This window comes from Rickettsiella endosymbiont of Litargus connexus, from assembly GCF_964277335.1.
GTDB classification, from domain to species: domain Bacteria; phylum Pseudomonadota; class Gammaproteobacteria; order Diplorickettsiales; family Diplorickettsiaceae; genus Aquirickettsiella; species Aquirickettsiella isopodorum.
The window spans coordinates 921,321-1,152,006 of sequence record NZ_OZ195516.1 but is presented as its reverse complement, the minus strand read 5'-3'; the positions used below and the strand labels follow the sequence as shown (position 1 = coordinate 1,152,006).

The following is a 230,686-nucleotide window of genomic DNA, read 5'->3' as shown; positions in this document are numbered from 1 at the left end:
TAATCCTATCGTTGAAGTGCAAGCGCGCGCTGAACATGTCGGTGAAACGACATTACAAACTACGTTATTAAAAAATGGGGTTAGAGTGGCTACCATAGAGCATCTCATGTCAGCGATGGCAGGTTTAGGTATTGATAATGCCTATGTTGATATTACGGCATCAGAAATTCCTATTATGGATGGAAGTGCAGGACCCTTTATTTTTTTGATTCAGTCGGCGGGTATTGAGGAGCAAACTGCTTCAAAACGCTTTATTCGAATCAAGCAATCTATTAAAGTGACTGAAGGAGATAAATGGGCTTCTTTTGAGCCATTTGATGGTTTCAAAGTTTCATTTGAAATTGATTTTAATCATCCACTTTTCCAAAATCGAAGCCAAAAGGCAAGTATAGATTTTTCTACGACATCATATATTAAAGAAGTAAGTCGTGCACGTACGTTTGGTTTTATGGCAGACTACGAAAAATTGCGTGAAGTTCGACTTGCTTTAGGTGGAAGTCTTGATAATGCAGTCGTTGTAGACGAATATAGAGTGCTGAATGAAGATGGCTTACGTTACGAAGATGAATTTGTACGTCATAAGATTCTTGATGCAGTTGGCGATCTCTACTTATTAGGTCATAGCCTCATCGGAGCATTTAGTGGCTATAAATCTGGTCATGCGCTGAATAATTTATTATTACGTCGTTTACTAAGTAATGCCAATGCTTGGGAATATGTTGAATTTGAAGATGAAATAAAAGCACCGCTGGCCTATCGACGTGCTTTGCTTAATGCACATTAGGATAGGATTCTTTTTCTTTATTAAGATAAATTTTAATTATTCTAGCAGTTCATCCAAGGCAGCATTAGCCAGACTGTCTACACGGTCGTTTTCGGGGTGGCCACTATGTCCTTTTACCCATTCCCAGCTGATTTGATGACGTTCAGCTTGTATAGCTAATTTCTTCCATAAATCGGAATTTTTAACCGGTTTTTTATTCGCTGTAAGCCAAGCACGTCGTTTCCATTGAGGTAACCATTCGGTAATTCCTTTTTGGACGTATTGTGAATCGGTACTGAGTGTTATGTGACAAGGTTTTTTTATTGCCATTAAAGCTTGAATAGCTGCCATTAACTCCATGCGATTATTGGTAGTCAAGATTTCAGTACCCGAAATGGTTTTTTCTTTTCCTTTGAAGCGTAAGAGAGCTGCCCAGGCCCCAGGCCCAGGATTTCCTCGACAAGCACCATCAGTAAAAATCTCTATTTTTGGTATTTTAAGCATGATGGGGTCCTCGAGCATTTGGAGCTAAAACCTTATGATTGAGTACCGGTGGAAATTGCCAAACTAAGCCTAAGCCATTGAGGCGCTTTACCCGCTTTTCAGCAATAATCAAATAAATTCCTCCCATAAAAGGGATAAGCCAAGGCGACACTCGTTCTAGCCAAACTAATTTCTTAAATAGCCACATACCGGGGGGGCTAGATAAAGGGGGGCGGAATAGAAAGCTTTCAGTATGCTGAATTTCACCCCCTAAAAAGTGTATCCATTGACAAAGCGTTTGGATCGTGTGAAAACGACCGTCCCCCCAAGTAGGCTTCTTACTCAATGAGAATAGTCGATATAGACCCCATAAACTGATAGGATTGATCCCTAATATAATCAAATGACCACTGGGGGCTAGTACTCGCCAAGCTTCTGTCAGTATGGTTTGAGCCGTACTTTTGTTCACTTCTAAGGTATGGGGCATCAGGACTAGATTAATACTATCGTTGGCAAAGGGTAAATGAGTATAGTGACTTTCTAAGTGAGAGCTGTTTATTTTGTCAGTAATATGCTTACTTTTATAATTTGAAGAAATGATAATTTTATGAATAATAGGGCTAGTTGATAAGCTTGAAAATGAATATGGGCTCAACTGCAACAAATGTCGGCCAGCATAATGAGGGATTAGGTTAGCTAAACGATGATTTTCAATGTCTAGGTAATGCTGTTTCAAAAGAGTTATCCAGCTAACAAACTGTTAGAAGTAATTTAATCGATGAATCTTAACACCTTTTTTATTATCGCATAGGTAGGGCCTGGCTAAAAAGAGCTAAAAATGTCTGGTTTTAACCTTCACTTATACGAAAAACAATGCAAAAATGTAGGTTTTTGAGTAAGTAATTTCCGCACTATATGTAGGTTAAAAACCTACAAAAAGAGCGTTTAATTTAGCTCTTGTAAGCCCTTTGTCTTGACCTCTCTAAGGGGGCCCCGTAAGATCTTTAGTATGACTTATAAAATGCTTAAAATTTACTCGTTATTACTTACCGTACTACTCATTCTGGCAGTGGGTATCACCGCCTGTGTGCAGTTTCCTACTTCTGAAGAAGGTGTGAAGGGCCTCAGCGGTTCGGGTAACGATACAGATAGAAAAACCTACCAAACCGTTATTATGAAATCGACCGGTAGTAGTTTAGCGCCTCAAAACGCTAAAGCGATGTATAGTGCTGTAGAAAAAGGTACGCTTTGGGGGCCTATTCGAGCTCATTTTCAATTGTCAGCTCGTGAGGAAAACCAACCTCAGGTCCAAAAGCAGATCCGTTGGTTTGCTAGAAACCCGCTTTATTTAAAAGATGCGGTAAATCGAGCTGCGCCCTATATTTACTATGTATATGCGCAAGTGAGAAAGCGTGATTTACCTACAGAATTGGTTTTATTGCCTATTATTGAGAGTGGATATAATCCGTCAGCGACTAACTCGTCTTCAGGGGCGGCTGGTTTATGGCAGTTAATGGCCAATACTGCTAAGGGGTATGGTGTGCATCAAAATAGAGGTTTTGATGGTCGTCGAGATATTAGTAGCTCGACCAATGCGGCCTTAAATTACCTTACCTATTTAAGAAGCTTCTTCGGTGGCGATTGGTTGTTAGCCATAGCGGCTTATGATACGGGTGAAGGTAACGTGCAGAATGCGATCCGTCACAATACGCAGCAAGATAAGAATACTCATTTCTGGGCATTGCCATTAGCATCTGAGACACGTTCCTATATTCCGCGTTTATTGGCTTTAGCTGCGATTGTTAAAAACCCAGCTAAGTATGGTGTGAGTTTACCTCCCGTCAGTGCTAAGCCTTATTTAGAGCTAGTTGATGCCAAAAACATGAGTTTAACTCACGTAGCTAAATTAGCAGGTATGAACGTTTCGGAATTAAAGGAATTGAATCCGGGCGTGAAAAGTACTTCAGCGGCGATTAAACGTGGTCAGCTCGCTTTACCTATTGATAGGGTCGCTTTGTATAAACAACAATTAGCGACTGCTTCAAGCCCGAACTTTAAGGTTCAGGTTGGCAATAATAAGCTTGCTTTAAAACAAGCTAGATCAAAAGGCAAGCAGAGATCTGTTCAATTAGTAAACAATGGGCAGGCTAAGCCAAGATCAGCTACTTTAGTTAAGGATAAATCAAGCTCGCAGATCTATTGGGTAAAAAGCGGCGATACATTAACAGGTATTGCTAAACACTACCATATATCGGTTAAGAAGATACAGGCTTGGAATAAGCTGGATAGCGACTTCCTCAAGCCAGGTGAAAAATTAAAAATTATGCTTTCATAAAAGCATAAACTTTAAACGAAGAAGTATTCATACTTCTTCGTTTTTTTTATATACGTTTCGTACTTGAATTTTTGTCTGTGTTACCATTCAACTCGCAATCCTCATGAAAATTATTACGCAATGTCTTTAAATAATGAATAAATAAATTTTTAGTTTCTGGGTGTTTTAAGGCATGAGCAATCGTTGCTTTTAAATAGCCGAATTTACTTCCACAATCATAGCGTGTTCCTTCAAACTCCCAAGCATATATCACCTCGTCTTTTAGCTGATGAGCAATGGCATCTGTTAGTTGAATTTCCCCATTTTTTCCAATAGGTGTTTTGGAAAGATAAAAGAAGATAGTTGAAGTAAGAATATAGCGACCGACTACAGCCAAATTAGAAGGCGCTTCTTTGTGACTAGGTTTTTCTACAATGGCGTTAATCTGACTCAGTTTACCTTCTTTAGTTTTATAACCAATTATACCGTATTGTTTACTTTCTTCAGGAGTAATAGCTTGAACAGCAATGATGGTATTTTGTTTTTCTTGATAGAGATCTAACATCTGCTTTAAACAGGGGAGTGTTGAATCGATTAAATCATCGGCAAGTAAAACAGCAAATGCTTCATCATTGATAAGCGTTTGTGCACATAAAACAGCATGTCCTAAGCCTAAAGTGTCTGGTTGACGTAGATAAACACAGCTAACCCCTTTTGGTAAGATATTTTTTACAATAGCTAACAGATCCTTTTTGCCTGCTTCAGCCAGTTTGGCTTCTAATTCATAATTCGAATCAAAATGATCTTCAATCGCTCGTTTACTACTACTTGTTATAAAAATGAGCTCGGTAATTCCCGCCGCAATGGCTTCTTCGACCGCATATTGAATTAAAGGTTTATCCACAATAGGTAACATTTCCTTAGGACTCGCTTTTGTTGCAGGTAAAAAACGTGTACCTAAACCAGCAACCGGGAAAATTGCTTTAGTAATTTTTTTAATCTTTTTCATACTAGAGAGGTTCCCCGCGACCAATGGCATAGTATTTAATTCCCAATTGCTTTAAACAATCTGGATCATAAAGATTTCTTCCGTCAAAGATAGCGGGATGTTTTAAACGTTGTTTGATGAGCTGGAAATCTGGATTAAAGAAGATATTCCATTCAGTGACTATTACTAAAACATCTGCACCAACTAAGCTATCTTCCGGATTATCACAGCAACTAAAATTAACTTGATCTTTGTATAAACGAACCGCTTCGGGCATTGCGACTGGGTCATAAGCCTGAATTCTCATGCCTGCAGCTAAAGCGGCCGCAATAAATACTTTGCTCGGTGCTTCACGCATATCGTCGGTGTTTGGCTTAAAAGATAAACCCCATAAAGCGACAACTTTCCCGCGTAAATTATTTTGAAAGAATTGTGAAACCTTACTAAATAAAAGTTTTTTTTGTGCATCATTCACCTGATGTACTGCATTTAATAACTGTGGTTGGTAATGAACCGTTTTAGCCGTAGCTTCTAAAGCAATCACATCCTTAGGGAAACAAGAGCCGCCATAACCGCATCCAGGATTAATAAAATGATAACCGATACGCGGATCGGAGCCGATACCAATACGAACTTGCTCTATGTCTGCATTTAAACGTTCTGCCAAATGGCTCATTTCATTTATAAAGCTAATTTTGGTGGCTAAAAATGCATTAGCGGCATATTTGGTCAGTTCGGCTGAGCGAATATCCATTGCGATTAAACGATCGTTATTACGATTAAAGGGTCTATAGAGATGTCGTAAGTGAGATTCTGCGTCATTATTATCGGTACCAATAATAATTCGATCTGAACGCATAAAATCATTCACTGCTACGCCTTCGCGTAAAAACTCAGGATTCGAAGCGATATTAAATGGAATGTTAATGTTGCGTTGATGTAACTGGTTTTGAATAATAGCCTTTACTTTATCAGCAGTGCCAACGGGCACAGTCGATTTATTAATAATTAATTTGGGTTCAAGCAGTGTTTTACCGATATATTCTGCAACCTTTAATACATACGTTAAATCAGCTGAACCATCCTCATCTTGAGGAGTGCCTACCGTAATAAATTGATAAAAACCATGTTCAACTCCTTGTTGTGGATCCATACTAAAATTAAGCCGTCCAGCACTTAAATTTTTTTGTAATAAAGCAGGCAAATCGGGCTCATGAATAGGACATTCACCTTGTTGTAAGCGTTTTACTTTTTCTTGATCAATGTCAATACAAAGTACTTTATTTCCATGCTCGGCTAAACAAGTGGCTGTAACCAAACCTACATAACCTGCACCAAAAAGATTAATTCGCATAATTTTTAAAAAAACAAAAAAATACTAAGTGTCTATGAATTTCTAAAAGAGTTGGTATCACGTCTTTAATATCGAGCGATATAGTATCGTAGAATAGTGATTGCTTCAATTTTGGCTGGACATACGCTAGACTTTAATGTTTTAGAGAGTCTTTCTGATGCGACCCTATTTGGATTTTTTACAGCATATTCTTAATCAGGGACAAGCTAAAGCGGATAGGACGGGTACAGGTACACTGAGTATCTTCGCCTATCAAATGCGTTTTGATTTAAGTGTCGGTTTCCCTTTAGTGACTACAAAAAAATTACATTTAAAAAGTATTATTTATGAATTGTTGTGGTTTTTACGTGGTGATACCAATATTCGTTACTTAAATGAGCATCAAGTCACTATTTGGGACGAATGGGCTGATTCGGCCGGTAACTTAGGACCTATTTACGGTAAGCAATGGCGATCTTGGCTGACAACCGATCAGAAAATTATTGATCAAATCAGTCAGCTTATTGAACAAATAAAAGCTAATCCGGATTCACGCCGCCTAATTGTTAGTGCTTGGAATGTAGGTGAACTAGCAAAGATGGCTTTGCCTCCTTGTCATTTATTGTTTCAATTTTATGTGGCGAATTCACGTCTTTCTTGTCAGCTGTATCAACGCAGTGCTGATGCTTTTTTAGGAGTACCATTTAATATAGCTTCTTATGCGTTATTAACTCATATGATTGCACAACAGTGTAATTTACAGGTGGGAGAGTTTATTTGGACCGGTGGTGATTGTCATATCTATAGTAATCACCTTGAGCAAGTAAATTGCCAATTGTCCAGGCAACCTTATAAGGTTCCTCAATTAAATATTCTACGTAAACCGAAAACATTATTTGATTATGTGTTTGATGATTTTTCCTTAGTTGATTATAAGTGTCATTCGCTGATTAAAGCAGCGGTAGCGGTTTAGTAAGCACAATATCCCATAAAAAAATAATGTTTCGATATTAAGCTAAATAGTTTTTAAGTATTTAACTTAGAACATTTCCGTCCTTTCGTTAAAAATACTTGTATTTCTTAAGAAAACCTTAAGAAATACAAGTTAGCCTTATAAATCAATATTTAAGTTTATATTAATAATTTAAAGGTTTTGTATTTTATGGGCATAAAGGAAAAAATTTTCATATCAAAAAATGAAAGTAAGAATTCTAATTATGTAGATACCAATAAGTGGAAAATAGCAAACAAAGTTATTTTATTCGAAACTCAAAATGGCGGGGAATCAACTATCGATGAGATTCCTGGTGGTGGTATGGTACAACAAAGAATCGCAGCCCAGGAAAAGCAAATACAAAAACATAAAGCTGAATTAAATAGTTCATCAACAACTTGCTTCAATGATACCGTTTCTAGTCCTTCTGAAACTTCTATTTCATCACAATATTCTTCTTATGAACAAAATAATAATGTTCAACAAGCAAAACAAAAAAAAGCTTCTCAGATACCGACTAGAAGTAATAGTTCGCTATTTAGCAATAACTCAAGAAGCGAACCCTCTAAAATATTTAAATTGGATACAAACGGAAGATTAGCTATTTTATCAAAAAATCATCCTTTTTTAATAAAAATTACGCCAGAAAGAGCAAAGATTCCTCAAAGTCACCGAAACGCAATCCGTATTGATAATTTAACCGATAAAGAACTGAAAATTTTAAGTAATAATTACGTTGATAAAGTAATCACAGCCGATAAATCTAATTTTAAGCTTTAATAAGAATAAAGAGCTTTTAGATATATTCGACTTTATCAATTTCTAAATTAACCAAACCAGCAGGAGTTTGCACATCTACACTGTCGCCTTCTTCTTTTCCAATGAGTGCACGGGCAATGGGGGAGGCGACTGATATTTTTGAGTGTTTGATATCTGCTTCGTCTTCGCCAACGATTTGGTAAGTAACCTCTTCATCCGTCTTAGTATTAAGTAGATGTATGGTAGAACCAAAAATAATTTTGCCATGATTATTTATTTTGGTGACATCAATGATTTGCGCATTGGCTAATTTATTTTCGATTTCGGTGATACGACCTTCGACGAAGCCTTGCATTTCTTTCGCGGCATGATACTCGGCATTTTCCTTAAGATCACCGTGTGCACGCGCTTCTGCAATAGCCGCAATCACTTGTGGTCGTTTTGAGGTTTTTAATTGATGAAGTTCTTCCTTTAAATGTTCAGCACCGCTGATAGTCATAGGAACTTTTTTCATGATTTCTCTCTAGCTTTGCTTATTGTATCTTTCTTCAGCATTCATACTGAATCATTGATATATTCTTCGCACTTAAATTTTTTGACTGTGTTGTCACTCAATTCGCGAAATCCCCATGTAGCTTGAATACATTCCGGTTGCTTCATTCTCACGGTGCCTTGCTAAAAATCCGATTGTTGTAAGTATAAGACCGATGATACCTTTTTTAATCTAATTTTTCGAGTTTCAGTTTTGCTTACTGAAAAATTTCCTTATATTTTCAAACCACGCTTTTGCTTTAGGATAGTGATTTCCATTTTGTAACTCCTTTTCTAGCGTCATGATTAATTCTTTTTGTGTTTTGCTCAGGTTAACGGGTGTTTCTACAATAACACGACAAAGTAAATCACCGGTTACACCAGGGCGCCCAGGGACTCCTTTACCACGCAAACGTAATACCTTTCCACTTTGTGTTTCGGCTGGTATGTGTAAGTTTACCACGCCTGTTAAAGTGGGAATTTGTATATCACCACCTAATAGTGCAAGCGTTAAGTTAATAGGAACATCGCAATATAAATGATTACCTTCACGTTTAAATAAAGGATGTGGTTTCAGATGAATTTGAACATAGAGATCGCCGGGCGGTGCGCCACGACTACCTGCTTCGCCTTCACCGGCTAAACGAATTCGGTTGCCTTCGTCTATACCGGCTGGAATCTTTACTGACAAAGTCTTAGTTTCTTGAATTTGGCCTTGACCATGACAGTCTGGGCAAGGATCAGTAATAATGCGTCCTTCACCATGGCATTCAGGACAGGCTTGTTGAATAGTAAAAAAACCTTGCTGTATGCGAACTTGACCTTGGCCTTCGCAGGTTTTGCAGATAGTGGGTTTAGTGCCTTTACGCGCACCTGAGCCATGGCAGCTTTTACAGGTAACAAGACGCGGAATGCGGATTTGTATAGTGGCACCATGAATTGCAGATTCTAAATCCAATTCTAGGGTATAGCGTAAATCGGCACCGCGTTGTGTGCGTTGGCTTTGTTGGGGGCCACCACGATTACCGAAAATATTACCAAAGACATCACCAATATCACCAAAAACATCATTAAAGTTAAATCCATGTGCACTTTGTGAGCCACCCATTCCCGCAGCATCTACGCCAGCATGACCAAATTGATCATAAGCAGCCCGTTTTTTAGAATCTGATAAAACTTCGTACGCTTCACTGATTTCTTTGAATTTTTCTTCAGCATCTTTTGCTGATTTATTCTCAGTAGCATGATGTTTATCAGGGTGATATTTCATTGCCAATTTGCGATAGGCTTTTTTTAGTTCACTATCTGACGCGTTGCGTGAGACACCCAGTGTTTCATAATAATCAGCTTTTTTTGCCATAAGTAAGGACCAAAGATAAATCCCTAGCTAGTATCGCTAGGGATTTTGATATTTTTAATGGAAATATATATAGGGTTCGATCTCCTTACTGATTTTAGCCAGCAAGGAGAAGAGGTGGTTACTCTTTATCCTTATCATTATCTTTTTTATCCTTGTCTTTGTCTTTGACTTCTTCGAATACCGCATCAACAACATCATCTTTATTGTCTTTAGCGCCGTCCTGAGCAGTGTCAGTTTGACTTCCAGCATCACCTGCTTCAGCATTAGGTTGTGCATAAAGACGATCAGACATTTTTCCGGATAGCTCTGTAAACTCTTTAAGTTTAGCTTCTATGCTTTCCTTATCAGTGCCTTTTAGCGCTTCTTTCAATTCCTCTATTGCCTTCTCTAATTGAGCTTTTTCATCAGCACTAATTTTATCGCCAACGTCGGTTAGTGCTTTGCTAGTGGTATGAATTAAACTGTCTGCTTCATTACGCGTTTTGGTGAGCTCGCGGAACTTGCGATCATCGTCCGCATGGACTTCAGCATCTTTGACCATTTGTTGAATTTCCTCTTCAGATAAACCACTACCTGACTTGATAACAATTTTTTGTTCTTTCCCTGTGGTTTTATTTTTAGCAGATACGTTAATAATACCGTTTGCATCGATATCAAAGGTGACTTCGATTTGTGGTGTACCACGCGGGCCTGGTGGAATATCTGTCAGATCAAAACGCCCCAATGTTCTATTGTCCTTGGCTTGCTCACGTTCGCCTTGCAATACATGAATCGTAACTGCCGGTTGATTATTTTCTGCAGTGGAAAATACTTGGCTTTTCTTAGTAGGAATAGTGGTATTTCTTTCAATCAGTGGAGTCATTACACCACCTAAGGTTTCTATTCCTAAAGAAAGTGGAGTGACGTCTAACAATAGGACGTCTTTAACATCACCACCTAATACACCACCTTGAATAGCAGCACCAATAGCGACTGCTTCATCTGGGTTGACGTCATGACGAGCGTCTTTCTTAAAATAAGCTTTAACCACTTCTTGTACTTTAGGCATACGCGTTTGCCCACCAACCAAGATGACTTGTGATATTTCGCTGAGAGAAATTTTGGCATCTGAAATAGCTTTTTTACAAGGCTCAATAGTGCGTTCAATTAAATCTTCTACCAGTGACTCTAGTTTGGCACGCGTTAATTTAATATGTAGATGTTTAGGACCACTGCTGTCGGCGGTAATGTAAGGAAGATTGATCTCTGTTTCTTCAGTTGAAGAGAGCTCAATTTTTGCTTTTTCAGCGGCTTCTTTCAGACGCTGTAAAGCAAGTGGATCCTTATGTAAATCAATCCCTTGATCTTTTTTAAATTCATCCGCTAAATAATTGATAACGCGTAGATCGAAGTCTTCACCACCAAGAAAGGTATCGCCGTTAGTAGCCAACACTTCGAATTGATGTTCACCTTCAATTTCAGCAATCTCAATAATAGAGATATCGAAAGTACCTCCTCCTAAGTCATAAACGGCTATCTTGGAGTCACCACGATTTTTGGCTAAACCGTAGGCAAGTGCAGCGGCTGTGGGTTCATTGATAATGCGTTTAACTTCAAGTCCTGCAATGCGGCCTGCATCTTTAGTCGCTTGACGTTGTGAGTCATTGAAATAGGCGGGTACCGTAATAACGGCTTCTTTTACTTCATATCCTAAATAAGCTTCCGCATCTCTTTTTAATTTCATTAAGATTTGCGCAGAAACTTCCTGGGGCGATAGTTTTTTACCATTTACCTCTACCCAAGCATCCCCATTCTTGGCTCGAATGATTTTATAGGGGACCATCTTGATATCTTTTTGTACGGCCTCATCATCGAATTTCCGACCTATCAAACGTTTTACTGCATAAATGGTTTCTGCAGGCTTGGTGACTGATTGACGTTTTGCCACTTCGCCTACTTTAACCTCATTATGGTCAAAACTAACGGTAGAGGGAGTCGTTCGCCGCCCTTCTTTGTTCTCGATTACTTTTGCTTTGCCGCCTTCCATAATGGCCATACAAGAGTTTGTAGTACCCAAATCGATGCCGATTATGGTGTTTCTTGGTGGTTGTGCACTTGCCATAAATTTCTCCGCGTTAAGTAGCTAATTCTTTACTGGTATCAATTGAGTTGAAAATGATTTGTTGATTGAAAATTAACAACTCCTATTAAAGTTGGGTTAGGAGGTTTAATTTTCAAGATACAGGATCATGAAGTTTTTTCTTTAGCTTTTGAAACCACGACCAAAGCAGGGCGCATAAGCCTTTCATTAAGCAAATAGCCTTTTTGTAGTACCCTTATAATCGTATTCGGCTCCAGTTCATCATTTTCTTCAGCGAGCATTGCTTCATGAAAATGCGAATCGAAGGCTTGGCCAGCAGGATCTATGGATTTTACGCCGTTTTTTTCTAATAAGTTTTGTAGCTGTTTAAGTGTCAGTTGGATGCCAGATAAAGCAGCATCCTGTTCTTCAGCCTTGGCATGATCGAGAGCGGTTTCTAGACTATCTTTTATAGGTAGCAATTCTTTGATAAATTTTTCTAATGAAAATTTATAGGCGTTTTCAATGTCGCGTTTAGTACGACGTTGGATATTGTCCATTTCAGCCAATTGATAAATTTTTTGCTCTTCTAATTTGGTTAATTGACTTTTATATTCACTGAGTCGATTTTCCGCCTTAAGTAACTGTTCTTCTAAGGCATCATAAGAAGGATGGGTTAATTGTTTCTCCTGTGCTGATTTTTTCTTTTCTTCAGAGGGAGATTTTCCCTCCTTAGCAGATTTAGAGGAATCTTGCTTTGCTGTAATATTGAGTTTTTCCCAAGTGGATTTTTTAGATGGATCTTTTTCGGTCATTTCTGACAGGCTCCTATTTTTTAAAGGAAAAAAATATCTGCTCTATATTAAGATAGAGATACCTACGTAAATTATGGAGACTCGAGTGCTTGGATTCAAGAGTTTGAGCTTTAGGCAAGATAAAAATTTAACTAAAAATCTAATCAAGACTAATATAGAGGTATTCCTGTTGACTCCCCTGATAGTTTCGACCAGGATATTTCCAATTTTTAATATATGAAATAAAGCTATGAGCAAAATTTTTACAACCATCGGTTTGATCGGCAGACAAGGAATGAAGGATGTTAGTGATACACTCATCGCTGTATTGGATTATTTGCAATCTCATCAGTATGAAGTATTGGTCGAAGAAGAAACGGCACATTGTTTTAAAAATCGCCAATTCACGTCTAGTGCACGTGACCAATTGGCACAAAAAGTTGATCTGCTGATTGTGGTAGGCGGTGATGGGAGTTTTATCAACGCAGCCCATAGTGCGGTAAAGCATAATACACCTGTGTTAGGCGTTAATCGTGGCCGTCTCGGTTTTCTTACTGATATTCATCCTCAGGATTTAGAAAAGAAAATAGGTGAAGTATTAAATGGAAATTATCAAGAGGAGAAGCGCTTTCTATTAAATGCCGCGATAACCATGCAATTAGATAAGCAACAAGCAGGTATTGCTTTAAATGAAGTGGTGTTGATGCCGGGTAATGTGGCGCGTATGATCGAATTTTCTATTACGATCGACGATCAATTTGTTTGTGCTCAACAAGCAGATGGCTTAATAGTGGCGACACCGACGGGATCAACTGCTTATGCCTTATCAGGTGGAGGTCCAATTTTATACCCACAACTCGAGGCTATCGTATTAGTTCCCATGTTTCCACACACCTTAAGTGCAAGACCCATTGTTGTTTCGGCAAAAAGCCGTATTGTGATTCATATTGATACACACAGCACGGCGGCACCTTGGTTAAGTTGCGATGGCCAGGAGCGCATTTCAGTTCCTATAGGTGCTAACATTAGCATTCAAAAAAATGATAAAGCGCTCAGGTTAATCCATCCCTTAGATTATAATTATTTTGAAACCTTACGTAGCAAGTTACATTGGCATAAACATAATCATACGAAATAAAGAAAAATAGAATGGTTTATTTTTTTAAATAAATAATTTTTGTTTTAAATTTAATTATTTAAAATTATTTTTTATTGATTGATTGTTTTTATGATTTTTTGTATTCTTTCAGTAAAAAATAATAATGAAAATAAGAGTTTTTTATGTCCGACCTGAATCCTCCCAGATTTGATAGCACTGTAAATGAGCTTAGTGTTTTTCCCAATCTAAAAGCAACTAAGGACTGGTTGGAAAATAACGAACTAGATACCAGTGATACGACTATTTTAGTTCCTTTTAAAGATAAAAATAATAAAATACATTTTTTAAAACCGATCAATCCTAATTTTTTTTCAGATCCAAAAAATGAAAAAATGATCAATGAAACTAACAAAGATATTCGAATTATAGGAGCAGCGAATAGTTGCCATATACACGGATTTTTTGAAACTATTCAAGCCCTCATTACTACAAAGCGTGTTCCTCATTTGAATGAGTTAGAAGGAGAGACTATCAATCTTGCCGATCATGGCTTTATTATTATTTATAAAAAAGGAGAAAAAAAAGCCGGACGTGATTTCTTTAATTTTTTTGAGAACGAAAGGAAAAGGTTAATTGAAGAGATTAAAAAAGCACAAACAAATGAGGCAGCACATATTAATCAAGCTGAATTTTTAGAAGCTCTTTCTAAATTGGCTCTAGATTTGAAAATAAAAGGAGGGATGTGTTATTTTTTTGGAACAGATAAAAATGGTAAACAACGGGTTTATCGAGAAATTTTTAGACAAAATGCGAATAATACAAAACTTGCTAGATATTTAGAACAAGAAGCAAAATGGCATGAATCTAAAAGACTTAAAGTAAAGGAACATAAATCACAGAACCATCATATAGTGCGATTTTTAATCGATTGGTGTAAGTGGACAATTTTTGCAGTGATCACTGCAATAGGGACAGGGTTGATACTTGGGTTTTTTATTCCTCCGCCGATAGGAACTATTGCTGCAGCAGTTATAGCGGTTGTTACGTTTGTTGGAATGAGTAGTATCGGCTTTGCTAAAGCAGATAAAAACAATCCTACTACGATAGAACGGAGCGATCCAGAATTTGAAGAAGAATCTGAAATTACTTTTTCTTCTCAAATAAAGCAGAGGTTGGCTAGTTTAAAAGATTTTTTTGCTAGAAAAGCAAGCAGAATTATAGTTTCGCCTGCTGAGAATATTGGCAGTGAAATATTCACAACTACCGTTGATGTCACGACTGAGTCTAAATCATACCAATCTTGTACAACACTAGTTAAATCAAGTTTTCAATTAAGCTTACTATTTAAAGAAGAAAATAATGTTTCCATCATTGAAAATAATCACTGCGTAACACTTACACATCATTGAGAAACGAATGATATTTATTTGCAACCACAGTAAAAAAAGTAGTTTGCTCGGTTAGTATGCATTAAAGAAAATAACAAGGAAGTTTATGTTACTAAGTCAATTAAACAATCAAGAGACGCAAAAAATATTAATCGATTTACTTTTTAAAAAAGGCTATTGTTTATGTATTCCAGATACAAAACTTATTAAGTCATGCTTCGAACAGGTATCTCCAACCTGGTTACAAAAATTTTTCTTAAGTAAAAATGCGTTTGGGCTTTCAGTAATCCCGATGTTCATGCTTATTTTTGTAAAAAATAAGCATTTAACAGTGGATCAAAGTAAGCATTTACTTGAATTATTGCAGGTATTAATGTCGCAAGCAGAAATCGATACTATCGATCAAATATTCTTTGATACTAAAGTGAAGCGAGTAGCTTGGGCTTATTATATCTTAGATGAGTTATTAAAATTTACGTTAGATGATTTTGTTATATCGGATAAATATAGCAGCAGAATTATGACGATGGCGGAATGCATAGCGTTTTTTTTTGATAAGGCGAGCGTAGTGGCTATAACCAAATTAACTTTAAATACCGAAAATACCGGTTTTAATGTTATCCACAAACTCATGTATGTTATAGCTTATGAGAATTTACATCCCAACCAGGTGACTTATTTAAGCAATATTAGTAAAAAAATAATTGATAAAACGACAAATTTTGAGTTGCAAACATTAATTTTTCAGACGCAACCTAATGGCTATAGTTTCATTTGGTGTGTTTTAGGGACATGGTTGCAGCTGGTTTTTGAATGCGAAAATTTAAATCAATTTAAAGTTGGCCATTATACACAATTGATTAATTTTTTATTTGAAAAAATCGATTGTGAAAATTTACCCTCAATTTTGTTAGAAAATAAAACGAAAGGATATATAATTATTTTACGTTACCTATTTTTTAAACGATTTGAGCTGGGTACATTTCACTATGATTTAACAGAATCGTTCACTTTTTTTAAGCAATGGTGTAAAAAGATATTTTCTATACTTAACATCCAGCAAATTGAATTTATTTTAGATAATTTACCGCTATTATTAATTAATGATTTAAGTCTTTCTAATGATGATCGGCGATATTTAATACGAAATTTTTTTGCGTATTTGTTTGAGTTTTGCAAATTACAACCCCAGGAGATTGCTCTATTAAAAGATTTCCAAGAACGAATAGAAGAACGTTTTCCCTCTCGTAGTAAAATAATAAAATTCTTTCGGCAAGTAAGAGCACCTTGTCATTTTTTTAACTGCACTCATTTCCGGAATCTAATAAATAAAGAGGATGAAATTTCTCTTGATGAAAGCAGTCATCTGCTAAGTCCTTATTGTGCTAGACTAAATCCTAATTATTTGACAGTAAGTCTATAAGGGGGAATTTAATAATGCGCAAACAATATGTCATCGGCAATTGGAAGATGCATGGTAGCAAGACTTTCGTGACTGAATTGTTAAGCAACATTAAGGATTTTGTACAAAAAAATCAATCAAACGTAAACATAATTGTGTGTCCCCCTTATGTTTTCCTTGATCAAACGCAAATAATGCTAAAAAAAAGCCAGCTGCAATGGGGCGGACAAAATATGGCTGCCGAGCAAGAAGGTCCCTACACGGGTGAGATATCCACGTTGATGCTATACGAATTTGGTTGTCGATATGTTTTATTAGGTCATTCAGAACGACGTCAATTATATGGAGAAACGAATGCCCAAATCGCAAAAAAATTTAATTTAGCTATAAAATCTGGATTGACTCCTATTCTTTGTGTGGGTGAGACATTAGCGGAACGTCAAGCCAATCAAACCCACGCCATATTGCAAACCCAACTAGAAAAAATAGTGGATTATGGTAGCGATGTTTTAAAACGAGCTATTATCGCTTATGAGCCTGTTTGGGCTATTGGCACAGGATTGTCAGCCCAACCTGAGCAAGCCCAAGAAGTACACCAATTTTTACGTGAGTACATTAAATTTTTGGGCTCGGATCTTGCACAAGAATTACCTATCCTGTATGGTGGCAGCGTTAAAGTCAGCAATGCGGAAGCTTTGTTCCAGATGCCCGATATTGATGGTGGCCTGATTGGTGGAGCATCATTAGATGCGGTAGAGTTTTTGCATATTTATAGAATACTTGTTTCAATAGCAGATCGTAAAGTTTAATTATCATTATATAACTCATAAGGTTTATGTTACAGCAGTTTTTAGTTTTAATGCACGTTATTATTTCGATAGCATTGATTGCTTTGGTTTTAATACAACAAGGTAAAGGTGCCGAGTTAGGTGCAACATTTGGAAGCGCTGCTTCACAGACAGTCTTTGGCAGTCAAGGATCAGGGTCTTTTTTACTTAAATTAACCGGTTTACTGGCATTATTATTTTTTGTTACCAGTCTTAGTTTAGGTTATGTAGCGGGGCATACTAGGAAACAGGATCCCATCCAAAAATTAGCTAGTATGGCTCAACAATTGCCATCCACAATTAATAAAACTAATAATATAGCATTGACAGAAAAGAAAAATTTACCTTTAAACAAAAATTCAGGAAAATCAACTTTCGAGCATAAACAATCTTATCCCTTACCCTCTGAATTTTCTTAATATTCTTCGTTGCCGAAGTGGTGAAATTGGTAGACACGCCGTCTTGAGGGGGCGGTGGCGAAAGCTGTGCCGGTTCGAGTCCGGCCTTCGGCACCAACTACTTATATTCAACCCTTCAAGTACGAATAGATACCTTGAAGGGTTACCAAAGAATTTTTTATTTAATATCTTCTGGTAATACAGATGAATGATGAGATGAAATCAGCCATTTGTGCCCATTCCAATGATAAGTAAATGTATAACGCGAGTGAACCTTTTTTCCATCTTTTAAGGTAAAAGTATATAAACCGGTATCTATAGCTTTATTACAACCTATCTTTATGGTGCGAGAATCGATTTTTCCAACCGGATGTTTACTTAAAAAACCTTTAAAATAAGCAATCCGCTCTGTATTATTCACTCGGGGCTTATTCGATATGGTGGCCAATAATATTGCGTTTTCCATATAATTAGCATTAACTTTAATCGGGTTTCTTGTTTTGAGGGATGCGTTCCAGCGATCAAATAAAGCGGCTATTTCTTGTTCGTTAGTTTTAACACAAGCAATATGGTTAGTTGAGCTCATAGCCATAATGGTAGAGGTTGTTAATAAGCTGCTTAATAATAAAACAGTTGTAAAAATAGACTTCTTACGCATAGTAAAATCCTTAAAAAATTAAACTTAATAATAGTAGGTTAGTTATTTGATGTCTGTAATTAAATTAACTATCTCTAAGTAATTCATTAATTGCAACTTTGGCTCGGGTTCGTTCGTCAATTTGTTTGATAATAACTGCACAATTGAGATGACAATGTCCCGTTTTAGAGGGAAGGCTTCCAGCGAGCACTACCGAGCCTGCGGGGACATGACCGTAAATGATTTCATCTGTTTTGCGATTATAAATAGGCGTATTACTTCCAATAAAAACACCCATCCCAATGACACTACTTTCTTCAATCACGACACCTTCTACCACTTCAGAACGTGCGCCAATAAAACAATTATCTTCAATAATAGTTGGTTTGGCTTGTAGTGGCTCTAATACACCGCCGATTCCGGCACCGCCAGATAAATGAACATTTTTCCCAATTTGTGCGCAGGAGCCAACCGTTGCCCAGGTGTCGATCATGCTCCCTTCATCGATATAAGCGCCTATATTAACAAATGACGGCATAAGGATCGTATTTTTAGCAATATAAGCACCTTGTCGGACACACGCATTGGATACGATGCGCAAACCCTCTTGTTGAAATTGTTGTTTATCGTAATGTGCAAATTTTAATGGAATTTTATCAAAATAATGTGTATAGCCTGCATCCAGTAATTCATTCTTAGCGATTCGAAAAGATAATAAAATAGCTTCTTTTATCCAGGTATGAACTAACCATTGATGATGTTTTTTTTCAGCGACTCGCAGTTTACCTTTATCAAGTAATTCAATAACTTCTAGAACTGCTGATTTACTTGCGTTATCAATCGTTTCAGCATTAATTGCATTTATAGTTTGATAAGCTTTTTCGATAATGGTTTTTAATGGCGTCATGGGTAAGAAACTCACTTGGATTTAGATAAAATAATTACTCGTTGGCAATGATCGTTTCACTTGTTTCATTTTCTTTTTCATTAATTTTATCAGGACTTGGTTTGGAATGATAAGCCAAAGTATAGACTACCGGCAAAATAAATAAGGTGAAAAGAGTACCAAGAGTCATTCCTCCCAAAATAACCCAACCTAATTGATTGCGCGCATGACTACCGGGACCATGCGCAAGCGCCAATGGGACTGCTGCAAGTAACATGGTCGCTGTCGTCATAAAAATAGGACGTAAACGTAATGAAGCAGCTTCAATGACTGCTTCTTTTACGGAAATAGTTCGATTTTTTTGTAATTGTCTGGCGAATTCCACTATTAAAATACCATGCTTAGTAATGAGCCCAATTAAAGTAATTAAACCAATCTGCGTATAAATATTTAAACTACCATGGGTTAAATAAAGTGCTAATAAAGCGCCTGTGAGCGACAAGGGCACTGCAATAAGTATAATCAAAGGAGCACGGAAACTTTCGAATTGAGCCGCAAGGACCAGAAAAATAAATAACAAAGCAAACAAAAAGGTTTGTTCCATGTTATTTCCTGCTTGTATAAATTGACGAGTTTCTCCGGCAAAATCAATTTGTACGTTACGAGGAAGAATTTTCTGTGTCAAAGTTTTTAAATAGTTAACAGCAGCACCAATGGTATAACCTGGGGCAATATTAGCGCTAAAGGTCACAGCACGTAATTGTTGAAAATGATTGAGACTTAAGGCGGTAGAAAAATTTTCTATATGAACGAAATTAGCTAAGGGAATCAATTTGTTATTTTGTCCACGTACGCTGATGAGTTTTAACTGTTGATCAGTACGCATAAAATTTCGATATAATTGCGGAATTACTTGATAACTACGACCATTCCAGTTAACTAAACTCGCTTGTGGAGTGCCGATCAATATATTTAAACTATTAGCGATATCGCCCATCGAAATATCTGACGAATTGGCTTTGTCTCTATCAATATTAAGTTGAATTTGATTCGCATCCATTTTGAGATCCGATTGTAAACCTAAAATACGAGGGTTATTTTTGGTAATGGCTAACTGAAGTTTTTTACTGAGTTGATACAGGGTCTTATAGCTGGCGGTACTTTTAAGAACAAACATCAGAGGCGCATGACCCGTAGCACCAGGTAGAGCATGAGGATTAAATGCAAATGTTTGTAGACCAGTAACCCTAGAAAAACGCTTAAATAAAGTTTGAATAATGTCGATACTTGTTTTACTTCGTTCCTGCCAAGGTTTTAAAATTAAAAAAGAGAGTGCGTTATTGGTGATAGGCATTCCTATTAACGTAATATAAGTAGCTATCTCAGGAGTGGATTGATAGATGGCTTGAATTTTAGCCATATATTTTTCCATATAGGCTAGGTTAGCAGAGGTGGGTCCCGTTGCTGTACTTATAATAAGACCTTGATCTTCTTGTGGAGCTAATTCGCTAGGTAAGGTTTTAAATAATCCGAAACAAACAAGATAAACGACTACACCCATACCTAAAATGATATTTCGATGATTTATCGCTAAAAGTAAATATTTTTTATAAGCGGTTATTGTGATCTTAAAAAAAAGATCGATTTTTAAGCTAAAACGAGAGGCTTGCTGCTCAGGTTTTAAAAGCTTAGCACACATCATCGGTGATAAGGTTAAAGCAATGAAACCTGAAATAATGACCGCTGCAGCTAAAGTAAAAGCAAATTCACGAAATAATAAACCCGTCATATCGTTGATAAAACCAATCGGTGCATAAACGGCTGCTAAGGTTAACGTCATGGCAACGATGGCAAATCCAATTTCTTTGGTGCCAATGATGGCGGCGTTTTCCGGTGTTTTTCCTAAGTTAATATGACGATGAATATTTTCTAGCACTACAATCGCATCATCCACGACTAATCCAATTCCTAACACCCAAGCTAAAAAGGTTAATACGTTTAAGGTGTACCCTAAGGCCCACATCGCGGTACACACACCCATTAACGATAAAGGGATTGTGACCAATGGAATTAAACCTGCGCGAAAATTAGCAAGAAATAAAAAGAGGATGCAAAATACAAATAAACAGGCTTCAAAAATAGTCTTTTTAACATCATGTAAGGATGCAGCAATAAATTTTGAAGTATTCCACACTAAATGAATTTTTATATCGGCTGGAGCTGATTTTTCTAATGTAGGTAACAGTGCGATTACCACTTTGGAAACATCTAAAGGGTTAGCAGTGCTAAGAGGCACGATACCCATAATGACTGATTGTTTATTCCCATTCACATTGGCGCTGCTTTCATCGGATTCGACACCAAGAACAGCTTGACCCACATCGGACAAACGCACTAAATAGTTATTTTTTTTTTGGATAACTAAATTATTTAACTCAGCTACAGTACGTATATCCGTATTGGTATTGATATTAATGATTTGATTAGGAGTAATCAGTGATCCGGAAGCCGATTGAATATTATTTTGCTGTAACGCAGTGATAATATCACTCGCTGTTATCTGGTGAGCGGTCATTTTTATTGGATCGAGCCAGATTCGCAACGCATAATTATTATCCCCGAATATTTGTGCTTGACTGACACCAGGAATACTTTGTAGTTGCGGTTGAATAACACGTGTTAGATAATCAGTTATTGCAGGAAGACTCAACGTATCACTAGAAAATGAAATAAAAAGTGTTGGATTCGCATCCGGATCTTTGGTATTGATAACGGGATCTAAAACTGCTTTTGGCAGTTGTTTTCGTACGGAAGCAATCGAATTACTGACATTAGTCATCGCTTTAGTGAGGTCATAACCGAGTTTAAATTGTAGGGTGATTTGGCTAATACTTTCTTTGCTTGAAGAATGCATAATATCTATCCCTTCAATACCGCCTAAAGCATTTTCTAGAGGGGTAGTAACAAAACTTTCCATTAATTGGGCAGGCGCACCTGGATAAGTGGTTTGTATGTTAATGACAGAAGGAGATATAGAAGGATATAAGCGTATAGGCAAGGATAAAAATGCTTTAAAACCGACTAGCAAAATAAATAAACTTAAAACAATACTTAATATCGGTTTTCGGATAAAAAGTTCTGTGAATTGCATGGATTTATTTCTCAACTAAGACGACAGAGTTTGCTTGTACTTTAAAGCCACCCACACTAATGATCTGATCACCAGCATGAATATCACTACTTAATAAACCCATTTTTCCATCTTTGTGAAAACAGATATTGACACATGTTTTAACTGCTTTATGATTAATGACGCGATATATAAAGCTACCTTTTTCATCCGTATTAACGGCGGTTTCTGGGACGATAAATAATGTTTGTGGTTTGCCGATTTCTATTTGGATATCGACGAAAGCACCTGGAAGTAGTTTTTGTTCGGCATTTTTAAGACTTGCACGGACCGCTATACTGCGTGTGTCGTTATCGATGTGTGAATCTAACGCATAAATACTACCCACAAATGTTTTATCTGGATAAGCACTGGCGTGAATCAATACCTTACTGCCAATAGCGATTTTGTTAGCTTCTGTTCCCGGTAAATTGAAATCTACCCATAAGGGATTAATGGCTTCCAAATCGACAATAGGTTTTGTAGGATCAATCATGTCACCCAAATTGATTTGACGCAGACCTAATCGACCACTGAACGGTGCACGTATTAATGTTTGATTAAGAAGGGCTTGAGTTTGCGCTTGTTTAGCGAGATTGATTTGGTAACTTGCCGAAACTTTATCAAAATCTGCTTGTGCAAATACCTTTTTTTTAAAAAGTGTTAAACCACGTTCATAATCCGCTTTACTTAATTTGGTTGCTGCCTTGGCGCCATCTAACTGGGCTTTTAAAATATCCGGATTAAGCTGTAGTAAGGGAGTACCCACTTTAACATTTTCACCGGAACGGAAATAAATGGCAGTAATCCGACCAGTTGTTTCTGCTTTAATGACGGTGCCTTGACTGGCGGATAGGCTTCCGACAGCTTGAGTCTTTTTCTGCCACGCTTCTAAGCGTGCAGGTATCGCCTCAACTAATAACGGGGGTGTCTGGCCAACCGCTTTTTTATTATAAGAAACGACACTCACCGTACTGGCGACAATTAAAATACACAGAAGAATAGCGTAAATGAAGCGCATATTATTATCTTTATTTTGTGACGCTTTTATTTCAGTCAATACTGAGGACTAAGGACTATATAGGCCAAATAGTTTGAAATCAACTAAACTACTTTGTAAGTGCTTAATAGAGAGTAGAGAGCTACTATTAAAGACTAGATAATGCCTTGTTCTTCGCTGCGCTTGGTTAATACTTCATACCCCGTGTGGGTAACGAGTAGTGTGTGCTCCCATTGCGCCGACAAACTATGATCTTTAGTAACCACTGTCCATTGGTCAGGCATGAGTTTAATAAACTGCTTACCCGCATTGATCATCGGTTCGATAGTGAAAGTCATGCCAGGGATTAATTGAATGCCGGTACCGGCTTGACCATAGTGTAGCACTTGCAGATCTTCATGAAAGAGTCGTCCAATGCCATGACCACAATATTCACGTACCACAGAAAATCCTTCTGATTCGGCAAAGTGTTGTATGCAGGCACCAATGTCACCCAGATAAGTGCCAGGTTTGACCAAGCGTATGGACTTATATAAACTTTCTTGCGTTATTCTTGATAAACGCTGCGCTAATATCGAAGGTTTACCGACAAAAAACATTTTACTTGTATCACCATGGTAACCGTCTTTAATAACAGTGACATCAATATTAATCATATCACCGTTTTTTAGTACTCGATCGCTAGGAATGCCATGACAAACTTGATGATTGATAGAGGTACAAATTGATTTTGGAAAACCACGATAATTTAAGGGAGCAGGAATCGCCAGCTGATTATTGACTATATAATCGTGGCAGATTTTATCGAGTTGATTGGTTGTAACGCCCACTTTCACATACGCAGCAATCATTTCTAAAACTTCTGCCGCTAATCGACCCGCAATACGCATTTTATCGATTTCTAGTGGAGTTTTTATAATAATAGGTGACATATTATTTGGTTAAGATTTGCATATACTCTTCGCCCTTGAATTTTTGTCTGGTTGCCACTCAATTCGCAATCCTCATGTATGTCTAATACACTCCGGTTGCTTCATTCTCGCGGCGCCTTGCCAAAAATACCATTGCTGTGAGTATAAATTAATTGATTTTACCATGGCAATGTTTATATTTTTTTCCAGAGTCGCAAGGGCAAGGATCATTGCGTCCGGTTTTATTAGTATTTCGCGTACTAAGTGTGGAAGCAGTTTCATTAGTTAACGAAGTCTCATCGGCTGCTAGTAAATCTTGATGTTGAAAATCGAGTAATTGTGGCATTTGTTGGCGTCGTTGTTCCTCTAAGCGTTCGGCATCTTCAGGTGTTCTTATTTGCAGACAGCTCAGTAAACTAATGATTTGATATTTTAACTGTTCTAAAAGTTCAGCAAATAACAAAAAGGATTCGCGCTTGTATTCCTGTTTTGGATTTTTTTGGGCATAGCCACGCAGATGTATTCCTTGGCGTAAATGATCCATAGCTGCGAGATGATCTTTCCACAAAGTATCGAGTGTTTGTAGCATTAAGGTTTTTTCAACTTGACGTAGTGTCGGAGAACCAAATAAATTTTCTTTTTCAGCGTAAGCGTTTTGAGCGGCGAGTAATATTTTTTCGCGGAGATTTTCTTCTAAACAATTCGGATCTTCTAACCAAGTGTCTATGGGTAAATCTAGACAAAAATCTTGTTTCAACTGATTTTTTAAGTTGGATATATTCCATTGCTCTTCTAAACTTTGCGGAGGAATAGAGTGTTCAATAGCGCTATAGATAACATCAGTCCATAAATTATTAATGACAGGTGAAATATCTTCTGTAGCCAATAACTCGTTACGTTGTTCATAAATTACTTTACGTTGTTCGTTAGCCACGTTATCAAATTCTAATAATTGTTTACGTACATCAAAATTACGACCTTCAACTTTACGTTGTGCATTTTCTATAGCACGTGTTATCCAGCGATGTTCAATGGCTTCGCCCGGTTGCATGCCAATCTTTTGCATAATCATGGCAACTCGATCCGATGCAAAAATCCGCATTAAATTATCTTGTAAGGATAAATAAAAACGTGAAGAGCCTGGATCACCTTGTCTTCCCGAACGACCTCGTAATTGATTATCGATACGACGGGATTCATGTCGTTCGCTACCAATGATATGTAAACCACCTGCGGCAATTACTTCATCATGTTTTTTTTGCCAGTTGAGTTTATGCTGTGTAATTTCTTTGGCAGAGCTACCACTCGGTAAGGCAGCGAGTTCAGCTTTTAAATTACCACCTAAGACGATATCTGTTCCTCGGCCAGCCATATTGGTGGCAATGGTTACTGTGCCAGGACGACCGGCTTCAGCAATAATTTGTGCTTCTTTTTCGTGAAACTTGGCATTCAGTACTTGATGCGGAATGTTTTCTTTTTGCAGAAGTTGCGATAAATATTCTGATGTTTCTATCGATGCAGTCCCGACTAATACCGGTTGTTTACGTGCCTGACAGGCTTTAATATCATCGATAATGGCATTAAATTTTTCGTCTTTAGTCAGGAAAATTTGATCGGCTAAATCTTGGCGAGAAACCGGTAAGTGCGTGGGAATCACGACAACTTCTAAATTATAAATTTGTTGGAATTCATAGGCTTCAGTATCGGCTGTACCGGTCATTCCCGCTAATTTATGATACAGGCGAAAGTAGTTCTGAAATGTAATTGAAGCTAACGTTTGATTTTCGTTTTGAATGTTTGCTTTTTCTTTGGCTTCAACCGCTTGGTGTAAACCATCAGACCAGCGTCGACCCGACATTAAACGGCCAGTATGTTCATCGACAATGATCACTTGATTATTTTGAACGATATAATCGATGTCACGTTGGAATAAATAATGTGCACGTAGTGCCGCATAAACATGATGCATCAGGCCAATATTAGTGAGATGATATAAATTTTCACCGGGGTTTAATAAACCTTGTTTTACTAATAACTCTTCTAATTTTTGATGTCCTTCTTCTGTTAAATAGGCTTGTTTCGCTTTTTCATCGAGATAAAAATCGCCAGGGCCGTCTTCTTCTTTTCTTAAAACGAGTTTAGGTATAATTTGATTGATTTTGATATAAAGTTCAGAACTTTCTTCACTGGCTCCTGAAATAATTAATGGAGTGCGTGCTTCATCGATTAAGATAGAATCCACTTCATCGACAATGGCAAAGTTTAAAATGCGTTGTGATTTCTCTGCCAAAGAAAAAGCCATATTATCGCGTAGGTAATCAAAACCAAATTCGTTATTGGTACCATAGGTAATATCAGCCGCGTAAGCAGCTTGACGCTCAGGAAGAGGAAGATCGGATACGATAACCCCCGTACTTAACCCTAGAAAATTATAGACTGGTCTCATCCATTCCGCGTCGCGTTTGGCTAAATAGTCGTTGACAGTAACGATGTGCACGCCTAAACCACTTAACGCATTCAGATAAGCAGGTAGAGTTGCGACTAAGGTTTTACCTTCGCCGGTACGCATTTCAGCAATTTTTCCGCTATGTAAAACCATACCACCAATTAATTGTACGTCGAAATGACGCAAACCTAACACCCGAGTACTCGTTTCACGCACGACAGCAAATGCTTCTATTAGCAATTCATCTAAAGAACAACCATCTTTTAAACGCGCTTTAAATTCGAAAGTTTTAGCTTGCAGTTGCGTATCGGATAAGCTTTGCATGCTGGGTTCTAGCGCATTTATCGCAATCACAGTTTTTTCAAATTGTTTGAGTAGTCGTTGATTACGGCTAGGAATAAATTTACTTAAAAGCGTAGAAATCATAAATATAAAAAAGTCTCAGTGTGACTCAACAAAAGCCCAGAAAGTGTGCTCACTCTACTAAAAAGTAAGTGATAGTGCTAGTCGTTGTTCAATAGCGGACAAGATAGTGGCGGCATCTAAATCTACTTGTGCAAGTAATGTATTAGGGTCACCGTGCTCAATAAATCGATCAGGTAGCCCTAAGATTAATACATCACAAGGAATACCTTGTTGATGTAAAAACTCACTCACTGCTGACCCGGCACCCCCTACCTTAACATTTTCTTCTAAGCTGACCAATAAACCATGTGTTTTTGCTAGATTACGCAACAATTTTTCGTCTAAAGGTTTGACAAAGCGCATATTGACGACAGTGGCACCCAATGATTCTCCGACAGTGAGAGCGGGGCGCAACATAGAACCAAAGGCCAGCAAGGCTATCGATAGTCCTTTGTGGCAGATTTCAGCTTTACCAATAGGAATACACGACATGTCTTGTTTAACTAAAGTCCCTATCCCTGCACCGCGCGGATAGCGTACCGCACAAGGTGTTGTTAGCTGAAACCCAGTATAGAGCATTTGCCTTAATTCATTTTCATTACTCGGTGTCATGATCGTTAGATTGGGAATACAACGTAGATAGGATAGATCAAAGCAGCCATGGTGAGTAGCGCCGTCTCCACCGACAATTCCGGCTCTATCTAAAGCAAACAATACCGGTAGATTTTGTAGTGCAACATCATGTATCAGTTGATCATAAGCACGTTGCAAAAAGGTAGAATAAATGGCAACAACAGGTTTTTGACCTGCGCAGGCTAGGCCTGCTGCAAAAGTGACCGCATGTTGTTCGGCGATGCCGACGTCAAAGTAGCGATCCGGATAACGTTCTGAAAATTCAATCAGATCAGAGCCTTCACGCATTGCGGGCGTAATCGCGATCAAGCGATCATCGATGGCGGCCATATCACAAATCCAACGTCCGAAAATATTGGCGTAGGTTAAAGGTTTGGGTTTATATGCGTTAGTGGGTAATGGCGTTAAAAACGTAGGATTGACGGCGTGATAAGCAATAGGGTTTTGTTCTGCAGCAGCATAACCTTTGCCTTTGGTCGTAATGATATGAACCAGTTGAGGACCAGATAATTGACGTAAATTACTTAAAGTATTGAGTAATAAAGGTAAGTCATGCCCATCAATCGGCCCAATATAATTAAAACCTAATTCTTCAAACAAAGTACCCGGGACTAACATTCCTTTGACGTGCTCTTCGGTGCGTTTAGCGAGTTTACGTACACTCGGAATAGACTCCAAAATTCTTTTGCTACCTTCTCTAACGCTAGAATAAAGTTTACTTGATAATATTCGTGCAAAATAATTAGATAAGGCGCCTACATTGTTGGAGATCGACATGTCATTATCATTCAGTACCACTAAAAGATCTGCATGGATATCGCCTGCGTGATTTAAGGCTTCAAAAGCCATACCCGCAGTCATCGCCCCATCTCCTATGACGGCAATTGTTTTTTGAGCGGTTCTATTTTTTTTTGTTGCGACACTAAATCCTAATGCGGCGCTAATCGAGGTACTGGAATGACCGACACCAAAACTATCAAATGAACTCTCTTCACGCGAAGGAAAAGGAGCTAAACCATGAGTTTTCCGAATTGTACATAACTGTTCGCGGCGACCGGTGAGTATTTTATGTGGATAAGCTTGATGACCGACATCCCAAACGATATGATCGTAGGGCGTATTAAATACATAATGCAAAGCGATCGTTAATTCCACGGTTCCTAAGTTAGCAGCAAAGTGACCTCCGCATTGATCAAGCGTTTGAATGAGAAATGATCTGAGCTCCGTTGCTAATTGTGGTAATTGTGTAGGTGTCAATTTACGCAACTGTGCGGGAGAGTTAATCTGTTCTAATAGACTCTTCGTACTTGAGTTTTTAGCTGTGTTGTCGTTCAACTCGTAATCCTCAAGGTTGTTGGATACACTCCGGTTGTTTCACAACGCGGTCCATTCCCAAAATCCCAATTGCTGTGAGATATTAAAGAGCCTATGCTATTTTTAAGGTCCATGTAGGTTATGTTTATAAGATATAAAATTATCCTGATGTTTGATTGGCGTTATTGATGTTTTGTACTTGCTGTATGAGTTGTGATCGCCCTTGATTATTGAGCTCTAATACTAAGACTGACATAGTAGCGAGTAAACGCTCTAAAGTCATCCGTGTTTGATAGCTTTCCGCTAAATTTTCTGCTAATAGTTCGACTTGTTGGCGCTGCAAGGTAGCCGGATTTTCTTGGATCAAATCATTTTTATACCAATTTTTATCAAGAATTCGGCGCGTTGCCATAAAGTTTTCTAATTTTAGCAAACTAACGGGAGCTTGAGTTTGATTACTTAATGCGACTAATGCAGGCCTAACTGCAGGATCAGCTCTGCTAGGATCTATCGGTTGCCTTTCTGTATAGAGTTGATAAAGATTACTCATCGCGACACCTTGTATGGCTAAATAGCTGCGCAAGCTCGCGATATAGTCTCGTATGGGTTTTTCATTTAGTTTAATTCTTAGGTTATTTGCTTTATCTCCATTTAGATTAGCAACCAGTTGGTTAAGGTTGATAGTATTGATAGGCGTTAGAGAAGAATTTAAGGCGTTAATAACATTTTGAGCTTCTATGGCTTCGGTACCATTATAACTAATAGGTTGTAGCAGGCTATTGATATCTATCGATTGTAAAGGATTTTTTTCTACACTAGGATTGGTTTTTGTATTCGGGTTCCAAGTAAAAGCGACGATATTATTACTTTTATCGCTTAAGTTAGCAAATTGCGTTAGTACTTGCTGTGTCAATAAACTAACTAAAGGTGAACTGGGATATAACAAATAAGCAGCTTGGGCATTGTTAATCGCAATGGTTAAGTCATCACCTATCGGTGCAGTGTTCATCGTGTTGGCTTTGATGGCGATTTGTCCATAACCTGCGACAAGCTTATCAACACTACTATTATTACTGGAAGTATCGGCATGGCTAGAAAGACTAAAAAAGCTTAAGCTAGCTAAGCTAATACTTAAAATACTATTTTTTAACATTTTTATTTTTGATGAGTGAGACATAACAACATCCTCATGGAGTTTGAAAGTAAAGCGTCTTAGAAATTAGCATGGGGTCGCACTTGGTTTATATTAGAGTTGGGTTGTGAATGGGCAAAAATATTCGGAGGAGCAGGAGTAGTTGCATTAGCAGAAACCTTGGGCGTTGTAGGCCCAGGAATAGGTGCATTCGCATAAGGGTTTATTTTAGCGTTTTTTTCCCAAATATTAGGAGGTTGTTTTGCCCAGGGATTAGGTTGCAACCAAGGATTTTTATCCGATGAATGCGTTGAGTTTGCAGGGGTATTATCAGGGATAAAAGCTTTATCGTTATTTGAACGGGGTGTCGGTTTTGCTGTAGGAGATACCGTTTGATTTTGTTGAGTCACATTTTCTGGATCGGCATTGGCTTTTAAGGCATTCAGAACGGCTTGTGAGGCATTAGTTTCAGACTGTTTGATTTCATCTCGATAGGTTTGCAAAGGATCGCTTTTTGTTGATTTAGAATAGGCATGTGCTAGACCGATGAAGGAGTAGCTGAGAAAAATTATAGCGCATCTAGATAGCCAAGCTTTTAACATAATTATTCACCTTCTAGTGCTTTTAAAACGAAATCCAAACGTTCTTGTGAAAAAACTCTAGCCAATAGCCGTAAGCGTTCAAAACTAATATTTCTACGTAAAAATAAACCCGCTTCATCTTGTGGGCCATTACTGATTTCTTCGGCGTGCATGAGCAGTTTAGCAGCAGAACCCGGATGTGACGTGTCTAAAGCTTGGAGGAGGTGCAAGGTGCGAGACATACCTAAATGATTACCTAAGCGGATAAACAAAGCTTGTTGGGAGAGTTTATCGAGATCGACTTTATCGATATCATTAAGTTCTTTACCCAGCTCTAGAATGCCTGCTTCAAGCGCGTCATCACCATCTTTAGTCCAAGACTCTACGCTTTCCATGAAACAAAGAACTCGATAGATCAAGGGATCTTGATAGTGTTTCCAATAGAGGTGTGAACCTTTGTGAGTGAGATCGGGCATAAATAGTATCTTTTTTATTGGTCTACTTTAATAAGTATAAAGCCGAAAAGGAATCTTGATTATCCAACTTAATGCAAGCTAAATCAAATTCTAAAAAAAAATCAACTGGATTTACTAAGCTAATTTTTTATCGTAGGTTCCTGTATGGCCTCCATGTGTCGTGTCATTAAAATTTGCAAGTTGGTTTCGGTCAAGATAATATAGACGATTAAACCGCGGAGTAGCACGTGAGTTTTTTTGGTAGTATAAAAAAAATAATTAAGCCTGCTGTCGATGTCCCAAAGTGGATAGGCTATCGACAATTGGTTAAAAGCAACCGCTTGTTTTTCGGATTTATTAAAAAATTCTTCATTCCCGATCAAGCTAAGACCGAGGAATCCTTTGAAGAAGCACTATTACGTCTTAAGCTGACTCCAGCTGATTTAATTCAACGTAGCAAAGAATTTACACGTTTGATGAAGGTATGGATTTTTCTTTTCTTTCTTAGCATTAGCTATGGCATTTATCTTTTTTATAATCATGCTTTGCGAGGGTTTTTTCCTTGTCTAGGCATTAGTATTATTATTTTAACGCAAATTTTTCGCTATCATTTTTGGCTTTTTCAAATTAAACAGCGTCGTTTAGGTTGTGGTTTTCGTGATTGGTTGGGCAGTCAATTTATTATTGGAAAGAAAAAATAATGAAAAGGTTTCTATTAAGTGGCTTTCTTTACTTGTTTCCATCCTTGTTATTAGCGGATACCTTAAGCTTAACACCACCCAGTACCGATTTATCCATGTCGTATTTAGCGACTATTTTCGGCGTAGTGGATGGCGTATTACATGGAACAGGAAGTCAGATTTTAGGAACAATGTTTGGCGCATTTAATTCCATTATACTAGTCATGGCTTCCATGATATTAAGCTATGTCTTATTTGTATCTATCTTAAATACCTCACATGAAGGCGAATTTCTAGGTAAGAAATGGTCTTCGATTTGGGTGCCAGTTAGAACGGTTATGGGAGTTGGTTTATTATTACCTAAGGCAACTGGTTACTCCTTTATACAAATCATGGTGATGTGGGTGGTAGTACAAGGAATAGGTGCGGCGGATGAAGTTTGGAATGTCGCCTTAAATTATATGAATCGTAATGGAACTATTGTCGAGCCTATCCAATCCTTAGCACCTAATCCAGATTCTGGTAAAGCAAATAATACTTTTCTTATCAATAATGCAGGAAGTATTTTGAAATTAGAAACCTGCATGCTAGCGGTACAAAATGCTTTAAAACGTCAAAATACATCGTTTGTTGAAGTACCTTCTCATTCAGCAGGAGTTACTCCTTCAACGTTGTCTGTTCCCGATTTTATGAGTTCTCTGTCTGTGACAGGTAAAGGTCCTGATGGATTAAACACCGGTTTACCGATAAATTACTCAAAAGACACAGGTGGTTTTATAACATTTCCTGGAAAAGAAGGTTTGATCAATACACCTTACAATAAATATATCGGTATGTGTGGAAATGTTTCTTGGAACTTTATTGGAAAAAGTGATAATGACCAAGTTTATAACCCAGCACAATTGACAGCGAATGATAGTGCCAGTATTGCAGCGAGACAAATGACGTTAGATTTAGGCGGATTAGCTAAATCAATTGCGAATGAATTAGTACCCCCCTCTGCAGGAAAACTGGTAATTCCAGTTCATTTGAAGCCAGAAGATAGTATTTTTAACCCGGATGCCTTGGTGGATACGGGGGATGATTATCTTGGTATTGTAAAACCCGCTTTGCGATCCTTAGATGACGAGGCTAATAAAAAATATAAGGAATTCATCAAGAAGGCTAAAGATACAGGTTGGATACTGGCAGGAAGTTACTACTATAACATGGCGCGTTTAAATCAAAGTATCAAAAATAATACAGGAATGCTGGCTATTAAGGATAAATTGATACCTCTGTTTAATCCGGCCTACGATAAAGGTAGTTTTAATGATATCGTTGACGATAATGTTAAAATTAATTTAAAAAATAATTTGCCGATTAATAATGGGGTTATCGACCAATATGTTACTGCCGAGATTGCCAGGGCAGGAATGAATAACAACCCAGGGCTTAATCCAGATCCTTCTTTCCCAGCTAATTCAGGAGAACAATTTGGAGGGACTATCGTATCTGGAATAATGCATATTATATTCCCGCGCGTATATGACTTCGAAAAAACGTTTGCAGATAATATAAATAAAAAAAATATGGATCCTATTTTTGCTTTAGTCTCAGTAGGAAATGGCCTAGTCACTATGGTTGAGCAAATATGGATATCTATTTTGGCCACTGTTGCAGTATTAGGGGGAGTAGGTGGTGTGGTTTCGTTTTTCTTCCCTGGGCCTGCAATTGTAGCGGGTTTGGTTGCTATGCTCATCGTATCGTTAATAATGCCATTAATTACTATTTGGATGGGAGTTAATTTGGTTCTGGGTTCGGTATTATCTTATTACGTACCGCTTATTCCATTTTTCCTATTTACGTTTGGTGCTATTACATGGTTTGCAGTCGTATTAGAGGCAATTTTAGCTGCACCATTAGTAGCATTAGGTATTACTCACCCTGAAGGGCATGACTTTTTAGGAAAGGCAGAGCAATCGGTTATGTTGCTGGCTAGCGTTTTCTTACGGCCCATGCTAATGATATTTGGTTTAATTTTCGGGATTATTTTATCCTATGTTGCGCTGTCAGTATTTAATCGTGGTTTTGCTATTGCAGTACAATTTTTAACGGAATATAACGGCGATATATTCAGTATTGTTTATCAGTTAGCGATGATGGCTATTTATACCGCCGCAATATTAGCTATTGTTAATCGTAGCTTTGCGATGATTTATGAGGTGCCAAATAAGGTACTGCGCTGGATCGGTGGCCCACAAGAAAGTGGTCATGAGGAATCCATGTTGCAGAGTATTCGCGGTCAACATGATCGTGATATAGGTCAAGTGGGTCAATTAGCACCTAACAATCAAACGATTAGTGAGACGGCTGCAGCGGGTTCACAGATGTCAAATGCTATGTTGCCAGGCAACCAAACCTCTGCTAGCAGCTCTGGTGGCACAGAGGGTGGCGATGGATCACCTCCTACTGGTGGAGGAGGATCAGGTGGTGGCGTACCTCCTGCTGGCGGTGGTGGTGGATCAGCCGCAGGTGGTAGTGGTGCTAGTAGCGCTGCGAGAACTGCAGCTGAGGTAGCCGTCTGATAGTTTTTATATTAAAAAAAGGTTTAATGATTCATGAAAGATGCTGAATTCAATTTTAATTTAGATGAGCTATTTACCCAGCTTGCTGAAATTACACAGAATTCAGAGATTAATCCACAAGCCTATGTGTATTTGTTGCTTTTATGGGGTTATTTTGAAGTTTCTGTGGAGGACGGAAGCCAAGGAGATAGTTCAGGAAGCGGAAGCGCAATATTATCCAGGCCAAATATTATCCAAATTGAACAAGGTTATCAAATTTTTGATTATGGCACACATCTGAAAACAGCTGCTGGAAAATATTATGGCAGTTACACAACGGGAAGATTACTGATAACTGTGAGGGCGATAATTAAGTTGTTGAGTGAACGCGGAGCTAAAAAGCTACAATTTGATGGATTGGACGCAGCCAAGCGCTTTGCTTGGCTCGAATGTGAAAGGTACAAAATAAAAGTAACTAATTTTACACCCGATAATAAAACCCAAATATTAAATAATCGCTTACCGCGTCTAGACAGTTTACGCAGCAGCATTCCTTACACATCAAGTAAATAAAATCCTGTTTTTTTATTTCACGCGAATAGCCAATCGATACATGTATTTTTTCATTTAGGCATAGTTTTTGAAAAGAAACTAGGGTCCTCTTGATCTTAAGTAGGGTATTACTTCCTCTTCCTCGGTCTCTGAATTATAACCAGAATCGCTTGAAGTAGGAGTTATTGATCCCGGTTTTTTATTCGTTAATAGTTGTCGATGGTGTTCAGACAAGTCTTCATTTCTTTTATCCATAATTGACTGTAATCTTTTTATACTGTCAACATCTAAAGGACCTACTTCTTGAGTAATTTTCCCCTTTTCATCAGAAGTTGCTGGAGAAGTTGCCTTAAATCTTATTTTGCTAAGATCGATTTGATGACCTTCTTGGATGAGTTCCTCTAAGGCTTTAACAATTCTATTTTTATTGTTATAGATACCCCTAAGCAAAAATAAAATGAGTAAATAAAGCAGTGCTAAAGCCGGTGTTCTATGTTGAATACCAATATCAGATATTTTCTTGAACATTGCATAATCTTCAGCATCAATGAGCCGAAGAACTATGTCGTTTTTTCCATTGGCTATATCAATCCGAATTTGTTTTTTGATATTTTCTATGTCAACCTTGCGGCCTATTTTTGATTCTGGTTTTGTTGGAACTTTTAATTCTTCAAGCGCTGGTAACGGCTCAACTGTAAAATTTATATTTTTTTGTTGTTTATTTCTGATTGATATATTATCTGAATGAAACTGAAGTTTGGCGAAAGTAGAGGGTAGTAAGGTTTTCCATTTCTCTAAATAATCGTTCAGCTGGTTATAATTTTTATTGAGATGTTCATTGAAAGCCGCTTTAATCTTATCCTTATCATCGGTAGTAAAAACGAGTCCATTTGTGTTTAATATACCTGTTAAATCTTTTAGCAAATTTTCTTTAGTTCGATTTAACTTAGCTTGTGCATTACTAAGTGCCGGATCTAATCTAAATGTTGTTAGAAATTCTTTTCTAGTTTCAGTAAATATTTTTTCATGAGTCTCTCTAGCCGCGTTAAATTTTTCTTGTACTGGGCTAATATCAGTTTGCTTTAATATCGCAAAGGTTTCTTTTCCTGCAGCAGAAAGTTGTTTCTGAAATTCCGGTCCAAAGGCTTCTAAAAACTCGTCTCCAGTAAATTGGGATAAGTCATTTGGTGATTTATTGTTAATAACCAAAGCAGATAAGATATTATTATATATAGTGTCTATGTTTTTCAACATGGTTTTATCCTCTTGACCGTATTATTTGGTGGCTAATTGATTCAGCTTTTAGTTTTTCGGATATATCTACCAGTTCATTGGCATGCAGAGTAAATTTTTCTTTAAATACTTCTTCTAGCTTAGCGTATTCTTCTTTCCCAGGTTCATTTTTAATATGACAAAGTATTCGTGTTCCGTTTAGAAGGTTACTATTATCGAGGAGTTTGTTATAGGTCTGAGAGAAAACATAAAGTATTTTCTGCATTTTGGGTGAACAATTGCCAAAGGTGAGTGTATAAGGAGTACTCACTTCACTTACTTTAAAGCTATTAACGAGATGCATCATTTGTGCAAAGCTGACTTCCTCTAGATAGCTATCTTTGTTTCTAAAAAATTTCTTAATTGTTTTATAGGCTAAGCATTGTTCATTACTGCGTGTGACAGCCCACTTACATTCGCTTCCATTGGTTAATGCTTGTGCAAATGTAACTGTTTGACCTATCGTAAGCGCGTTTTGTTTATAAAAAGCATTTTTGTCGATTCGGACCTCATAAGACGAAGGTTCCATTACTATTAGATCGGGTTTTGATGAGTTAGCAATGATACGACACTTATAAGGGAGATACACTCCTTTTGGCGTAACCATAGTTCTTTTTTCTTCGGGGTCGTTCTTTTTAAGCATCTGCATATTTTCAAGTTTAACTATTCTAGTATTTATTTCCTTCCTAAAATGATTATTCGATCGCAGCTTTTCTGTTAAAGCATAAAGCTGGTGAATTTCGTTTTTCCATTTTTTTCTTTCTTCAAGTGTTTTTTCGAGATCATGAAATTTATATAATATCTCCAATGCATTGGTAACGAGTAATGAGATAGCTTCTTTATTAGGTCCAAATTGATTTGCATGATGAGTCAGAATATCGTTAGTAATTTCTTTAGCGATATTATTGCTAATTAACATCCATTTGCTCACATCATTTTCTAATCGATGGTTTATCTGATCTAATAAGGCTGTAATTTGTTCATCGTTAAGGTTAGATCTTTCATTGTCGTCTTTAATTGGAAAAGTAAGAGGTAAAGAGTTATTTAGATTAGCTTTGAAAACCGCATAGTCATCAACTAAATGGGGATATTTTTTTAGTTGCGTTTCAATTTTCGAAATTATCTTATAAATCGTCGCTGGGATTTCTGCATTTATTTCGTATAATCTTTTTAATTCTTTAGTTAATTCAATAAGCGATTTTTGTGTAATGGCTTCATCTACTATGTGTGGTAGTGGAAATATGTTATTAAATTCATTATTCAAATTTTTTTGTTGCTTTTGATCGAGTTCTAAATTAATAGATTTGTTTGTTACTATTCGCAATGCTTTCTCTAACCAAGCTTTTGGAGATAAACTAATTATGTCATTATCAGATGGCATAGCTTGATTAGTCTCGACTAAAGCTTTTTTGCGAAGTATTAAGCGTAACTCCTTGAAGGTATCATCATCTATTTTACTTTCATAATCAGAAGGTAAATGAGGATACTTAACCCGTAAACCTGAGACAAATTCTTGTGCTGAATCGACATATTGTAGTTCTGATGGAAACATTAGTTTTTCATCTTCTGTCAGAAGATGGTCAATGGGTAGTTTCTGTGGATCATTAGCCGGTCGAATATGATTTGTGTTAATTTTTTCTAAAATAGGATCTAAATGAACATTAGGAAAATAATGATTAAAAGTTTGATCAATTTCTTGTGAAAGTTGTTCGTACAATTTTTGTCTGCTTGCTTCTAAAAGATTCAAATTATCAGCGGCACAAGTACTTTTTGTCTGTTCTATAATACCTTTTATACTGTTTGTTTCCAGTAGCTGGGTTACTAATTCCTTAGTAGCTTTTTTTATGGTTTCCGTATGTTCCGTAGGTAGTAGTAACCCATTTCTAAAAATTTTATCTTCTAATGTTTTTTTAGCAGCTTCTTTAAGATTAGCTTTTTCCGTCGTTTGCAAATTTTCAATGCAAAGAGTTATTAGAAGATCTCTGCCTATTTCGGCTATATGATCCTTGAAATTTTTTTGATTTACCCACAAAGTTAGAAAAATATATGAAGCTAAATTTTTTACCTCATCTAAATAAGTTGAAGCCATTAAACCATTAGTATGTATTTTAGTATGTATTTTTTCTATAGTTTTAGTGAGTAGCTGTGTTTTATTAGATAATGCAAAAATTAAGTTTTTAATTTCATCTGCTGAGATTTTCTGAAGTTTATCTTTAAAGTCAGATAATTCACTTCTATCGATAGTGTCATTGAATAAATTTTTGGCAGCCGTAGAAGCTATTTGTAAAAATTCTGTAATGAAAGCTTGACTAATTTCCGGGTGATTGTCTTCATTCAATGTACCGACTATCTCTTCCGCATGTTGTATCAGACTTTCAGCCTTATCACGATTTTTTCTTAGGATGTCGTTCAATAAATTTGCACAAGCTCCATTTATAAAAGAATCAGGAAAGATTAATGGAGCTAATACGCTATTTGCTTTTTCTTGAGTTAATAAATCAGCATGCCCAGTTTGAGTATGTAATTCAGTAAGTACGGCTCTTATTTCAGCTTTAGTATCGTCATTCTTAAGTAACCTATTAATGGTATGATTAGCTAAAGTTTTACGATTTAATTCTTCACTCTCTAACTTTAATAAATTATTAAATAAATCGGAATTACTATTTAATAGGTCGTGATCCTGAAAAACCTGCGCATATTCATCATTAAGGTATTTTAGTAGTTCTACTTTAAGCTTTTCTTGAAACTCCTCATTTGAGATTATGTTTTCTATGGGGGTTTCTTGTGTTAAAGGTATGAGCGTAGCACCATTTATAGAATTTATTATCGGTGCTATAGACGCTTCTTCAATGTGTTCAACACTTTTAAAGTTTATCAAATCTTCGCTTGAAGAATGATTTTTGACAAGTATCGTACCTTGTTTATTCCTGAACTGCTTCAAATCAGGTGAACTATGTGATCGATTTAGACTCGAATTGGACGAATGAGTGGATGTTCTGAATGAATTCGGCTCAATAAATGAATTCAGCTCAATAAAAGCTTCATCTTCGCTTTCATCTGAAAAGTTGTTAAAGAATTTATTTATATTTTCATTAGAAATTTTAGAGGTCGGAGAATTCGAAGAATCAGAAGGGTGTCTTGATGAACTCTCTGAGCTAGCGCTATTTTTTTTACTCAAATTAGTATGATGGGCTCGATTAAGATAGTCTTCATGTATAATTTGGTGTTCTAAATCGATTAGATCGGTTTCGTTTTCTGGCATACTCCACTCTCCATGTTTTATGTTTTTTACTAGAATTTCTTTTAATTGTTTTTCTTCATTTTCAAATTCAATTTTATTTGATTTATTATTTTTTACAGATAACGCCCCTTCACTAAGATTAGCATAATTTGTTTGTAAATAACTGTCATCCTTTTGACTAGATTGGAGTTTAATTTTTTTTGAGTTATTTGTTTCACTATGGCCCTCTTTTCGTGCTACTTGGTTTTTTTCTAAAAGTTGATTATCAGTAAAGGTACTGTTTATAAAGAAATCATCATAGAAGAAGGATTCATCGTCTTCGTTTTCATGATGATCTTGCTTGAATGTTTCAATAACATGCTTCTCAAGCTTTTTTATTTGATACTTAAGCTTTTTTATTACATCTTCTGATTTTTGAAGTTCTTTTTGTAAGACGGTTATTGCTTTTTCTTTAATAGCGGTAAGCTGTTGTTCTTTTGCTGTAAATTGGTTTAAGGTATTTAAGTTTGAAATAATTTGCTGCGCTAACAAGTTAAGTTTTTCAATGATTAAATCGTTATTAGAAATACCATCTTTTTTATCGTCATCAAACACTATTTTTAGATAGTGCTGCATAGGTGATGATAATTGTTTTTTCACTTCCTCTGACATGGTTGATTCAGTGAAATTTTCTTTTTCTTCTCTTATCTTTTGCGTTGGATTTGATTTTTCTAAATAATTTTGTATTACTTGGACGAATTCATTGACTGCCAGATGAAGTTCTTTTGATTGTTGATCTAACTCTTCTCTTTCTGGGGGATCGGATAGTGGCATTTTTTATTCCTTGTATTGAATTATTATTCTTATTGTTAACAAAGATTTTTTACTTATTTAATTCTACGTGATGAACATTAAGAAACTCTTAAGGTTTTCTTAATGAAAGGTTACGACAGCTTAATATTAAAAAGCGAAGACAATTAATTTAGTTCTATAAGCCAAAGAAATGGGAGAAAAGCTAGAAGTTTGAATTATTTAAAAAAATTATTTCATCGGTAAATTATAAAATTGAGCGATAATTTTCCAGGCTTGTTCGGCACTTTCAACATAGTGAAATAATTTTAGATCTTTGGCATCGATCATTCCTTCGCTAAGCAAAAATTTAAAATCGATTAATTTTGACCAATATTTTTTGCCAAATAATAGTAAAGGAATAGGTTTGATTTTTTTGGTTTGTAACAGTGTTAAAGCTTCGAACAGTTCATCTAAGGTGCCGTAGCCTCCGGGAAAGCAGACTAAGGCTCTGGCACGGATCAAAAAATGCATTTTTCGGATGGCAAAATAATGGAATTGAAAACAGAGTTCTGGTGAAATATAAGGATTATGGGTTTGCTCGTGGGGTAACACGATATTTAAACCGATACTTTTTGCTTTGACATCCTGTGCACCACGGTTGGCTGCTTCCATGATACCGGGACCACCGCCGGTGACAATGACAAAATGGCGACGTCGATTTTTTTGGCAGCGTTCAGAGACTATTTGGCTAAAACGTTGTGCTTCTTGGTAATATTTACCCTTTTCGAGTTGATTTTTAAGCAATTTCTCTGTTCTTCTGGTCGCTATACGAGTGGGGTATTGCTTTAATTTTTGTTGTACTTGCTTTAATTGTTGCTTGGTTACTTCAGGATCGACCACTCGCGCGCTACCAAATACGACAATGGTGGACTCTATTTTTAATTTTTGTTGGGAAAGCTCCGGTTTCAATAACTCCAATTGTAAACGTACTGAGCGGAGTGACTTATGCAGCAAAAAATCATGATCTAAAAAAGCCAGCTCATAGGCAGGCCAGGCTACTTTTTGCCGACTACGCTTTTTAACTTCAACTTTTGCTGATGAAAAGGGTTTGGAATCTGCAGCATCCATTTACATTAACCTATTAGGTATAAATGTTAAGTATATCAGCGCTAATCCAGTGTGCCTAATGCAAATAATGATAACAATGTTATGTGAAACGATATGCATAAAGAGAGTATTGGGGTGAGAGCATCGTGAGCAGTAGATATATCCGATAGAGCGCTGGATGAATTAGCTAAAAAAATGACTTAACTTAGCTATTAATCTGTTGATAGAGTTCGATTAGCTCTTGTGTTGAAGAGTCAAAACGTTCAGTGAGTTGTTGGTTGCTAGGGTTATTTAAACTTTGATAAATCTTTTTATTTAATTGTTTGCCGAATTCAACACCCCATTGATCAAAGGGATTAATCTGCCAGATGACACTTTGCACGAATACTTTATGTTCGTAAAGCGCGATCAGTAATCCTAAACTAAAAGGATTAAGTTCATTCAACGCCAACATATTATTAGCATGATTTCCAGGCAGATTTTTGTAACTAATATTGCTGTAGTAACCTTCCATAAAAGCTTTACTTTGACTTAAAGCACTGGCGATGACGTGTTGATGATGCTGAATATTAAGTTTGGGATCACGTAGAGTGCAAATAAAATCAGCTGAAAAATGCGCAGTCCCTTGATGAAACAATTGATTAAAAGCATGTTGAGCATTTAAACCAATGTCTCCAAAAATAATCGGACAGGTGGCATAATTTACCGGCTCACCATTGATACGTGTGGATTTACCATTACTTTCCATCTCTAATTGTTGTAAATAAGCAGGAAAATATTTTAATCCACTATCGTAAGGTAATATTGCATGAGCTGAAGATTGAAAAAAATTGACTTGCCAGATACTTAATAAACCTAATAAAACCGGTATATTGGATAGCCAGGGTTGACGGAAAAAATGTTGATCCATCGCATGACCTCCATTGAGCAGTTCGCGGAAATTTGGCATGCCGATGGCTAAGGCAATCGATAACCCAACAGCCGACCATAATGAATAGCGGCCACCAACCCAATCCCAAAGTGGAAATACATGATCAGGATCGATACCAAAAGTGATAGCTTTTTCGATTTGACAAGTGACGGCTAAAAAATGTTGTTTAATCGATGCGAAAGTAAACTTTTCTTGAAATAACTTTACTAGCGTGGTTGCATTTAAAAGAGTTTCACAGGTGCTAAAAGATTTGCTGGTAATAATAAATAAACTAGTTTCGAAGTTTATTTTTTTTAATAAATTTGATAATGTGCGTTCATCGATTTGAGAAATAAAATGAAAACGTAGCGAGTTTTGTTGCAAGGGTTTCAGTGCCTGGAAGGCCATTAAGGGTCCTAAATCTGAGCCGCCTATTCCTAAATTGACGATATCGGTTATTTTTTTTCCGCTAAAGCCATGCCATTGGTGCTGATGAATTTGGTCTACGACGCGTTGCATTTTGTTTAAGGTGGCGTGAATTTGGACTAAAATATCTTCACCATTCACAATTAATCCTTTTTTTCTTGGGTCCCGTAATGCAGTATGTAAGGCTGGAAGTTGTTGTGTCGTATTGACGCAGGCTCCGGAAAATAAATTATTAATATGTTGTTTCAGATGGGCATTATTTGCCAATTGAACTAACAGAGTCAGTGTTTTTTCAACTATAGGATTTTTTGAATAATCAAAATATAAGTTTTTTTCTGTTAGGCTAAATTTTTTAACGCGTAATGGATCATTTAAAAATAATTCTGCGAGCGGTGTTTTTTTTATTTGTAAAAAATGTTGTTTTAAGTTTTTCCAGCTATCCGACTGAGTCAATCCGGATTCGATTCCATTCATATTGTTCTTCCTCGTCTGGGACGTTTGGCTCCTCGGGGTGCTTGAGTTGCGGCTTGTATTAATTGTTTTCTGGTGTCATCATCCGCTTCTAAAAAACGTGTCCACCAATGGGCTATTTCGACATCAATTTCCTTCATTTTGGCACGCAACAATAAAAAATCATAAGCGGCACGAAAGCGTGGATGGTTCATTAAACGGTGCAGCATAAAAGGGCGGCGTTGTAATAATCGATGTTGTAAATCCCAAATTTCTCGAATGGTGGTACTATAACGACGTGGGATGGTAATCAGTTTTTGCTGTTTACTCAGTGCGTAGCTTACTGCATGCTGATAGGCAATAAATGTTGGTGTATGTTGTGCAATAAGTTGTTGAGCTTTGGTTTGTACGGTGGGCCATAAAAACACAGCAAATAAAAATGCCGGTGAAACGGTTTTCCCTTGTTGGATACGTTTATCGGTATTTTTACAGGCCAGTTCTAGAAGTCTGTCGGTGGTGTCGTCAAACTCATCTTGCTCGGGTCGAGGAAATAATTCATTGATTAAGTGATATTGTTGAAGTAATTGATAGTTTTTTAAAGCTTGGCCATGATGAAAAAGTTTAAGGACTTCTTCAAATAAACGGGCTGGGGGTACATGCCGAAGTAGAGGAGCCAGTTCTTGTATCGGTTCTGCTGTGGCTGCATCTAATTGGAAATCTAATTTCCCAGCAAAGCGAATAGCCCGTAATAGCCGAACGGGATCTTCTTGATAACGCAGCCGGGGTTCGCCAATAATGCGTACTATTTTATTTTGTATATCGGCGAGTCCACCACAGTAATCGACTAAAGAAAAATCAGCGATGTTGTAGTAGAGGGCATTCATAGTAAAATCTCGCCGCCAAACATCTTCTTCGATAGTTCCGTAGACATTATCGCGTAATAACATGCCATGCGTTGCAATCTTACGATGTTTAAAGGATTTTTTTTTGCTTTGGGCTCGAAAGGTGCTGACTTCAAGGATTTCTCGGCCAAAGCGTATATGCGCGAGACGAAAACGTCTGCCAATCAATAAGCAATTGCGAAAAAGTTTTTTGATATTTTCAGGACTGGCATTGGTGACAATGTCAAAGTCCTTAGGTTTTTGATTCAGTAAAATATCACGTAAACATCCACCCACTAAATAGGCACTGTATTTATGTTGATTGAGTCGGTATAGAACCTTTAGCGCATTATGACTAATATCCTTGCGGGAAATAGTATGTTCAGCCCTAGGAATAATTTTGGCCGGTGGATGAGCTATTTTTTTTGGGAATAACCGATGAAAAAACTGCTTAATAATGATGATCTTCCTCTTAATGTGTTGTTAAAGGGTTATTTTAGGTCACTGGATTTGGGTAGGAGATTTTTTGTTCAAAGGATTATACTAAGAACGGACTTCCCCTAGGCATGCATCTTATCAAGATTATCTCATAGTCGCTTAAATTGCTTATGCTAGCATAACGCAGGCTTTTTGTACCTCAAGCAAACCGATACGCTATCTCGAGGAGAGCATGGCCATGTTTACCAGACAAGAAACTTATCTGATCTCACTAGCAAAGGGTTAAGGAAATTTTTTAGAAGCCAACAAGGGTCATTTAAGTCGACGCTTTATAAACTAACACGATCAATAAATCTTCTTTATGTAGAATAATATTTTTACTGGGATTAATTTTTCTTACCCCTTTGCGTTCCATACCTAACACTATTCCGTCGATATGATTTTTTTGCATGGCTTCAGCAATGCTAAGGCCGATGAAAGGATGAGTTTTATCGAGTAAAAAAGTTTTTAACTCAAGGTAATTGTATAGTTCTAGTTCTTCTTGATAGGTAGTAATTTGTAATAACTGACTAAACGTATCGATTTGTTCGTCACTACCTAAAATAAACAGCTTATCATAAAGCCTGATTTTTTCATGGTGTGCTGGAGTAAGGATAATTTTAGGGCCACGATAAAGCGCAATGACATGTATGCCAAATTGCTGAGCAAGATTCAATTCTTGTAAAGTTTTATTGATAAAATAATAATTATTCTGAATGTTAGTGCCTTTTAAATTAATACCCCAAGCAGTTAATTCATCTTTAGAAGTTTCTTGAATGCTGGGTGTTTTGATATTGGCTAGAAATCTTTTTTCTAGCCAAGGATAAAATTTTTGCAGTGGTTTATGCAATAAACTAAATAAAGTAAACGCAATAATGATTAGCAGTAAAATAATAGACCAAGTATGAAAATAGGTAATTGCCAAAGTGGTAATGACAGTTAAAGTAAAGATCCATCCTAAGGCGATGATAGGTTTAATTGCAGTATGACGTCGATGCGGGAATGCGCGATAGGCAAAGATCATGCCCCAGATAAACGGTGAAGCTAATAATAAGGCGACGAGACAACTTAACGTATTGACCCAGTAGGTTTTTATAATCCATTCGCTGATTTTTGGAAATATCCATTTTTCACTCAAGCTAAAAATGATCGCTACCATGACACTATTAATCAATAAACGCGTGATATATTGGCTATACATAACACGTTTTTTCTTCAGTCTTAGGTAGCGATGAATGAGTATGGTGTAATGGCTTAATAGTTCTTTTGCGTGCATAGGAAGATTTTTTTCTAAAAGTTTACTTAGAGGAGCCGAAGACATGATGAGATAGGGTGTCGTAAAGGTCGTAACAGCCGATACGGCAATGATAATCGGGAAGAGAGCCGGGCGGGTTACCTGTAATGTCAGTCCTAATCCGGCGATAATAAAAGAAAACTCACCAATTTGCGCCATACTAAAACCTGTGCGTACCGAAGTGGTTAAACTTTGTCCTGCCGCTAAAGCACCGGTGCCAGTAGCAAAAATTTTAGCAATAATAGTGATGATGGAAATTAGTACGACTATCCAAATATTTTGCATGATGATACTCGGATCGATAAGCATTCCCACCGAAATGAAAAATACTGCCGCAAAAATATCACGGATAGGTCGCATATATTGTTCAATAAACTGAATTAAATCTGTTTCAGCTAAAATAGAACCCATAATAAAGGCACCTAAAGCGGTGGAATAACCAAAGTAGGCAGCAATACAAACTAATATTAAACATAAAGCGACGGAGACGATAGTTAAGGTTTCTTGATTGGCAACATCGACTAATTTTCGAATCAAAGTGGGAATTAAAAAGTAACCGATCAAAAACCAACTACCGACAACTATAAAAAGCTTAATTGCTGAGTCTGCGAGTGTGGCAGAAATAATTGCGTGTGTACCGACTACAATAGAGAGCCCGGCAAGCAATAAAATGGCTAACAGGTCCTCAACTATCAACACGCCAAATACCAATTCAGCAAAGTGTTTGTTTTTTAAACCCAATTCTTCCATGGCTTTGATGATGATAGTGGTGGATGAGATGGAAAGTGCGGCACCTAAAAAAATACAATCGTAAATAGACCAACCTAAAATTTTGCCTAATAAAAAACCAATCAATAAAACTATCAGTACTTCAAATAAACCAGTAATGATAGCCGGTGTTCCGACTCGTTTAAGTTTATGAAAACTAAAATCTAAACCCAATGAAAACATCAAAAAGATAACACCTAATTCAGATAGCGTGTGCAAACTGGGCACATCGGTAACCAGGTCATAGGGAGGAACATGAGGGCCGACAATAATGCCGGATAATAGATAGCCCAATACGACGGGTTGTCTTATTTTTTGAAATAAAAGCGTGACTAAACTAGCTACGCCTAGTATGACAGCAAGATCTTTAATAAGTGGAGCAAGGGGTTGCATAGATCTATTGTTAGTCGTCTTTTCAGATATATCAAGTTTACATTGAAAAAATAAGCTTGAAAGCTTCCAGTTTCTTTACAAAATCTATATTGCTAAAAACAATAGATTAAGTTATAAATTTTATAGATAAGGGTAATGGTAAAGTTCTTTAAATGATTGGCTTAATCTTATCGATGCTTATTTTTATTTTTGTCGAGAAATGTTTGAATCAACAATAAAAACAAGAGGTTTAAAATACTATGACAACATCACTATCCCTAATTGGGTATGCATCCGGTATGGCCGCGAATGACGTAGGTTGTGCAGAAGGTCCGTTACAACTGCAAAATCATGCCTTAGAGCAACAACTATCCGAACAACATTTACCAAGTCATTGGCAAGCTATGTTAGTGCCGCGGAGTGGCAATAAAAACAGTAGATTGCAGCGCGTAGTAGAGCTCAATACCGAATTATCTACCATAACTTTTGATTTAACCCAACAAAATAAACGTTTTGTTGTATTTGGGGGCGACCATTCCTGTGCGATAGGAACTTGGAGTGGCGTGGTAGCTGCACTGGAAAAACAACAACAAAGCAATTTGGGATTGATTTGGATTGATGCGCATATGGATAGTCATACCTTTGAAACGACTTCCACAGGTAACATTCATGGTATGCCACTAGCAGTTCTACTGGGTTATGGTGACACATCGCTAACACACATCTCAATACCTTATCCTAAAATAGATCCGAAACATTTGGTTTTAATCGGTATTCGTAGCTTTGAAGCGGAAGAAGAGAAATTATTAGAGCGTTTAGGTGTACGCATTTATAACATGGAAGTGATTGAGAAACGGGGGTTGGAGACGGTATTTGCCGAAGCGATAGCCTATGTTAAAAAAAATTGTTTAAGATTTGGTGTTAGTTTGGATTTAGATGGGATTGATCCTTTCGATGCGCCCGGTGTGGGCGTGCCAGAAGCTAACGGTATTTCAGGAAAGAATTTATGTCAAGCACTGACTCAATTACGCCAAGAATCATTACTTATTGGAGTTGAAGTAGTTGAGTACAACCCTTATCATGATCAGAATCACAAAACGGAAAGATTAATTAAAGAAATATTGCTGAGTATTTTTGGAGTTTAAACTAAATGAGTAAGCAACCCGTTTTAGCCGATCAACAGCCAACCTTTGCTAATGATCTAAGGCTTAATAATCCTATCGAGCTTGAGCAACGTTATGGCGCGGCCAATTATGACCCTTTACCCGTGGTGCTGAGTCATGGTTTAGGTGCTGAACTTTGGGATATTTCTGGTAAACGTTATATCGATATGATGAGTGCTTATTCAGCAGTGAGCCATGGGCATAGTCATCCTCGTTTAGTGAGTGTTTTAACGCAGCAGGCACAACGCTTAGCCATTTGTTCTCGCGCTTTTTATAGTGATAGGCTGGGAGCTTTTTTAAAGCGTATCTGCGATTTAACTCAAATGGAGTGTGCTTTACCCATGAACACGGGTGTTGAAGCGGTAGAAACCGCGATCAAAGCCGCTAGAAAATGGGCTTATACTATAAAAAAAGTATCAGAAAACCAAGCTGAAATTATTGTTTGCCGAGGTAACTTTCATGGCCGTACGACGACAGTGGTAGGCATGTCATCAAAGCCTCAGTATCAATTCGGTTTTGGTCCGTTTGCGCCAGGATTCAAAACCATAGAATATGGTGACGCAGCTGCTTTGTCGGCTGCAATTACCCCAAATACGGCTGCTTTTTTAGTCGAGCCTATCCAAGGTGAGCGAGGTATTGTTGTGCCTCCCCAAGGATATTTACAAGCTATTGAAAAAATTTGTCGGAAAAATAATGTTTTGCTTATTTTGGATGAAATACAAACCGGTTTAGGGAGAACCGGTCGATTTTTGGCCTATGAACATGAAAACGTTAAACCCGATGGTTTAATTCTAGGTAAAGCATTAGGCGGTGGTTTGTTGCCAGTTTCATTGTTTTTAAGTCGTCGTGATATCATGCATGTTTTTACACCGGGTGATCATGGCAGCACTTTTGGTGGTAATCCTTTAGCGGCAACAGTCGCATTAGAAGCTTTAAACATACTATTTGATGAAAGCCTAATCCAACGTTCAGCAGAGTTAGGGGATTATTTATATCAAAACCTATTGAAAATATCATCACCGTTAATCAAAGAAATTCGTGGTAAAGGTTTATTCATAGGTGTCGAACTGGATGGACGCTATGCAAAAGGGCGTGATATTGTTTTACAGTTATTAGAGCAAGGTTTATTAAGCTATGAAACCCACGATACCGTTATTCGCTTAGCGCCGCCTTTAGTCATTAGCAAACAACAGTTAGATAAAGCGCTAAGCATATTAAAAAAAGTATTGTTAGCGAATACTGTTCAGCAAAATTAAAAGCATATTAATCAAAGATACTCACAGCAATTAGATTTTTGGCAAGTGCCGCGTCCATGCAAGAATCTGGTTTATACAATAACCATGAGGATTGTGACTTGAGCGCGAACGCAGAAAAAATTCAAGTGCGAAGAGCACTGAGGTAGGTTCCTAAGCCGGTTAAAAACATCTGTACGGCAATAGTGGTTAATATCATTCCCATTAAACGTTCTAATGCAGCAATTACTTTGATACCCAATAATTTTTGTAAAGGTACAGCAATTAAAAGTAATAGTGTCGCTATCAATGAAGCGGCCGCTAAGGCCGCAAACCATTCGCCCATTTGATGAGGTGCTTGACTGGCGAACAAGATGACGGTAGTCATGGCAGAAGGCCCAGCGAGCAGCGGAATGGCCATAGGAACAATAAAAGGTTCTCCTTGAGTTTGATCAGCTAATTTATTTTGGCTCATAGGGAACAACATTTTAATGGCAATAAGAAATAAAATAATTCCGCCCGCAATCCCTAATGCTTCTTCACTAATATGTAAGCTATCTAAAATTGGTTTTCCACAAAATAAAAAAAGTGTCAGGATAGCAAATGCAATTAAACTTTCACGCAAAATAATTTTAGTGCGTCGGTTGGGATCAACTTGTTTGAGTAATGATAAGAAAACTGGAATATTTCCCAGCGGATCCATGACTAAAAAAAGTGTCACCGTAGCAGAATAAATGTTCATTTGAAAATGCATGATAAATAGATACTCACAGCAATTGGATTTTTGAGAAGATGCCGCAACCATGCAGCAATTTATGTGTATACAATATTATACCTGAGAATTCTGAGTTGAATGGTGCACAGAAAAAAATCAAGTGTGAAGAGTATACAAAAAAATATTTATGTATTGTAATGAGAATAGTGGTTGACATCCAGCCTTGACTTTCGCAAAATAGCCCCTCAATTTTGAGGAGGGGTTCCCGAGTGGCCAAAGGGAGCAGACTGTAAATCTGCCGGCTCAGCCTTCGAAGGTTCGAATCCTTCCCCCTCCACCAGTTAATTTTTAGATATTAAATTTGCGGGTGTAGTTCAACGGTTAGAATTCCAGCCTTCCAAGCTGGCTATGTGGGTTCGATTCCCATCACCCGCTCCAGAAAGCAATGCAGCATGAGTGCCAACAGATAAAAATTCAAGTGTGAAAGAGTATAATGCGTGCAGGCCCACATGGCTCAGTGGTAGAGCACTTCCTTGGTAAGGAAGAGGTCACCGGTTCGATCCCGGTTGTGGGCTCCATGATGGTTTAGATTTTTTTATAGTAAATTAATTACAGAAGCATAGAATCGAGTATTTTGTTTGATTTCTAGGCGATTGTTTTTGAGAAGCGGAGTGTACACGCAGTACATGAGCATCGGAAAAGACAATTCAACAACGAAGTCAAACAAAAGACGAAGATTTGTTAAGATGAGTAGAATTAGGCCAGTAGCTCAATAGGCAGAGCGGCGGTCTCCAAAACCGCAGGTTGGGGGTTCGATTCCCTCCTGGCCTGCCATAAACCTAGGTTTGCTAAGGTTTAACTAGTGTATTTGACGTCGAGGGGTGCATAAACTGGGCGTGAGAACAAAATCAAATGACTCAGTTTTGTAGAAAATATAGAAATAGGTGAAATGAAGAACGCAAAGGTTGAAAGCAAGGTAACTAGAAGAGAGTGGATACTCTGGATAATAATGGGAATTATTATCCTATTAGCTGTTTATGCCAATAATTATTTTTCTCATCAGGCCATTGCTATTCGCTTGATAGGGTGGATAATAGCTGCTCTTATACTGACATCATTATTTTTTTATACCGCACTAGGGCGGCGATTTTGGGCGTTTGCGCAAGCTTCACGTGCTGAGTTACGCAAAGTAGTTTGGCCAACACGAGAAGAAACGGTCCGTACTACTTTGATCGTTATGGCGATGGTTATAGTAGCGGGTTTGTTTTTATGGGGCATAGATACACTCTTATTATGGGCAGTTTCTTTTTTAACAGCGTAAATGAAGAGGATAGTTAACGAATATGGCAGAAAAAAAATCAGAACTTCATTCCGGTGTTTCAGAACAATCATCGAACGATCCTGTTTCAACTAATGAAAAGTCATCTGCAACAGAACAAAAGACTCTACATGGATCTATGCAATGGTATGTCGTCCAAGCACGTTCAGGTTATGAACGCAAGGTTTTAGATGCGTTAAATGAACGAATTAAGCAACAAGGTTTGGCTGGTAAATTTGGTCAAATTATTGTTCCGACGGAAGAAGTCGTCGAAATACGCCAAGGCCGTAAGCGTAAAACGGCACGTAAGTTTTACCCAGGCTACGTTTTAGTTGAAATGGATATGGACGAAGATAGCTGGTATCTGGTTCAGAAAACACCGGGTGTAATTAAATTTATTGGTGGAACAAGTGATAAACCAGTGCCTCTAAGCAGTCGAGAAGTTGATAAGATTTTACAGCGTATGCAGGAAGGTGTAGACAAACCCCGGCCTAAAGTCTTATTTGAAGTAGGTGAAGTGGTGCGTGTTGTGGATGGACCTTTCGCTGACTTTAATGGTGAGGTCGAAGAAGTAAATTATGAGAAAAACCGCATGCGTGTTTCAGTCATTATTTTTGGCCGTTCCACGCCGGTTGAATTAGAGTTTGGTCAAGTTAAAAAAGCTTGATACATTGTAGAGCCCTTTACTAAAAGTAAAGAAAGAAAAATTAAATCATATGGACTGATGTTAAAAAAAGAGGATTTTGGATGGAGAGCGAGGCGTTAGCTTTTCTAGGAACGGAGTTGACCATTGATGTCAATGAGTATCACAGATAAAGCTAGCAACAAAGCACCGCCAAAAAAGCGATATTTAACGTCAATCCATCAATGGGAAGCTTAGTCATAGCTAAGCGTTAGAACCCGGAGGTAAAAAATGGCAAAGAAAATACAAGCTTATGTGAGGTTACAGGTAAAAGCCGGCGAGGCTAATCCTGCGCCACCTATTGGTCCTGCTTTGGGACAACAAGGGGTGAATATTATGGAATTCTGTAAGGCCTTTAATGCGCGTACCCAAAGTGTAGAAAAAGGGATGCCGATGCCGGTAGTGATTACGGTGCACACGGATCGTAGCTTTACCTTTATTATAAAAACCCCTCCTGCTTCCTATTTAATAATGAAGGCAGCGGGCATCAGCAAAGGGAGTAGTATTCCCAATAAAAATAAAGTCGGTAAAATTACTCGTAAACAACTCGCTGAGATTGCAACGGTTAAAATGCCTGATCTAACCGCAGGTGATTTAGCAGGTGCTATGCGTACAATAGCTGGCACAGCGCGTAATATGGGCATTGAAGTTGAAGGGGAAGTATAAAATGGCTAAATTAAGTAAACGTTTTCGTTTGATTAAAGAAAAGCTGCTACCTGGGAAGGTATATACAGTGGTAGAAGCCGTCACCTTACTTAAAGAATTTCCAGTTAAGTTCAATCAAAGTGTTGATGTCAGCATCAATCTAGGTGTTGATCCACGTAAATCGGATCAGACCGTTCGTGGTGCGGTTGTATTGCCACACGGAATAGGTAAAACGTTGCGTGTTGCTGTGTTTGCCCAGGCAGCCAATGCCGAAGCAGCGAAGGCAGCAGGCGCTGATATCGTCGGTTTTGAGGATTTAGCTGAAACCATTAAAGCCGGTAACTTAGACTTTGATGTGCTTATTGCAACACCGGATGCTATGCGCTTAGTGGGTCAACTTGGCCAGATATTAGGACCTAGAGGCTTGATGCCTAATCCTAAATTAGGCACAGTAACGATGGATGTCAATACAGCAGTCGCCAACGCAAAATCGGGTCAAGTGCGTTATCGTGCTGATAAAGGCGGAATAATTCACTGTACGATTGGTAAGTTAAGTTTTGAGCCTCAGCAATTATTGCAGAATTTAGAGGTACTGGTAGGGGCGGTTAAAAAAGCCAAACCTGCTACTGCTAAAGGGATTTATCTAAAGAAGTTAAGTCTATCTAGTACCATGGGGCCTGGTTTATTAATTAATTTAGCATCGCTAGAAGCAAGTTAATGAGGCACGTTGCTCTATTTGTGTAGATACGGAATAACCTAAATAAGTGGTTTATATCTTGACTATTTAGCGTATTTAGGATAGAAGAGCTACCCCCGCTTGATATAAGTAGCGGGAATGAATTCGCAGTTAAAGGGCTTTCCCTCTAACTGTCGGAGACCGTAGGCGCATCATCATTAACCAAAGATAGATTTATTTCTTCTTATTAATTTGATGCTTAATTTTTTTACCTACGCAGACGGTGAACCTTTATGGCCACCGAGCCTTCAACCATCACCCAGTAATACTCGATGGTTGAAATAATATATGAGGAGAAAACCAACGTGACATTAAGACTTGAAGATAAACAGGCCATTGTTGCGGAAGTTGGAGAGGTTGCAAAAAATGCGTTATCAGCAGTCACTGCTGAATATCGTGGTTTAAGCGTCGGGGAAATGAGTCAATTACGATTGCAAGCGCGCAGCTCTGGAGTGTATTTACGTGTCGTGCGTAATACCTTGGCGCGACGTGCTTTAGAGGGTACAGGCTTTGCGTGTTTACAAGATACGCTGGTAGGGCCTTTGCTTTTAGCATTTTCCCAACAAGAGCCCGGTGCGGCAGCGCGGCTTATTCGAGCATTTATCAAGCAAAATAAAAAATTGATCGTTAAGGCAGTCGCCTTCGATGGTCAATTATTAGCGGTGAATGAGCTCGAAAAACTCGCGAACCTTCCAACCCGTGACGAAGCCATTGCGACATTGATGGCAGTTATGAAAGCACCAATGACTAAGTTAGTGCGTACACTCGCTGAGCCACAGGCTAAATTAGTACGTACGTTGGCTGCTATACGTGACAAGCAGCAAGCCGCCGCGTAATGGTGTTTTAATTAAAGTTATTTTTTTGGAGTGATTAATATGAATGCTAAAGCAAAAGAAAATGTATTAGATGCAATTTCTAACATGAGCGTCATGGAAGTTGTTGATCTGATTAAGAATATGGAAGAAAAATTTGGTGTTTCTGCAGCCGCAGCGACAGTCGCCGTATCAGCAACACCAGGTGCCGCTGCCGCAGTGGTTGAAGAAAAAACCGAATTCAATGTGGAATTGAAAGAAGTGGGTGCTAATAAAATTAATGTGATTAAAACAGTGCGCGAAGCGACGGGTCTTGGCTTAAAAGAAGCTAAAGATTTAGTTGAATCAGCACCTAAAGCGGTCATTAAAGAAGGTTTATCGAAAGCAGATGCTGAAGCGCTTATTGCTAAGCTTAAAGAAGCAGGTGCTACAGGCGAAATGAAATAAGTCTTATAACAGTAAAGAATGCTCAGATTTATACTGGGCATTCTTTGTGTTATGAAACTAGTTTTTAAGTACGCTGTCGGTTTAATTTTTGAATACACAGCACAATTTATAAAATTCAGGTTTAAAACGATGTTAATCGTAAGGACGTAGGCTAAAAAGGGACTTAGAACGAGATTGAAGTTTTATGCTCACAGCAATGGGGTTTTTGGCAAGGCGCCTCGAAAACGAAGCAGTCGGAATGTATTGTGGTATACATGAGGATTGCGAGTTGAGCGGCAACGCAGAAAAAAATTCAAGTGCGAAGAGTAGTTAAAAAATAGGCTTTAAAGCGTTACTGATAGCCAACACTAACATAAGCCCAGCTATAATGGGCACGATTTTTCTTTATTTATTCTGTTCTCTAACTAGGTGAACTTTAGATGGTAATTCGGACATCCCCAGCAACTGAGCAAACAAAAACCCCTTATTCGTTTACTGAAAAAAAACGTATTCGCAAAAATTTTGGTAAACAAGCAACCATAATGGAAGCGCCCTATTTATTAGCGACGCAAATTGAGTCTTATCAACGATTTTTACAAGTAGATACCTCACCAGATGCGCTGGAAGATGTAGGGCTTAATGCGGCTTTTAAATCTATATTTCCTATTTCTTCTTATTCGGGTGGTGAAGCCACACTGGAATATATTACTTACCGAATAGGGCAACCTCCTTTTGATGTTAAAGAATGTCAAGCACGTGGTTTAACGTATGGTGCTCCTTTACGTGTTAAAATGCGTCTGATCATTTATGATAAAGAGGCAGCGCCAGGCTCAACCAAGATCAAGTATATTAAAGAGCAAGAAGTGTACATGGGTGAGTTACCATTGATGACAGACACAGGAAGTTTTGTAATTAATGGAACCGATCGAGTAGTTGTTTCGCAGTTACATCGTTCACCCGGTGTATTTTTCGAGCACGATAAAGGCAAAACCCATTCTTCGGGTAAATTGTTGTATGCAGCGCGAATTATTCCTTATCGTGGTTCGTGGTTAGATTTTGAATTTGATCCTAAAGATAATTTATTTGTTCGTATTGATAGACGACGTAAATTAGCGGCTACCATACTTTTACGCGCCTTAGGATATACCTCAGAAGAAATATTAGAGTTATTTTTTAGTAATAATGTTTTTCATTTAAAAGGTGAAAATGCAGTTTTAGATTTAGTGCCTGAACGTTTGCGTGGTGAAATTGCGAGCTTTGATATTAAAGACGAAGCAGGCAAAATCATTATTGAGCAAGGTCGGCGTATTGCAGTTAGACAGATCCGTGAAATTGAAAAAGCTAAGATTAAACAATTAGAGTTACCGATTGGTTATTTGATAGGAAAAACACTGGCTAAGCCTATTATTAATGCAGAAACGGGTGAGATTCTATTTGAGGCAAATACAGAATTAACTGCAGACATAGTCAAAAAATTGATAGAAGCACAAGTAGAAAAAGTAGAAACCTTATATACCAACGACTTGGATTCAGGTGCTTATATTTCGACAACTTTACGTATTGATCCAAGTCATAGTCAGCAAGAAGCATTAGTTGAAATTTACCGCATGATGCGTCCAGGGGAGCCACCAACTAAAGAGGCGGCGGAAGCCTTGTTTAAAAATTTGTTTTTTGTTTTGGATCGTTACGATTTATCTGCCGTAGGACGGATGAAATTTAATCGACGTTTAGGTCGAGAAGAAATTACCGGGCCAGGCACCTTGACCAAAGATGATATTGTGGCTGTATTGCGTGCATTGATCGAAATACGCAATGGTAAAGGTGATGTGGATGATATCGATCATTTAGGCAATCGTCGTGTACGTAGTGTCGGTGAAATGGCCGAGAATCAATTCCGTATTGGTTTAGTGCGTGTTGAACGAGCAGTCAGAGATCGCTTAAGTGTGGCTGAGTCTGAAAACTTAATGCCACAAGATTTGATTAACGCTAAACCTATTTCAGCGGCTATCAAAGAATTTTTTGGATCCAGTCAGCTATCGCAGTTCATGGATCAAGTGAATCCTCTTTCCGAAATTACGCATAAGCGTCGGGTTTCTGCCTTAGGGCCCGGTGGTCTAACACGTGAGCGAGCTGGTTTTGAAGTTCGAGACGTGCATCCAACCCATTATGGCCGTGTTTGCCCGATTGAAACGCCTGAAGGTCCTAATATTGGTTTGATCAATTCCTTGGCGGTGTATGCTCGAACTAACCATTATGGATTTCTCGAGACACCATACCGTAAAGTTGAAAATGGCAAAGTAACCAAAGAGATTCAATATTTATCTGCCATTGAAGAAGGTAAATATGTTATTGCGCAGGCTAACACACGACTTGATGGTCATGGTAAGTTGATCGATGACTTAATTCCTTGCCGGCATCGTAATGAGTCGATGCTGACGACAGCGGATAAAGTCAATTACATGGATATTTCGCCTGCTCAAGTTGTTTCGGTGGCGGCCTCTTTGATTCCTTTCTTAGAGCATGACGATGCAAACCGTGCGTTGATGGGCTCGAACATGCAACGCCAAGCGGTACCTACCTTGCGCACAGAAAAACCTTTAGTGGGTACGGGTATGGAGCGCAAAGTAGCGGTTGACTCGGGTGTGGTAGTGGTGGCTAAACGGGGCGGTTTTATTGATTCAGTTGATGCAGGTCGTATTGTCGTGCGTGTTGACGATGAAGAAGCGACGGCTGGTACAGCAGGTGTTGATATTTACAATCTAACAAAATATACCCGCTCTAATCAAAATACTTGTATTAATCAACGACCTTTAGTAAAGAAAGGCGATCAGATTAAAAAAGGGGATGTGATGGCGGATGGCCCATCTACTGACTTAGGTGAATTAGCTTTAGGACGTAATTTGCTTGTCGCCTTTATGCCATGGAATGGTTATAACTTTGAAGATTCTATTTTAATTTCAGAGCGTGTTGTTTCTGAAGATCGTTTTACTACGATACATATCGAAGAATTAACCTGTATTGCACGAGACACTAAGTTAGGAACCGAAGAAGTGTCATCCGACATTCCCAATGTCGGGGAAAGTGCACTTTCTAAGTTAGATGAGTCGGGTATTGTCCATTTAGGTGCTTGGGTAGAGGCGGGTGACATATTGGTTGGAAAAGTGACGCCGAAAGGTGAAACACAATTAACGCCCGAAGAAAAACTATTACGCGCTATTTTTGGCGAAAAAGCGTCGGATGTAAAAGACAGTTCGCTACGTGTTCCTTCAGGAATGCGTGGTACGGTCATTGATGTTCAAGTATTTACGCGAGATGGTTTAGAAAAAGATAAACGCGCGTTAAGTATTGAAGAAACAGCTTTAGATAAAATTAAAAAAGATTTATATGACGAATTTAGAATTTTAGAAAATGATTGTTATCAGCGATTAGAAACTTTATTGGTGGGTGCGACAGCTAGCAGTGGGCCGAATAAATTAAAATCAGGCAGTAAAATTTCATTAGAATATTTGCAAAATCTGTCAAAAGATCAATGGTTTTCTGTCAGCTTACGTGATGAAGCGGCTAATCAGCAATTGGAAGCCGTTGCTAAACAGTTAGAAGCAGCACGTCTTGCCTTAGATGAAAAGTTTGAAAATAAACGAAAAAAGCTAACCCAAGGTGATGATTTGGCACCCGGCATACTCAAAATTGTTAAAGTGCATTTAGCCATCAAGCGTTGTATTCAGCCAGGTGACAAGATGGCCGGTCGGCATGGTAATAAAGGAGTTATTTCTACCATTATTCCTGTCGAAGATATGCCTTACATGGAAGATGGTACGCCGGTTGATATTGTTCTTAATCCTTTAGGTGTGCCATCACGTATGAACGTGGGTCAGGTGCTCGAAACGCATTTAGGTTGGGCAGCAAAAGGTTTAGGTATTAAAATTGCTAGCATGCTGGATGCACGAAAGAATATTAAAGAAATTAAACACTTTTTAGGATCTATTTACAACGATACTAAGGAAACAGCACAAAAAGTAGATTTAGACAAATTATCGGATGAGTCTGTTGTGGAGCTGGCGCAAAATTTACGTAATGGTGTGCCTATGGCGACCCCTGTTTTTGATGGTGTGATCGAAGCCGAAATTAAACGCATGTTACGTTTAGCCGATTTACCAGAATCAGGACAAACTACGCTCTATGATGGTAGAACCGGCGAACGTTTTGAACGGCCTGTTACGATTGGTTATATGTACATGCTTAAATTGAATCATTTAGTTGACGATAAGATGCATGCACGTTCTACCGGTTCTTATAGTTTAGTCACTCAACAACCGTTAGGTGGTAAAGCGCAATTTGGTGGTCAGCGATTTGGTGAAATGGAGGTTTGGGCATTGGAAGCTTATGGAGCAGCTTATACTTTACAAGAGATGTTAACCGTCAAATCGGATGATGTTGCCGGCCGAACGAAGATGTACAAAAACATTGTTGATGGCGACCATCAAATGGAAGCGGGTATGCCTGAATCATTTAACGTATTAGTCAAGGAAATACGCTCCTTGGCAATTAATGCAGAATTAGAAACCAAAGATTAATCTGAAGTGGAGAGTAACACCTTGGCTACTAAACCAAAAGCAGACACTATAAAGTCAGAGCTAGAGCATGCGACGACGACTGCATCCGAAAGGGCTAAAGCAGCCACGCCAGCACCTTCCGATCAAGTGAAGTCGGAGCCCGCTCAAGAAAGCTTGGCAAGCATGGCGGAAGCAATCGAGTCGAACTCAAACAACGAAAGAATTAAGGCACTTACGGATAAACCGTTGATGTCAGATTTATTAGGGATACTAAAGCAAGAAGATTATTTAGATGAGTTTGATAATATTCGTATTTCGTTAGCATCGCCGGAAATGATTCGCACCTGGTCTTATGGAGAAGTCAAAAAACCAGAGACCATTAATTACCGTACTTTCAAACCGGAAAGAGACGGATTGTTTTGTGCAAAAATCTTTGGACCGATTAAAGATTATGAGTGTTTATGTGGTAAGTACAAGCGGCTTAAACATCGCGGCGTGATTTGTGAAAAATGTGGTGTCGAAGTGGCATTGACGAAAGTACGACGTGAGCGTATGGGTCATGTCGAATTAGCCAGTCCAGTCGCCCATATTTGGTTTTTAAAGTCTTTACCTTCACGTATTGGCTTATTACTCGATATGACCTTACGCGATATAGAACGCGTTCTGTATTTTGAAGCATTTGTGGTCATAGAGCCCGGTATGACGACATTGGAACGGGGTCAACTTTTAACGGATGAGCAATACTTAGAGGCTATCGAGGAACATGGTGACGAATTTGATGCACGTATGGGTGCCGAAGCCATACAGCAATTATTGATTACTTTGGATTTGAAAGAAGAAATTAATACTTTGCGTGAAGAAATTCCTAATACCAGTTCAGAAACCAAATTAAAAAAATTTTCTAAACGTTTAAAGTTGCTGGAAGGATTTGATCAATCGGGCAATAAACCGGAATGGATGGTTTTAACCGTATTACCGGTATTACCACCTGATTTACGCCCTCTAGTCCCTTTAGATGGAGGACGCTTTGCAACGTCGGATCTCAATGATCTTTATCGTCGTGTGATCAATCGTAATAACCGTCTAAAGCGTTTATTAGATCTGAACGCACCGGATATTATTGTGCGTAACGAAAAACGTATGCTGCAAGAATCAGTTGATGCCTTATTAGATAATGGTCGACGTGGCCGTGCGATTACCGGTAGTAATAAACGACCATTAAAATCTTTGGCGGATATGATCAAGGGTAAGCAAGGTCGATTTAGACAAAACTTACTGGGTAAACGTGTCGATTATTCAGGTCGTTCGGTTATCGTCGTAGGTCCTACTTTAAAATTACATCAATGTGGTTTACCGAAAAAAATGGCTTTAGAGTTATTTAAGCCTTTTATTTTAAGTAAATTACAATTCCGTGGTTTAGCATCTACGATTAAAGCCGCTAAGAAAATGGTAGAAAATGAGTCACCAGAAGTTTGGGATATACTCGAAGATGTGATCCGTGAACACCCCGTCTTATTAAACCGAGCACCGACACTGCATCGTTTAGGTATTCAGGCATTTGAACCTATTTTAGTTGAAGGGAAAGCCATCCAATTACATCCTTTAGTCTGTACGGCTTATAACGCAGACTTTGATGGTGATCAAATGGCAGTGCATGTTCCGCTTACTATCGAAGCACAGTTAGAAGCGCGAACGTTGATGATGTCAACTAACAACATTTTATCCCCAGCGAACGGTGAGCCCATTATCCTTCCGACTCAGGATGTGGTTTTAGGACTTTATTATTTAACACGCGACAAAATTAATGCCAAAGGAGAAGGTTTAGTTTGTGCCGATATTAACGATGTACGTCAGTTGTATGATGCAGGTTATGCAGATTTACACGCCAAGATTAAAGTTAGAATAACGGAAGTACTATTCGATGCGAAAGGTGAACGTAACGAATCGGTTAAGCGGGTCGATACGACTGTTGGTAGAGCTTTGTTACGTGAAACACTACCTGATGGTTTACCTTTTGCTTTAATTAATAAAACGCTGAATAAAAAAGCGATATTAAGTCTTATCAACGAATGTTATCGACGTTTAGGATTGAAAGCGACGGTTATTTTCGCTGATAAATTGATGTATACCGGCTTTGGTTATGCCACACGTGCCGGTATTTCTGTTGGGATAGAAGATTTGATTATTCCTGAAAGTAAAGCCGCTATTATTTCAAGTGCTGAAACCGAAGTAAAAGAAATCGAAGCTCAATACGCATCGGGTTTAGTGACACAAGGCGAGCGTTACAACAAGGTGGTTGATATTTGGTCGCGTACGAATGACCAAGTGGCTAAAGCGATGATGGAAAAATTAGCCACTGAGAATGTAAAAGCGGCTGATGGCACGATCGTATCGCAAGAGTCATTTAATCCGGTGTATATGATGGCAGACTCAGGCGCTCGGGGTTCACCCGCACAGATGCGTCAGTTAGCCGGTATGCGAGGTTTGATGACTAAACCGGACGGCACCATTATTGAGACACCGATTACGGCTAACTTCCGTGAAGGTTTAGACGTATTACAATACTTTATTTCTACGCACGGTGCGCGTAAAGGTTTGGCCGATACCGCGCTTAAGACCGCTAATTCCGGTTATCTGACGCGTCGCTTGGTGGACGTAGCACAAGATATGGTCGTCACTGAAGATGATTGTGGAGCGACCTTGGGTATTGCTATTACTCCTCACGTTGAAGGGGGAGAAATTATGGTCCCGTTACGTGAGCGTGTATTAGGTCGTGTATTAGCTGAAGATGTCAGTTTACCAGGCAGTGACGATATTGTGGTGAGTAAAGGCACCTTATTAGATGAAGATTGGGTCAATATCTTAGAAGAACGTGCCGTGGATCAAGTGAATGTGCGTTCACCGATTACTTGTGAAGCTAAATATGGAATTTGCGCTGCCTGTTATGGTCGTGACTTGGCGCGTGGTCATTTAGTGGGTATTGGCGAATCAGTTGGTGTTATCGCTGCTCAATCGATAGGGGAGCCTGGTACACAGTTAACCATGCGTACCTTCCATATCGGTGGTGCAGCCTCACAGATTGCTTTAGCGAATCATATCCAAGTGAAGTCTAAAGGTCGTATTAAATTACATAATATCAAGCTCGTTAAACACAATGATGGTCACTATGTGACCGTCTCGCGTTCAGGTGAGTTAACGTTATTGGATCCTCAAGGTCGTGAAAGAGAGCGCTATAAATTGCCTTATGGTGCCACTATTAAAGTTTCTGACGGGACCGAAGTGGTTCCAGGCCAGTTAATTGCTCAATGGGATCCACATACGCATCCCGTGGTAACGGAAGTAGCCGGTTATGTTAAGTTTATTGACTTAATTGATGGTATTACGATGAATCGACAAACCGATGAGCTCACTGGTTTAACCAGTATTGTGGTCATGGATTCCAAGCAACGTGGATCAGGTGGTAAGGAATTGCGTCCTATGGTCCGACTGACCGATAAAGAAGGTAATGACCTGTTCTTACCGGGTACGCGTTTGCCTGCGCATTATTTCTTACCGATTAATGCTATTTTGAGCTTGGAAGATGGTGCGGCTGTGGGTGTGGGTGACATCGTGGCACGTATCCCACAAGAAACCTCAAAAACGCGTGATATTACGGGTGGTTTACCGCGAGTTGCAGACCTTTTTGAAGCACGTAAGCCTAAGGAGCCTGCTATTTTAGCGGAAATTTCCGGTATCATCAGTTTTGGTAAGGAAACGAAAGGTAAACGACGCTTAGTGATTACCGGCAATGACGGCGAAGCGTTTGAGGCGTTAATTCCTAAGTGGCGTCACGTAACGGTTTTTGAAGGTGAGCACGTAGAATGTGGTGAAATTGTTGCCGATGGACCTTTAAATCCACATGATATCTTACGTTTGCTAGGTATTAACGCACTGACTAATTATATCGTCAGTGAAGTGCAAGAAGTTTATCGCCTACAAGGTGTGAAAATCAATGATAAACATATTGAAGTCATCGTTCGTCAAATGTTGCGTAAAGTAAATATTCTTGATTCGGGTGAAAGCAGATTCTTAAAAGGTGAGCAATTGGAAGAATCCCGTCTCAAAGAAGAAAATAGAAAATTGGTTGCCGAAGATAAATTACCTGCACGCTTTGAAGCGGTTTTGTTAGGTATTACTAAAGCTTCTTTAGCGACAGACTCCTTTATCTCAGCGGCATCATTCCAAGAAACGACACGGGTATTAACCGAAGCAGCCGTTACTGGAAAACGCGATGAACTGAAAGGATTAAAAGAAAATGTGATTGTAGGTCGTTTAATACCCGCAGGGACAGGGTTTGCTTATCATGCCGAAGCGCGTCGTCAGCGAGCTGCTAATACATTGGCAAGACAGCAACGTTTAAATGCCACAGCAGCACCACAAATGACAGCGAGTGATGTAGAGCAAGCACTTAGCCAGGCGTTATCTGAACCTAAAGAGGATAAAAAATCATAACATCGAGACTGAAGATTTTAAGTGAAAGTGTTTAGTCCTTTTACGCTTTAAGAAAAGAATGCACTTAGGGTGCATTCTTTTGTATATTTTATCTTTACTTTTCTAGCACTTGCTCAACTATTCTAATTTTTTGAAATCAAGAATCTGTGTCTATTTTCATTTTTTTTTAATAATGCTATGTTTTAATTAAGTACTATTGATCAGAACATTGGTGTATTTATAAAAAGAAGCAAAGGTTCTTGTATGGCAACTGAAAAACCTAGTTTATATGATAATTTTACTCTCCGAGGAGAGTCATATAAAGCAGGGATGTTGTTGTTGATAAAATATTTAACTGAACAAGAATGGAAGCTAGGCAATAAATTTCCAGCTAGATTAGATTTTATTAGTGAACAAATTGAAAGACTTTATAAAAACTATGCGGATGATTTTAAAAAGGAAAAAATATTCTCTTTTAAAGCAGCAAATGAGAGTTTGAATAATAGATTACTTAAATCTTATATTTCAATACTGGATTTTCACACAACACTAGAAAACCCTTTTCAATCGTTGCTTCTTGCTGAACGTTATTCAGTGTGGTTAAAAGGACGTAGGCCTTTCGAGACGCAAGTGATTTTTCCAGTAAGAGAAAACGATACTAATCCAAAAAACTTAAACATAGTTTTGAGCGAAAAACCTCTTGTCGATCAGGAGTTATTGTTTCCAGAATATTCAGATAACGATACTCTCTGGTTTAAATCCTTGGCCACATGGCAGCAGAATTTTATTATAGGAAATCAAAAAAAACTAGTGGCTTGTTCTATTCCTTCTTCACTACGTAATGTGCCCGGTCTTGCTAATTTATCGTATCATGAATGTAAGATTAATAATGCGGTGGCTTTATCTTATTTTCGACATGCCGCTCAACTGCCTATTGATTTGCTTGAAAATAAAAATACTGACGATGAGCAATTTCGTTTAACGTGCTTAAATTTAGCTTCTCAGATTAGATTAAGCTTAAAAGAGAAATCTGATGTCCTTACCTCTACCTCTGAACTGGTTATTTTAAGTCAATCTATTTTGTCACCTGGAAAAATAGCCAGTGCTAAAGCTAAGTTTTTTAATAGAGCTAGCGATAATGACACACAAATATATGCACTCAAAGAAAGAGCAGTTAAACTTTTTCAATACGCTTTAGCAAATCCTGAAACGTCAATTGAGGATCTCAAAGTCAAAGCGCTTTTTTTTACTCAAAATGAGCAAAGTGAAAATCTATTCTATAAAGATTTTTTAAAAAAATGGGGATTGTTTGCCGAGGATAATAAGGCTTATCAATATAAGCCCATTAGGTTCACGTTATTATCAACCAATAATCCATTTAATGTATTACGTCATTTTGGAGCCTATCCTCTTCAGAATAAGCATAATGAATTCAATACAGCACTATTGCTAGGCGCTGTTGCACGTTATTTAAATCATTTATTTCGGCTAAAGCCTAAAATTAATCAACAAGACGAAAGAGTGGAAAGATGGCCTCAATTGATAGAATACATGAATCAATTCAATAAAGTTGAAAGTTTTAATTTTCAGTTAAGTCAATTGATAAAAGAGCTGAGTTTCTGCGAAAAAGTAGGAAAAATATCTGCTAATAGCAGAAAATCTTTAGTTAAGCTGCTTGAGAGTTTTTTTAATGAAGAGATTAAAAAAAATTTGGATGAAAATGTGTTCCAATTATTGCATGCTTTACACGCCCTATTATCCATTCCATGTGGGCAAGGTGTCTTAGCCAGTGATGAAAGGCATAAGCCACAGCTTAGAAGTTTTGCTGAGACAATGATTGTTAATTGCTTGGGAGGTGTTTCTTGGGTAGCTTGTAAGAGTGGGAAAGATCGTACGGGTGGCGCATCCATAGCAGTGGATGCGGCGGCGGTTTATTATCATCAGAATAAAAAATTTCCTCATTATCAGGATAATAAATCGGATAGAGGCAATTATTTAATCCTATTAGAAGAACTATTCAGGTCTAAACATCAGCAACACGTTGCGGCAGAAAATGCGCCCGGGGCTGAAGGCTTAGTTAAATCAACTTACTTTTTTCCTAGCGATTTAAAGCTAGATGTAGAAACAGTTCAATTAGAAACCAAACTAGCTCGCTTAAATAAGCCTAAAACAGTAAAAAATACACCTACGGAATTTTTTAATCTTCAAATTTTAAATGAAGATTTACAGGATGTAAAAGATAAGACAATCAATATGACATTGGGTACCAATGTCACAGAAGGTGATTGGGAGAGAAATTGGGACGTTTATTTTATCAATGGAAGAAGTGTTAGGGAGCTACGAAAGAATAAGAGGTTTGAAAGCAAACAGGATCTATCCCAATTTATTGAAACTCATCTGCTTGAGCAAATAGAAGACAAAGAGTTAAAAAAATATTATATCGCGCTGGTTCTCTACTCTTTTCATCAGGGAGGTTTTCCACATACTTTCTCTAAGTTAAGCATGCAATTAATTAATGAATGTTATCAGCAGCATAATCAGAATGCTATTATTGGACAACCGGATATGAGGATAAACTTTTCTTGGTCAAAGGATGGTAAAGGTATCCAAATTGAAGAGATTAATACCTATAAAGAAAAAAAATCTTTTGATACTTCGGATAACGAGGTCGTATTAGTCGAAAAAGGAGACTACTATTGTCAAACTTCTTCTTGCATTTCACTGAATCTTAGTAAAGTTAAAAACAATGGCTATAAATTAGCGGCCAGTATTCAAAGTGCCAATGTAAACTGTACAGAAGAGCTACTTAAACCCGTATTTTTTTTAAAAAAATCAAATTTATCAGAAGCTTTTATGCACTTATTGCAGTTATTCTTAGCAGCTATTAAACGCTATTTTGACAAGCTAGTTAAACTTGATCCTGTCCTAAATGAGCGCTGGTTATCTAAAGCTAATTCAGCATTTTTCCAAAAATCAACGGTCACTGCAGAGAGTGAGAAGAGAGAGCAGCAGTTTCATCTGCTGGACATGATTTCGCCTGATTTTTTTATAATAAATGACAGGATGAGGGTAGCATCAACGTAGGTTTTTTTGAGGAGTAGGACATCAGGTATGAGGCTCTGCGTGCAGCTAAGTACTTTGTGCGTAAGATGAGTTATAGGGGCAAACGATATGCTTTTATCACTTTTGTTTTTTATCCCTATTTGTAAAGATAAAAAGACTAGAAAAATACAAAAGTTTGTAGGAAAAATAAGCAGAGAAAGCGATGTCGACACTTGACATCTTAGAGCGGTCTCTTTACAATCTCGCCCCTCTTCGTTCGATGAAGAAAGATTTTTTTGAGCTTACTGTAACACCTAAAAAATTTAGTGTAAGAGCAAATAAAAGTTTGATTTGCACTAAAAAAGAAAGTATTCAGAGTAAATTTAAGCCACATTTTTGAGTAAAGAGATTACATGGCCACAATTAACCAGTTAGTACGAAAACCACGTGTCCAAAGACGCACTAAATCAATGGTGCCTGCGTTGGGTGAATGTCCCCAAAAACGCGGTGTTTGCACACGTGTTTATACGGTGACCCCTAAGAAGCCAAACTCGGCTTTGCGTAAGGTAGCGCGGGTTCGTTTAACCAACGGTATGGAGGTAACGACTTATATCGGTGGTGAAGGCCATAATCTTCAGGAGCACTCGGTTATTCTGATGCGCGGCGGGCGAGTAAAAGACTTGCCTGGTGTTCGGTATCACGTAGTGCGGGGTGCTTTAGACACTTCCGGTGTATCGGGCCGAAAGCAAGGGCGTTCTAAATATGGGGCTAAAAGGCCTAAAGATAAATAAATTAAATAGCTAGGAATTTGAGTTATGCCAAGAAGACGTGTTGCTGCTAAAAGGGTTATTCTCCCTGATCCTAAATTTAAAAGTGAGTTATTGAGTAAGTTTATTAACTCAGTGATGAAAAATGGGAAAAAAGCGGTTTCAGAAAAAATCGTTTATGGTGCTTTAGAGCGACTGGATGCTCGGTTAAAAGATAAATCTAAAAAAGTAGAGAGAGATGAACAAGAGGGTGTAGAAGGTAGTGCTGGTAAACAAGGTTTTGATGCCGGTGCGTTACTTGATATATTTGATCAGGCTTTAGATAATATCCGACCGAATGTAGAAGTGAGAGCAAGGCGTGTGGGTGGCTCAACCTATCAGATTCCAGTAGAAGTCCGCCCTTCTCGACGTACAGCCTTAGCGATGCGCTGGCTTAAGGTAGCAGCGAGCCAACGTAGTGAAAAAACCATGGCACAACGCTTGTCCGCTGAAATTTTGGATGCTTATGACAATAAAGGCATCGCAGTGAAAAAAAGAGAAGATACGCACCGTATGGCGAAAGCTAACCAAGCTTTCGCTCATTTTAGGTTCGGTTGATTTTAAAAAATTTATAAAGGTACTGAGTGTGGATCGACAAACGCCCATAGAACGCTATCGAAATATCGGTATTATTGCCCATATTGATGCGGGGAAGACAACAACAACAGAGCGTATTTTGTTTTATACTGGCGTATCCCATAAACTGGGTGAGGTCCATGAAGGGACTGCCATTATGGATTGGATGGCTCAAGAACAAGAACGTGGTATTACGATTACCTCAGCAGCCACCACCTGTTTTTGGGATGGTATGGCACATCAATTTCCTCAGCATCGTATCAATATCATTGATACGCCTGGGCACGTCGATTTTACTATTGAAGTGGAACGTTCGCTGCGCGTGCTGGATGGGGCTTGTGTCGTCTTTTGTGCTGTGAGTGGTGTGGAACCACAATCTGAAACGGTATGGCGCCAAGCAAATAAATATCAAGTACCACGCCTTGCTTTTGTGAATAAGATGGATAGGGCGGGTGCTAATTTTTTGCGTGTAGTCGATCAAATAGCCAAACGTTTAGGTGGACGTCCGATTCCTATTCATATTCCAATAGGTGCGGAAGAGAATTTTGAAGGCGTCGTCGATTTGGTGCAAATGAAAGCTATTTACTGGGACGAGAGTACGCAAGGTATGCGTTTTGAATATCGAGATATTCCTGAGGCTTTAAAAGCTGAATGTGAAGCTTGGCATGAAAAGCTAATTGAAGCGGTGGCTGAAGCTTCTGAAGAGATGACAGAGCGTTATCTCAATGGCGAAAAATTTAGTATCGACGAAATCAAGCAGGCTATCCGTATATTGACTTTAGATAACAAGATTGTACCGGTATTGTGTGGGTCTGCCTTTAAGAATAAGGGCGTACAGGCGATGTTGGATGCTGTTATTGAATATCTGCCGGCGCCTAATGATGTTGCCGCTATTAAAGGGGTGCTCGATGATGCGGGCCAAACGGTTGCTGAAAGGCCGCCTGTTGATGATGCGCCTTTTGCTGCGCTTGCTTTTAAAATCGCTACTGATCCTTTTGTAGGATCATTGGTGTATTTTCGAGTTTATTCCGGTGTTGTCAAGAGTGGCGATAGTGTTTATAACCCCGTTAAAAGCAAAAAAGAGCGTATAGGGCGTATTGTGCAAATGCACGCTAATACTCGTGAAGAAATAAAAGAAGTCAGGGCAGGTGATATTGCTGCCGCGGTGGGCCTGAAGTATACCACCACCGGTGATACGCTTTCAGATCCGAACAATATTATTACGTTAGAGCGCATGGAGTTTCCTGAGCCCGTGATCTCGGTTGCGGTAGAGCCTAAAACCAAGGCTGATCAAGAGAAAATGTCAATAGCGTTGAGCAAGTTAGCCCAGGAAGATCCTTCTTTTCGTGTACGAGTTGATGAAGAATCAGGTCAGACCATTATTTCTGGTATGGGTGAGCTGCATTTAGAGATTATTGTTGATCGAATGAAGCGAGAATTTAGTGTCGAAGCCAATGTGGGTAAACCACAAGTCGCTTATCGAGAAACGATACGTAAAGCCGTCGAGCAAGAAGGAAAGTTTGTCCGTCAAAGTGGTGGTCGTGGTCAATATGGTCATGTATGGATAAAGTTAGAGCCATTAGAAGCCGGTAAAGGTTATGAATTCAAAAATGCTATAGTCGGTGGCGTTATTCCTAGAGAATATATTCCAGCTGTTGATAAAGGAATAAAAGAACAATTAGAAAATGGTGTGATAGCGGGTTATCCCGTTGTCGATGTGAAAGTAACGCTTTTCGATGGGACTTATCATGATGTTGATTCCAGTGAAATGGCTTTCAAAATTGCGGGCTCCATGGCTTTTAAAGAAGGTGCCCGGAAAGCAGCGCCCGTATTATTAGAGCCGATTATGAAAGTTGAAGTAGTAACACCCGAAGACTACATGGGTGATGTCATGGGTGATCTGAATCGTCGTCGTGGTATTTTGCAAGGTATGGAAGATTTGCCTGCCGGCGGTGGAAAAATGATACGTGCTGAGGTGCCACTTTCAGAAATGTTTGGTTATGCCACAGATCTACGTTCAGCAACTCAAGGACGTGCTACTTATACGATGGAGTTTGGTAAATATAACGAGGCTCCCGCAAATGTTGCGGATGGTATTATTCGTAAAAAAGATGATAGTAATTAATAGATATTGAGGTAAAAATTATGGCCATTGGAAAATTTGAACGAAATAAGCCCCACTTAAACGTGGGAACTATAGGCCACGTTGATCATGGTAAGACAACATTGACGGCAGCGATTACCAAATGTATGGCAGATAAGTTTGGCGGTGAAGCAGTTGCGTTTGATAAAATTGATAAAGCGCCAGAAGAAAAAGCCCGTGGTATCACTATTTCGACCTCACATGTCGAGTATGAAAGCGATAAGCGCCACTATGCACATGTTGATTGTCCCGGTCACGCCGATTATGTCAAAAACATGATTACCGGTGCGGCACAAATGGACGGTGCGATACTTGTGGTGAGTGCAGCCGATGGCCCTATGCCACAGACACGTGAACACATACTGTTAGCGCGCCAAGTAGGTGTACCTAATATCGTTGTGTTTATGAATAAATGCGACATGGTAGATGATGCAGAATTATTAGATTTAGTGGAAATGGAAATCAGAGAATTACTTTCTAAATATGAATTTCCTGGTGATGATATTCCAGTTATTCGTGGATCGGCTAAAAAAGCCATAGAAGGTGATTGTGAAGGGGGTGGTGTTTATGCCTTGGTTAAGGCAATGGATGACTATTTCCCTGAACCTGTTCGTGATACCGAAAAACCTTTCTTAATGCCTATCGAAGATGTCTTTACTATTTCAGGTCGTGGTACGGTAGTAACTGGCCGTGTAGAACGCGGAATTGTTAAAGTGGGTGATGCGGTGCAAGTGGTTGGTTTAAGAGCGGTACAAGATACAGCAGTAACGGGTGTGGAAATGTTCCGTAAGTTGCTTGATCAAGGTGAAGCAGGCGACAACATAGGTGCGTTGATCCGAGGATTAAAACGTGAAGATGTGGAACGCGGACAAGTATTGGCTAAGCCAGGTACAGTAGAAGCTTGGACTGAATTTGAAGCGGAAATTTATGTGCTGACGAAGGAAGAGGGTGGTCGTCACACGGCATTCATGAATAATTATAAACCACAATTTTATTTCAGAACGACTGATGTTACTGGAACGATTAAGCTTCCCGAAGGATCTGAAATGGTTATGCCGGGTGATAACGTTAAGATAACAGTGACGCTGATGAATGAATATGGTGTTGCCATGGAAAAAGGCTTACGTTTCGCCATTCGTGAAGGTGGTAAAACCGTAGGGTCGGGTGTTGTTTCTAATCTCCTTAAAAAAGGTAAAAAGGCCTAAAGGTCAGTAGGTAGTGTTATGTCTTTACAAAGTCAAGATTTTCGTATTGTGTTACATGCGTTTGATCATCGTTTAATTGATAAGGCAACAGAGAAGATTGTAAGTTCATTAAAACGTACCGGTGCAATCATTTGTCCTATCCCTTTACCGACAAAGATTAAGAAGTTAACGATTAATACTTCGCCGCATGTTGATAAAGACGCTCGTGATCAATATGAAATACGTACACATAAACGTTTAATAGATGTTTACGCTTCAACTGATAAAACAGCAGATGCGCTTAAGCGTCTGGATGATTTACCTTCTGAGGTTAGTATCGAACTACGAACCATGAGTGATAAAAAAGAAAAGAGCGACAAAAAAGATAAGTAATTTGATTAAAAATGCTAATTCAGTGAAGGTATTTAGTTATGACAATGGGTTTAATAGGTCGAAAATGTGGTATGACGCAGATATATGCTGAAAATGGCGCAGCGATACCTGTCACACTCATTGAAATACTACCTAATCGTGTGGTTCAAATTAAAACTAAAGAACGCGATGGATATGAATCTGTTCAAGTAACCACCGATAAAAAATCTTCTTCGCGTCTCAATAAGCCTGAAGCAGGTCATTTTGCTAAGGCAAATGTTGAGCCTGGAAAAGGTCTTTGGGAGTTTCAATTAAATGATGAGGATAGTGAATTTATTAAAGATTTATCATTAGGAAAAGAAATTACCGTTGATAAATTATTTAAATTAGGTGCGTGGGTAGATGTAACAGGGACTAATAAAGGTAAAGGATTTGCCGGCGTTGTTAAGCGGCATCACTTTGCTACGCAAGATGCTACGCATGGTAACTCGCTTTCACATCGTGCGCCCGGTTCTATAGGTCAACGTCAATCACCGGGTCGAGTATTTAAAGGAAAAAAAATGTGCGGGCAGTTAGGGAATCATCGCTGTACGATTCAATCTTTAGAAGTGGTTAAGGTCGATTCTGAAAGGCATTTGCTGCATATAAAAGGAGCGGTACCAGGTGCACCTGGTGGACAGGTTATTGTTAAACCTGCGGTAAGAAAAAAGAATAAACGAAACAAAGGTTGATCTCATAGTAGAGATTACTGAAATATAAATTTTTGGAATGGTGTTATGCAAGTGGCTTTAGTAACAAAAAATGGCTCAAATCAAGAACTGCAGTTGTCAGAAGCTGTTTTTGGATGTCGTTTTAACGAACCTTTAATTCATCAAGTGGTCACTGCTTATTTAGCAGGAGGACGGCAAGGTACACGTGCGCAGAAAAATCGCGCTGCAGTGAGTGGTGGCGGAAAGAAACCTTGGAAACAAAAAGGTATGGGGCGCGCAAGAGCAGGTACTATTCGCAGCCCATTGTGGCGTAGTGGTGGAGTTACTTTCGCAGCAAGTACGCAAGACTTTTCGCAAAAAGTAAATAAAAAAATGTATCGTGCTGCGATGCGATCGATTTGTTCAGAATTATTACGCCAAGACCGGTTTGTCGTTTTGGAATCCTTTGAACTTGAAAAAGCTAAAACACGTGATTTACTGGCTAAACTCCAAGAACTCAAAATTAACCAAAAAGTGCTGATTGTTCTTGAAGAAATTAATGAAAATATTTATTTAGCGGCAAGAAATTTACATAAGATTGAATTAACCGATGTAGAAGCTATCCATCCTGTTAACTTAATTCATTATGAAAAGATATTAATTACTGCGCCTGCTTTAAAACAAATTGAGGAGCTATTAGCATGATGAATATTGCCTTAACTCAGCAGTTGCGCCGGTTTAAAATTATTGAAAGACCACATTTGTCGGAAAAGTCTACCATGCTAGCGGATAAGCATCGTCAATTTGTATTTAAAGTATTAAAAAATGCGAATAAATCAGAAATCAAACAAGCAGTAGAATCTCTGTTTAATGTTAAAGTAAATGCTATTCAACTCTTGAATGTAAAGCCTAAAGATCGGCGCTTTAAGCAAGTTGAAGGTCAATTAAAAGGTTGGAAAAAAGCGTATGTAAGCTTGAAAGCGGGTTACGACATTGATTTTACCGGAACAAAATAGAGAGAAATAAGTATTATGCCTAGTAAAAAAGCAAATCCTACCTCGCCAGGTCGACGTTTTGTCGTTGAGGTCTCCAAAGTAGGTCTACATAAAGGTAAACCGCATAGTCGTTTATTGGCTCCAAAACCTAAAAAAGGTGGGCGTAATAATCAAGGGAGAATTACAACACGTCATCAAGGTGGAGGTCATAAGCAGCAGTATCGTTTGGTTGACTTCAAACGTGACAAAGAAGGAATCACTGGCCGCGCTGAAAGGATAGAGTACGACCCAAACCGTACCGCTCACATCGCTTTAATAGTGTATCCGGATGGTGAACGACGTTATATTTTGGCACCGAATGATTTTAAAGTGGGCATGGAAGTGACAGCGGGTCCAGAAGCCTTGATACGTTCTGGCAATTCTCTTCCTTTGCGTAATATTCCTGTTGGAACAGTATTACATGCCATTGAACTGAAGCCTGGTAAAGGAGCTCAGTTAGCACGCAGTGCGGGCGCGTATGTACAGCTGATTGCACGAGAAGGAGATTATGCTACTATACGGCTGCGATCAGGTGAGCTGAGAAAAATACCGGTTGAATGTAAAGCGAGCATAGGTGTTGTTAGTAATAATGATCATAATCTGCGTTCTTTAGGAAAGGCAGGGGCATCCCGTTGGCGTGGAATTCGTCCTACCGTCAGAGGTGTGGCGATGAACCCTGTCGATCATCCACATGGTGGTGGTGAAGGTAAAACTTCAGGTGGACGACATCCTGTCAGTCCTTGGGGGCTTCCAACCAAGGGTTATAAGACTCGTCGAAATAAACGCAATGCAAAAATGATCGTACAACGACGCAAAAAGAAATAATTTAATTTAATGAGGTGATACGAGTGCCACGCTCAGTAAAAAAAGGTCCCTATATACAGGGACATTTAACGAAAAAGGTACAAGCAGCCCAAGTGGCTAGTGTTAAACGACCTATTAAAACTTGGTCGCGTAGCTCTATGATTTTGCCTGAAATGATAGGTTTGACGATAGCCGTTCATAATGGTCGGGATTTTGTTCCTATCTACATTACAGAAAATATGATAGGTCATAAATTGGGAGAGTTTTCAATTACACGTACTTTCCGTAGCCATAGAGCAGCCGATAAGAAAGCCAAAGGCACAGATGAAAAAAAGTAGTTAAAGAGGTATAGAAAGTGGAAGTTGCAGCACATTTAAAATACGCACGATTATCACCGCAAAAGTGTCGATTAGTAGCGGATCAAGTACGCGGATTGACCGTGGAAAAAGCACTGCAAATATTGGACAATAGTGTCAAGAAAAATGCTAAGGCGATAAGAAAAGTTTTAGAATCAGCCGTAGCGAATGCAGAACATAATGCGGGCGCTGATATCGACACACTGAAGGTATCAACTATTTTTGTTGATGAAGGCTCTACTTTAAAGCGTATGCATGCCAGAGCTAAAGGTCGGAGTAATCGCATACTAAAACCAACTTGTCACATAACAGTAAAAGTGTCAGATGATAATGGGGAGAAAAACTAATTATGGGCCATAAGGTAAATCCTGTTGGAATTCGTTTAGGTATTACCCGAACATCGACAGCAAGATGGTATGCAAAAAAATCCCGTGAGTATGCGGATAATCTTTACAAAGACTTATGTGCTCGCAAACTGATAGAAAAAGCATTATATCAAGCGGGAGTATCTTCCATACAAATAGAACGCGCCGCTAGAAAATCGAAAATAACTATCTCTGTTGCAAAACCAGGCGTAGTGATAGGTAAGAAGGGTGAATATATCGATCGACTAAGAGAAAAGTTAGAAAAAATTATGCTGGTACCCGTACGGCTTTCCGTAGTGGAAGTAAAAAAACCGGAATTAGACGCTAAATTAGTTGCCGAAAATATTGCGCAACAATTAGAACGTCGTGTTATGTTCCGTCGAGCGATGAAGCGTGCTGTACAAACAGCCTTACGATTAGGTGCGCTCGGAATTAAAATTAATGTGGCGGGACGTTTAGGTGGTGCAGAAATAGCACGTAGTGAACGTTATCAAGAAGGAAGCGTTCCATTACATACTTTCCGTGCAGATATTGATTATAGTTTAGCGGAAGCGCAAACAACCTATGGAAAATTAGGTGTAAAGGTTTGGATTTATAAAGGTGAAATTTTTGATCGTTCAAAAATTTCGAATTTAGAAACTACAGAGGCCAAGACACAATTTCTTGATGATCGAAATCAAAAGCATTATAGTCGCAGACGTCAACCCGCTACGGCTAAGCATCATCCTGTGAATAAAGAAATTGTAGATGAAGCTACGCGTTAAAATAATATTGAAGAATAGATAATTTGGGAAAAGATTATGTTGCAACCCAAGCGGACAAAATATCGTAAGCAATTTAAAGGGCGTAACCGCGGTATTGCTACACGAGGTACAGAAATTAGTTTTGGACAATATGGCTTGAAAGCAACCGCTGCCGGCTTTATTACTTCAAGACAAATTGAAGCGGCGCGTCGTGCTTTAACGCGACACATAAAACGAGGTGGAAAAGTTTGGATTAGGATATTTCCTGACAAGCCGATCACCAAAAAACCTTTAGAAGTACGTCAGGGTAAAGGTAAGGGGAGTGTTGAATATTGGGTGGCGGTCATTCAACCGGGTCGTGTTTTATTTGAAATGGAAGGTATCTCTGCTGATACCGCTAGAGTTGCTTTAAAATTGGCAGCTGCAAAATTACCTATGACCACTAACTTTGTTACGCGGACGGTGCTTTAATGAATAAAAAAGAATTACGAAATTTATCTGTTGAGTTACTTAAAGAAGAAACCTTTAAGTTAGGACAGGAAAAATTTAAATTAGAAGCACAGCATGCAACGCATCAATTGACTGCGACACATCGATTGAGAGCAGTGAGACGGCTGTTAGCGAGATCATTAACTATTTTACATGAAAATATGGGCCAAAAAATATGAGCCAAACTAAAGTCAACCGAACCTTAATGGGACGAGTTATCAGCAATAAGATGGATAAAACCATCAATGTTTCTATAGAGCGTAAGGTAAAGCACCCTAAGTACGGAAAATATTTAAAGCGAAGTAGTAAAATTCTTGCGCATGATCCTGAAAATCAGTGTCAGGAAGGTGATACGGTTATTATTCAAGAAGGACGTCCTATTTCAAAACACAAAGCCTGGTCGCTCGTGCAAGTGGTAGTAAAGTCAATAAATCAGCAACCCGTTCCTGAAGAAACGGTGGAATAGGGGAAGTTTTTTATGATACAAATGCAAACAGAATTAGCTGTAGCAGATAATAGCGGTGCACGTAGCGTGATGTGTATTAAAGTATTAGGCGGATCAAAGCGACGCTATGCCGGAGTGGGAGATGTCATTAGAGTTAGCGTTAAAGAAGCTGTTCCGCGCGGTAAAGTGAAAAAAGGAGAGGTTTGGCATGCTGTCGTTGTGCGTACTAAAAAAAGAGTACGTCGAAGTGATGGTAGCGTGATACGTTTTGATAGCAATGCGGTTATTTTGTTGACTGCACAATTACAACCACTAGGTACACGGGTATTTGGTCCTGTTCCGAGAGAATTACGTACCGAACGCTTTATGAAAATTATCTCATTAGCATCTGAAGTATTATAAGGGTAGAGTACACCATGCGTAAAATTAGAAAGGGTGATACCGTCATTGCCTTAACCGGTAAAGACAAAGGTAAGCAGGGTAAAATATTGAATGTTAGCGTTGCTAAGAACCGTGCCCGTGTAGAAGGGATTAACTTAGTAAAAAAACATGTGAAACCCAACCCACAAAAAAATATTGCAGGGGGGATCGTCACGCAAGAATCGCCTATCAATTTAACGAATTTGGCTTTGTATAATCCAGTAAGCAAAAAAGGCGATAAAGTGGGGATCAAAAAGCTAGAGGATGGAAAGAGGGTGCGTATTTTTAAATCCAACGGCGAACTGGTTGATATCTAATAATTAGGTGAGATTTGATGGCAAGGTTAAAAGAGCATTATTTAAATACGGTTACGAAACGGCTTAAGCAAGAATTTGCTTATGAAAGCGTTATGGAAGTTCCCCGTATTACTAAAATTACACTTAATATGGGTGTAGGAGAAGCCGCAGCAAATAAGAAAATTATTGATGCAGCTGCGTCGGATATGACGTTAATTGCTGCGCAAAAACCGATTATTACCAAGGCGAAAAAATCTAACGCAGGTTTTAAAATTCGTGAAGAGTGGCCTATTGGTTGTAAAGTAACACTGCGAAAAAACCGCATGTACGAGTTTTTGGATCGTTTAATCAGTGTCGCAATTCCGCGAATTCGAGATTTTCGTGGATTTAGTCCTCGATCATTTGATGGTCGTGGAAATTATAGTTTAGGAATTCGTGAGCAAATCGTTTTTCCTGAAATTAAATACGATACGATTGATGCGTTACGAGGGTTGGATATTACGATTACAACTACGGCAAAAACTGATCGGGAAGGCCGGGCTTTATTAGCAGCATTTGAGTTTCCGTTTAAAGAGAATTAATATTTATGGCAAAAAAAAGTGTAATTATGCGTCAAAAAAAGCGCGAACTCATCGTAAAAAAATATGCGGTAAAGCGTGCTGAGTTAAAAGAAATTATTTACAGTACGAACGCATCAGATGAAGATAAATGGTTGGCGCAACAGAAGATTCAACTATTACCACGTGATTCTTCTTCAGTGCGATTACGTAATCGTTGCCGTTTAACTGGGCGACCTCGTGGGGTCTATCGGCACTTTGGATTGTCTCGAAATATGCTGCGGATTTATGCTATGAAAGGTGAGCTCCCAGGATTAGTTAAATCAAGTTGGTAAGGTAAAAAATATGAGTATGCAAGATCCTATCGCAGATATGCTCTGCCGAATGAAAAATGCCCAAGCTATTGATAAGCCAACGGTATCAATGCCTTCATCAAAAATAAAGCTAGCTATTGCTAAATTATTAAAAGAAGAAGGTTATATCACTGATTTTCAATGCGAGGAAAAAGAGTTTAGATCCTCACTGACAATTTTTTTAAAATATTACTTAGACAAGCCTGTTATCGCGTCATTAAAACGGGTAAGTCGTCCCGGGTTGCGAATTTACCGTTCGGCAACTGAGCTCCCTAAAGTGGTAGCAGGGTTAGGAGTCGCTATTATTTCTACTCCGAAAGGGTTAATGACAGATAGAGCGGCTAGAGCTTTAGGTCAAGGCGGCGAAGTTATTGCTATCGTTGAATAAACGTTAAGATAAAGGTTGGTATGTCAAGAGTTGCAAAAAATCCAATAAATTTCGGCGATGCGCAAGTCACGCTGGATGGCGAAATATTAGTTGTTAAAGGCAGTAAAGGAGTATTAAATTTAAAACTGACTAAACAAGTGAGTATTGAAATTAAAGATAAATCTTTACAAGTTACTCCTAGAGACAATAGTACAGCGGCGGATGCTTTAGCAGGAACAACCCGTGCTAATATTGCTAATGCGATTGTAGGGGTAGTTGATGGATTTAAGAAAGTGCTGCAATTGGTAGGCGTTGGTTATCGTGCTAATGTACAAGGAAAAAAAATTAACTTAACATTAGGCTTTTCACACCCTAGAGATTATGAAATTCCAGAGGGAATTATTATAACAACACCGACGCCGACCGAAATTGTGATACAAGGGTTTAACAAGCAATTAGTTGGACAAGTTGCGGCGGAAATACGCCAGTATCGTCCGCCTGAATCTTATAAAGGTAAAGGTGTGCGTTATGCGAATGAACGCATTAAATTGAAAGAAACTAAGAAAAAATAGTCACTCGAGGTAGGCATGTTAGACAAGAAGTTAAAACGAAAACGCAGGGCAACTAAGACACGTGCTAAAATACGTCAGTTAGGTGTACCACGTTTATGTGTTGCACGTACTTCTAAACATATTTATGCGCAAATTATTATATCTGCCGATCGCGGTGATAAAGTATTAGCAAGTGCGTCTACACTAGATAAAGAAATCAAAACCTTAGGTACTACAGGAAATAGTATTAAGTCAGCGACAATGGTTGGTGACTTTATTGCAAAGCGAGCATTAGCGGCTGGAATTAATCAAGTGGCTTTTGATCGTTCAGGCTTTAAGTATCATGGTTGTATTAAGGCATTGGCAGAGGCAGCCCGGGAAGCCGGCTTGCCCTTTTAATTAAAAGGTTATTCATCGATGAGTTTTGATCAATCAACGAAAAGTGATGGCTTGCAAGAAAAGTTAATTGCAGTCAATCGTCATGCTAAAGTTGTCAAAGGCGGGCGAATTTTTAGCTTTGCAGCGGGAGTTGTCGTGGGCGATGGCAAAGGCCGTATTGGATTTAGCAAACGTCCAGCAAGAGAAGTGTCTGTTGCTATGCAAAAAGCACTGGAAAAGGCACGACGTAACATGCTTTATGTAGAACTGAACAATCATACGATATACCACCCATTGATAGGGCGGCATGGGGCGACTAAAGTAATTATACTTCCAGCTGTTGAAGGAACAGGGATTATTGCCGGTGGTCCTATGCGTGCCATTTTTGAAGTGCTGGGTATTAAAAATGTCATTGCAAAGATTATTGGATCCTCAAATCGAATCAATGTCGTGCGCGCCACTTTAAAAGCGTTGTCGAGCATGTCTACACCTGAAATGATTGCGGATAAACGTGGAAAATCGATTAAAGAAATTTACGAATAATTAGGTAAGTAGATATGTCAGAAAAAAAATTGCGCTTGACTCTCATACGTAGTATCTCAGGGCGTTTACCTCATCATACCGCGACGGTCCTGTCATTGGGCTTAAAGCGATTAAATCAGGTCGTTGAAGTGAAAGATAATTTACCTATGCGTGGGATGATCGATCAAGTATCTTACTTAATAAAAGTTGAGGAAATTTAACCTATGTATCTTAATACATTGAAGCCTGCTCCTGGCTCAAAACCTGTTGGAAAGCGTGTAGGGAGAGGAATAGGTTCCGGCTTAGGGAAAACTTGTGGACGAGGTCATAAAGGGCAGCGCGCACGAGCCGGCGGCTTTCATAAACTAGGTTTTGAAGGTGGACAGACACCTTTACAGCGTCGTTTACCTAAATTTGGCTTTACCGCACTGAAATCATTGCCATTACAAGTGTTACGAATTGACGTTTTAAATAAAATTAAAGTAGATGTTGTTGATATCCAAGTGTTGAAAGAATGTCGATTAGTTCCTGCATGCACAAAAGAGGTTAAATTGATAGCAACAGGTAAACTTGGAAAGTCGGTGACTATAAAAGGTTTAAAGTTAACTAAAGGAGCAGAGGCATTAATTAAAGCAGCTGGTGGCAGTGTTGAGGTTTAAATAGATGGATAAAATTAGCCATCTAACGGCATCTTCAGCTTCGCCAAAGGGACGTACACCCAACAGCGGATTTAGCGAGCTTAAAAGACGTTTACTCTTTGTTTTACTGGCGTTGGTTATTTATCGTATCGGTGCGCATATTCCTGTTCCGGGTTTAGACCCGCATCGTTTAGCTGATTTATTTAGTCATCAGAGTAATAGTATCTTAGGGCTTTTTAACATGTTTTCCGGAGGTGCTCTGTCCCGGTTCACTGTCTTTGCTTTAGGTCTTTTACCTTATATTTCAGTTTCTATTATTGTTCAGCTTTTAACAGCGGTAACGCCTGCATTAGAAGAGCTTAAGAAAGAAGGAGAAGCAGGGCGTCGTAAACTTAATCAGTACACACGTTATGGAACAGCACTCCTGGCGTTAGTTCAAGCAGTAGGTATGGCAAAGTGGTTAGTGGGTAATCACGTTGTTTTAAATCCAGGTTTTTTCTTTTATTTTGTTGCTACAATCACGCTGGTTACCGGTACGATGTTTTTGATGTGGCTAGGTGAGCAAATCACCGAGCACGGTATCGGTAACGGTATTTCCCTGATAATTTTTTCAGGAATTGTATCAGGGCTACCAGTCGCTGTGGCTAAGTCCTTAGAGCAATTTAGACAGGGACAAGTGCAGTTTTTAACACTACTTTCTATTTTGACCGTTATTGTGTTGGTAACCGCTTTTGTCGTATTTATGGAGCGAGGACAGCGTCGTATTACCGTTAATTACCCGCAGCGTCAACAAGGTCGAAAAATTTATAGTGCGCAAACGAGTCATTTGCCTTTAAAAATCAACATGGCCGGTGTTATTCCACCCATATTTGCTTCAAGTATTATGTTGTTGCCTGGCACCTTTGCGAACTGGTTTTCCAATGTGAAAGGCTTGGGATGGCTGGGAAAACTTAGTTTTTGGTTAGCGCCGGGGCAACCTCTTTATATCTTGTTATTTGCTGCGGCAATCATATTCTTTTCTTTTTTTTATACGGCGCTAGTTTTTAATCCTAAAGAAACAGCGGACAATTTGAAAAAATCAGGTGCATTTATTCCCGGCATAAGACCTGGTGAACAAAGTGCGCGATACATTGATACGACGATGACCAGATTGACCTTAATAGGTTGTATTTATCTGGTTTTGGTTGCTTTATTACCGGAGTTTATGATATTTACTTGGCATGTCCCTTTTTATTTTGGGGGCACATCCCTATTAATTATTGTAGTGGTCATCATGGACTTTATGGTCCAGGTTCAATCTTTATTGATGTCCCATCAATATGAATCACTACTTAAAAAAGCTAATTTGAAGGGTTTAGGTGGGCAGGGTAATGCCTATTAGTTGGTTTAGAGCGCTGCTAATAAGCTTTTCTTCATCCTCCTTTTATATAAAGTAGAACGTAGCTAAGGCTAGCTATTCGTGCGTAAGGATTAAAATTTAGAGGTTATTATGAAAGTTAGAGCATCGATTAAAAAAATTTGCCGAAATTGTAAGGTTATTAAGCGTAAGGGAAAATTAATAGTTATTTGCTCTGCTGAAGCTCGTCATAAACAACGCCAAGGTTAGCTGCTCTGCTTGAATAGGGAGAGGCTGTATTTTCTGCGAGTGTTATTGATTTTTTGTCAGGAGTGAGATACCCTACTGCGCCTTCTGAAATATCTTAAATTTAAAGGTTTGGAGTGAAAAAATGGCTAGAATAGCCGGTGTCAATATACCAATAAATAAACATGTCGTTATAGGCTTAACTGCCATTTATGGGGTGGGGCGATCGCGTGCTAGGGAAATATGCAAAGATCTGAATATTTCGCCTGAAACCAAAATTAAGGAACTTTTAGATGCACAGTTAGATGCGATACGACAGAAGATTCTTACTTATAAAGTAGAAGGTGATTTACGGCGAGAAGTTTCTATTAGTATCAAGCGTTTGATGGATCTAGGCTGTTATAGAGGCATTCGGCATCGTCGAGGCTTACCAGTCCGTGGTCAACGCACTCGTACTAATGCACGCACGCGTAAGGGTCCTCGTAAAATGATCCGTAAAGATTAATGACCGTGTCATTAATCAATAAAATGTAATATATAAGCTTAGGTATTTACTAATATGACAGATTACAATTCACATGCTTCTCAGCCGCCTTTGACTATGGCCGATAAGGCTTTAGCAGGAGCGCACCGTAAGCGTAAAGAGGTTGTTCCGGATGCCATCGTTCATTTGAGCACCTCGTTTAATAATACGATTATTTGTATACGCAAGGGTGGAGATACCTTAGGCATCTCTTCTGCTGGAGCTTGTGACTTTAAAGGGACAAAAAAGGGGACAGCTTTTGCTGCCCGGGTTGCATTCGAAAAGGCCATAGAAAAAGCTTATGATAAATACAGAACTAAATATAAACATAATTTAGGACGTGTTGAAGTGAGAATTAAAGGACCTGGACAAGGATCCGAGCAAGCAATTATGGCACTGAAGAACAAAGATATTGAGGTGACACAAATTTTGAATATTACGGGTGTGCCGCATAATGGTTGTCGACCTCCGAAGCGGCGTCGAGTTTAGAATATATTAATAATTTTTGGAGTAAATAATTTAATGGCTAGATACCGAGGTCCTACTTGTAAATTAGCACGCAGACTGGGGACTGATTTACAGTTAAAAAGTGGTATACGTGCGCTTGATAGCAAATGTAAATTAGCTACGCCTCCAGGTATGCATGGCGCTAAACGCGGAAGATTATCTGAATTTGGCGTATTGTTTCGTCAAAAACAATTAATTCGTCGTACTTATGGTATATTAGAAAAACAATTTCGGCTTTATTATGCTAAGGCTTCTAAGCGAAAAGGTATTACCGGCGAAAATCTCCTTAAATTGCTAGAATGTCGCTTAGACAATGTTGTCTATCGTATGGGATTTGCTTCGACACGTGCCGAAGCAAGACAGTTAGTCTCACATCGCTCTGTAAAAGTGAATGGAAATATTGTTAATATCCCTTCATACCAAGTTGAAGCGGGTGATGTTATTGAATTAAAGGAAAAAAGTAAGGCCCAAACTCGTATTCAAGCCGCACTAGAACTCGCGAAGCAAAAACCTCAGCCTGCTTGGATAGATGTGGATTCCACTAAATTACAAGGAATCGTTAAGTTAATTCCTGAGCGTAGCGAATTGCCCTTAGAATTTAATGAGAATCTAGTCGTTGAGTATTACTCTAAGTAAGAAGGTAGCCCATGTCGACGAATGTTAAGAAGTTTTTAACCCCACAGACCATCGAAGTGCAAAATATTGCGCCTAATAGAGCGCTAATTACTTTGCAACCTTTTGAAGCTGGTTTCGGCCATACCTTAGGAAATGCCCTGCGTCGTATTTTGTTATCGTCTATGCCAGGTTGCGCCGTTGTAGAAGCAAAAATTGAAGGTGTACTACATGAGTATAGTAGTTTAGACGGTGTTCAAGAGGATATTATTGATATTTTGCTTAACTTAAAAGGCGTTGCTTTTCAGATGCATGGCAAAGAAGAAGCTATGCTGGAATTAACAAAGAATACGGTAGGACCCGTACGCGCGGGTGACATCACTTTACCACATGATGTTGAAGTTAAAAATCCTGATTTTGTTATTGCGCATTTAACTAAGCCGAAAGAATTTAAAATGACACTTAAAATAGTCAGAGGCCGAGGATACGAGCCTGCGTCTCTACGTAAAGCAGATGAGCAATTCGTGAGTGAAGTTGGCTCATTACAATTAGATGCACGTTTTAATCCTATTTTACGTGCAACCTATTCAGTTGAAAATGCACGTGTCGAGCAACGTACAGACCTAGATAAATTAGTGATTGATTTAGAAACTAACGGTACGATTGAACCAGAAGAAGCAATACGTCGTGCAGCTACGATCATACAAGAGCAATTACATACTTTTGTTGAGTTACAACATGAAACGGAAGATGAAGTGGTTGAAGACTTGATTGATATTAACCCGATGCTATTACTTCCTGTGGATGAGTTAGAATTAACGGTACGTGCGGCTAATTGTTTAAAAGCCGAACATATTTATCGGATTGCCGACTTAGTCACTAAAACAGAATCGGAACTTTTATCAACCCCGAATTTAGGTAAAGTGTCTTTATGGGAAATTAAAACCGCTCTACAAAAACGAGGATTGTCCTTAGGAATGGATGTCCCTATTCAGCAATTGACCTCTCTAAAAAAATCATTAGAAGGTGCAGAAGAAGCGGAAAAATTAGAAAAAACTGAAGATATTAATAAAGATTAATTTAAAAGGCTAAGTGTTATGCGTCATCTTAATTCCGGTCGTCGATTAGGCCGAACCTCCAGTCATCGGATCGCGATGTTTCGAAATATGGTGAGTTCTTTGTTAACCAAAGAAATCATTTGTACCACCTTAGCTAAAGCTAAAGAACTTCGTCGAGTTGCTGAACCACTCATTACTTTAGCAAAGGTAGATAGTGTCGCTCAGCGACGTTTGGCGTTTGACCGTTTACGAAACAAAGAAGCCGTTGCTACGCTATTTAATACCGTTGCTCCTCGTTTTAAAAAAAGACCCGGTGGCTACTTACGAATTTTGAAATGTGGATATCGTGCGGGTGATTGTGCGCCTATGGCTATGGTGGAACTTGTCGAACGTACTGAGAATGACACTAACTGATTTAGTATATAATCGGTAAAAACCAGCAACGAGACTGTTAAAAATTCAACTACGGAACGCAGAGTGTAATTTATTTACATTCGAGTTATTTCTTTAGCCTTATCCAAGGCCATATCTAATTCTAGATTAAATTGCGCTAATAATTTTTTAGAATAGTTATGTTTTGCCGTGGTATTTTCCAGCGCAACAATGCTGGCTTTAAGCCGTAGCCAGCCGCAATAAGAACAAGAACCTTGTAATTTGTGTAAAAGCTCTTCTAGTTTTTGCTGTTGTTTTTCTCGAAAGGCTAGATTGATTTCGGTTTGTAGTTTAGGGGTTTCTTGTATAAATAGACCAAGTAATTCTTTTAATACTTTGTTCGAATCTTTAGTGAATATTTTATCTATATTTTTATCAATGATCGGCAGATCAGATGGTTTTTTTTCCATATTCATTATCCTCTAGTTGCCACATGCCTTTAAGTAGTTTAATCAATTGGCTTAGTCTAGGCGAGAGGTATTCATTGTATCTACCTATGAGTGTAATCTGTTGATTGTTTCTCAAGTAGGGCTATGTTTAAATGTGGAATATTTTAATCAATTTTTAAAAACTCTGTGGCTAAATTATCTTATTGTATATCTGATGAAGAGCTTAAGGCAGCATTATTAGAATTTAGACATTTACAAGATATATTACGCTGGGGTTACACTCAATTTAATAAAGCGAATCTCTATTATGGTCATGGTACTGATAATGTATGGGATGAAATAGTTTATTTAGTGTTATCTACATTAAAATTAGGGCCACATTTAAATCCTTGTTTTTTAGGGGCAAGTTTAAGCTTAGCTGAGCGTCGTTTGCTTATAGAAAATATTCGCCAGCGCGTTGAAGAACGTATTCCTACTGCTTATTTGGTGAATGAAGCACGCTTTGCCGGTTTAACTTTTTATGTCGATGCGCGCGTATTGATACCGCGTTCACCCATAGCAGAACTTATTCAACGTGCATTTACTCCTTGGGTTGAAGATACTAAAAGAATCAATACCCTACTTGATATTGGAACAGGCAGTGGTTGTATTGCTATTGCTTGTGCTTATGCTTTCCCTGAAGCACGTGTTGATGCCATCGATAATTCTAAGGATGCACTCACAGTGGCAGCTGTTAACGTAGCGGCTCATAAATTGCAAGGTCAAATCAATTTAATCCACTCTGATCTTTTCGAAAACCTAGACAGTCGACTTTACGATATTATTATTAGTAATCCTCCGTATGTTGATGCTGAAGACTTTGCGAGTTTGCCAATAGAATATCAACATGAACCGGCTATGGCTCTGGCAGCAGGGAAGGAGGGTTTAGATTTTGTTATTCAAATTCTTAGACACGCCAACAAATATTTAAAAAAGAAAGGTATTTTGATCGTAGAAGTGGGTAATAGTAAAAGTGCTTTGGTCAAACGTTATCCACAAATTCCTTTTTTATGGTTAGAATTTGAACAGGGTGAGGCGGAAATATTTTTATTAACTCAAGAGCAGTTAACTCGTTATGAGCAAGAAATTTAATTTAGCTATCATTGGCGCAACAGGTTTTGTTGGTCAAGCGGTATTAACTATTTTACAGCAACGAAAATTTCCGATTAACCATCTTTATCTACTGGCTAGTGAACGTTCTTCTGGCGAGATTATGGAATTTAATAAACAGCAACTGATCGTATCTGATTTAGTTGAATTTGATTTTAAGCAAGCTGACATCGCGATATTTACAGCGGGTTCGGACGTTTCTGCTCAGTATGTTCCTAAGGCTACGCAAAATGCTTGTTTAGTTATTGATAATACACCTCAGTTTCGTTACGACGACGATGTGCCTTTAATAATTCCGGAAGTGAATCCCGAAGCATTAGCCGGCTATAAAAAGCGTCGTATTATTGCTAATCCAAATTGCTCTACAATACAAATGCTAGTTGCTTTGAAGCCGATCTATGACGCTGTTGGCATAATGCGTATTAATGTGGTTACTTTTCAATCTGTTTCTGGCGCAGGGAAAGCCGCTTTTTATGAACTGATTCAGCAAGCAGGCCAATTATTAAATGGGTTACCTATTAAGCAGCCGAAAGCTTTTACTCAGCAAATTGCCTTTAATGTCATTCCGCACATTGATGAGTTTGTAGAAAATGGGTATACCCGTGAAGAAATGAAAATGGTCTGGGAAACAAAAAAGATTTTTGCCGATCCGGAAATTCAAGTGAATCCTACTGCGGTACGAGTACCTGTGTTTCATGGACACTCTGAAGCGGTACATATAGAAACTAAGAAAAAAATCAGTGTTGACCAGGTCAAGCAGTTATTAAAAAAAGCGCCTGGCGTATTAGTTATCGATAAACTTGCCAATAATGGCTATCCGACACCTATTTCTCATCCTGGTAGTGATAAAGTATTGGTAGGCCGACTTCGAGAAGATATATCTCATCCTCTAGGCTTGGACCTGTGGATAGTAGCAGATAATATTCGTAAGGGTGCCGCTTTAAATGCCGTACAAATTGCTGAACTGATGATTAAGCACATTATCTAGCATACTATTAAGAGTAAGAATTCGCTGCTTCAAATTCCTTCAGTATATCCCTTTAGAGTAAGGTGGGTTAAAATAGTTGCATTGAGGAGTTTTTGACCAGGTGTCGTAATATGACTGATAATCCAAGTAAAAAAAATCTTCTTTTAGAACATGACGAACTGTGCTTTTCCCCTGAAATGTCAGCTTCCTTTTATTTAAATAGTGATTCAGTAGTGGATGGTGAAGACGATGAAGAGAGTGGCAGCGGCGCGGGTACTGGTACTGTTACGCTGAGTGTTGAACAACTATCGGCTTATCTGCAAGCCCTATTTAATAAGGAGCGTCGGCAGCGTATAGACGGACAGAGAAAATTTGCAGTCTGTCCTCTATCAGAAGATCCTAATAATTTACTAGGTAAGAGAAAATCGCAATCAGGCGGTTTTGGTGAATCACCGCAAATACATCCTTTATTAGCGCATAGTCAGCAGTTTAGTGGTGATGATCCTTCAATAAGCGCAAACCCTGTAGAAAACTCTGAGGCTAAAGAACGGTTTCCTGAAAAACGGCTAGAAAATCAATTGCGTTTACAAAAAAATCTTGGTTTAGGTGCAAGCAAAAGTGTAACGCTTGTTAGATAATCATGGTAAAACATACTTTTGCTCATGAAATTTTGTTTGGTACACTCAGTGGCGTAGAGCAGTTTATACGAGCAGGTGCGGATATAGAAGAAACCGATGAATATGGTTTTTCACCGTTAATCGAAGCGACGATTGCTAATAAGCTAGAGATTGTTGCTCTGTTACTAGAATATGGAACGGATATCAATAATGCCGATACCACGGGTCGTACGGCATTACATTGGGCAGTTGATAATCATAATTTAGCTTTATGTGAGTTATTACTTGCAAATAAAGCGGATGCGAATGCTTATACTACCTCGGGACAACCTGTTTTAGTTTATCCCTTATTGAGACAGCAAGTTGAATTAAAAAAATTACTCTATCGATATGGCGCTAAACTAGGTTTCGCTCAAGACTTTATTCAAGCTAAGTTACTCGGCCATCGTTACGAATTGATAGGTCAACTAGATATTATTAATGGCACAGGGAAGTTTATAGAAATAAACTATGAAGGATTTTTTTTAGAGTTTACATTGGATGTCATGCTCAATTCTTTACGCCGCTATCAGAATAATTTTTCTTCGCGTCATTTGCGGTCTTATTTTGACAATTTAGAAAAATTGATTGCCGCATTTTCTAACGCGCAGGCATTACTCAAATATCAACGTTATACAATTAATATTAGAGATTATACGCATAGTATCGATGCCTTATTAGATCAAGAGTTACTATTATTACCCGTTGCTTATGAGGGCCATGTCATTGCATTGATTAAATATAAAAATTGGCTGGTTCGCTGTGATCGAGGTGAAAACAGTCATCGTGAAGGCAGCATTGTTATCTATGAATGTCAACATCCTTATGCTTGGGATAATGAGTTTTGTAAACAATTAATCTACATGCGTCAATCTCGTGAGTTTCTGACACGAGGAATACACCGCCATTTAGGTTTAGTTCCCATCGTGAACTTACCCATACAGGGACAAATTATCGGTAATTGCTCCTGGGCGAATATAGAAGCGAGTATTCCGGCGATATTGTTTTTGTTATCTGCGGTGACTGCTGAAGGTCAATTAGTTTCTTGTTTTGAAAAAAACCAACAGCAAGCATTACGTTTTTTTCAGAATTGGCAAACCTGGGATAAAGATCGTGCTCTAGAAGAATGTATCCAAGGATTTTATTATTGTAATAAAGCGCGAGGGGCCACTAAAGCGACAATTCTAGCCGCCATTTTATTCCAACAGTCGACGCAGGATCTTCATGATCTAAAGCAAGCGGAAGCCATGTTAAAAATTTTAACGTTAGCAGAGTATAATTATTTGCTAAAAAGTTACTTGAAAGTATATTGGCAATTAAATAAAACAGCCCAAGGGAAAAACTTAATAGGCTTGTTGGACGCTTGTGGCGCAAGTCGCGAATTTTTATAATATACTGCTTCGTACAGGAAGAGGCGGAATTTTCCAATTCATACAGTTATTCTTTGATATTTATAAGTCCTTTAGGGATTAGCTAAGCCCTAAATCCTTCCTTTAACTATGCCGCATCTATAGTTTTTCGATGAATCGAAATAGAGGCATAAACCTAGATTAAAAAGCTTATTTTTCAACTAAAGCAGATTAATTGTTTAAAGCAGTAAAGACTTAATTAGAATGTTTTATCCCATTGTAATTACTGTGCTGAATGGAGTATACTCTGTGCCGCTATCGCGGGGTGGAGCAGTCTGGTAGCTCGTCGGGCTCATAACCCGAAGGCCGTAGGTTCAAATCCTACCCCCGCTACCAATTTTATTGCGTGAGAGGCCCCATTATGGGGCTTTTTATTTTGACTAGACTAGCGCTAAATGTCAGCTTTTGGTGCAGCGCTTTGTTGCCGGCTTTGTCTGCGGTGCTTATTTATCTGAGTAAGTTCCGCTCCTTGAAAAGCCGGTGTCGCGCGCTGCATCCAAAATCTTTTTTAGTGTTAGCTAGTTGAGAATGGGTAATTTTATAATTCAAAGCCCTTTGTTGTATGCTCACAGCAATGGGGTTTTTGGCAAGGCGACGCGAGAACGAAGCAGCCGGAATATATTCAAGATACATGAGGATTGAAAGTTGAGCGGCAACACAGACAAAAATTCAAGTGCGAAGAGCATAGACGATGAAAAACAATTCAGCGATAGAAGCAAAAATATTACCAACGGTTGAGGCCTTAGGTTATGAGCTATGGGCTTGCATCTATCTGACTCAAGGCCAACACAGTATATTACGCATCTATATTGATAGTCAGAAGGGTATTACGCTGGCTGACTGTGAACGAGTAAGCCGCCAGATTAGTGCATTATTGGATGTAGAAGATCCTTTGCTAGGCCGTTATAACTTAGAAGTTTCTTCTCCGGGGCTAGATAGACCCCTTATTAAAGAGAAGCATTTTCAGCGTTATGTTGGTTACACTGTGCGTATTTCTACGCATACACCTATCGAGAATCAACGCAAATTTAAAGGCCTTTTGCAATCAACAGGAGTAGCTGGGATAGTGTTGAACCAAGATGGGAAAGAATTAGTATTAACATGGGACAATATTTTGCGTGCGAATGTATTGCCTGAGATGAATAAATAACCGGAGGCAGGCGGCTATGAAAAAAGAAATTTTATTAGTGGCAGAGACGGTATCTAATGAAAAAGATGTTGATAAAGAGTTAATCTTTAAAGCGATAGAGGCCGCTTTAGCGATGGCTACTAAGAAAAAAGCAGGTGAAGATATTGATGTCCGTGTTGCGATTGATCGCCGCACGGGTGACTATGATACTTTTCGCTATTGGACAGTGGTTGCAGATGAAGTGGAGACTAATCATCTTGAAGAGGCTCATATCGCTTTCGAACCGTTAAAACAAATACTATTAAGCGAGGCTAAAAAACGTAATCCGAATAGCCAAATAGGAGATGTGATAGAAGAACATATGCCTTCTGTGGAGTTTGGTCGTATTGCAGCGCAAACGGCTAAGCAAGTCATCATCCAAAAAGTCAGAGAAGCTGAACGTGCCAAGATAGCAGAGGCTTATGCCAGTCGAATTGGCGAGCTGTTATCAGGCATAGTCAAACGAATTACCCGAGAAGGTTTGATTGTGGATTTAGGTGCAAGCATAGAAGCGTTTGTCCCACGCGAAGAAATGATACCCCGTGAAGAAGTCCGATCCGAAGATCGTTTGCGCGGTTATTTATATGCAGTGAATCCACAAGTGCGAGGTCCCCAGTTATTGATGAGCCGTACTCGCCCAGAAATGTTAATCGAGCTCTTTAAGATAGAAGTACCAGAGATTGGTGAAGAGTTGATTGAAATTAAAAGTGCAGCGCGTGATCCCGGTTCACGTGCAAAAATTGCGGTTAAAACGAATGATGGTCGCATTGATCCGATAGGTGCTTGCGTTGGAATGCGTGGGGCGCGAGTACAAGCGGTCTCCAGTGAACTAGCGGGTGAGCGAATTGATATTGTGTTATGGGATGATAATCCAGTGCAGTTAGTTATCAATGCCATGGCACCCGCTGAAGTTGCTTCTATCGTAGTGGATGAAGATACCAAAGTGATGGATGTGGCTGTACAAGAAGAACAATTATCACAAGCTATCGGTCGAAATGGTCAGAATGTACGTTTAGCCAGTGAACTAACAGGCTGGATTATTAATGTTATTACCGTAGAAGAAGCGGCAAAAAAAATAGTGAAAGAATCGGAAGGTTTACAAAATTTTTTCATGGAACAGCTTGCTATTGATGAAGAGCTTGCCGAAATGTTAGCCCGAGAAGGATTTACGAGTTTAGAAGAAATTGCTTATGTATCAGCGCAAGAGTTGCTAGATATTGAAGAATTTGACCCGGAATTAGTAGAGACTTTGCAGAATCGTGCCAAGGAAGTGTTATTGACACAATCTGCAGTGACTAAGAAGCAAAAATTGGCGACATCTGAACATGAAAAATTTTTAGAACCGCATCAAGATTTACTTTCCTTAGAAGGTATTACTGAAGAGATAGCAACCACTTTAGCTAAAAAAGGGGTTTCCTCACGCGAAGCATTAGCTGAGTTGGCAGTCGATGATTTATTAGATATTATCGAATTAGATCGCGAAAAAGCCGGTAAATTGATTATGGCAGCGCGAGCTCCTTGGTTTGCTGAAGAAAAAAAATAAGTATCTAAAAATTGATTGATTATTTTTTACTTGAAAAATTAGAGTAAAATAAATGGTAATGTAAGCTTATAAAGTTTGATAGATAAGCAGTAAATAATAGGTATTGTATTTCAAGATGCAAATGAACGGTATATACATTCAGAAAAACTTAGTCGGTTTTCGAAGCTGTCAGATATTGGCAGGAGAAGCATAGATATGACAGAAAGTATTAAAGATAAAACTGCAAATAAGGTTTCTAATGAACTTGAAAAAGAAACCTCTGTGGATAATAACCCTAAAAAAGTGATTACCTTGACGCGTACGCGTAAAAGTACGAGTTTACTTAAAGTGAAAGATACGTCGGGTAAAGCCAAGACCATTAAAGTCCAAGTTCGCAAAAAAAGAACTTATGTGAAAAGTAATGAAGGCTTAATCGATGAAGAAACTAATCGCGCTAACGAAGCGAAAGAAAAAGAAGCGGAAGAATTAGCCTATCAAGCAGAAAAAGCCGCTGCAGAAAAATTGAATACACCCGAAGAAACTCCCGCTGAAAAAACTTCTGAAAGTAAGATACCTGCTGAAGAGCTTGCTAATGAGATTGTGGAAAAAGAACAAATTTCTACCCCCGAAAAAAAATCCGTAGAGCCTTTACCCATTCCAGAAAAAAAAGCTAAGCCAATTAATGAAAAAGTGATTATTGCATTACCCACCAATACAGAAAGATTGGAACGCGATAAGAAACATAAAAATCGCAATTTAAAAGAAAAAGAAATGGCGAAGTACCGACACAAAGCGATTTATCAACTTGAAGATGAATCCGATGAACAATTCCGTCATCGTAAGAAAACCGGTAAACACAAGCGACCGGATCAATTTTTACAACAGCAATTTGAGAAACCGACTGTGGCGGTTGTTCATGAAGTTGGAATTCCTGAAACGATTACTGTTGGTGATTTAGCGCAAAAAATGTCAATCAAAGCAGCGGAAGTCATTAAGTCATTAATGAAGCTGGGCGTGATTGCAACCATTAATCAAGCGATTGATCAAGATACTGCGACACTCGTGGTTGAAGAGATGGGACATATTGCTAAGCTTGTTAGTGCCAATGCATTAGAAGAAGGTTTAGTGAATACAACCCAACAGCAAATGGGTGAATTATTGGCTCGCCCACCGGTAGTAACTATTATGGGTCACGTAGACCACGGAAAAACATCTCTTTTAGATTATATTCGACGTACTAAAGTGACACAGGGAGAAGCGGGCGGTATTACACAGCATATCGGTGCTTATCATGTAGAAATACCCAAAGGAATGATTACTTTTTTAGACACACCCGGTCATTCGGCTTTTACCGCGATGCGTGCACGCGGTACACGAGTAACGGATATTGTTGTTTTGGTTGTTGCGGCGGATGATGGTGTCATGCCGCAAACAATAGAAGCTATTCAACATGCTAAAGCAGCAAATGTTCCCATCGTGGTTGCCGTGAACAAAATTGACAAGCCTGAAGCCGATCTCGATAGAATAAAAAATGAATTAGCTAAACAGGGTCTCAATCCTGAGGAATGGGGCGGTGATACCATGTTGATTCCTGTTTCCGCCAAAACAGGACTAGGCATTGATGATTTATTAGATTCCCTTTTGGTGCAAGCAGAAGTGCTAGAACTGAAAGCACCGCAAGAAGGTCCAGGACAAGGAATAGTGATAGAGTCGCGTTTAGATAGAGGAAAAGGGCCCGTTGTGACGATATTAGTGCAACAAGGAAAACTACATAAAGGCGATCTGCTATTAGCAGGTACGGCTTATGGTCGTGTCAGAGCATTGCTCGATGAGCGAGGTAAATTAGTCGAAGCCGCCGGACCTTCTATGCCCGTTGAAGTATTAGGTCTGTCGAGTGCTCCAGTGGCGGGTGACGAAGCAGTGGTTGTTGCTGACGAACGAAAGGCGCGAGAAATTGCTTTATTCCGTGAAGGAAAATTACGCGAAGCTAAATTAGCGCAACAACGTATGATTAAGACTGACGATATTTTTGGTCAATTGGATGAAAACCAAATTAAGACTTTAAATATTATTTTAAAAGCGGATATGCAAGGATCAGCTGAGGCTTTACAGGAAGCCTTGAATAAACTTTCTACTTCTGAAGTTAAAATAAAACTGGTCTATGTGGGTGTAGGTGCGATTACCGAATCGGATGCTAATCTGGCTTTAGCTTCAAAGGCATTAATTTTAGGATTTAATGTTAGAGCGGATGTGACTGCAAAAAGAACGGTAGAAAAAGAAGGCTTAATAATGAATTATTATAGCGTTATTTATGATTTGATAGACCAAGTTAAAAACATTATGAATGGGTTGTTAGCACCAGAAATAAAAGAAAACATTTTAGGTTTAGCAGCGGTTCGCGAAGTGTTTCGTTCTGCTAAGCTCGGTGTTATTGCCGGTTGTATGGTGACAGAAGGATTAGTACGGCGTAATGCGCCTATTCGAGTATTGCGTGATAATGTGGTGATTCATGAAGGTGAATTACATTCATTACGCCGTTTTAAAGATGACGCAGCTGAGGTTCGTCATGGTATGGAATGTGGAATCGGCATTAAAAATTTTACTGATGTTCGGGTTGGCGATATGATCGAAGTGTATGAGCGTGTTTCTATATCAAGAACTATCTAATGCCAAAGGAATTTAGTCGTGTCGCGCGCATTGCCGATCTGATCCAGAAAGAATTAAGTAATCATATTTTGAATAAAGAAATAGCGGATACCCGCTTGAAATTTATTACAATAACTGCAGTAAAAGTTTCACGTGATCTATCTTATGCCGATATATTATTTACACAATTAGATGTGGAAAATTCAAATGATAAACAACAAAATAAGGAAATAGCCGTTAAATTATTAAGAAAAGCAGCGCCTCGTTTACGTTATGCCTTAGCACAGCGATTACAATTATATAAAGTTCCTAGCTTGAGATTTTTTTATGATGATTTCATGGAGGAAAGTGATCGTATTCATAATTTAATCGATCGTGTTATTGCTAAAGATAAGGCCAAGCGTTCTGAATAATATTCACAAAAAAGAATAAGTTATGCACCCCTTAACCTCCAAAAAGCGTTCCATCAATGGTATTTTATTGCTTGATAAACCAAAAGGGATAACCTCAAATCAAGCATTACAAACAGTAAAACAATTATTTTCGGCAAGTAAAGTGGGGCATACAGGAAGCTTAGATCCTTTAGCAACCGGTTTGCTGCCATTATGTTTCGGAGAAGCGACAAAGTTTTCTCAGTTTTTACTCAATGCTGATAAAATTTATTCTGTCAGTGCCTGCTTAGGAATTAAGACCAATACCGGTGATGCTGAGGGAGAAGTAATAGAATCACGCCCCGTCGCTAATTATTCGCTCGATCAACTTGAAAGTGTCTTATCGACTTTTCGTGGATCGATTTCACAGATTCCACCGATGTTTTCTGCATTAAAATATAAAGGTCGACCTTTATATAAATTAGCTCGGCAAGGTATCGTGGTAGAACGTAGTCCACGAAGCGTTACCATACATAGCTTACGCCTGATTGATAGTAACGATGCAGGTATAGACTCACAGCAATTGAGTGTTTGGCAAGGCGTCGGGAAAATGAAGCAGCCGGAGTGTATTAACCTACATGAGGATTGCAAGTTGAGCGACAGTCTAGATAAAAGCCAAAGTGCGAAGACTATGCTCAATTTAGAAATTAAATGCAGTAAAGGGACTTATATTCGTACCTTAATTGAAGATATCGGTGAAGCCTTGGGTTGTGGTGCTTACGTACAGGACTTACGTCGTTTAGGTGTGGCTCATTATCTTGCGGAACAAATGGTGAGTTTGGCAGAATTACAAAGATCGAGCCAGGCCGAGTGTGATCAAAAATTATTGCGTCTGGATAGTTTATTAGAAGAATGGCCGGTTTTGAAAGTTTCTCAAGCAGCCGCTTACTATCTTTATCGTGGACAAGCGGTGTTGTTACCTAATTTGCCGAAGCAAGGTTTGCTGCGTTTACTACTACAAGAAAGTGGGCGCTTTATGGGTGTTGGAGAAATTTTGGAAGATGGTCGTCTGGCTCCGCGCCGTTTAGTGGATTTAAATAAATTAACTATTTAAACGGGCAATCGCTGTTAACTTTCTCTGATCGAGTCTAATTATTTTCCATGAAGTATTCAATAATTATTCTAAATAATTAAGCTGCTTTTTTAGATTTTACTCTTTTGCCTAGTTATAGGCATAAATTGATCATATTTTAACCAATTAATAGCAATCTTATGGTAATTAACAGGGTCTTTGCTAGGCTTAAAGGAGAGACGTACTTAATATGTTTTAATTAGGAGCTCATATGAACAAAGGTAAATTTCCTCATAAGAAACAACAAAATCCTTTCCAAAGCCAAGGTAACAAACCGCAATGGCCAGGTCATAACCCAAACCAAGAACCAAACAAGCACAATCCTGGACATAACCCTGGACACAACCCACAAGGTAATCCAAACAAACCACAATGGCCAGGTCATAAAGACAAACGCTAAAATGTCTGTTAATGCTTTTGGATAAGCGGGCTAAGTTTTTTAGCAGTTGATTGGGGCAGGAGCGCAACTAGATGGATGATCCTTACCGATCATCCATCTTTTTTTATATTATACTTTTCACACTTGAATCAGTGGCGGCTCATGGGTCGTTCTTTTCGCGGCCTTGTCAAAAATCCCATTGAGGTGAGTTTACATAGAATCTTTATGCTTTTACGCGGGAAAGATATTCGCCGGTACGCGTATCAATTTTAATTGACTCACCAATTTGGATAAACAGTGGGACTCGTACAATAGCACCTGTTTCTAAAGTAGCTGGCTTTCCACCTCCACCTGACGTGTCGCCTCGTACTCCAGGATCTGTTTCCACTATTTTTAAAATAACAAAATTAGCCGGTATTATACACAAAGGCGAACCGTTAAATAAGGTCAGTGTGCACGAGTCTTGCTCTTTTAACCATAGTTTCGCTTCAGTTACGGCGGATGCGTCGGCGGCATATTGTTCATAGGTCTCGGCGTCCATAAAATGCCAAACATGTCCATCGTTGTAGAGGTATTGAACTTCAATGTCAAAGACATCAGCAGCTTGTAAGGTATCCCCAGATTTTAAAGTACGTTCAATGACACGATTGTTTTTCAAATTACGTAATTTAATACGATTAAAAGCCTGTCCTTTTCCTGGTTTTACGTAATTATTTTCTAATATCATGTAAGGGTCATTATCTAACATGACTTTCATACCGTTTCTTAATTCATTGGTCGTGTAATAAGGCATAATTCGAAAGTTAAAGTTTAAATAAACGTTCGCGATAATAACGTAATTCGTTAATAGAGTCTCGTACATCTTCTAGGGCGAGATGCTTTGATTTTTTTTTATAGTCCTCTAAAATGCTAGGTTTCCAGCGATAAGCGAGCTCTTTTAAAGTGCTGACATCTAAATTCCTATAATGGAAATATTTCTCCAATACCGGCATGCAACGGGCCAAAAAGCGACGATCTTGGCAAATACTATTGCCACACATAGGTGATTTATTCGGAGGAACATGTGTCATAATAAATTCTAAGGTTTGTTTTTCCGCTTCTTCTTCAGTAGTTTTGCTCACTCTCACTCTATCGAGTAAACGCGAACCCTTATGCTGGCGTTTGTTCCAATCGTCCATACCAGTTAAGATATGTTCGGATTGGAAAATAGCAAACACAGGGCCTTCTTCTATAATCTCTAATTGAGAATCAGTGATAATGGTTGCAATCTCGATAATTTTATCTTGATTGGTATCAAGTCCTGTCATCTCGAGATCGATCCAAATTAAATTATCTGCTTTAGGCGTCATGTAAGGCCCTTTAATAATTATTACTATAAAAACGCTCAGTTGAGAATGCGAATTTCTTAAAATCAGACAAGCGTTAGATCCGATTTCATGATGGACAGGCTAAGTGCTCACCATTTAAGAAGAGTAAGGCCCTTCTTAAAAAACTCTCATCGTGAGAAGCGGTGATTGAATAGGATTACATCGCAATTTTCAATCACAAAAAATTATTTATCGTTACTATTATACCGCGGCTCATTAAAGATGCGAATATTTTAAAGTAACTCGAATCGTATCGTTAATGATGCCATAATTAATGAGTCTACATAGGAAAATTTATGTTATTGCTATTTATTTTTAGCTTAGTTGCTTATTTACTCGGTTCTTTGTCGAGTGCAATTATTGTAAGTCAATGTGCGGGTCTAGCGGATCCTCGTACGCAAGGTTCTGGAAATCCAGGGGCGAGTAATATCCTAAGGATAGGCGGGAAAAAATTAGCAGGCATCGTTTTATTAGGCGACCTACTTAAAGGTTGGATCCCAGTTATGTTAGCTAAATTAGTTGGATTGCCTTTAGCGTCCTTAGCCTGGGTCGCCTTTTTTGCTTTTATAGGTCATTTATATCCCGTTTTTTTTAGTTTTCGCGGCGGTAAAGGTGTCGCTACCGCGTTGGGTGGATTACTCGCCTTAGCTTGGCCTGTCGGTTTGATAGGAGTATTGAGTTGGGGCTTGGCGTTGTTTTTATTTCGTTATATTTCTATTGCTTCCATGCTAGCGGCAGTGGTGACATTTTTTTATGTTTTTTACGTTTATTCCTTCCCGGTTTATTTGCCTATCTTTTTAATGACAGTATTACTCATAGCGCGTCATTTCTCAAATATCCAACGTTTATTTCAAGGGACAGAACCACGATTAACTAAAACTAAATTAAATCAGAAAAAATAATTTTTTAGATAGTGTAAAAATTTCTACTAAATCAAAAACAATTTAATCCAATTGATCTAAAGGATAACGTGCAATAGTTTTTATCCCTAGATGATCACTTTGACCTAAATTTAAACGTCGATAACCTAAATAAGCAATCATTGCACCATTATCCGTACAAAAACTGGGTCGTGGGTAGTAGAGTGTGACGTCATGCTTTGCTGCCATCTTAGCCAGTTCTTTTCGTAGCCAGGTATTAGCAGCTACACCACCGGCGACCACTAAACGGCGTAGACCAGTTTGATTTAAAGCGCGCACTGCTTTGATGACTAAAGTATCGGCTACAGCCGATTGAAATTCATGGGCAATATTGGCTTTAGTTTGTTTCGTTTTATCACTATTTTTTAATGTGGTACTCACAAAGGTTTTGAGGCCACTAAAACTAAAATTACAGTCCGGTCTATTCACCATAGGCCGTGGAAAAGAATAGTGATTAGCTTGACCTTGAGCAGCTAATGCCGCGATAGCAGGACCACCCGGATAGTTTAACCCTAATAATTTGGCTGTTTTATCAAAAGCTTCACCGACTGCATCATCTAAGCTGATGCCGAGTATTTTATAGTCGCCAATGCCGTTTACTTGGGCTAGTAGGGTGTGACCACCAGAGACGAGTAGGGCAATAAAGGGGAATTCGGGGACCTGATCTTCTAACATAGGCGCAAGCAAATGGGCTTCCATGTGGTGTACGCCTAAGGTAGGAATCTCCAGTGCCCAACCTAAACTACGTGCAAAAGCCGCACCAACTAATAGAGCTCCGGCTAAGCCGGGGCCGGCACAATAAGCGATTCCATCAATAGCCGAAAGCGTGAGATTAGCGGCAGCTAAGGATTCTTGAAGTAAGGGTAATATTTTAAGAATATGGTCACGTGAGGCGAGTTCTGGAACGACACCACCATACTGATTATGTAGCTCAATTTGACTATAGAGAGTATGGGCAATAAGCCCTTTTTGGCCATGGTAAAGGGCGATGCCGGTTTCATCACAGGAAGTTTCAATCCCTAATACACAATGTATGTTTTTTGGGTGGAAATCGGTTTGTTTTGAATAGAAACTTTGCATTTTTATGGATTGCTGGTTAGAATTGGCACCTATTTTAACTTTAATTGAGGAAGTGTACTACATGCCCGGCGTAATACTTAAAACCAGCGAAACACTCGAGTCGGCAATCCGCCGTTATAAGCGTGCCTGTGAAAAGTCAGGTATTTTCGCTGAAGTGCGTCGTCGTGAATACTACGAGAAACCAACTGAGGCACGCAAGCGTCGCTTTGCTGCAGCAGTTAAACGTTGTCGCAAGCGTTTGATGCGCGATAATCCTTGCTTTATAGCTAAAACGAAACGTAAGCACTAAAATCATGGCTACCTCTCTCAAACAGCGAATTCAGGAAGATATGAAAGCGGCCCTTCGAGCACACGATAAGCAGCGTTTGGGTGTGGTGCGACTCATCTTGGCAGCGATTAAGCAGGTTGAAGTGGATGATCGCGTTGATGTAGACGACCAGCGTGTTACGCAGATATTGAATAAAATGATTAAGCAGCGCCGCGATTCTATTGCTCAATATGACGAAGCTAAACGTGATGATTTAGCCGATCAAGAACGTTTAGAAGTAGGTATTATTCAAACCTATTTACCCGAACCTTTAAGTGAAGCAGATATTGATCAGTTGCTGTCTGAAGTCCTAACAAAAGTAGGCGCAACTTCGATTAAAGATATGGGAAAGGTCATGGCAGAACTGAAAGAAAAATTGCAAGGTCGTGCGGATATGACACGGATTAGCGCAAAAATTAAAGAACGCTTGACTTAAACCCTCGTTTATTTCTTAAGTAGCACCAGACAAAAATTCAAGTGCAAAAAATAGTATTCACAGCAATTGGATTTTTGACAAGGCGCCACGCGAATGAGCAACCGGAGTGTATATATACATGAGGATTGCGAATTGAGTGGCAACGCAGACAAAAATTCAAGTGCGAAGAGTACCAGCAATATATGTCACTAGCGCCTATCCCACAGGAATTTATTAATGAGCTCTTAGCGCGTGTTGATATTGTGCCGCTTATTGATGCACGTGTACCACTACGAAAAAAAGGCAAAAATTATATTGCCTGCTGTCCTTTCCATTCCGAAAAAACACCTTCCTTTACGGTGACACCTGAGAAGCAATTTTACTATTGTTTTGGTTGCTCTGTGGGTGGAAATGTGATCAGTTTTTTAATGGAATATGAAAAATTAAGTTTTTTAGAAACAGTGAGCTTATTAGCGGAACAAATGGGTATGGAAATTCCGCAACAGGCAAAGCATCAAGAAGTTTATAAAGGATCTGCTAATCTTTATGGTTTGTTAGAGGAAGTAGCGCAGTTCTATGCTAAAGAATTACGACATAATACGTTCGCTATTAATTATCTTAAACAACGTGGACTATCCGGCGAGATAGCTAAGAAATTTAACTTAGGTTATGCACCAGCTGCTTGGGATATATTACTCAAAACATTTAAGGATACAGAAAATTTATTTGCAGCGGGCTTGTTAGTCAAAAAATCTGAAGGCCAAGGTTATTATGATCGTTTCCGAGACAGAATAGTGTTTCCTATTCGAGATAGAAGAGGGCGTGTTATCGGATTTGGTGGTCGCGTCTTAGCGCAACAGGAACCTAAATATTTGAATTCTCCAGAAACACTACTTTTTCATAAAGGTAAAGAATTGTATGGTCTTTATGAAGTCTTTCAGGTCAATCGTCAGCTTGAACGCATCCTAGTGGTTGAAGGTTATATGGATGTTTTAGGCTTATTTCAAGCTGATCTTCCTTTTACCGTTGCAACGTTAGGGACAGCCACCAGCCGCGATCAAATTAGTCGACTCATGAGCTATACGCAGGAAATAATTTTTTGTTTTGATGGCGATCTTGCCGGTAAAAAAGCAGCATGGCGCGTACTCGAGCAGAGTTTAGATTTATTAACCGATGGATACATACTGCGTTTTTTGTTATTACCCAATGGCGAAGATCCCGATTCTTTTATACAGAAAAAAGGCCGAACTGAATTTATTGCCTGTTTGCAACAAGCTCAATCCTTAGCACAGTTTTTATTTGGCTATTTGCTAACACAAGTCGATATCAATCAATTAGAAGGTAAAGCACGCTTAGCTAGGTTAGCCGTTCCGTTGATTGAAAAAGTTGCGGTAGGTATTATGCAGCATAAATTATTTGAACAACTGGCTGCTTTAGTGAATATGGATGTGGTGACTTTAAAAAAAGTGACAATCAATGATACTAGTCACTCAATAAAAGCGACGCAAAAAAAAATAAACCCAGTAAATAGAGTGAATCGCTCATCGCCCATGCGTTTGGCCATTGCTTTATTAATACAATTCCCACAAATTATTAAATCACTTTCTGACAAGCAATGCCATACGTTGAGTACATTAGAGTTACCAGGAAGTAATTTATTAGTTAAATTATTTTTATTGCTAAAACAATATCCTGAATTAACGAGTGCGATGTTACTTGAATATTGGCGAGAAGATGAAGTTCACTATAAAATTCTCAAACAATTAATCAGTTACCCCCTAACTATTCCTGAGTCAGGTGTACAAGCGGAATTTCACGACTTACTTAAACATTTAAAAAAAGCGGTGGCAGACACCCAAATTGATAAGTTATTACAACATGGAAAACAATGCGGTTTAAACGAACAGGAAAAAAAACATTTATATCATTTAATGTTAAACAATATTAATGATAACTAATTGATTTCATTTTAATCAGAAGGTTTTCTGACAGATAGAAGTTTTCTATTTTAGATCAAAAGCGCACAAACAACTAATGGACTTTTTGTAAAACCTGTGTATTTTGTGTGATGTCCAAGTGTAGTCCTAGTGAAGTTAAACGCTTAAAAATAGTTACACAAGGAAGTAATACAACCCTGACAACAGCCTTAAACGTGGAGTTAATATGTATATTGGCGTTCCGAAAGAAATTAAAAACCATGAGTATCGAGTGGCTATCGTTCCTTCTATCGTTCGCGAGTTGAATGAGCATGGTCATCAAGTATTTATTGAAACGAATGCAGGGAGCGGCGTTGATATTTCTGATAGTGACTATCAAGAGGCAGGCGCTATTATTCTGAATACCGCTCAAGAGGTTTTTGAACAAGGAAATCTCATTCTTAAAGTGAAAGAACCTCAACCACAAGAATGTGCTTATTTAAATGAAGAAAAAACTTTATTTACTTTTCTGCACTTAGCCGCCGATAGAAAGCAAACTGAATTGTTATTAGCGTCGAACTGTACCGCTATTGCTTATGAAACAGTGACCGATGCACGGGGAGGCTTACCTCTATTAGCACCTATGAGTGAAGTGGCAGGACGTATGTCAATCCAAGCGGGTGCACATTGTTTAGAGAAGGCACAAGGTGGAAGAGGTATTTTATTATCGGGTTTACCCGGTGTTGCATCGGCGAGTGCCGTTGTTTTAGGTGGAGGAGTCGTCGGTAGTAATGCCATCCGTATGGCCTTAGGTCTAGAAGCTCAAGTGACCGTATTAGATAAATCTGCCGCTAAATTAAAAGAACTCGATCTGCAATTTGGGGGACAGCTGAATACTATTTTTTCCACACAAGATGCGGTAGAAAAATATGTAGCGCTGGCAGATTTATTAATAGGTGCGGTATTAGTCCCAGGTGCTGAAGCGCCGAAAATTGTAACACGGGAGTTATTAAAAAAAATGCGTCCCGGTTCGGTTGTTGTGGATGTGTCTATCGACCAAGGCGGATGTTTTGCGACAAGTCGGCCGACAACCCATACGGATCCTACCTATATTGTCGATGATATTGTTCATTATTGTGTGAGTAATATGCCGGGAGCTGTGCCACGTACCTCTACGTTTGCTTTGACACATGCCACACTTCCTTACATTTTGGCCCTAGCTAATAAAGGGATTTATAGAGCTTTGGCTGAAGATGTTCATTTAAGAAATGGTTTAAATATTTCACGTGGTCGGATCACACATCAAGCGGTGGCGAATGTGTTTGATAAGCCTTATGTTTCTGCAGGGGAAGTCTTAAATGCTTAATTGTTTTATACATGAATCTTCGCAATCGATTCCTCTTACGGCCATTTTACCTGAACAATGGTCAGATTGGTTGGCGGATCAGACAAAATCAACACAACATTGGTTACAGACCATAAATTTTATTGCAAAGCCAGGAAGCTATAGTTTTATTCCTGGGACAACAGGAAAGCTACAGCAAGTTTTATTGGTACGTAATGATGAAGCAGACTTTTGGACATTTGGTTTGTTACCTAGTGTACTGCCTGAAGGACATTATCATGTAGCAGAAATTGATAAACCCAAATTAAGGGAACAGATTGCTTTAGCATGGGGTTTGGGGGCGTATGAATTTATCCGTTATAAATCTTCAACTCGGCCTTTAGCACAATTGCTTATTTCGAGTAAAAATCATGATGAATTCATGATAAAACTTGAGGCGATTTATCGCGTCCGTAATATGATCAATACACCGGCGGATGACATGGATCCAGCCGAACTCGCAGAAAATGTATTTCAGATCGGCAAAAAATATCATGCGACGGTTACACAAATAGTCGGTGACGAACTGTTAACGGCTAATTATCCAGCTATTTATACTGTGGGTAAAGCCAGCTGTCATGAGCCGCGTTTAGTTGATTTAAAATGGGGAGATAGCAAACATCCAAAAATTACCTTAGTGGGGAAAGGCGTGTGTTTTGATTCCGGTGGATATAATTTAAAATCCAGCGGCAATATGTTAGCGATGAAAAAGGATATGGGTGGAGCAGCTAATGCCATAGGCTTAGCCGAAATGATTATGGCGTACCAATTACCCGTACGTTTACGCTTATTAATTCCAGCCGTCGAAAACATGATTGCGGGTAACGCTTATAAACCCGGCGATATTATCCAAACTCGACATGGCTTAACCGTAGAGATTGGAAATACAGACGCCGAAGGTCGCTTGATTTTAGCAGATGCTTTGTGTGAAGCCGATAGTGAAAATCCAGAATTGTTAATCGATTTTGCTACATTAACAGGTGCCGCACGAGGTGCTGTTGGAACAGAAATAAGTGCGTTTTTTACCGATCATGAGCAATTAGCGCAGCATATTATCCAACATAGTCAACAACAACAGGATCCAGTATGGCGCTTACCTTTATATAAACCTTATCAAAAGCTACTCGATAGTAAATTTGCTAATATGAGTAATTGTGGTTCTTCTCCTTTTGCCGGGGCTATAACCGCGGCTTTATTTTTGCGTAGTTTTATTAGTGAAGAGACAACGTGGTTACATTTTGATTTTAATGCTTACAATGTTAATACCAGACCAGGCCGACCGGAAGGCGGAGAAGCCATGGCGATATTAGCCGTATTTAGTTATTTATTAGAAAGATATCCTTTTCAAACGAAACAACTGCCTCATAAAAACAAAGTTATTTAATGACTATTGAATTATTAGAAGCAAAGCTAAATATTTTTGCTTTTTCTACATTTGATTCAGAATATAGATCAGTAATACCTAAATTGACCATTGGTTTATGCAGAGGCATGATGACCGCTCTAGCACATAACGCTTAAATTTTTTATACTAAAAAATTATTATTAATGTGGTTACTTAGTATTAAAAAATTAAATTAAAGCTTAGAGTAGGTAGTAGAGGTTTAAAAAATGAATTAAAATGTTAGATATAAAATAAATTGAAAAATTTATATTAAAAAAATATAAAATAAAATCATATGAATAAAAATATAGGGATTAATAGAAAAATTCAACAATTGCAAACTACGAGTAGTTTGTTTGAGCTTTTTTACGAGGAGGAAGCTCAGTTTAATGCAGTTAACTTATCCACACTGCTTAATAAACTCAGCAAAATCATTTTCCGGAAATATTTCTTTTCTTGTGAAAAAAATATTTTAAAAATAGTTTCTTTAATTCCACTCTATGATTTTGAGCCTCGGGGGATAGCTAATATATTAAATGTTTTTTCTAAATGGCCAATTTCCATACACAAAACCTCCTATGCAGAAGCGATTAAGCATTTAATACAAAAAATTCCTTATCGAGCTCATGAGTTTAACCCACAGGAGATTGCAAATACACTCAACGCATTGAGTAAGTGGCCTCAATGCATGCAGCAAGCTTCTTACCAAAAAGCGATAGATGCGCTTGTTAATTGCATTCCTGAAAAAGCCCATAGTTTTAATACACAAGATATTTCTAATACACTCAATGCATTGAGCAAGTGGCCTCAATGTATGAAGCGATCTTACCAAAAAGCGATAGATGCACTTGTTAATTGCATTCCTGAAAAAGCCCATGGTTTTAATACGCAGGAGATTGCAAATACACTCAACGCATTGAGTAAGTGGTCTCAATGTATGCAGCAAGCTTCTTACCAAAAAGCGATGGATGCACTTGTTGATTGCATTCCCGAAAGAGCGCATGACTTTAATCCACAGGGTATTGCGAATACGCTTAATGCATTAAGTAAGTGGCCTCAATCAATGAAGCGAATCTCTTACTCACAAGCGATCGATACACTAATCGATTGCATTCCCGAAAGAGCCCATGACTTTAATGCACAGTATATTGCGAATACACTCAATGCACTGAGTAAATGGCCTGAGTGCCTGAAGAAATCCGCTTGTTCAGAAGCAATAGAGATACTAGTCGACTACATTCCCGAAAAAGCCCATGGCTTTAATGCACAGGGTATTGCGAATACACTTAATGCATTAAGCAAATGGCCTCAATCAATGAAGCGAGTCTCTTACTCAAAAGCGATAGAGATACTAGTCGACTACATTCCCGAAAAAGCCCATGGCTTTAATGCACAGGGTATTGCGAATACACTCAATGCATTAAGCAAATGGTCTGAGCACATGAAGGTAGTCTCTTACTCAAAAGCAATCGATACATTAGTTGACTGTATTCCCGAGAAAATCCATGGTTTTAATACTCAGGGTATTGCGAGTACGCTTAATGCATTAAGCAAGTGGTCTGAGCGCATGACGGAGAGAGTCTTTTACATAAAAGCGAGGGATGTACTCGTTAGCCGCATTTCTCAAAAAGCTCATACCTTTAAGGCGCAGGAGATTGCGAATATATTTAATACACTGATTAAATGGCCTGAATGTATGAAGGAGGCTTCTTACGCAATAGCAATGGATACGCTAGCAAGCGGTATCCCTGAAAGAGTGTATGACTTTAATGCACAGGAGATTGCAAATACACTCAACTCCCTAAGCAAATGGCCTGAGTGGATGAAGAAATCCGTTTACTCAAAAGCGATAGACATGCTCGTTGAGTGCATTCCCGAAAGAGCGCGTGACTTTAATGCACAGGATATTTCGAATACACTCAATGCATTGAGCAAATGGCCCCAGTGTATTAAAAAAGCCTCTTATCTGAAAGTGATGGATGTGCTTGTTAGCTGTATTCCCGAGAAAGCGCATGATTTTAATACACAGGAGATTGCGAATACATTCAATGCACTAAGCAAGTGGCCTGAACGCACGAGGGGAGTTTTTTACCTTAATGCGATTGATGCGCTTATTGACTGTATTCCTGAAAAAAACCATGATTTTAATGCACAGGAGATTGCAAATACACTCAATGCACTCAGTAAGTGGCCTAGGTCCATGAAGCGAATTTCTTACTCAAAAGCGATAAAGATACTAATCGACTGCATTCCCGAAAAGGTTCATGCCTTTAAGACACAGCATATTGCGAGCATACTCAACGCATTAAGCAAATGGCCTAGTCGGATAAATGAAGTGTCTTACTTAAAAGCGATAAACGCGCTCGTTGACTGTATTCCTGAAAGAGCGAATACGTTTGATTTGCAAAATATTGCGAACATACTCAACGCATTCACCAAGTGGCCTGAGTGCATGAAGAAATCCGTTTACTCAAGAGCGATAGACATCCTCGTTGAGGGCATTCCCGAAAGAGCCGATGACTTTAATGCACAGATTATTGTTAGTCTAGCCTTAACAGGTTGTCTATTCCAACTCGCGGATTCTTCAAATTTTTTATTAATTAAGATGAGAGAAATAATTAAAAATAATGAAAAAATTATTCTAAAAGAATTAGATCCCATAATCGCTAAACAATTTTGTCAAATTCATCGATATCAACCTGATCTCATGACAGACGAACTTGAAACAGTTATTAAAAGCGATCGATTTAAGCTCAAATTTAAATCAGAAAAAACAATTCAGTCTAAGCTACAGCAAAGCATATTTCAGCAGCTAACTGTTTCTTTCCCAAAAACTGAATTTATAAATGAGTATTTTATAGATTTTACACGGGTAGATATTGCTTGTCCCAAAGAAAAAATTCTCATACAAGTCAATGGTCCGGATCATTATGTAGGTAAGATCCTGAATCTATCGAGTCAATTTAATAAGCACCTTTTTGAAAAACTAGGTTGGTCTGTAGTTATTATTCCGTATTTTGATTGGGATGAACTTTCTCATAACAAGGATAAACAAATATACCTCGAGAAAAAGGTCCCCTCATTATTAAAATGGCCGCTTGAAGAAAATCATAGAGGAGTTATTTCGTGTGAAAATGTTAATGTTTCCGATTTGTCATCCGTTCATTATGAAAACAACAAAGAAAAAGCTTTAGGTTTATTTAAAAGGAAAAAACAAGTAAGACTTCAAAAAAAGATAGGAAATACAGATAATTATAAACCTCTGGTTTCACAAGTATGGGAAAATATACTCCAAAATAAACCTCTATTAAAACAAGTTAGACCCGATGAACTTGAAACAGCTTATGATGTTTTCAAAGGATTCTATCAAGATTTCTCTAGACAAATAAGTTTAAAGATTCTTAAAAAAATAACGCGTAAAGGATTGGATGAAGCCATCTACTTAAAAAAAGTTGAATTAGTTTCATCCAAAACACTCTTTTATTTTTTTCAATGCAAACCCTTCCGTTATGGAATACGTCTTAATGCAGAAATTTATCCAGAGTTAGCCTTTACAGAAAGTAAACTGAAAGAAACATTATACCAAGCTTGCGCGTTAGCCAAAAAAGCGCAATAGATTTTTAATGATAAAAAAGCTTTTTTGTTACAGAATATTTTTTGATCCTATAAACTTTATCCCATAACCAATTTGATAGTTAATGATTACTCGATATCCTGACACTCAGCAGCAAATAAAGTATTTTCTAATAACATAGCCACCGTCATAGGGCCCACGCCGCCCGGTACAGGAGTAATATAACCCGCAATTTCTTTAGCACTGGAAAATTCGATATCCCCATGCAGTTTTCCACTGGGTGTGCGTGTGATTCCGATATCAATCACAATAGCACCGGGTTTGATCCAAGGGCTTTGAATAATGCCTGCTTTACCTATAGCACTAACTAACACATCGGCTTGTCGGATATGAGTGTGTAAATTACGAGTGGCACTGTGACATAGTGTGATGGTACAACCTGCATTTAAGAGCTCTAAGGCCAAGGGTTTACCTACGATATTTGAAGTGCCGACAATAACAGCATTTAAACCTTTTAGTTGAATTTTTTCATAAGCCAATAAACGCATTACGCCATAAGGAGTACAAGGCCGTAAAAAAGGGCGGCCTTGTGCTAAAAGACCTAAGTTGGTTGGATGAAAACCATCCACATCTTTTTTCGGATCGATACTATCAAGAATACGCCCGGTATTAATAGAAGCAGGAAGAGGCAGTTGAATGAGTATACCGTGCACTTTCTGATCAGCATTCAAGGTTGTAATTAAATGAAGCAATTCGAGTTCAGTGGTGTGCTGGACTAAATCATAGGCCATCGAGTGGATACCTATATCTCGACAAGCATCTCGTTTGTTACGGACATAAATTTTCGAAGCCGCGTCTTCACCGACCAAAACGACCGCTAAACCAGGTGTGATAAGGTTTTGTTTGCGCCGTTGGTTCAGTCGACGTTTGAGAGCGAGGCGTGTTTGTTGAGCAATCGCTTTGCCATCAATGATAATTGCAGTCATAATTACTTTTTAGCTTACCGTTTTAAAAAAGAGCAATCTAGGCATTATATGTTAGATCCCAAGTATTTACGTAACGATATTCAAATTGAAGAAATTTCTAAACAACTAGCTAATCGTGGCTATCAACTCGATACACGTTTGGTATCGCGTTTAGAATCACGTCGCAAAGAGCTACAATCTGAAACAGAAACTTTGCAGAACAAGAGTAATCGCAGCGCAAAAGCGATAGGCTTAGCAAAGTCCAAAGGAGAATCAATCACGGCCTTACTCGAAGAAGTTGCAGGCATAAAAAAACAACGTGAAGTGTGTGAAGGTCAACTCAAGGAGGTACTCGAGGAATTATCAGCTATTTATTTAACTATTCCCAACGTACCGCACGAATCAGTACCTGTTGGACAGAATGAATCTCAGAATAAAGTGTTGCGTCATTGGGGAAAAGTACCTCATTTTGATTTTTCTGTAAAAGATCATGTGGCATTAGGTGAAGTAAACGGCTTGATGGATTTTTCCAGTGCAAGCAAAATTGCCGGATCCCGATTCGTCGTGTTGATTGGCAAGCTGGCGAAGTTACAACGGGCGTTGATTCAATTTATGTTAGAGGTGCATACTAAACAACATGCTTATCAAGAAGTCTATGTGCCGTATATTGCCAATAGCGAAAGTCTACTCGGTACAGGCCAATTACCTAATTTGGTGGATGAATTATTTAGTTTAAAAGGTGAGCAAGGTTTTTATCTCATTCCTACCGCTGAAGTATCCGTGACCAATCTCGCTCGCGATACTATTTACACGGCGACGGATCTCCCTAAAAAATACGTTGCTCATACGCCGTGTTTTCGTAGCGAAGCGGGCTCTTATGGTAAAGATACCCGTGGGATGATCCGTCAACATCAATTTGAAAAGGTAGAATTGATTCGTTTTGTAGAACCCAAAAATTCCTATCAAGCTTTAGAAGAATTAACCCAGGAAGCCGAGACGATACTACAAAAATTAGAATTACCTTACCGTGTGGTTGCTTTGTGTACCGGCGATTTGGGTTTTAGTTCGGCAAAAACTTATGACCTCGAAGTATGGTTGCCTAGTCAAAATACTTATCGTGAAATTTCATCGTGTAGTAATTTTGAATCGTTTCAAGCACGGCGTTTAGCGGCTCGTTGGCGTAATCCGGAAACCGGTAAAATTGAATTGATACATACCCTTAATGGTTCAGGTTTAGCAGTGGGTCGTACCTTAGTGGCATTGATGGAAAACTATCAAACTAAAGAGGGAAAAATACGTATTCCAAGTGTCCTAAAAGATTATATTCAAGCGGATTTCATTTAAATTATATCGTTATGCAAGATGACAACAGATCGCAGACCGGGATTATTACTTTAAGAGTGGTTGTCTTAGGAATCTTTTTAGCCCTATTGTTGGCGGCATCAAGTACTTACTTAGCTTTAAAAGTAGGTATCTTACCTTCAGCATCTATTCCTGCCGCCATATTAGCGATGGCAATCCTGCGTTTATTTCACAATGGAAATATTTTTGAAGCGAATTTGATTCAAACCGCTGCCTCAGCGGGGGAAGCGGTTGCAGGAGGTATCGTATTTACGATTCCCGCGCTGATCATTATCGGTTATTGGAATCATTTTCCTTATTTTGCAAATTTTGCAATTGCTTGTTTAGGAGGATTATTAGGTATTTTATTTTCGATTCCGTTACGTAAAATTTTAATCAATACGCCACAACTTTATTTTCCAGAAGCGCGTGCCATATCCGAAGTTTTAAAGTTAAGTCAAAAACAAAGTTTTCCTATTAATAAAATGTTAGTTGGCACTAGTTTGGGAGCGGGTTTGGAATTTGCACAAACAGGTTTAAAAATTATTGCCGCGTCCACTGAAAAATGGGTGGTATTCGGACAATCGAAAATTATCGGTTTTGGCTTAGGTTTCGCACCGGCGTTAATCGGCGTCGGTTATTTAATTGGTTGGAATGTAGGACTTAGCTTGTTGTTAGGCGCGTTTATTGCTTGGGGGATTAGTTTACCCTTACTAAGTTATTTGATGCCAGTAGGTAACACTTTTATTTTAGCAAAAAGCTTAGCTGTTTATTCTAGTGACATACATTATATTGGTTTGGGTGCAATGTTAGCAGCCGGATTCTGGACGTTATTAAATTTATTACGTCCTTTTTATCTCAGCTTGCGTTTATTACTACGAGGTCTATTTCATCCATTAAAAAATCAGCTATCACCTACCGAGCAAGATATCCCGCTGAATTATTTACTTTCGAGTTTAGTTTTAGTTATTTTCAGTATTTATTTCTTATTCAATTATCTATTACCTATTCAAAGTTTACTGTTTACGTTTCCGCAATTATTTCTTGTCGTTGCGGTGCTTTATGTGCTTGTGATAGGTTTTGTATTTGCAGCGCTTTGCGGTTATTTTTCCGGTTTGGTGGGTGTAACAGCGAGTCCTGGTTCTGCTATTGTCATTTCAGGCTTGCTATTCATGGCATTAATTTTACGTGGTGTGCTGTTTTTTAAAGGGCAAGACTTGCTAAGTCCACAACTACTCAATGCAGCGGCGATAACGATCATTATTGGTGCCGTCGTAGCGGGTGCAGCGTGCATAGCGAACGATAATATTCAAGATTTAAAAGTAGGGCATTTAATTGGTGCGACACCTTGGCGGCAACAGCTTATGTTGATACTCGGTGTTGTCATCGCATCTTTAGTTATTCCCTACGTGATGCAGTTGCTTTTTAATGTTTATGGATTAACCACCGTATTACCTCATGCGAATATGGATCCCCAACAAACTTTACCGGCGCCACCTGCTGCCATGATGGCCGGTTTAACGCAAGGTGTATTTAATCATGATCTACCTTGGAACATGTTAGCGATGGGTGGGGCTATCATGCTGGTATTAATCATAGTGAACACAGTAGGAAAAATTAATCTTTCTTTGTTGGGTGTCGGCATGGGAATTTATTTACCCTTAAGCTCTTCTACGCCCTTGTTTATAGGAAGTTTGTTTGCTTATGGGATTAAGTTTTTTTTACAGAAAAAAATCAATCGCCAAACAGCACCATCGGATTTTCAACAGCACAATGCCATTTTGTTAAGTTGTGGTTTAGTAGCGGGCGCCGCTTTAATGGATGTATTTCTTGCTATTCCTTTATCTATTACAGGAAATCCGCGCCTATTTGCTGTTTTACCTATAAGTTGGCAAGCACTTGCCAGCGGGTTTGGGTTTTTAAGTGTGTTGGGTTTAGCCGTCTGTTTCTATCGGACTATTTTGAAAAAACCCCCCTCATCCCTAACGTAAAGGCTTGCCTCAGTAGGCCGAATCGCAGTCTGTATAATTGATAATGATTATCATTACTATTGAACTCCTCTATAATAGTTGATAAACTCTGAGCCAGAATAATTACAAAAATGACTGATAAGTATGTCTGTTTCAACTGTTTTAAGTAAGCAACGACCTCTAAAAAAACCCTTATTTTGGCTGAGTCTATTAGGGCCAGGTTTAGTGGTCATGTTGGCTGATACCGATGCCGGTAGTTTAATTACCGCCGCTCAAAGTGGTGCTGTTTGGGGCTATAGATTATTAGCATTACAGTTTATTTTAATGCCTATCCTATATATCGCCCAGGAATTAACGATACGGTTAGGTATTGCCACAGGGATGGGTCATGGCGAGTTAATTAAACATTATTTTGGTAAAACGTGGGCATGGTTGTCAGTATCAACCTTAGTGATTTCGTGTATTGGCGCCATACTCAGTGAGTTTAGTGGTTTGGCAGGCGTGGGAGCACTCTTTAATATTCCGGCCTGGGAAACCTTATCCTTAGTGGTGGCTTTTTTGACCTTAGTCGCTTGGACTGGTTCTTATCGTTCGGTTGAACGGATCGCTATTCTATTAGGATTATTCGAATTGGTTTTCTTATGGGTTGCTTGGGATGCTAGGCCGGTAGGGCATGAAATACTGAGCGGCTTTACGCATATTCCCTGGCAGAATAAATCTTACCTCTATTTACTGGCCGGAAATATTGGTGCTGTAATTATGCCCTGGATGATTTTTTATCAGCAATCAGCGGTATTAGATAAGGGACTTAATGCCAGTCATTTACGAATAGCACGCTGGGATACAGCGATAGGGGCGATCATTACGCAATTAATTATGGCCGCGTTATTGATTGCTACTGCAGCCACTATCGGAAAAATAAATCCATTAGCGCCGCTTAATACCGTCCAACAAATTAGTCAGGCGATTACGCCCAGCTTAGGTTTTACAACGGGTCGAGTTTTATTTGCTCTCGGTATGACGGGTGCGGCACTGGTTGCGAGTATTGTAGTTTCTCTAACCGCGGCTTGGGGTTTAGGTGAAGTGATGGGGTTTCGTCGGTCTTTAGAGCATCATCCTAAAGAAGCACCCTGGTTTTACGGAGTTTATACCTTAATTTTAATTCTAGGTGGCATACTGGTAGCTTCCGGCAGTGTGAATTTAGTGAATCTAAGTGTGGGTGTCGAAGTAATGAACGCCTTATTATTACCCATTGTCTTGGGCTTTCTGTATCTTTTAGCGTTGCGTACTTTACCTAAAGCGTTTCGTTTAAAACCTGCTTATGCTTTATTAGTGGGCGTGATTTTATTAGTGACTTCTTCGTTTGGTTTGTTTGGGGGAATTTCAGGAATTTTATAGACCTTCAGAAAATTAAATGGTTACCGAATTATCTAAGAGTAAAAATCAATAGATTGAAGGGCTGGGTTAAGCAATGATTGCACTAATCGAAAAAAAATGTGTATTAGGATTGCTATTCACTACCAAATTGTCTACAATCTCGGCTTCCGTTTTCATGGGGCCGTTAGCTCAGTTGGTAGAGCAGTAGACTTTTAATCTATTGGTCGATGGTTCGATTCCATCACGGCCCACCAGTCAAATCTACGCGGTTATTAAGAAATTGTTTGCAATACATTATCAATAGTTATTTACCTAATAACCTAACCAATCAATTACCTGTTCTCACCACCCAAGACAATCAAGTCTGGGTCAGTCAGGGTGGACGTATTATTGCGGCTCAAATAGAAAAGACCGATACCAGTACTTTGCGTTCTGAACTCAGCAGCCAAGCATCGCATGGCGGTGATGGAACCCATCTGCTAGGTTATTACAATGTTTTGAATAAACAGGGAGAAACTTTACAAAAATTCTTAAATAATTTACAAGCCAGCGATAAAAATAATGGTGGCGCTGATTGTGTCGGATTCATTCATAATAATATTAAAACTACCGTCGGAAATCTATTAAAAGATTTATTAACCCATAGCGTTTACCAAACGGGGGATCTCTTAATCACAGGACGTCAAGAAACTGAACGGCCTGGTTTTTTACTCTGTGATGGACAAGCCATTAATCGAATGGAGTATGCTGATCTCTTTCATTGTATTGGTACACAGTTTGGTTCGGGCGATGGAAGCAGCACATTTAATATTCCCAATATGGCAAGACGTGTTCCTGTCGGTTCTGGCGGTCAAGCGACATCGGTTTTAGGTAATGCCGTTGGAAATGAAGGGGGTGAAGAAGTACATACCATGACCATCGATGAATTAGTTTCTCATGCCCATCAATTTGAAGCCGGTGTTCCCTATGTTATCGGGGGTGCGGCAGGTAGGGATGTCACAGGAGGTAAAGCAACGTTTACTACTCAAGCAACAGGAAGCAGTCAACCTTTTAATGTCATACAGCCCTGTTTAGTGTTTCATTATTTTATTAAATATTAAGCATGCCATTAGTTAGTTTACTCCCTAAAAAGTTAGTTCGTAAAAAAATTAGAGAGTTAGAGCTAAAAGTGGATAAGTCTTTGCAAGATCTATTGACTTGTAGGCGTAATGAACAGGGCAATTTAACTCTACACTTTGGAAAAGACGAAACCATCACGCTACCGCTGGTTAGCTTACGCCCTTATCAAAAAGAGATTCAAGATAAATTATTTCAAGAAGGATATAAACGTTTCTTTTTAGTTCGTCCGCGTCGTGCAGGCAAGGAAATGGAATCTTGGAATTTATTGATTCAAGGTGCATTAACATAGCCTGGATTGTATTTAATGATCTATCCCACGAATGTGAGAGCACGCTTAGTGCTCTGGGAAGGTGCCGTCTTATTAAATGATCAACAAGAAGGAAAAAGTCTACGTTTTCTCGATATGATTCCGAAACGTTGTATCAAGCATCTCAATCAGCAAGATATGACCATACAACTCATGAATGGATCAGTCATTCGTATACTGGGCTCTGATATTGATCCAGATAAGCTTCGAGGTGTGAATGTTTTGGGTGCCGTATTTTCTGAATATGCGTTTTCTGATCCGAGAGTATTGCACATCCTCATGCCCGTCTTTCGGCAAAATCAGGGGTGGTTTATTTTACAAACCACCTTCAATGGCATGAATCATGCGTATCGTTATTTACAGTCCATTAAAACTAATCCGGCTTGGGTTTGGCGAATTGATAGTGTTGACAGTTTAAAAGACGAACAAGGTCAGCGGTATATCACTGATGAGATGATCGAAGAAGATCGTAAAGCCGGTATGCCTGAGTTTTTAATCCAGCAAGAATATTACTCGGTCATTACCGTACAGCATGAACGATTGTATTTTTCTAGAGAAATACAAAATCTCGAAGAAAATAAACGAATTATCTCTGAACTTATTTTACCCAATACCTTGGTTTATGCGTTTTATGATCTGGGTGTTAATGATTCAACTGCGATTATTTTGGTTCAGTTTGATCATAACCATAACCCGAATATTATTTATTATCTCGAAGCCAATAACCATCCTATACAATACTATATCGATGAAGCATATCGCTTTTGTCATCAACATTATCTGCGCTTACACAGTCACTATTTACCTCATGATGGTAAGAATCGAGATAAAGCTACCACTAAAAGTACACAAGATATTTTTAGAGAATTAGGTGAGGCGGCATCTTGTGTTCCTAAACCTCAGCGTAAGATAGATACGATTAATCTGATGCGACGAATGCTTTATCGTACAAAATTCAATAAAGAACACACAGAAAGATTAATTAATTGCCTTGCTAATTATTCGAAAATCTTTGATGAGAAAAATAATATTTATAAAGATCATCCATTACATGATTGGACATCACATGCTGTCGATGCCTATCAGACCATGACTTTAGCGATTGAACATCATCTTATTAATGAACGAAATGAAATTATTTACTACAGTTAAAAATTAGGAATCTAGATGATAAAAAAAATATTACTACTCTTATTCTTAGGAAGTCTAATCGGCTGGATAGCTAGTTGTGCCTGGAGGGCGCCTTTACAAGTGAATGTACCGGTTTCTTGGCATGGTTCACATTTTCAAGCTGAACAATTGGATACAGAAAAATAATTGAAAAATCTATAATCAATTCGATAGGAATCCGTCATGGTCGAGGTGAAGAATAATTTAAAGTTTGCCAAGTTTGCCCTTGCTCTTTCGCTTCTGAATAAAACATATGAATATTCATTTTTTTCGTTAAGACACTAATCTCTGTTTCCATAGCATTAATTTCTGTTTGCATCCGCGCTTGGTTTTTTCTCGTTTCGGCATTTTCTGCCTCTAATTCTGAAAATTTTTGATCCATCCACTCTCTAAACTCTTTTCTATCGCGTTCTGCTTCCTCTAGTAGTTTATCTAAATTTAACTTCCATTTAGGAATATATCGCTTTAATTTCGTTAAGCCTTTACTCAGTCTTTCAAGCGAGTTTTCAGCAAAGTATTGAAACGCTTTAAATAACTCAGTTTGGATTAACTTTAAACGCTCATCACCATGAGATTTATCTGGATGAAATAATAAACTACAATGTCGAAAAAAATAGGTTAATCGATGCTGTAAAAACTCAGACCGGTCTAAAGCATCCTTATAGTTAACTCGCCTATACCTCACTTCATTGATTTTATTTTCATGATTTTTCAACTGCGTATCAATAAGTAATTGTAATCTGTTCAAATTTTTTTCTAATAAGGATTGGATTACGTCGTAAGACGGAAGCTCCTCTTTTAGCATTTTTTTTAGGGTTTGTCGTTGTAGGGTTAGCCATTCATTTAAATCAAGCCATTCATTGGCATCCATCGAACAGGCATTACTATCGACATAAGATTCCTCATTTTTATGCATTACTGTCACAGGACCTACATACATCAACTCTTGATTTGAATTTTCTTCAATAGGCAAGCTTGATTCTTGTTGAATACTATTTTCTTGACATGAATTTTTTATATAATTTTTGAGCATTTTTTCCATCCTTTGATATTCTTCTTCTAATTTTTTTCGTAAAGATTTACGATCATACCCGTTAGACAGCTCTTTTAAATATTTATTTAATAATTTTGCAAAAACCTTTTGTCTTTTCTTTTCAAATTTTGTTAATAATAAATCCAAGTTTTTCTCGATCCATTGAGTATTTCCTGCGTATTTTTCTAAATAGTTTTCTAATACAGTGGTATCCTGTTTTACTTTATTAATAAGTGAGTTTATCAGTCGTTGTTCTGGTTCAGAAAGTATTATACGTTTCTCTAACACAGGATAATCCTTACGAATAATCCTAAAAGACAAACAACGCTTATAATAAGCTAAAATAACGATCTTGTTATCAATATCCGTGAAAAAACTTAATAGCCAACGGCGCCAAAAAGGCTTTTCCCAATAAGCTGCAATTTCCTTTTGTAGTTCAGCAGGAGAAAGACCGCATAGCTTAAGATTTTTCAAATGACTATCTTCGCGTTTCCATAGAGAATACCTTACACTGATCTGAGGGGAAACTTCAATAAAATCTCCCCATTTTATTCTCCACCACCAGGACATCCATTCAAAGGGTTTATAAGAAAGTCTCAGACCAATATCTGCAATTAACATAGTTATTATCATCTCATTTAATAAATCCTTTGATGATTAGGGCTGAAAAGCTCCTTGTGCTTCATTGTTAGCTTGATTGGGCAAGTTAAAAAGCGGAGATTTCGCTTCTGGAAAAAACCCATGGGCACCCATTTGCTTACTTAATTTATGAATCTGTGCTTCCATTTGTGCTTGCGTTTTTCTCATTTCAGCATTCTCTGTTTTCATCATTTCAATTTGTTCATTAAATACCAATCTATCTTGTTCACGCGCTTCTTTGATTTGATTTATGCTTTTATCAAAGACTGATTTTTTAGAATCCAGCAATTCATATTCAAATTTAGTGATTAATTTTAAACTTTTTTCATGTAAAAATGATGAGTTAAAGAAACCACGTATAGCCTCCGTCGAGTTTTCTTTCATTTTGATTATTATCTTATGCATCTTATCAAAAAAATTATACAGAGTGAGTTCTTGTTCAGAAACTTGCAGACATTCATTTAAATTTAGATACATCTCTGCACACTCTTGGCCCCTTTTATCTGAAGGATTTTCAAAGTAGACTATTTGTCTCCAAGTCATTAATATTTTTTTAGCTATCGATACTAAAAGAGAAGGATTATCTCTTTTCACCAGTTGGGCGCCATAATTATCTAAGTGATCTTTAAATTCTCCAAATAGGTTTTTTAATTTAGAACTAGGACCAAAAAATTCTATAGCAAGATTCATGATCTGCTGATCCTGTTGAATATATTCCACAACCATTCTTTTTAAAATTCCTTTACTTTGCAGGACTTTAACTAAAAAGGGTTCTTCATTATTGTCAGGATATTCAAATAAATTGACATGGATATTAAGTAAAGCTTTTAGCGCTGACGGATTTTGAGTTTTTAAAGCTTTTTCCAGCAAAACATAACCGATTGTTTTACTTCCATCTGCAATTTGTAGTTGAAACAGATCAGATTCTTCAAATTGTGAATGTTGCCGAATATGATCTAACACAAGTTCTTTTATAGTTCCTGAAGTTTGCAGAACTTTAACTAAAAAAGGTTCATCCTCATGAGGATGAAATTCAAACAAATTAGCATTCGCATTTAATAAGGTCTGTATAGCTCTTTGATTATTAGTTTCTAAAGCCTTTTCCAGCAAAATAGAGCCCATCGTTTTAGTTTTATTGGCGGGTAATGTATTCAGGTGCAATTGAACAAGATAAGGGGATTCCTCGTCAATCAGATGGTGATGTTCCTGATAAATACGATGCAGAACGTCAGTATAGTTTCCATCAGTAAAAGCCAAAGCGGCTTGACCTTTTAATAAAAACTCAAATTGTTTTTCTAATTGTGCTTGTTGTGTCGCTTGATAGTTATTGAGTTTAAGTTTTTTCAGTAATTCTAACGATTTAATGGCAATTTGAAATAACCTATCTTGCGTTAAATATTTTTCTTTGAATCGCTCTAAGCCTGGCTTTGATAAACGCTTTTTTAAAGGTTGATAGGCACTTAGTAACTCTGCATCAGTGGGTTCTGGTAGCGTGATTTTAATTTTATAATTCTTATCTAATAGATTAGCCAAGGCCTTATAAGAAAAGCTATCAAGAGCACTGTTACCTAAATTTAATGATTCAAGCGAAGAATGTCGCTCCAAAACTTGACAAAATGCTTCCCAAGACGATGGATCGGCTTCGGTAATATCGAGATGCAAATGTTCTAATTTCGCAGTAGCTAAAAAAGAAATTAAATTGTTTCGATATTTAGAAAGCGAGAAAGGAGTTATACTTAATTGTTTCAAGGAAGAATTTCTGCTTAATGATTTTAATAATTCATTATAAAAATCCTGAGTTGCCTTCGCATCAACCTGATGATAGGGACAAAAGAAAAGTTGATCGAGTTCGATTGTTCTCCAGGGTTGAGTTAATAAAGAAAGCAAGGTTTCTTGCAATATTTCTAATGGAGTCTTTTCTTCTTCTGGATGCCAAACTATTTCCTCGGCATCTCCGTAATTCATAGGCAAATTAAAACCCTGGAAAGATCCCATTTGACTAATAGCAAGATCACTGTAACTATCCGTCCAACGACGCGGAACGTGCTGAATGACTAGCCCTGAACCATGTTTTCTCCGGGGCACATCGGGAATCATTTGAATGCCTTTTAAGCAAATGCGCAAGGGAGTGCTAAATTGACTCTGTTTGAGTTGTTCGATAGCTTTTTCAAGATCTCGAATATTTTCAGAAGAAAATTCAGAATTTTTTAATTCAAAAAAACCTTTCTCAGAAAAATTTTCTAATGCAAAGAGGAACGGCATAAATTAACTCCTTTTGTTGTTGTTTCCTATTATTAATAGTAAGTTTAAGCGATATTTTTTAACTTGACTAGATCAAATTAGTTATTATGTTTTTTTGATAAAAATAAATTTATGTTTAATTTTTATTTTTCATGAATAGATTCATAATCTGAACATCTTTTTCAGTAAACGGTTTACTAAGAATATAGTCAAAACCAACTTGTTCGCATTCTTCTTTAATTTTATCTATCGCATGAGTGGTTAGCACAAAGAGTGGAAGCCGAGGTTTATTATGTTCTTTCTCCCATTGACGATAAAGCCTTGCGACTTCTGTTCCTTCTAAATCAGGTAAACCTATATCAAGTAATATCCAAGCAAATTATTGACTTTGTAAAATTTTTAAAGCTACTTTACCTTCAGTAAGCAGTAACTGCAGTAACTTCATAACCTAAATTAACAAGTATATTTTTTACTGCATGAAGTACTAAAGTATTATCTTCAACAACTAGTACAGATTCTATTCCCTTATTTTCTTCTGGCTGAAGCATAGATTGCTCTGATGTTTCATCTGATGGTTCTATAGGCTTCTCAGCTAAAGGAAAATTAAATACCAAAGTAAAGCAACTTCCTTTCTCTTCTTGGCTAGTCACTTTTATGATTCCATTTAAAAGCTCTACCGCTTTCTTGACTAAAAATAAACCAATACCATAACCTGAATATACTGCTTGATAAGAGGGATGTGCCCGATAAAAACGATCAAATATTTTATCGAGTTCATCCTTAGCGATCCCAATTCCGGTATCGCTAATATACATTTCTATTTTTGCCTGACTATTTTTAATAGCTAAAAGATTGATCTCTAAACTAATTTTCCCTTCGTTAGTAAATTTTATGGCGTTTGACAAAAGATTAAGTAAAATTCTTTTTAGCTTAATGCGATCACTAATAATGAAAGGTAAATTAGAATCCAATATCCATTCAAATTTTAAATTTTTAGCAATGACAGCGGGTCCATGGCGATCTTTATTTGAACGCGAGCAAAATAATTTGTAGGATTCATTTAGTTAATAGATTTTTTGTGTATAATTAAGTTAGTATTACAGATAATTTAACCATAAAATATGCTGTAGTTAAATCTATGAAAAAAAATATCACAATTAATGAAAAAATTTTATTAATTGATGCTCGCGGTTTATTTAAACTTTTTTCTGAAGAAAAGAATGACTTTGATAATATTAATTTAACAACCTTACTTAATAGACTCAGTAAAATTATCACGCAAAAACATTTTTTTTCTTATAAGAAAAATATTTCAGAAATAGTTTATTTAATTCCGTACTATAATTTTAGACCTAAAGGTATCAGTATCCTATTAAATGCTTTTTCTAAATGGCCTATTTCAATACATGAAGCCCCTTATTCAAAAGCTATTAAGCATTTACTACAAAAAATTCTGCATCAAACGCGGAATTTTAATACACAGGATATTTCAAATACACTCAACGCGCTGAGTAAATGGCCTGAGTGCATTAATAAGGTCGTTTATTCAGATGCGATTGCTGCACTCGTTCAGTGTATTCCTCAAACCGCTCCTAATTTTAATGCACAGGATATTTCAAATACACTCAACGCGCTGAGTAAATGGCCTGAGTGCATTAACAAAGTCGTTTATTCAGATGCGATCACTGCACTTGTTGAATGCATCCCACAAAAAAATCGTAATTTTAATCCACAGGAAATTTCAAATATACTCAACGCGCTGAGTAAATGGCCTGAATTATGTCTTTGGAAATGCCTCGGTTATTTAAAAGCAATCAATGTTTTGATTAGTTGTATCCCTGAAAAAATGGATACCTTTACTACACAGATACACCAGATTTCTGTTTTAACATTAGATTGGTGTAAATTTCAATTTTTAAATTGTTCAAATGCTCAATGGATTAATAAAGAAGAAATAATCAAAAAACTAATAAAAAATAATGAAACATCCATTATAAAAGAATTAAATCCCATAACAACGAAACAGTTTTATCAAGTTTATTTATATCAACCTGATCTTATTCCTTGTAGACTTAGAGAAACAATTAAGCATCATGAATTTGAATCAGAAGAAATTAAAACTTCTCGATTACAGAACGATGTATTCCAATATCTTTTGGCTTTTTTCCCAGAATTTAAATTTGTAGCAGAATATTTTTTAGAATTTACCTACGTCGACATCGCGTGCCCAGAAAAAAAAATTCTTATCCAAGTCAACGGTCCAAGCCATTATGCAGAAAAAAAATTGAATTTATCAAGTCAATTTAATAATCATCTATTCGAAAAACTAGGCTGGTCCGTCGTTATTATTCCGTATTTCGATTGGGAAGAGCTTATAAAAGATAGCGCTCGAAAAAAATATCTTAAAAGAAAGTTAGGGCTTTTAACAAAACAATTATCTGAAGAAAACGCAAGCAAAGCAGCTACTCTCTATAAAAATAATGAAAAATCCGATATAAATATACCCTCAATCGATGATGAAAGAAAACTTGTAAAGCTATTTAACAAAAAGAGACCGAAAACATCGTTAACTTTAAACGATAAAGAGGATAATCAATACCATAAATCTTCACATCAAATGACTACAGCAAGGCCGTGAAGAAGGTGAATACCTTAAAGCTACTACTATAGCTAAAAAGCTTATAGCTCAAGGTAGATCAATTCAATACATTCAAGATCTTACCAATTTACCTGAAAATGAAATAATCAACTTAGTTGAATTAGAAAAAGCCTGACCTCTAAAAGAGCTAGAATGAGAGTTTATGAGCTACCTAACTAGTATGGAAAGATTAGGCATAGAGGAAGACGGCCTTCAGCGAGGAAGCCAATTATGACCCTAACAACAGAACAACAACAATTTGAAGAAAATTTTAAGCGCGGCATAGAAGAAGGCCGGCGCAATTGCGCTTTAAAGATTGCCAAAAGAATGCTTGCTATGAGAAATGACCAGAGTTTATTACTTTTGTTTTACATAGTTTTATTAAGAAAATTACTGGTCTTTCTAGGCAAGACTTACTTGAGCTAGAAGAATCTTAAAGATCTATATCTGATTTGGTTTTAATTCAACTTGAAAATGTCTAATTTTCCATAAATCAACAGCTTAATTCTATGGCGCTTTTTTTCTAAATCACCATCTAAATAGAAAATATTCATATTAATTCAAAGAATGTTTCGTGTACCAGAATTGTACCAGACTGAAATTTAATACACTTAAACTACTGTAGTTTTCAGTAGCTTATTAAGTTTGCAAAGTATCGCAAGTGTTTGATTATTAATGATTATTTAAGTCATAGTTCAGTCTTTTAATCTATTGGTCGATGGTTCGATTCCATCACGGCCCACCAGTCAAATCAAACACTTAGCTAACTTGCCTTCCTTAAATTATGCTTCTCTACGAAAAGTCTCGCGCACTTATTATGCGGATGTGTTACTTAAATTTCACCTCGAAAAAAACAAACCACCGTGTAGTTATTAAGCTTAAAAATTAAATTTATAAAATTCTACAATAATTTAATGATAGTATTGCTGATCCCAATAGGCTTAAGGTAATAATTCAGTATTATGCTTTCATTATTTAAACTAGTTAATCGTTTTTCATTTGCTAATATAAAATCTGATCGAAGATTTTTTTCTGAAATATCTAAAAATATAGTTTTAACAAAATCAAATTTTTCTATGCGATCGTTAAAAATTTTTGAATTTAAAGAAATATTAAGTAACTGGGCAGTTAAAGAAGGATGGAACCCTGGAAAACATGAGTATTTGCCTTTTTATTTGGCCAGCCTAAATGGACATAAAGGATTATTTCTTAATGACAGACTAATTGCTTCTTTATCTGCTGTTCGCTATTCCAAAGATTTAGCCTATTTAGGAATCTATATCGTTGATCCGAATTTTAGAGAGCAGGGTTTAGGCCAAATTTTGGCGAAAGCCACCTTAGAAGAATTGACAGACTGTTCTCTCATAGTTATTAATGCAGTTCAACAACAAGTGAGTAGCTATCAAAGAAAATATGGTTTTACCTCTTTTCATATTAATTCAAGATGGACGGGTGAATGTAGAATTCAAACTAATTTTGCATTAAGCCGTTCTGAAATGGATATTAAAATAGTAGGAAGAGAAAGCTTAGATATTAATGAGTTAATCGATTATGATGCGAGTATATTTTCAGTCCCTCGGGCGAAATTCTTGCGAAAATGGATCGAAATGCCAGAATCTTATTTATTGGCCGCAATAAAAAACGAAAAAATTTGTGGATATGGCGTCATAAGTAAATGTAGGCAGGGTTACAAAATTGCACCCCTATTTGCAAATGATAAAGAAATAGCGCAGAAATTATATGCTTCTTTTGCTTATTTTCTCCAAGAGAAACAAGCTATCGTGCAACTCGATGTGCCAGAAAACAATCAAACGGCTGTGAAGTTAGCGACGCAATTGGGTTTCTATAAAACGTTTGAAACGACACGAATGTATAAAAGCGAAGAACCCTTAATTGAGAAACCAAGTAATAGCAATGTTTATGCTATCACTACTTTAGAAATAGGTTAAACTTTGAAGTAAAAAAAATAAAAAATTGAAATAGTATGTTTCTCTCCTTGATTTCTCTTATTAAAAAAAATTGTTTATTGAATCCGAAAAATCCAGCTTTAAGTTTTGAAGGGCAAGTTTATTCTTATCATGAGTTAACTCAACGCGCTAACCAGCTTGCTTATTACTTAAAAAGTAAAGGCGTGAAAAAAAATACAATGGTGGCCATTATTTCTAATAATTACTTAGAGAGAATTATCAGTATTATTGCGCTTTGGAAATTAGGTGTCGCCTATTTACCTATTGAACCAAGTTATCCATTAACAAGGATTAATTTTATACTGGATGATTCCAATGTAAGCTTTGCTATTATAGATAAAAAAAATGAAGAGAGTATTTTTTTTAATGCTAAGCATATAGTTTCTATTCTCCTAGAAGAGGATAGAAATAAAATAGCTTCATTTCCAACGAATGATTTTCTAGACTATAGTGAACTGACCGACATTGCCTATATTGCTTATACATCGGGATCGACAGGTAATCCGAAGGGCGCTATAGTCACGCAGAGTAATATTGCAAGTATCTATCATGCTTGGGAAGAGGTTTATAAGTTAAGTTGCACCGATCGACACTTGCAAATAGCTAATTTTGGTTTTGATGTTTGTACAGGCGATATAATAAGAGCATTGGGATCGGGGTCACAATTAGTTATATGTCCCCCTGAAATTGTATTACAACCTGAAAAACTTTATGAGTTATTAATTAGCAATGCGATTAACGTGGCTGAATTTACACCAACGGTCTTGAGGAAACTAATTACCTACCTTGATCAAAAAGGCTTAAATTTACATTTCATGCGTCTTCTTATTTGTGGCTCTGATAGCTGGTCATTGAAAGAATATAAATACTTTAAATCTTTTTTAAGTTCAAAGGCACGTTTAATTAATTCATATGGCACTACAGAAACTACGATAGATAGTGCTTATTTTGAATTAAACAATCAAGCAGAAGCATTTGATGACAGGTTGTCAGTACCGATTGGACGACCTTTCCCAAACTCGATGGTTAAAATTCTTAATGAAAAATTTGAATATTGTCCTCCTGGTGTACAAGGAGAAATTTATATTGGAGGGCATGGCGTTTCTCGGGGATATTTGAACAGACCTGATTTGACTAAGGAAAAGTTCATTGAACTGACTTTGAAAGACAATGAGAAAACTATTTTTTATAAAACTGGCGATTTAGGATATTTTTTTCCGGATGGGAATATATATTTTTCAGGAAGAATAGATGATCAAATCAAAGTCATGGGTTATAGAATAGGACTTTTTGAAATAGAAAACATAATCAATAGTTATCCATCCATTCAAAAAATTGTAGTCACTACACACCCTATTTTAAAATCAGAAGAGAAATTTTTAATCGCTTTTATTATTTATAATAGTCATTTTAGAGTAAATGATTTTATGTTTTTTTTAAAGGAAAACCTTCCTTCTTATTGCATTCCAAATTTTTACTTACCTGTTTCTTCCTTTCCTATTTCTCAGCATGGAAAATTAGATAGGAAAAAATTGTGCTCAGAATTAATTGATAAAAAGAATGACATTACGTATTTTCAGGATGAATGTAAGAAAAAATCAAGCATTATAAAAAATGTAGAAGAAAAATTAATAAAAATTTTGCAAAGTATATTTAATGTTTATAATTTAAAAGCGATAGAACATTATTTCTTCAACTTAAATAATAATTATTTATTGCAGGTTCGATTTTTAAAAGAAATAGAACTTCACTGTAACTTGAAATTGGATCAGAATGACCTCATAGCCATTCATACGGCGGACGATCTGAAAAAATTCGTAGAAAGAATTGCTAATAAATAACTCTATTTATAGTTGTTTTTCAAAAGAATGCTAGTTACACAGGATTTGGTCGGTAGAAATAGGTACCAATAATCAATATTTCGTCATAGGGGATAAGGTAGCATGCCAGAAAAAAATTATCTTGAATATTTAAGGAAAGTGACTTTACAAATTACTGGGGATACATTCTCGGAAACAGCTTCAGTTCAAGATTATATAGATAATTTAATAAACTATTTTACTAATATTATTTACTCTATGCCTAATAATGTGTACTGGTTAGATAAAAATTGTGTATTGCGTGGAGGCAATGATAATTTAGCTAAACAACTCAATTTAAAATCGGGAGCAGAGCTAGTCGGTTTAACTTATGAACAAATGGCGCAAGCAGCTAATTTACCAACACAAGCATTTGAACCCTTTCGAACAACCGAAGTAGAAGTGATGAAAACCGGCGTTCCAAGCATTGATAAAGAGGAACCTCCCATCGAAGCAGATGGAAAAATTTTTTACTATCTGTCGAATAAAACGCCTCTACGAAATAGAAAGGGTGAAATCATAGGCGTTGTTGGGATTTCAACAGATATTACTAAACTTAAAGAAACCGAATCGGCTCTCCAGATTGCCCTAGGTAAAGCGGAAGCAGCCAGTAAAGCGAAAATTGAATTTATTATGAATATGAGTCATGATCTACGCACACCTTTAGCAGGAATTATAAGTCTTTCCAGTTTACAAGCGGAGGATGCAAGCAGTGCTCGAGATCAACAATATGGTGAATGGATCCAAAGTGCAGGTGAGCAACTTTTAGAATTACTCAACTCAGTGATAGAGGTCACTGCCGCTGAGCATCAAATTGAAAGTGTAAAAAAAGAAAATATTAATTTACAGCAATTTGCAGACGAACTACAGGCGCTGATGCAACCTGCCGTAGTAGCGAAGGGGTTAGAGTTTCAAATAAATCTGGGTTCTCTTTTACCCATAGTGGTCACTGATCGAATTAAGTTGAAAAGAATTATCCTTAATATTCTATCCAATGCCGTAAAATTTACTAAACAAGGTAAGATTAGTTTAGAAATAAATGCGTTAATGACAAAAAAGGATAAAGCAAAAATAGAAATACTGATTGCCGATACAGGCATTGGCATCGCTAAAGATAAAATCGATAAAATATTTGACCGATTTTATCGCGCTCATCCTTCTTATAAAGCTGAATATGCGGGTTATGGTATAGGTTTATTCTTAGTAAAAAAAGCGACGAAATTATTAGGTGGAAAAATAAAGGTTTCTAGTGAAGAAGGAAAAGGGAGTTGTTTTTCTTTAGAATTTGTTTTTCCTATATTTCATGGAACGATAGATAAAAAGAGTGATTCTGAGATAGAGCACCCTAGACAGCCACTTGGACTAGAAATCAAAGGAGCGGTGCTAGTGGCTGAGGATAATGCTTTAGTACTCTATGCCGTAAAAAATATACTGACTAAATTAGGTTATGAAGTGATCGCAGTGACAGAAGGAAAAGCCGCGTTACATGCATTGCAGACCCAATCTTTTATTTGGGCGTTACTCGATATTGGTTTGCCTGGTCTGGATGGAACAGAAGTCGCGCAGCGTTATCGTCAATGGGAACAAGTCAACAAAAAAAATCATCTTCCCATTTTTGCTTTAACTGCGCATGCAGAAAAAAATATTAAGGATAAATGTAACGAGGTTGATTTTGATGAGGTGCTTAAAAAACCTTTTACCGAAAAAGATATGCAAACTATCAAAAAATTTTTAACTAAATAAAAAATTTTATTATAAATTAAAAAGATCTTAAAAAAATGAAAAGATCTCTAATCTATCACTAATAGATAGTATTTAATTTTATTCTTGATGAGAGAATAATTTATCTTGCTAATGTTAAATTTATTTTTTATTATAAATTAAACAACATTAACAAATAGCTACATTCAAAAAAATAAAAAGGAAAAAAATGATAACAAGGTCGTTTTTGCAATCCCATGAAGATCAAGAACCGTTTATTTTTTCTGAGGATCTTGATGAACAAAATGATGGGTTTCAAGAATTATCACAAGAAGATGAACCCCTTGAGTCAAGAAGTGATTTAATAAGCATTCAAAAAAAATCTTTTCTATCTTATTTAGTGCGAGGTTGGCACTCTGCTCATCTTATCACTCGCTTAGCTTGGTGGGGGATAAAACATAAGTCTGAAGTCATTAGTGATTCATTAGAAGACAAAACGTCAACTCGATTATTTTGGTTGGCGGGTGAAGGCATTCCTCTCGAATCTTGGTCCAGGGCTCGCTGGGCTTATCGTATAAAAAATTTTATTGATTCAGCAGATTTTATACTATCGGAGATGGGAGCGATATTGCTGGCTTCCTTATTACTTCATGATTTGATGAGTTATAGTTTATTTCCAGAAGAACGTTGTAGCACTTCATTGCCAGATATTTTAGATGGAACAGCCAAGAATCAAATAAGTTGGACTTATCATTTTGGCAGTGATGTGATTCATGAAGCAGCCTACTGGACTTGGTTAGGAGCGATCTTGATTCCATCTATGTTGGGTTTAAGTTCCGTTTTCTTACGTAACAAACAACTGCGCATTCTTGAAACACAAGATGCCATTCGTAGCATAGAAGCTGCTTTAATTAACCTGGATAAAGAATCACTTACTTTTAAAGATGCCTGCCTATCATTGCTTCCAATGAGCCGCTTGAGTAGAACATTGAATCAGGTTAAATTCATACTGTTGTGGGATGGTAGAAAGGATAATGATCAAAGTTTATTAATCTCATTGCATCTAAAAGCCGCTTTAGTTAATAATTTGATTGAGCTTACGGAATCTAATTATTTTCTTATACGTTATCGAGCGATGCAACTACTCGCCCAAGTAGCGGCCAGTTTCCACTCAGAAAACTTGGATCGGTTTATTGAAGATTCCGTTCATAAAGCAGGTTTAGCACAGTTAAGAGAAACTATTTTAGCTAAACTGAGAAAAGAACCGATAAACGAAGCGAGTACTCGCCAAACCTTGGCCGAACTTGAAGCAGCTTGCGCTCAACCGATATCATTCGAAGAAATGGAGGGTGGTGCTCTTTTAGAAGATCGTCAACGACGAGGTATGGCACGTTATTTTCGTTGGACCTTAGGCGACGATACACGCGCAACAACCCAATTATTTTGGATCCCCTCTTTATTAATTTCGGCTGTTACATTTTATTCTGTCAGTCGTTATCTTGAATTAATTGTAAAAAAACTGATTGATATCGCTTATTATTTTCATGATAAATCAGTTTGTGAAAATAAGGGGAGTTATTTCAAATTCCTTATTCAAAGTGAACGTTATGAATGTGTGGCTTGTGATTGGCCATTTGTAAACTATCAAAATAGTTTGACGGCTCAAACGTGTTTAGAAGGCTTATTACAGCGAAAGATGGCCCCTAGAGAAATGGGATATTATCTGAGTCAGCTACCATCGGTGCCTGGAATTAATCGTGTCGATCTTTCACAACAGGATTGGTCAAATTGGCCCGTTTCTGAGTGGGAGAAATTTCTGCTTGCCTTAGAGCCTATGCTGAGCGTTCCACTGGAATTATTTAATGCCTCAGGGATCGTGACGGAGGATAATAATGAGAATCCAACCCCCACTGTGCAACACATACACGCATTAACGCAGTTATTGACGCAGATCAATGTGACACAGTTTGATATAAGTCATCAACGCTTAACCCAGGAATCGTTTTCGCTCTTGCTGGAGTCATTCGCTTATCAGCCATTGAGTGCACTTTACTTGATGGATGCCAATATGACAGATATCAGTGTGAGTTATTTAAGTGAATTAATTGCTAACAGTGGATTTAACTTAAGCGATTTGCACTTAGCAAAGAACCAGATAGGAGATAGTGGTATAACACAGATCAGCCAAGTATTGCCTAATAGTTCACTGCGAGTATTGAATGTTGCGCATAATTTATTTTCTGATTTAGGTTTACAAAAACTGGGTCTAGGAATTCAGCAAAGTTTTCTTCAAAGCTTAGATTTATCTTCTCAATTACTTTCCGCTAATGGGTTGAGATTGTTTAGTGATGCCTTAGAAGGAAATTCCTCTTTAAGTAGACTGCGCTTAAGTCATACCGGTTTAGCGGACGAGCATCTTAGTGCCTTGCAAAATTGCTTAGAAAATTTAGAATTTTTAGATGTTTCAGATAATTCACTGAATAGCAAAGCGATACAATTTATCTTAAGTGTAAGCCAACAGAATTTAAAGACGCTCATAGTTAATAACAATGATCTTGATGAAGAAGCGAGCCTGCTTATTGCTCAGGAATTACCAATGACTTCTTTAGAGCATTTGGATCTTTCAAAGAATTATTTAAGAGAAGGATTTAAAAATATCATCAGAGTACTACCAAATTCCCATTTGTTAAGTTTGGTTTGCGAGGATTGCGACTTGGATGATAAAGCTATTGCTGAATTAACTCAGGTTTTTTCTAATGATACCTTGTTATTACAGTCATTAAATTTAAACAAAAATAAAATTACGAATCAAACATTACTCAATTGGTTAGAGGTGCTGCCGAACACTTCTTTGCGTCAATTGCATTTTAATAATAATCAGATTAGTAATTCGTATGAGAGTGCGCCTCTTTTAGCACAAGGCTTAACTAAAACCAATCTGACGGTTCTTGATTTAAGTAGTAATCGATTAGATAGAAATTTCTTTAATGAATTAGCCCCCTTATTAAATCAATCTTCTTTGCAGCAGCTTAGTTTGAGTGATAATAAACTTGAAACAGGCTCATTAAAACATTTTTCTGAAGCACTCGTTCAACTCCATTGCCATCGTCAAGATCTCAATGCACCTCACTTATCGCGTCAAGAAAAACGTGTATTTTATCCTATGAAACGGAATACCGACTTAAATCAGCTCGGTATTGTTAATACCGATACGGATAGTTCAACACTAAGAGGTTTTTGTCGTGTGGCGGCATCGTTACCGGATGTTCATTTTCTTGAGCCGAATCATATGACGCAATTGGATTGGCGAACCTGTCAGCTATTACCAGCTAACAGTAAACTCGTGACTCCTTTAGAACAAGCGCAAGGATCGTTATCTAATCAAACTCAATCGATACGGTCTAAGGCTTTGGTGTTGGGAAGTCCTTTTTTAATGAGCTTATTGTGTGCGGGCGGCATCTTATGTGCCCTTGTTTTATTTTATGGCGCTTATCGTGTAAGTCGATCAACCTATCGATTCTTTCGTCCAGCGCCCAGCATAGGTAGGTCAGAGTCTGAGGAAAACAGTGTTCATCCTAATCTAAGACGTTCTTCTCTTTAGATGAGCGTTTTAATTTAAAAAATTAAAAAAAAATAAAGGAGTATTCCTATGAATCTAGCTTATCCTTTTAGTCTTATTTCCGGCAATGGTCTGGGTGTTTCTTATTCATCATTGACTCAGATTGGACCTGCAATTCCTAGCCGTGATTTCGGTGTTTTAAAAATGCAGAGCTTTATTAATGTCAGCACCGGAAATCTTATTATTTTTGATCATAAGTTAATTGTCCAAGAACAAAATTTCCCATTAGAATTTTATTATGTTTATAACAGTCATGCAGAAACGATGGCAGATATTTGGCGTTTTGCACATAAACGTTTCAAACTTCTTCCTAAACCTGATCAAACTTCGTCCGCGATATTAATTGAAAAAGATGGCCATGAAACGGACTATCAATTTGATAGTAAAACAAATCGATGGCTTGCTCCTTATTGGTCAGATAGTCGCCCTTATCTTCATTATGATAAACCAGAAAACCAATGGGTATGGTTTGATCCGAAAACTCAGATCACGGAGATTTACAATGACCAGGGTTATTTGCAGGAACGCTTGGATAGCAGAAATGAGCGAACAAGATATCGTTATGATGATTTGCAAACACCGTGGAAACTGACAAAGATACTCGCGCCTGAATCGAACTATGAATTTCATCAACACTGGGTCAATAATGAACGGATTGAATCTATTTATGAAGTTAATGCAGGGAGCCCAACGTTACTCAGAACGTCAGTGTTTGATCGGAATGCTCGTTTAATTCGGACCCTACTTCCAGCAGAAAGAACCGAATATGCCAAGCGACCTCAAATTAATTTTGTCTATCGAGCACCCAGTAAGGATCCTGCCGAGCTTAGTGATGAAGATGTTTATAATTTAGCTTATCTTGATTACATTAAACAAACGGATGCCGATACTAGCAATCTGTCTTTAATGTATGACGTGCCTCCGAATCTTGCGCCAAGAAGAATTTCAAGTGTGTATCTGGCGCATCCTCCTTTACATACCAGCGGTTATTTGGTTCGTTTTTATTATCATCAAAGCTATGCGATTGTCGAAAGTTATGCCAAGGTGGCTACCAAATTATATTTTAATAAACACGGATCCATCACTCAAATTGATCGAGAAAGAGGTTATCCCAATACGACTTATAGTCCCATCGATAGCTGCTTTTATACCTATAACGTTCAAGGTCAGTTGGCGAGCATTACCTCTGCAGGTCAAGGTAAACATAGTTTTCAATACGAAGCGCAGGATGGCTTATTAATTAAACAGCAAAAAGCCAATGGTCAGATAACGGAATATGTTTATGATGAAGTGAGTAAGCGACATAATTTGATTGCGAAAATTCATTTTGCGACGGGTAAAGCGCAGGTAACACGTAAAGTTTATGATCATGAGTTTAGTTTATATCGAGGTTTATATTTACGCTTTGAAATAAGTCCCGAAGGTCGCGTCACTGAATACCGTTATGAAGATTTTGGTCATCTTAAATACACGATTATTTATTTAGAAGGACGTTTTCCGGTTGATACGTATGCGAAAAATGCGGTTCCTAATTTAGCTGAAATGACACGTTGGGTTGCACAGCAAGATTTACAGAAGATAAGTTTAACGGAATGTCGCTACTATGACGGCTGTCAACGCCGACAAACCTATTACTATGGAACGATTAACGAAAAAGGTGAGGGCGTTCATGATGAACACATGAGCCAGGTGACTACGCATTATACTCTTTTTGGCGCGTTGTGTTTTAAGCGGGAATATCGTAAAAAAGCAGACAATCCATTGTATACCTTTTTAGAATACGATAGTGCACGTCGTCTTTTATCGCATAAAAATGCCGCGAACGAAGTAACCAATTATCGCTACGATAATAGTCATACCGAAATTACACGCCCGAATAATCGAAAAGAAATGACGGAATGGGATGCCTGCGAAAGGCTTAGTAAAGAAAAACAAACGATACCATTTAATGATCAGCTTATCACTCGTGAAACTACTTACAGTAGAAATATTGTGGGTAGTTGTACGGAAAAATGCACGACAGCGGATGGACAATTGAGTTATCGATTTTATGATAAACAAAATCGTTTAGGTTTTAGCGTGCATCCAAATGGACGTCTGACGCAATATCGTTATGATGCACAAAATCGTAACAAAATAACGATTGCTTATGCCAAAGCCATCGATATAAAAAAACTTGAATCACTGGGATGGCATGGAGCAGAACCGGATGTCATGGATTTATTAAAATTAATGAAAGAAATGGCCATCGCCGATCCTAAGCAGGATCGTTTCAGCTATGAATTTTATGACTACTCCAATCGATTAAGTGAGCAGGTCGATGCAGAAAATTTTTTTTGCCAAACGCTTTATAACGACCATGATGCCGTGATTGCAGAGATACGCTATGCATCACCGCTTAAACCAGAACAGTTAGCAGCGCTATTGCAAGGCAAAAGTCTTGATTGTCAGGCCGATCCAAAATGCGATCGTATTCAACGAAAATTTTACGATGCCGATCAATTACTGATTGGCACACAAGATGCGGCAGGCTATGTCATCGAATATAAACACAATGGAGCGGCTTGGATTACTGAAATAATTCGCTATGCACAACCGCAAATCATTAGTATTAATACGCAGCGCTTTGACAAAATTCGGCCGGTTGCAAGTTCTAAGGATGCGCATGAATATTTCTTTTATAATCCACGTGGCTGGGTAGTTTTAAGCGTCGATGCAGAAGCGTATGTGACAACTAAAGACTATTTGTTAAATGGTTTAGTGAGTTGTGAAAAGCGTTACGCCAATCCGGTTGATGCCACTTGGTATAAGGACACGCAGCGTATTCCTTCTTTACCAGTGGCATCGGTGGATGATCAGACTATCGATTACGAATACGATGAATTAAATCGTGAAATTTCAAGTCATCGATCCGACGGAAAAGTGATCTTCACGCGTTACGATACTATGGGAGAAATTATCGCCAAAGGAGAACAAGATGCAACAACCATGGAGATTACTGGCGATACCTATCGTGCCAATGAATTTCGGTTTGATGCTTGGGGTCAAACGTTAGCGGAAGCTTCTAAAGTGAATAGTGAGTCACTGGCGCGTATCGAGGCCGATAGCACGTTAAAACCTGAAGAAAAACAGAAACAAAAAGAAAAGATATGGCAAGAAACAACGCGACGACATGCCTATGATGCGAGCGGTTTAAAATTATCGACGGCAATTCGTTCGAGTCAGGATGCCAGCGATCAACTCACTTACTTTTATTATAATGCTGAACGACAGAGGGTGCTGACAATACAAATTATTGCGGATAAACAAGTTCAAATTCGCGAATACGCACGAGATGTTTTTAACAATATTGTTCAGATACGTGATTACAGTCAAGCACAATTAACCTTAGCGGATAGATTGAATCAACCACTTACCGGTGGTTTTATGTCCGATACCTTGCGTAAAGCCTTAGATGCCATACAAAATACACAGGATGTAGTGACTCAAAAAATCTACAACAAACGTGACGAAGTAGTAAAGCTTATTGATGGCGAAGCCTATGAAACACAACATCTCCCGAATGCTTTTTCTGAAGTCAGTCAAAGTAAATTACCTGTCCAAACGAAACAGCCCAGTTTAGTTATTCAACATCAATACGACGGACGCGGCTTAGAAATCAGTACACAGCGTCAGGCAGATACGTTAAATACCAAAGTAAAACGTGATTATAGTAATCCTTATGGCAAATTGACACATATCCGAGATGAGCTTAAAGGTGATTATCAACGGGATTATGATCGTAAAGGACGGTTGATCGGGATGCAAAATCCATTACAACAACAGCGTAGTGACATCGCGTATGATGCTTGGGATCAACCCACTAAAATGACCAATGCCTTAGGCCAAACAACACAGCACCTTTATCATCTTAATAAACGCAGAGAGATTATTATTGATCCTTTAGGTAATCAACGAATTCGCATACGCAATATTTTTTCAGAAACGATCAAAGAAATCGATGCCAAACAACAAACACAAACATGGCAACACACGGCCGATGGACAGATTAGTCATTTCTGCGATGCATTGGGTAGAGGCTATGAGATTATTTATAATCTATTGGGTGATATCACTGAAAAGCAGATCTTAAACGGCATTAAAACGCAGTATAGGTATGATGCACGGAGACATTTAATTGCAAAAATAGAAGATACGGAAGGTCTTAAACGACAAACACGTTATGAATATAATCTTCTAGGACAACGTATCAAAACAGTAGATGCCCAAGGAACCATTCAACTCAATCAATATGATCGACGCGGACTGGTTGTCGAACAGTGTTTCGATACGAAAAAAACAGGCTTAAATCTAACGACAACACGCCAGTATAACGGACAAAAACAATTGTTGAGTGAAACGCAGGGTGACATAAAAAATAAGGATCAATATATACGTCATCTTGATTACGATGGCTTAAATCGACATTGTACAACGATCATCGATCCGGTCACTGAAACGCGTAAAGAGGCATTAAACATCCAAACGCAACAACATAAAAATGGCCAAGATAGCGTTTTGGCTGAGATTGATGCGAATGGTCATGTGACGCGATTTATTATGGACTCCGCAGGACGACGTTGCTTCAAGATCAATGCGCTGCGTGGTGTGACAGAATGGAACTATAATCCCGCTGATCAAATTATTTTGGAGCGGCACTACCAACGTGTCATTTCAGAAAATGAAGTAGCGCAGATTAACGATGAAACGACGCCTGAACAATTACGCGCTTTATTGCAAACCAGTGTTGAAGATACACTGATTTATCCGTTCTATGATGCCAATGCTAATACACGTTTTTCTGTAAGCGGTAACGATCAACAAGGTTATGTCAAAGAAAAACGTTATGATGCAAAACAACAGGAAATTCAAACAATACAATATGCGACGGCCATCAGCATTAAAAGTATAGAAAAATTGAGCATCGCGCAACTCGCGAAACAAATTGCTAAAATTGCTGATTCTTCACGCGATCGCATCCATTATTTTTTACGTGATGAAGTTGGTCAATTACGATTTTCCATCGATCCAGAACATTATGTATCTGAACAACGTTTTGATGAACAAGGACGTGTGATTGGCCAAATTAGTTATGCGAATCCGGTTGAGGATCCGACTCAATTAATCAAATTACCGATCGCAGAAGTATTATCCCATCTTAACAAAGAGGATAGTCAGGATCGTTATCAGTTTTTCTTTTTTGACAGCTTAGGTCAACCACTTTATACGGTGAAATCGGAAGGACAAGTGGTGAGTTATCAACATGATGCGAAGGGTAATTTGATCGAAGAAGTTCATTTTAATCAACGTCTCAAGGTTCCTCAAACCTATGCATTGTTGCTACCACAACTGCAAGCATTAGCACCGGATGCCACACAAGATCGCATTACACAAAAAGTTTATGATGCAGCCAATCGTTTGGTACAACACACGGATGCCTTAGGCTATGTCGAAACCTATCAGTATGATGCATTAGGAAACCGAACCACTTATACCGATCGACAACAATCGATTTGGAAAACCATTTTTGATCGAGCGAAACGACCGGCTATTGAAATAACACCACCGGTAACGATCACTGAAATATCTCAAGATGCAACGGGTTTATTAGTATCAAACCATAAAACGATTGCTATTGAAAAACATAAAACCTATGACAAAGTGGGTAATGTTACACGTATCATTACCGCGGCTAATACTACAGAACCTCGCATTTTTGAAGCTGAATACGATGGCTTAAATCAATGGCAAAAGACCTCTTTACCCGACATAGCGGTGGATGATTCGAAGGCATTAAAACCGGATGGCTGGCGCTATCGCCCTGAAACCAAACAAACACTGACGACAACCCGTATTACCAATGCAAAAGGACTTAAAGTAGCTGAACAAGATGCTGCAGGTCATTGGCAATTTTGGGTGTACGATCAACAAAAACGCTTGGTTTACCATGTCAATCCACTCGGCGCGACGATTAAAAAAGAACGCGATGCTTTTGGTAAAACGCATCGAAAAATAATCAATGCAACACCTTGTACACTGGATCTCAGTGTGTATACAAAAACAGGGATTCCCCCATCGGTATTGGATGCCTATTATCGAACACGACATAGCGATGCCGATCGCATTATTGATTACCAACGGGATCGATGCGGACGGGTTATTTCACAACGGCAAGGTCCTGTCTATTGTTATACAGCGAATCTAAAATCTGTCTCGCACACCGGAACATTGAGTCAAGAAATAGCAGAAATTAAAAAGTCGTATAACGCTTGGGGTGAATTGGTTGCCCAATCTGAAAAGATGGATGCCATCCGTAGTAAAGAAAATTTTTATTGGTTTGATCGAAATGGTCAGCCTCTTGCAGAAGTAGATACCGTTGGTTTAGATAATCAAGCCGCACAGTATCGTTGTAAACGTTTTGAGAACGATAGTTTTGGCCAAAGGTTAAAGCGTGTGGCTTATGCTAAAATTCTGGATATCCCCATCAACGTGCATCTGTCTTTTGCTGAACTCAAAACTGCACTCGATAAAATGGCTACACCAGAGGATCGAAGCGAGCAATTTTATTATGATAAAGCGAATCGTTTAGTAAAAAAAGTTCGTCTGCAAGCCATTCGTCAAACATTGGTATTAACTCATGGATTACCCGCGTTTAGTGATGCACCACCTCAAGATCTCAGCATCGGCTATCAATATAATGCGAATGGGCAACAGATTGCTAAAACCTTAGAAGATAGCAGTACCGAATGGCGCTATTATGATCAACGTGGTTGTCGAGTTGCGCAAACCGAAGTGGCACGCGACAACGCAGGCCACTCAAACATCCTTATTCCATTAAGTTATTTTAGTCATAATGCGCACGGTCAAATAGTGTTGACGAGACATTTTAAACAGGGAGCCCAACCGATTACACCGGGTGAGATTCCCGAACCGATGGCCAGCGATCCCGAGGATCAACAAGAACTACGACTGTATGATGCACGCGGAAAATTACAGTGGAAACAAACGAATCAGCAAATACCTCAAGGCTTTAGTTATACCGCGCACGGTAAACCGGCGCGTCAATGGTGGACTTTAAGCCACTGGCAACAAACAGAAGCAAATCAGTATGAAACAAAAGTTCATCTGGATGAAAAATTTTTTCAATATGATGCGCATAATAGACCGATCCAGGTTGAACTTCGTCGTGATGCACAAACGGTAGAAACGACTGTGACTCAATATGATGCGTTTGATCAAGTCATTAGAGAAGGTGAGACAGCCGAAAGTTTTTCTATTTATCGACGTTTTGATACATTAGGTCGGCTTTGGTGTAGCAATACCGAAAAAGGTATTCCGGTCGTGAATGTACATGACTTAACAGGTCAATGTAGTTTACGTATGCAATCACCGAGCAAAGATTTAGGGGTTATTTCTTATCAGGAAATACCGAGTCTACTGAACTGGGATATTAATGATCTTGAGCGAACAGAAAATCAGCGCGATTTAGCGGGACGCATTATCACTCGCAGCTTGCCGGCCAATTATCAAGAGGACACCACACAACCTCAGATTATTCCGTTAAGTATTTTGGCCAGTAACCTTTATCCTAAGCTAGGTCAGGTCCAAAGTTTGAGTTGGCCGATTCCCCAAGAAAAGAATGTCCAAGCTGAATTTTCGTTATGGCCTAAAGAGGTTCCAGAAAAAAAACAAACCTTGCCTATCCTGATACAAGAAGGGCGTTGCGGTGTGGATGTATCCACGTTAGCGACAGATGTGTATGACTATCAAGTGGATTACACGTTTAGTGATCCTGAAAAAACGAATGAAAAAATCTTGATGTATAAGAGTTCAGGTAGCGTGCAGTTTGATACGCGTAACTCAACCAACAGTGCGCACTTAGTGGCCATTACCGAAACGAAACAAACCAGTTTGGTACGTTTAACAGGCAACACACGTGATATTTCAGCGGTTGAGTTATGGAATGAGTTTGGAAAACGCGAAACATTAGAATTACAAATCGATCCAGTATCACATAATTACTATGTTGATCTAAGTCATCATTCTTCCGGTGTTTATCAATTAAAACCACTGACACATGATAAAAAACCACATGGCTTAAGTTTACCTTTTACAATTTATACGCATAAAACGGCACACAAACCTTTATCTCGCGAACTGACGAGTGCATTGAAATTTCGTTACTTAGAAAATCATGTCGAAGTCAATTGGCAGGTGCCGACTTTTTTACAATCCCAAGTCGTGAAGTTGCAATGTCACTATCTTGATAGACAGTCTAAGCCACAATTACAAACATTAGAAATTGTTCCCGATCAAAAACGCACGACGTATTCCGATAAAAAAGGCACTAAAATTCAGAGTAATGTGGATTTTTCTGTGCCTATTCAGACTATCGAAAAACTTTCACTGGCAGTGAAATGGCCACAACTGAGCAAATCCAGTGCTTCAACGCGTTTGCAACACCATTGGCTCATGCTGACGGCAGAAAATTCCGATAGTAGTGATGAAGAAGAATGGGAAATGATCCCACATCACGAAGCAACGCGGTTAGAAACAGAACCGGAAGACTGGATACCCCTTTACAGTAATGAAACACCCAGCGCACCTGCGTTTGACCCTGAACTGATTACTGACCTTAATTTTGCCGATAAAAATCTGCTCGTAGTAAGCCCTCTACCTGATGTAACGCCCGACAAACAAACACCTATTTTAGAATACTTAGATGTCAGTCTTGATAGAATGCGCTGCTGGACACAATTTGCAATGATCAATGTGATTACATCCGGATTGGTGGTGGATGTAACAGGTTTTTCAGCAGGAGTCTATCCCTTTCGATGTCAGAGTAGCATTGGAAATTTAGTGCTAAGCTTAGGTGGCGAAGTCTTTCCCACACAAAGTATGGATGAACCGGATCGACAACATTTGGTGCAACCGGCACGTCGTTACCGTTATGACGTATGGAATAATAAATTAACTGAAATTGATACGTTAGGTCACGTCACATACTTTCGTTATAATGATGCTGATCAATTGATTCAAAAACAAGAACCTTTAGTGGATGTGGTTGACGAACAAGGCAACACCAAAGCACTTTCTCCTATTACCGATTTTGCATACAATACGCGCGGTTTGCAAATTGCAAAACGCGATGCGAATGGCAATACGCGCGGATATATTTTTGATGCGGCAGGTCATCGTATCACTGAAGTATTATCCGATGGCACATTAAGAAAGACACAAATCTATGACGCATTCAATCATGTCATTGAATCGCACAATGCCTGCAGTCAAATCACCCAATATTTTTATGATCAACAAAACAATCTGCTTGCTTTTCAAAAACCTTCCGGTAGTCGACGTAGTTATACGTATAACGAACTAAAGCAACGCAATAGCGATGCTGATCCCGCTAATAATACACGACGTTATAATTTCGATGTCTTAGGTAATCTCATTGAACGTTATGAGCCATTGGGCCAATGTACCCGTATGATTTATGGGCGAAACCATCAGTTGATCAAATTAGAAAATCCGGATAATAGTTTCTTAACGTGGCAACGTGATGCCTTTGGTAAAGCGGTTCAACACACCGATCTGAGTGGTGCTGTTTATCGTTATACCTATGATTACAAAAGACAATTAGTTGATGTCCGATCAGAGGATGGAAAGCATGGAGATTATTTTGAATTACAGCCGATTATGTATAACGGAAATGTTTTTGGTTATGCTCAGGTCATAAAACCGCTCAGTGGACAACATCTACATTATCAATATGTTTCAGGACAAGTAACTGAATTAAATGATTTGGCTACCGGTAAAAAAACCTCTTATCGTTATGATTCAGAAGGTCGACGCATTGCTGCCAGTGTCATCAGTGATAAAGGTGAAATTTTCCGTGAAACCAGTAGTCAAATCGATGCCTTAGGCCGAGAAATTTTAACACGAGATAATCAAGCTATTTTCACTACCGCTTATGATGCTGTGAGTAATCGGCGTTTTATAAAAGGTGTTGTTGATGTGGGTGGGAGTCATCTTGCGCAAGAAGTTTGGTGGAAATACGATACAGAAGATCGCGTGATCATCTCAGAAGGTGTACTTCAAAATGGAGAGATCACAATCCTACCAGATAGAGGGATGGAGCTTGTTTATCAAAATGATCGTCGAGTGACAGAAATTAATATAAGTTCCGTGCACAATGAAAAAATGATTGCGGATCTTCTCTATGACATCGACGGACGTTTGGTGGGTTCGAAAGTCAACGGCAACTACACAAACAAAAGTACCGAGAGACAATACGATAGTGCCGGCAGACAAACACTTTATAGAACGACTTCCCCCTTTGATTGGCTTACCAATCGCGTCACTGAGAATGAACGAATTTATAATGAAAATGGCTGGATAAACACCAATATTCAGCGTCAAGGTAGGACAACAGATTTTAATCAAAGCATTACGCGCACAGATTATCAACAATTAACGGCGATGGGTTTACCCCAACAGCAAACGATTAACTATAACGACGCAGCACACAATGTTGATCATCTCAATTGTAATTATGTGGGTTGGGATCAATGGCGCATTGCAAGTATTCAAGGTTATCGAACGAATAAGGATGGGACGAGCGATTATTCCTCAGTTAAAAATTACTTAGGTCCTAATGGCGAGCCGAATGCGATATCCGGTGCAGAAGATCCCGATGGGCGAGATAAATATTTTATCGCGACACCTGACGGTTTGATTCTACGTCGCATGCACTTAGTGGAACGGAATAGATATTATAGAGATGTTTTTGTTTGTAGTCTTGAAACTTATTATTTTTACCGCGTTAATGGTCAATACTTAGCCAGTTTTAAAAATAAAGGCTATGATTTCTTTGATTTAGCACTGAATTGGGTGAGTCCACAAGGCGATGCAGGTAAAGAAATTGGTCTAAGTTTAACTCAGGATTTTTCGAGTTTACCGCAAACCTACACCTGTGCCGCGGGAGATAGTTATGAATCGATTGCCAGCAATCTGTATGGTGATGCCAGTTTAGCCAGTTATATTGATGCGGCGAATGGCGGCGGAACACTCATTGCTGGCCAAACCATCGTCATACCGCAACTCGTTTCGGTACATAACAAAGCTGGAATGGCCCGACCGTATTATCAATTTCTGCAAATCATCCAAGGTTCACTCACTCCGCACCTAGATACACCACAACCTCCACAAGACGATGAGGGGTTTTTTGCCCTATTGATCTGTGCCATTGCAGTGGTCGTTGTGTGTGTGTATCCGCCCGCAATTGCTGTTATCACAGAAATTGCCGGTAGTTTGGGAGTATCTGTACCCATAATGACTGGTGTGGCCGCCGGATTGGCGGATGCCGCTGCACAAGAATTGTGTGTTGGCATGGGAATAAAAGATCATTTTTCTTTAGCAGAAAGTATAACCACTGGAATTACTGCAGGTTTTGCTTCAGGTTTTGGAGGACCCGTGATAGGAGAAAAAACTATCATGACGATGGTACGCATGGGTATGGTTAATGTGTCAGAACAATTAACTGAAATGGCGATAGGTATTCGCCAACAATTTGACATAGCCGGTGTTGCCTTAGCCATGGGATCAGCGGGATTAAGTAGTCAAATAAAAATAGCGGATCCTTTAGAACGACGTTTGGTAGCGGATGTGGAAGTTGCAGCGATGAGTAGTATAGTTCGCGGACGATTCGATGTTGAAAACTTAGCGACACAACTGATTACGGATGCCGCTGCAGTAGGGATGCAACAGCAAACCAAACCGATATCTGATGACTATCATCAAAGTCAGAAGGCAAGCGGTGGTGTAGGACAGATCACACAAACCACAATAGATCAACAATGGGATGCCCACTTAATTAACGATGCAGAATTCACTGCGACTACGTCGTTACCGTCGGTTACTTTTGATGTCAATAATTCTTACGTAGCCGAACAACTTGGCCAACGAGTGGGCGAAGAAGTGAGTCATTTTTATCATCCCACACCAGCACCAAGAAATCCCAATGGATTTTGGCAGCGCTTCGAACAACGTTACGAAAGTGTTTTCGAACATCGTGCGTTAATAGCCGAAGGTCGAGCGGCAGCTAATAGTGAAGTGATGAATGAAAGTTTAGGACATGCAGCAGCTAATCAACAAAACTACTTGGATTTAGGTTATGCCGACAGTAATGCTCAGTATGGAGCAGGCTTGATAGCAATGTCAGAAATACCTGCTACTAAACTTATTCGAACGGGAATTCAGACAACAAGGTTTCTGGCTGAAAATAAATGGGGATTTTTTGGGCATAATGGGGCAGAGAGTTCGGTATTACGACAAACTGGTGCAGGAAATTCCACAAGATCAGCGGATGAGGCTTATAATGCAATAAGGGCAAGCAAAATTGACATTACAAAGATTGCTAAAAATACTGGCATAAAGCCACAAAATATTGCAAAGGTAAAAAATCATCTATTTTTCAATAAACATTTATTGGATAAGTATGTTGATTTCGGTATACCGGCTGAGTTTAAAGTTTTTGATAGCGATATAGAAATCGCAAATTCATGGGCTCGTTTGGAATCGGGCAATTTTACTGAAACTGACATACAGTTGCTGAGGCATGAAATAGCAGAGGCTTGGTATATGCGGAGGAATGGACCCGGTTACACTGCCGCACATAATGCCGCTGATGCAAGATATCCAGCCCCAGATTTGGAGAATATGCTAGAAAATTTAAACGAGCTAAATCCATAAGGAGAACAAGATGCAATATATAATTGATGGTGAATTTTATAAAATAACTAGAGTGACTGGGCCTAAGCACAATATGCTTGGTGTGAGGTTTTCAGATACTGACAAGGAAATGGAAGTAGTTGATTTGGATTTTTCTGCTAAGCAGGTAAATTTTTCAGCGAGTGAAGTTAAAAGTCAAGTTCAATTGGGATTGGCAGATGTTAATCGTGAGCTTGGTACAAAATATAAAATTTCTGCCATACAATTTGTTGGTAGTGATACTAAGTCTGATTCTATTTATGCTGAACTGGTAAAGATAATTGTTAGAAGACTTGAATCAGGTTGCAAATTTATGCAAGCTTGAATCTTAAAACGATGCAGAATTCACTGCGGATACGTCGTTACCGTCGGTTATAAATTTTTATTTTCTTATCTGTAAAAAAGACTAAGAACAACGGAATTTATTATTGAGATGTAATTTATTTATCTTTATTTTTGTAAATTAAATAAGCTTCTAGTTGGCGAAAATTTTTTCAAAGTAATGCTTTAATTTAAATTAAATTAATAGTATTATCTGCCCCCCTTAGTATTTAAACAACAATAAAAAAGGAACGTTAAACCATGAAGAAAAAGCTAATCTGTTTATTGGCTAGTGTTATATTACTTTCTGCTTGCGCGGGAAGAACTCCAAATCCCATTCCTCTGCACCAACCCGGCGATGAAAGCCTTACCTGTAATGCTTTGAAACTGGAATTAATGAATAACCAATCTAAAATTACAAATCTCATTCCACAGCAAAACAAAATAGGGAAAAATATTGCGCTAGGTGTTGCCGGTGCGTTTATTATTGTGCCTTGGTTTTTCATGGATTTCTCTGATGCTGAACGCATCGAAATCCAATCCTATCAACTGCGTGATAATTGGTTACGAACTCTTTATATCAAGAAAAAATGCGGTGATTTACCTCCAGCCATTAAATTTCAAGATCAATAAATTTCGTAATCGTTCGAATATTTTATCTTTCAATCACTTGGGATGTTAATACATCCCAAGCTTTCAAAAATAATAATAAAGTAATCAATGTTTAATAATAATCGAGTTTTAAAAATATTTAACAGTCTAATAGCGATGTATATAGGTTTCTTCTTGGCTGGTTGCGTATCAACTATCCAAATGACACCTGGAGAAGCAAACTCTATTAAAACGATAGAAGTGAGTCAAAAAGTTATTCCTGCCAAAAGAATGTATTATTTAGATCAAAAACAAATATGGGCAAGAGCTTGTATAGGCGTGTTAGCTTGTGCAATCCCTTGTTATGATGAACAACAGATCAAAGAAGCAGCGCTTAAAGAAAAAATTCAAATTACAGAAATCGTCAGAAATGAATTTATAAACGAATTAAAGCAAACTACTCGCTTTAAAATTGCAAATAAAGACTATTCAGATGCTATTTTATCTCTTGAGATTCGCATATATGGTTTGACTATTCCAACAGGATTCACAAATAAATTAAAGCCAGTTTTAATGGTTGTGGGTAGACTCATTAATCATGATGGTAAGGTCTTATGGCAAGACAGTGAGAGTATTCGATCTTTCAAAAATTTGCCTGACTTTGAAGCGTCAAAATTGTTACAAGATCCACATAACCTATTTGTAGCTTGGAATGCTGCAGCAAAAGTAGTGTCCAAAAAATTAGTTAAGTCATTAACTTCGCTTCGTAGATGAATATTAAAATTAAGAAAAGTAAAAAAACTTTATAATTTTTAACTTTATTATATTTCAGCTTATATCGACTCTGGCATTTGCACAGTCTATTCCAAATTGACAGTTATCATTATGTAACCTCTAATGATTTATGGCATCATCTAATCCTATGAATCGGGGGGTTACATTGCCCTTTTTATTTTGCGTAATATTTTTTATATCTAAAAAATATATTTTTATTAAAAATCAATATTTAATAAATTGATAATAAAAAGTGCTTATAATCATTGCTCTTATTATCCTGACGGAAGATTTTCCTATGTTAGTTAATTACGAAATTTTAACAGTGCGATTAAACCGTTACTTAAGTGAGCAATATCCTGATGTTACTACGCATACCGATATTTTTGAGCATGCTTTTCTGCGTTTTTTAGGTTATCAGTCTGTGCCGGAAAAATGTCTATTTGAAGATAATCAGCCTAACCATAGTTTATCTATTTATTTGAAAGCACCCTATAACATAGCGAATAGCGAATTTATCGATGCTTTACGAATCTGTGCTACAGGGGGCTTTTCAGCTATTGGCATTGAAGAAATTAATTCTAATTCAGACCAGGGAATATTTTGCGCTCGATTAATAGTGCCTTATCGATGGATTGATACGCATTTATCAGGGATATTTCAAAGTATTGATAAGATATTGGCCGATCCATTAAAAATGAATTTTTATCGCTATTGGAATATCCATGCTAGAGAATTTAGATTTGATTTAACTATGATGCGCATTGAAGAATTAGCCCGTGAAAAATTATTACACTATCCTCAGATGACCTTCGATGAGGTATGGAGCGCTATCATCCAAAAGAGAACGAGAAAATTCAAAGTAAAATTTTTAGAAAAAAAAGTATCCGTCGATGTGAATAATTTTCCAAAAATCACATTGATCTATGAGGAAAATGGAGAAAAAAACGAAATAGCGATGACTCGTGATCAAATAGTGACAACACTAGCGGGGGAGACTCTCGATAAATTTTTTATCCACGATATCACTTTACAAGAATTCATTACTCCAGTCGAGATAAGCCAATTTATTAGAAAAAAATATCATCGCTTTTTTTCTATTAATACAGAATGTCATTATGAAATTGATCTCGGTTATCACTATGCAGAAAGAAAGATTTTAGAAGACTACGGTATAAAAGAATTATCGCACTATCGGCCTAATGGGGATGCACCAGAGAGAACTCAGATTTATGTTTATGATAAGGACAATTATCAGAAATTGTTACTTGCGCTTAAAGAAATAAAAGGCGAGAAGTGTTTTAATGAAAGGTGGCATCAATTAACTTATTATATTCATCATCAAATGTGGGGAAAACTATATAAAGAATTAAAGTTTTTACTTAATTTGAAAGTAAAAACGGGAGTGGAGATAGATTATACGGAGTTGCTGATACGCTTGTACTACCATGCCAGAGATAATTTACAAGAAGAAGCGCAGGAAAATGCGATTGCAACGATAGAAAAAGTTTGTAAGTCTTTAGTTAGCACGATGCCATTGAAAAGTGAGGTGCAAAAAGAAATAGATAAGATTTTATTTGAATTAACGCTACTACGTATGAATCAGCTAAAACCTAGTGATGAAACGAAACGTTTAGGTTTGAAAAAAGAATTATTTATTTATACACAGAGAATAGGTTTAGAAGAAAGTAATCATTATTTAGCAGAAATTGCTGGCTTAGGATTTGGAAATACTTTTTCTGAGAACGTTAATGAAAATCCCATTGCAGTACTTCTAGAGATTGCTGAGAAGTACAAAGTTGCTATCGAAGAGAATGCTCGTCTTAAAAGTGAAGGAGACAAGCCATCTTCACAAGAAGCTATAGCGAGTTCAAACATTAATAAAGTATCTTATTTCTCACGAAAATAAAATAGTTCTATTATCTCTAGACTCGCTGATTTTATATATTCAGCGAGTTTTTACTTCCCCTTTTTATTTTTGTATAAATTAAAATATTATGTTTTAATAAGTAATTCATTATTTTATTAAATAATGGACTTACGTTTTTTAAAAGGGAGTTAATAATAATGAAATCTGCTCAATCAGCCTCCAATAATTTTCTTGAGTCAGTAGCGAATAAAAATCAGTATGGGGGGGATAAATTAAAAAAAAATAGTTCCCTCCATGCATCCTATTTTTCAAACGTTAGGGTTAGGGTTCATCGCTCAGATGAAGCTAATTTTGTCGAAGCAACTCGCCAAGGTTTTTATAATTATTGGTTGACTTTGGAAGAGGTGACTGATATTGCTCATTTGGAATACAATAATTTTAAAGATTTAAGTCAAAGACCTCATTCAGATTTTCAATCGTCTAATTCATTAGCCCATTTAATTGGTAAAATAACGAGTTTTCAAATACGTGCTAAACAAACCAATATAGCACGTGAAACGTTGATTCTTAATATTGGTTATGCGCACTGGATTACGATGGTTCTTTCTTATCAGCAAGAAAGGTTTACACTCTATTATGTCAATTCATTAAATTATCGATTACCAGCAGAAATCCAACAATTTTTAGAAGCGCAGCATATTTTATTGAATAATTTAAGCGAGTATTTATTTCAGTACATGAATAATAGTAATGTCGGGTTGTGGACTTTAGAAATTGCTGAAAATCTAAATACCATGTTAGATAAAAATCTCACCTTAGATACGATGAAAGTAATCTTTTCTTATCTGCCTCATCAATATGATGCTAATTATTTTAACGAAAGAAGAAAAGTGTTAGCAGGAAAACTCGACCAGTATACTCACTATTTAAAGTTAGCGGGATCGTCGGCCTCAGATCTTAGTCCGATCACTGAGCCCTTTTCGTTTGCAAGCGTAGAGGAGCCGATGTTAAAAAAAGCGAGAATTGAATGGGAAGGTGAAGCCGTTAAACTTCGTTTAAGCTTATTTGTTGAAACCTATATAAGCTATACCTGTAAGATGTTAGGTGTTTATCATATCATCGCTAAAGGCGATAGATTAAGTTTAGAAAGCTTAAAAACCGAATTAAAGATAGGGGCAACCGCTGCGTTGTTAGGAATGACGGTAACTCAAGGAGTAGCAGGATCTATCCCTTCTTTGGTAGCCACAGTGAGATCAATGAGCGCGCATTATTATTTATTATCCAAAGATAAAGCGTGTAAAATTACAAAGGCTTTTGAAAATGTACTGTCGGGTGAGTTAAGTGGTTTATTAGCAGTAGTTGCAGTAGAGATTTTTCATAGCTTTGAAAGTCAATTTATGTCTGTAAGGGATAAAGCGGGATATAAAATAGCGATAGAAAAGTTAGCAGAAGATGCGGCGGCTCGATCACTCAATTATATTATTGCAACTACTTCGCAAAATATTCCCCCTTACGTTACTCGAGAATTACTCAGTATAGGCGTTATTTTAGGTCATTCAGACAACTTTTTTGACCCAAGCATTAAAAAAATGCGTTTTCGTGTAGCAGGTGCCAGTGTATTAGACACGCATGGAAAAATACTGAGTACTGCTAATTTATATGAACAAACTGGTGTCCGTGTTTTTAATATCAAAACTCAACAGACACGCTTTTATAAGTTAAAAAAATTTCTTAATAGTTTTTATGGTTATCGCTTACTGCTGTCTTGGGAAAAACAAACAAATGGCGAGCTTAAAGAAATTTTTATAAAGGATTATCAGCAACAAGAATTGCCACTACCCCAATTAAAAAATCAATTTGAATATACGTTATGGAATTATCATTATGTTTTAAAAGATAATAGGGTTGATCAAGAAGCAAATGATATTTTAGATAAACTAAAAAAAACTGATCAAATTCAACTTCTTTCTCATGTCACTCTAAAAAATACACTGCAACCACAGGAGTCTATACTTTTTAACTTGAGAAAACCGATAAGTAATTTTAGTGGCAGGAAAGAGGTTTTACATAAGTTACACCAGTTATTAATATCAAACGATAATCTGGCTGTCATTTCGCAGGGTTTGTCTGATTTAACATTGGATGAACCGGATGAACCTGTTAGCTCAAGTACCACGGCAGCTCAAACTGCTTTAAGCGGTTTAGGGGGGATAGGGAAAACACAGCTCGCTTTGCGTTACGCCGAATTATATGCACCTTATTATGATAATAATGTGATCTGGATCAATGCGGATACAAAAGGTGACGTTATAAACTCTTTAAAGAACTTAGCTGTTAAATTAAACTTATCCGAAAAAAATACATTGGGTACTAATAAAGAATTTGCTGAATTATTATCTGAAATTTATCAGTATTTTTCTAATAGAAAAAGCCTATTTATTTTTGATAATGTGGAAAACTATCAAGAATTTGAGGAATTTTTACCAAAAAGTTTAATTGGAAATACACCGGTTATATTAATCACTTCACGTTTTAATCATTGGAAGAATATATTTCAAGTCTTATTACTCAATGTATTTAATGATCAAGAAGCACTAGAATTTATAAAAAAAGAATTAAATATAAATACATCTCAGCAAGATGCCAAAATTAAAGAACTCACTAGATTAGTACAAGGTTTACCTTTGGCACTGCAGCAAGCCGTAGCTTATATTACGATGCAACAAAACGTTGATAGCACCTTTGAAGTGGATAATTATATTGAATATTTTAAAACTAATGCGGAAAAAATACTTAATTTCAAATTTTCAGAATATAGTAATGATCCTTATTTTAAAGCAGTGTTTATTACCTGGGAAATTACTTTGGGTACAATAAAAAACGTTAAAACTATTGGGAAAACAGCTTTAAATATTTTAAATATCATAGCCTATTTATATCCTGATAATATTAAAAATGATTTATTTTTAAATTTATATCCTCTTGAAGAGGTCAGCCGTGCCATTCATCTACTTAAAAGTTATTCCATGATTAATACAGGGAGTCAAACAGATATTTCTATTGTTCATCGTTTGGTACAAAAAGTGGTTCGTATCAATCTAGAAAAGCATTTTGTCGCGTTAGAAAAAAATGCTGAAAACATAATTTTTATCACACAAGACTATTATATAAATCATGATATAGGGTTGCACTATATTTACTTTTTATTACACATGGTTAAGCACGATCAGTTAGTTTCTCGTCTTAAATTAGGTAGTACTAGAAGCTCTGCCATCGATGTCTTTATTTTATCCAATTATAATATTGATTTAGTTTATTTTTACGATGCCGCGTACTTAATATTAACTAAAAAAGATTATGCTCAATTTATAGGAGAGGCTTTATTTTTATATATTAAAAATGGATTATTATTTTTTCTGTCTGAAACAATCTTTTATTTGGAAAAACAGTTAGAGGAAGGGTTGCTCACTGCAACGAATACATGGGCCATACTTGATTATCGTTACCGAACAGCTATTAACTATCCTGGCTGGTTAGCCTCATCAGATGATGATTTACAAGAAAGACAAATAGTCAGTATACATTTAACATTAGCGTTTCAAAAAAGATTTACTGAAAAATTCTCGATTTGTGAGCTTGGAAAACGTCAGTCTAGAGAGGTGAGTTGTCGATCCAGAGAATCCGATAATCAAGCGAATAAAATAGGCTTAATTCAACATCACTTACACTTGTTAAGACAAGCTATACATTTAACATCAGAAAAATTCTTAAATAAAATTAATTTACCTGATTTTTTACAAGAAGAGTGGAGTGAGGTTGCGTTAAACCTTGGAAAAGGTATAGAAAATAGTTTATTGGCAGACGCGTTTAATAGCACGTGGGTATCTGAAGAACTATCTGCTATAGCTGGAAAAGGATTACTGGAAAAAAATTTATTATTTAATAGAACACAAGTGCCTACAACGTTTCAAACTAAAAAAATGACTCTAAATAAAGCTAAATCTTTTTTAACTCATGTTATGAAAATAACGAGGCCTTTTAGAAAGCGCGGTCCTTCTTCAATAGGTAATGGCTATACCGTTGCAAAGGAATTAAAAGATTTTAAAAAATTAAAAGCGCTCCAAGGCAATGACGCGAGTTCATCGTTGAGTGATTTAACTGGTCTTGCTCTATCGGAAACAGATAGACGTCAATCGAATCTTGATATAGAAACATTTTTAAATCTTATGGAGGACATTTCACTGCTCAGTGAAGATGATCCAATGATCACTATCGATATTTGGAGTTGGGCAAAAAACAATATTAATCAGACTATTCGTCAAGTTAAGCAGATTGAGCGCTATGTACATCTTAATAAAGAAGAAAAGTTAACAGAAAGTTTGCGTGCTTTAATGCACCTTACCCCTTCTGATTATTTGGAAGCTAAGGCCATTAATAACCAGCTAGTTAAAAATGCGCTAACTTTTTTAAAAAATATAGACTCTATTCAGAATTATGTTTTTCCATCCGCTTATTCATCGTCACAATTAGTTAAAGATAATCAGATTTTTTTACAAGAAAAGCAGTCAATTAAACTCGATTCGACAATGCCAGACAAGCTAACCCATGAAGAAGGCTATCTTTTTTGTTTATCGGGTATATTAGGGAATGAATCCTATGTAAAATCTTCACAATGGGTTTATATAGAACCGTATCCTCCTTTTATGCACCCTAATTTAGTGACGACATACCTTTGTGAGGGTGCATTAGGGGTTGAATTGACTAAAAATAGAACGGGAAATGCGACGTTAATTGCCTTAGGTACAGGAACTGATATCGCTATGGGTGTTCCTGATCGGCTCAATATTTTTCTGGTTAATAATGGTGACAAAAATTATACTGGTGGACATGCGGGGAATTTATTTTTTATACAAGGAGATAAAATAAACGGTACTTTAGCGGGAGGAAACAGGGAGAATATTATCCTATTGGAAAATTTTTCACCCCATGCCGCTTTTATTTTATTTGATAAACAGCGTTTGCTCTGTAAACAAAATGAAGCGACCAACCTCCATTGTGAAGAAGGTCTGCAATTGAAGCACATTCAATATATCTATGGTAGAAAGCAATTAAAAGATATTATTTTTGTCAGTGAAGGTATCGAGTATGTCGATGGGTTTTCTGGAAAAAATGGGGACGAATGCGATTATATTTATTTGACTCGTTATGTAACGTCTTATTTGGAGCTAGTATTAAGACCGGATACCGTTATTTATGCTTTCGACTATAATTTTTTATTAAAAATATCCTTAATAAATTATCGATTGAGTCAGCAAGTTGGTAATGTGTCCGTACTCATCCGTTCCAATGAAGCCATTGAACATCGATTTACTGTTGAATTTTCTTTAAACGAACTCGATAAAATAGTTTTTTCAGAGGATGAAATATATTTCATTTTTTTACATAAAAAAAATTTTTTTAATTTGCGCATTTCTGATCCCTTTTCTAGGTTACTATTACGTACGATTCAATTTTCTTTTGCCTCTCAACAAGAGTTTAGATTAGCAAAGCCAAACTATCTTTATATTCGAGAGTTAAATACTTATACGGTTAATAAATTAGTAAACTACTATAGTACTTTTTCTCAGCGTTTACAGATGGTATTACGAATCTTTGTGGTGCCTAGCAAAATAATGCTGCAGGTGGGTTATGCTGGCCAACCGATCATACTTTATAATGAACTCTCGATAAAAAATTATTTAATCAGTCAAGGCGATAAAACGATCTACTTAATTAAGCCTCCTTTGCAAGCAATAGAATTTCCTATGCCTGAAATAGTGATTGTTTCTTTAGGTGAAAAAAATGCGTTAAATACCTTAGATCTAAGTGAAGTATGGAAGCAAGCTCGACGTATTTGCCCTAGGCAGACCATAACAACTGAAATAGTTGAGCAGAATCAGAGTTTAATACTCAGTTTAAAGGCTGATCATTATTGGTTGTCAATGACTGAATGTACACTATTAGAAAGCGTTTGGCCTATTGTTACAATAAAATTACACAATGTGTTAGTGGATAATAGTTATCAGAATTTAGAGGTTATTTTAGATAATAGTCCGCTTGTCATTGCTTTTGATGAGCAAATCAATTGGCACTTACAAGCTTATCCTTTAATTTTCGGTCATGAGAAAGCCATTATTATTCTCACTCAAAACGATCTCATATCAGAAGCTAATATTCTTGTGCTTAAAGACATGAACCATAGGAAATATAGTTTTTTTTGTCATAATCAAACAGATTTAATTTTAACCAATGTATTTGATCCGCTGACTCCAGTCGATGAATTTTGTACCGTCGTATACAGTCAATTTTATCAAGTAACTGAAATGCGCGAAAGAGTTTTAACGACAAAACTGACTTTCCTTGATCAGCAAGTTATTCTCAAAAAAGAAGAAGAAAACATTATTAATGCAGCTTCGTTTGATTTTAATCAAATTAATTTCACTCAAAATAGACAAAAACTATTCAATAAAGAGAGGGCAGATGATCAGATACGGATTAGACGACAAGTAAAAACAACACAAAAGCTTATGGAAGCTAAAAACGTCCGATCAAAAAAGCAGGTTAATCGTAAACTTTATTTCAATAGATTGGGGAAATCAAATGTGAGCTTCTTTGATACAATTACTTCAGACACGCAACCGTCTTTTCCACTCGCTAAGCCCTCGCTTTCTTATAATGAGAGTTATTCGCATTCCAATGTTACTCCTTTTCTAACGAATAATACCGACATTAATAGTCAGTCAGTATTTTTAACTTGGATATATCATAGGCTATGGGGAAAAAACCCAAAATTATTAAACTTCAGACCTTCTGTCGAAATGGAAAATGAAAATCAGGTATACAAAGCGATTGATTATTATGAAAGATTACAGAATGATAGTAGCTATACTCATTTGAGACACTGAAATTTTCAATCATTAAAAAATGGGCCTCTAGTCAAATTTCCGTATATCGTTGCGCACTATTATCTATTTTTATGAAGTCATAGGACACTTCACTCTGTATTACTTTCTTAACTGAGTAGCCTGTGGCTTTTCTTCTTCTAAGTTCTGTTCCTTTTTTTCAGGTGAATGTGACCAAAAAGAAATATTTTTTGGTAAGTACTTAGAAAAATTTAATCCATGCGGCTGCTTGGATTTTATCGAGTCGGATTGAGAAGTATCATTAGGTTGATCTCCCCATTCAATGGTGCTATCAGAATTCCTATGAGCAATTAGGGGTTCTTTTTTTTCTTCTAAGGGGAATAATGATTCGGGTTGATTTTTTTTAAACTGTCTAAGTTTCTTGTTAGAAAATGAATCCAGTGTGGATTTTTCAGGTTCAGCAAAATTTACACACAATTTTTTTTTTGCGCGAGGTAATGTTTCACTTTTACTGAGTAGCTTCTGAGAGATGAGTGTATTGTCGGCACCCAAAGAGAAATATTCTGTGGGGGACTCTCCAGTCTTCCGCAAAAAATCTACATATAGTGTGTTATGTAGAAGTAATTCAGCATAGTCTACAGAGGAATTAGGCTCATTTTGAGTTAGCGGTTTCTGAGGGCTTAGCGTATTGTCGGCACCCAAGGAAAAATATTCTGTGGGTGATTCTCCAATCCTTCGCAAAAAATCTATATACAAATTGTTTTGTAGAACAAATTCAGCATAGTCTTCAGGCAAATTAGGCTCATTTTGATGCAAGATCGTTTCAGAAGGGGTGGTATCTGAGAGAAAATATCCTGTGGGTTCTATGGCTCCAGGCTGAATAGTTTCAGGCTCTCGATTAGATAAACCAAGTTGAGAAAAATTTTCACATAAATTTTCATTAATCCTAGGCAATAATTCACACGGCCTAGCTCTTGATTTTTTAGGTTTTTTTTTTCGAGTTGATCTATCTAAATGGGAATATTTGAGTGGCTTTTCGTTTCCACAGCCAATATTTACATATTCTGGGCTAGGTACAGATAAACTTTTACGTGGCAGAGGCCGTGGTGGTTTTAATGGTTTTTGCGAAGCAAAACTATTTGCATGATCGAGTACATATTGGGTGGGTTCTCTTTCTGTATCAGTTAAGGTTAAATTAAATTTGGTGCTATTTTTAGCTAAAGCCTCAAATCCTTCTTCGAATTTATTTATTGTGTCATTAAAGTTTTCCATAACTAGCTTTCCTCTAATTTTAATTTTTTCTATAGCTGGGTTTAATTATAATACTTTTTTTAAAAGAATACTAAAAATTTAATTAAATCAATTTAAAAAATTTTTAATTAGTTTTTGGTTTTATTTATAACTTCATAAATCCAGGCTTCCTAATAAACTGTAGATAGAAAACTTTAAAGCAAGACAATTTTAGTGTGCACATCGCTTCATTAAAGAACCTTATTAATTAGCTAAAATTTAAATTAGCTGAGGTAATAAGTTGCGAAAATGAAACGCACCAAACTACAACGGAATGCATTTCTGACATATTAACTTGACTTGGAACAGGATAAACTTGGCTTCCTTGAAAGCTTTTTAATATCCCTATATCAATTTTTTTTGAATTTTTAAAAGCAGCATTGGTTGTAATGTTTCTAGCATCCGACAAGAAAACATGAAAAGCAGGTCCTGGACCCACTTTGAAATCCTTACCCAGAAGAACCTCGTATTGATTTTTTGATTTATAAACACTCACTGAGCCCTTGCCATAATGAGCCCGATCTTTAGGATTGGGATGGATAAACATGCCGGTTGCGACTTTGGTTTTAGTCTCGATATTGGTAATTTTTTCGTTTACCGTAGGCGGAGGGAAAATGAACGGATAGACAATAAGCATAGCGGTTAGTCCCACCAGAAAACCTATTACGCCGACAATTAGGCTTCGAATACTGCTTCTCATAAATTTCTCCTAGTACATTTAATTTCGATTCATAAAATTACCGTACTTTATTTTGCCACGCATAGCTTAGCAAAATTCACAGGGGTTACTTATACTTACAAGAAAGTAAAGTAGCGTATTATTTGTTCGAATATCAGTGGAAGTGAAGGGTGACAATCGTTTAAACCTTAGCTTCTAGAATTAAATAAGCGTTTACATTATAGTATTTATCAATCATTCGTCTAGGACGTTTTGTGAAAATCTAACTATTAGCTGCCAAACGGCTATAGTCACGAATTATTACAAAATGGCGAGTAATTTTTCCCAATTTTATCGATAAATCGAGTACTGAATTGTCCACTGTAAATATTTTCCTTAAGAATTCTGCGATAGGATGGGTACTTGCAAACTAACTTTTAAGCTTTAGTTATTTCAACGATAAATAAAATTAAAGGAACTTTATGTTATGCATCATCCTCAAAAAAATAATCCTAATGACCCAGAACATTGCTCGCAATGTCGTATTTTAAACGATTTTATTCACTTTATTTTAGAGTTAGATATCAATCTATCGAAGTCTAAATCTAATTTTAAACAAAATGCTATCAAAGTGGTTGAATGTTTAAAATTCATTAAACTTAATCCGGTATTTATAGCTTATGCCGTTGAGCATCGAGCGGATCCTAAGATTTATCGATATAAAAGAGATCAACGTAAAGGCGTTATTCGCGATTTTAATGATACGGCACTGCATTTTAATAGTTATTCTTCCAAAGAGCGAGTCAAAACAGGATTAGAAAATCTAGTTCAACAATTTGAGCAGGCTATACTGGCAATGAGCGATTTAGGAAAATTAGATACGTTTGCTTATCAACTTGAGTATGACGAAGAAATCGGTTGTATCGAACGACGTACTGCCAAAGCACTTGCTTACGCAGCCGAATATTTAAGTAGCCACTTAAATAATTTAGATGATCTGATGGGACAATGTGAATTTTTAGAAAATAGTAGTGAAAGCGCATTTGTTACAGCTCATGATTTTTTAAAGCCTTATCTAGGAGGGAAGTGTATTTGGCAGGATAAAGAATACGTCCTTGATGAGGCATTAATTAAACAATATTTAACTGAGATATTTTATTTTGATTATGAAACTTCTGTTGGAGAAAGTATTCAGGAAGAACCACTGAGTTGGAATGGTTTACTGAATGTTTTCAAAAATGGACTAGTTAAAGATTGTTTAGATTTAATTGGAAAAATAAGCTCTTCACAATGGGATGATATTCTTCTTAAATACACTCAAGGCCACCTTTTTTTATACAGTGTTATTAAATATCAACCGACACAAGTAAGTTTAGCATTAATTAACAGAGTGGGTTCATCGGTACTAGAACAAGTATTAGCTAAACTATCTGCGGATCAATTCAGTGCGGTCTTAAAAACCAAGTCTTCAGTGATTTGTAAAGCATTGTTAAAGCAACTTGACCATATTCCTCATGTTCCTTTGAGAGCAAAAGCTAAACTAGCTATCTACGCAAAAGAATTTGGATTTCGTCCATTTAATCTAACTAAATTCATGGCTACCGTATTAAATCCATTGGAAGTCATTAAAAAAGGAATAAATAACTCAACATTAGAAATAAAAGAATGTAGTTTGACAGGGGTTTTGAAGAAAATATGCTTATATCAATCACCGGAGGTGTTTATTGAATTTATAATCAAACTTTCTAAAAAACAGCTTAAGGAAATTGTTTTACCTTTAGATTTGCCGGAACTAGAAAAAAGTTTACCTTATTTTTTTTTATCTAAAAACTTACATGTACCACCACGTTCTAATACTTTTTTTAATTATTTAAAAGGGTATCAACCGTTAAAAGATAAATTAATGTCTCATGATGACCCGCTTTTAGCCAACTGTATCGATTTTTATTTTGAAGGAAAAGGTGATATACCACCGGAATTAAGGGGAGTATTTATTGCAGGATTGCAGGCGAAAGTTAGCTTATCTAAAAAGGGAATGGCTTTTTTAGAGGTTTTACACGACGATATTCCGACTACTTCGATGTACGCTGTTTCGGATAATGAAACCCCTTCTACATCAAAGTCTGTCGATTTGAATCCCGACCCACAACACATCGGCAGATATGGCGTTTTATCCTGGCATCATTACCGACAACTTCGTATGCAATTCAAGCATAGGCGATTACAATCGGTATTGGATCAGCTATTCAGGGCTGATTTACTATTTAATGGTAGCGATGCCGTTTTTACTGGTTTTCTTAGTAATAACCTGGAATCGGCCACTCGTAATGATTTTGATGCAGTCCAACGAGCGTCAGTTTGTATTCAGGAATTCAAAGGCCTCCTAAAAATAATCAAACCAGAGGCGTGGCCGTTTTTTGTTGATCAATTAGAAAATTTAAACGAACGTCCTAAGTTGCGTAGAGAAGTTGATTCGCCTACTCATAAATTGGTTCATTTGACGGGCAATATCGTTCCTTATCAAAAAAAACGACGACAAAAAACCAACTATACTCATACCAAAAAAACTTCAACCACGTTGCTTTCTCCGCAAATGGCTACAGGTGTATTTGGAGAAAACCTGTCTAAAACTTGTGTGCTCGTGGGATTATTGTTTGATCTCGATCAATGCCATATAAAAGCCATGCTGCTTACAGATGCCTCAACCCTAAACCATGATTGGTTGGGTAATAAAAGAAATGTCAATAATTTTAAGCTTCAAATGGCGAATATTAATCAGACTGATTGGGGTTTGTTTTTGGAAGAGCTTAGAGAAAGGGCTCACCATAATGAAGTGTTAGCCAAAGTGAGTAAGGAAGCGATGCGTGCTATTGTGATTGCTCGAGATACACCGAAGGCTCGACGTATCGCTATCGAACGTCACGCGGAAGTGGTGGAAAAATTTGCTATCGATTTACCGATTATCTTTTATACTTCATCACTCCAGTCTTTGCGACATTATAGCTTGAGCGAGCAGCAAGATGATCGGCGTGCTTGGGCAGAGAACTTAAAGGTGTGTTCGCTTCGCGAGCAAGTGAGTAAATCAAATGTTTTAACTATTTTAAATAAATCACTCAACAAAAATGATTGGCAACTGGGACCGTTGGGTAGTGGCACTCGGATAAAAAATAAGCCGGTACCTCGTACCGTTGTTTTTTTTGCAGCAGAGGTTGCTAAAGCCTATAAATCAGAGCAATCAGAAAATTCTAGTTACACATGGGTAGAAGCAGAACAAAAGATAAGCAACCTATTAATAGAAAAAACCACACAAAGCAGATTTTTTCAGGCAGTGAATGGTCGTTCTAATGATACGGTAAATTTTTTCAAAGATTTACTTAAGGTAATTTCAAGAAATAGGTAGACTATGTTAATCAAAAAATTTAAAAAAATTTTTTATCCGTAGTCGATAGTTTTAAATCTATACAGCCCAAGGATACGATGATTAAGTTAAATAAAGAGGAAAGAAAATTTTTGGATCTCGCCTATCAGGAAGCAGAAATAGGTTTGAAAGAAGGAGGTATTCCAGTGGGGGCTGTTTTAGTAGTAGGAGATAAAGTGGTTGCAAAAGGACGCAATAAGCGTATCCAAGAGCAAAGTATGATCAAACATGGCGAAACAGATTGTATAGAAAATACTCATCGTAAAGTTTCTTCGACAGATTTACAACGCGCAACCCTCTATACCACCTTATCTCCTTGCTATATGTGTGCCGGCGCCATTCTATTAAACAAAATACCCAGAGTGATTATCGGAGAAAATAAAACCTTCGAACAATCTGAGGAGTGGCTAAAACAAAATCAAACAGAAATTATCGTCGTTAACTATGCAAAATGTGTCACAATGATGTTAACCTTCATCAAAAAAAATCTTAAGCTTTGGGGTGAAGATATTGGTTTAACAGAACGACAAGTTTTAAATAAATATAAAGATCGGTTTCATCGGATATGAATTTTATTTTCCTTTAGGGATGTAGGTAGAGTTTAGATTTTGGATAATGCGATGCGTTGGTTCTGTGCGATTTAAGGTGTAAAAATGAAATTCCTTAACACCGTTTTGCAATAAACTATGGCAAAGTTTAGTGACAAATTCAATGCCGATTTCTTGTAAGGAAATCGGATCATCGGAATAGGTTTTAAGATGTTTATGTAACCATAAAGGAATTTCTGCCCCACAAGCAGTCGAAAACTGCATGAGTTTCTGATAATTCATAATCGGTGTAATGCCCGGAATGATCGGGATACGAATAGAAGATTTTTCACAAGCTTCTATAAAACGAAAATACGCATCACTATTAAAAAAAAATTGTGTAATCGCACTATTAGCACCGGCTTCAATTTTACGTTTAAAATTTTCGATATCCATAGCCGGGCTAGTAGCGCGCGGATGAAATTCCGGATAGGCGGCCACAATGATATGAAAATAATGACCGGTCATTTTACGAATGGTAGTAATTAATTCACTTGCATAATTGAATTCAATATTTATTGGCGTATTATCGCTAGGTAAGTCGCCTTGAATCACCAACAATTGTTTAATGCCTAATTGTTTATATTCAGTGAGTAAATCGTGTAAGCGCTGATGAGTCATATTGACGCAGGAAATATGTGGTGTTGCAGGCATTCCATCGTTGACGAATTGCCGCACCACATCCAATGATTTTTGTTGTAGCGATCCACCGGCACCAAACGTGACAGAAAAATAGTTTGGTTTGAGTTGAGATAATTCCTGTCGTGTCTGATTCAAATCCTGGGAGCCTTTTTTTGTCTTAGGCGGAAAAACCTCAAAACTAAAACTAAATTTTTGACGTAATGGCATGTGAGATCTCCTTGTTAGCGGAGGGTGGGATAACAAGAAGAGCACTCTCCTCACGGAGGAATTTAGCAGCGCCGACCATGTTGCGTAATGCTTCAGTTACTTCAGGCAAATGGCGAGTTTTTAGGCCACAATCAGGATTTACCCAGAGACGTTCAATGGGAATATAATGTAATGCCTGTTGTAGTTGCTGGATCATTTCCTCTTTTGAGGGAATGCGTGGTGAATGAATGTCATAAATACCCGGACCGATTTCATTCGGATAGGAAAAATTTTCAAATGCTTGTAAGAGTTCCATTTTGGAACGGGAACTTTCCAGCGTGATGACATCCGCATCCAGTGCAGCAATCGCTTCGATGACATCATTAAACTCGGAATAACACATATGTGTATGAATCTGTGTGCTATCTTGGACAACGCAGGAAGCAATGCGGAATGAAAATACGGCCCAATCTAAATAATTTTGCCAATCTTTATGACGTAAGGGCAAGGTTTCACGAAAAGCGGGTTCATCAATTTGAATAATCTGGATACCCGCTTTTTCTAAATCGACGACTTCATCACGTAAGGCCAAAGCAATTTGCAAAGCCGTCGCTTGATGTGGTTGATCATCTCGAACAAAAGACCAAGCTAATAGAGTAACAGGACCCGTTAACATCCCTTTGACCGGACGTTTGCTTAAGGTTTGGCTATAAGCGGCCCATTCAACGGTCATTGCTTGCGGGCGACTAACGTCTCCATAAATAATAGGGGGCTTAACACAACGTGATCCATAGCTTTGTACCCAGCCGTTTTTAGTAAAAGCAAAACCATTTAATAACTCACCAAAATACTCGACCATGTCATTACGTTCCGCTTCACCATGGACTAAAACATCTAAATCCAAAGCTTCTTGTTGGACTATCACGTCGGCGATTTGTTGTTTTATTTCTTGTTGATAGGTTTCATACGATATTTTTCCTGATTTATATTCTTGACGAATTTTTCGGATATCCGTTGTTTGTGGGAAAGAACCGATAGTCGTAGTGGGTAATAAAGGTAATTGTAACGCTAATTTTTGTTGTTTGGCACGCGAACTATAATCCGTGTTGCGTTTGGCAAGATCGTTGCTGACGGATTTAATCCTATTTTGTACCCAGTGATTATGGATACGCGGTGATGTTTTTCGGTTTTGTAAAGCGATTTGATTTTCCTGCAACAAATCCGTAATAGCGGGTTCATTTGCATTTAAAGCACGAGATAATAAAGCTATTTCAGCTAATTTTTGTTTAGCAAAAGCAAGCCATGTTTTTATTTCGGGATCTAATTTAGTTTCGTTATCTAAATCAACCGGTGTATGCAGTAAGGAACAACTACTCCCTATCCATAATTTATCACCATAAACTTTATGAATAGGACGTAGTTGAGTTAATATTTCATTTAAATCGGCGCGCCAAATATTACGACCATTGATCAATCCTAAAGAAATAATTTTATCTTTTGAAAATTGTTCTAAGCAGTGAGATAGTTGTTCAGGCGCTGTGCAACAATCGATATGCAAACCCTCAATGGGTAATTGTTTGATAAGGGATAATTGATCACTGATGGAACCAAAATAAGTACCTAATAAACAATTGACTTGATTGAAATTTAATGCTTGATACGTTTTAACATAGGCTTGTTGCCAATTCTGCGTTAAATCTAATACTAAAATAGGTTCATCGATTTGCATCCATTCAATCTTTCTGGAACGAAATTCAGCAAAAATTTGATTGTAAACAGGCAATAAATTTTCTAATAAGCTTAATTTATCAAATTCTGCGGGTTTAGTTTTGCCTAACCAAATATAGGTTAAGGGTCCGAGTAAAACCGGTTTTACTCGATAACCTTTGGCGATGGCTCTATCGATAGCTGAAAAAAAATAATCGGTGCTTAATTGAAAAGCTTGGTTTGAATTAAATTCAGGGACGATGTAGTGATAATTGGTATTAAACCATTTTGTCATTTCACATGCCGTCGTTTCTTTTACCTCAGGAGCTTGGCCACGTGCCATGCAAAATATCGTATTGAGATCAATTTTTTTATTCTCATCTTTAAAACGTTCTGGAATGACGCCTAACAGTGCACTATGATCTAATACATGGTCATACCAAGAAAAATCACCCACCGTAATAAAATCAAGTCCAGCCTTAGCTTGCATGTGCCAATTTTTTTCTTCAATTTGTTGACCTATCTGTTGTAATTCATCGATAGTTATTTCCTTACGCCAATAGCTTTCAACTGCTTTTTTCATTTCTCGGTGTGCGCCAACGCGTGGTAAACCAAGTACATGGGATAGATTTGAAGAAATAGACATGACATTTTCCCTAAAAAGTTAAAAAATTCTTCTTTAAACAATAAGAATGTTAAATAATCTGGAAAGCCTGTTTTAATGTTAGAGAACCTCTAATGCATTAAAACAGGCTAATTATAGGCGGCAAAAATAAGTAGAATAAAAACAGCGCTTGTGAGGCGTGCTGAATAGATATGAAATCTTTAAAGCCACAACAATAGTCATCCATGACAATTCACTCTTAGTTGGTCTAACGACTAAAAATAAGTAGCGAAAAAAAACCACCGGCTAAAGCTTCGGTGGTTTTTATGACGCTTTAGCTAAACTTAATATAGCGCCAGCAAGCTGTAGCTCAAATCGGCGCTTATCAAACAAAGAAATTATAAATGAAAAATAAAAAGAATGCAAGATAATCTAGTTGGATAAACTATTTTTTATTGAAAATAATCAGGATGATTTTTTAAATTTAATTCTTTTCAATGATCGGATAGTTTTAAGATTTTTATGGGATATTTTTTGTAGTTTGTAATAATGTCATGCTTTTTAATAAATTTAATGCTTCAAATAATTGATAATCATTTTTCACTAAATTATTGTTGTCAGTTGTGGATGAAAAAATAGTTTTGTCATTACCATTGCCATTTTTTAAATGCCCTTTTAACTCGGATTCATGGAGATAGATAGGTTCAGCAGGATTTTCTGCTAAGGAATTTATCTTTAACTCATCCAATGTGATATCAGGAGAAATACCTGACGCTTGAATCGAACGACCCGAAGGGGTGTAATATAATGCAGTGGTTAATTTAAGTGCAGTGGTCTCATCCAACGGAATAACTGTTTGTACAGATCCTTTCCCAAAGCTTTTTGTTCCTAAAATAACGGCGCGTTTGTTATCTTGTAATGCTCCAGCAACGATTTCGGCTCCGGATGCGCTCCCTTGATTGATTAAAACAATTAATCTACCGGCGTAGATTTGATCATTCGGTTTGGCAGTAATTTTCATATTGGCTTCGGATGATTGGCCTTGCGTGTAGACGATTACTTGGTTGTAGAGCATTTGCTTAGCATCAAGAAAAGCATTGGTGACATCTGCAGCAGAGGTTAATAATCCTCCGGGATTATTTCTTAAATCCAGTACTAAACCCTTGAGCGGTGTTTTTTGTTGACGTTGTAATTTTGTGATCATCTGATCTAAATCATGACGTGTGCTTGCCTGAAAACTATTAATCCGAATATAAGCATAATCAGGCTCTAACAAGCGTCCCTTGATACTTTGGATATGGATAATACTCCGTTTTAAATTAACTAAGAGCGGTTTATGTAGACCGCGTCGGACTAACATCAATTGTATGGAGCTGCCTTTTTGACCACGCATTTTTCTTACCGCTTCGCGTAAACTCAGGCCTTGAATAGGGGTGTTATTAATACGTATTATCCAATCTCCTGGTTTAATACCCGCTTTTTGTGCAGGCCCATCATCAATCGGTGTTATTACACGTAATAAGCCTTCTTCCATACCTACCTCAAGGCCTAAACCACTGAATTCACCGGTTGTAGCGGTGTGTAAATCTTTTAAATCGTCGGCATCTAAAAAACTAGAATGTGGATCGAGTCCACTCACCATGCCTTGCATCGCATTTTGTAGAAGCTCATGTTCTGAAGTCTTTTGGACATATTCATTTTTGATAATTTCTAATTCACGATTAAAACGTAACACATCTTGAGAAAGTTTATCTTCCGGAAAAGGGGGTGTTTTGGGTTGACTTGAAAAAAGTGAGATACTAAAACCTAATAAGGAACAGGTGAGGAAGAAAAAAAATAACGGTTTTAATTTCATACGAGCTTATCCTTTTATTTAGTATTTGTACAAAAAATTTACTCTTCCGAAAATCTGCGTAGTACGTGCCTCAATTGGCCCATTTTCTTGTCTATTCTATTTATAGTGTAATTCACTTTGATGAATTTGCGAGAAGAGAGGCAAAGAAATAGCTATTTTATTGACCAATGAACGAAGTAGTGAAACCTAAATTATTGCAGTGTGAGTAAGCTTTGGCCGGTCATTTCTTTTGGTTTGTGTAAATTGAGTAAGGTTAAAAGAGTAGGGGCGATATCCGCCAAGCTCGGATGTTTGACTGGATTTATTTTCGCAGGTCGACCGATATAGATAAATGGGACGGGTTCATTCGTGTGAGCGGTATGAGCTTGTTGAGTCTTTTCATCAAACATGCATTCAGCATTACCATGATCAGCGGTAATAATGGCTTCGCCACCATATTCTTGCAAGTACATGCTAATTTTTCCAATACAGTCATCAATACAGCGTATCCCTTGTAAAGTCGCCGATAAATTTCCAGTATGTCCTAGCATATCAGGATTCGCAAAATTACAGATAATAACATCATATTTTTTTTCTTTAATAGCCTCTAGCAGATGTTGCGTAATTTCGATAGCGCTCATATCCGGAGTGAGATCGTAAGTACTTACTTTTTTTGAAGGAATTAAAATGCGGGTTTCATTTTTTGCAGGAACTTCATTCCCGCCATTAAAAAAGAAGGTGACATGCGCATATTTTTCAGTTTCTGCAATGCGTAATTGCGTCAAATGATGTTGAGCGAGATATTCTCCTAAACCATGACGTAAAGTTTGTTGTGGAAAAGCAATTTGACTGGGAATATCGCTTGCATATTCCGTTAAAGAAATAAATCCCGCTAAATGGGGTTGTGTGTGTCGATCAAAACCTGAAAACTGCGTATCAAGAAAAGCATGGCTCAATTGACGTGCGCGATCCGCGCGAAAATTCATAAAAATAACCAGATCGCCATCTTGAATTTTTACCGGGGGTTTATCTGCATCGTGTATCATAGTGGGTGAAACGAATTCATCACTTTCACCTCGATCATAGGCCAGTTGCAAACCTTGTAAAGCGGTAGTGGCATTGTAACGTGCCTTACCTAAAGTTAAACAATCATAAGCTACTTGCGTACGTTCCCAGCGTTTATCTCTATCCATCGCGTAATAACGACCCATTAGACTGGCAATTTTACCCCTATCCGGCGCACATTTTTTTTCGAGATGTTTTAGGAATGTGGCAGCACTTTTTGGCGATGTATCACGGCCATCGAGAAAAGGATGCAGATAACACGATTTAATCCCTTGTTTAGCCGCGAATTCAAGTAAGGCATACCAATGTTGTTCATGACTATGGATACCCCCTGGTGATAAAAGTCCTATGATATGTACTGATTTTTGACTGGCTTGGATTTTTTTAAATCCAGCTAGCAAACAAGGATTTTTAAAAAATTCTCCTGTTTCTATGTTTTTATTAATGCGGCTTAAATCTTGATAGAGTACTCGGCCGGCACCCATAGTGAGATGACCCACTTCTGAATTACCCATTTGACCGGCCGGTAAGCCTACAGCTAAACCGGATGCATCTAACAGTGTGTGTGGACAGGTTTGCATCAGTTGGTCCCAATGCGGTGTATTCGCCATGGCAATGGCATTATGTTCTTTTTTTGTCCGATAACCCCAGCCATCCAATATGAGTAATAAGATAGGACGCGGATTGAGTTGAGACATAATGTTAACCTGTGGCTTTTTTAATGTAACGGATCGGATGGTTGGGTTCAAAAAGGTATTCTTTTACTTTACGACGGTATTGCCATACCAATAAAAATATACCGATGATTTCAGCTAAGAGGGTTGCCCACCAAATACCATAGCCAGCAAAACCATAAGATAACGCGATAACCCCTAAGGGTAAAGCAATGATCCAAAATACTAAAATAGAAGTCAACAAAGTAAATCGTGTATCTTTCAAACCACGCAGTGCGCCAAATAGAGCAAAGCGAGGGGCTTCAAAGAGTTGTACCAAAGCGGCTAAGGCTAAAAATTCTTTTGCTAAACGCAAAATTACCGCATTATTCGGATCATGTAAATTAAAATCAATGGCTATCAGTTTTTCTGGAAAAACCCAATAAATTATTGCAACCAAAAACATAAAAGCACTGGCATAAAAAATACCGACATACGTCGAGTTATTCACTGCTTTTTTATCATTTTGACCCACACTATGACCGACGCGAATAGTAATACCCTGAGCCAATGCAAACGTCACTATCGAAAATAGCCAAAAAAATTGTAGCGTAATCTGATTGGCACTCAGTGTATCTGCACTAATGCGGCCCATCAATAAACTCATGGCTAGAAAAAAACCGACTTCGAAAAAATAGGTTAAACCCATCGGTAAGCCGACTTGAAAAATTTCATAGAGTCGCGGAACTATTTTTTTCCAGCGAGGAATTTTAAAATAAATGCGATAACTTTTATTTAAGCAAAAATAGACACTAAATCCTAGCGTGATGATCCAAAAAGTCATTGCAGCCCCCCAACCAATTCCAGCAATACCTAAATCAGGAAAACCAAATTTTCCGAACATCAAACTATAGTTGAAAAAGATACTGAGTGGAACAAATAGCAAACTAAAGGTTAAATTAGTTTTGGTTCGGCCTAAACCGGCAACAAATTGTAACAATACAGTAATAATAAAATCAGGAATGATTGCCCAAGTAAGACCATGGAGATAAAATTGGGCCAATTTAACCGTTTCAGGTGCTTGGCCAAAAAATAAAAATAGCGGAGAAAGATTCCATAATAATAGCATTGCCGGCAACATTAAAACGATAGCAAGTAATAGGCCAGCGTAAAATACATAGGATATCTCAGCATTTTTTTTTGCACCATAATACCGAGCAACTAACGTGGTGATCGCTGACAGTGTGCCCCAAATAATTACCATTAATGTCGTGAATACCCAGTTCACTAAGGCCCCAGCCGCTAGACTTGTTGCACCAAGATGAGCCAGAAATATATTTGAAAAAAAACCGACTGATGTTTCGATAATACCGCTCATAATCAGCGGAATAGATAAAACTAGTAGAATTTTGCTTTCTGAAAAAAAAGCTTTGGAATAATGAACTACGAGCATGACATGAAAAATTACATTTTGATGAAGGCTTCTAGCATTTTGGCTAGATTTAAACCTAAAGTCTAGGAAATTATCGAAAAATAACGCTTTTACCGCGTTAATTTTCAAATTTTTCGACACTTTAATTTTTACTTAAGTTTTACTTGCTATTATTTAAGTGGGATTAATTGATTCGCTGTTCCGAAAGAGTTAATAATACATGAGGTGTTTATGTCCAAGATTACCAGCCTTCATCCTCAAGCTAGCCGTATTTTAGATGTATTTTTCATTGAAATTGACAAGCTTACCCTAAGCAACTTTAGCCAACGCCATCAACTTCTAAAACAAACTAAACAATTATTTAGGGATCTCAGTAAAATAGGTGAAGAAGAGTTTGCGGAGATTTTTAAATATAATTATTTTAATAGTAGTGATGAGAAAGATAATGAAAAATACCAAGAAGTCTTATCTTTTATAGCCACTTGTATTATCGAAAAGTATTCAGAAAGTGATTTATTACGCTATTTTTTAACACAAAATTTATCTCAAAAGGAAAATAGGCCTGAATATTTTGATCATGCTTCGAGAATCGCTCATTGGTGCCAGCTAATAGGTTACTGGTTTCGTCAATTATCCAATAAATCCATCTATAAATTTAATCCCGAAAGCAGTTCATTGGCTGATTCAGTGAAACATATTAAAACTTCATTAAACAAGAAGTCTTATGTTGAAAATAGTGTGGATATCGATTTTAGAACGTCTTTGAGTAAGGTGCTTGTAGAATTTGAAAAGAAGCTGATCAATTCGCAATTAGAAGGTCTTGCAAATGAAGGGATTATTGAACGAGAAAAAAGCGTTGCAAGAAGGGAAAAAATACTATCCCAAAAAGAAGAATTACTCTCTGAAAAAATAGAGGGATTAGCGAGGTCTGAAGAAAATTTACAACAAAAAACAGAGTTATTGAATGATGAGAGAAAGGATTTAGAAGAAAAAAACAAAAATTTGGAAAAGGTAATAGATGAATTAAAAGAAAAAATTTTAGCTTTGAAAGAAGTTAAATTAAGCGATAGAAACTATCTACACTTTCTTGAAGAGCAGAGTGTTCAATTGCAAGAAGAATTGGAAAAGCTCGTAAAAGAATTGGGTGTTTTTCCTCAAGCTTCACAGAGTACCAAAGCCAAAAATGAAGAGTCTTTTTTAGCAAAACCTAAGCTTTGTAGAAGTCAAAGCTTTGCATCTTTTTTCCCTAAGCACCAATCGAAAGATGATAATCAGTCAAATTTAGGAACGGCAAAATCATTCGATTGTGTGTCAATGAAATAACCAGCAATACATCTAATAATTCTTTTTTATTGGGTGTATTTCTCCTCGAAATTAAATTTTAATTACGCTCTCATTGGGTTGCTATGTATTTTGTATAACAAAAATAAACCGAACAGGATCATTGGAATAGAAAGCAGTTGGCCCATGGTTAACCAATTGTCAGCAAGGAAACCTAATTGTGGATCCGGTTGGCGGAAAAATTCCAGTCCAAAACGGAAAATACCATATAGAAGGGAAAACCAGGCTGAAACGGCCATGCGCGGTCTTTTTTTACTCGAATAAACCCAGAGGATAACGAATAATACGACGCCCTCAAAAAAGAACTCATAAAGTTGTGAGGGATGTCTCGGTAGGCCGCCAGCACGTGGGAAAACCATCCCCCAAGGCACATTAGTGACTCGGCCCCATAATTCACCATTGATAAAATTACCAATCCGACCCGCACCTAATCCTATTGGGACGAGAGGAGCGGCAAAATCGGTAATATCAAAAAAATGTTTTCCTGTTTTTCGACTAAATAAATAAAAAGCGAATAAAACACCTAAAAGACCGCCATGAAATGACATACCGCCTTGCCAAACTTGAAAAACAATCCAAGGATGACTTAGAAAATTAGGTAAATCATAAAACAACATATAGCCGACGCGGCCACCTAAAATAGCACCCAACGCGGTGTAAAAAAGCAGATCACTGACTTGATCCATAGTCCAACCGCTATTCGGTTTTTTAATGCGATAAATGGCCAGTAACCAAGCTCCTATAAATCCAACGGCATACATAAGGCCATACCAATGAACCTTGAGTGGTCCTAGGCTAAAGGCAATCGGATTTATCGAAGGGTAGATCAACATAATTTAATCCTGATGATGAGCAATGGTTGAGTATTGCTGGCTATAGTGTGTACTGTGAAGTATCCAATCAACAGTGGCTTTTCCTATCCCTCGGTAAGAGGGTAAAAAAACCACGATACCGATTAATAATAACAGGGCTGGGGGTATTCTTTCAAAATGTATACTCTTTTGTTGTGAGTATAATTCAAAATTCCTTGTTAAACGATAACGCAGCCAAAATATTAAGCCAGTTAAACTAATCAAAACTAAAAAGTAAAGTGAGGATACTAAAAATATGCGCAGCACATTGGTCGTATTGATTTGAGCACTATCAAATAAACTAATTGGGATATTACTAAAAAAAATACAGGCCATTAAAAATAGAGGCAAAGCGATAGGATAAACCCCTTTTTTTGCTAATTGCCATAAAATTAACATCGGAATACTCAATAAAGGAAAATAATATATCCAACCCAAGGGGGAGAGCAATAACATGCCGACAATGAGGACTGAGAAATCAAGATCCACTTTTAGTTTAGTAGGTATATCAACCGATGGCCGTAAAAATCGAATGATGGCAAGAAAAAATAATCCAGTAACGAAAGGATAAAGATAGATAACGAGTCCAGGGACAGCGAACAGAGCAACATTACTTTCTATGCCACCCACTAAGCGCAATAAAAAACCATAAAATGAGACATTCCAACTGGAAGCGGCCCATTTTATTTGTTGACAGGCATTGTAATAAGCGACATAACTCTCTAACCCCAAAAAAAATGCTGCAATTAAGCCACAACTGAGTAATGTGACCAAAAATGCACATAAGCCACGCCATTCTTTACGCATCAGAAAATAAAATAAAAATAAACCAATAAAAGGTTTTAAACTGCTTGCTAAACCTAAAAGAATAGCAGCGCGGATAATTTTTTTATCACGCGCGGCACACCACCCTAATACTAATAGCGGAAGCAACAATAAACTGACTTGACCAAATTGTAAGCTCACAAAACTAGGAAAATAACTAAATAAGGCGATTAACAACAATAAACCAGAGGATGCCGAAAAAGTCTGTCGATCAAGTTTTTGTTGCAATAATAAAATTCCTAACGCGCCAGCGATTATCGAGAGTGAGGTCCACAACACTAAAGCATGGGGGTAGCTAAGGTAGGCTAACGGAAAGCTCATGAGTGTAAAAAAAGGTGGATTTAAATTGCCACCTAATTTAATGAGTTTGGAGTGTGTCGGTTTAGTTTGGATAGTAGGTGAATCGCTATTTAGTTTATTTTTTACAAAATAAATCGGTGTGTAGATATTTTTTCCTTGGATAAAAAGTTGCTGAGAATGATAGAATTTTCCAAAGTCACTATAGAGAATATTAGTTTTTCCCAGTGTTAACGGATAAATAAAGTTAAGTATCAATAGGATCCCAAGTAGAATGACTCCACTGAAAAAAAGTAGAAAATGATAAGTTTTTTTAAATGGCATACATTCAAGTGTGAAGCGTAGATTGTCAGGGCTTAAACGCTTTGTAACGATGACTCAATCCAGCAAGTTGCAGTTTATGCGTGAGTTGTTGTGAACTCTTGCTATTACGTAAAGGTCCAATGACGACTTGGTAATAATGGCGTTTATGTATAAAAGTGGTTTTTACATTGACCGGAGAACGAGTCCATTGTTTAACTAACAAGGCAAGTTTTTGTGCCGATGCGCGTTGTTTAAACAATCCTAATTGAATATAAGGGGCCTGTTTTTTTTCTGGGTAATGACCAGGATACTTTTTTTTGTGTAGGGATTTAGTATTCGCCGCTAAACGTGTAATACCCGGTGTAATGGCAACGATGGAAACCGGTGCGGTGCCTCTGCCGATCATATCCAATTTTTTTGCCGCCGCATAAGAAAGATCGAGCAAACGATTATTAACAAATGGACCTCTGTCATTGACTTTTACAATGATTTTTTTTCCATTACGGAGATTAGTGACTTGTAAATAGGTGGGTAATGGCAGCGTTTTGTGGGCTGCGGTCATGCCGGCTACATTATAAACTTCGCCATTTGAGGTTTTAAAATCATGAAACTTCATACCATACCAAGAGGCAATCCCTCGTGCATGATATCCTTTAGCGTTTTTCATGACGTAGTAACGACGTCCGAAAACCACATAGGATTTTGGGTTACCCTGTTTACTTAAGGGTTCTGCTTTAGGTATCGCATTAGGAATCCGATGAGTGTTGATTCTAAAACAGGGTGCTTTATCTTGTCTTAGATGGTAACGATAATTAGTGCTACTGGAGGTGGAGGAACAAGCCCCTAGAGACAGTGTCAGTAAGCAGAAAGTAAGTCCAGAAATAATTCTAAAAAATAAGCGTCCTTGCTTAGCATTATTTTTTATTAACATGGCGTGAGTGCTCTTGTTGATGGAGATGATGGATTAATTCGCTTAATTGAAAAACCGCCATTGCATAAAGTGAGCTGGAATTATAGTGTTTAATGGTTTGAAAGTCATTAAATCCCAACCAGTACTCATTACCCTGCTTGAGTGGTAGTACAATCAAAAAGGTCTTAAGGTATGAAGGTATCTTTTTTTTAGCGTAAATGTGATACTTTTCAAAATCTTTTACGGTGAAATTCTCTTGCGACTTAGGTAAGTGGAGTAGAGCTGTGGGTGAAAATCGCGCTGGAATAGCGATAGGATTATTTTTGATCCAGCCAAAGGATTTTAAGTAATTGGCAATACTAAGAATAGCGTCATCGGAGTTATTGATGAGGTCACTATAACCTTTATGAGTGGCATCTACCGAGAGATGGCGGTAGTTGCTCGGCATAAATTGTACTTTTCCGATAGCGCCTGCGTAAGAACCTTTAGTGACTTTCGGATTTATAACGGGATTTTCTCGACTAAGTAATAAAAACTGCTCGAGTTGGTGTTTGAAAAAATTCGATCGGCGCGTATGATTGAAACTTAAAGTACTCAGCGAATCAATGACGCGGTATTTACCAGTGACCTCGCCATAGCGAGTTTCGACGCCTAGAATGGCAACGATAATCGACGCGGGAACGCCATAGCGTTTTTCTGCCTCAGCTAAGGTTTTAGCATGCGCGTCCCAAAATTTTACGCCCATTTTCGCTCTTTTCGTCGTGACAAAAATAGGTCGATATTCTGACCAGGTTAAACGTTCTTTAGGTGAAATAAAAGAACTAATAATTGAGCGATTTGATTTGACGGTATTGAAGAGTTGTTGCAGTTGTTTACGATCAAAATGGTATTTTTCCACCATTTTATCAATAAATAACCGTACATCGGGTTTGTTGGCATAAGCGGTACAAGAAGTCAGAGACAGTGTAACTAATAACAGCAAAGCAAGTAAGTGACCACGCGATCTTTTGTTCTTCATCATGTTGCTTTCCTTAGTTACCGACTAGTTTTCTATGTGTTTGGATAGACATTAGAATACCAAAACCTGCGATTAAAGTAATTAATGATGTTCCACCATAACTAATCAAAGGTAATGGTATCCCCACTACAGGTAATAATCCGCTGACCATCCCGATGTTAACGAAGGCGGCAATAAAAAAACTTAAACTTAATCCTCCACCCAGTAAACGCGAAAAAGTATCTTGGGCTTTCATACTGATATAAAGTCCCCGTGCAGCGATCCAGAGATAAAGGCTCAAGAGTACGATACCTCCGAATAAGCCAAATTCTTCACCACAAACGGCAAAGATAAAATCGGTGGTATGTTCAGGTAAAAATTGTAAATGGGATTGTGTGCCATGCAGCCAACCTTTGCCAAAAAGTCCACCCGCACCAATGGCAATTTTTGATTGAATGATGTGATATCCGGCACCGAGTGGATCTCTTTCTGGATTCAAGAAGGTGAGTACACGTAATTTTTGGTATTCGTGCATAAAATGCCAACCAAGCGGAGCGATGATCAACATGAGTAAGCCTCCGAGTAACAACCAACGGCCACTCACGCCCGATAATAAAATAACGCTAAAACCTGATGCAACAATTAATAAGGCCGTTCCTAAATCCGGTTGCTTAATCACTAATAAGGTGGGGACTGCGATTATAATGAGCGCAATGAATAAATCGAAAAAAGAAGGCGGCAATGATTTATCATGTAAATACCAGGCTAACATCATAGGTACCGATAATTTCATCAGCTCAGAAGGTTGGAATTTTAATAGTCCTAGATTCAACCAGCGTTGAGCCCCTTTACCGACAACGCCTAAAATTAATACCGCAAGAAGTAAGCCAAAGCTAAAAATAAATACCCAAGGCGCCCAAGCACGATAAACAGACGGTGAGATTTGCGCTAGCATCAACATGGCAGAAAAAGCAATTATCATCCGCAATGCTTGTTTGCCGATAATGACTAAATTTTGATTACTCGCGCTATAAAGTATAATTAAACCGATGCAGACTAGACTGAGTAAACCGATTAACAAAGGTTTATCCACTCGAAAAAATTGCGATATTTTTTGTAATGAAAATCGTCGACGGTGTTTGCTTATTGCGAGCATAATCGCAGCCTAGTAAAAGTAAATAGCTGTAGTATAGAATAAAATCTCTAAACTTACGTTAAACTAGAGATAAAAAACGGGATTGTTTAGGATAAGCGTGTCGATTTTTCGCTAGGTGTTGCGTTTGCGTAATCACTAATTCGATGTACAATACCCAAGTTTTAAGAAAAGCAGCTTTTTTATTGATAATTATGTCAACACTCTCTATTTCTATTGCAAAGTTTAAAAGTTTTAAAAAACGAGCGATGTGTTTGGTCATAGGGTTTTTTTTCTTTTTGAGTTTTGTTACACCAGTTTCGGCATTAACGTTTGTGTTACCTCCTCATGGAGAGGATATCGTCGGGCATGTGCAATGGACGCAAGCATTACCCGGTGATACATTTAATAAAATTGGTCGGCGTTATGATATGGGTTATTTTGAATTGGTAGAAGCAAATCCAATGATAAATCCTGAGCATCCAGAGCCGGGGAGCATTATCGTTATTCCAAGCCGTTTTATTTTACCTCCTAAGCGGCAAGGTTTAGTCATTAATTTAGCTGAATTACGTATTTATTATTATCCACCACATCGTCATGTGGTAATCACTTACCCTGTTGGAATAGGTCGTGAGGGATGGGATACTCCTTTAGGCCCTTCATGGATTGCTGAAAAAATGCGTAATCCTATTTGGACAGTGCCCGAATCAATACGTAAGGATCGCGCGAAAGAGGGTGTCTATTTACCCGTAAAAGTTCCGCCTGGTCCGGATAATCCATTAGGAGGTTATGCCATGCGGCTTAAACAGGCCACGTATTTAATTCACGGTACCAATGACTCCCAAGGCGTCGGGCGGCGCAGTAGCGCAGGATGTATTCGGCTTTTTCCAGAAGATATAGAAAGTTTATTTGCACAAGTGGCACGTAAAGAAAAAGTCACGATTATCGATTTACCTTATAAATTCGGTTGGGAAAAACATAGACTTTTTTTAGAAGCGCACGTACCATTGCAAAAACAACCTTTATTTAATCGACTAACGGCGAAAAAACTGCTTCGAGCAGCAAATAACTCAAAAGCTGCTAAAATTCAGTGGCAATCGGTTGAGCGCATTAGTTTACGAGAAAATGGAATACCGCAAGTTATCGGATATCCTACGACACCTTTAAAGCATGTTCCGCCGCAGCGTCGTCAAAAAAACAAAAAAAATACGTGATCTGTTATATACTCACCGCAATGTAATTTTTGGTAAGTACCGCGAAAAGGATCATCGGAGTGTATTAATATACAGGGAATTGCGAGTTGAGCGCCTACAGACAAAAATTCAAGGTGAAGAATCAAGATCATGGGTAGTCAATCTATCTTAATACCACAGTGAACATTTATGCGTTGTGTTTCTTTTTGTACAGCAGCTAATTATAAATTAAATCTACTCGCGGAATTTTTTCGTACTAAGCGTTATATTGCCAAATTATTTCGCAATGTCCTGTATGTGACTAAGCAGGATAAACCTATTGATATCTTTTTCTTTAATCATGGTTGTTTTGTTACTTGGAATCTCAGTAAAAAACAAGAGAAAAAATTAATCGAGGATATTAAGCCTTTTTCTATCGATCCGTTAGAAAAAATCGAAATGGATCTCTTTATTTATTATCTCGACAAAGAAACGCGGCTTTTTCCTCATCAACGCTTTAATGTCGATGTCATTACTTTAGAAAAGAATGAATCAGATAATGTGCAAATTAAACTGGCTATTTCTTATGGTTTAGCACAATCCATAAAATTAGAATCGTATGAAGAATCAGTGAATAAAACGGTTCTTGCGAATAGCCATTTTCCTAAAGAATTAGCCCGCTATGGCAAAATTTCTCTATCACGTTCCGAAATTTCTAAACGCATCGGTGAAATTTTCTTGACACGAAGCTCAGTCAATCTGAGTAGCGAGTATTTAGATGTACCTGAATATTTTTGGCGTTATTCGAATCTCGAATCTTATTATGAAATGACTGAAAAATTTTTAGACATCCCAAAAAGAGTAGCGGCTTTGAATCATAAACTGGATGTCGCGCATGAAATTTTAGAGATGTTAAATAGCCAATTACAACACCGTTATTCCAGTATCTTAGAATTTGTGATCATTTTATTAATTTTTATCGAAATAGTCGTGCAAATTTTACAACATGTATGAAAGAGTGTTTCTTATATGTAACGAATAAACATAAAATATTTATAAGGGCCTCTAGCAAAAAACTAGAAATATGCTATTTTATATAATCCTATACCTTCTGTTTACTCCTTATATATTTAGAGGAATATGAACCATGGCTAAAAAGTTAGCTAAAAAAAAGTCCCCAGTCACTAAAGCACGTAAAAAAACTAAAGTAACATCGGCTAGTAAAAAACTAGCGGCTGTGAAAAAGTCTTTTACTAAAACTGAATTGCTCCAATGTTTAGTAGAAAGTACTGAATTACCTAAGAAAAAAATTGCTGAGGTTTTAGAAACTCTACAGATGATTATGCATGCGCATGTAAAAGCCGGCTGTGCTTTTGCACATCCTGGCATGTATAAAATCACTGTTGTAAAAAAATCAGCAACTAAAGCACGTAAAGGGATTAATCCATTTACCGGTGAACCGACTACTTTCAAAGCAAAACCTGCGCGAAAAGTGGTAAAAATAAAACCATTAAAAAAACTCAAAGCGGCTGTTTAGAGTTCTTAACAAAAAAAGGCGCATTAAGCGCCTTTTTTTTACTCGATTAAAAAGATTAATGATTATTGAGCCATTTTTCTTTAAAAGCAGCTAAGCGGCTTTTTGTTCGCTCAAACTCAACACTTAGTCGGCCCTTAGCATAAATATTCTCGATAGGGTATGCCGAGGTGAGGATAAGCTGGCTATGGGCATCATAAAGAATATCAATTAAATGAATAAATAATCGGGCAAGATTATCTTCATATTCACCGATAGGTTTGACGTCACTGATCAAAATAGTTGAAAAACGTTGAGCAATGACTAAATAATCTAATTGGCTGCGCGGTATCGCACAAAGGGAGCTGAAGTCAAACCAGACTAATCGCTCGGTACAACCTAAATGTGAAATCAGACGACCATTAATCATTAGTGCTTGATAATTAACAGGCGCTTTTTTGCTTAACTCATTAAATAACGCGTGTACTTGTGATGGCTTCATGACCCAAACGGGGCTATTTTCTGCTTGGGCCAAATGATTACGCCGATAATCGATGGCACTTTCTAAATGAAAAATACGTAGATGTTTTTTGATTAAACTAATGGCAGGTAAGAATAGTTCTCGTTGCAAGCCATTCGTATATAAATTGTCAGGGGATGTATTGGCAGTAGTGACTAATACAATTCCTTCGGAAAATAAGGCTTTTAACAATTGCGTGAGCAACATCGCATCGCCAATTTCATGGACTAAAAACTCATCTAAGCAAATAACGTGAGCTTCTTTACGTAGACGTTTAGCAATAGGCTTTAATGGATTTGAGGTTCCCTGCAGTTGTGCGAGCTCTGCATGGATGCGATACATAAATTGATGAAAATGATAGCGAGACTTAGCAACCGGTAAATGATTATAAAACAAATCCATTAAATAGGTTTTACCTCGCCCGACATCGCCCCATACATACAATCCTTGGATAGGTTTTTTTTTGCCTAGCCATTTTCTGGGTGTGATGATTGCATGATACACGGCTTGAAATTGTTGCATGGCTAAGGCTTGTTGTGCATCACCTTGCAAAGTTTGATGTAATACTTGTTGTTGGTAAGCAGTTAAAGGTGTCATTAATGAGTTTTATTTAATAGAGTGGCTAAGCAATCGCGTAATTTTATGAGATGGCCATGAAAGAAATGTGTCGCGCCATGAATTTTAATCACTTCTGGAGGGTGTTCTAAGGAGTTTACCCAAGAAAATACCGCGGTAGGTGAGACGACTTCATCTTCATCACCCTGTACCAGTATCCAAGGACAAGGAAAAGGGGGAAGTTCTTTAAAAGGAAAATTTTCAATAGGGGGTGCAACACAAATCAATTGTTTCGCAGGCCAAACCTTTGCGGCGCGTGCCGCTACATAAGCACCAAAAGAAAAACCCGCGAGCCATATCGCTCGCTCAGGACAACTTTCTTTCAACCAGGCGAGTATGGCCAATAAATCGTCGGTTTCGCCGTTGCCGTTGTCATATTCACCTTCGCTTAGACCGACACCGCGGAAGTTGAAACGTACGGCAGCAAGCCCTATGCTGTTAAAGCAACGCGCTAAGGTATAGATGACCTTATTGTGTAGGGTGCCGCCAAACAAAGGGTGTGGATGGCAAATAACCACAAGGGTCGGTGGATTTCGTGGTATTTCAGGCGAGGTGATCATTACTTCAAGTTGCCCAGCGGGACCGGGTAACAACAATTTGGCTAGGCGATCAGTAGGGAAAGGTAGCGTGTTGGCCATGTTATACTCGTAGTGGTTAATTAATAAAGGCTTATGAAAAGAAGTCATTATTATTTAAGCTAAAATTTTATTTATTTTAAAGTGCTATTAAACTTATGCAAGCATTGAGCATCCAAGGTCTCAGGAAAATCTATAAGAATGGAGTTGTTGCGCTTAAAAACATCGATCTCACTGTTGAGGAAGGCGATTTTTTTGCATTGTTGGGTCCGAATGGTGCTGGAAAATCGACTACCATCGGTATTATCGCTTCACTCATTAATAAGACGGCAGGGACAGTTAAAATCTTCGGACATAGTATTGATAACGAATTAGAATCCGCTAAATCCTGTATCGGCATCGTGCCGCAAGAACTTAATTTTAGTATCTTCGAAAAAGTGATCGACGTGATTGTTTATCAAGCCGGTTATTATGGTGTGCCCAGGCGTTTAGCAAAACAGCGCGCGGAACGGTATTTAAAAAAATTAGATTTGTGGGATAAACGCAATCAAATTTCTATGCAACTTTCGGGCGGTATGAAACGTCGCTTGATGATAGCTCGCGCCTTAGTGCATCAACCGCGCTTGCTGATATTAGACGAGCCTACTGCCGGTGTCGACATTGAAATACGGCGTTCAATGTGGGAATTTTTGCGAAGCATTAATCAACAAGGTATTACTATCATTTTAACAACGCATTATTTAGAAGAAGCAGAATATCTATGCAAAAACATCGCCATTATTGATAAAGGTAGCATTATAGAAAATACCAGCATGAAACAGTTATTAGCGACTTTAAATATGGAAACCTTTGTGTTTGATTTAAAAAAACCGTTAGTTGAATTACCACAATCGCCATTTGGAATGCGTTTATTAGATAATGTGACCTTAGAAGTTGATGTCGCTAAAGAACAATCACTGAATAATTTGTTTGGATTTTTAGAAGGACATCATATTGAAGTGACCAGTTTACGCAATAAAGCGAATCGTTTAGAAGAATTATTTTTGAATTTGATTGCTGCCAATAAAAATAAATAATAGAGCGAATAAAGTTTCAATCATTGAATCAAGCCAAGCTAAAGTGAGACAAATTAAAAAAGATTAATTATTATGCAAGCAAAAGTCTACTGGATCGCATTTATTAGTTTGTTACGCAAAGAAATTAAACGTTTTTTGCGTATTTGGGTGCAAACCTTATTACCACCCTTGGTAACGATGACGTTGTATTTTTTAATCTTTGGAAATTTGATTGGCCAACGTTTAGGTAATATCGAAGGTTATAGCTATATGCAATATATTGCACCGGGTTTAATCATGATGTCGGTAATCACCGCAGCGTATACCAATGTGGTGACTTCCTTTTTTAGCATGCGTTTTCAACGCAGTATCGAAGAGCTGATTGTTGCACCGTTGCCAAATTATTTACTCTTAGTCGGATTTGTTGCAGGAGGGGTTGCACGTGGCTTATTGGTCGGTTTATTAGTAACCGTTTTAGCCTTATTTTTTACGCAGTTACATGTTACTAATATTTTTGTATTGTTGGCTATTGTACCAATGACCGCTATTTTATTTTCGCTAGCGGGTTTTACCAATGCCTTATTTGCCAAGACCTTTGATGATGTCTCTATTGTACCGACATTTGTGTTAACGCCATTGACTTATCTCGGTGGCATATTTTATTCCATTGATTTATTACCAAGCTTTTGGCGGCATTTATCCTTGTTTAATCCGATTTTGTATATTGTGAATAGCTTTCGTTATGGCTTATTAGGTATTAGTGATATTCCGGTCATCTCGGCCTTAATGATCATATTTTCTAGTTGTGTCGTATTATTTTTTATTAACCTTAATTTGCTGAACCGTGGTAAGGGCATCCGTACATGAAATCCGGCGTATTACTCATTAATTTAGGGACGCCGTCCGCACCGACGCCCAAAGCGGTGCGTGATTATTTAGTCGAATTTTTAAGTGATAGACGCGTGGTGGAAGTACCGGCGTGGCTCTGGCAGCCATTGTTGAAGTTAGTCATCTTGCCCATACGTGCACGACGTTCAGCAAAACTGTATCAAAGTATCTGGATGGACGAAGGTTCACCGTTAGCGGTGATTACACAGCGTTTAGCAGACAAAGTTCAAACTAATTTAGGCAAAGAATACAAATTAGTGTTTGCTATGCGCTATGGTAAACCGAGTATTCACGCTGCACTCAAGGAATTACTCGCTGCGGATGTCTCATCTATCACCATTTTACCGTTATATCCGCAGTATTCCGCGGTCACCACCGCAAGTTGTTGGGATCAAAGCAGTAAATTTTTTCAAACGTCACGTGTTGTTTCGAATCTAAATTTTATTGCATCCTATTTTGATCATCCACTGTATATTGAAGCGCTGGCCAATAAGCTTAAAGAACAGCGAACAGAACCAACTAAAAACAGCTATTTACTGTTTTCTTTTCATGGTTTACCACAACGGTGCATCGAAAAAGGTGATCCTTACCAACAACATTGTTATATGACGGTACGATTACTAGCAGAACGCTTACAGTTATCAGTGGATGATTATCAAGTGGTGTTTCAGTCGCGTTTCGGTGCAGCCCAGTGGTTAAAACCGTATTGCGATGTGGTGTTACAAGAACTTCCGGCACGTGGCATAAAAAATGTCAGTGTCATTTGTCCTGGATTTGCAGTCGATTGTTTAGAAACCTTGGAAGAGATTTCTAAACGTTATCGAGAACTGTTTTTAGCTGCTGGCGGTGAACGTTTTAATTACATTCCCGCATTGAATGATTCAGCTGAACAAGTGAAATTGCTAGCAAGTTTGGCGCAACGTTCCATTAACGAATGGAGTAAGGGATCCCATGAAAAGTAATGAAAAGGCGTATCGCGCACGATTACGTGAATTATCGGATCGTATCGTGCAAGCACAAGATGCGATAAAAATTTTAGACAGCATTAAATGGGGGCCCGAAATACAAGCCGATTTTTTTAAAAAGAAATGCAAACAATTACCCAAAGTCAATGCGGAATATTATCAGAAAAATAGTTTGTCGTTTGATATCTGTAAAAAACGTGAAGAATTTCAAATTTTAGAACGGGATATTAATCGCGAAGTTGGCCAATTCAGTTCGATCGGTCGTATTATGTTGCGCATGTGTCGAGAATATCAGGATTTGTTGAATTTATTGATGGCACGTGGTACCCCTGAGTTTAGTGCCTTATCCAAAGAATTATATGGCAGTGCCGATGATGCTTTTTATGTGAATGCACCGCGCTTAAAGGATTTAGTACCCGTCGTTTCACAAGCACTGATGAATATTAAAGACAAAACCCAAAATGAACTGGATGAGAAACGTTATGACAGTCAACAAGCGATAGAAATTCTGAATCGACGTTTATCAGTGTATTTTAAACATGCAGGTAAAGCAAAAGATTGGGTGATAGTCAGTGATGGGATTGTGGCCGATGCGGCGGCCGGTTCAGAACGGATCAAGGTACGCAAGGATGCCTTATTCAGTGAGCGTGATTTACGAATTTTAGAAGTGCATGAGGGGTGGGTACACATGGGTACCACACTGAATGGGATGCGGCAACCGATATGTACTTTTCTCAGCAAAGGTCCGCCTTCGGCGATTGCCAATCAAGAAGGCCTGGCGATCATCACGGAATTATTTCTTTTTGTTTCCTCACCCATGCGTATTAAGAAATTAACGGATCGTGTCACCGGGATTGCCATGGCGGAAGAGGGCGCTGATTTTCTGCAAGTGTTTAATTTTTTTCTAGAACAAGCGCATACGCCGGAAGAAAGTTATAAAAGCAGCGTCAGGATTTTTCGGGGTAGTTTACCGAATTTAGGTCCGTTTACGAAAGATTTAGTTTACACGAAAGGTTTTATTTTAATCTATAATTATCTCCGTTTGGCAGTTGAGCAAGGTTTAGTGGATAGAGTTGATTTGTTATTTGTCGGTAAAACCAGTTTAGAAGATCAACGTTTATTAGCCCATTTACTTGAAGAGGGATTGCTGGTTAAACCGCATTTTATGCCGCATCAATTTCGGGATTTAGCCGCATTAAGTTGTTGGATGTGTTTTTCCCTGTTTTTTAATAAACTGGACTTGAAAAAACTTGCCATTGATTATCGAAATATTTTGCAGGGTTAAATCGATAGACGAAAAAAAGCCTGCATTGCAGGCTTTTTTTGTTAGTGTTATTAACGATTCAATCGAGTGCACAATAATTTTTGTTCCTCTAGTAGGTTAGAATCATTAAATTTTGAATTATCATATCCATCTGAATGAGACGAATTACTCGAATGACCTGAAGAAGCAATAGAGAATCTTTTATCCTTTAAAGGAGATAAATGAATAGAAACTAACGGTTTGGTTATTCCGCGTATAAAACCTAAATTGTCTTCTATAATTTTTATTAAATCAGTTATTGATGGTTTTAATGTTTTTGTTTCTTTGATTGAGCATAATATAAAATTTAAGCAATCATCTTTAACATTATCACTTAATAGCTTGTCATACATAGTTTTAATCATAGTTTTAAAATAATCAAAATTACGTTTTATAACGCCCGACCTCTGTTCGTCATTTTTGCATTCATTATACTCATTAATAAATTTATTAGAAAAATTTTCTAAATCAAGTAAATCATAGTGTAATCCAAGTTTACAAGCAGGAAGATCAAGAATTTGCTGCAGGCGGTCGATATGGGTTTGATCACTTAAATTATTTTGTAGTTTTTTAATTGATTCAATAACAATACCCAAATAAGTTTTTAATTTTTTGAATTGATCGGCTGTAGTAAATTGTACTTTTTCGAAAAAAATTTCTTCTGGGGTTGATTTATTTTTAATAGCGGTATTTGAATCATTTTTGCAACTTTCATTTTTTTCTTCAATAAATACTTCCATTTCAAAGCTTTTTGTTACCTCAGCTGCTTCTAGGTCAGAATGCCGATGCTTGGCAGGAAAGAGTCGATTCAGACTAAAATACGTGAATGAACTCGCTGTAATGGATGTGCCGATTTGAATACCCGTAGCCAGCGGATTTTTTAGTGCACTGACCGCTGTTCCAACAAGAGGAAGCGTATTTTGTGCAATGGATCTGATTTTGAATCGATTTGATAACAGCTGTGTGAATTCATTGACTATTTGCAAACCTAGGCTGAAACCAACACTACTAATAAAAGTGGGAAGTGCTTGCGATAGCAGGTTGTCCCACAATTGCTGTGCTTCTTCTTCATTACCTTGATTAATAGATTCTTTTATTTGAAATAGTATCAATGGAAATGTGGCGGCAAGTGATGCATGAGCTAGTATGCTGCTATAGAGAAGCATCGCTTTTGTTGTCGATTTTTGTTCTCCTTGTTGAGAATATTTAACAGCAAAATATTGGATGATGCCATTTAATATACCCGATCCGGCTCCATGGGCCGCGGATGCGCCGAGTTCGATTGCAGAGGAGGTAACCTGCGGGGTATGAGCGCGATGATCTAAATTCGTAAGAGCAGTCGAGTTTTCTGTCAGCGTACTATTATCAAATTGTACGGAAGGTTTTTCAGCTTGAGCGTGTGTAGCCGTAGTGATGAGAGGTGCGATCGTACTATTAGATGTCTGTAACGTTTTATTTGTATTAACCGGAATAGCAGTTATCTGAGTGGGAACTATAATTGAATCTTTGGGTCTTAAAGTGGTTGCAATCGCCGCTTTATTTTCAACTAAGCTTGCTGGTTGGCAGTCTAACTTGAATAGTAGTTTACAGTTTCTGTTTAAATCGGGCTGAGTAATATTTGGTTTGAAAAAGAAGGATACCGCACTTATTAATTCCTGAGGGTTTAAATAGTCCTGGTTCGATTGAATCAGTTTATTAGCTTCTCTAATGATTTCGCCTTTAATGTCTTTGTAATTTTTACCACTCAATTGACGGTACATACTACCCAAGTTTTTAAATGATAAGGTGGATATTTCTAGCATATTACAAGCAGCACGATTTTTGCTGCACACTTCGTTTACACTTTTAATGATATCTATAAAAGTCTGATAGCCTGTTTCCAAAGCCTCTTTTCTAGCAATATTTCGAGCTAAAATACTAAATAAATGATTACCCATGGTATCGTTGAGGCTCTTTAATTCCGACGAATTATTAGGGATAATCGCTTCGTATAACTTACTAAATTGCTTGAGAATATGAATTTGACTATGTAACTCTTGACGATTATTGTTATTTTTTATGATGTTAAATAGAAAAGAAGTTAACTTTTTTTCAGCTTGAGCAAAGCTGGAATCCAGATTGTTTTTTTCCTTTAGGTCTTTAGTTAAATTAGTTATTATATCAAAAGCAATATCATATAGCTTTTTAAAGTCAAATTGAGATGCTTCATCGGTTTTTAAGGCATTTTTTAAATTATTGTTTAAGAAAACCAAAATATGAATAGATTGCATGCGATCAAGTGTACGGATATTTTTATATATTTCGTTTATAATTTGTTTGAAATCAGTTAAAGTCAGTTGTTTATTAGGATAATTTCCCTGAATTATACTTTGAAAAAGTTGAATATTTTCCGTCATGGGTCGAGGACATCTATCGAGGCTTAATAAACCCTTGCAATCTGATTTTATATGTTTTTCATCTCCATTATCAAATTCATTTAGAAAAATATGACCTGCTAGTTCTTTATCTTCAGCACTAAAATTATTTAACGTTTTCGAATGAATAATCTTAGACGCTAGTTCAGGAATTTTATGGTAAATAGCTTGGAAGTTCGCTTTTATTTTGAGCTCAAACCCAAACTGACCTAAGCTTTTAAGCATATCCATTATAGTTTCTTTATTAGCAGTATAATTCTGAGAATTCAATTTTTGTATGACAGTTTCACTCAGTTTAATTGTATTTGTAATCAATGTATCAAATTCTTGCGGATCACCCAATGTAATAGTGATTGAATTATTTTCATCTTTTTGATGTATAAGCTCAGGCGCTGCAAACGCTGAAATGTTATATATGTCTAGTAAATTGGTTATAAACTTAAGAAAATTTGAAGACGTGACGATATCATTTTCAGAAAATTTGCTATTTTCATCGGTTATTTTAACCTCATACAGAGTGATAAAATGATTAACTAAGGAAATTAATTTCTTTTTTTCTTCATTAGCCATAATAGTTTTATTGGCTATATGTTTACTTAAGAAGTTTAATAATCTATTAAGACCACCTGTTTCTAAATTTTTTTGTAAGTCAGAATAGACGTGACTACTTTTTAGATCAGAAGCAGATTCGCATTTAGAAATGGTGTCTAGTGTACGTTGATTTGGATGAACTTTAGTCCTGGTGCATTCTAATAGAATATCATCTATCGCTAGTTTAAAAATAGTTTCGTCAGTTAAGCGGGGATATTTTTCTTTAGTAAAGGTTCCATCAAGGATGTCATTAATAACCAAAGGAGGATTAGGATTATCTTGCATTAAACACCTACAATAAAATTAAAAAAATAACCTCTATCGTAGATGGAAAAGCTTAAGAGATCCTTAACTCAAAAATAAAGTTACTTTTTATATAATAAATATTTTTGATTTACAAAAGAAACTATCCTAACCCTGTTAGCAAGCTAAGATTAAAAGTGTATAAATAATAATTTTGTTATCAATTACTTTAATAGATAAGTCAAACTTAAGAAATCCTTAAGATTCGCTACCTATGCTGACACTGTATTCGTCTGATCGGGTCTTAAATATTTTTTGATCGAAAGGGTTAAGCTTAATCAGTGAGGTTTTACCAAGCGTAGTTAAAACACGGAATCCCTATAAGAAAAAATTTATTTGAAGATTAAGTGATCACACTTACTTTTATACAAATATAAAAAAGGGGGTTTGCATGCCTGGCATAAGAATTAAAAATAAACTCGATTATCAGGAAAAAAAAGGGCTTGCTGATCTTCTGACAGCGACAGAAACAGATTGGTATAAATTTTTTGATAATATAGGATCATTGATCGTTGAATATTCGCAATCTACTCATTCATCCAATAAAAAAATTAAACGCTCCATTTTTTTTAAATTTTTAAAAGCCGCTTTTTCAACGGATGCAATTAAAACCTTAACGGATAACGAAAAAAATACACTATTTTCATTAACCGAAACTGAATTAACGGATAATACCTATGATTTTTTGAATATTGATGATCTTAAAATGTTGTATGAACGTTTTAATATTTTTTTGAGAGTGAAGCATGAAAATTGGGACGAAAAGGTTTTATCACTGATCACTGAATATGCTGAACGAATTGTAGACTCTAAAATTAGCTTAGATAAAAATATCGATCAACTTGATTGGCATTTTAGTAATTTCTTTTGGGTGTTGAATGTCAATTTTAGCCATTATGTAAAAATAAACAGAGATTATTTATCGTTTAAAAAAGTCTTTGATCCTTTGCAAAAAATGAATAACGAAATTCGTCGTTGGGATTCGGATTCTATTTTTTCTTTCCGAACGGTGTTAGGAACTTATCGTATCTTACGTACCGACTTTAAAGCGAATAAGGAAATAAGCCACTTTTTGGATCTAACGACTAAGAATTATATTTCAAAGATAGTTAAATTAACGGAGCATCAATGTTTTTCTTTGACTGCGAATGAAATTAAAGAATGTGCTTATATCGAATATGTCAAATATGTCAAAAATTTACCGAATTTTGAAAAAAACTTATTGACTCATTTATATAAAAAAGTCGATAAACAATATGTTTTTCCTAACGAATATGTTTATCAAAAATCGATATTCAACGTGACTATTTCATATCAACAGCTGACAAAAGATGAAAAAGCTATTATTAATCAAGCTATTTCAGCAACGTATTCACGCGTACAGAAATTAAGAACAACGCTAACGATTGAGTTTAAAAAACCAATTAAAGATCAAATTTTTAGATTATACATTTTTAAAACAAAGGAGGAATATGTTAAGTATGGACCTTTATGGGGGATCAATACAGCAGGTGGCGGCTATGCACAGGTACGGTTACCTTCTGAAAATGACCTTCCCCTGATTTACTTCCGACCTTTGTCTGATAACGAACAATGGCATGAAACTTTTATTTATCAACAAAAAGGAGATGCTCGAAATGGAGCTTTTAAAGAAGGGGGTAATTTTCGCAATTTAGGTCATGAGATTCAGCATTCTTTATTTTATGCCTTACTGGGTCAACAAGGATTACATTGTTTACCGTCATGGATGGTAGAAGGAGCCGCTAATGCCTTAGGTAATGAAAAGTGTTTTAAAGAAGAAGCGGAGTATATTAAAAGCTTCCAGGATAGACTCCCTAAAATAGAGCGTATTATTAACATGAGTTATTCAAGTGGTGGCGATTTGTATTATTTTGGTAGTGCTTTATTTCGTTTTATCTTGGAAAAAAATCCTAGTTTGTTAAAAGAAATAATAAAAAAAGCACAGAATGAAGCGTCTATTCATGAAATCAATGGGTTTATCAAGGATGGGTTGAAAGCGGATGAAGAAACTTTTAATGATTGGTTAAATAAAATAATCAATGATTGTTCACTGAGAGAGACAAATAATCCCATTAAAGAAACGAGAGTCAATGATCTGTCAGTGCAATATAAAGAGGATTTAAAGAATAATCGAGAATTATTAAAATTTCTTCAGCATAAATCAATTGAATTTGTGTTTAATGATACCGTTTTTAACTTAACCCATGATGAGATAAGCCGCCATTCTAGAGATAAAATACGACAAACAATTTCAATGAGTGACTATGATTGGTTCAAAAGTGCGTTAGAAATTTATGTTTTAGATAACAAACTCACTGATCTTAATCTATCTCGGGAAAAAGAGACGATTATTGAAAGCTTGGTTGATTCTAAAGAAGGTCAATTTATTGGGCGAAAAATAGTAAAGATTTACATTAATGATGCAGAGCTCTCGCCGGAATCTAAAAAAATTTTAAAACCCCTTCTTGAAGAGTTTGTTTTAGGAAAATACTTTAATTTAAGTAAAAATTTAAAACGATCCTTTAATCAGGAAGGTGAAATCAGCCGAGCGGCGTTAACAAAAATTTTGACATCAAAATTTAATCGCGAATCAACCTGTAGCCGATATATTGAAAATCAATTGTTTAGTTCCGTTGGGATGTTATCCGATGCGCCATCTAATTCTATTAGAATAGATAAAGCCATCTCAAAGCTTTATCAAAGAAGTTTAAATAAAAATAAAGCGTTAAAGAAATTTATTCAAAAATTCGGACCGATTCAATTGACGTTTAGTGATACTGTTTTTGTATTATCGATGGATGATTTAAGCCGTTATGATCTTGCAACAACACCACAGTCGATTACATGGGGAGATTTCCATTGGTTTGAAAGTGCGTTAGAAATTTATTCTATCAAGAATTACTTACGTAAAAAAAGATTAGATTATACTGAAAATAGAATAGCGGAAATACTGGATGTAGAGCTTGAATATGTTTCTAATCGCTGGATTAGAAATATTAATTCTGACGAAAATGACTGTTTTCGTTTTATGATGCAAAAATTTGTTTCATCATTCAATGTAAGTAGTGTTTTAAAAAATCGGCTTAATCAACTGAATGACAATCCTGCTGATAATAAGGGGTCTACAAACCAGCCATTAGCTATTAATGAGTCAATTTTAGGCGCGTTAACCCTATTTATATCGAATTCCAGTTTAATTTTAAATTCCTTAGTATCAAAGTCCAACGAAATAAGCCATATGAATGATGATGCTTGCGAGGAAAATAATAGCGATATCAATAGTTCTACGGGTTTACTATTAGGAGGGGCTTTTTTGGGTGTGGTATCGCTAGTGATAGCAGGACTTTCTTTTTGGCAATATCGAAGAAAAAAAGCAACTCTTACTCATTCAATGACTCTAAAAAAGGATCTTCCTTCTGAAGTTGAAAAATTACAAGACTACCAAGTAAAACTGAACGCTTTAAAAGAGGCTATTAAGTGTAAAGTTTCTAAAGATGCTTACACTCTTTTGGAAATAGATTTTTCAACGATTAAAAATGATATCGAAATATTAGTCCTTAAAAATAGAGAAGGTTTAAATCCAAGCAGTTTTTTTAATCGAGATAAAGAAAATCATGAAGAATATCAAAAAATATTTATAGAAGTGTTAGCCCTTTTAAAAAAGATAAAGGCGAATTTATTGGAGTTAAAGCTTAATTCCTTATATGACAAAGCGAATAATATATTAGTTGAACTAAGAGGCTTACATCCTCTTCCACAGGTTAGTGGGACGATTGAAGAGCAACCCTTAATGTCCTCAAATAATCTAATAAGCGGCAGTAAGCAGCTGGGGGGTAGCGAAATTGCACGCTATATTCCGTCTTTTTCTAGTTTTAGAAAAATTTCTTGGTTTATGCCAGAAAGGGCTGATTTAGGCTTCCCACCTCCTCCCTCACTAGAAGAATTGCAGAAGATGATAGGTGATCAAAATAATGAAAAAAATGGACAACAGCCTATTTATGCAAATATTAGAATAGGGAGAAATTAAGGAGATTTTTTCATGAGAAAAAATACAGTTGTCCTAGAACAGGGTCGCTTATTTTGGAACTTAGACGTAGAATAATCACTTTTTAAGTGATGTCAGTGACGCAACAAAAACTACTCAGTATCTATGAGTGTCTGCTCAATCAGTACGGCCGCCAGGCATGGTGGCCGGCAGACAGCCCGTTTGAGGTGATGGTCGGCGCAATACTGACGCAAAATACTCATTGGTTGAATGTGGAAAAAGCGTTAACTCTTTTAAAACAACGAGTGAATTTAACACCCCAGGCACTCTTAAGCCTATCGACAGCCGATTTAGAAAGCTGTTTAAAGCCGAGTGGTTATTTTCGGATTAAGACACAGCGCTTACAGAATTATTGTCGTTGGTATTTAGAAAAAGGGAATTACAGCGGCTTAGATCAATTAAGCACAACCGAGCTGCGTGAACAATTCCTTAAGGTACAAGGGATAGGCCCCGAAACGGCTGATGATATCTTACTCTATGCCTTTAATCGGCCAGTTTTTGTGATTGATGCGTATACGCGACGTTTATTGCAACGCTTAGCTTTGATTCAAGGTCACGAGACGTATGAGGAGTGTCGTCAGCTATTTGAAACACAGCGACCAAAAAGTGTCGATCGGTATCAACAATACCATGCACTGATAGTTAAGCATGCCAAACAGCATTGCAAAAAAACTAAACCGGTTTGCCATACTTGTCAGTTAGAGCATCTATGCGTTTATAAATAGCGTTTTTTTTATAATTATAACTGCGTACTCAAAGTTTCTTTGAGTAAAACATAATATATTGGATGAAGATCAATATTGTATAGTAAATTATTTGATTTTAATTGTTTACTATTTTTTTAATTTAAGAAAAGCTTAATTTTTAGTATTTAACATACTAGAGATTAATTTTTTTGAGATTATGTAAAATGAAAAATGAAAATATATTAGATGCGAGTATAGAAGGAAAGGATAGGCAAATAAAACAAGCTATTGAAGTCAATAGTTTTACGGATAAAAAAAAATTAATAAGCCACCAAAATTATAAATTTTCTATTAACTTTAGAAAATGGTCATTACGACGAAAAAAGAATAATAAAATTGATCTAATAGACGGAAAATCTGATATTACGGCTAAAATTGCTAATGACGATCAATTAGCGTCTCCGGTTACAAAACTGACGAATAGTGAGAATGATTATGCAGTTATAGATGAAGGTTTTATAGTGGTTAAAGAAAATAATGACAAGCTTGAAAGTATAATTAAAGCACCGCGCGCTAGAATTTTAAATCCGGAGGAAGAACAATTAGCTTATCTAGATAATATGAATAAGAATTCTGAATTAAGCAAAATTTTGCATTCAATTTATTTTGATCCTGACTTGTATAATCAGATTATGTTGATGCTGCAATTTTATAATAATTGTACTTTGGATAACTCAAAAAATATTAATTTTTTTGAAATCGTAGATAAAGTGAGTGAATCACTTATTGAAATAATCACAAAACTATCAAGTAAAAGTGATACCCATTCTTTGAAAGAATTGGCATTGAAAAATACATTATTTCTGTCGAAAAATAATCTATGGAGTAGATTTATGCATAAGGAAGCAGAGTATGAAACGATAGAGGGAGAGTATGAGATCATGAATAGAATAGATCAAAATCAAACAACAGAAAATGCTAAGTCTATTGAAGATAAAAAAGAGATGGGAACAGATTATATTAATATCGTATCGCGATCAAATTATGCGAGTTCATCACTAAAAGAATCAAATTATATGGATATGAACTTTTTTAAAAAACAACAAAACAAAGATAATCTCCCGGAGAATCAACTATGGAATGCTAAAACAGTTTGAAATTAAAAACCTAAAGCCCCTAACGAGGCCGATGTAGAGTTTTGGTGTGGGGTTTTAATCTTCAGATTCGGTGTAGGATTCGTGGATTTTTAAGCGATTTTCACCGGCAAATTTCATAATACAGTCAAAAATATCGGGATTAGTTTCTTTTAGTTTGGGGTCGATAACGAGGCATTTAGTGCGGCTTTCATGATCCATCAAGGGTCGCAGTTGAGGAGAATACACCATGCGCCGATTAGTAAAACTGGCCAAACAACCGCACATACGCTCAGCCCAGTCACTAGGCCTGAATTTTTCGCCAGTTTCGGTGACTCCTTCTATCAGAATGAGTTTTTCTCTTTGGCTTTTATGTGTAGCAGTATTTTCTAACATAGATTTAACGTTTTTATTGAAGTTGCAGTGATAGTACCGTAATTGAGGGTAATTAACTATACATAATTAGATGACATTTTATTGTCATGATTATAGAGTAAATAGCCTCGTTCTGCCTTGCTACGCGTTTCTACGGTGAGCGGAATAGTCGATTTGAGAAGTTCGGCTATTTTATAGAGTTGTTGGCTATCACCTTGTTTTAATTCTAGCTCAATTTCATGTAAAACAGCTTGATTCGTGACGGTTTTGACCAGACCTTGGTCTAAAACTAATTCGATTTGAGTTCCCTCTGTATTTAAACTCCATGAACTGCGTTGAAAGTCCGTATGAAACAATTCTAATAAATGCTTATCCCCAAGGATGGTTTTTAGCTTGGTTATTAAGCTTGGGTCAGTGAATTGCTCGATATTAGGACTATTTTGTGTGACGGGTTGATCCCACTCGTGCCGATGTTGTAAATCACCTATCTGCTCACCCGCTGTTTTTAAGGTTTGTATGGTGCGGCCACCGGCTTCACGGACTCGCATCGACAATCCTTCTTTCCATAAAGCGAGGTCGGAGGTGTCAAAATAACGGCTGATGAGTTGTTCTACGGAGAGCGCTTGCGTACTGGCGAGCTGTAATAAAGGATGTTGTAGTAATAGGTTAACATCTTGAGGGGCAATGCGGAGTTTAAGTTCAATTTCTAGAAACATAACGATAACGTCTTCAAGAGTGAGTTTTAGTTTTTATATCACGTTTCATCATCAATGCTTGGTATTGTGCTATTTCTTGCTCTTGTGACGCTGACTTCTCAGGATGCCGTTTATCAAAAGCGGTGAGAAATTTATCAATGTCACTGACAAAATTTCTATCAGGGCTAAGGTTTTTTTTTATGGGTTTCATGCCGCTTGTTCCTCGATCGCATGACGTAGCGCTTTAATCGCTTTTTGTTCTAATTGACGCACTCGCTCAGCGGATACTTGATAACGATTGGCTAATTCTTGCAATGTTATTTTAGGTTCAATTAACCAACGATCCCGGATAATGTTTTGTTCTCGTTCGTCCAATTTGGCCAACGCTTTATACAGATGATCTTGACTGGACTCGGTGCTGTCGCTGGCTTCGAGTAAACGAGCTGGGTCGTAACGATTATCTTCAAAATGCATATCGAGTCGTGGATAGTGAGTGGACTTGGTATCCTTATCATCCTCACTGATATCCAAGCTCATATCGTTGGAGGCCAAACGAGATTCCATTTCACGCACGGTTTCTGGTTTGACACCGAGATCGCGCGCAACCGCTTCGATTTCTTTTTGGTTAAACCAACCTAAATGTTTTTTCATTTTACGTAAATTAAAAAATAATTTACGTTGTGCTTTTGTAGTGGCTATTTTAACAATGCGCCAATTACGTAAGATAAATTCCTGAATTTCGGCTTTGATCCAATGAACGGCAAATGAGATCAGGCGTACGCCTACTTTAGGGTCAAAGCGTTTAACCGCTTTCATTAAACCAATATTCCCCTCCTGAATCAGATCGGCGAGTGCCAAGCCATAACCCATATAAGTTTGTGCAATATGTACGACAAAGCGCAGGTTAGCAATAATAAGCTTTTTGGCGGCGATCAGGTCTTGGTGTTGATAATAACGTTCTGCGAGTTCGGTTTCTTCTTCAGCACTTAATACAGGGATTTGTTTTAACCGGGCAATATAGGCGTCGGTACTGTTGATGGGAAGTGTTTGATAAAGTGTTTGTAAGTGAGTATTCATGGCTATCTCCGTTGTCTTTTAGACTTGTTTTAGTAGGTTCACTTGACTTCATAATGTGCTAGAGTATACCGCAATAGATTCCTATTTTCATCCGTACTTTCAAAAAATAAAGGAAATTTTCTATGGCCGAATCTGAACCTCTCACCCCGGTCGTACGTCGCATCAGCACCCCCGTTCAAGTGGGCTCGGTTCAGCTCGGTGGCGGAGCACCTATTGTTGTTCAATCCATGACCAATACCGATACGGAGAATGCGGTGGCTACGGCTCAGCAGATTATAGAATTAGCTCAATCGGGCTCAGAATTAGTTCGAATTACCGTCAATACGGAGCAAGCGGCCCACCAAGTCCCTTTTATTCGCGATAAAGTCCGTGAGTCGGGGTATTCGGTGCCGATAGTGGGTGATTTTCATTATAATGGCCACCGTCTTTTGCAGGCTTATCCGGATTGTGCCAAAGCCTTAGATAAATACCGTATTAATCCCGGTAATGTAGGCTATGGCGAAAAGCGTGATGCCCAATTTACGCAGATGATCGAAATGGCACTGAAATATAATAAGCCAGTTCGAATAGGCGTGAATTGGGGTAGTTTGGATCAAGACCTGAGCTTACGTGAGATGGATAAAAATGCAGCGTCTGCGTACCCACGTTCTGCGTCAGAAGTATTACAGGAAACCTTAGTATTATCGGCTTTACTGAGTGCCGAGTTGGCTGAAAAAATTGGTATGCCCGCCAGTATGATGGTCCTATCCTGTAAGGTGAGTCGGGTTCAAGATTTGATAGCCATCCACCGCAATCTCGCAGCACGTTGCACCTATGCAATACATTTAGGTTTAACTGAAGCAGGAATGGGTTCAAAGGGGATTGTTGCTACCACGGCTGCTTTAGCGGTGTTATTACAAGAAGGTATCGGTGACACGATTCGGGCTTCATTAACACCTGAACCGGGTGGTGATAGACGTCGTGAAGTGGTGGTTTGCCAACAGATTTTACAAGCGCTGGGTAGGCGCGCTTTTATTCCGTCGGTATCCGCATGCCCCGGTTGTGGACGTACCACGAGTAGCTATTTCCAAGAATTGGCTACCCAAGTTGAAGGCTATATTAAAGAACGTATGCCGATTTGGTCGAAAAAATATACGGGTGTAGAAAATTTATCTTTGGCGGTGATGGGATGTATCGTGAATGGGCCGGGCGAGAGTAAACATGCCAATATTGGCATTAGTTTACCGGGTACGGGTGAACATCCGATTGCGCCGGTATTTGCTGATGGGCGTAAAATAGCCACATTGCGCGGTGAAACGATTGTGCAACAATTTCAACAAATTGTAGAGGAGTATGTGCTGACTCATTATGATGAAAAAGGATAACAAAATGCATTACTTACAGTTAAGGAAATTTAAAGTAAGCTTGATGCTCAGTCTATTTTCTGTCGCGACATTAACGCAGGCACAAACCGATTCGAAGTCGTCATCTATAACCGCGTATCAACGTTTGGAAAAAAAATTAGGTGTATATCAACAGGCAGCTCAACATCCTTGGCCGCGCTTACAGACGAATCAACTATTATCGATAGGCATGCGGGGTCCAGCGGTTGCGGTGTTGCGTCAGCGCTTATGTGCAACGAAAGATTTGGTTGAAAGTGCTTGCACTCATGTGGCTAACCCGAATGATTTTGATGAACACGTCGAAGAGGGGGTTGCTTTCTTTCAAGAACGTCATGGATTAAATGACGATGGGGTAGTCGGCGCAACGACACGGCAAGCGTTGAATGTGTCAGTCACACAACGGTTACATCAAATTCAATTCAATTTACAGCGTTGGGCACGGTTGATAGGCTTAGCAAATCCTGCTTATATTTGGATTAATGTACCTGATCACCGTTTACGTTTAGTTAAAAATCATCATGCGGTGTTGACGGCGCGGGTTATTGTCGGCAAACCGTCGCGACAAACACCTGAAATTAATTCCAAAGTGACCCGGATTATTTTAAACCCTTATTGGACAGTACCTCCTGGAATTGCACGCCGAGAGATTATTCCAAAAGCAATGCGCGATGCGAATTATCTGAGTCGCAATCACATTCGGCTCTTTGCAGCGAATCAACCGAATAAAGAATTAGATCCCCGTGCAGTGGATTGGTTCGCCGTGAAAAAAAATCCTGAACGTTATATTTTACGCCAGGATCCAGGCCCCTATAATTCATTGGGACAAATTAAATTTGAATTTGCTAATTCACATTTAGTTTATTTACATGATACACCCTCAAAAGCGTTATTCGATGCTGAGCGACGTTTGTTTAGTTCCGGTTGTGTCCGCTTAGAAAATCCGTTTGAATTTCTTGAGGCCTTAGAAAAACTTGATCCTTCTTTACAACAAGCGGCCTCGTCTATCAAAGCGGCTTTGGAGTCGGGACGTACTACGGTGATTAATTTAAAAACACCGATACCCATTCATCTGACTTACATTACCGCTTGGGTGGATAAAAATGATGTCTTACATTTTTGGGATGATGTGTATGGTCGTGACCCCGTGCTTCCCGCTGATAAAGAACAATTAGCCAATGATTTGCCAGAACCTATCTAATGATAGACTCTCTGCTATCACTGTTTAGCTTCTCTATGAGTGCGCTTGTCTGAAACAATTGTTTATTTATGATTTTATCATCCAGATGACATTAGGACCTCGGTTGTGCATAACCTCTATTTATGTTATATAAAAGAACGTTGATACAATAGGCTTGGTTTTTCTCAGGGAAGAGCAATTTCTGGGAGAAATAAAAATAATGAAATGTATTCCTTTGACTTCCGAAGAATTATCGGATGCATGGGAGCTTCTGCTTAAAGTACCAAGCCCTACTTTAAACCCTCACCCTAAGGTTAAAGCATCCGACATTCAGTTCGCTTTTCAGAAATCTAATCTATTAACGGTTTATATACACAGAGTTGAGAGGGTTAATAACCTCTTAGCTATTCTAGTGCGTAGGGCTTATAAATCACCCCGTTTAAAGTGCCTATTTCTTCTCGTTGGATTTATTGGATTAGGTGTCATACCTACTACCAGTGTAGCAGCGAGTCATTTAAACGTGACACTTTCTGAAGTCGAATGGGTTGCACTCCACCAAGCTCCAGAACTTAAATCCCTTGATGCAAAATCTAAATCTTTGAACCAATCCGCTATTGCCGCAGGCCAACTTTCCGACCCTCAGCTTAGATTAGGTGCAATGAACGTTCCTGTAGATACATGGAGTCTCAGTCAAGAACCCATGACACAAATGCAGATAGGATTGATGCAAGCCTTTCCTAGAGGGCATAGCCTTCGGTACCGATCCTTACAAGAAAAAGATAAAGGCCATGCGGAATATGAAAAAGGACAAACAATGCAAGTCCAAATTTTACAGAATGTACGCATGAGTTGGTTGAATCTTTATTATTGGTTAAAAGCTAAGAAGGTGGTCTCTGATCAGAAAAAAGTATTTCAACATTTGGTGAAAATAACAGAGTCGATGCTTGCTAATAATGAAGCACAGCAAAAAGATGTTATTCGTGCGCAGCTGGAGTTAACACAACTCGATAACCAATTAATTACGATTAATCTGCAAATAGACACGGCTCGTGCTCAATTAGCGCGCTGGGTAGGAGTAACGCTTGCAAACCATGCTTATCCCAATCAATTACCCCAATGGAAGAATCCGCCGTCATTAGTAAGTTTTGAAACTATCATAAAATATCATCCTAGATTGCGTACCGATCAAGCCATTATTGCGGCTAATTATGCGGGAGTGAGATTCGCTGAACAACAATACAAACCCGGTGTTGCCGTGGGTGTTGGATATGGTTTTAGTCAAGCGCACGATATGCTGACCAACCAAAAACGTTCTGATGTTTTAAGCGCACAAGTGAGTATTGATTTACCTTTATTTACAAATAATCGTCAAGATCGTCGCTTAAAGGCCAGTGAAGAGAATTTGATTGCCAGTCAAGAAGATCAACTGAGTCATTATCGACAATTGAATCAATTACTCAAAACACAATATGCGACTTGGCAACAACAACGAAAAAGTGTTGGCTTGTATCGGCAGCATCTCATTCCAGAGGCAAATCAATATGCCGAAGCAACGCTAATCGCTTATCAAAATGCACAAACAGATTTTCCAACCTTAGCAAGGGCTTATGTCCGCGAATTAAATACATCACTCATGGGGTTGAAAGCATCAGTTGATTGTGATGAGGCTAGAATAAATCTGCTTTATTTGGAAGGAGAATAATCCTATGAAAAAATGGATAGGGTGGGTTAGTCTTTTTGTTTTCATTTATGTCTCCGGTATGCTGACCTACCGGAACTGGTTAGCGGGTACCTCAAAAACACCCTCCACTTCTGCAAAGCTAAAAGAACGTAAAATTTTATATTGGGCAGCCCCCATGGATCCTCATTATCACAGCAATAAACCTGGGAAATCGCCAATGGGAATGGATTTAATTCCTGTTTATGCGAATCAAGAAGCTCAAGATAAAGATATTGTAAAAATTTCACCACAGATGGTAGACAATTTAGGAGTAAGAACCGCGCTGGTTAGTCTACGCACATTACCGCGCATCATCGATACGGTGGGTTATGTTACTGCCAATGAAGACCACATCGAGCAGGTTAATCTCTATACCTCCGGTTGGATCCGAAAACTTTATGTCAACAAAACAGGTGAAAGTGTTAGAAAAGGTCAAGTCTTAGCCGACATTTATTCGCCGACTCTAAATAATGCACAAGAAGAATACTTGCTGGCACTAAAAAACAAGGACGCCGCATTAATTCATGCTAATGAGAAGAAATTGGTAACCCTTGGGGTGTCACCGCAGCAGATTAACCGATTAAAACAAACACGAAAAGCCAATAAACTGATACCTTTGTATGTAAGTGAAAATGGCATTATTTCCTCGCTTAACATTCGTGAAGGCATGTTTGTTAAGCCTAATACAAGCCTAATGACCATTGAAGATTTATCAAACATTTGGGTCATTGCTGAAGTCTTTGATAATCAAGCCAATTGGGTAAAAGAAAAACAAACTGCCATAGCGACATTTTCTTATCTACCCGGTAAAGTTTGGCAAGGGCAAGTAGATTATGTCTATCCGCAACTTGACCCTAAAACACATACACTCCGTGTTCGTATATTATTTCCTAATCCTGATTTAGCACTCAAGCCAGAAATGTATGCCAATATTAAAATTTTTGCAAAACCAGTCGAAAAAGTATTAGCCATACCACACGAATCACTTATTCGAACAGGGGAAGGTGATCGCGTCATATTAGCTTTAGGCAATGGAAAGTTTCGTGCTCAAGCAGTTTCTATCGGTATCGAATCAGGCAACTGGGTTGCGGTATTATCCGGTTTAAAGGCAGGAGATAAAATTGTGACATCAGCGCAATTTTTAATTGATTCTGAATCCAATTTGGAAGCCAGCCTGACAAGAATTAGCTCCCCCTCCGAGAAACAAACAACCACACTCACTTCAAATACTAGTGGAAAGTATGACATTACCAAAAATCAAGTGATAAAAGACAAGGAAGCACTTTCTCAGCGAGAGGCTACTGAGAAGGGAAACAGTAGATGATCGCTCAAATAATTAATTGGTCACTGAAAAATCGGTTTCTAATTTTAGTGGCGACTTTTTTTATTATCGCTTCTGGGATCTATGTGCTTAAACACACTGCAGTGGATGCAATCCCCGATCTATCCGATGTACAAGTTATTATTAAAACATCTTATCCAGGCCAAGCACCGCAAGTTGTCGAAGATCAAGTCACCTACCCGCTGACAACAGCCATGTTATCTGTACCTAAGGCAGTCACAGTCCGTGGTTATTCTTTTTTTGGTGACTCTTATGTCTATGTCATTTTTAAAGGTGGTACCAATTTATATTGGGCCCGATCGCGTGTACTCGAGTATTTAAGTCAAGTGGCAAGTAGTTTGCCTCCCTCTGCAAAACCTGAATTGGGCCCTGATGCGACAGGCGTAGGTTGGATTTATGAGTACGCACTCATTGATAAAACCGGTAAGCACGATTTATCGGAATTAACCAGCCTACAAAATTGGTTTTTAAAATACGAGTTGCAAACTGTTCCGGGAGTTTCTGAAGTGGCTACTATCGGAGGCATGGTAAAGCAATATCAAATTACCTTAGAGCCTAATCGATTACGTGCTTATGGGTTAACTCTAAAACAAGTCAAAAAATCCATTCAAAACGCAAATCAAGAAGTGGGGGGGTCTGTTATTGAGTTGGGTGGAAGCGAACATATGATCCGCGCTTCGGGTTACATCCAAACTATTCAAGCGATTAAAGACATCCCTTTAGGGGTAAGTAAAAACGGTACGCCAATTTTATTATCTAATCTGGCTGATGTCACACGAGGTCCACAAGAGCGACGAGGCATTGCAGAGTTAAATGGTCAAGGTGAAGTGGTGGGGGGTGTTGTCGTCATGCGCTTTGGTGGGAATGCACTAAAAACCATTCAAGGGGTCAAAACTAAGTTACATGAGCTTCAAAAAAGCCTCCCCAAGGGAGTACAAATTGTTGAAACGTATAATCGTTCAGGGTTAATTTTACGCGCGATTCATTCGTTACAATCAAAGTTATTCGAAGAATCTATTATGGTTACTTTGATCTGCTTGGTCTTTCTTTTTCATCTACGTTCATCATTGATTATTATAATCAGTTTACCCATTGGTATTTTAGGTGCATTTATTCTTATGTATTTGCAAGGAATGAATGCCAATATTATGTCACTCGGTGGCATTGCCATTGCGATTGGTGCAATGGTGGATGCAACTATCGTCATGATTGAAAACGTTCATAAGCATTTTGAAAAAGAAGTCATTACAGATGAAAATCGATGGGAAGTCATTAGAAAATCAGCGGTTCAGGTGGGTCCACCATTATTTTTCTCGCTACTTATTATCACCTTAAGTTTTTTACCTGTATTTGGCTTACAAGCGCAAGAAGGGCGATTATTCGCGCCATTAGCCTTTACCAAAACCTTTGCGATGGCGGTTGCAGCAGGGTTATCAATCACTTTGGTCCCCGTTCTCATGGGTTATTTTATTCGGGGAAAAATTTTACCGGAACAAAAAAATCCAGTGAATAGAGCATTGACAGCCGCTTATCGTCCTGTTATCCACTTTGTATTAAGATTTCCCAAAAGTATTTTAAGTTTGGCATTTGTTTTTATGGTTTTTTCTATTTGGCCATATAGCCATCTAGGTTCAGAGTTTATGCCTAATTTAGATGAGGGGGATTGGGTCTATATGCCCAGCATGTTGCCGAGTGTTTCGATTGGTGAAGCACGGAAAATATTGCAGCAAACGGATAAATTAATTAAAAGTGTGCCTGAGGTAAAAACTGTTTTTGGTAAGGTAGGACGAGCAGAAACAGCTACTGATCCGGCTCCCCTCACAATGATTGAATCAGTCATTCAATTTAAACCAAAAAATGAATGGCCCGCAGGGATGACCATTAAAAAAATTAGGGAAAACCTTCGCCAACGACTGCAAGTGCCCGGTTTAACTAATGCGTGGGTGATGCCTATAAGAAATCGCATTGACATGTTGGCGACGGGCGTAAAAACACCCGTTGGAATCAAGGTTTCGGGACCTCAATTATCGGTACTCCAAGCGATTGGTGAAAATATTGAAAAGATATTAAAAAAAGTTCCCGGTACGGCATCCGTTTATGCAGAACATTCGGCCGCAGGACGCTATGTTAACATCGATATTGATCGCAAAGCAGCTGCACGGTTTGGGTTAAACATTTCAGATATTGATGATATCGTACGTACCGCCATTGGGGGGATGAATATTACACAAACCGTAGAAGGTTTAGAACGTTATCCTGTGAATCTACGCTATCCTCAATACGAAAGAGATTCTATTTCAAAACTTAAAATGTTGCCGATTGTGACACCGACAGGGGCACAAATTCCTTTAGTTGATGTCGCTAAGATTTATGTGGCTGATGGCCCGCCAGTGATAAAAAGTGAAGATGCGCGCATTGCCAGTTGGGTGTTGATTGATATTAAAGGTTCTGATTTAGGTGGATATATTGATAAAGCCAAACTAGCGCTTCAACAACAGTTGAAATTACCGGCTAATTATTCACTAACGTGGACCGGTCAGTATCAATATATGCAGAGGGCGAAAGCGCGTTTACAACTATTAATTCCATTAACACTGGGAATTATTATTTTATTGTTATACCTCTATTTTAGAAGAGTGTCTGAAGTACTTATTATTTTAGGTACATTACCTTTTGCTTTAATCGGGGGCGTGTGGTTACTGTATTTTTTAAGTTATAATTTATCGGTGGCTGTTGCGGTTGGTTTTATTGCATTGGCGGGTGTTGCGGTTGAAATTGGCGTTGTTATGTTGGTTTACCTCAATGAAGCATTTGAGACTCAGAAATTGTTAGCAGAAAAAGAAAACCGCGCACTCACTCCAGAGGATATCAAACAAGCCGTAATTAATGGCTCCCTTTTACGATTGAGGCCTATTTTGATGACGGTATGCGCGATCATTGGTGGTTTGTTACCTATCATGCTATTAAATGGCACAGGGATAGAGGTAACACGTCGTATTGCAGCACCGATGGTCGGAGGAATGATCAGTGCGACTGTTCTTACGTTGCTAGTTATTCCCGCTGCATTTTTATTATGGAAGAGAGTCGCTCATTCTATTGGATTTTCGCCACGTGAATGAGACGTATCTGCGAATGATTTTCCAAACCTATTGTCTCATATTCTGATGATCGGCAATAAGTAAAGAAAGATGAATGTAACAGGGCGGTTGTAAATCTCGAGAGAGAAACACTATTCCAAGCGTGTCTTATTGCTTCTGCCACAGAAAGAGTTTCTTTTGGACTGCTATCACGATTAGCTTGGTCTTCCTCAATCAACGATACCCTAATCTCGCGATGACTATTTTTTGCTGAGGTATCCTCAATTACTTTTAATTGACTAAACGGCAGGTGAGTTTTCAGTTTTAGTAAAAGAGATAAACTACACCCGGTTAAACAATATCCAATGAGTGTCCCGCCTATATACACACTAATACCGATAGCAAGCTCCAGATAGCTATAGGAGTTACCCTGATTAGCGATACAAGCGGTCAGAATAGTCAACGCATTGGTTAAGCCAATTCGGGTAATCCAGTGATGGCGGATAGGTTTTATGAATATAGAAGCGAGTAGAGCAGACAGATTAACTGCATAAGGAAGCGCTAAGGGTAAAAATTCATCATTATTTAATCGGTCCATGAGATCAGCTGTTTGAAATAACTGTCTATTTTCATCCAAAAGGGGCATCAATAATTGTCTTGCCTTTTCTTCAGTAATATGTTGAAGCATGGCATAACTGGTTAGTCCGGTATGGATGACTAATTGAATCAATTGAGGTAAGCGTTTCCAATAGCCAGAAGCATTAAAAGGATTTTCATTGAAGTAGGAAGAAACAAACCCCTCAGCACGCTTACTGAGGCCGGTGACTAGGCCCGCAACAAAAAAAGGGACTGTATTCAATACGAGTCTAGAAAAAAACTTGTTTCTTTCGTAAAAATATAAATTAGATCCGGGTACTGTCTCCGAGTTAAAGAAAGGTATCCATGTCGTATTGTCTATACGATTAAAAGGTTCACCGTTTGGAACAGAGAGACAAAGAGAGGATTCAATGTATGTAGTATTACTTTGTGTATTGGGGTGCAACAATTGTAATGTACTTGAGGAGTTAGCAGAAGGCTGATCGACGGGATAAAAAGTAATACGGCATTGGATAGAGGAGTGCCAAAGATCAAGAAAACCTTTGCCTATCATCAAAGTGCAGCTGTCTCCTTCTTTCCTCGGAAAACCTGAAAACTGTGTGCCATTGCGCTCTTGTAAAACGCTTGTGATAATTTCACAATGTATATTACGCTCGTTGGGAGAAACCTGAAAAAGACTCTTAAGGTCCACGATGTAGCAATGACTCGAATTGATTTCTAATTCCTTGGTGTCAGCAACAACAATGAGTTTTTGCTTTTGATACCAAGGACTAACAAAAATTTTAGTTAACTTTAATAGATAGCGATAGGAGATCTTATTATTATTGGTTGTGAACGCAAAAAGTGGAGTAGGTTGCGTTAACGCATGCATTTTAGGATCAATGATCCGAGCAGTTTTATGCAGCGAATGAAAATCACGTTGCGTGAGTAAACCAAAACCAAGATTAAAAGCATCAAAGTTGTTGCTATTCTCATTTAATCCTAATAATGCTTCATAATAGTCTAGGGCTAGTTTGTGGGGATAACCCTGATTGGTTAAGCTTTCCATAACGGTAGTTTTGGGCGCAACCCTTCCCCCTCCCATGACCACGCGAATTAATTCTAGTGAATAGTGCATAGGACTCCATGGGTCATAGTATTCTAAAAAATTTTCCGATGGTAATTTAGTAGGACTGTTAAAATATTCAATCATACCGAATGAATCGGGATGTACCTGTTCGTGATTTCTCCCTATCGTATGTAAAAGCTCGTGAATGATAGAATCTACATTATGTGTCTTCCAATCGCCTCTCCATCCTCCACCAATAAAGCACGAAATGTAGCCATTTTTATTTCCATTCCTATCCTCTTGAGCCCCCATCAGCGCTTGGCATTCAGAATGATCGACCACAATATGGCGAGTTTTTTTAACTAAAGGGGCTTGTATATTTACCTTAAATTGGAACATTGGAAAAAGAAGTCGATTTAAACTATTAGCGGCCTGACGAATCGCTTGTTCAAGTGAAGGGGATTGTTTTACTTTATCCGTCAAATCAAGATAAAAATCGATAGGGGTTGTGTCAGGTGAACGTGAATTATCTAGAGACCAGCTGCGGATATTGGAGTAGCGCATTCTTATTATTTTCTTTTATCTAAAAAAGAGTGCGTAATATATAGAAGCAAACTTAAATAAATATGAACAAAAGACTTTTCACTTTTTCTTTTTTACTTCTTTGCAAAAGTGTACAAAAAAATTTGAAATACAGACTTATGTGAGAATGATTCAAAAAATATTTCAATCGATTGAAGTGAACGTGTTTTTTTCCTAAATCAAGAAAAATATAAATTATAAAAGTGCTTGAAATATTTTGAGTAAAAATCGAATCAGTTATGTTAAAATTTACGACATTAATTTTCTCTACCAAAAAAAATTATGTCGCCATTTAACCAGCAAAAAAAAACTACGCTTGAAAAAAATTTAGCTAAGCAAATAAAAACATTAGAATATGAAGTTAATACACTCCCGGCTGCCTCACGAAGAAAAAAAGATAAAAAAAATAGCGAGACTTTTTTTATAGTTTTCGCCATTACTGCCTTAATAGGAGTTATTATTTTTGGTTTAGGGGGCTGGTTGACCGTTGCTTTATTAGGAACAGTTTTATCTGTTATTATTGTTGAATCTGTATTGCTTTTGTCAGCTGCAACTCGCTTTTTTGCTTTGCCTCTCTATAATCCTTATTTGTGGACACGTGATTTATTTAGTGCTAAGAAAATAAAAATACAAAATAAAGAGTATGATCAATGCTGCAAAAATCTGATTGAATTAAAAGAATTAGCGGCTGAAAAAAACTATTTATCTACAAAAATAAACTTTAAGCTGAATAATCTTATTAAATGTTTCCCGTTTAAGCTTTTTGTTCAAGGGAACGCTGACTTTATGCAGCTCGGCTTAAAAGACCAACTACAACGATTAGAACAACAAAAGAAAAATCATCCCACTTATTCCCGAAAGCAAAAGGCTGAACAGAGTTGGAATAAAATTTTTCAATATTCGGCAATAACTTCCTGTGTGGGAATTAGTTTATATGCCTTTGCTTTCATTATGTTGCTAATGGCATCTACACCCATATCGCTAGGGCCGCTATTGCCGTTTTTTGTAACGAGTACGTCAATGGTAGCTATGCTGATAGCAGGGCCTGTTACATTGAGTAAATTATTGCATGGTGCTTATTTTTGGATGCGAGATTTGTTTAGTTCGGCTGAAATAAAAGCTGAAAATAAACAGTATGCTCAGCTAGAAAAAACTATTAATGAATTGAAAAAATTAGAACAACGACAAAGCCAATTAAATGTAAAAATTAACAATAAACTTAAAGAATTTTCTGATACCTTAACACCAACTATCGATGAGAAAGGAATGACAGAAAATCTTCCGAACAATTTAGAGTGCAACGGTGAAAATAATAATAAATTTTGTAAATACGGAGTTATGTTTCCTAAGGAATCAACAAAGCTGCAGCCACTTTACGCCCTTCAGACATTAGCACCGTGTAAGTACGACACGCAGCACCGTTATTCATGATTTCTATGCCTATTTTGTGTTGATAAAAAATGTTTAACAACGCAGCATCGGGAAAAACTAACTTTTCGCCACTGCCGAGTAATACGATACAAGGGTGTAGATCAATAATTATTTGTAAAGAGTCGGCAGTTAAGTCAGCCATGGAGTGAGGAGGCCAAGGTGCTATCAGCTGATCGGGCATAACGATAAGGCTATGTCGGATTTTTTGTTCATTTACTTGAATAAAATCTTTCGCATAGGCGCGAATCTGATAATGGCCTGCGCCGGTGTCTAGGTTTAATTCCATAACGGATTACAAGTTAAAAATAGTGGCATTAAATTATATACGGATAAAAAAAATACTTATATACTCTTCGCACTTGAATTTTTATCTCTGTGGCTGATCAATTCACAACCCTCTCAAGGATCAGCTATGTACCGCCTAGGAGTGTACATAGGTTTAAGGATTAATCTATTTAAATCATGAATAAAACCATCTTACGTCGCAAATTCAATTTAATTGAAGATTTAAATCATTTACACCCTGTTTTACAGCGGGTCTATGCGGCACGTGGTATTCAATCCACGGAGGAGTTGGATTATGGCTTACAACATTTACTGCATTATCAATCATTAACCGGCATTGAAGCTGCAGCACAATGCTTGGGTAGGGCAGTGATGGAGCAACAGCGTTTACTGATTGTCGGCGATTTTGATAGTGATGGTGCCACTAGTAGTGCCTTAGCGGTGAGTGCGTTACGACATTTTGGCGCGCAGCAGGTTGATTTCTTAGTGCCGAATCGTTTTGAGTATGGGTATGGCTTAACGCCCGAGATAGTTGAACTGGCTTTACGCGTGAAAAAACCGGATGTTATTGTCACCGTTGATAATGGTATTTCGAGTCATGAAGGCGTTATCGCTGCCAAATCGGCTGGATTAAAAGTAGTCATTACCGATCATCATTTGCAAGCGGCCAGCTTGCCCGCTGCAGATGCGTTGGTTAACCCTCAACAAACCGGCGATCAATTTCCAAGTAAGCACTTAGCAGGCGTCGGTGTTATTTTTTATGTGATGTTGGCGCTCAGACACTATTTGCGTAGCCAAGCTTGGTTTGAAAAAACTAACCTTACTGTACCCAATATGCGGCAGTTTCTAGATTTAGTGGCATTAGGGACGGTCGCTGATTTGGTTAGCTTAGATCGAAATAATCGCTTATTAGTTACTCAAGGTTTGCAATGGATTAAAAACGGTAAAGCGCGACCAGGGATTTCTGCGTTACTTAAGATCGCGAAGCGCGAAGTAGAGTATCTGGTTGCGAGTGATTTATCGTTTAGCATTGCACCGCGTTTAAATGCGGCAGGACGATTGGCTGATATGTCCTTAGGGATAGCTTGTTTGTTAGAAACGGATCATAACCGCGCACACGAGTTCGCTTTGCAGCTCAGTCAATTAAATGAAGAGCGTCGTTTGATAGAAAATACCATGAAGCAAGAAGCTTTTATTATTTTAGAAAAACACATCGAAAAAAAGCCTTTAGAAAAAGGAATTTGTTTATACGATAGCCGTTGGCATCAAGGCGTCATCGGTTTATTGGCTTCACGATTAACCGATCGTTTACATCGACCGACGATTATTTTTGCCGATGGACATCAAACCAATGAATTAAAAGGTTCAGCCCGCTCTATTAACGGCTTGCATATTCGGGATCTATTAGAAACGCTGGCAACGCGTCATCCGCATTTGATTAATAAATTTGGCGGACATGCGATGGCAGCCGGATTAAGTTTGAAAAAAAATTCGTTTGCCGAGTTTGCTAAGCTTTTTCAGCATGAATGCGAGCAACAATTGCGACCTGATATTCTACAGGCTACTTGTTATACTGATGGTGAACTAACACAGCAAGAGCTAGGCTTAGAATTAGCCGAGCTATTACGTTATGACGCAGGTCCCTGGGGTCAAGACTTTCCAGAACCGTTGTTTGAAGGTTGTTTTCGTTTACTTGCGCAACGTTTGGTGGGAGATAAACATTTAAAGATGACATTAGCGATTCAGGAGGTGAGTAGCAAGCAGATCGAAGCGATTGCATTCAATGTCAATCTTAAACATTGGCCTAATCACCGTACTGAGTACATTAATGCTCGCTATCGTTTAGGTGTTAACTATTATCAGGGGCACAAAACTTTGCAATTAATTGTTGAAAATTTGGAACCTGTATAAAATTTAATATACTCACAGCAATTGGATTTTTGACAAGGCGCCGCGAGAATGAAGCAACCGGAGCGGATTGGGATACATGAGGATTGCGAATTGAGCAACGACATAGGCAAAAATTCAAGTGCGAAGAGTATAAAAAAAGGCCGATGAAATCGGCCTTTTTAGTTAACAAAATTAAGTGCTGTTAATTAAGCCTTAATTAAGTTTTTTTCTGTTGGGTCCTTTTTTGCGTGGGAATTAAGCATGTTTAGCTCATCCAGTTTAGCATTTTCTTTGGTTTGTTTAGGGTCTGTTTTTCTTTCGAAAGAAACTTTTTTGTGCCCTTTTTTATGATGAAAAGCTTCTTTGCTAGCAGGCATTTCCATGGTCATAGGTTGGATGGTTTTAGCATCTTTACTAGGGTTCGCTGATTCAGCTGCGATAGCTGGGAGAGCTAAAATCGCGCTGCTTAAACCGATGACGAGAGCTTGTTTCAATTTCATGACGAGGTCTCCAAATTGTTATTATTGTTTAAAACAGGCTTTGTGTAACAAAGCCAGTGGCGCTATCATACCAGCAAAAAACCCCCATGGAAGCCCCTTATCAGAAATAAATCATGCTAAACCTGCAGAAACAGCCGATTAGTTCGTTTATGGTAGCGCCAATGATGGGTTGGACTACCCGTCATTACCGTTATTTTTTCCGGCTAATTTGCAAAAAAGCCCAGCTTTATACGGAAATGTTAACAACAGGGGCTATTTTAAATAATCCACAGCGTGAACATTTATTAGCTTTTCATGCCAGTGAAAAAGCGTTAGCCATACAATTGGGCGGTGGTATCGCTTCTGAACTTGCCCAGGCGTCTAAAATGGTCGAACCTTATGGTTATTCAGAGATTAATCTGAATGTCGGTTGTCCTAGTGATAGAGTGCAATCAGGCTGTTTCGGTGCGGTATTACTTAAAGATCCGGCACGAGTCGCTGATTGCATCGCCGAGATGTGTGCGGCGGTTAAATTACCGATTACCGTTAAAACCCGAATTGGTGTCGATGATTATGAAAGTTATGATTATCTCGCTGCATTCATTCAACAAGTCAGTCTTGCGGGGTGTCAAACGTTTATTATCCATGCGCGTAAAGCTTGGTTATCAGGATTAAGCCCTAAAGAAAACCGTGAAATTCCGCCTTTAAATTATAAGTGGGTGTATCACATTAAACGTGATTTTCCTCACTTAAATATTGTTTTAAATGGCGGGATAGCTTGTTTAAGCGCAGCGCAGGCACATTTACAACAGGTTGATGGTGTCATGCTAGGCCGTGCTGCTTGGCATAATCCTTATTTATTTGCCGAGCTAGATCAGCTTATCAGTCCACAGGATGCAGGGATCATTCCGAGCCGATTATCTCTCGTTTTACACTATTTACCTTATCTAGAAGAAGCATTGCGGTCAGGTGAAAATTTGACACATTTAATCCAGCCTTTATTCGGTTTATTTCATGGTGTTGCGGGTGGCAGACGTTGGCGACAAAAATTAAGTGAAATCTTACAGGAGGGTAATCCGTTAGTTAGGATAAAAGAGGTATTGCGAGAAATAGTTCCGAGTGCCTGAATTAGCGAGAATGGGGGGCTAGATCGGGTGGTTCTACCCACTGATATAAAGCAAAGGAATCGGGTGTGCATTTAAGGCAACGTGTCGCGCAATGAGGGGTTTTAAAACATTTTTTTACACAACCCTTGTGTATTAAGAGTTCTAAGATCGCTAAAGTTTCTTCTTGCTGAGTTCCAAAGGTTTGTAGAATAAGCGACAAATTAACCAACTTTTTTTCAGCAATAAATTTTTTTAAAGTGAGTAAGCTAATCATGGCAATTTTCTCGATGGGATGAGATAGGGAGATCGGATTCAGTTAGCAGGATTGTTTTAAAACGCAAGAAAAGATAGGTAGCATAAAGCGCTATAGCAACGTTGAGATACCATAAAATAGTGGATAAGGGATGTTGGCTAAACGTTCCTGTTTGATAAAATAAAGTAGCGATAGCATAGGCAATTCCGGTACTCCATGCCATCGAAAAATAAGTCCAACTTCGACCGATTTCGCGTTGCATCACTGCCATGGTCGAAATACAGGGAAAGTACAATAAAATAAATAGTAAATAAGCAAAAGCACCGAGTTTGCCATCGAAATAATGCGACATCACACCGTAAACTCCTTGCGTTACTTCAGGTGCTTGTGCTTTAAGCGCCATGGGATTGATTAGGGTTTTTCCCAACGCATGTAAGTTTTTAGGGATAGATAATACGGCGGTTTTTAATTCGTCGCGCAGTGTGGATTGATCGGCTTGTTCTGTCAGCTGACCTACTTGGGAATATAAAGTATTTAAGGTTCCGACAACCACTTCTTTCGCTAATAAACCAGTCGCTAGACCGACCGTGGCGGGCCAATTATCGCTTTGTATGCCCATCGGAGCAAAGATTGGAGTGACGGTTTTTCCAATACTGGATAATAAAGAGTGTTGATTGGCTTCGCCGGTGATGAGTTTGCCATGGATGCTAATCGTATTGAAAAAACCGATCAGCATACAAATAGGAATAATAAAACGGCCAGCTTTAAATAAAAATAATTTCAAACGTTGCCAGGTACTTCTAAAAATAGTACCCCAATGCGGCCAATGATAGGTGGGTAATTCTAAGATCATGGGTGTTATTTCGGCTTTTAAAGTTGTTGAACGTAATAATAAACTGGTGAAAATCGCTGTCAGTATGCCTAGGCCATACAATGCGAAAATAATCAAAGCACCGCCTTGTGGAAAAAAAGCGGCAACAAATAAGGTATAAACAGTGAGACGTGCCCCGCAGGACATAAAAGGTGCCATCATGACAGTTAAAATACGATCCCGTGGCGAAGCTAGGGTGCGCGTAGCCATTACTGTAGGGACATTACAACCAAAACCAACAATTAACGGTACAAATGCTTTACCGGGTAAACCGATAGCGCCCATTAATTTATCGACCACAAACGCGGCGCGTGCCATGTAACCAGAGTCTTCTAATAAGGATAAAAATAAAAACATCGCACCAATGACAGGTATAAAGCTAATCGTGGTATTAATACCTTTACCTAAACCATTGGCAATTAATGCAATCAACCAAACCGGTAAATGCCATTGGGTTAATACATGGATACTCCCGTGTATGAACAAAGCAGTGCTACCGATATCAAAAAAATCTTGAAAAGCACCACCGATATTAATAGCAAATAAAAAGAGTGTGTACATTACTAAAAGGAAAATAGGAATACCTAGCCAACGATTTAAAATAATACGATCGATGCGCGCGGTAAAAGTTATGCCCGGCGTGTGTGTAATTAAGCTTTGCTTTAGTATGGTTTGTATCCATGTATAACGTGCATCGGCTATCAACAAATCAATTTCTTCACCTAATTGTGTTTTGAGTATCTCAATCAATGATTGTGCAAAGTTAAGTTCTTCTGCTGTGGCATAGTGACGGGCGAGTGCATCATCTTCTAATAATCGACACGCTAACCAATGACGGGGTACCGTTTTTGTAGATAATTTTTCGTTAAGTGTTTGTATGGCGCTTTGCAATAAAGGTTTAAAAGAATAAGGAAGAGTCGTCTGTGTCGAGAGAGTTGTGGTTAAAGCTTGGCGTAATTCAGCCATTCCAATACCACGGATTGCAGTTAAAGGGATGATAGGACACTTTAATAATCTGCTCAGCTGCGGGATATTAATTTTTATACCTCGGCGTTTAGCAATATCCATCATATTAAATGCGATAATAGCCGGTATCTGCATTTCGAGTAGTTGCGCGGTCAAATACAGTTGACGTTCAAGATTGCTTGAATCTAATACGTTAATGACAAGGTCAGGGCGATTATTGACCAGATAACGACAGGCAATGCTTTCATCCATGGCACAATGATTAGCAACAACACTTAAGGAATAGGTGCCTGGAAGATCAACGATTTCATAAATTTGTGCACCGACCTTAAAATAACCGCTTTTTTGTTCAACGGTAACGCCAGCCCAATTCCCGACTTTTTGTCGACTACCGGTGAGTGCATTAAAAATAACGGTTTTACCGCAATTTGGGTTGCCGGCTATCGCAATGATCTTGTTTTTTTGCATGGGTTTTTAGTTTAGTTTGAATATTCTACGTAAATATGACAGGCTTCTCTAGCGCGTAAACTAAATTGGCTACCTAATATTTGTAATTGTAGGGGATCTCCCAGTGGGGCACGTCGAATTAAGGTAATGGTAATTTGTCGAGTTATGCCTAAATGTTGTAATAGTTTGCGACAGGGTGGTGCGATATCAGAACTGAAGCCTACGACAGTCGCAGATTGTCCCGGACGCAATTGAGTGAGGGGTATAGACTCCGTGATCATAAATATTTTAAATGAGAATCATTACTATTTATAATAGAGGTTTTTTAGTGGCGAAGCAAGACTTAGTGGCTCATGAAATAAATGCATTCGGGAATAGACGTGATCGAACAACCTATTTAAATCAGCCATCTTATCATTCGTATTTTTTATGCATTTAAGTCAACTATTAATAGGGATTGGTCTTTCAGTAACGGCAGATCCTATTATTAAAGGGCTTTGCCAAGATAGTCGTCAAGTAAAGCCAGGCGATCTATTCTTTGCCTATCCTGGATTGGATCGTGATGGCCGTCACTTCATACCCGAGGCGATTGCTAAAGGTGCGGCGGCTATTCTATTTGAATCGGAGGGGAATTCTGTGGAGCGGAGTTCGTCGTCCATTCCTATATTACCACTTCATCATTTAACCGCACAATTAGGACCTATAGCCGCCCGATTTTATGATTATCCGAGTCGTTATTTGCCGGTTATAGGCATTACGGGTACGAATGGTAAAACGTCCTGTACTCACTTTTTAGCGGATAGTTTGCAGCAGTTACAAAAACCTTGTGGTGTCATCGGTACCTTAGGAAATGGTTTTTATGGTGATTTAAAGCCGGGTCAATTAACCACACCGGATGCCATTGAATTACAGCAATTGCTGGCAAATTTTCGGGATAAGCAAGCACAAGCCGTAGTGATGGAAGTGTCTTCACATCGATTAGCCCAACAGCGTTTAAATGGAACAGAATTTTCTGTTGCCGCATTTACCAATTTGACACGTGATCATCTTGATTATCATGAATCGATGAGTGCTTATGCCCAAGCTAAACGTTCTATTTTTGATTTGCCGGGTGTGCAGCAGGCAATATTAAATGCCGATGATCCTTACGCACAATTATGGTTAACTGAGCTTGCTGAACAATTACCGGTGTATACTTATTCTTTACATAAGCCACAAGCGGCATGGCCACATATTCCACAGATCACAGTAAAAAAATTTGATTTTAATGAGCAAGGTTTACGGGCAGAAATTGATACGCCCTGGGGCGAAGTATTTATCGAAAATCGATTTTTAATGGGACCGTTTAATTTAAGTAATTTGTTATTGGTTTTGACGATATTGAAAAATTTACATTTTTCTTTAGCAGAAATTTCGCAAGTGATCTCGAAGTTAAAAGGTGTAAAAGGGCGTATGCAAGCTTTTCATGTACCTGGAAAAGCCTTAGTTGTCGTAGATTATGCGCACACGCCGGATGCTTTGCAGCAAGTGTTGCGTGCTTTACGACCGCATTGTGCTGGTGAGCTATATTGTTTATTTGGTTGTGGTGGTGATCGAGATAAAGGTAAACGGCCCTTAATGGCTGAGATTGCTGAACAGGAAGCGGATCACATCGTACTAACCAATGATAACCCGCGCGATGAAGATCCCTTACAAATTTTGCAAGCGATTCAAAAAGGGTTTACAGGTAAAAAATCGGTATATCGTGAACCGGATAGACAGCGTGCTATTGCTTATACCCTAGCAACCGCCCAGCCCACTGATGTGGTTTTAGTGGCGGGTAAAGGACACGAAGCGTATCAGTTGATAAATGGCATAAAGTATCCTTTTGATGATGCTATCGAAGTGCAACGTTTTTTAAACCAGTAACTTTTCATTCACTAACCTGACTATCTAAAGGTAAATGTATTTATCAGTTTTATCAGTGCAATATCTATAGCTATCGATTAATATAGCGTTATCTTTTTTTATGGTTAATTTAGTGAAATTATCGACAGTGGCTAACAGACTTCAGGGAAAGCTATTAGGTTCCGATGGCGATTATATCGGACTAAGTTTGGATTCGCGTTGCATTAAACCACATGAACTTTTTGTTGCTATACGCGGGGAGCAGTTTGATGGACATCATTTTATTGAACGAGTCAAACAAAGCGGCGCTGCAGCGGCTATTGTTGATCAGGTTATAGAGACTGATTTGCCTTTAGTACTCGTTCAGGATACACGAAAAGCCTTAGGTGAATTAGCTAAGCAACATCGTAGTCAATTTTCTATTCCAGTTATCGCCTTAACGGGTAGCTGTGGAAAAACCACTACCAAAGAAATGATCCGATCTATTTTGGCTGAAGTGGGTCCAGTATTAACTAATTTTAAAAATTTCAATAATGAGATTGGTTTACCCTTAACCTTGCTGAATTTAAATGCCGAACACCATTATGCTGTCATCGAAATGGGTGCTAATCATGCGGGAGAAATTGAGTATTTAACCCAGATTACCCAACCAAATGTTGCGTTGGTCACTAATATTGGACCGGCACATTTGCAAGGATTTGGATCGATGGCCGGTATTGCCCAAGCTAAAGCTGAGATTTTTTCTGGTTTAGTTAAGAAGGGTGTCGCTATTATTAATGCGGATGATAAGTTTACTGACGTATTACAAAAAGCCTGTACCGATTTTCGTTGTGTTAGTTTTGGTTTATCCGAGACCTATGATTTTTTTGCGACTAATATTCAAATAAATACGGACGGGAAAGCCACTTTTTTATTACATACTCCCTGCAGAAAAGAAATGATGATTCGCTTAAACTTACCTGGACAGCATCAGGTGATGAATGCCTTAGCGGCTGTGGCCGCGGCAAGTCAAGTGGGCATTGAATTATCGTTTATCAAATCAGGTTTAGAAAAAGCTCAGCCGGTACCAGGAAGAGCGATAGTGGGTACAACAAAAATAGGTGTGACACTCATAGATGATAGTTATAATGCCAATCCGAGCTCAGTCGCCGTGGCCTTGAAATTATTAGCCCATTACACAGGCCTACGAATTTTTGTTATGGGTGATATGGGTGAGTTAGGTAAAAATGCGGTGGACTATCATCGTCAAATCGGAGAATTAGCCAAAGAATTAAACATCGATGAGGTCTATACTTACGGTGATTTAAGTAAAGAAACGGCTAAGGCATTTGGTGCCAATGGAAAGCATTATTCCAATCATCAAAAATTAGTTTTAGCTCTAAAATTGCGTTTGCAAGAGAAGGTGACCATTTTAATTAAAGGTTCGCGTACTGCGCAAATGGAAAAAGTAGCCCGTGCTTTAATGGATTAATAATGTGTGAACAATAACTTCCTAAACTCTCATTAATTTTCTGGAGAAAACGAAACGCATGTTGTTATGGTTAACTGCATTTTTATCAAATTATTATCGTGCCTTTCATGTTTTTCAATATTTAACTTTAAGAGCTATTTTAGCGACTTTAACGGCCTTTCTTATTTCACTTTTATTAGCCCCTAAAATGATACGTACGTTAAGTCATCGGCAAATCGGCCAATCAATACGCGATGATGGGCCACAAGCGCATTTAAGCAAAGCGGGTACTCCAACGATGGGAGGGGCTTTAATTTTAATTGCTATTGTGATGACGACTTTACTCTGGGCGAACCTTAATAATCATATGATTTGGATAGTGTTATTAGGCATAGTTGGATTTGGTTTGATAGGATTTGCGGATGATTATCTAAAACTGATGTTAAAAAATAGCAGAGGATTAATTCCTCGTTGGAAGTATTTATGGCAATCGCTGTTAGGTTTAACCATTGGCATACTGCTTTATATGAACGCGGAATTACCGATAGAAACACAATTAGTGGTACCTTTTTTTAAAAATCTTTTGATTCCCTTGGGAATATTTTATATACCTTGGGTTTATATAGTTATTGTGGGTAGCAGCAATGCAGTGAATTTAACCGATGGATTAGATGGCTTAGCCATCTTGCCAACCGTATTAGTGGGGAGTGGTTTAGGTATTTTTGCCTACCTCACCGGAAACATTACTTATGCCAAATACTTAGCGATTCCTTTTGTACCTGGCGCAGGTGAAATGGTGGTCATTTGTGGCGCGATTGTCGGTGCGGGCTTAGGTTTTTTATGGTTTAATACCTACCCTGCACAGGTATTTATGGGAGATGTGGGTGCTTTAGGTTTAGGCGCCGCGTTAGGTTGCATTGCTGTTGTGGTAAGAGAAGAGTTTGTATTACTTATCATGGGTGGTGTTTTTGTATTGGAAACGATTTCGGTTATATTACAAGTTGCTTCCTTTAAACTAACGGGGAAACGTATTTTTCGTATGGCCCCCATACACCATCACTTTGAGTTAAAGGGTTGGCCAGAACCGAGAATTATTGTAAGGTTTTGGATCATTACTTTTATATTGGTGTTATTTGGTTTAGCCACCTTGAAATTACGCTAATATTTTTTTTCACAAGTATCCTCCTTTACTTATTTTTAACGGGTCATGCACAATAACGAAAAAAAAAATGTCGAACGAAGTTTAGCTCTAGCGGGTGTTTTCCAATCGGCTGCTTTGGTTCGCGATCTGGCTAGGACTGGAAAAACAGAAAAGCTTGCGTTTGATACGAGTATTCAAAGTATTTACACCATTGACGTCAACACAGTGGAACAAGTCTATGGTGGTACGATTGATGGTTTACGCTTAGGTCTACAAGAGCTCGTTAATCTACTGGCTTATACTAAAATTAAGCAGGATCGCGAATTAACACGCTACTTGATTGGATTAATACACCTCGAGCGTAAACTCCTTCGTTCTCCAGAAACCAAAACAAATTTAAGTCGACGCATTAAGCATGCTATTTCCCAAGCTAACTATTTCGCATCCTCACCGCAGCTTATTATCAATAGTTTAGCCGATATCTATGTCACTACATTAGGTTCATTACCTTTTCGTTTGCATGTCGTCGGACAAAGCAAATACTTAACTCATGCTGAAACGGTCAGTAAGATTCGTGCTGCCCTATTAGCCGGAGTTCGATCAGCCGTATTATGGCGCCAATTAGGGGGTTCGCGTTGGCAGTTTTTCCTGATGCGCCATACCTTAATAGGGATAGGTAAAAAATTATTGACCCGCCTTAATTCAAAATAAACTCTTTATTTTAATTATTCTTATGCACTAGATTTTTTGATCGGTATTATCAAAAATGATAATTATGTTATAATTTATTTTAAATTAGTCATCAAAAAAATTTAATAATTATTAAAAATAATAATGGTTACTACAAAAGCGCCTTTGAAAAAAAATTTAGAAAATCTTGAGTCAACGAGCTTGTTTTCAAGAGGTTTTGTTGCATTCATCGATTCTAGGCTGAATTCCACTGGTCGTGTATTACAGAAGCATGGGTTTCATTTATTTTCTAAAAGAATACCAATTGCAAGAGGAAAAATACAGTCTGTGTTAAAAGAAAAAATAGATTCAGAAATAATCAAAAAATTAAAAAAGACAAAATTTGTTTCTTATACCTACTCAGAAAAATTTGCTGAAGATTATCAATACCACTAAAGAATAATAACGAATAAATTTTTCAAAGAACATAGATTCATAGCGTAGTTTTTGGGGAGTGGATTGTGTCATGAAGCAATCGGAGTGTATATCGCATACAGAACGAATAAGCACTAAAACAAACCAAAATTAAAAGTGCGACGAGTATGAATAAGAATATAATAATGACTATTTAAGCTTTTACCATAATAAAGGGATGATAACTGATGAAACCTGATGAAGATAATAAAGTTTTAATCTTAGGTGCTACTGGAAATTTTGGTAGGAAAATAGCAAAAGGGTTAGTGAAAAAGAATATTGCTATTATTATTACAGGCCGCCATGAAGAACCTTTATGCGCTTTAAAAAAACAACTTTCTAAAGCGGCTGTGCACACATGCATTGATATACTTTGTTTTGATTTTAAAAAGCGATTATCACAAGAATTACTACGACTCAGACCCCCCTTAGTTATCAATGCTTCAGGCCCTTTTCAAACAGCTGACTTTACTACGGCAATTAATTGTATTCTTTTAGGCGTAAATTATATTGATTTAGCTGATGCGCGAGAATATGTGAATGATTTTTCAATATTAGAAGAGCAAGCGATTAAGAAAAATTGTATTGCGATTACCGGTGCTAGTACGCTTCCTTGTTTATCATCGGCTGTGTTGAACTATTATAAAGACGAATTTAAAACGATAGATTCATTGGTGTATGGAATTACGATCGGCCAAAAAACGGAAAGAGGGTTAGCTACCTTCAAATCTATCCTCAGTTATGCAGGACATCGGTTACAAGATTTTCGCGGTATATCCAAGAAAATGTATGGATGGCAAGATTTATATCGACAAGAATATCCGTTATTGGGAAAACGGTGGATGGCAAATTGTGATGTTCCGGATCTCGATTTATTACCTGCATTTTTTCCTATTAAATCGATTCGATTTTCTGCGGGAATCGAAAGTAATGTAGCCCATCTTGGTTTATGCTTTTTATCTTGGCTAATCCGACTGAAGTTTCCAATTAAATTAGAAAAACATGCGGAAGCCTTATTAAAATTTAGCCATTACTTTGATTCCTTTGGTAGCGACGCGGGCGGAATGCATATGCTGATGTCAGGTACCGATCATAAAGGAAATCATAAAAGTATCAAATGGTTTATGGTAGCCAAAAGTGGTGACGGTCTCTATATCCCGACAATTCCGGCGATACTGTTAGCAAAAAGAATATTACAAGAAGAAATTATTGAAACAGGGGCGATACCTTGTACGCAGTTAATTTCACTGGAAAGTTATTTGGCAGAATTAAAAAAATTAGATATTCATGTCTTTTCAGAAGTGAAGCAAAAATTTTAATAGGATGTAATCAGTAAATTGGAAAAATAGTAATTAAAAAATAAGTTTAATTTTTGCCAATTTACCTATTAAGTTCGGCGATTTTAGTTTGAGGTTTTTTATCCTCTTTGCACTGGTGAATAGGAAAGAAGCTTGCAGGACCACAAGAATAAATAGATAAATTTGAAATTTTTTTGGATAGATTGGATAGAGGGGTTAATTTTTTTAATTCGTTTGTGTCATAGCATAAAGAAATTTTTTCTTGTGGGGAGTGCATGAGCTTTTCAAATATCGGCGGTGTCAAAATAGGATGTTTATCAAATCCACGCAGTAAGTTGTTTATGGGTATTAAATGAGAATGTGCTAAAACGTGATCAAAATTTTTCTGTGTAAAAAGACCCGCATAATAAAGCTTAAACAGCACACTGGCTATCGAATGTAGATCATTTTTTTCTTGAATGGCGGCTCTATTTTCTGAAGTTAATAATTTAACACTCTGGAGTAAACGTAGCACTAAAGCAACACCTGAAGGACACGCATGTTTTTCTAAAGTTTTTTTATTCTCAACATTTAAAAGGTTTGAATTCTGCAGTTGAATTAAGCCTGAGGCCATTTCAAAGGGTGAAGGATGTAGAAGGATGAGAGAGAAATTCTCTAAATTAAGCATGCCTTTATCACGAATTCTGCTTAATGCAGTCGCAAAATCAAATGTTTTTATGTTTAATTGTTTTAAGGTAATTTGGAAAATAGCTTGGGAAGTTCGGGTTGGATTTTTAAAGTGCTGATAGAGTTGAAAAACAGTTGGATAGTCGTATTGTTTTTTTGTCAGGGGGGAAAGCATAGTCCTTCCTAGTTATAAATTAAAAACTACCTTGTGCATTCATCAATGCTTTTTAAACGGTGGAACATTATGTCAACTTTGCGGCTATAAATCTATATTCTTCGCACTTTGATTTGTGCACTCAACTTTTAGCGATCAATTTTTAATGTACGTAAGCGTAAAGAATTCCCGATCACCGAAACTGAGCTTAAACTCATTGCGAGCGCGGCAAGCATAGGATCAAGTAAGCGACCATTCCAGGCATATAAAATACCTGCGGCGATAGGAATGCAAAGAATATTATAAATAAAGGCTAGCAATAAATTTTCACGAATATTTTTCATGACGTGTTTGCTGAGTTGTTGTGCGCGGACTATTCCCATTAAATCACCTTTAACTAACGTAACATCCGCATTCTGGATAGCCACATCCGTTCCTGTTCCCATGGCGATACCGATATCTGCTTGGGCTAAAGCGGGAGCGTCATTAATCCCATCTCCCGCCATCGCAACGATATAGCCTTGTTTTTGTAATTGTTTCACAATCATACTTTTTTTCGCAGGTAATACTTCAGCTTGTACCTGATGGATAGCCAATTTTTTAGCCACTGCCATGGCAGTTATTGGATTATCGCCAGTTAGCATAACAATCATTACGCCTTGCTTTCTTAAACTATTTAGAGCAGGTAGGGTTGAATCTTTAATAGGATCACTGACACTGATGAGTCCGGCCAATTGTGTTGCAATGAGTAAATACATCACTGTTTCGCCAGCTTGACGTAATTTTATCGCTTTTTCTTCTACAACGGCGGTGGAAATGTTGAGATCCTTACATAATTGTTGATTGCCTAAAGCAACAGGTTTATTTTGCCAAAGACCGGTTACGCCTTTACCCACTTCAGCAGAAAAATTTTCAATTTCTTCTAAATGAAGCTGTTTTTGTTCAGCGGCATTCATGATAGCGCTGGCTAAAGGGTGTTCACTATGGTGTTCTAAACTCGCAGCGACTAATAAAATAGCTGTTTCGGTAAAGCCGGGTAGGGCAACGATGTGATTGACCATGGGTTTTCCTACGGTCAGTGTTCCAGTTTTATCGACGAGGAGCGCATTGACTTTTTCAAAACGTTCTAGGCTTTCAGCATTTTTTATCAAAATTCCTGCTTGCGCACCTCTGCCCATGCCGACCGTAATCGACATCGGAGTTGCTAGACCTAAGGCGCAAGGACAAGCAATAATTAACACTGAAATGGCAGCAATTAAACCGTAAGTCAGGGCGGGATAGGGACCCCAAATTGACCAAACAACAAAAGTGATAAGCGCAATCACTAGTACACTCGGTACAAAATAACTAGAAATGCGATCAGCAAGTTTTTGGATAGGTGCTTTCGATCGCTGTGCTTCAGAAACCAGTTGGACAATCTGAGCCAATAGAGTTTCTTTTCCAATATGTTCGGCGCGCATCACAAAGCTGCCAGACATATTTAAAGTACCGCCAATGACTTTTGATCCTATTTGTTTTTCAACCGGAATGGATTCACCAGTAATCATGGATTCATTAATAGAACTATGGCCTTGAATAATGACACCATCGGTAGGAATTTTTTCACCCGGCCGTACTCTTAATTCATCATTAATTTGTATTTCATCGAAAGGAATTTCATTTTCTGTTTGTTCAGTTATTCTTCGTGCGGTTTTTGGAGATAAATCCAGTAGTGCACGTAAAGCTCCACCGGTTTGTTCGCGACCTTTTAATTCTAAAACTTGTCCCATCAATACTAAAGCTGTTATCACAGTAGCCGTTTCAAAATAAAGATTAGCTTGGCCATGAGCCGATTGAAATGCTGCGGGAAACAGATTTGGAAATAATAAGGCAATAACACTATAAACATAGGCAATGCTGATACTCAAACCAATGAGTGTAAACATATTCAAATGCCGATGTTTAAGGGAATGCCAAGCTTTTTTTAGAAGAGGGGAACCACACCAGAATATAACGACACTCGCTAAAATAAACTGCAGCCAAGCAGAAAAAATTTCTGAGATAGATGCTACGAGGGATTTGAGTCCTGGAAGATGTAAACCCATGGTCAGGAATAAAATCGGTAACGTCAATATAACGCTCAACCAAAATCGTCGTGTCAGGTCATTTAACTCATGATGGCAAGTATGGTGAGTCATCTTGCTTGAGAGAATTCGTGGCTCTAAGGACATACCGCAAATCGGACAGCTCCCAGACTGATCGCGAATAATTTCGGGATGCATGGGGCAAGTATATTGTTGGGAGTGGAGGGTAGTATGACGTTTATCCTTTGAATCTAGGGTGGACATAATAAATACCCTTAATAAGTGATTTGATAGGGTCAATTTTACATCACTCTTTTGCAGATAAATAGAGGTTTGTAAGGGTTTTGTGATTAGAATCAGTCAGTAGGAGCAGATAATATTTCTGTTAATTAGCAGAAAAAAATATGGAATGGATAATAGGAGATGTTTTACTTAGGCTAAAGCAATTTTTTTCGTGAGTTTCCTAAAAAAATAGACTGATTTCGAAATGAAGGAAGGTTTTTCTCAGTGGGAATGCAGTTTTTTTAAGTTTTATAGGGCTTACTTCCTATAATATGCACTGAAACTCCGTGAATTTTTACTTATTGCATAAATTTTAAATTTAGTTTAGGCTAATTCTTTTTAGTGCGCTGTCAGAATAAAAACAATAGGGGGCGACTCTATGTATGTTTCTAAGGCTATCTTACCTGCGATTCCTTTTCTTATTATTGGCACCCAGGCCATTTCTCAAGTCATAAAAAAGCTTAAGCTTGGTTTTATATCCCATCGTTATTTATTGATTAGGCTTTGTGTCGGTAAAAATCCACAAATATCTCCATGAATAGTCCTGAATCACAGCGACGTTTGTGTGAAAAGCTTTACCATGATTTAGGTGAGGCTATCGTTGCTTGTTTAAATGATAAGAAAATTCATGAAATCATGCTCAATCCAGACGGTCAGCTTTGGACGGACAGCCATGAGGACGGTTTATTATCGGTTGCTCATTTACCTTCTACACAAGCATTTTCAATTATTCATGCGGTAGCGGGTTTTCATAATTTTGTCATTACGCAACATAATCCACAGCTTGAAGCGAGATTACCTTTTTTTAAAAGCATGCAAGGTCAACGTTTTATTGCACAAGTCCCACCAATCGTATCGGCTCCCAGTTTTACTATTCGTAAACAATCAGAGGTTATTTTTACCTTAAATGATTATTTGCATAGCGGACGTCTAACCCAACAACAAGATTTTGTGTTACGTGATTTAGTACAAAAGCGAAAAAATATTTTGATTTGTGGCGGACCAGGTTCCGGGAAAACCACTTTGATCAATGCCTTAATTTTAGAAGCTTTACGCCAAGATGATAAGCAACGTTTGCTCATCTTAGAGGATTTACCCGAGTTACAATGTCCTTCGTCGAATAAAGTAGCCATGTTGACGAGTTCGTCGGTTACCATGACGGCTTTAGTGCGTATGGCGATGCGTATGCGACCGGATCGTATTTTGCTCGGTGAGGTACGTAGCTTCGAGGCGTTGGATATGTTAAAGGCCTGGAATACCGGTTGTCCGGGCGGTATGTGTACCGTTCATGCTAATTCAGCACAAGAAGCGATCCAACGGATTTTAGATCTGGCTATGGAAAATAGACTCACTGCCCCACCATTACAATTAGTTTCTCAAACCATTAATACCATTGTTTCAATCAATCGAAAGGGACATCAAAAAGGTTTTATTCACGAAATATTAACTTTAGGGTCCTATCAAAATGAACAATTTACGTTTACGAAATTGGCTTAAGTCATTAATTATTGGAGGTAGCATAGGTTGGATTAATCTAGCCGATGCTGATGCAGGTTCTGATCTTCCTTTTAATTCAACCATGAATCTTTTAAAAGATTCGATTACCGGACCTTTTCTCATGTCGGTTTCGATCATTATGATCGTTGTAACCTGTTTAATGCTGGCTTTTGGAGAGTGGGGTGATGGGTTTAAAAAACTAATCAATATCGTTTTGTGGTTATCGATTGCCTTTTCCGCAACGAGTTTTGTTACCACTTTGTTCGGCGCTTAAGTGAGTTGTTGATGCAGGGCACATCGACAGTGTATTTCAAAGCGCTTAATCGTGAATTCCACGTTTTTGGCGTTGATCGACAATTATTTTATTTATTTGTGGGTTTATGTCTGCCGATCGCAGTTTCTGCCCATCTTAATTGGTTAATGGATCTGGTTGCGTTATTTATTTTTATGATTCTTTACCTAGTGGGAGTGTATATCACTCGGATTGATAAGCAAATGTTAGCGATTTATCGCCGACATATTCATTATCAAGACTATTATCCAGCACATCCGAGTGTCTCTGCCAAAAACATTCTGATTAAACCCAGCGTCCCTATCTATCAAGGAAAACGAGGTTTTTTCAATGTGGAATAATAAGCGTTACCAGCGTTTAGCTGGATTTTCTGATTTATTAAATTATGCACACTTCATTGATGATGGCGTTATCATTAATAAAGACGGTGCCTTTTTATTAGCCTATCGTTTTCGTGGCCCCGATCTTTATTCTGCCAGTCGTGCCCAATTAGATGCGTTGACGGCAACTATTAATCGTATGGCGAGCTTTTTAGAAGATGGTTGGATGCTGCATGTCGATGAAATACGTATTCCTAGTTTAGATTATCCCGATGCAGGTGCGTTTCCTAATCTTGCTGCTGACTTAATTGATCAAGAACGTCATCGTACGTATGAAACGGCAGGCAACCATTATGAAAATCTACAGTTTTTAAGCTTAGTTTGGAAATTTCCTTTAAGTGTCGTAAAAACAACACGACATTGGTTTATTGATGGCTTACCTGATGAGCAACAACATGATCTCACACAATTATTAAAACAGTTCCTGAATCAGGCGGATCGTTGTATCAGTTTACTAAGTACGCAATTTATTTTAGAAAAATTGAATAGTGCTGATTTATTAAGTTATTTAAAATTATGCATTACCGGGGATGTTGCCCCTGCAGCAGTTCCTCCTGAAGGTTGTTTTCTGGATGTGGTATTGGCGAGTCGTAATGTGACGGCGGGGTATTTACCGCGTGTGGGTGATAATTTTATTTATTTATTATCGATTGTAGGCTACCTCAATGAAGAAACTTTGCCGGGATTATTAGACGAATTAGGTACTTATCCTTTGATTTATCGTTGGTCGAATCGTTTTATCCCTTTAAGTGATGTTACCGCAGAACGAGAAATAAAACGTTATGTCCGCAATTGGAACAACAAAGTTAAAGGATTTTCGGGTGTTTTCAAAGAAGCCATCTTTGGTAAGCCATCCAATAAAGTGAACAACGATGCGTTGCAAATGAGTAAACAAGCCACTACAGCGAGTACACTGAATAGCAGTGGGAGTACGCGGTTTGGTTATTGGTCGAGTACATTAGTATTAATGCACACCGAGGTTCAACTATTGGAACAAGCGGCTCGAGACCTATCTGCTTATTTAGAACAATCCGGTTTTTCTTGTATACGTGAAGATGTTCATGCTTTTGATGCGTGGTTGGGGACTATTCCAGGCCATGGGAGTTGTAATCTGCGTCGTGTATTTATTAATTCAATTAATTTGGCGCATGTTTTACCTTTGCATACCTTATGGGCGGGAGCCCTCTATAGCTCTCCGGAGTCTTTATTACCTGCGGATTCTCCACCGGTGTTTTATGCCGAAACAACGGGGAAAACTCCTTTTCGTTTTCATATGGATGTTGCTGATGTTGGACATCAAGTCATATTAGGGCCTACTGGTTCAGGTAAATCGACGTATCTAGGCTTTTTAATCGCACAATTTTTACGTTATCCAGGGGCACAAATTTTTGTTTTTGATAAAGATTATTCTCAGCAAGGATTAACGGCTGCATTGGAAGGGTATCATTATGATATAGGGCATAGTGAAGCATTATCTTTTTGTCCTTTAGCCGATTTATCCACTGAAACAAAACAGTTACGTGCCATACAGTTTATTGAAGACCTCGTTTTTTTACAAAATGTCAGCTTAACTCCAGAGAGACGTAGAGCGATTCAAAGTGCGATTGTTTCATTAGCAGACGATATTCATGCACAGAGCCGTACGTTGACGGTATTTCGTGCCGAGGTACAAAACGAAGCGGTACGTTCCGCTTTAAACTATTACACGCTCGAAGGCCCGCTTAAATTATTGGATGCAAGTGACGACGTCGTGCGTACCGATGCTTATTTACAGACATTTGAGATGTCTTGGGTTTTAACGCAGAAGCCGGAAGTTTATGTACCGATATTAAGAACGATTTTCGATCGTATTACCGCGAGTTTAGAAGATAGTAATAGATGCGGGCCTAGCTTAATCGTATTAGAAGAAGCTTGGCTTTATGTCTCGCATGAATTATTTTCTCGCCAACTTAAAGATTGGTTAAAAACCTGTAGAAAAAAGAATGCGCGTGTGGTGTTTGCGACCCAATCTTTGGCGGATCTCTATGATCCGACTAACAAAAATTTGACAGAAACCACCGCCACCATTATGGAATCCTGCCCAACCAAGATTTATTTACCTCATCCCAGTATGGAAGCAGAAATTAAAACCTTGTATCAAAAGATCGGATTATCTGAACGGCAATTGGAAATTATCATTAATGCTATCCCTAAACAACACTATTATTTAGTTAGCCCAGAAGGTAACCGTTTATTCGATTTAGTTCTAGAAGATTTGACTTTAGCGTTGGTGGGTTTGTCGCGTGAAAAAACCAAGGCACTTCTGCAATGTAAAGCAACTTATCACAGTCACTGGTTAAACCATTGGTT

Annotated in this window: 185 protein-coding genes and 7 tRNA genes (2 of these 192 only partly in view); 130 read left to right on the top strand and 62 right to left on the bottom strand. The window is 37.9% G+C overall.

Annotation, left to right across the window (positions count from 1 at the left end; all coding sequences use genetic code 11):
* A protein-coding gene (lpxC, locus tag ACICP9_RS05080; RefSeq protein WP_071663008.1) for a UDP-3-O-acyl-N-acetylglucosamine deacetylase crosses the window boundary here: on the top strand, window positions 1-784 show its 3' portion. Its footprint begins 146 nt before the window's first position; 784 of the gene's 930 nt are visible here — the last part of the coding sequence; its start codon lies beyond the left edge, outside the window; the stop codon is at window positions 782-784.
* Window positions 785-820: 36 nt separating this feature from the next.
* Here lpxC and rnhA read toward each other — a convergent pair whose 3' ends face one another.
* A complete protein-coding gene (gene rnhA / locus ACICP9_RS05075) occupies window positions 821-1,267 on the bottom strand; it encodes a ribonuclease HI (protein ID WP_071662620.1) in 447 nt (148 codons plus the stop codon).
* Entirely contained in the window at window positions 1,260-1,982 is a 723-nt protein-coding gene (locus tag ACICP9_RS05070) for a class I SAM-dependent methyltransferase (protein WP_395497281.1), read from the bottom strand. The genes rnhA and ACICP9_RS05070 overlap by 8 nt, the downstream gene beginning before the upstream one ends.
* A 273-nt stretch (window positions 1,983-2,255) precedes the next feature.
* Between ACICP9_RS05070 and ACICP9_RS05065 the strand changes: the two genes are divergently transcribed.
* Window positions 2,256-3,581 (top strand): transglycosylase SLT domain-containing protein, encoded by a 1,326-nt coding sequence (locus ACICP9_RS05065; RefSeq protein WP_395497279.1) that lies wholly within the window; start codon window positions 2,256-2,258, stop codon window positions 3,579-3,581.
* A 46-nt stretch (window positions 3,582-3,627) separates the two neighbouring features.
* On the opposite strand, the gene galU is transcribed toward ACICP9_RS05065, so the two are convergent.
* Window positions 3,628-4,560 (bottom strand): UTP--glucose-1-phosphate uridylyltransferase GalU, encoded by a 933-nt coding sequence (gene galU, locus ACICP9_RS05060; protein WP_084028781.1) that lies wholly within the window; start codon window positions 4,558-4,560, stop codon window positions 3,628-3,630.
* Between the two features lie 10 nt (window positions 4,561-4,570).
* On the bottom strand, window positions 4,571-5,902 hold the full coding sequence (locus ACICP9_RS05055; protein WP_395497277.1) for a UDP-glucose dehydrogenase family protein: 1,332 nt from the start codon (window positions 5,900-5,902) through the stop codon (window positions 4,571-4,573).
* Window positions 5,903-6,059: 157 nt separating this feature from the next.
* Between ACICP9_RS05055 and ACICP9_RS05050 the strand changes: the two genes are divergently transcribed.
* On the top strand, window positions 6,060-6,854 hold the full coding sequence (locus ACICP9_RS05050; RefSeq protein WP_395497275.1) for a thymidylate synthase: 795 nt from the start codon (window positions 6,060-6,062) through the stop codon (window positions 6,852-6,854).
* 189 nt (window positions 6,855-7,043) lie between these two features.
* A complete protein-coding gene (locus ACICP9_RS05045; protein ID WP_395497273.1) occupies window positions 7,044-7,655 on the top strand; it encodes a hypothetical protein in 612 nt (203 codons plus the stop codon).
* Window positions 7,656-7,671: 16 nt separating this feature from the next.
* Here the strand turns inward: ACICP9_RS05045 and greA are convergent, their stop codons facing one another.
* The 4 genes from greA to grpE all read right to left on the bottom strand — a co-directional run bounded on the left by greA (window position 7,672) and on the right by grpE (window position 12,399).
* Window positions 7,672-8,148 (bottom strand): transcription elongation factor GreA, encoded by a 477-nt coding sequence (gene greA / locus ACICP9_RS05040; protein ID WP_395497271.1) that lies wholly within the window; start codon window positions 8,146-8,148, stop codon window positions 7,672-7,674.
* Window positions 8,149-8,373: 225 nt separating this feature from the next.
* Window positions 8,374-9,525, bottom strand: a complete 1,152-nt coding sequence (dnaJ, locus tag ACICP9_RS05035; RefSeq protein WP_395497269.1) for a molecular chaperone DnaJ — start codon at window positions 9,523-9,525, stop codon at window positions 8,374-8,376.
* Window positions 9,526-9,643: 118 nt separating this feature from the next.
* A complete protein-coding gene (dnaK, locus tag ACICP9_RS05030) occupies window positions 9,644-11,626 on the bottom strand; it encodes a molecular chaperone DnaK (protein ID WP_395497267.1) in 1,983 nt (660 codons plus the stop codon).
* A gap of 125 nt (window positions 11,627-11,751) precedes the next feature.
* Window positions 11,752-12,399, bottom strand: coding sequence for a nucleotide exchange factor GrpE (gene grpE, locus ACICP9_RS05025; protein WP_395497265.1), 648 nt, complete (start codon window positions 12,397-12,399; stop codon window positions 11,752-11,754).
* Window positions 12,400-12,628: 229 nt separating this feature from the next.
* On the opposite strand from grpE, the gene ACICP9_RS05020 reads away from it, so the two are divergent.
* The 6 genes from ACICP9_RS05020 (at window position 12,629) to ACICP9_RS04995 (ending at window position 17,609) form a co-directional block, all read left to right on the top strand.
* Window positions 12,629-13,516: an NAD(+) kinase gene (locus ACICP9_RS05020; protein WP_395497263.1), complete on the top strand. Its 888-nt coding sequence runs from the start codon at window positions 12,629-12,631 to the stop codon at window positions 13,514-13,516.
* 143 nt (window positions 13,517-13,659) lie between these two features.
* Entirely contained in the window at window positions 13,660-14,886 is a 1,227-nt protein-coding gene (locus tag ACICP9_RS05015) for a hypothetical protein (RefSeq protein WP_071662611.1), read from the top strand.
* 85 nt (window positions 14,887-14,971) lie between these two features.
* A complete protein-coding gene (locus ACICP9_RS05010; protein WP_395497261.1) occupies window positions 14,972-16,288 on the top strand; it encodes a hypothetical protein in 1,317 nt (438 codons plus the stop codon).
* Window positions 16,289-16,302: 14 nt separating this feature from the next.
* Entirely contained in the window at window positions 16,303-17,076 is a 774-nt protein-coding gene (gene tpiA, locus ACICP9_RS05005; RefSeq protein WP_395497259.1) for a triose-phosphate isomerase, read from the top strand.
* A gap of 26 nt (window positions 17,077-17,102) precedes the next feature.
* Window positions 17,103-17,513, top strand: a complete 411-nt coding sequence (gene secG, locus ACICP9_RS05000) for a preprotein translocase subunit SecG (RefSeq protein ID WP_071662608.1) — start codon at window positions 17,103-17,105, stop codon at window positions 17,511-17,513.
* A gap of 11 nt (window positions 17,514-17,524) precedes the next feature.
* Window positions 17,525-17,609 (top strand) — tRNA-Leu (locus ACICP9_RS04995).
* Window positions 17,610-17,670: 61 nt separating this feature from the next.
* On the opposite strand, the gene ACICP9_RS04990 is transcribed toward ACICP9_RS04995, so the two are convergent.
* The 10 genes from ACICP9_RS04990 to icmW all read right to left on the bottom strand — a co-directional run bounded on the left by ACICP9_RS04990 (window position 17,671) and on the right by icmW (window position 31,082).
* Window positions 17,671-18,150 carry a DUF4440 domain-containing protein gene (locus ACICP9_RS04990; protein ID WP_071662607.1) on the bottom strand — a complete coding sequence of 160 codons (480 nt, stop codon included), beginning with the start codon at window positions 18,148-18,150 and terminating at the stop codon, window positions 17,671-17,673.
* Window positions 18,151-18,214: 64 nt separating this feature from the next.
* Window positions 18,215-19,036 carry a 2,3,4,5-tetrahydropyridine-2,6-dicarboxylate N-succinyltransferase gene (dapD, locus tag ACICP9_RS04985; protein ID WP_395497256.1) on the bottom strand — a complete coding sequence of 274 codons (822 nt, stop codon included), beginning with the start codon at window positions 19,034-19,036 and terminating at the stop codon, window positions 18,215-18,217.
* Between the two features lie 34 nt (window positions 19,037-19,070).
* A complete protein-coding gene (locus ACICP9_RS04980) occupies window positions 19,071-22,166 on the bottom strand; it encodes an efflux RND transporter permease subunit (protein ID WP_395497254.1) in 3,096 nt (1,031 codons plus the stop codon).
* Between the two features lie 4 nt (window positions 22,167-22,170).
* Complete coding sequence (locus ACICP9_RS04975; RefSeq protein WP_395497252.1) at window positions 22,171-23,205, bottom strand: efflux RND transporter periplasmic adaptor subunit; 1,035 nt, start codon at window positions 23,203-23,205, stop codon at window positions 22,171-22,173.
* Window positions 23,206-23,339: 134 nt separating this feature from the next.
* Window positions 23,340-24,116, bottom strand: coding sequence for a type I methionyl aminopeptidase (gene map, locus ACICP9_RS04970; RefSeq protein WP_395497250.1), 777 nt, complete (start codon window positions 24,114-24,116; stop codon window positions 23,340-23,342).
* A 148-nt stretch (window positions 24,117-24,264) separates the two neighbouring features.
* Window positions 24,265-26,967 carry a preprotein translocase subunit SecA gene (gene secA / locus ACICP9_RS04965; RefSeq protein WP_395497248.1) on the bottom strand — a complete coding sequence of 901 codons (2,703 nt, stop codon included), beginning with the start codon at window positions 26,965-26,967 and terminating at the stop codon, window positions 24,265-24,267.
* Window positions 26,968-27,024: 57 nt separating this feature from the next.
* Window positions 27,025-28,914, bottom strand: a complete 1,890-nt coding sequence (gene dxs, locus ACICP9_RS04960; protein WP_395497246.1) for a 1-deoxy-D-xylulose-5-phosphate synthase — start codon at window positions 28,912-28,914, stop codon at window positions 27,025-27,027.
* 139 nt (window positions 28,915-29,053) lie between these two features.
* Window positions 29,054-30,070, bottom strand: a complete 1,017-nt coding sequence (locus ACICP9_RS04955) for a hypothetical protein (RefSeq protein ID WP_395497244.1) — start codon at window positions 30,068-30,070, stop codon at window positions 29,054-29,056.
* Window positions 30,071-30,105: 35 nt separating this feature from the next.
* Entirely contained in the window at window positions 30,106-30,627 is a 522-nt protein-coding gene (locus ACICP9_RS04950; RefSeq protein ID WP_395497242.1) for a hypothetical protein, read from the bottom strand.
* 2 nt (window positions 30,628-30,629) lie between these two features.
* Entirely contained in the window at window positions 30,630-31,082 is a 453-nt protein-coding gene (gene icmW, locus ACICP9_RS04945; protein ID WP_395497240.1) for a type IVB secretion system protein IcmW, read from the bottom strand.
* 227 nt (window positions 31,083-31,309) lie between these two features.
* Here icmW and icmV point away from each other — a divergent pair, with 227 nt between their 5' ends.
* The 3 genes from icmV to ACICP9_RS04930 are packed head-to-tail and all read left to right on the top strand — an operon-like array spanning window position 31,310 to window position 34,860.
* Window positions 31,310-31,762, top strand: coding sequence for a type IVB secretion system protein IcmV (gene icmV, locus ACICP9_RS04940; protein ID WP_071662597.1), 453 nt, complete (start codon window positions 31,310-31,312; stop codon window positions 31,760-31,762).
* Complete coding sequence (gene dotA / locus ACICP9_RS04935) at window positions 31,762-34,308, top strand: type IVB secretion system protein DotA (protein WP_395497238.1); 2,547 nt, start codon at window positions 31,762-31,764, stop codon at window positions 34,306-34,308. Before icmV ends, dotA begins: the two co-directional genes overlap by 1 nt.
* A gap of 33 nt (window positions 34,309-34,341) precedes the next feature.
* On the top strand, window positions 34,342-34,860 hold the full coding sequence (locus tag ACICP9_RS04930) for a hypothetical protein (protein WP_395497236.1): 519 nt from the start codon (window positions 34,342-34,344) through the stop codon (window positions 34,858-34,860).
* Window positions 34,861-34,938: 78 nt separating this feature from the next.
* On the opposite strand, the gene ACICP9_RS04925 is transcribed toward ACICP9_RS04930, so the two are convergent.
* The 6 genes from ACICP9_RS04925 to ACICP9_RS04900 all read right to left on the bottom strand — a co-directional run bounded on the left by ACICP9_RS04925 (window position 34,939) and on the right by ACICP9_RS04900 (window position 46,829).
* Complete coding sequence (locus ACICP9_RS04925) at window positions 34,939-36,093, bottom strand: hypothetical protein (RefSeq protein WP_395497234.1); 1,155 nt, start codon at window positions 36,091-36,093, stop codon at window positions 34,939-34,941.
* A gap of 4 nt (window positions 36,094-36,097) precedes the next feature.
* Entirely contained in the window at window positions 36,098-39,991 is a 3,894-nt protein-coding gene (locus ACICP9_RS04920; protein ID WP_395497232.1) for a hypothetical protein, read from the bottom strand.
* Window positions 39,992-40,372: 381 nt separating this feature from the next.
* Window positions 40,373-41,251: a TIGR00730 family Rossman fold protein gene (locus ACICP9_RS04915; protein WP_071662592.1), complete on the bottom strand. Its 879-nt coding sequence runs from the start codon at window positions 41,249-41,251 to the stop codon at window positions 40,373-40,375.
* Between the two features lie 184 nt (window positions 41,252-41,435).
* Window positions 41,436-43,040 carry a glucose-6-phosphate isomerase gene (gene pgi, locus ACICP9_RS04910; RefSeq protein ID WP_395497230.1) on the bottom strand — a complete coding sequence of 535 codons (1,605 nt, stop codon included), beginning with the start codon at window positions 43,038-43,040 and terminating at the stop codon, window positions 41,436-41,438.
* A complete protein-coding gene (gene pcnB / locus ACICP9_RS04905) occupies window positions 43,037-44,257 on the bottom strand; it encodes a polynucleotide adenylyltransferase PcnB (protein WP_395498929.1) in 1,221 nt (406 codons plus the stop codon). The genes pgi and pcnB overlap by 4 nt, the downstream gene beginning before the upstream one ends.
* Window positions 44,258-44,651: 394 nt before the next feature.
* A complete protein-coding gene (locus ACICP9_RS04900) occupies window positions 44,652-46,829 on the bottom strand; it encodes a cation:proton antiporter (protein WP_071662589.1) in 2,178 nt (725 codons plus the stop codon).
* 239 nt (window positions 46,830-47,068) lie between these two features.
* Between ACICP9_RS04900 and ACICP9_RS04895 the strand changes: the two genes are divergently transcribed.
* Window positions 47,069-47,953 (top strand): arginase, encoded by an 885-nt coding sequence (locus ACICP9_RS04895; RefSeq protein WP_395497227.1) that lies wholly within the window; start codon window positions 47,069-47,071, stop codon window positions 47,951-47,953.
* Window positions 47,954-47,958: 5 nt separating this feature from the next.
* Window positions 47,959-49,227 (top strand): ornithine--oxo-acid transaminase, encoded by a 1,269-nt coding sequence (gene rocD / locus ACICP9_RS04890; protein WP_071662587.1) that lies wholly within the window; start codon window positions 47,959-47,961, stop codon window positions 49,225-49,227.
* 121 nt (window positions 49,228-49,348) lie between these two features.
* Here rocD and ACICP9_RS04885 read toward each other — a convergent pair whose 3' ends face one another.
* Window positions 49,349-49,945 carry a MarC family protein gene (locus ACICP9_RS04885; protein ID WP_071663005.1) on the bottom strand — a complete coding sequence of 199 codons (597 nt, stop codon included), beginning with the start codon at window positions 49,943-49,945 and terminating at the stop codon, window positions 49,349-49,351.
* Window positions 49,946-50,173: 228 nt separating this feature from the next.
* Here ACICP9_RS04885 and ACICP9_RS04880 point away from each other — a divergent pair.
* The 45 genes from ACICP9_RS04880 (at window position 50,174) to rplQ (ending at window position 85,386) form a co-directional block, all read left to right on the top strand.
* Window positions 50,174-50,258 (top strand) — tRNA-Tyr (locus tag ACICP9_RS04880).
* Between the two features lie 23 nt (window positions 50,259-50,281).
* Window positions 50,282-50,356, top strand: a tRNA-Gly gene (locus tag ACICP9_RS04875).
* A gap of 65 nt (window positions 50,357-50,421) precedes the next feature.
* Window positions 50,422-50,496: transfer RNA gene (locus ACICP9_RS04870), tRNA-Thr, on the top strand.
* Window positions 50,497-50,676: 180 nt separating this feature from the next.
* Window positions 50,677-50,752, top strand: a tRNA-Trp gene (locus ACICP9_RS04865).
* A gap of 115 nt (window positions 50,753-50,867) precedes the next feature.
* A complete protein-coding gene (secE, locus tag ACICP9_RS04860) occupies window positions 50,868-51,239 on the top strand; it encodes a preprotein translocase subunit SecE (protein WP_071662586.1) in 372 nt (123 codons plus the stop codon).
* A gap of 136 nt (window positions 51,240-51,375) precedes the next feature.
* Window positions 51,376-51,903 (top strand): transcription termination/antitermination protein NusG, encoded by a 528-nt coding sequence (gene nusG, locus ACICP9_RS04855; RefSeq protein WP_071663004.1) that lies wholly within the window; start codon window positions 51,376-51,378, stop codon window positions 51,901-51,903.
* 246 nt (window positions 51,904-52,149) lie between these two features.
* The gene (gene rplK, locus ACICP9_RS04850) at window positions 52,150-52,584 is read left to right on the top strand and encodes a 50S ribosomal protein L11 (protein ID WP_071662585.1); all 435 of its coding nucleotides are present in this window, start codon (window positions 52,150-52,152) and stop codon (window positions 52,582-52,584) included.
* Window position 52,585: 1 nt separating this feature from the next.
* Window positions 52,586-53,281 carry a 50S ribosomal protein L1 gene (gene rplA / locus ACICP9_RS04845; protein WP_071662584.1) on the top strand — a complete coding sequence of 232 codons (696 nt, stop codon included), beginning with the start codon at window positions 52,586-52,588 and terminating at the stop codon, window positions 53,279-53,281.
* Window positions 53,282-53,604: 323 nt separating this feature from the next.
* Complete coding sequence (gene rplJ / locus ACICP9_RS04840) at window positions 53,605-54,135, top strand: 50S ribosomal protein L10 (RefSeq protein ID WP_395497224.1); 531 nt, start codon at window positions 53,605-53,607, stop codon at window positions 54,133-54,135.
* A gap of 39 nt (window positions 54,136-54,174) precedes the next feature.
* Window positions 54,175-54,558, top strand: coding sequence for a 50S ribosomal protein L7/L12 (gene rplL / locus ACICP9_RS04835; RefSeq protein WP_395497222.1), 384 nt, complete (start codon window positions 54,175-54,177; stop codon window positions 54,556-54,558).
* Window positions 54,559-54,977: 419 nt separating this feature from the next.
* Window positions 54,978-59,111 (top strand): DNA-directed RNA polymerase subunit beta, encoded by a 4,134-nt coding sequence (gene rpoB, locus ACICP9_RS04830; RefSeq protein ID WP_395497220.1) that lies wholly within the window; start codon window positions 54,978-54,980, stop codon window positions 59,109-59,111.
* Window positions 59,112-59,339: 228 nt separating this feature from the next.
* Window positions 59,340-63,581, top strand: coding sequence for a DNA-directed RNA polymerase subunit beta' (gene rpoC, locus ACICP9_RS04825; protein ID WP_395498927.1), 4,242 nt, complete (start codon window positions 59,340-59,342; stop codon window positions 63,579-63,581).
* A 243-nt stretch (window positions 63,582-63,824) separates the two neighbouring features.
* On the top strand, window positions 63,825-66,644 hold the full coding sequence (locus ACICP9_RS04820) for a hypothetical protein (RefSeq protein ID WP_395497218.1): 2,820 nt from the start codon (window positions 63,825-63,827) through the stop codon (window positions 66,642-66,644).
* 371 nt (window positions 66,645-67,015) lie between these two features.
* Window positions 67,016-67,393, top strand: coding sequence for a 30S ribosomal protein S12 (gene rpsL, locus ACICP9_RS04815; RefSeq protein ID WP_071662579.1), 378 nt, complete (start codon window positions 67,016-67,018; stop codon window positions 67,391-67,393).
* A gap of 24 nt (window positions 67,394-67,417) precedes the next feature.
* Complete coding sequence (rpsG, locus tag ACICP9_RS04810) at window positions 67,418-67,966, top strand: 30S ribosomal protein S7 (protein WP_395497216.1); 549 nt, start codon at window positions 67,418-67,420, stop codon at window positions 67,964-67,966.
* Window positions 67,967-67,988: 22 nt separating this feature from the next.
* Window positions 67,989-70,109 carry an elongation factor G gene (fusA, locus tag ACICP9_RS04805; RefSeq protein ID WP_395498925.1) on the top strand — a complete coding sequence of 707 codons (2,121 nt, stop codon included), beginning with the start codon at window positions 67,989-67,991 and terminating at the stop codon, window positions 70,107-70,109.
* A 20-nt stretch (window positions 70,110-70,129) separates the two neighbouring features.
* Window positions 70,130-71,332, top strand: coding sequence for an elongation factor Tu (tuf, locus tag ACICP9_RS04800; protein ID WP_071662576.1), 1,203 nt, complete (start codon window positions 70,130-70,132; stop codon window positions 71,330-71,332).
* 18 nt (window positions 71,333-71,350) lie between these two features.
* Window positions 71,351-71,704 carry a 30S ribosomal protein S10 gene (gene rpsJ, locus ACICP9_RS04795; RefSeq protein WP_071662575.1) on the top strand — a complete coding sequence of 118 codons (354 nt, stop codon included), beginning with the start codon at window positions 71,351-71,353 and terminating at the stop codon, window positions 71,702-71,704.
* A 38-nt stretch (window positions 71,705-71,742) separates the two neighbouring features.
* Entirely contained in the window at window positions 71,743-72,414 is a 672-nt protein-coding gene (rplC, locus tag ACICP9_RS04790) for a 50S ribosomal protein L3 (protein WP_395497213.1), read from the top strand.
* Between the two features lie 51 nt (window positions 72,415-72,465).
* Entirely contained in the window at window positions 72,466-73,077 is a 612-nt protein-coding gene (rplD, locus tag ACICP9_RS04785) for a 50S ribosomal protein L4 (RefSeq protein WP_245756797.1), read from the top strand.
* Window positions 73,074-73,388, top strand: coding sequence for a 50S ribosomal protein L23 (gene rplW, locus ACICP9_RS04780; RefSeq protein ID WP_084028736.1), 315 nt, complete (start codon window positions 73,074-73,076; stop codon window positions 73,386-73,388). Before rplD ends, rplW begins: the two co-directional genes overlap by 4 nt.
* Window positions 73,389-73,403: 15 nt before the next feature.
* A complete protein-coding gene (rplB, locus tag ACICP9_RS04775; RefSeq protein ID WP_395497211.1) occupies window positions 73,404-74,231 on the top strand; it encodes a 50S ribosomal protein L2 in 828 nt (275 codons plus the stop codon).
* Window positions 74,232-74,254: 23 nt separating this feature from the next.
* Window positions 74,255-74,548 (top strand): 30S ribosomal protein S19, encoded by a 294-nt coding sequence (gene rpsS / locus ACICP9_RS04770; protein WP_071662571.1) that lies wholly within the window; start codon window positions 74,255-74,257, stop codon window positions 74,546-74,548.
* 17 nt (window positions 74,549-74,565) lie between these two features.
* The gene (rplV, locus tag ACICP9_RS04765; RefSeq protein ID WP_071662570.1) at window positions 74,566-74,913 is read left to right on the top strand and encodes a 50S ribosomal protein L22; all 348 of its coding nucleotides are present in this window, start codon (window positions 74,566-74,568) and stop codon (window positions 74,911-74,913) included.
* A 2-nt stretch (window positions 74,914-74,915) separates the two neighbouring features.
* Window positions 74,916-75,695 carry a 30S ribosomal protein S3 gene (gene rpsC / locus ACICP9_RS04760; protein WP_071662569.1) on the top strand — a complete coding sequence of 260 codons (780 nt, stop codon included), beginning with the start codon at window positions 74,916-74,918 and terminating at the stop codon, window positions 75,693-75,695.
* A 36-nt stretch (window positions 75,696-75,731) separates the two neighbouring features.
* Window positions 75,732-76,145: a 50S ribosomal protein L16 gene (gene rplP / locus ACICP9_RS04755; protein ID WP_071662568.1), complete on the top strand. Its 414-nt coding sequence runs from the start codon at window positions 75,732-75,734 to the stop codon at window positions 76,143-76,145.
* Complete coding sequence (gene rpmC / locus ACICP9_RS04750; protein ID WP_071662567.1) at window positions 76,145-76,342, top strand: 50S ribosomal protein L29; 198 nt, start codon at window positions 76,145-76,147, stop codon at window positions 76,340-76,342. Before rplP ends, rpmC begins: the two co-directional genes overlap by 1 nt.
* Entirely contained in the window at window positions 76,339-76,629 is a 291-nt protein-coding gene (gene rpsQ / locus ACICP9_RS04745) for a 30S ribosomal protein S17 (protein WP_071662566.1), read from the top strand. The genes rpmC and rpsQ overlap by 4 nt, the downstream gene beginning before the upstream one ends.
* A gap of 12 nt (window positions 76,630-76,641) precedes the next feature.
* Entirely contained in the window at window positions 76,642-77,010 is a 369-nt protein-coding gene (gene rplN / locus ACICP9_RS04740) for a 50S ribosomal protein L14 (RefSeq protein ID WP_071662565.1), read from the top strand.
* Window positions 77,011-77,024: 14 nt separating this feature from the next.
* Complete coding sequence (gene rplX / locus ACICP9_RS04735) at window positions 77,025-77,345, top strand: 50S ribosomal protein L24 (protein ID WP_395497206.1); 321 nt, start codon at window positions 77,025-77,027, stop codon at window positions 77,343-77,345.
* A gap of 17 nt (window positions 77,346-77,362) precedes the next feature.
* Complete coding sequence (rplE, locus tag ACICP9_RS04730) at window positions 77,363-77,905, top strand: 50S ribosomal protein L5 (RefSeq protein ID WP_071662563.1); 543 nt, start codon at window positions 77,363-77,365, stop codon at window positions 77,903-77,905.
* Between the two features lie 5 nt (window positions 77,906-77,910).
* Entirely contained in the window at window positions 77,911-78,216 is a 306-nt protein-coding gene (rpsN, locus tag ACICP9_RS04725) for a 30S ribosomal protein S14 (protein ID WP_071662562.1), read from the top strand.
* A gap of 10 nt (window positions 78,217-78,226) precedes the next feature.
* A complete protein-coding gene (gene rpsH / locus ACICP9_RS04720; protein WP_071662561.1) occupies window positions 78,227-78,622 on the top strand; it encodes a 30S ribosomal protein S8 in 396 nt (131 codons plus the stop codon).
* 20 nt (window positions 78,623-78,642) lie between these two features.
* Entirely contained in the window at window positions 78,643-79,173 is a 531-nt protein-coding gene (rplF, locus tag ACICP9_RS04715; protein ID WP_395497203.1) for a 50S ribosomal protein L6, read from the top strand.
* 15 nt (window positions 79,174-79,188) lie between these two features.
* Window positions 79,189-79,551 carry a 50S ribosomal protein L18 gene (gene rplR, locus ACICP9_RS04710; protein WP_084028735.1) on the top strand — a complete coding sequence of 121 codons (363 nt, stop codon included), beginning with the start codon at window positions 79,189-79,191 and terminating at the stop codon, window positions 79,549-79,551.
* An 18-nt stretch (window positions 79,552-79,569) separates the two neighbouring features.
* Window positions 79,570-80,073, top strand: a complete 504-nt coding sequence (gene rpsE / locus ACICP9_RS04705; RefSeq protein ID WP_395497200.1) for a 30S ribosomal protein S5 — start codon at window positions 79,570-79,572, stop codon at window positions 80,071-80,073.
* 14 nt (window positions 80,074-80,087) lie between these two features.
* Window positions 80,088-80,273, top strand: coding sequence for a 50S ribosomal protein L30 (gene rpmD, locus ACICP9_RS04700; protein ID WP_084028733.1), 186 nt, complete (start codon window positions 80,088-80,090; stop codon window positions 80,271-80,273).
* Between the two features lie 3 nt (window positions 80,274-80,276).
* Window positions 80,277-80,711, top strand: a complete 435-nt coding sequence (rplO, locus tag ACICP9_RS04695) for a 50S ribosomal protein L15 (RefSeq protein WP_084028732.1) — start codon at window positions 80,277-80,279, stop codon at window positions 80,709-80,711.
* 4 nt (window positions 80,712-80,715) lie between these two features.
* On the top strand, window positions 80,716-82,071 hold the full coding sequence (secY, locus tag ACICP9_RS04690; RefSeq protein WP_071662559.1) for a preprotein translocase subunit SecY: 1,356 nt from the start codon (window positions 80,716-80,718) through the stop codon (window positions 82,069-82,071).
* A gap of 108 nt (window positions 82,072-82,179) precedes the next feature.
* Complete coding sequence (gene rpmJ / locus ACICP9_RS04685; protein WP_071662558.1) at window positions 82,180-82,296, top strand: 50S ribosomal protein L36; 117 nt, start codon at window positions 82,180-82,182, stop codon at window positions 82,294-82,296.
* 121 nt (window positions 82,297-82,417) lie between these two features.
* Entirely contained in the window at window positions 82,418-82,777 is a 360-nt protein-coding gene (gene rpsM / locus ACICP9_RS04680) for a 30S ribosomal protein S13 (RefSeq protein WP_071662557.1), read from the top strand.
* A 54-nt stretch (window positions 82,778-82,831) separates the two neighbouring features.
* Entirely contained in the window at window positions 82,832-83,284 is a 453-nt protein-coding gene (gene rpsK, locus ACICP9_RS04675; protein WP_342741274.1) for a 30S ribosomal protein S11, read from the top strand.
* 33 nt (window positions 83,285-83,317) lie between these two features.
* Entirely contained in the window at window positions 83,318-83,938 is a 621-nt protein-coding gene (gene rpsD / locus ACICP9_RS04670; protein ID WP_071662556.1) for a 30S ribosomal protein S4, read from the top strand.
* 11 nt (window positions 83,939-83,949) lie between these two features.
* Window positions 83,950-84,993, top strand: coding sequence for a DNA-directed RNA polymerase subunit alpha (locus ACICP9_RS04665; RefSeq protein ID WP_395497195.1), 1,044 nt, complete (start codon window positions 83,950-83,952; stop codon window positions 84,991-84,993).
* Between the two features lie 18 nt (window positions 84,994-85,011).
* Window positions 85,012-85,386, top strand: coding sequence for a 50S ribosomal protein L17 (gene rplQ / locus ACICP9_RS04660; RefSeq protein ID WP_071662554.1), 375 nt, complete (start codon window positions 85,012-85,014; stop codon window positions 85,384-85,386).
* 74 nt (window positions 85,387-85,460) lie between these two features.
* Here rplQ and ACICP9_RS04655 read toward each other — a convergent pair whose 3' ends face one another.
* Window positions 85,461-85,814 (bottom strand): Hpt domain-containing protein, encoded by a 354-nt coding sequence (locus ACICP9_RS04655; protein WP_071662553.1) that lies wholly within the window; start codon window positions 85,812-85,814, stop codon window positions 85,461-85,463.
* 165 nt (window positions 85,815-85,979) lie between these two features.
* Here ACICP9_RS04655 and prmB point away from each other — a divergent pair, with 165 nt between their 5' ends.
* The 11 genes from prmB (at window position 85,980) to ACICP9_RS04600 (ending at window position 97,213) form a co-directional block, all read left to right on the top strand.
* Window positions 85,980-86,924: a 50S ribosomal protein L3 N(5)-glutamine methyltransferase gene (prmB, locus tag ACICP9_RS04650; RefSeq protein WP_395497192.1), complete on the top strand. Its 945-nt coding sequence runs from the start codon at window positions 85,980-85,982 to the stop codon at window positions 86,922-86,924.
* A complete protein-coding gene (locus ACICP9_RS04645) occupies window positions 86,908-87,930 on the top strand; it encodes an aspartate-semialdehyde dehydrogenase (RefSeq protein ID WP_395497190.1) in 1,023 nt (340 codons plus the stop codon). Before prmB ends, ACICP9_RS04645 begins: the two co-directional genes overlap by 17 nt.
* Before the next feature lie 110 nt (window positions 87,931-88,040).
* The gene (locus ACICP9_RS04640) at window positions 88,041-88,547 is read left to right on the top strand and encodes a hypothetical protein (protein WP_395497188.1); all 507 of its coding nucleotides are present in this window, start codon (window positions 88,041-88,043) and stop codon (window positions 88,545-88,547) included.
* 2 nt (window positions 88,548-88,549) lie between these two features.
* Window positions 88,550-89,956, top strand: coding sequence for a Dot/Icm T4SS effector AnkH/LegA3 (gene ankH / locus ACICP9_RS04635; protein WP_395497186.1), 1,407 nt, complete (start codon window positions 88,550-88,552; stop codon window positions 89,954-89,956).
* A 277-nt stretch (window positions 89,957-90,233) separates the two neighbouring features.
* A tRNA-Met gene (locus ACICP9_RS04630) sits at window positions 90,234-90,310 on the top strand.
* A gap of 355 nt (window positions 90,311-90,665) precedes the next feature.
* The gene (rimP, locus tag ACICP9_RS04625) at window positions 90,666-91,124 is read left to right on the top strand and encodes a ribosome maturation factor RimP (RefSeq protein WP_071662549.1); all 459 of its coding nucleotides are present in this window, start codon (window positions 90,666-90,668) and stop codon (window positions 91,122-91,124) included.
* 16 nt (window positions 91,125-91,140) lie between these two features.
* The gene (gene nusA, locus ACICP9_RS04620; RefSeq protein WP_071662548.1) at window positions 91,141-92,685 is read left to right on the top strand and encodes a transcription termination factor NusA; all 1,545 of its coding nucleotides are present in this window, start codon (window positions 91,141-91,143) and stop codon (window positions 92,683-92,685) included.
* A gap of 195 nt (window positions 92,686-92,880) precedes the next feature.
* The gene (gene infB / locus ACICP9_RS04615; RefSeq protein ID WP_395497183.1) at window positions 92,881-95,331 is read left to right on the top strand and encodes a translation initiation factor IF-2; all 2,451 of its coding nucleotides are present in this window, start codon (window positions 92,881-92,883) and stop codon (window positions 95,329-95,331) included.
* Entirely contained in the window at window positions 95,331-95,723 is a 393-nt protein-coding gene (gene rbfA, locus ACICP9_RS04610; protein ID WP_395497181.1) for a 30S ribosome-binding factor RbfA, read from the top strand. Before infB ends, rbfA begins: the two co-directional genes overlap by 1 nt.
* Before the next feature lie 22 nt (window positions 95,724-95,745).
* Window positions 95,746-96,795: a tRNA pseudouridine(55) synthase TruB gene (gene truB, locus ACICP9_RS04605; RefSeq protein WP_395497179.1), complete on the top strand. Its 1,050-nt coding sequence runs from the start codon at window positions 95,746-95,748 to the stop codon at window positions 96,793-96,795.
* Window positions 96,796-97,024: 229 nt separating this feature from the next.
* Window positions 97,025-97,213 carry a hypothetical protein gene (locus ACICP9_RS04600; protein WP_071662544.1) on the top strand — a complete coding sequence of 63 codons (189 nt, stop codon included), beginning with the start codon at window positions 97,025-97,027 and terminating at the stop codon, window positions 97,211-97,213.
* Window positions 97,214-97,415: 202 nt separating this feature from the next.
* On the opposite strand, the gene efp is transcribed toward ACICP9_RS04600, so the two are convergent.
* Window positions 97,416-97,985: an elongation factor P gene (gene efp / locus ACICP9_RS04595; RefSeq protein ID WP_071662543.1), complete on the bottom strand. Its 570-nt coding sequence runs from the start codon at window positions 97,983-97,985 to the stop codon at window positions 97,416-97,418.
* A 10-nt stretch (window positions 97,986-97,995) separates the two neighbouring features.
* The gene (gene orn / locus ACICP9_RS04590) at window positions 97,996-98,541 is read right to left on the bottom strand and encodes an oligoribonuclease (RefSeq protein ID WP_395497176.1); all 546 of its coding nucleotides are present in this window, start codon (window positions 98,539-98,541) and stop codon (window positions 97,996-97,998) included.
* Window positions 98,542-98,855: 314 nt separating this feature from the next.
* Between orn and plsY the strand changes: the two genes are divergently transcribed.
* Window positions 98,856-99,461 (top strand): glycerol-3-phosphate 1-O-acyltransferase PlsY, encoded by a 606-nt coding sequence (plsY, locus tag ACICP9_RS04585; protein ID WP_395497174.1) that lies wholly within the window; start codon window positions 98,856-98,858, stop codon window positions 99,459-99,461.
* Window positions 99,462-99,503: 42 nt separating this feature from the next.
* Here plsY and tsaD read toward each other — a convergent pair whose 3' ends face one another.
* The gene (gene tsaD, locus ACICP9_RS04580) at window positions 99,504-100,559 is read right to left on the bottom strand and encodes a tRNA (adenosine(37)-N6)-threonylcarbamoyltransferase complex transferase subunit TsaD (RefSeq protein ID WP_395497172.1); all 1,056 of its coding nucleotides are present in this window, start codon (window positions 100,557-100,559) and stop codon (window positions 99,504-99,506) included.
* Between the two features lie 61 nt (window positions 100,560-100,620).
* On the opposite strand from tsaD, the gene rpsU reads away from it, so the two are divergent.
* From rpsU to ACICP9_RS04550, 6 genes are all read left to right on the top strand, one after another.
* The gene (rpsU, locus tag ACICP9_RS04575; protein ID WP_006035291.1) at window positions 100,621-100,848 is read left to right on the top strand and encodes a 30S ribosomal protein S21; all 228 of its coding nucleotides are present in this window, start codon (window positions 100,621-100,623) and stop codon (window positions 100,846-100,848) included.
* A gap of 4 nt (window positions 100,849-100,852) precedes the next feature.
* On the top strand, window positions 100,853-101,302 hold the full coding sequence (locus ACICP9_RS04570; RefSeq protein WP_395497170.1) for a GatB/YqeY domain-containing protein: 450 nt from the start codon (window positions 100,853-100,855) through the stop codon (window positions 101,300-101,302).
* A 182-nt stretch (window positions 101,303-101,484) separates the two neighbouring features.
* Window positions 101,485-103,239, top strand: coding sequence for a DNA primase (gene dnaG / locus ACICP9_RS04565; RefSeq protein ID WP_395497168.1), 1,755 nt, complete (start codon window positions 101,485-101,487; stop codon window positions 103,237-103,239).
* Between the two features lie 205 nt (window positions 103,240-103,444).
* Window positions 103,445-104,563: an alanine dehydrogenase gene (gene ald, locus ACICP9_RS04560; protein ID WP_395497166.1), complete on the top strand. Its 1,119-nt coding sequence runs from the start codon at window positions 103,445-103,447 to the stop codon at window positions 104,561-104,563.
* Complete coding sequence (locus ACICP9_RS04555) at window positions 104,556-105,965, top strand: leucyl aminopeptidase family protein (RefSeq protein ID WP_395497164.1); 1,410 nt, start codon at window positions 104,556-104,558, stop codon at window positions 105,963-105,965. Before ald ends, ACICP9_RS04555 begins: the two co-directional genes overlap by 8 nt.
* A gap of 295 nt (window positions 105,966-106,260) precedes the next feature.
* Window positions 106,261-109,581, top strand: a complete 3,321-nt coding sequence (locus tag ACICP9_RS04550; RefSeq protein ID WP_395497162.1) for a DUF1601 domain-containing protein — start codon at window positions 106,261-106,263, stop codon at window positions 109,579-109,581.
* 86 nt (window positions 109,582-109,667) lie between these two features.
* Here the strand turns inward: ACICP9_RS04550 and folD are convergent, their stop codons facing one another.
* Window positions 109,668-110,525 (bottom strand): bifunctional methylenetetrahydrofolate dehydrogenase/methenyltetrahydrofolate cyclohydrolase FolD, encoded by an 858-nt coding sequence (folD, locus tag ACICP9_RS04545; protein WP_395497160.1) that lies wholly within the window; start codon window positions 110,523-110,525, stop codon window positions 109,668-109,670.
* A gap of 48 nt (window positions 110,526-110,573) precedes the next feature.
* Between folD and serS the strand changes: the two genes are divergently transcribed.
* The 8 genes from serS to ACICP9_RS04505 all read left to right on the top strand — a co-directional run bounded on the left by serS (window position 110,574) and on the right by ACICP9_RS04505 (window position 117,935).
* Window positions 110,574-111,848 carry a serine--tRNA ligase gene (gene serS / locus ACICP9_RS04540; protein WP_395497158.1) on the top strand — a complete coding sequence of 425 codons (1,275 nt, stop codon included), beginning with the start codon at window positions 110,574-110,576 and terminating at the stop codon, window positions 111,846-111,848.
* Between the two features lie 11 nt (window positions 111,849-111,859).
* Complete coding sequence (locus tag ACICP9_RS04535) at window positions 111,860-113,836, top strand: OPT family oligopeptide transporter (protein ID WP_395497156.1); 1,977 nt, start codon at window positions 111,860-111,862, stop codon at window positions 113,834-113,836.
* Window positions 113,837-113,959: 123 nt separating this feature from the next.
* Window positions 113,960-115,213 carry an NRAMP family divalent metal transporter gene (locus tag ACICP9_RS04530; RefSeq protein ID WP_395497154.1) on the top strand — a complete coding sequence of 418 codons (1,254 nt, stop codon included), beginning with the start codon at window positions 113,960-113,962 and terminating at the stop codon, window positions 115,211-115,213.
* 157 nt (window positions 115,214-115,370) lie between these two features.
* A tRNA-Lys gene (locus tag ACICP9_RS04525) sits at window positions 115,371-115,446 on the top strand.
* Between the two features lie 30 nt (window positions 115,447-115,476).
* Window positions 115,477-116,292 carry a phage tail protein gene (locus ACICP9_RS04520; protein ID WP_395497152.1) on the top strand — a complete coding sequence of 272 codons (816 nt, stop codon included), beginning with the start codon at window positions 115,477-115,479 and terminating at the stop codon, window positions 116,290-116,292.
* 2 nt (window positions 116,293-116,294) lie between these two features.
* Window positions 116,295-116,600, top strand: a complete 306-nt coding sequence (locus tag ACICP9_RS04515; protein WP_395497150.1) for a hypothetical protein — start codon at window positions 116,295-116,297, stop codon at window positions 116,598-116,600.
* A gap of 15 nt (window positions 116,601-116,615) precedes the next feature.
* The gene (locus ACICP9_RS04510; RefSeq protein ID WP_395497148.1) at window positions 116,616-117,770 is read left to right on the top strand and encodes a hypothetical protein; all 1,155 of its coding nucleotides are present in this window, start codon (window positions 116,616-116,618) and stop codon (window positions 117,768-117,770) included.
* 15 nt (window positions 117,771-117,785) lie between these two features.
* Window positions 117,786-117,935 carry a hypothetical protein gene (locus ACICP9_RS04505; protein ID WP_171910815.1) on the top strand — a complete coding sequence of 50 codons (150 nt, stop codon included), beginning with the start codon at window positions 117,786-117,788 and terminating at the stop codon, window positions 117,933-117,935.
* 34 nt (window positions 117,936-117,969) lie between these two features.
* Here ACICP9_RS04505 and ACICP9_RS04500 read toward each other — a convergent pair whose 3' ends face one another.
* From ACICP9_RS04500 to ACICP9_RS04485, 4 genes are all read right to left on the bottom strand, one after another.
* A complete protein-coding gene (locus ACICP9_RS04500; RefSeq protein ID WP_395497146.1) occupies window positions 117,970-119,454 on the bottom strand; it encodes a hypothetical protein in 1,485 nt (494 codons plus the stop codon).
* A gap of 24 nt (window positions 119,455-119,478) precedes the next feature.
* Entirely contained in the window at window positions 119,479-121,722 is a 2,244-nt protein-coding gene (locus ACICP9_RS04495; protein ID WP_395497144.1) for a hypothetical protein, read from the bottom strand.
* A 115-nt stretch (window positions 121,723-121,837) separates the two neighbouring features.
* Window positions 121,838-122,059, bottom strand: a complete 222-nt coding sequence (locus ACICP9_RS04490) for a hypothetical protein (RefSeq protein WP_395498923.1) — start codon at window positions 122,057-122,059, stop codon at window positions 121,838-121,840.
* Between the two features lie 58 nt (window positions 122,060-122,117).
* A complete protein-coding gene (locus ACICP9_RS04485; protein WP_395497142.1) occupies window positions 122,118-122,672 on the bottom strand; it encodes an ATP-binding protein in 555 nt (184 codons plus the stop codon).
* Between the two features lie 167 nt (window positions 122,673-122,839).
* On the opposite strand from ACICP9_RS04485, the gene ACICP9_RS04480 reads away from it, so the two are divergent.
* From ACICP9_RS04480 to ACICP9_RS04430, 11 genes are all read left to right on the top strand, one after another.
* Window positions 122,840-124,339, top strand: coding sequence for an RAP domain-containing protein (locus ACICP9_RS04480; RefSeq protein ID WP_395497140.1), 1,500 nt, complete (start codon window positions 122,840-122,842; stop codon window positions 124,337-124,339).
* Window positions 124,340-125,415: 1,076 nt separating this feature from the next.
* A complete protein-coding gene (locus ACICP9_RS04475; RefSeq protein WP_395497138.1) occupies window positions 125,416-126,288 on the top strand; it encodes a GNAT family N-acetyltransferase in 873 nt (290 codons plus the stop codon).
* A 35-nt stretch (window positions 126,289-126,323) separates the two neighbouring features.
* Window positions 126,324-128,147, top strand: coding sequence for an amino acid adenylation domain-containing protein (locus tag ACICP9_RS04470; protein WP_395497136.1), 1,824 nt, complete (start codon window positions 126,324-126,326; stop codon window positions 128,145-128,147).
* Window positions 128,148-128,249: 102 nt separating this feature from the next.
* Window positions 128,250-129,908: an ATP-binding protein gene (locus ACICP9_RS04465; RefSeq protein WP_395497134.1), complete on the top strand. Its 1,659-nt coding sequence runs from the start codon at window positions 128,250-128,252 to the stop codon at window positions 129,906-129,908.
* Window positions 129,909-130,095: 187 nt separating this feature from the next.
* A complete protein-coding gene (locus ACICP9_RS04460) occupies window positions 130,096-133,467 on the top strand; it encodes a hypothetical protein (RefSeq protein WP_395497133.1) in 3,372 nt (1,123 codons plus the stop codon).
* 48 nt (window positions 133,468-133,515) lie between these two features.
* Entirely contained in the window at window positions 133,516-146,277 is a 12,762-nt protein-coding gene (locus ACICP9_RS04455; protein WP_395497131.1) for a hypothetical protein, read from the top strand.
* Between the two features lie 10 nt (window positions 146,278-146,287).
* On the top strand, window positions 146,288-146,620 hold the full coding sequence (locus ACICP9_RS04450; RefSeq protein ID WP_395497129.1) for a hypothetical protein: 333 nt from the start codon (window positions 146,288-146,290) through the stop codon (window positions 146,618-146,620).
* Between the two features lie 257 nt (window positions 146,621-146,877).
* Complete coding sequence (locus ACICP9_RS04445) at window positions 146,878-147,249, top strand: hypothetical protein (RefSeq protein WP_395497127.1); 372 nt, start codon at window positions 146,878-146,880, stop codon at window positions 147,247-147,249.
* A gap of 87 nt (window positions 147,250-147,336) precedes the next feature.
* Window positions 147,337-147,981: a hypothetical protein gene (locus ACICP9_RS04440; protein ID WP_395497125.1), complete on the top strand. Its 645-nt coding sequence runs from the start codon at window positions 147,337-147,339 to the stop codon at window positions 147,979-147,981.
* Window positions 147,982-148,279: 298 nt separating this feature from the next.
* Complete coding sequence (locus ACICP9_RS04435) at window positions 148,280-149,890, top strand: hypothetical protein (RefSeq protein WP_395497124.1); 1,611 nt, start codon at window positions 148,280-148,282, stop codon at window positions 149,888-149,890.
* 158 nt (window positions 149,891-150,048) lie between these two features.
* On the top strand, window positions 150,049-156,795 hold the full coding sequence (locus ACICP9_RS04430) for an NB-ARC domain-containing protein (protein WP_395497122.1): 6,747 nt from the start codon (window positions 150,049-150,051) through the stop codon (window positions 156,793-156,795).
* A gap of 99 nt (window positions 156,796-156,894) precedes the next feature.
* On the opposite strand, the gene ACICP9_RS04425 is transcribed toward ACICP9_RS04430, so the two are convergent.
* Both ACICP9_RS04425 and ACICP9_RS04420 read right to left on the bottom strand, forming a co-directional pair.
* Window positions 156,895-158,025 carry a hypothetical protein gene (locus tag ACICP9_RS04425; RefSeq protein ID WP_395497120.1) on the bottom strand — a complete coding sequence of 377 codons (1,131 nt, stop codon included), beginning with the start codon at window positions 158,023-158,025 and terminating at the stop codon, window positions 156,895-156,897.
* A 226-nt stretch (window positions 158,026-158,251) separates the two neighbouring features.
* Window positions 158,252-158,743, bottom strand: coding sequence for a DM13 domain-containing protein (locus ACICP9_RS04420; RefSeq protein ID WP_395497118.1), 492 nt, complete (start codon window positions 158,741-158,743; stop codon window positions 158,252-158,254).
* 445 nt (window positions 158,744-159,188) lie between these two features.
* On the opposite strand from ACICP9_RS04420, the gene ACICP9_RS04415 reads away from it, so the two are divergent.
* Complete coding sequence (locus ACICP9_RS04415; protein ID WP_395497116.1) at window positions 159,189-162,101, top strand: hypothetical protein; 2,913 nt, start codon at window positions 159,189-159,191, stop codon at window positions 162,099-162,101.
* Window positions 162,102-162,178: 77 nt separating this feature from the next.
* Window positions 162,179-162,688, top strand: coding sequence for a nucleoside deaminase (locus ACICP9_RS04410; protein WP_395497114.1), 510 nt, complete (start codon window positions 162,179-162,181; stop codon window positions 162,686-162,688).
* A gap of 3 nt (window positions 162,689-162,691) precedes the next feature.
* Here ACICP9_RS04410 and metF read toward each other — a convergent pair whose 3' ends face one another.
* From metF to ACICP9_RS04385, 5 genes are all read right to left on the bottom strand, one after another.
* Complete coding sequence (gene metF, locus ACICP9_RS04405) at window positions 162,692-163,555, bottom strand: methylenetetrahydrofolate reductase [NAD(P)H] (RefSeq protein ID WP_395497112.1); 864 nt, start codon at window positions 163,553-163,555, stop codon at window positions 162,692-162,694.
* Complete coding sequence (gene metE / locus ACICP9_RS04400; RefSeq protein ID WP_395497111.1) at window positions 163,533-165,887, bottom strand: 5-methyltetrahydropteroyltriglutamate--homocysteine S-methyltransferase; 2,355 nt, start codon at window positions 165,885-165,887, stop codon at window positions 163,533-163,535. Before metE ends, metF begins: the two co-directional genes overlap by 23 nt.
* Window positions 165,888-166,365: 478 nt before the next feature.
* Window positions 166,366-167,700, bottom strand: a complete 1,335-nt coding sequence (locus ACICP9_RS04395; RefSeq protein WP_395497109.1) for a S41 family peptidase — start codon at window positions 167,698-167,700, stop codon at window positions 166,366-166,368.
* A 191-nt stretch (window positions 167,701-167,891) separates the two neighbouring features.
* Window positions 167,892-169,442 carry a 2,3-bisphosphoglycerate-independent phosphoglycerate mutase gene (gpmI, locus tag ACICP9_RS04390; protein ID WP_395497107.1) on the bottom strand — a complete coding sequence of 517 codons (1,551 nt, stop codon included), beginning with the start codon at window positions 169,440-169,442 and terminating at the stop codon, window positions 167,892-167,894.
* Window positions 169,443-169,446: 4 nt separating this feature from the next.
* Complete coding sequence (locus ACICP9_RS04385) at window positions 169,447-170,775, bottom strand: MATE family efflux transporter (RefSeq protein WP_395497105.1); 1,329 nt, start codon at window positions 170,773-170,775, stop codon at window positions 169,447-169,449.
* Between the two features lie 285 nt (window positions 170,776-171,060).
* Between ACICP9_RS04385 and ACICP9_RS04380 the strand changes: the two genes are divergently transcribed.
* Complete coding sequence (locus ACICP9_RS04380; RefSeq protein ID WP_395497103.1) at window positions 171,061-172,152, top strand: hypothetical protein; 1,092 nt, start codon at window positions 171,061-171,063, stop codon at window positions 172,150-172,152.
* Between the two features lie 62 nt (window positions 172,153-172,214).
* Here the strand turns inward: ACICP9_RS04380 and lgt are convergent, their stop codons facing one another.
* The 6 genes from lgt to ACICP9_RS04350 are packed head-to-tail and all read right to left on the bottom strand — an operon-like array spanning window position 172,215 to window position 177,768.
* A complete protein-coding gene (gene lgt / locus ACICP9_RS04375) occupies window positions 172,215-173,003 on the bottom strand; it encodes a prolipoprotein diacylglyceryl transferase (RefSeq protein WP_395497101.1) in 789 nt (262 codons plus the stop codon).
* 3 nt (window positions 173,004-173,006) lie between these two features.
* On the bottom strand, window positions 173,007-174,467 hold the full coding sequence (locus ACICP9_RS04370) for a glycosyltransferase family 87 protein (protein ID WP_395497099.1): 1,461 nt from the start codon (window positions 174,465-174,467) through the stop codon (window positions 173,007-173,009).
* A 25-nt stretch (window positions 174,468-174,492) separates the two neighbouring features.
* Window positions 174,493-175,377 (bottom strand): septal ring lytic transglycosylase RlpA family protein, encoded by an 885-nt coding sequence (locus ACICP9_RS04365; RefSeq protein ID WP_395497097.1) that lies wholly within the window; start codon window positions 175,375-175,377, stop codon window positions 174,493-174,495.
* Window positions 175,361-176,377, bottom strand: a complete 1,017-nt coding sequence (mltB, locus tag ACICP9_RS04360; protein WP_395497095.1) for a lytic murein transglycosylase B — start codon at window positions 176,375-176,377, stop codon at window positions 175,361-175,363. Before mltB ends, ACICP9_RS04365 begins: the two co-directional genes overlap by 17 nt.
* A 10-nt stretch (window positions 176,378-176,387) precedes the next feature.
* Complete coding sequence (gene rodA, locus ACICP9_RS04355; RefSeq protein ID WP_395497093.1) at window positions 176,388-177,509, bottom strand: rod shape-determining protein RodA; 1,122 nt, start codon at window positions 177,507-177,509, stop codon at window positions 176,388-176,390.
* A 58-nt stretch (window positions 177,510-177,567) separates the two neighbouring features.
* Window positions 177,568-177,768 carry a hypothetical protein gene (locus ACICP9_RS04350; RefSeq protein ID WP_395497091.1) on the bottom strand — a complete coding sequence of 67 codons (201 nt, stop codon included), beginning with the start codon at window positions 177,766-177,768 and terminating at the stop codon, window positions 177,568-177,570.
* 16 nt (window positions 177,769-177,784) lie between these two features.
* On the opposite strand from ACICP9_RS04350, the gene ACICP9_RS04345 reads away from it, so the two are divergent.
* The 3 genes from ACICP9_RS04345 to ACICP9_RS04335 all read left to right on the top strand — a co-directional run bounded on the left by ACICP9_RS04345 (window position 177,785) and on the right by ACICP9_RS04335 (window position 180,194).
* Entirely contained in the window at window positions 177,785-178,699 is a 915-nt protein-coding gene (locus tag ACICP9_RS04345; protein WP_395497089.1) for a L,D-transpeptidase family protein, read from the top strand.
* A gap of 168 nt (window positions 178,700-178,867) precedes the next feature.
* Window positions 178,868-179,671 carry an RMD1 family protein gene (locus ACICP9_RS04340; protein ID WP_395497087.1) on the top strand — a complete coding sequence of 268 codons (804 nt, stop codon included), beginning with the start codon at window positions 178,868-178,870 and terminating at the stop codon, window positions 179,669-179,671.
* 133 nt (window positions 179,672-179,804) lie between these two features.
* Complete coding sequence (locus tag ACICP9_RS04335) at window positions 179,805-180,194, top strand: HU family DNA-binding protein (RefSeq protein WP_395497085.1); 390 nt, start codon at window positions 179,805-179,807, stop codon at window positions 180,192-180,194.
* 55 nt (window positions 180,195-180,249) lie between these two features.
* On the opposite strand, the gene zapE is transcribed toward ACICP9_RS04335, so the two are convergent.
* The gene (gene zapE, locus ACICP9_RS04330) at window positions 180,250-181,287 is read right to left on the bottom strand and encodes a cell division protein ZapE (protein WP_395497083.1); all 1,038 of its coding nucleotides are present in this window, start codon (window positions 181,285-181,287) and stop codon (window positions 180,250-180,252) included.
* A complete protein-coding gene (locus tag ACICP9_RS04325) occupies window positions 181,287-181,991 on the bottom strand; it encodes an alpha/beta hydrolase (RefSeq protein WP_395497081.1) in 705 nt (234 codons plus the stop codon). The genes zapE and ACICP9_RS04325 overlap by 1 nt, the downstream gene beginning before the upstream one ends.
* 47 nt (window positions 181,992-182,038) lie before the next feature.
* Here ACICP9_RS04325 and ACICP9_RS04320 point away from each other — a divergent pair, with 47 nt between their 5' ends.
* The 4 genes from ACICP9_RS04320 to ACICP9_RS04305 all read left to right on the top strand — a co-directional run bounded on the left by ACICP9_RS04320 (window position 182,039) and on the right by ACICP9_RS04305 (window position 186,073).
* Window positions 182,039-182,956 carry an ABC transporter ATP-binding protein gene (locus tag ACICP9_RS04320; RefSeq protein WP_071662146.1) on the top strand — a complete coding sequence of 306 codons (918 nt, stop codon included), beginning with the start codon at window positions 182,039-182,041 and terminating at the stop codon, window positions 182,954-182,956.
* A gap of 72 nt (window positions 182,957-183,028) precedes the next feature.
* A complete protein-coding gene (locus tag ACICP9_RS04315) occupies window positions 183,029-183,802 on the top strand; it encodes an ABC transporter permease (RefSeq protein ID WP_395497079.1) in 774 nt (257 codons plus the stop codon).
* Window positions 183,799-184,785 carry a ferrochelatase gene (gene hemH / locus ACICP9_RS04310; RefSeq protein WP_395497077.1) on the top strand — a complete coding sequence of 329 codons (987 nt, stop codon included), beginning with the start codon at window positions 183,799-183,801 and terminating at the stop codon, window positions 184,783-184,785. The genes ACICP9_RS04315 and hemH overlap by 4 nt, the downstream gene beginning before the upstream one ends.
* Complete coding sequence (locus ACICP9_RS04305) at window positions 184,775-186,073, top strand: flavohemoglobin expression-modulating QEGLA motif protein (protein ID WP_395497075.1); 1,299 nt, start codon at window positions 184,775-184,777, stop codon at window positions 186,071-186,073. Before hemH ends, ACICP9_RS04305 begins: the two co-directional genes overlap by 11 nt.
* Before the next feature lie 50 nt (window positions 186,074-186,123).
* Here ACICP9_RS04305 and ACICP9_RS04300 read toward each other — a convergent pair whose 3' ends face one another.
* Window positions 186,124-189,381, bottom strand: a complete 3,258-nt coding sequence (locus ACICP9_RS04300; RefSeq protein WP_395497073.1) for a hypothetical protein — start codon at window positions 189,379-189,381, stop codon at window positions 186,124-186,126.
* Between the two features lie 409 nt (window positions 189,382-189,790).
* Between ACICP9_RS04300 and ACICP9_RS04295 the strand changes: the two genes are divergently transcribed.
* The 3 genes from ACICP9_RS04295 (at window position 189,791) to ACICP9_RS04285 (ending at window position 195,308) form a co-directional block, all read left to right on the top strand.
* Window positions 189,791-193,447 carry a hypothetical protein gene (locus tag ACICP9_RS04295; RefSeq protein WP_395497071.1) on the top strand — a complete coding sequence of 1,219 codons (3,657 nt, stop codon included), beginning with the start codon at window positions 189,791-189,793 and terminating at the stop codon, window positions 193,445-193,447.
* 95 nt (window positions 193,448-193,542) lie between these two features.
* Window positions 193,543-194,190 (top strand): endonuclease III domain-containing protein, encoded by a 648-nt coding sequence (locus tag ACICP9_RS04290; protein WP_395497069.1) that lies wholly within the window; start codon window positions 193,543-193,545, stop codon window positions 194,188-194,190.
* Between the two features lie 185 nt (window positions 194,191-194,375).
* Complete coding sequence (locus tag ACICP9_RS04285) at window positions 194,376-195,308, top strand: hypothetical protein (RefSeq protein WP_395497067.1); 933 nt, start codon at window positions 194,376-194,378, stop codon at window positions 195,306-195,308.
* A gap of 54 nt (window positions 195,309-195,362) precedes the next feature.
* Here ACICP9_RS04285 and ACICP9_RS04280 read toward each other — a convergent pair whose 3' ends face one another.
* The 4 genes from ACICP9_RS04280 to rpoH are packed head-to-tail and all read right to left on the bottom strand — an operon-like array spanning window position 195,363 to window position 197,431.
* A complete protein-coding gene (locus ACICP9_RS04280) occupies window positions 195,363-195,680 on the bottom strand; it encodes a DUF3579 domain-containing protein (protein ID WP_395497065.1) in 318 nt (105 codons plus the stop codon).
* Window positions 195,681-195,736: 56 nt separating this feature from the next.
* Complete coding sequence (locus ACICP9_RS04275) at window positions 195,737-196,375, bottom strand: CYTH domain-containing protein (RefSeq protein ID WP_395497063.1); 639 nt, start codon at window positions 196,373-196,375, stop codon at window positions 195,737-195,739.
* Between the two features lie 13 nt (window positions 196,376-196,388).
* Complete coding sequence (locus tag ACICP9_RS04270; RefSeq protein WP_395497061.1) at window positions 196,389-196,565, bottom strand: CBU_0585 family protein; 177 nt, start codon at window positions 196,563-196,565, stop codon at window positions 196,389-196,391.
* The gene (rpoH, locus tag ACICP9_RS04265; protein WP_395497059.1) at window positions 196,562-197,431 is read right to left on the bottom strand and encodes an RNA polymerase sigma factor RpoH; all 870 of its coding nucleotides are present in this window, start codon (window positions 197,429-197,431) and stop codon (window positions 196,562-196,564) included. Before rpoH ends, ACICP9_RS04270 begins: the two co-directional genes overlap by 4 nt.
* A 122-nt stretch (window positions 197,432-197,553) precedes the next feature.
* Here rpoH and ispG point away from each other — a divergent pair, with 122 nt between their 5' ends.
* From ispG to ACICP9_RS04240, 5 genes are all read left to right on the top strand, one after another.
* Window positions 197,554-198,795: a flavodoxin-dependent (E)-4-hydroxy-3-methylbut-2-enyl-diphosphate synthase gene (gene ispG / locus ACICP9_RS04260; protein ID WP_395497057.1), complete on the top strand. Its 1,242-nt coding sequence runs from the start codon at window positions 197,554-197,556 to the stop codon at window positions 198,793-198,795.
* Window positions 198,779-200,011, top strand: a complete 1,233-nt coding sequence (locus tag ACICP9_RS04255; RefSeq protein WP_395497055.1) for a murein L,D-transpeptidase — start codon at window positions 198,779-198,781, stop codon at window positions 200,009-200,011. Before ispG ends, ACICP9_RS04255 begins: the two co-directional genes overlap by 17 nt.
* Before the next feature lie 199 nt (window positions 200,012-200,210).
* On the top strand, window positions 200,211-201,692 hold the full coding sequence (locus ACICP9_RS04250; protein ID WP_395497053.1) for a TolC family protein: 1,482 nt from the start codon (window positions 200,211-200,213) through the stop codon (window positions 201,690-201,692).
* Between the two features lie 4 nt (window positions 201,693-201,696).
* The gene (locus tag ACICP9_RS04245; RefSeq protein WP_395497051.1) at window positions 201,697-203,034 is read left to right on the top strand and encodes an efflux RND transporter periplasmic adaptor subunit; all 1,338 of its coding nucleotides are present in this window, start codon (window positions 201,697-201,699) and stop codon (window positions 203,032-203,034) included.
* Window positions 203,031-206,171, top strand: coding sequence for an efflux RND transporter permease subunit (locus ACICP9_RS04240; protein ID WP_395497049.1), 3,141 nt, complete (start codon window positions 203,031-203,033; stop codon window positions 206,169-206,171). Before ACICP9_RS04245 ends, ACICP9_RS04240 begins: the two co-directional genes overlap by 4 nt.
* Here the strand turns inward: ACICP9_RS04240 and ACICP9_RS04235 are convergent.
* On the bottom strand, window positions 206,146-208,338 hold the full coding sequence (locus tag ACICP9_RS04235; RefSeq protein ID WP_395497047.1) for a hypothetical protein: 2,193 nt from the start codon (window positions 208,336-208,338) through the stop codon (window positions 206,146-206,148). The two genes, ACICP9_RS04240 and ACICP9_RS04235, sit on opposite strands and share 26 nt — an antisense overlap.
* Window positions 208,339-208,638: 300 nt before the next feature.
* Between ACICP9_RS04235 and ACICP9_RS04230 the strand changes: the two genes are divergently transcribed.
* A complete protein-coding gene (locus ACICP9_RS04230) occupies window positions 208,639-209,787 on the top strand; it encodes a hypothetical protein (RefSeq protein ID WP_395497045.1) in 1,149 nt (382 codons plus the stop codon).
* Here the strand turns inward: ACICP9_RS04230 and ACICP9_RS04225 are convergent.
* Window positions 209,702-210,073 (bottom strand): Mth938-like domain-containing protein, encoded by a 372-nt coding sequence (locus ACICP9_RS04225; RefSeq protein ID WP_395497043.1) that lies wholly within the window; start codon window positions 210,071-210,073, stop codon window positions 209,702-209,704. The genes ACICP9_RS04230 and ACICP9_RS04225 overlap by 86 nt on opposite strands.
* Window positions 210,074-210,249: 176 nt before the next feature.
* Between ACICP9_RS04225 and recJ the strand changes: the two genes are divergently transcribed.
* Window positions 210,250-211,983: a single-stranded-DNA-specific exonuclease RecJ gene (recJ, locus tag ACICP9_RS04220; RefSeq protein ID WP_395497041.1), complete on the top strand. Its 1,734-nt coding sequence runs from the start codon at window positions 210,250-210,252 to the stop codon at window positions 211,981-211,983.
* Window positions 211,984-212,168: 185 nt separating this feature from the next.
* On the opposite strand, the gene ACICP9_RS04215 is transcribed toward recJ, so the two are convergent.
* Window positions 212,169-212,462, bottom strand: coding sequence for a hypothetical protein (locus ACICP9_RS04215; RefSeq protein ID WP_395497039.1), 294 nt, complete (start codon window positions 212,460-212,462; stop codon window positions 212,169-212,171).
* On the opposite strand from ACICP9_RS04215, the gene ACICP9_RS04210 reads away from it, so the two are divergent.
* Complete coding sequence (locus ACICP9_RS04210) at window positions 212,461-212,604, top strand: hypothetical protein (protein WP_171910807.1); 144 nt, start codon at window positions 212,461-212,463, stop codon at window positions 212,602-212,604. The two genes, ACICP9_RS04215 and ACICP9_RS04210, sit on opposite strands and share 2 nt — an antisense overlap.
* Window positions 212,576-213,568, top strand: coding sequence for a tRNA dihydrouridine(20/20a) synthase DusA (gene dusA, locus ACICP9_RS04205; protein ID WP_395497037.1), 993 nt, complete (start codon window positions 212,576-212,578; stop codon window positions 213,566-213,568). Before ACICP9_RS04210 ends, dusA begins: the two co-directional genes overlap by 29 nt.
* Window position 213,569: 1 nt before the next feature.
* On the opposite strand, the gene ACICP9_RS04200 is transcribed toward dusA, so the two are convergent.
* The 3 genes from ACICP9_RS04200 to ACICP9_RS04190 are packed head-to-tail and all read right to left on the bottom strand — an operon-like array spanning window position 213,570 to window position 216,365.
* A complete protein-coding gene (locus tag ACICP9_RS04200) occupies window positions 213,570-213,821 on the bottom strand; it encodes a FeoC-like transcriptional regulator (RefSeq protein ID WP_395497036.1) in 252 nt (83 codons plus the stop codon).
* Window positions 213,814-216,105, bottom strand: a complete 2,292-nt coding sequence (gene feoB, locus ACICP9_RS04195) for a Fe(2+) transporter permease subunit FeoB (RefSeq protein WP_395497035.1) — start codon at window positions 216,103-216,105, stop codon at window positions 213,814-213,816. The genes ACICP9_RS04200 and feoB overlap by 8 nt, the downstream gene beginning before the upstream one ends.
* An 11-nt stretch (window positions 216,106-216,116) precedes the next feature.
* Window positions 216,117-216,365, bottom strand: coding sequence for a ferrous iron transport protein A (locus ACICP9_RS04190; RefSeq protein ID WP_395497034.1), 249 nt, complete (start codon window positions 216,363-216,365; stop codon window positions 216,117-216,119).
* Window positions 216,366-216,513: 148 nt separating this feature from the next.
* Here ACICP9_RS04190 and ACICP9_RS04185 point away from each other — a divergent pair, with 148 nt between their 5' ends.
* The 6 genes from ACICP9_RS04185 (at window position 216,514) to ACICP9_RS04160 (ending at window position 223,024) form a co-directional block, all read left to right on the top strand.
* On the top strand, window positions 216,514-217,992 hold the full coding sequence (locus tag ACICP9_RS04185; RefSeq protein ID WP_395497033.1) for a UDP-N-acetylmuramoyl-L-alanyl-D-glutamate--2,6-diaminopimelate ligase: 1,479 nt from the start codon (window positions 216,514-216,516) through the stop codon (window positions 217,990-217,992).
* Between the two features lie 100 nt (window positions 217,993-218,092).
* The gene (murF, locus tag ACICP9_RS04180; protein ID WP_395497032.1) at window positions 218,093-219,442 is read left to right on the top strand and encodes a UDP-N-acetylmuramoyl-tripeptide--D-alanyl-D-alanine ligase; all 1,350 of its coding nucleotides are present in this window, start codon (window positions 218,093-218,095) and stop codon (window positions 219,440-219,442) included.
* Window positions 219,443-219,500: 58 nt separating this feature from the next.
* Window positions 219,501-220,583: a phospho-N-acetylmuramoyl-pentapeptide-transferase gene (mraY, locus tag ACICP9_RS04175; RefSeq protein ID WP_395497030.1), complete on the top strand. Its 1,083-nt coding sequence runs from the start codon at window positions 219,501-219,503 to the stop codon at window positions 220,581-220,583.
* A gap of 45 nt (window positions 220,584-220,628) precedes the next feature.
* Entirely contained in the window at window positions 220,629-221,273 is a 645-nt protein-coding gene (gene hflD / locus ACICP9_RS04170; RefSeq protein WP_071662168.1) for a high frequency lysogenization protein HflD, read from the top strand.
* Window positions 221,274-221,396: 123 nt separating this feature from the next.
* Window positions 221,397-221,687 carry a hypothetical protein gene (locus tag ACICP9_RS04165; RefSeq protein WP_395497028.1) on the top strand — a complete coding sequence of 97 codons (291 nt, stop codon included), beginning with the start codon at window positions 221,397-221,399 and terminating at the stop codon, window positions 221,685-221,687.
* A gap of 206 nt (window positions 221,688-221,893) precedes the next feature.
* On the top strand, window positions 221,894-223,024 hold the full coding sequence (locus ACICP9_RS04160; protein ID WP_071662170.1) for an SDR family NAD(P)-dependent oxidoreductase: 1,131 nt from the start codon (window positions 221,894-221,896) through the stop codon (window positions 223,022-223,024).
* A 61-nt stretch (window positions 223,025-223,085) separates the two neighbouring features.
* Here ACICP9_RS04160 and ACICP9_RS04155 read toward each other — a convergent pair whose 3' ends face one another.
* Entirely contained in the window at window positions 223,086-223,844 is a 759-nt protein-coding gene (locus ACICP9_RS04155) for a hypothetical protein (protein WP_395497026.1), read from the bottom strand.
* A 128-nt stretch (window positions 223,845-223,972) separates the two neighbouring features.
* Window positions 223,973-226,150, bottom strand: a complete 2,178-nt coding sequence (locus ACICP9_RS04150) for a copper-transporting P-type ATPase (RefSeq protein ID WP_395497024.1) — start codon at window positions 226,148-226,150, stop codon at window positions 223,973-223,975.
* A gap of 397 nt (window positions 226,151-226,547) precedes the next feature.
* Here ACICP9_RS04150 and ACICP9_RS04145 point away from each other — a divergent pair, with 397 nt between their 5' ends.
* The 5 genes in view from ACICP9_RS04145 to ACICP9_RS04125 are tightly spaced (at most 11 nt apart) and all read left to right on the top strand, a layout consistent with a single transcriptional unit that may run on beyond the window.
* Window positions 226,548-226,706 carry a hypothetical protein gene (locus ACICP9_RS04145; RefSeq protein ID WP_395497022.1) on the top strand — a complete coding sequence of 53 codons (159 nt, stop codon included), beginning with the start codon at window positions 226,548-226,550 and terminating at the stop codon, window positions 226,704-226,706.
* Complete coding sequence (gene trbB, locus ACICP9_RS04140; protein WP_071662173.1) at window positions 226,703-227,665, top strand: P-type conjugative transfer ATPase TrbB; 963 nt, start codon at window positions 226,703-226,705, stop codon at window positions 227,663-227,665. Before ACICP9_RS04145 ends, trbB begins: the two co-directional genes overlap by 4 nt.
* Window positions 227,634-227,939: a TrbC/VirB2 family protein gene (locus ACICP9_RS04135; protein WP_071662174.1), complete on the top strand. Its 306-nt coding sequence runs from the start codon at window positions 227,634-227,636 to the stop codon at window positions 227,937-227,939. The genes trbB and ACICP9_RS04135 overlap by 32 nt, the downstream gene beginning before the upstream one ends.
* An 11-nt stretch (window positions 227,940-227,950) precedes the next feature.
* Entirely contained in the window at window positions 227,951-228,298 is a 348-nt protein-coding gene (locus ACICP9_RS04130; RefSeq protein WP_395497019.1) for a VirB3 family type IV secretion system protein, read from the top strand.
* A protein-coding gene (locus ACICP9_RS04125; RefSeq protein ID WP_071662176.1) for a helicase HerA domain-containing protein crosses the window boundary here: on the top strand, window positions 228,288-230,686 show its 5' portion. The gene runs 34 nt beyond the window's last position; 2,399 of the gene's 2,433 nt are visible here — the first part of the coding sequence; its start codon is at window positions 228,288-228,290; the stop codon falls past the right edge of the window. Before ACICP9_RS04130 ends, ACICP9_RS04125 begins: the two co-directional genes overlap by 11 nt.

Coding starts and splice junctions, on each gene's coding strand:
- murF (WP_395497032.1), top strand. CDS start 218,093: ATGGTTAATTTAGTGAAATTATCGACAGTGGCTAACAGACTTCAGGGA.
- ACICP9_RS04550 (WP_395497162.1), top strand. CDS start 106,261: ATGAATAAAAATATAGGGATTAATAGAAAAATTCAACAATTGCAAACT.
- ACICP9_RS04980 (WP_395497254.1), bottom strand. CDS start 22,166: ATGCAATTCACAGAACTTTTTATCCGAAAACCGATATTAAGTATTGTT.
- ACICP9_RS04505 (WP_171910815.1), top strand. CDS start 117,786: ATGATAAAAAAAATATTACTACTCTTATTCTTAGGAAGTCTAATCGGC.
- ACICP9_RS04340 (WP_395497087.1), top strand. CDS start 178,868: ATGCGTTGTGTTTCTTTTTGTACAGCAGCTAATTATAAATTAAATCTA.
- dapD (WP_395497256.1), bottom strand. CDS start 19,036: ATGACGCCATTAAAAACCATTATCGAAAAAGCTTATCAAACTATAAAT.
- ispG (WP_395497057.1), top strand. CDS start 197,554: ATGGCCGAATCTGAACCTCTCACCCCGGTCGTACGTCGCATCAGCACC.
- ACICP9_RS04915 (WP_071662592.1), bottom strand. CDS start 41,251: ATGGATGCTGCAGATTCCAAACCCTTTTCATCAGCAAAAGTTGAAGTT.
- ACICP9_RS04640 (WP_395497188.1), top strand. CDS start 88,041: ATGACTGATAATCCAAGTAAAAAAAATCTTCTTTTAGAACATGACGAA.
- secY (WP_071662559.1), top strand. CDS start 80,716: ATGGATAAAATTAGCCATCTAACGGCATCTTCAGCTTCGCCAAAGGGA.
- ACICP9_RS04380 (WP_395497103.1), top strand. CDS start 171,061: ATGTCCAAGATTACCAGCCTTCATCCTCAAGCTAGCCGTATTTTAGAT.
- ACICP9_RS04570 (WP_395497170.1), top strand. CDS start 100,853: ATGGCTACCTCTCTCAAACAGCGAATTCAGGAAGATATGAAAGCGGCC.
- dnaJ (WP_395497269.1), bottom strand. CDS start 9,525: ATGGCAAAAAAAGCTGATTATTATGAAACACTGGGTGTCTCACGCAAC.
- rpsL (WP_071662579.1), top strand. CDS start 67,016: ATGGCCACAATTAACCAGTTAGTACGAAAACCACGTGTCCAAAGACGC.
- ACICP9_RS04425 (WP_395497120.1), bottom strand. CDS start 158,025: ATGGAAAACTTTAATGACACAATAAATAAATTCGAAGAAGGATTTGAG.
- rpoC (WP_395498927.1), top strand. CDS start 59,340: ATGTCAGATTTATTAGGGATACTAAAGCAAGAAGATTATTTAGATGAG.
- ACICP9_RS05045 (WP_395497273.1), top strand. CDS start 7,044: ATGGGCATAAAGGAAAAAATTTTCATATCAAAAAATGAAAGTAAGAAT.
- rplF (WP_395497203.1), top strand. CDS start 78,643: ATGTCAAGAGTTGCAAAAAATCCAATAAATTTCGGCGATGCGCAAGTC.
- hflD (WP_071662168.1), top strand. CDS start 220,629: ATGCACAATAACGAAAAAAAAAATGTCGAACGAAGTTTAGCTCTAGCG.
- rplW (WP_084028736.1), top strand. CDS start 73,074: ATGATGAATATTGCCTTAACTCAGCAGTTGCGCCGGTTTAAAATTATT.
- ACICP9_RS04145 (WP_395497022.1), top strand. CDS start 226,548: ATGTATGTTTCTAAGGCTATCTTACCTGCGATTCCTTTTCTTATTATT.
- ACICP9_RS04275 (WP_395497063.1), bottom strand. CDS start 196,375: ATGTTTCTAGAAATTGAACTTAAACTCCGCATTGCCCCTCAAGATGTT.
- ACICP9_RS04990 (WP_071662607.1), bottom strand. CDS start 18,150: ATGCGTAAGAAGTCTATTTTTACAACTGTTTTATTATTAAGCAGCTTA.
- ACICP9_RS04365 (WP_395497097.1), bottom strand. CDS start 175,377: ATGTTAATAAAAAATAATGCTAAGCAAGGACGCTTATTTTTTAGAATT.
- ACICP9_RS04385 (WP_395497105.1), bottom strand. CDS start 170,775: ATGAGCGGTATTATCGAAACATCAGTCGGTTTTTTTTCAAATATATTT.
- ACICP9_RS05065 (WP_395497279.1), top strand. CDS start 2,256: ATGACTTATAAAATGCTTAAAATTTACTCGTTATTACTTACCGTACTA.
- rnhA (WP_071662620.1), bottom strand. CDS start 1,267: ATGCTTAAAATACCAAAAATAGAGATTTTTACTGATGGTGCTTGTCGA.
- ACICP9_RS04535 (WP_395497156.1), top strand. CDS start 111,860: ATGCAAGATGACAACAGATCGCAGACCGGGATTATTACTTTAAGAGTG.
- rpmC (WP_071662567.1), top strand. CDS start 76,145: ATGAATAAAAAAGAATTACGAAATTTATCTGTTGAGTTACTTAAAGAA.
- rplR (WP_084028735.1), top strand. CDS start 79,189: ATGTTAGACAAGAAGTTAAAACGAAAACGCAGGGCAACTAAGACACGT.
- ACICP9_RS04820 (WP_395497218.1), top strand. CDS start 63,825: ATGGCAACTGAAAAACCTAGTTTATATGATAATTTTACTCTCCGAGGA.
- feoB (WP_395497035.1), bottom strand. CDS start 216,105: ATGCAAAAAAACAAGATCATTGCGATAGCCGGCAACCCAAATTGCGGT.
- ACICP9_RS04495 (WP_395497144.1), bottom strand. CDS start 121,722: ATGCCGTTCCTCTTTGCATTAGAAAATTTTTCTGAGAAAGGTTTTTTT.
- orn (WP_395497176.1), bottom strand. CDS start 98,541: ATGACGCCTAAAGCAGATAATTTAATTTGGATCGATCTCGAGATGACA.
- rplP (WP_071662568.1), top strand. CDS start 75,732: ATGTTGCAACCCAAGCGGACAAAATATCGTAAGCAATTTAAAGGGCGT.
- rpsN (WP_071662562.1), top strand. CDS start 77,911: ATGGCAAAAAAAAGTGTAATTATGCGTCAAAAAAAGCGCGAACTCATC.
- ACICP9_RS04600 (WP_071662544.1), top strand. CDS start 97,025: ATGAACAAAGGTAAATTTCCTCATAAGAAACAACAAAATCCTTTCCAA.
- ACICP9_RS04185 (WP_395497033.1), top strand. CDS start 216,514: ATGCATTTAAGTCAACTATTAATAGGGATTGGTCTTTCAGTAACGGCA.
- efp (WP_071662543.1), bottom strand. CDS start 97,985: ATGCCTTATTACACGACCAATGAATTAAGAAACGGTATGAAAGTCATG.
- ACICP9_RS04235 (WP_395497047.1), bottom strand. CDS start 208,338: ATGCGCTACTCCAATATCCGCAGCTGGTCTCTAGATAATTCACGTTCA.
- ACICP9_RS04450 (WP_395497129.1), top strand. CDS start 146,288: ATGCAATATATAATTGATGGTGAATTTTATAAAATAACTAGAGTGACT.
- folD (WP_395497160.1), bottom strand. CDS start 110,525: ATGACTGCAATTATCATTGATGGCAAAGCGATTGCTCAACAAACACGC.
- ACICP9_RS04255 (WP_395497055.1), top strand. CDS start 198,779: ATGATGAAAAAGGATAACAAAATGCATTACTTACAGTTAAGGAAATTT.
- ACICP9_RS04645 (WP_395497190.1), top strand. CDS start 86,908: ATGAGCAAGAAATTTAATTTAGCTATCATTGGCGCAACAGGTTTTGTT.
- ACICP9_RS04150 (WP_395497024.1), bottom strand. CDS start 226,150: ATGTCCACCCTAGATTCAAAGGATAAACGTCATACTACCCTCCACTCC.
- ACICP9_RS04975 (WP_395497252.1), bottom strand. CDS start 23,205: ATGCGCTTCATTTACGCTATTCTTCTGTGTATTTTAATTGTCGCCAGT.
- trbB (WP_071662173.1), top strand. CDS start 226,703: ATGAATAGTCCTGAATCACAGCGACGTTTGTGTGAAAAGCTTTACCAT.
- tpiA (WP_395497259.1), top strand. CDS start 16,303: ATGCGCAAACAATATGTCATCGGCAATTGGAAGATGCATGGTAGCAAG.
- ACICP9_RS04445 (WP_395497127.1), top strand. CDS start 146,878: ATGAAGAAAAAGCTAATCTGTTTATTGGCTAGTGTTATATTACTTTCT.
- tuf (WP_071662576.1), top strand. CDS start 70,130: ATGGCCATTGGAAAATTTGAACGAAATAAGCCCCACTTAAACGTGGGA.
- rpmJ (WP_071662558.1), top strand. CDS start 82,180: ATGAAAGTTAGAGCATCGATTAAAAAAATTTGCCGAAATTGTAAGGTT.
- ACICP9_RS04395 (WP_395497109.1), bottom strand. CDS start 167,700: ATGAAATTAAAACCGTTATTTTTTTTCTTCCTCACCTGTTCCTTATTA.
- ACICP9_RS04225 (WP_395497043.1), bottom strand. CDS start 210,073: ATGGAATTAAACCTAGACACCGGCGCAGGCCATTATCAGATTCGCGCC.
- ACICP9_RS04510 (WP_395497148.1), top strand. CDS start 116,616: ATGATCTATCCCACGAATGTGAGAGCACGCTTAGTGCTCTGGGAAGGT.
- grpE (WP_395497265.1), bottom strand. CDS start 12,399: ATGACCGAAAAAGATCCATCTAAAAAATCCACTTGGGAAAAACTCAAT.
- ACICP9_RS04415 (WP_395497116.1), top strand. CDS start 159,189: ATGCATCATCCTCAAAAAAATAATCCTAATGACCCAGAACATTGCTCG.
- ACICP9_RS04280 (WP_395497065.1), bottom strand. CDS start 195,680: ATGTTAGAAAATACTGCTACACATAAAAGCCAAAGAGAAAAACTCATT.
- recJ (WP_395497041.1), top strand. CDS start 210,250: ATGAATAAAACCATCTTACGTCGCAAATTCAATTTAATTGAAGATTTA.
- ACICP9_RS04955 (WP_395497244.1), bottom strand. CDS start 30,070: ATGTCTCACTCATCAAAAATAAAAATGTTAAAAAATAGTATTTTAAGT.
- ACICP9_RS04325 (WP_395497081.1), bottom strand. CDS start 181,991: ATGACTTCTTTTCATAAGCCTTTATTAATTAACCACTACGAGTATAAC.
- ACICP9_RS04515 (WP_395497150.1), top strand. CDS start 116,295: ATGCCATTAGTTAGTTTACTCCCTAAAAAGTTAGTTCGTAAAAAAATT.
- zapE (WP_395497083.1), bottom strand. CDS start 181,287: ATGACACCTTTAACTGCTTACCAACAACAAGTATTACATCAAACTTTG.
- ACICP9_RS04130 (WP_395497019.1), top strand. CDS start 227,951: ATGCAGGGCACATCGACAGTGTATTTCAAAGCGCTTAATCGTGAATTC.
- ACICP9_RS04470 (WP_395497136.1), top strand. CDS start 126,324: ATGTTTCTCTCCTTGATTTCTCTTATTAAAAAAAATTGTTTATTGAAT.
- ACICP9_RS04925 (WP_395497234.1), bottom strand. CDS start 36,093: ATGTTGAAAAACATAGACACTATATATAATAATATCTTATCTGCTTTG.
- ACICP9_RS04665 (WP_395497195.1), top strand. CDS start 83,950: ATGTCGACGAATGTTAAGAAGTTTTTAACCCCACAGACCATCGAAGTG.
- rpsK (WP_342741274.1), top strand. CDS start 82,832: ATGACAGATTACAATTCACATGCTTCTCAGCCGCCTTTGACTATGGCC.
- rpsH (WP_071662561.1), top strand. CDS start 78,227: ATGAGTATGCAAGATCCTATCGCAGATATGCTCTGCCGAATGAAAAAT.
- ACICP9_RS04885 (WP_071663005.1), bottom strand. CDS start 49,945: ATGAACATTTATTCTGCTACGGTGACACTTTTTTTAGTCATGGATCCG.
- ACICP9_RS04465 (WP_395497134.1), top strand. CDS start 128,250: ATGCCAGAAAAAAATTATCTTGAATATTTAAGGAAAGTGACTTTACAA.
- infB (WP_395497183.1), top strand. CDS start 92,881: ATGACAGAAAGTATTAAAGATAAAACTGCAAATAAGGTTTCTAATGAA.
- ACICP9_RS05020 (WP_395497263.1), top strand. CDS start 12,629: ATGAGCAAAATTTTTACAACCATCGGTTTGATCGGCAGACAAGGAATG.
- nusA (WP_071662548.1), top strand. CDS start 91,141: ATGAAAAAAGAAATTTTATTAGTGGCAGAGACGGTATCTAATGAAAAA.
- ACICP9_RS04350 (WP_395497091.1), bottom strand. CDS start 177,768: ATGACCAAACACATCGCTCGTTTTTTAAAACTTTTAAACTTTGCAATA.
- ACICP9_RS04430 (WP_395497122.1), top strand. CDS start 150,049: ATGAAATCTGCTCAATCAGCCTCCAATAATTTTCTTGAGTCAGTAGCG.
- metF (WP_395497112.1), bottom strand. CDS start 163,555: ATGCCATTACGTCAAAAATTTAGTTTTAGTTTTGAGGTTTTTCCGCCT.
- ACICP9_RS04285 (WP_395497067.1), top strand. CDS start 194,376: ATGAAAAATGAAAATATATTAGATGCGAGTATAGAAGGAAAGGATAGG.
- ACICP9_RS04320 (WP_071662146.1), top strand. CDS start 182,039: ATGCAAGCATTGAGCATCCAAGGTCTCAGGAAAATCTATAAGAATGGA.
- ACICP9_RS04475 (WP_395497138.1), top strand. CDS start 125,416: ATGCGATCGTTAAAAATTTTTGAATTTAAAGAAATATTAAGTAACTGG.
- ACICP9_RS04155 (WP_395497026.1), bottom strand. CDS start 223,844: ATGCTTTCCCCCCTGACAAAAAAACAATACGACTATCCAACTGTTTTT.
- ACICP9_RS04315 (WP_395497079.1), top strand. CDS start 183,029: ATGCAAGCAAAAGTCTACTGGATCGCATTTATTAGTTTGTTACGCAAA.
- icmW (WP_395497240.1), bottom strand. CDS start 31,082: ATGCCCGATCTCACTCACAAAGGTTCACACCTCTATTGGAAACACTAT.
- tsaD (WP_395497172.1), bottom strand. CDS start 100,559: ATGCAAAGTTTCTATTCAAAACAAACCGATTTCCACCCAAAAAACATA.
- ACICP9_RS04655 (WP_071662553.1), bottom strand. CDS start 85,814: ATGGAAAAAAAACCATCTGATCTGCCGATCATTGATAAAAATATAGAT.
- rplX (WP_395497206.1), top strand. CDS start 77,025: ATGCGTAAAATTAGAAAGGGTGATACCGTCATTGCCTTAACCGGTAAA.
- truB (WP_395497179.1), top strand. CDS start 95,746: ATGCACCCCTTAACCTCCAAAAAGCGTTCCATCAATGGTATTTTATTG.
- ACICP9_RS04335 (WP_395497085.1), top strand. CDS start 179,805: ATGGCTAAAAAGTTAGCTAAAAAAAAGTCCCCAGTCACTAAAGCACGT.
- rpsM (WP_071662557.1), top strand. CDS start 82,418: ATGGCTAGAATAGCCGGTGTCAATATACCAATAAATAAACATGTCGTT.
- rpoB (WP_395497220.1), top strand. CDS start 54,978: ATGGTAATTCGGACATCCCCAGCAACTGAGCAAACAAAAACCCCTTAT.
- metE (WP_395497111.1), bottom strand. CDS start 165,887: ATGTCTATTTCTTCAAATCTATCCCATGTACTTGGTTTACCACGCGTT.
- ACICP9_RS04900 (WP_071662589.1), bottom strand. CDS start 46,829: ATGCAACCCCTTGCTCCACTTATTAAAGATCTTGCTGTCATACTAGGC.
- ACICP9_RS04435 (WP_395497124.1), top strand. CDS start 148,280: ATGTTAGTTAATTACGAAATTTTAACAGTGCGATTAAACCGTTACTTA.
- ACICP9_RS05010 (WP_395497261.1), top strand. CDS start 14,972: ATGTTACTAAGTCAATTAAACAATCAAGAGACGCAAAAAATATTAATC.
- ACICP9_RS04295 (WP_395497071.1), top strand. CDS start 189,791: ATGCCTGGCATAAGAATTAAAAATAAACTCGATTATCAGGAAAAAAAA.
- rocD (WP_071662587.1), top strand. CDS start 47,959: ATGAGTAAGCAACCCGTTTTAGCCGATCAACAGCCAACCTTTGCTAAT.
- rimP (WP_071662549.1), top strand. CDS start 90,666: ATGAAAAACAATTCAGCGATAGAAGCAAAAATATTACCAACGGTTGAG.
- ACICP9_RS04930 (WP_395497236.1), top strand. CDS start 34,342: ATGAAAGATGCTGAATTCAATTTTAATTTAGATGAGCTATTTACCCAG.
- ankH (WP_395497186.1), top strand. CDS start 88,550: ATGGTAAAACATACTTTTGCTCATGAAATTTTGTTTGGTACACTCAGT.
- ACICP9_RS05050 (WP_395497275.1), top strand. CDS start 6,060: ATGCGACCCTATTTGGATTTTTTACAGCATATTCTTAATCAGGGACAA.
- rplB (WP_395497211.1), top strand. CDS start 73,404: ATGCCTAGTAAAAAAGCAAATCCTACCTCGCCAGGTCGACGTTTTGTC.
- serS (WP_395497158.1), top strand. CDS start 110,574: ATGTTAGATCCCAAGTATTTACGTAACGATATTCAAATTGAAGAAATT.
- ACICP9_RS04410 (WP_395497114.1), top strand. CDS start 162,179: ATGATTAAGTTAAATAAAGAGGAAAGAAAATTTTTGGATCTCGCCTAT.
- rpsQ (WP_071662566.1), top strand. CDS start 76,339: ATGAGCCAAACTAAAGTCAACCGAACCTTAATGGGACGAGTTATCAGC.
- rplA (WP_071662584.1), top strand. CDS start 52,586: ATGGCTAAATTAAGTAAACGTTTTCGTTTGATTAAAGAAAAGCTGCTA.
- secA (WP_395497248.1), bottom strand. CDS start 26,967: ATGATTTCTACGCTTTTAAGTAAATTTATTCCTAGCCGTAATCAACGA.
- rodA (WP_395497093.1), bottom strand. CDS start 177,509: ATGCTCGCAATAAGCAAACACCGTCGACGATTTTCATTACAAAAAATA.
- rplE (WP_071662563.1), top strand. CDS start 77,363: ATGGCAAGGTTAAAAGAGCATTATTTAAATACGGTTACGAAACGGCTT.
- rplO (WP_084028732.1), top strand. CDS start 80,277: ATGTATCTTAATACATTGAAGCCTGCTCCTGGCTCAAAACCTGTTGGA.
- rpsE (WP_395497200.1), top strand. CDS start 79,570: ATGAGTTTTGATCAATCAACGAAAAGTGATGGCTTGCAAGAAAAGTTA.
- mltB (WP_395497095.1), bottom strand. CDS start 176,377: ATGATGAAGAACAAAAGATCGCGTGGTCACTTACTTGCTTTGCTGTTA.
- ACICP9_RS04460 (WP_395497133.1), top strand. CDS start 130,096: ATGATAACAAGGTCGTTTTTGCAATCCCATGAAGATCAAGAACCGTTT.
- secE (WP_071662586.1), top strand. CDS start 50,868: ATGAAGAACGCAAAGGTTGAAAGCAAGGTAACTAGAAGAGAGTGGATA.
- ACICP9_RS04215 (WP_395497039.1), bottom strand. CDS start 212,462: ATGAAATTGAAACAAGCTCTCGTCATCGGTTTAAGCAGCGCGATTTTA.
- ACICP9_RS04210 (WP_171910807.1), top strand. CDS start 212,461: ATGACGAGGTCTCCAAATTGTTATTATTGTTTAAAACAGGCTTTGTGT.
- rpsC (WP_071662569.1), top strand. CDS start 74,916: ATGGGCCATAAGGTAAATCCTGTTGGAATTCGTTTAGGTATTACCCGA.
- secG (WP_071662608.1), top strand. CDS start 17,103: ATGTTACAGCAGTTTTTAGTTTTAATGCACGTTATTATTTCGATAGCA.
- dusA (WP_395497037.1), top strand. CDS start 212,576: ATGCTAAACCTGCAGAAACAGCCGATTAGTTCGTTTATGGTAGCGCCA.
- ACICP9_RS04530 (WP_395497154.1), top strand. CDS start 113,960: ATGTCTGTTTCAACTGTTTTAAGTAAGCAACGACCTCTAAAAAAACCC.
- rplC (WP_395497213.1), top strand. CDS start 71,743: ATGACAATGGGTTTAATAGGTCGAAAATGTGGTATGACGCAGATATAT.
- ACICP9_RS04420 (WP_395497118.1), bottom strand. CDS start 158,743: ATGAGAAGCAGTATTCGAAGCCTAATTGTCGGCGTAATAGGTTTTCTG.
- ACICP9_RS04370 (WP_395497099.1), bottom strand. CDS start 174,467: ATGCCATTTAAAAAAACTTATCATTTTCTACTTTTTTTCAGTGGAGTC.
- dnaG (WP_395497168.1), top strand. CDS start 101,485: ATGTCACTAGCGCCTATCCCACAGGAATTTATTAATGAGCTCTTAGCG.
- ACICP9_RS04555 (WP_395497164.1), top strand. CDS start 104,556: ATGCTTAATTGTTTTATACATGAATCTTCGCAATCGATTCCTCTTACG.
- dnaK (WP_395497267.1), bottom strand. CDS start 11,626: ATGGCAAGTGCACAACCACCAAGAAACACCATAATCGGCATCGATTTG.
- ACICP9_RS05055 (WP_395497277.1), bottom strand. CDS start 5,902: ATGCGAATTAATCTTTTTGGTGCAGGTTATGTAGGTTTGGTTACAGCC.
- ACICP9_RS04245 (WP_395497051.1), top strand. CDS start 201,697: ATGAAAAAATGGATAGGGTGGGTTAGTCTTTTTGTTTTCATTTATGTC.
- gpmI (WP_395497107.1), bottom strand. CDS start 169,442: ATGTCTCAACTCAATCCGCGTCCTATCTTATTACTCATATTGGATGGC.
- rplN (WP_071662565.1), top strand. CDS start 76,642: ATGATACAAATGCAAACAGAATTAGCTGTAGCAGATAATAGCGGTGCA.
- dotA (WP_395497238.1), top strand. CDS start 31,762: ATGAAAAGGTTTCTATTAAGTGGCTTTCTTTACTTGTTTCCATCCTTG.
- ACICP9_RS04240 (WP_395497049.1), top strand. CDS start 203,031: ATGATCGCTCAAATAATTAATTGGTCACTGAAAAATCGGTTTCTAATT.
- pgi (WP_395497230.1), bottom strand. CDS start 43,040: ATGAATGGAATCGAATCCGGATTGACTCAGTCGGATAGCTGGAAAAAC.
- ACICP9_RS04230 (WP_395497045.1), top strand. CDS start 208,639: ATGTCGCCATTTAACCAGCAAAAAAAAACTACGCTTGAAAAAAATTTA.
- ACICP9_RS04950 (WP_395497242.1), bottom strand. CDS start 30,627: ATGTTAAAAGCTTGGCTATCTAGATGCGCTATAATTTTTCTCAGCTAC.
- ACICP9_RS04190 (WP_395497034.1), bottom strand. CDS start 216,365: ATGATCACGGAGTCTATACCCCTCACTCAATTGCGTCCGGGACAATCT.
- plsY (WP_395497174.1), top strand. CDS start 98,856: ATGTTATTGCTATTTATTTTTAGCTTAGTTGCTTATTTACTCGGTTCT.
- rpsU (WP_006035291.1), top strand. CDS start 100,621: ATGCCCGGCGTAATACTTAAAACCAGCGAAACACTCGAGTCGGCAATC.
- rplK (WP_071662585.1), top strand. CDS start 52,150: ATGGCAAAGAAAATACAAGCTTATGTGAGGTTACAGGTAAAAGCCGGC.
- rpmD (WP_084028733.1), top strand. CDS start 80,088: ATGTCAGAAAAAAAATTGCGCTTGACTCTCATACGTAGTATCTCAGGG.
- rpsJ (WP_071662575.1), top strand. CDS start 71,351: ATGTCTTTACAAAGTCAAGATTTTCGTATTGTGTTACATGCGTTTGAT.
- rbfA (WP_395497181.1), top strand. CDS start 95,331: ATGCCAAAGGAATTTAGTCGTGTCGCGCGCATTGCCGATCTGATCCAG.
- ACICP9_RS04270 (WP_395497061.1), bottom strand. CDS start 196,565: ATGAAACCCATAAAAAAAAACCTTAGCCCTGATAGAAATTTTGTCAGT.
- rpsG (WP_395497216.1), top strand. CDS start 67,418: ATGCCAAGAAGACGTGTTGCTGCTAAAAGGGTTATTCTCCCTGATCCT.
- nusG (WP_071663004.1), top strand. CDS start 51,376: ATGCAATGGTATGTCGTCCAAGCACGTTCAGGTTATGAACGCAAGGTT.
- greA (WP_395497271.1), bottom strand. CDS start 8,148: ATGAAAAAAGTTCCTATGACTATCAGCGGTGCTGAACATTTAAAGGAA.
- map (WP_395497250.1), bottom strand. CDS start 24,116: ATGTCACCTATTATTATAAAAACTCCACTAGAAATCGATAAAATGCGT.
- ACICP9_RS04200 (WP_395497036.1), bottom strand. CDS start 213,821: ATGATTAGCTTACTCACTTTAAAAAAATTTATTGCTGAAAAAAAGTTG.
- ACICP9_RS04480 (WP_395497140.1), top strand. CDS start 122,840: ATGAAAAAAAATATCACAATTAATGAAAAAATTTTATTAATTGATGCT.
- ACICP9_RS04305 (WP_395497075.1), top strand. CDS start 184,775: ATGAAAAGTAATGAAAAGGCGTATCGCGCACGATTACGTGAATTATCG.
- ACICP9_RS04300 (WP_395497073.1), bottom strand. CDS start 189,381: ATGCAAGATAATCCTAATCCTCCTTTGGTTATTAATGACATCCTTGAT.
- ACICP9_RS04160 (WP_071662170.1), top strand. CDS start 221,894: ATGAAACCTGATGAAGATAATAAAGTTTTAATCTTAGGTGCTACTGGA.
- ACICP9_RS04165 (WP_395497028.1), top strand. CDS start 221,397: ATGGTTACTACAAAAGCGCCTTTGAAAAAAAATTTAGAAAATCTTGAG.
- hemH (WP_395497077.1), top strand. CDS start 183,799: ATGAAATCCGGCGTATTACTCATTAATTTAGGGACGCCGTCCGCACCG.
- lgt (WP_395497101.1), bottom strand. CDS start 173,003: ATGTTGATCTACCCTTCGATAAATCCGATTGCCTTTAGCCTAGGACCA.
- ACICP9_RS04895 (WP_395497227.1), top strand. CDS start 47,069: ATGACAACATCACTATCCCTAATTGGGTATGCATCCGGTATGGCCGCG.
- rplQ (WP_071662554.1), top strand. CDS start 85,012: ATGCGTCATCTTAATTCCGGTCGTCGATTAGGCCGAACCTCCAGTCAT.
- ACICP9_RS04135 (WP_071662174.1), top strand. CDS start 227,634: ATGAACAATTTACGTTTACGAAATTGGCTTAAGTCATTAATTATTGGA.
- rpsD (WP_071662556.1), top strand. CDS start 83,318: ATGGCTAGATACCGAGGTCCTACTTGTAAATTAGCACGCAGACTGGGG.
- ACICP9_RS04440 (WP_395497125.1), top strand. CDS start 147,337: ATGTTTAATAATAATCGAGTTTTAAAAATATTTAACAGTCTAATAGCG.
- ACICP9_RS04500 (WP_395497146.1), bottom strand. CDS start 119,454: ATGATAATAACTATGTTAATTGCAGATATTGGTCTGAGACTTTCTTAT.
- ald (WP_395497166.1), top strand. CDS start 103,445: ATGTATATTGGCGTTCCGAAAGAAATTAAAAACCATGAGTATCGAGTG.
- rplL (WP_395497222.1), top strand. CDS start 54,175: ATGAATGCTAAAGCAAAAGAAAATGTATTAGATGCAATTTCTAACATG.
- ACICP9_RS04455 (WP_395497131.1), top strand. CDS start 133,516: ATGAATCTAGCTTATCCTTTTAGTCTTATTTCCGGCAATGGTCTGGGT.
- rpoH (WP_395497059.1), bottom strand. CDS start 197,431: ATGAATACTCACTTACAAACACTTTATCAAACACTTCCCATCAACAGT.
- ACICP9_RS05015 (WP_071662611.1), top strand. CDS start 13,660: ATGTCCGACCTGAATCCTCCCAGATTTGATAGCACTGTAAATGAGCTT.
- mraY (WP_395497030.1), top strand. CDS start 219,501: ATGTTGTTATGGTTAACTGCATTTTTATCAAATTATTATCGTGCCTTT.
- ACICP9_RS04250 (WP_395497053.1), top strand. CDS start 200,211: ATGAAATGTATTCCTTTGACTTCCGAAGAATTATCGGATGCATGGGAG.